The 230,686-nt window shown below is 50.0% G+C and carries 189 protein-coding genes, 1 tRNA gene and 1 pseudogene (1 of these 191 only partly in view); 92 read left to right on the forward strand and 99 right to left on the reverse strand.

Translation table 11 applies throughout. The features are described 5' to 3' along the window. From J3P34_RS12260 to mnmA, 4 genes are all read right to left on the reverse strand, one after another. Window positions 1-2,029: the 5' portion of a TonB-dependent receptor gene (locus J3P34_RS12260; RefSeq protein WP_246853691.1), read on the reverse strand. It extends 374 nt beyond the left edge of the window; 2,029 of the gene's 2,403 nt are visible here — the first part of the coding sequence; its start codon is at window positions 2,027-2,029; its stop codon lies off the left edge, out of view. A gap of 62 nt (window positions 2,030-2,091) precedes the next feature. Further along, window positions 2,092-2,748, reverse strand: coding sequence for a ribulose-phosphate 3-epimerase (gene rpe, locus J3P34_RS12265; RefSeq protein WP_210488978.1), 657 nt, complete (start codon window positions 2,746-2,748; stop codon window positions 2,092-2,094). A 198-nt stretch (window positions 2,749-2,946) separates the two neighbouring features. Continuing rightward, a complete protein-coding gene (locus tag J3P34_RS12270) occupies window positions 2,947-3,663 on the reverse strand; it encodes a hypothetical protein (protein WP_210488979.1) in 717 nt (238 codons plus the stop codon). Between the two features lie 17 nt (window positions 3,664-3,680). Further along, window positions 3,681-4,787 carry a tRNA 2-thiouridine(34) synthase MnmA gene (gene mnmA / locus J3P34_RS12275; RefSeq protein ID WP_210488980.1) on the reverse strand — a complete coding sequence of 369 codons (1,107 nt, stop codon included), beginning with the start codon at window positions 4,785-4,787 and terminating at the stop codon, window positions 3,681-3,683. A gap of 284 nt (window positions 4,788-5,071) precedes the next feature. Between mnmA and trpF the strand changes: the two genes are divergently transcribed. Then, window positions 5,072-5,692 carry a phosphoribosylanthranilate isomerase gene (gene trpF / locus J3P34_RS12280; RefSeq protein WP_210488981.1) on the forward strand — a complete coding sequence of 207 codons (621 nt, stop codon included), beginning with the start codon at window positions 5,072-5,074 and terminating at the stop codon, window positions 5,690-5,692. Window positions 5,693-6,053: 361 nt separating this feature from the next. Here the strand turns inward: trpF and trmB are convergent, their stop codons facing one another. From trmB to holA, 9 genes are all read right to left on the reverse strand, one after another. Beyond that, entirely contained in the window at window positions 6,054-6,707 is a 654-nt protein-coding gene (gene trmB / locus J3P34_RS12285; protein WP_210488982.1) for a tRNA (guanosine(46)-N7)-methyltransferase TrmB, read from the reverse strand. 3 nt (window positions 6,708-6,710) lie between these two features. Beyond that, window positions 6,711-8,003, reverse strand: a complete 1,293-nt coding sequence (locus tag J3P34_RS12290) for a bifunctional folylpolyglutamate synthase/dihydrofolate synthase (RefSeq protein ID WP_345890360.1) — start codon at window positions 8,001-8,003, stop codon at window positions 6,711-6,713. A gap of 11 nt (window positions 8,004-8,014) precedes the next feature. Next, window positions 8,015-8,911 (reverse strand): hypothetical protein, encoded by an 897-nt coding sequence (locus tag J3P34_RS12295; protein ID WP_210488983.1) that lies wholly within the window; start codon window positions 8,909-8,911, stop codon window positions 8,015-8,017. An 8-nt stretch (window positions 8,912-8,919) separates the two neighbouring features. Further along, window positions 8,920-9,333 (reverse strand): ExbD/TolR family protein, encoded by a 414-nt coding sequence (locus tag J3P34_RS12300; RefSeq protein WP_210464963.1) that lies wholly within the window; start codon window positions 9,331-9,333, stop codon window positions 8,920-8,922. 4 nt (window positions 9,334-9,337) lie between these two features. Beyond that, on the reverse strand, window positions 9,338-10,039 hold the full coding sequence (locus J3P34_RS12305; RefSeq protein WP_246850199.1) for a MotA/TolQ/ExbB proton channel family protein: 702 nt from the start codon (window positions 10,037-10,039) through the stop codon (window positions 9,338-9,340). 1 nt (window position 10,040) lies between these two features. Then, a complete protein-coding gene (locus tag J3P34_RS12310) occupies window positions 10,041-11,261 on the reverse strand; it encodes an HU domain-containing protein (RefSeq protein ID WP_210488984.1) in 1,221 nt (406 codons plus the stop codon). A gap of 6 nt (window positions 11,262-11,267) precedes the next feature. Then, window positions 11,268-12,941 carry a TonB-dependent receptor gene (locus J3P34_RS12315; protein ID WP_210488985.1) on the reverse strand — a complete coding sequence of 558 codons (1,674 nt, stop codon included), beginning with the start codon at window positions 12,939-12,941 and terminating at the stop codon, window positions 11,268-11,270. Between the two features lie 4 nt (window positions 12,942-12,945). After that, window positions 12,946-15,975: a tetratricopeptide repeat protein gene (locus J3P34_RS12320; protein ID WP_210488986.1), complete on the reverse strand. Its 3,030-nt coding sequence runs from the start codon at window positions 15,973-15,975 to the stop codon at window positions 12,946-12,948. 221 nt (window positions 15,976-16,196) lie between these two features. After that, window positions 16,197-17,249: a DNA polymerase III subunit delta gene (holA, locus tag J3P34_RS12325; protein ID WP_210488988.1), complete on the reverse strand. Its 1,053-nt coding sequence runs from the start codon at window positions 17,247-17,249 to the stop codon at window positions 16,197-16,199. Window positions 17,250-17,544: 295 nt separating this feature from the next. Between holA and tyrS the strand changes: the two genes are divergently transcribed. Next, entirely contained in the window at window positions 17,545-18,849 is a 1,305-nt protein-coding gene (tyrS, locus tag J3P34_RS12330; protein ID WP_210488989.1) for a tyrosine--tRNA ligase, read from the forward strand. Between the two features lie 167 nt (window positions 18,850-19,016). Here tyrS and J3P34_RS12335 read toward each other — a convergent pair whose 3' ends face one another. Together J3P34_RS12335 and J3P34_RS12340 are read right to left on the reverse strand one after the other, a co-directional pair. Then, window positions 19,017-19,205 carry a histone H1 gene (locus J3P34_RS12335; RefSeq protein ID WP_210464970.1) on the reverse strand — a complete coding sequence of 63 codons (189 nt, stop codon included), beginning with the start codon at window positions 19,203-19,205 and terminating at the stop codon, window positions 19,017-19,019. A gap of 110 nt (window positions 19,206-19,315) precedes the next feature. After that, complete coding sequence (locus J3P34_RS12340) at window positions 19,316-20,554, reverse strand: aminotransferase class I/II-fold pyridoxal phosphate-dependent enzyme (protein WP_210488990.1); 1,239 nt, start codon at window positions 20,552-20,554, stop codon at window positions 19,316-19,318. 204 nt (window positions 20,555-20,758) lie between these two features. On the opposite strand from J3P34_RS12340, the gene accC reads away from it, so the two are divergent. Then, window positions 20,759-22,270 (forward strand): acetyl-CoA carboxylase biotin carboxylase subunit, encoded by a 1,512-nt coding sequence (gene accC / locus J3P34_RS12345; RefSeq protein WP_210488991.1) that lies wholly within the window; start codon window positions 20,759-20,761, stop codon window positions 22,268-22,270. A 369-nt stretch (window positions 22,271-22,639) separates the two neighbouring features. Here accC and bshB1 read toward each other — a convergent pair whose 3' ends face one another. The 8 genes from bshB1 to J3P34_RS12385 all read right to left on the reverse strand — a co-directional run bounded on the left by bshB1 (window position 22,640) and on the right by J3P34_RS12385 (window position 31,481). Then, window positions 22,640-23,368, reverse strand: a complete 729-nt coding sequence (bshB1, locus tag J3P34_RS12350) for a bacillithiol biosynthesis deacetylase BshB1 (RefSeq protein ID WP_210488992.1) — start codon at window positions 23,366-23,368, stop codon at window positions 22,640-22,642. An 8-nt stretch (window positions 23,369-23,376) separates the two neighbouring features. Beyond that, window positions 23,377-24,297 carry a peptidoglycan DD-metalloendopeptidase family protein gene (locus tag J3P34_RS12355; RefSeq protein ID WP_345890361.1) on the reverse strand — a complete coding sequence of 307 codons (921 nt, stop codon included), beginning with the start codon at window positions 24,295-24,297 and terminating at the stop codon, window positions 23,377-23,379. A 236-nt stretch (window positions 24,298-24,533) separates the two neighbouring features. After that, window positions 24,534-25,478 (reverse strand): thioredoxin-disulfide reductase, encoded by a 945-nt coding sequence (trxB, locus tag J3P34_RS12360; protein ID WP_210464974.1) that lies wholly within the window; start codon window positions 25,476-25,478, stop codon window positions 24,534-24,536. A 357-nt stretch (window positions 25,479-25,835) separates the two neighbouring features. Then, window positions 25,836-26,699 carry a sigma-70 family RNA polymerase sigma factor gene (locus tag J3P34_RS12365; RefSeq protein WP_048920485.1) on the reverse strand — a complete coding sequence of 288 codons (864 nt, stop codon included), beginning with the start codon at window positions 26,697-26,699 and terminating at the stop codon, window positions 25,836-25,838. 201 nt (window positions 26,700-26,900) lie between these two features. After that, window positions 26,901-29,051: a polyribonucleotide nucleotidyltransferase gene (gene pnp / locus J3P34_RS12370; RefSeq protein WP_210488993.1), complete on the reverse strand. Its 2,151-nt coding sequence runs from the start codon at window positions 29,049-29,051 to the stop codon at window positions 26,901-26,903. A 141-nt stretch (window positions 29,052-29,192) separates the two neighbouring features. Further along, the gene (rpsO, locus tag J3P34_RS12375; RefSeq protein WP_062545232.1) at window positions 29,193-29,468 is read right to left on the reverse strand and encodes a 30S ribosomal protein S15; all 276 of its coding nucleotides are present in this window, start codon (window positions 29,466-29,468) and stop codon (window positions 29,193-29,195) included. A 111-nt stretch (window positions 29,469-29,579) separates the two neighbouring features. Beyond that, window positions 29,580-30,992 (reverse strand): LptF/LptG family permease, encoded by a 1,413-nt coding sequence (locus J3P34_RS12380; protein WP_210488994.1) that lies wholly within the window; start codon window positions 30,990-30,992, stop codon window positions 29,580-29,582. Between the two features lie 93 nt (window positions 30,993-31,085). Beyond that, window positions 31,086-31,481 (reverse strand): START-like domain-containing protein, encoded by a 396-nt coding sequence (locus J3P34_RS12385; RefSeq protein WP_210464977.1) that lies wholly within the window; start codon window positions 31,479-31,481, stop codon window positions 31,086-31,088. Window positions 31,482-31,616: 135 nt separating this feature from the next. On the opposite strand from J3P34_RS12385, the gene J3P34_RS12390 reads away from it, so the two are divergent. Then, window positions 31,617-31,690: transfer RNA gene (locus J3P34_RS12390), tRNA-Met, on the forward strand. 890 nt (window positions 31,691-32,580) lie between these two features. On the opposite strand, the gene J3P34_RS22380 is transcribed toward J3P34_RS12390, so the two are convergent. The 10 genes from J3P34_RS22380 to J3P34_RS12440 all read right to left on the reverse strand — a co-directional run bounded on the left by J3P34_RS22380 (window position 32,581) and on the right by J3P34_RS12440 (window position 48,751). Next, the gene (locus J3P34_RS22380; protein WP_210488995.1) at window positions 32,581-35,016 is read right to left on the reverse strand and encodes a carbohydrate-binding protein; all 2,436 of its coding nucleotides are present in this window, start codon (window positions 35,014-35,016) and stop codon (window positions 32,581-32,583) included. A 1,052-nt stretch (window positions 35,017-36,068) separates the two neighbouring features. After that, window positions 36,069-36,413 carry a 50S ribosomal protein L20 gene (rplT, locus tag J3P34_RS12400; RefSeq protein WP_149091147.1) on the reverse strand — a complete coding sequence of 115 codons (345 nt, stop codon included), beginning with the start codon at window positions 36,411-36,413 and terminating at the stop codon, window positions 36,069-36,071. 84 nt (window positions 36,414-36,497) lie between these two features. Further along, entirely contained in the window at window positions 36,498-36,692 is a 195-nt protein-coding gene (gene rpmI, locus J3P34_RS12405) for a 50S ribosomal protein L35 (protein ID WP_066622245.1), read from the reverse strand. Window positions 36,693-36,716: 24 nt separating this feature from the next. Then, a complete protein-coding gene (gene infC / locus J3P34_RS12410) occupies window positions 36,717-37,247 on the reverse strand; it encodes a translation initiation factor IF-3 (protein ID WP_223808873.1) in 531 nt (176 codons plus the stop codon). A gap of 111 nt (window positions 37,248-37,358) precedes the next feature. Further along, a complete protein-coding gene (thrS, locus tag J3P34_RS12415; protein WP_210488996.1) occupies window positions 37,359-39,296 on the reverse strand; it encodes a threonine--tRNA ligase in 1,938 nt (645 codons plus the stop codon). A 49-nt stretch (window positions 39,297-39,345) separates the two neighbouring features. Next, the gene (locus tag J3P34_RS12420; RefSeq protein WP_210488997.1) at window positions 39,346-40,338 is read right to left on the reverse strand and encodes a tetratricopeptide repeat protein; all 993 of its coding nucleotides are present in this window, start codon (window positions 40,336-40,338) and stop codon (window positions 39,346-39,348) included. Between the two features lie 180 nt (window positions 40,339-40,518). Next, the gene (locus tag J3P34_RS12425) at window positions 40,519-42,993 is read right to left on the reverse strand and encodes a DUF5686 family protein (protein WP_210488998.1); all 2,475 of its coding nucleotides are present in this window, start codon (window positions 42,991-42,993) and stop codon (window positions 40,519-40,521) included. 291 nt (window positions 42,994-43,284) lie between these two features. Further along, window positions 43,285-44,073, reverse strand: a complete 789-nt coding sequence (locus tag J3P34_RS12430; RefSeq protein WP_210488999.1) for a hypothetical protein — start codon at window positions 44,071-44,073, stop codon at window positions 43,285-43,287. Between the two features lie 66 nt (window positions 44,074-44,139). Beyond that, on the reverse strand, window positions 44,140-46,887 hold the full coding sequence (locus tag J3P34_RS12435; RefSeq protein WP_210489001.1) for a DNA gyrase/topoisomerase IV subunit A: 2,748 nt from the start codon (window positions 46,885-46,887) through the stop codon (window positions 44,140-44,142). Further along, window positions 46,880-48,751 (reverse strand): DNA topoisomerase IV subunit B, encoded by a 1,872-nt coding sequence (locus J3P34_RS12440; protein ID WP_210489002.1) that lies wholly within the window; start codon window positions 48,749-48,751, stop codon window positions 46,880-46,882. Before J3P34_RS12440 ends, J3P34_RS12435 begins: the two co-directional genes overlap by 8 nt. A 325-nt stretch (window positions 48,752-49,076) precedes the next feature. Here J3P34_RS12440 and J3P34_RS12445 point away from each other — a divergent pair, with 325 nt between their 5' ends. The 3 genes from J3P34_RS12445 (at window position 49,077) to J3P34_RS22385 (ending at window position 52,389) form a co-directional block, all read left to right on the forward strand. Further along, window positions 49,077-50,189: an AI-2E family transporter gene (locus tag J3P34_RS12445; RefSeq protein ID WP_210489003.1), complete on the forward strand. Its 1,113-nt coding sequence runs from the start codon at window positions 49,077-49,079 to the stop codon at window positions 50,187-50,189. A 147-nt stretch (window positions 50,190-50,336) separates the two neighbouring features. Continuing rightward, complete coding sequence (locus J3P34_RS12450; protein ID WP_210464986.1) at window positions 50,337-50,807, forward strand: ferritin-like domain-containing protein; 471 nt, start codon at window positions 50,337-50,339, stop codon at window positions 50,805-50,807. Between the two features lie 160 nt (window positions 50,808-50,967). Further along, window positions 50,968-52,389: an exonuclease domain-containing protein gene (locus tag J3P34_RS22385; protein ID WP_210489004.1), complete on the forward strand. Its 1,422-nt coding sequence runs from the start codon at window positions 50,968-50,970 to the stop codon at window positions 52,387-52,389. Between the two features lie 32 nt (window positions 52,390-52,421). On the opposite strand, the gene J3P34_RS12460 is transcribed toward J3P34_RS22385, so the two are convergent. After that, the gene (locus J3P34_RS12460) at window positions 52,422-53,906 is read right to left on the reverse strand and encodes a hypothetical protein (protein WP_210489005.1); all 1,485 of its coding nucleotides are present in this window, start codon (window positions 53,904-53,906) and stop codon (window positions 52,422-52,424) included. 261 nt (window positions 53,907-54,167) lie between these two features. On the opposite strand from J3P34_RS12460, the gene J3P34_RS12465 reads away from it, so the two are divergent. After that, on the forward strand, window positions 54,168-55,760 hold the full coding sequence (locus J3P34_RS12465) for a hypothetical protein (RefSeq protein WP_210489006.1): 1,593 nt from the start codon (window positions 54,168-54,170) through the stop codon (window positions 55,758-55,760). 177 nt (window positions 55,761-55,937) lie between these two features. Here J3P34_RS12465 and J3P34_RS12470 read toward each other — a convergent pair whose 3' ends face one another. Both J3P34_RS12470 and J3P34_RS12475 read right to left on the reverse strand, forming a co-directional pair. Continuing rightward, entirely contained in the window at window positions 55,938-56,468 is a 531-nt protein-coding gene (locus J3P34_RS12470; RefSeq protein WP_210489007.1) for a GNAT family N-acetyltransferase, read from the reverse strand. Window positions 56,469-56,508: 40 nt separating this feature from the next. Continuing rightward, complete coding sequence (locus tag J3P34_RS12475) at window positions 56,509-57,588, reverse strand: DNA topoisomerase IB (protein ID WP_210489009.1); 1,080 nt, start codon at window positions 57,586-57,588, stop codon at window positions 56,509-56,511. 208 nt (window positions 57,589-57,796) lie between these two features. On the opposite strand from J3P34_RS12475, the gene J3P34_RS12480 reads away from it, so the two are divergent. Both J3P34_RS12480 and J3P34_RS12485 read left to right on the forward strand, forming a co-directional pair. Then, complete coding sequence (locus J3P34_RS12480) at window positions 57,797-58,663, forward strand: M48 family metallopeptidase (RefSeq protein ID WP_210489010.1); 867 nt, start codon at window positions 57,797-57,799, stop codon at window positions 58,661-58,663. 64 nt (window positions 58,664-58,727) lie between these two features. Further along, entirely contained in the window at window positions 58,728-59,933 is a 1,206-nt protein-coding gene (locus tag J3P34_RS12485; protein WP_210489011.1) for an App1 family protein phosphatidate phosphatase, read from the forward strand. 139 nt (window positions 59,934-60,072) lie between these two features. Here the strand turns inward: J3P34_RS12485 and J3P34_RS12490 are convergent, their stop codons facing one another. Together J3P34_RS12490 and mtgA are read right to left on the reverse strand one after the other, a co-directional pair. Next, window positions 60,073-60,531 carry a YybH family protein gene (locus J3P34_RS12490; RefSeq protein WP_210489012.1) on the reverse strand — a complete coding sequence of 153 codons (459 nt, stop codon included), beginning with the start codon at window positions 60,529-60,531 and terminating at the stop codon, window positions 60,073-60,075. Window positions 60,532-60,534: 3 nt separating this feature from the next. Beyond that, a complete protein-coding gene (gene mtgA / locus J3P34_RS12495) occupies window positions 60,535-61,266 on the reverse strand; it encodes a monofunctional biosynthetic peptidoglycan transglycosylase (protein WP_210489013.1) in 732 nt (243 codons plus the stop codon). A 118-nt stretch (window positions 61,267-61,384) separates the two neighbouring features. Here mtgA and J3P34_RS12500 point away from each other — a divergent pair, with 118 nt between their 5' ends. Next, window positions 61,385-62,020: an LON peptidase substrate-binding domain-containing protein gene (locus J3P34_RS12500; protein WP_210464996.1), complete on the forward strand. Its 636-nt coding sequence runs from the start codon at window positions 61,385-61,387 to the stop codon at window positions 62,018-62,020. Between the two features lie 49 nt (window positions 62,021-62,069). After that, the gene (locus tag J3P34_RS12505; protein WP_210489014.1) at window positions 62,070-63,332 is read left to right on the forward strand and encodes a metallophosphoesterase family protein; all 1,263 of its coding nucleotides are present in this window, start codon (window positions 62,070-62,072) and stop codon (window positions 63,330-63,332) included. Here the strand turns inward: J3P34_RS12505 and J3P34_RS12510 are convergent. Further along, window positions 63,271-64,158 carry a diacylglycerol/lipid kinase family protein gene (locus J3P34_RS12510; protein WP_210489015.1) on the reverse strand — a complete coding sequence of 296 codons (888 nt, stop codon included), beginning with the start codon at window positions 64,156-64,158 and terminating at the stop codon, window positions 63,271-63,273. The two genes, J3P34_RS12505 and J3P34_RS12510, sit on opposite strands and share 62 nt — an antisense overlap. A 621-nt stretch (window positions 64,159-64,779) precedes the next feature. Then, window positions 64,780-65,577 carry a murein L,D-transpeptidase catalytic domain family protein gene (locus J3P34_RS12515; protein WP_210464999.1) on the reverse strand — a complete coding sequence of 266 codons (798 nt, stop codon included), beginning with the start codon at window positions 65,575-65,577 and terminating at the stop codon, window positions 64,780-64,782. A gap of 238 nt (window positions 65,578-65,815) precedes the next feature. Between J3P34_RS12515 and J3P34_RS12520 the strand changes: the two genes are divergently transcribed. After that, a complete protein-coding gene (locus J3P34_RS12520) occupies window positions 65,816-66,118 on the forward strand; it encodes a hypothetical protein (RefSeq protein WP_210489016.1) in 303 nt (100 codons plus the stop codon). A 71-nt stretch (window positions 66,119-66,189) separates the two neighbouring features. Here the strand turns inward: J3P34_RS12520 and J3P34_RS12525 are convergent, their stop codons facing one another. Next, window positions 66,190-66,936: a hypothetical protein gene (locus tag J3P34_RS12525; RefSeq protein WP_210489017.1), complete on the reverse strand. Its 747-nt coding sequence runs from the start codon at window positions 66,934-66,936 to the stop codon at window positions 66,190-66,192. A gap of 417 nt (window positions 66,937-67,353) precedes the next feature. Next, window positions 67,354-67,818, reverse strand: a complete 465-nt coding sequence (locus tag J3P34_RS12530; protein ID WP_210465002.1) for a DUF4199 domain-containing protein — start codon at window positions 67,816-67,818, stop codon at window positions 67,354-67,356. A gap of 312 nt (window positions 67,819-68,130) precedes the next feature. Here J3P34_RS12530 and J3P34_RS12535 point away from each other — a divergent pair, with 312 nt between their 5' ends. After that, window positions 68,131-69,759, forward strand: coding sequence for an ABC-F family ATP-binding cassette domain-containing protein (locus J3P34_RS12535; RefSeq protein ID WP_210489018.1), 1,629 nt, complete (start codon window positions 68,131-68,133; stop codon window positions 69,757-69,759). Between the two features lie 96 nt (window positions 69,760-69,855). Here J3P34_RS12535 and J3P34_RS12540 read toward each other — a convergent pair whose 3' ends face one another. Beyond that, window positions 69,856-70,005: a lmo0937 family membrane protein gene (locus J3P34_RS12540; protein ID WP_210465004.1), complete on the reverse strand. Its 150-nt coding sequence runs from the start codon at window positions 70,003-70,005 to the stop codon at window positions 69,856-69,858. A gap of 54 nt (window positions 70,006-70,059) precedes the next feature. Beyond that, the gene (locus J3P34_RS12545) at window positions 70,060-70,212 is read right to left on the reverse strand and encodes a lmo0937 family membrane protein (RefSeq protein ID WP_210465005.1); all 153 of its coding nucleotides are present in this window, start codon (window positions 70,210-70,212) and stop codon (window positions 70,060-70,062) included. 242 nt (window positions 70,213-70,454) lie between these two features. On the opposite strand from J3P34_RS12545, the gene J3P34_RS12550 reads away from it, so the two are divergent. After that, window positions 70,455-71,345 (forward strand): 3-hydroxyacyl-CoA dehydrogenase family protein, encoded by an 891-nt coding sequence (locus tag J3P34_RS12550; protein ID WP_210489019.1) that lies wholly within the window; start codon window positions 70,455-70,457, stop codon window positions 71,343-71,345. Window positions 71,346-71,535: 190 nt separating this feature from the next. On the opposite strand, the gene J3P34_RS12555 is transcribed toward J3P34_RS12550, so the two are convergent. Next, the gene (locus tag J3P34_RS12555) at window positions 71,536-72,354 is read right to left on the reverse strand and encodes a 2,3,4,5-tetrahydropyridine-2,6-dicarboxylate N-succinyltransferase (protein WP_210465007.1); all 819 of its coding nucleotides are present in this window, start codon (window positions 72,352-72,354) and stop codon (window positions 71,536-71,538) included. A 374-nt stretch (window positions 72,355-72,728) separates the two neighbouring features. Between J3P34_RS12555 and J3P34_RS12560 the strand changes: the two genes are divergently transcribed. The 9 genes from J3P34_RS12560 to mnmE all read left to right on the forward strand — a co-directional run bounded on the left by J3P34_RS12560 (window position 72,729) and on the right by mnmE (window position 81,650). Continuing rightward, entirely contained in the window at window positions 72,729-73,544 is an 816-nt protein-coding gene (locus J3P34_RS12560) for a glycosyltransferase family protein (protein WP_210489020.1), read from the forward strand. A 66-nt stretch (window positions 73,545-73,610) separates the two neighbouring features. Further along, window positions 73,611-74,621: a 3-oxoacyl-ACP synthase III family protein gene (locus J3P34_RS12565; protein WP_210465009.1), complete on the forward strand. Its 1,011-nt coding sequence runs from the start codon at window positions 73,611-73,613 to the stop codon at window positions 74,619-74,621. 6 nt (window positions 74,622-74,627) lie between these two features. Continuing rightward, a complete protein-coding gene (locus tag J3P34_RS12570) occupies window positions 74,628-75,287 on the forward strand; it encodes a metal-dependent transcriptional regulator (protein WP_210489021.1) in 660 nt (219 codons plus the stop codon). Window positions 75,288-75,309: 22 nt separating this feature from the next. Then, window positions 75,310-76,251, forward strand: a complete 942-nt coding sequence (locus tag J3P34_RS12575) for a metal ABC transporter solute-binding protein, Zn/Mn family (RefSeq protein ID WP_210489022.1) — start codon at window positions 75,310-75,312, stop codon at window positions 76,249-76,251. Window positions 76,252-76,502: 251 nt separating this feature from the next. After that, window positions 76,503-77,306, forward strand: a complete 804-nt coding sequence (locus tag J3P34_RS12580; protein WP_210465012.1) for a metal ABC transporter ATP-binding protein — start codon at window positions 76,503-76,505, stop codon at window positions 77,304-77,306. Then, the gene (locus tag J3P34_RS12585; protein ID WP_210489023.1) at window positions 77,303-78,595 is read left to right on the forward strand and encodes a metal ABC transporter permease; all 1,293 of its coding nucleotides are present in this window, start codon (window positions 77,303-77,305) and stop codon (window positions 78,593-78,595) included. Before J3P34_RS12580 ends, J3P34_RS12585 begins: the two co-directional genes overlap by 4 nt. Further along, window positions 78,592-79,485: a metal ABC transporter permease gene (locus tag J3P34_RS12590; protein WP_246853692.1), complete on the forward strand. Its 894-nt coding sequence runs from the start codon at window positions 78,592-78,594 to the stop codon at window positions 79,483-79,485. Before J3P34_RS12585 ends, J3P34_RS12590 begins: the two co-directional genes overlap by 4 nt. A gap of 337 nt (window positions 79,486-79,822) precedes the next feature. After that, a complete protein-coding gene (locus tag J3P34_RS12595) occupies window positions 79,823-80,236 on the forward strand; it encodes a thioredoxin family protein (RefSeq protein ID WP_210489024.1) in 414 nt (137 codons plus the stop codon). A 34-nt stretch (window positions 80,237-80,270) separates the two neighbouring features. Beyond that, window positions 80,271-81,650 (forward strand): tRNA uridine-5-carboxymethylaminomethyl(34) synthesis GTPase MnmE, encoded by a 1,380-nt coding sequence (gene mnmE, locus J3P34_RS12600; RefSeq protein WP_210489025.1) that lies wholly within the window; start codon window positions 80,271-80,273, stop codon window positions 81,648-81,650. Window positions 81,651-81,832: 182 nt separating this feature from the next. Here mnmE and J3P34_RS12605 read toward each other — a convergent pair whose 3' ends face one another. Further along, complete coding sequence (locus J3P34_RS12605) at window positions 81,833-81,994, reverse strand: hypothetical protein (RefSeq protein WP_210465016.1); 162 nt, start codon at window positions 81,992-81,994, stop codon at window positions 81,833-81,835. Window positions 81,995-82,262: 268 nt separating this feature from the next. On the opposite strand from J3P34_RS12605, the gene J3P34_RS12610 reads away from it, so the two are divergent. The 3 genes from J3P34_RS12610 to J3P34_RS12620 all read left to right on the forward strand — a co-directional run bounded on the left by J3P34_RS12610 (window position 82,263) and on the right by J3P34_RS12620 (window position 84,489). Beyond that, complete coding sequence (locus tag J3P34_RS12610) at window positions 82,263-83,333, forward strand: NAD(P)H-dependent flavin oxidoreductase (protein ID WP_210489026.1); 1,071 nt, start codon at window positions 82,263-82,265, stop codon at window positions 83,331-83,333. 86 nt (window positions 83,334-83,419) lie between these two features. Further along, window positions 83,420-83,944, forward strand: a complete 525-nt coding sequence (locus tag J3P34_RS12615) for a GNAT family N-acetyltransferase (RefSeq protein WP_210489028.1) — start codon at window positions 83,420-83,422, stop codon at window positions 83,942-83,944. Further along, entirely contained in the window at window positions 83,944-84,489 is a 546-nt protein-coding gene (locus J3P34_RS12620; RefSeq protein WP_210489029.1) for a GNAT family N-acetyltransferase, read from the forward strand. The genes J3P34_RS12615 and J3P34_RS12620 overlap by 1 nt, the downstream gene beginning before the upstream one ends. Before the next feature lie 61 nt (window positions 84,490-84,550). Here J3P34_RS12620 and J3P34_RS12625 read toward each other — a convergent pair whose 3' ends face one another. Then, a complete protein-coding gene (locus J3P34_RS12625) occupies window positions 84,551-86,929 on the reverse strand; it encodes an ABC transporter permease (protein WP_210489030.1) in 2,379 nt (792 codons plus the stop codon). 614 nt (window positions 86,930-87,543) lie between these two features. On the opposite strand from J3P34_RS12625, the gene J3P34_RS12630 reads away from it, so the two are divergent. From J3P34_RS12630 to J3P34_RS12645, 4 genes are all read left to right on the forward strand, one after another. Then, entirely contained in the window at window positions 87,544-88,752 is a 1,209-nt protein-coding gene (locus J3P34_RS12630; RefSeq protein WP_210489031.1) for a PAS domain-containing sensor histidine kinase, read from the forward strand. 310 nt (window positions 88,753-89,062) lie between these two features. After that, complete coding sequence (locus J3P34_RS12635) at window positions 89,063-89,404, forward strand: hypothetical protein (RefSeq protein WP_210489032.1); 342 nt, start codon at window positions 89,063-89,065, stop codon at window positions 89,402-89,404. Between the two features lie 321 nt (window positions 89,405-89,725). Beyond that, on the forward strand, window positions 89,726-90,985 hold the full coding sequence (locus J3P34_RS12640) for a cysteine desulfurase-like protein (protein ID WP_210489033.1): 1,260 nt from the start codon (window positions 89,726-89,728) through the stop codon (window positions 90,983-90,985). A gap of 292 nt (window positions 90,986-91,277) precedes the next feature. Next, a complete protein-coding gene (locus J3P34_RS12645) occupies window positions 91,278-92,024 on the forward strand; it encodes a pseudouridine synthase (RefSeq protein ID WP_210489034.1) in 747 nt (248 codons plus the stop codon). A gap of 44 nt (window positions 92,025-92,068) precedes the next feature. Here the strand turns inward: J3P34_RS12645 and J3P34_RS12650 are convergent, their stop codons facing one another. Beyond that, window positions 92,069-93,067 carry an alcohol dehydrogenase catalytic domain-containing protein gene (locus J3P34_RS12650; RefSeq protein ID WP_345890362.1) on the reverse strand — a complete coding sequence of 333 codons (999 nt, stop codon included), beginning with the start codon at window positions 93,065-93,067 and terminating at the stop codon, window positions 92,069-92,071. Window positions 93,068-93,472: 405 nt separating this feature from the next. Here J3P34_RS12650 and J3P34_RS12655 point away from each other — a divergent pair, with 405 nt between their 5' ends. Then, entirely contained in the window at window positions 93,473-93,709 is a 237-nt protein-coding gene (locus J3P34_RS12655; protein WP_210489035.1) for a hypothetical protein, read from the forward strand. 259 nt (window positions 93,710-93,968) lie between these two features. Next, complete coding sequence (locus J3P34_RS12660) at window positions 93,969-94,214, forward strand: hypothetical protein (RefSeq protein WP_210489036.1); 246 nt, start codon at window positions 93,969-93,971, stop codon at window positions 94,212-94,214. A gap of 183 nt (window positions 94,215-94,397) precedes the next feature. Here the strand turns inward: J3P34_RS12660 and J3P34_RS12665 are convergent, their stop codons facing one another. Further along, complete coding sequence (locus J3P34_RS12665; RefSeq protein WP_428480476.1) at window positions 94,398-95,168, reverse strand: sensor histidine kinase; 771 nt, start codon at window positions 95,166-95,168, stop codon at window positions 94,398-94,400. Window positions 95,169-95,472: 304 nt separating this feature from the next. Here J3P34_RS12665 and J3P34_RS22470 point away from each other — a divergent pair. From J3P34_RS22470 to J3P34_RS12690, 6 genes and pseudogenes are all read left to right on the forward strand, one after another. Continuing rightward, window positions 95,473-95,523 (forward strand): annotated as a pseudogene (locus tag J3P34_RS22470) (hypothetical protein); the annotation flags it as partial. A gap of 184 nt (window positions 95,524-95,707) precedes the next feature. Continuing rightward, entirely contained in the window at window positions 95,708-95,896 is a 189-nt protein-coding gene (locus J3P34_RS12670; RefSeq protein WP_210489038.1) for a hypothetical protein, read from the forward strand. 131 nt (window positions 95,897-96,027) lie between these two features. Beyond that, entirely contained in the window at window positions 96,028-98,073 is a 2,046-nt protein-coding gene (locus J3P34_RS12675) for a DnaJ domain-containing protein (protein WP_210489039.1), read from the forward strand. Window positions 98,074-99,008: 935 nt separating this feature from the next. Continuing rightward, the gene (locus J3P34_RS12680) at window positions 99,009-100,166 is read left to right on the forward strand and encodes a glycoside hydrolase family 43 protein (protein WP_210489041.1); all 1,158 of its coding nucleotides are present in this window, start codon (window positions 99,009-99,011) and stop codon (window positions 100,164-100,166) included. 189 nt (window positions 100,167-100,355) lie between these two features. Beyond that, window positions 100,356-100,547: a cold-shock protein gene (locus J3P34_RS12685; protein ID WP_210489042.1), complete on the forward strand. Its 192-nt coding sequence runs from the start codon at window positions 100,356-100,358 to the stop codon at window positions 100,545-100,547. Window positions 100,548-101,009: 462 nt separating this feature from the next. Beyond that, a complete protein-coding gene (locus tag J3P34_RS12690) occupies window positions 101,010-101,201 on the forward strand; it encodes a cold-shock protein (RefSeq protein ID WP_210489043.1) in 192 nt (63 codons plus the stop codon). Between the two features lie 77 nt (window positions 101,202-101,278). On the opposite strand, the gene J3P34_RS12695 is transcribed toward J3P34_RS12690, so the two are convergent. From J3P34_RS12695 to J3P34_RS12715, 5 genes are read right to left on the reverse strand one after another with little or no spacing between them, the layout of a single operon-like run. Then, a complete protein-coding gene (locus tag J3P34_RS12695; protein WP_210489044.1) occupies window positions 101,279-104,365 on the reverse strand; it encodes a type I restriction endonuclease subunit R in 3,087 nt (1,028 codons plus the stop codon). A gap of 7 nt (window positions 104,366-104,372) precedes the next feature. Continuing rightward, window positions 104,373-106,310, reverse strand: a complete 1,938-nt coding sequence (locus tag J3P34_RS12700; RefSeq protein ID WP_210489045.1) for a DUF262 domain-containing protein — start codon at window positions 106,308-106,310, stop codon at window positions 104,373-104,375. Beyond that, window positions 106,285-107,748, reverse strand: coding sequence for a DUF262 domain-containing protein (locus tag J3P34_RS12705; RefSeq protein ID WP_210489046.1), 1,464 nt, complete (start codon window positions 107,746-107,748; stop codon window positions 106,285-106,287). The genes J3P34_RS12700 and J3P34_RS12705 overlap by 26 nt, the downstream gene beginning before the upstream one ends. Window position 107,749: 1 nt before the next feature. Beyond that, window positions 107,750-109,054 carry a restriction endonuclease subunit S gene (locus J3P34_RS12710; RefSeq protein ID WP_210489047.1) on the reverse strand — a complete coding sequence of 435 codons (1,305 nt, stop codon included), beginning with the start codon at window positions 109,052-109,054 and terminating at the stop codon, window positions 107,750-107,752. Then, the gene (locus J3P34_RS12715) at window positions 109,054-111,402 is read right to left on the reverse strand and encodes a type I restriction-modification system subunit M (protein WP_210489048.1); all 2,349 of its coding nucleotides are present in this window, start codon (window positions 111,400-111,402) and stop codon (window positions 109,054-109,056) included. Before J3P34_RS12715 ends, J3P34_RS12710 begins: the two co-directional genes overlap by 1 nt. Window positions 111,403-111,695: 293 nt before the next feature. Here J3P34_RS12715 and J3P34_RS12720 point away from each other — a divergent pair, with 293 nt between their 5' ends. Beyond that, the gene (locus J3P34_RS12720; protein ID WP_210489049.1) at window positions 111,696-112,094 is read left to right on the forward strand and encodes a hypothetical protein; all 399 of its coding nucleotides are present in this window, start codon (window positions 111,696-111,698) and stop codon (window positions 112,092-112,094) included. Beyond that, window positions 112,078-112,452 carry a hypothetical protein gene (locus J3P34_RS12725; protein WP_210489050.1) on the forward strand — a complete coding sequence of 125 codons (375 nt, stop codon included), beginning with the start codon at window positions 112,078-112,080 and terminating at the stop codon, window positions 112,450-112,452. Before J3P34_RS12720 ends, J3P34_RS12725 begins: the two co-directional genes overlap by 17 nt. 63 nt (window positions 112,453-112,515) lie before the next feature. Here the strand turns inward: J3P34_RS12725 and J3P34_RS12730 are convergent, their stop codons facing one another. After that, the gene (locus J3P34_RS12730) at window positions 112,516-113,211 is read right to left on the reverse strand and encodes a pseudouridine synthase (protein WP_210489051.1); all 696 of its coding nucleotides are present in this window, start codon (window positions 113,209-113,211) and stop codon (window positions 112,516-112,518) included. 279 nt (window positions 113,212-113,490) lie between these two features. Here J3P34_RS12730 and J3P34_RS12735 point away from each other — a divergent pair, with 279 nt between their 5' ends. Further along, a complete protein-coding gene (locus J3P34_RS12735; protein WP_345890363.1) occupies window positions 113,491-114,246 on the forward strand; it encodes a class I SAM-dependent methyltransferase in 756 nt (251 codons plus the stop codon). A gap of 1,193 nt (window positions 114,247-115,439) precedes the next feature. On the opposite strand, the gene J3P34_RS12740 is transcribed toward J3P34_RS12735, so the two are convergent. After that, window positions 115,440-116,864, reverse strand: coding sequence for a S8 family peptidase (locus J3P34_RS12740; protein ID WP_210489052.1), 1,425 nt, complete (start codon window positions 116,862-116,864; stop codon window positions 115,440-115,442). A 581-nt stretch (window positions 116,865-117,445) separates the two neighbouring features. On the opposite strand from J3P34_RS12740, the gene J3P34_RS12745 reads away from it, so the two are divergent. Next, window positions 117,446-119,431 (forward strand): cellulase family glycosylhydrolase, encoded by a 1,986-nt coding sequence (locus J3P34_RS12745; protein WP_210489053.1) that lies wholly within the window; start codon window positions 117,446-117,448, stop codon window positions 119,429-119,431. A 217-nt stretch (window positions 119,432-119,648) separates the two neighbouring features. Here J3P34_RS12745 and J3P34_RS12750 read toward each other — a convergent pair whose 3' ends face one another. Further along, a complete protein-coding gene (locus tag J3P34_RS12750; RefSeq protein ID WP_210489054.1) occupies window positions 119,649-121,055 on the reverse strand; it encodes a S8 family peptidase in 1,407 nt (468 codons plus the stop codon). A gap of 735 nt (window positions 121,056-121,790) precedes the next feature. On the opposite strand from J3P34_RS12750, the gene J3P34_RS12755 reads away from it, so the two are divergent. After that, window positions 121,791-122,984, forward strand: a complete 1,194-nt coding sequence (locus J3P34_RS12755; protein ID WP_246853694.1) for an SDR family NAD(P)-dependent oxidoreductase — start codon at window positions 121,791-121,793, stop codon at window positions 122,982-122,984. Window positions 122,985-123,258: 274 nt separating this feature from the next. Here the strand turns inward: J3P34_RS12755 and J3P34_RS12760 are convergent, their stop codons facing one another. The 3 genes from J3P34_RS12760 to J3P34_RS12770 form a co-directional block, all read right to left on the reverse strand. After that, the gene (locus J3P34_RS12760) at window positions 123,259-126,213 is read right to left on the reverse strand and encodes a DNA polymerase III subunit alpha (RefSeq protein WP_210489055.1); all 2,955 of its coding nucleotides are present in this window, start codon (window positions 126,211-126,213) and stop codon (window positions 123,259-123,261) included. An 841-nt stretch (window positions 126,214-127,054) separates the two neighbouring features. Next, complete coding sequence (gene dinB, locus J3P34_RS12765; RefSeq protein WP_210489057.1) at window positions 127,055-128,206, reverse strand: DNA polymerase IV; 1,152 nt, start codon at window positions 128,204-128,206, stop codon at window positions 127,055-127,057. Window positions 128,207-128,767: 561 nt separating this feature from the next. Beyond that, window positions 128,768-129,223 carry a lipocalin family protein gene (locus J3P34_RS12770; RefSeq protein WP_210489058.1) on the reverse strand — a complete coding sequence of 152 codons (456 nt, stop codon included), beginning with the start codon at window positions 129,221-129,223 and terminating at the stop codon, window positions 128,768-128,770. Between the two features lie 162 nt (window positions 129,224-129,385). On the opposite strand from J3P34_RS12770, the gene J3P34_RS12775 reads away from it, so the two are divergent. Next, window positions 129,386-132,751, forward strand: coding sequence for a UvrD-helicase domain-containing protein (locus tag J3P34_RS12775; RefSeq protein ID WP_210489059.1), 3,366 nt, complete (start codon window positions 129,386-129,388; stop codon window positions 132,749-132,751). A gap of 49 nt (window positions 132,752-132,800) precedes the next feature. Then, entirely contained in the window at window positions 132,801-134,183 is a 1,383-nt protein-coding gene (locus J3P34_RS12780) for a hypothetical protein (RefSeq protein ID WP_210489060.1), read from the forward strand. A 195-nt stretch (window positions 134,184-134,378) separates the two neighbouring features. On the opposite strand, the gene J3P34_RS12785 is transcribed toward J3P34_RS12780, so the two are convergent. After that, window positions 134,379-134,726, reverse strand: a complete 348-nt coding sequence (locus J3P34_RS12785) for a hypothetical protein (RefSeq protein WP_210489061.1) — start codon at window positions 134,724-134,726, stop codon at window positions 134,379-134,381. A gap of 470 nt (window positions 134,727-135,196) precedes the next feature. Between J3P34_RS12785 and J3P34_RS12790 the strand changes: the two genes are divergently transcribed. Then, on the forward strand, window positions 135,197-136,705 hold the full coding sequence (locus tag J3P34_RS12790; protein WP_210489062.1) for a malate:quinone oxidoreductase: 1,509 nt from the start codon (window positions 135,197-135,199) through the stop codon (window positions 136,703-136,705). A gap of 668 nt (window positions 136,706-137,373) precedes the next feature. Here the strand turns inward: J3P34_RS12790 and J3P34_RS12795 are convergent. Both J3P34_RS12795 and J3P34_RS12800 read right to left on the reverse strand, forming a co-directional pair. After that, on the reverse strand, window positions 137,374-138,039 hold the full coding sequence (locus J3P34_RS12795) for a metallophosphoesterase family protein (RefSeq protein WP_210489063.1): 666 nt from the start codon (window positions 138,037-138,039) through the stop codon (window positions 137,374-137,376). 145 nt (window positions 138,040-138,184) lie between these two features. Then, the gene (locus tag J3P34_RS12800) at window positions 138,185-138,868 is read right to left on the reverse strand and encodes a metallophosphoesterase (protein ID WP_210489064.1); all 684 of its coding nucleotides are present in this window, start codon (window positions 138,866-138,868) and stop codon (window positions 138,185-138,187) included. 177 nt (window positions 138,869-139,045) lie between these two features. On the opposite strand from J3P34_RS12800, the gene J3P34_RS12805 reads away from it, so the two are divergent. After that, window positions 139,046-141,961: a PD-(D/E)XK nuclease family protein gene (locus J3P34_RS12805; protein WP_210489065.1), complete on the forward strand. Its 2,916-nt coding sequence runs from the start codon at window positions 139,046-139,048 to the stop codon at window positions 141,959-141,961. Here J3P34_RS12805 and J3P34_RS12810 read toward each other — a convergent pair whose 3' ends face one another. From J3P34_RS12810 to J3P34_RS12820, 3 genes are all read right to left on the reverse strand, one after another. Continuing rightward, window positions 141,962-142,624 (reverse strand): hypothetical protein, encoded by a 663-nt coding sequence (locus J3P34_RS12810; RefSeq protein WP_210489066.1) that lies wholly within the window; start codon window positions 142,622-142,624, stop codon window positions 141,962-141,964. A 561-nt stretch (window positions 142,625-143,185) separates the two neighbouring features. After that, entirely contained in the window at window positions 143,186-144,490 is a 1,305-nt protein-coding gene (cypC, locus tag J3P34_RS12815) for a CYP152 family fatty-acid peroxygenase CypC (RefSeq protein ID WP_210489067.1), read from the reverse strand. A 236-nt stretch (window positions 144,491-144,726) separates the two neighbouring features. Next, on the reverse strand, window positions 144,727-145,161 hold the full coding sequence (locus J3P34_RS12820; protein WP_210489068.1) for a DUF2062 domain-containing protein: 435 nt from the start codon (window positions 145,159-145,161) through the stop codon (window positions 144,727-144,729). A gap of 443 nt (window positions 145,162-145,604) precedes the next feature. Between J3P34_RS12820 and J3P34_RS12825 the strand changes: the two genes are divergently transcribed. Next, window positions 145,605-146,990 carry a DNA recombination protein RmuC gene (locus tag J3P34_RS12825; protein ID WP_210489069.1) on the forward strand — a complete coding sequence of 462 codons (1,386 nt, stop codon included), beginning with the start codon at window positions 145,605-145,607 and terminating at the stop codon, window positions 146,988-146,990. Window positions 146,991-147,110: 120 nt separating this feature from the next. Here the strand turns inward: J3P34_RS12825 and J3P34_RS12830 are convergent, their stop codons facing one another. The 5 genes from J3P34_RS12830 to J3P34_RS12850 all read right to left on the reverse strand — a co-directional run bounded on the left by J3P34_RS12830 (window position 147,111) and on the right by J3P34_RS12850 (window position 151,768). Beyond that, on the reverse strand, window positions 147,111-147,335 hold the full coding sequence (locus tag J3P34_RS12830) for a hypothetical protein (protein ID WP_210489070.1): 225 nt from the start codon (window positions 147,333-147,335) through the stop codon (window positions 147,111-147,113). Between the two features lie 219 nt (window positions 147,336-147,554). Further along, window positions 147,555-148,160: a hypothetical protein gene (locus tag J3P34_RS12835; RefSeq protein WP_210489072.1), complete on the reverse strand. Its 606-nt coding sequence runs from the start codon at window positions 148,158-148,160 to the stop codon at window positions 147,555-147,557. 439 nt (window positions 148,161-148,599) lie between these two features. After that, complete coding sequence (locus tag J3P34_RS12840; protein WP_210489073.1) at window positions 148,600-149,781, reverse strand: zinc dependent phospholipase C family protein; 1,182 nt, start codon at window positions 149,779-149,781, stop codon at window positions 148,600-148,602. A gap of 362 nt (window positions 149,782-150,143) precedes the next feature. Then, entirely contained in the window at window positions 150,144-150,860 is a 717-nt protein-coding gene (locus J3P34_RS12845) for a pirin family protein (RefSeq protein ID WP_210489074.1), read from the reverse strand. A gap of 146 nt (window positions 150,861-151,006) precedes the next feature. Then, window positions 151,007-151,768, reverse strand: coding sequence for a LexA family transcriptional regulator (locus J3P34_RS12850; protein WP_210489075.1), 762 nt, complete (start codon window positions 151,766-151,768; stop codon window positions 151,007-151,009). A 340-nt stretch (window positions 151,769-152,108) separates the two neighbouring features. Between J3P34_RS12850 and J3P34_RS12855 the strand changes: the two genes are divergently transcribed. Continuing rightward, entirely contained in the window at window positions 152,109-153,290 is a 1,182-nt protein-coding gene (locus tag J3P34_RS12855) for a S8 family peptidase (protein ID WP_210489076.1), read from the forward strand. Window positions 153,291-153,593: 303 nt separating this feature from the next. Here J3P34_RS12855 and recQ read toward each other — a convergent pair whose 3' ends face one another. From recQ to J3P34_RS12915, 12 genes are all read right to left on the reverse strand, one after another. Then, window positions 153,594-155,726: a DNA helicase RecQ gene (recQ, locus tag J3P34_RS12860; RefSeq protein ID WP_210489077.1), complete on the reverse strand. Its 2,133-nt coding sequence runs from the start codon at window positions 155,724-155,726 to the stop codon at window positions 153,594-153,596. Between the two features lie 125 nt (window positions 155,727-155,851). After that, on the reverse strand, window positions 155,852-156,184 hold the full coding sequence (locus tag J3P34_RS12865) for a phage holin family protein (RefSeq protein WP_210489078.1): 333 nt from the start codon (window positions 156,182-156,184) through the stop codon (window positions 155,852-155,854). A 17-nt stretch (window positions 156,185-156,201) separates the two neighbouring features. Continuing rightward, entirely contained in the window at window positions 156,202-157,293 is a 1,092-nt protein-coding gene (locus J3P34_RS12870; RefSeq protein ID WP_246853696.1) for an agmatinase family protein, read from the reverse strand. 4 nt (window positions 157,294-157,297) lie between these two features. After that, window positions 157,298-158,581 (reverse strand): polyamine aminopropyltransferase, encoded by a 1,284-nt coding sequence (speE, locus tag J3P34_RS12875; RefSeq protein WP_210489079.1) that lies wholly within the window; start codon window positions 158,579-158,581, stop codon window positions 157,298-157,300. Between the two features lie 195 nt (window positions 158,582-158,776). Beyond that, window positions 158,777-159,400, reverse strand: a complete 624-nt coding sequence (locus J3P34_RS12880) for a chemotaxis protein CheC (protein WP_210465058.1) — start codon at window positions 159,398-159,400, stop codon at window positions 158,777-158,779. A 35-nt stretch (window positions 159,401-159,435) separates the two neighbouring features. After that, window positions 159,436-161,067, reverse strand: coding sequence for a chemotaxis protein CheA (locus J3P34_RS12885; RefSeq protein ID WP_210489080.1), 1,632 nt, complete (start codon window positions 161,065-161,067; stop codon window positions 159,436-159,438). Further along, on the reverse strand, window positions 161,064-162,119 hold the full coding sequence (locus J3P34_RS12890) for a CheB methylesterase domain-containing protein (RefSeq protein ID WP_210489081.1): 1,056 nt from the start codon (window positions 162,117-162,119) through the stop codon (window positions 161,064-161,066). Before J3P34_RS12890 ends, J3P34_RS12885 begins: the two co-directional genes overlap by 4 nt. A 113-nt stretch (window positions 162,120-162,232) precedes the next feature. Then, window positions 162,233-162,613, reverse strand: a complete 381-nt coding sequence (locus tag J3P34_RS12895; RefSeq protein ID WP_149091069.1) for a response regulator — start codon at window positions 162,611-162,613, stop codon at window positions 162,233-162,235. 25 nt (window positions 162,614-162,638) lie between these two features. Further along, window positions 162,639-163,139, reverse strand: coding sequence for a chemotaxis protein CheW (locus J3P34_RS12900; RefSeq protein WP_210489082.1), 501 nt, complete (start codon window positions 163,137-163,139; stop codon window positions 162,639-162,641). Beyond that, window positions 163,139-168,007: a methyl-accepting chemotaxis protein gene (locus J3P34_RS12905; protein WP_246853697.1), complete on the reverse strand. Its 4,869-nt coding sequence runs from the start codon at window positions 168,005-168,007 to the stop codon at window positions 163,139-163,141. Before J3P34_RS12905 ends, J3P34_RS12900 begins: the two co-directional genes overlap by 1 nt. A 150-nt stretch (window positions 168,008-168,157) precedes the next feature. Then, window positions 168,158-168,907 (reverse strand): ParA family protein, encoded by a 750-nt coding sequence (locus tag J3P34_RS12910; protein ID WP_210489083.1) that lies wholly within the window; start codon window positions 168,905-168,907, stop codon window positions 168,158-168,160. A gap of 120 nt (window positions 168,908-169,027) precedes the next feature. Beyond that, window positions 169,028-169,504, reverse strand: a complete 477-nt coding sequence (locus J3P34_RS12915; protein ID WP_210465063.1) for a SixA phosphatase family protein — start codon at window positions 169,502-169,504, stop codon at window positions 169,028-169,030. Window positions 169,505-169,654: 150 nt separating this feature from the next. On the opposite strand from J3P34_RS12915, the gene topA reads away from it, so the two are divergent. Next, window positions 169,655-172,102, forward strand: a complete 2,448-nt coding sequence (gene topA, locus J3P34_RS12920) for a type I DNA topoisomerase (protein ID WP_210489084.1) — start codon at window positions 169,655-169,657, stop codon at window positions 172,100-172,102. 147 nt (window positions 172,103-172,249) lie between these two features. Further along, complete coding sequence (locus J3P34_RS12925; protein ID WP_210489085.1) at window positions 172,250-172,939, forward strand: SIR2 family NAD-dependent protein deacylase; 690 nt, start codon at window positions 172,250-172,252, stop codon at window positions 172,937-172,939. A gap of 84 nt (window positions 172,940-173,023) precedes the next feature. On the opposite strand, the gene J3P34_RS12930 is transcribed toward J3P34_RS12925, so the two are convergent. Then, complete coding sequence (locus tag J3P34_RS12930; RefSeq protein ID WP_210489086.1) at window positions 173,024-174,106, reverse strand: o-succinylbenzoate synthase; 1,083 nt, start codon at window positions 174,104-174,106, stop codon at window positions 173,024-173,026. A 77-nt stretch (window positions 174,107-174,183) separates the two neighbouring features. On the opposite strand from J3P34_RS12930, the gene egtB reads away from it, so the two are divergent. From egtB to J3P34_RS12955, 5 genes are all read left to right on the forward strand, one after another. Next, on the forward strand, window positions 174,184-175,476 hold the full coding sequence (gene egtB, locus J3P34_RS12935; RefSeq protein WP_210489087.1) for an ergothioneine biosynthesis protein EgtB: 1,293 nt from the start codon (window positions 174,184-174,186) through the stop codon (window positions 175,474-175,476). Between the two features lie 15 nt (window positions 175,477-175,491). Continuing rightward, window positions 175,492-176,496, forward strand: coding sequence for an L-histidine N(alpha)-methyltransferase (gene egtD, locus J3P34_RS12940; RefSeq protein WP_210489089.1), 1,005 nt, complete (start codon window positions 175,492-175,494; stop codon window positions 176,494-176,496). A 209-nt stretch (window positions 176,497-176,705) separates the two neighbouring features. Next, entirely contained in the window at window positions 176,706-177,800 is a 1,095-nt protein-coding gene (locus tag J3P34_RS12945) for a pyridoxal phosphate-dependent aminotransferase (protein ID WP_210489090.1), read from the forward strand. A 251-nt stretch (window positions 177,801-178,051) separates the two neighbouring features. After that, window positions 178,052-179,386: an MATE family efflux transporter gene (locus J3P34_RS12950; RefSeq protein ID WP_345890364.1), complete on the forward strand. Its 1,335-nt coding sequence runs from the start codon at window positions 178,052-178,054 to the stop codon at window positions 179,384-179,386. A 67-nt stretch (window positions 179,387-179,453) separates the two neighbouring features. After that, a complete protein-coding gene (locus J3P34_RS12955; protein ID WP_210489091.1) occupies window positions 179,454-180,002 on the forward strand; it encodes a DUF922 domain-containing protein in 549 nt (182 codons plus the stop codon). A 232-nt stretch (window positions 180,003-180,234) separates the two neighbouring features. Here J3P34_RS12955 and J3P34_RS12960 read toward each other — a convergent pair whose 3' ends face one another. Continuing rightward, entirely contained in the window at window positions 180,235-181,773 is a 1,539-nt protein-coding gene (locus J3P34_RS12960) for an FAD-dependent oxidoreductase (protein ID WP_210489092.1), read from the reverse strand. 142 nt (window positions 181,774-181,915) lie between these two features. Between J3P34_RS12960 and J3P34_RS12965 the strand changes: the two genes are divergently transcribed. Further along, window positions 181,916-182,254, forward strand: coding sequence for a tRNA-binding protein (locus J3P34_RS12965; RefSeq protein ID WP_210489093.1), 339 nt, complete (start codon window positions 181,916-181,918; stop codon window positions 182,252-182,254). On the opposite strand, the gene J3P34_RS12970 is transcribed toward J3P34_RS12965, so the two are convergent. After that, window positions 182,247-182,711: a DUF4296 domain-containing protein gene (locus J3P34_RS12970; RefSeq protein ID WP_210489094.1), complete on the reverse strand. Its 465-nt coding sequence runs from the start codon at window positions 182,709-182,711 to the stop codon at window positions 182,247-182,249. The two genes, J3P34_RS12965 and J3P34_RS12970, sit on opposite strands and share 8 nt — an antisense overlap. Window positions 182,712-182,788: 77 nt before the next feature. Between J3P34_RS12970 and J3P34_RS12975 the strand changes: the two genes are divergently transcribed. The 5 genes from J3P34_RS12975 to J3P34_RS12995 all read left to right on the forward strand — a co-directional run bounded on the left by J3P34_RS12975 (window position 182,789) and on the right by J3P34_RS12995 (window position 187,281). Continuing rightward, window positions 182,789-183,670, forward strand: coding sequence for a DUF58 domain-containing protein (locus tag J3P34_RS12975; protein WP_210489095.1), 882 nt, complete (start codon window positions 182,789-182,791; stop codon window positions 183,668-183,670). Window positions 183,671-183,811: 141 nt separating this feature from the next. Continuing rightward, window positions 183,812-184,738, forward strand: a complete 927-nt coding sequence (locus tag J3P34_RS12980; protein WP_210465075.1) for a hypothetical protein — start codon at window positions 183,812-183,814, stop codon at window positions 184,736-184,738. Then, entirely contained in the window at window positions 184,719-185,768 is a 1,050-nt protein-coding gene (locus J3P34_RS12985) for a VWA domain-containing protein (protein ID WP_210489096.1), read from the forward strand. Before J3P34_RS12980 ends, J3P34_RS12985 begins: the two co-directional genes overlap by 20 nt. Beyond that, window positions 185,768-186,451 (forward strand): YggS family pyridoxal phosphate-dependent enzyme, encoded by a 684-nt coding sequence (locus J3P34_RS12990; protein ID WP_210489097.1) that lies wholly within the window; start codon window positions 185,768-185,770, stop codon window positions 186,449-186,451. The genes J3P34_RS12985 and J3P34_RS12990 overlap by 1 nt, the downstream gene beginning before the upstream one ends. A 449-nt stretch (window positions 186,452-186,900) precedes the next feature. Further along, the gene (locus J3P34_RS12995; RefSeq protein WP_210489098.1) at window positions 186,901-187,281 is read left to right on the forward strand and encodes a DUF423 domain-containing protein; all 381 of its coding nucleotides are present in this window, start codon (window positions 186,901-186,903) and stop codon (window positions 187,279-187,281) included. Window positions 187,282-187,366: 85 nt separating this feature from the next. Here J3P34_RS12995 and J3P34_RS13000 read toward each other — a convergent pair whose 3' ends face one another. The 3 genes from J3P34_RS13000 to J3P34_RS13010 are packed head-to-tail and all read right to left on the reverse strand — an operon-like array spanning window position 187,367 to window position 189,686. Next, window positions 187,367-187,822, reverse strand: coding sequence for a DUF1573 domain-containing protein (locus J3P34_RS13000; RefSeq protein ID WP_210489099.1), 456 nt, complete (start codon window positions 187,820-187,822; stop codon window positions 187,367-187,369). A gap of 44 nt (window positions 187,823-187,866) precedes the next feature. Continuing rightward, the gene (locus tag J3P34_RS13005; RefSeq protein WP_210489100.1) at window positions 187,867-189,294 is read right to left on the reverse strand and encodes an ATP-dependent DNA helicase; all 1,428 of its coding nucleotides are present in this window, start codon (window positions 189,292-189,294) and stop codon (window positions 187,867-187,869) included. A 2-nt stretch (window positions 189,295-189,296) separates the two neighbouring features. Next, complete coding sequence (locus J3P34_RS13010; RefSeq protein WP_345890365.1) at window positions 189,297-189,686, reverse strand: PaaI family thioesterase; 390 nt, start codon at window positions 189,684-189,686, stop codon at window positions 189,297-189,299. A gap of 104 nt (window positions 189,687-189,790) precedes the next feature. Here J3P34_RS13010 and J3P34_RS13015 point away from each other — a divergent pair, with 104 nt between their 5' ends. After that, window positions 189,791-190,276, forward strand: a complete 486-nt coding sequence (locus J3P34_RS13015) for an NUDIX domain-containing protein (protein ID WP_210489103.1) — start codon at window positions 189,791-189,793, stop codon at window positions 190,274-190,276. A 641-nt stretch (window positions 190,277-190,917) separates the two neighbouring features. On the opposite strand, the gene J3P34_RS13020 is transcribed toward J3P34_RS13015, so the two are convergent. Beyond that, a complete protein-coding gene (locus J3P34_RS13020) occupies window positions 190,918-191,868 on the reverse strand; it encodes an aldo/keto reductase (protein ID WP_210489104.1) in 951 nt (316 codons plus the stop codon). A gap of 107 nt (window positions 191,869-191,975) precedes the next feature. After that, complete coding sequence (locus tag J3P34_RS13025) at window positions 191,976-192,608, reverse strand: NAD(P)H-dependent oxidoreductase (protein WP_210489105.1); 633 nt, start codon at window positions 192,606-192,608, stop codon at window positions 191,976-191,978. Window positions 192,609-192,733: 125 nt separating this feature from the next. On the opposite strand from J3P34_RS13025, the gene J3P34_RS13030 reads away from it, so the two are divergent. Next, a complete protein-coding gene (locus J3P34_RS13030; RefSeq protein WP_210465085.1) occupies window positions 192,734-193,114 on the forward strand; it encodes a winged helix-turn-helix transcriptional regulator in 381 nt (126 codons plus the stop codon). Between the two features lie 40 nt (window positions 193,115-193,154). On the opposite strand, the gene J3P34_RS13035 is transcribed toward J3P34_RS13030, so the two are convergent. After that, window positions 193,155-194,417, reverse strand: coding sequence for a dicarboxylate/amino acid:cation symporter (locus J3P34_RS13035; protein ID WP_210489106.1), 1,263 nt, complete (start codon window positions 194,415-194,417; stop codon window positions 193,155-193,157). A gap of 312 nt (window positions 194,418-194,729) precedes the next feature. Here J3P34_RS13035 and parS point away from each other — a divergent pair, with 312 nt between their 5' ends. From parS to J3P34_RS13070, 7 genes are all read left to right on the forward strand, one after another. Further along, window positions 194,730-195,161, forward strand: a complete 432-nt coding sequence (parS, locus tag J3P34_RS13040; RefSeq protein ID WP_210465087.1) for a type II RES/Xre toxin-antitoxin system antitoxin — start codon at window positions 194,730-194,732, stop codon at window positions 195,159-195,161. Then, window positions 195,158-195,619, forward strand: coding sequence for an RES family NAD+ phosphorylase (locus tag J3P34_RS13045; protein ID WP_210489107.1), 462 nt, complete (start codon window positions 195,158-195,160; stop codon window positions 195,617-195,619). The genes parS and J3P34_RS13045 overlap by 4 nt, the downstream gene beginning before the upstream one ends. Window positions 195,620-195,700: 81 nt before the next feature. Beyond that, the gene (locus tag J3P34_RS13050) at window positions 195,701-196,336 is read left to right on the forward strand and encodes a class I SAM-dependent methyltransferase (RefSeq protein ID WP_210489108.1); all 636 of its coding nucleotides are present in this window, start codon (window positions 195,701-195,703) and stop codon (window positions 196,334-196,336) included. A gap of 131 nt (window positions 196,337-196,467) precedes the next feature. Continuing rightward, entirely contained in the window at window positions 196,468-197,280 is an 813-nt protein-coding gene (locus J3P34_RS13055) for a PhzF family phenazine biosynthesis protein (protein ID WP_210489109.1), read from the forward strand. A gap of 149 nt (window positions 197,281-197,429) precedes the next feature. Beyond that, on the forward strand, window positions 197,430-198,407 hold the full coding sequence (locus tag J3P34_RS13060; protein WP_210489110.1) for a glycosylasparaginase: 978 nt from the start codon (window positions 197,430-197,432) through the stop codon (window positions 198,405-198,407). Between the two features lie 5 nt (window positions 198,408-198,412). Further along, the gene (locus J3P34_RS13065) at window positions 198,413-199,165 is read left to right on the forward strand and encodes a copper homeostasis protein CutC (RefSeq protein WP_210489111.1); all 753 of its coding nucleotides are present in this window, start codon (window positions 198,413-198,415) and stop codon (window positions 199,163-199,165) included. Window positions 199,166-199,337: 172 nt separating this feature from the next. Further along, window positions 199,338-200,492: a sigma-54-dependent transcriptional regulator gene (locus J3P34_RS13070; protein WP_210489112.1), complete on the forward strand. Its 1,155-nt coding sequence runs from the start codon at window positions 199,338-199,340 to the stop codon at window positions 200,490-200,492. Between the two features lie 96 nt (window positions 200,493-200,588). On the opposite strand, the gene J3P34_RS13075 is transcribed toward J3P34_RS13070, so the two are convergent. Next, on the reverse strand, window positions 200,589-201,581 hold the full coding sequence (locus tag J3P34_RS13075) for an acyl-CoA synthetase family protein (protein WP_210489113.1): 993 nt from the start codon (window positions 201,579-201,581) through the stop codon (window positions 200,589-200,591). Between the two features lie 78 nt (window positions 201,582-201,659). Here J3P34_RS13075 and J3P34_RS13080 point away from each other — a divergent pair, with 78 nt between their 5' ends. After that, window positions 201,660-202,220: a hypothetical protein gene (locus J3P34_RS13080; protein WP_210489114.1), complete on the forward strand. Its 561-nt coding sequence runs from the start codon at window positions 201,660-201,662 to the stop codon at window positions 202,218-202,220. A gap of 78 nt (window positions 202,221-202,298) precedes the next feature. Here J3P34_RS13080 and J3P34_RS13085 read toward each other — a convergent pair whose 3' ends face one another. Beyond that, entirely contained in the window at window positions 202,299-204,710 is a 2,412-nt protein-coding gene (locus J3P34_RS13085; RefSeq protein ID WP_210489115.1) for an alpha-ketoacid dehydrogenase subunit alpha/beta, read from the reverse strand. Between the two features lie 185 nt (window positions 204,711-204,895). Here J3P34_RS13085 and J3P34_RS13090 point away from each other — a divergent pair, with 185 nt between their 5' ends. From J3P34_RS13090 to ald, 3 genes are all read left to right on the forward strand, one after another. After that, complete coding sequence (locus tag J3P34_RS13090; protein WP_210465097.1) at window positions 204,896-205,687, forward strand: DUF1573 domain-containing protein; 792 nt, start codon at window positions 204,896-204,898, stop codon at window positions 205,685-205,687. A 189-nt stretch (window positions 205,688-205,876) separates the two neighbouring features. Beyond that, window positions 205,877-206,173: a hypothetical protein gene (locus J3P34_RS13095; protein ID WP_210489117.1), complete on the forward strand. Its 297-nt coding sequence runs from the start codon at window positions 205,877-205,879 to the stop codon at window positions 206,171-206,173. A gap of 682 nt (window positions 206,174-206,855) precedes the next feature. After that, on the forward strand, window positions 206,856-207,971 hold the full coding sequence (gene ald / locus J3P34_RS13100; RefSeq protein ID WP_210489118.1) for an alanine dehydrogenase: 1,116 nt from the start codon (window positions 206,856-206,858) through the stop codon (window positions 207,969-207,971). Between the two features lie 168 nt (window positions 207,972-208,139). Here ald and J3P34_RS13105 read toward each other — a convergent pair whose 3' ends face one another. Beyond that, window positions 208,140-208,595 (reverse strand): type I restriction enzyme HsdR N-terminal domain-containing protein, encoded by a 456-nt coding sequence (locus J3P34_RS13105; RefSeq protein ID WP_210489119.1) that lies wholly within the window; start codon window positions 208,593-208,595, stop codon window positions 208,140-208,142. Window positions 208,596-208,670: 75 nt separating this feature from the next. Between J3P34_RS13105 and J3P34_RS13110 the strand changes: the two genes are divergently transcribed. Both J3P34_RS13110 and J3P34_RS13115 read left to right on the forward strand, forming a co-directional pair. Beyond that, window positions 208,671-209,441 (forward strand): AMP nucleosidase, encoded by a 771-nt coding sequence (locus J3P34_RS13110; RefSeq protein ID WP_210465101.1) that lies wholly within the window; start codon window positions 208,671-208,673, stop codon window positions 209,439-209,441. Continuing rightward, window positions 209,434-211,086, forward strand: coding sequence for an amidohydrolase (locus J3P34_RS13115; RefSeq protein ID WP_210489120.1), 1,653 nt, complete (start codon window positions 209,434-209,436; stop codon window positions 211,084-211,086). The genes J3P34_RS13110 and J3P34_RS13115 overlap by 8 nt, the downstream gene beginning before the upstream one ends. Window positions 211,087-211,177: 91 nt before the next feature. Here the strand turns inward: J3P34_RS13115 and J3P34_RS13120 are convergent, their stop codons facing one another. Beyond that, a complete protein-coding gene (locus J3P34_RS13120; protein WP_246853698.1) occupies window positions 211,178-212,491 on the reverse strand; it encodes an MFS transporter in 1,314 nt (437 codons plus the stop codon). Between the two features lie 149 nt (window positions 212,492-212,640). Between J3P34_RS13120 and J3P34_RS13125 the strand changes: the two genes are divergently transcribed. The 4 genes from J3P34_RS13125 to J3P34_RS13140 all read left to right on the forward strand — a co-directional run bounded on the left by J3P34_RS13125 (window position 212,641) and on the right by J3P34_RS13140 (window position 218,187). Next, on the forward strand, window positions 212,641-213,225 hold the full coding sequence (locus tag J3P34_RS13125; protein ID WP_210489121.1) for an RNA polymerase sigma-70 factor: 585 nt from the start codon (window positions 212,641-212,643) through the stop codon (window positions 213,223-213,225). Between the two features lie 98 nt (window positions 213,226-213,323). After that, entirely contained in the window at window positions 213,324-214,397 is a 1,074-nt protein-coding gene (locus tag J3P34_RS13130; RefSeq protein WP_210489122.1) for a FecR family protein, read from the forward strand. Continuing rightward, window positions 214,378-215,163 carry a head GIN domain-containing protein gene (locus tag J3P34_RS13135; protein WP_282597083.1) on the forward strand — a complete coding sequence of 262 codons (786 nt, stop codon included), beginning with the start codon at window positions 214,378-214,380 and terminating at the stop codon, window positions 215,161-215,163. Before J3P34_RS13130 ends, J3P34_RS13135 begins: the two co-directional genes overlap by 20 nt. Before the next feature lie 432 nt (window positions 215,164-215,595). After that, window positions 215,596-218,187 carry a TonB-dependent receptor gene (locus J3P34_RS13140; RefSeq protein WP_345890372.1) on the forward strand — a complete coding sequence of 864 codons (2,592 nt, stop codon included), beginning with the start codon at window positions 215,596-215,598 and terminating at the stop codon, window positions 218,185-218,187. 15 nt (window positions 218,188-218,202) lie between these two features. Here the strand turns inward: J3P34_RS13140 and J3P34_RS13145 are convergent, their stop codons facing one another. Further along, window positions 218,203-219,684 carry a hypothetical protein gene (locus J3P34_RS13145; RefSeq protein WP_210489125.1) on the reverse strand — a complete coding sequence of 494 codons (1,482 nt, stop codon included), beginning with the start codon at window positions 219,682-219,684 and terminating at the stop codon, window positions 218,203-218,205. A 268-nt stretch (window positions 219,685-219,952) separates the two neighbouring features. Here J3P34_RS13145 and J3P34_RS13150 point away from each other — a divergent pair, with 268 nt between their 5' ends. From J3P34_RS13150 to J3P34_RS13170, 5 genes are all read left to right on the forward strand, one after another. Then, the gene (locus J3P34_RS13150) at window positions 219,953-220,180 is read left to right on the forward strand and encodes a hypothetical protein (RefSeq protein WP_210489126.1); all 228 of its coding nucleotides are present in this window, start codon (window positions 219,953-219,955) and stop codon (window positions 220,178-220,180) included. A gap of 306 nt (window positions 220,181-220,486) precedes the next feature. Then, window positions 220,487-222,028, forward strand: a complete 1,542-nt coding sequence (locus J3P34_RS13155) for an ABC transporter substrate-binding protein (protein WP_210489127.1) — start codon at window positions 220,487-220,489, stop codon at window positions 222,026-222,028. A 6-nt stretch (window positions 222,029-222,034) separates the two neighbouring features. Beyond that, window positions 222,035-223,390 (forward strand): ABC transporter permease, encoded by a 1,356-nt coding sequence (locus J3P34_RS13160; RefSeq protein WP_210489128.1) that lies wholly within the window; start codon window positions 222,035-222,037, stop codon window positions 223,388-223,390. Between the two features lie 35 nt (window positions 223,391-223,425). Next, entirely contained in the window at window positions 223,426-224,454 is a 1,029-nt protein-coding gene (locus J3P34_RS13165) for an ABC transporter permease (protein ID WP_210489129.1), read from the forward strand. A 181-nt stretch (window positions 224,455-224,635) separates the two neighbouring features. Then, window positions 224,636-224,902: a hypothetical protein gene (locus J3P34_RS13170; protein ID WP_210489131.1), complete on the forward strand. Its 267-nt coding sequence runs from the start codon at window positions 224,636-224,638 to the stop codon at window positions 224,900-224,902. Window positions 224,903-225,140: 238 nt separating this feature from the next. Here the strand turns inward: J3P34_RS13170 and J3P34_RS13175 are convergent, their stop codons facing one another. Together J3P34_RS13175 and J3P34_RS13180 are read right to left on the reverse strand one after the other, a co-directional pair. Then, entirely contained in the window at window positions 225,141-225,590 is a 450-nt protein-coding gene (locus J3P34_RS13175) for a hypothetical protein (RefSeq protein ID WP_210465112.1), read from the reverse strand. Window positions 225,591-225,763: 173 nt separating this feature from the next. Then, entirely contained in the window at window positions 225,764-226,108 is a 345-nt protein-coding gene (locus J3P34_RS13180) for a hypothetical protein (protein ID WP_210465113.1), read from the reverse strand. A 597-nt stretch (window positions 226,109-226,705) separates the two neighbouring features. Here J3P34_RS13180 and J3P34_RS13185 point away from each other — a divergent pair. From J3P34_RS13185 to J3P34_RS13205, 5 genes are all read left to right on the forward strand, one after another. Further along, window positions 226,706-228,274 carry a glycoside hydrolase family 31 protein gene (locus tag J3P34_RS13185; RefSeq protein ID WP_210489132.1) on the forward strand — a complete coding sequence of 523 codons (1,569 nt, stop codon included), beginning with the start codon at window positions 226,706-226,708 and terminating at the stop codon, window positions 228,272-228,274. Window positions 228,275-228,437: 163 nt separating this feature from the next. Next, window positions 228,438-228,779: a nuclear transport factor 2 family protein gene (locus tag J3P34_RS13190; protein ID WP_210489133.1), complete on the forward strand. Its 342-nt coding sequence runs from the start codon at window positions 228,438-228,440 to the stop codon at window positions 228,777-228,779. A gap of 337 nt (window positions 228,780-229,116) precedes the next feature. Continuing rightward, entirely contained in the window at window positions 229,117-229,320 is a 204-nt protein-coding gene (locus tag J3P34_RS13195; protein ID WP_210489134.1) for a hypothetical protein, read from the forward strand. 357 nt (window positions 229,321-229,677) lie between these two features. Further along, entirely contained in the window at window positions 229,678-230,301 is a 624-nt protein-coding gene (locus J3P34_RS13200; RefSeq protein WP_210489135.1) for a hypothetical protein, read from the forward strand. Between the two features lie 67 nt (window positions 230,302-230,368). Further along, entirely contained in the window at window positions 230,369-230,617 is a 249-nt protein-coding gene (locus J3P34_RS13205; protein WP_246853732.1) for a winged helix-turn-helix domain-containing protein, read from the forward strand. The last annotated feature ends 69 nt before the right edge of the window (window positions 230,618-230,686 follow it).

Consider the following 230,686-nt stretch of genomic DNA (forward strand, 5'->3'; position numbering starts at 1 on the left):
ACTGATCGGTGGGCCTCCGGATATAACCGCGAGGTTCTTTCTTAACTATTTGGCCTGTCTCCGGGTCGGTGGTAATGGTGGAGTCACCCGACAGATTCTCGCGCGTTCTTAGCAAACCCAAGCTAAACCAGGATTCCTCTCCTTTGATAAATTCCCCGTTCACCCGCACATCAACGCCCATGGCATAAGCAGTAGCCTTTATCTGCGGCAGATACCGGATGCGCATGTTGTCCTGGTCATAAGGAATCACCGAAGGCAGGTACTTATAGTAAGCTTCGGCGGTCAATTTGAATGGCCGCCCCCATTTCTGAAACCGATACTCGGTGCCCGAGATGAAGTGCCAGGATTGCTGATTGCTCAGGTCAGTAATCAGGTTTCCCTGGGCATTCCGCAGCTCCCGGTAAAGCGGTGCTTGTACGTACAGGCCTGTGGCTAGCTTAAAAGACCAGTCCGGCAGACTTGGGAACTGCATGGCGTACTGTAATCTGGGGCTCACGGAAAGCTGCTTATTCACCGACCAATAATGGAACCGTAGACCATACGTGAGGGTCTTCAGGCTGTCCAAGTTCCATTGGTGCTGGGCAAAACCCTGGTAGCGCCAGGAAGCCAATTCCTGTTCGTTTTGCAAGGTGGTAAGATTAAAGACGTAATCCGAGGAATCCTGGAAAGAGTACTCGTTCAGGACATCCCTGATGTTCTCCCGGCTGCCTTTGATACCGGCACTGAACTGGTTTTTGGTTGATGGTGACCAGGTGGTTCTGAATTCCAGCGTCTGTAGGGCCGCCCGCAAGCGATTACGAGAGTACTCATACCGCGTTCCCACTCCCCTTTCTCCGGCGCACCGGTTGAAAGGCGATACCCCGGGCGTAGGCATGGCGTCACAGAACCGGTATCCCGCTTCCAGATCACGGAATTCTCTTTCCTGGCTGTACAACCCAGAATAAATGAATTCCGTCCGGAGTTCTGGCGAGAAGTCATGCTTCAGCCGTAATCCGCCCTGGTAAGTGGTGTAGCGCATTTGTTCCTGCCCGTCATAACCTACCAGCAGGCGCAACATCTGGAATTGGTTCCCAAAGGTGGTTTCGCGGGTCTCAGGACGAACCTGGTAGTTGTTGTTGGCTACGTTACCTAAAAAGCTGAGCTGTGTTCTGGGTTCCAATCCTGCCTTCCGGTGTTCTTCAGAAGACAAGTCATAAGTTAGATACGTCTGCACATCCCCGAACTTAGGCCGGTAATCACCTTCCACTTCCAGGCTGTTCAACACGTAGGCTGCGGTTTTATAACGGGCGCCTACCAGGTATCCAAGCCGTCCTTTGCTGGCAATGCCTTCTGCGTGCACTGATCCGCCGGTCAGGCTCCCCGAAAGTGAAGCCGCGAATTTAGTGGGTGTTCGGTACTGGATGTCCAGGACAGAGGAGAGTTTATCGCCGTACTTGGGCTGCCAACCACCCGAGGAAAACGTGACATCCTCCACCAGATCAGGGTTCACGAAGCTGAGACCTTCCTGTTGGCCGCTGATGTTGAGGAAAGGCCGGTATACCTCAATGCCATTCACATATACCAGGTTCTCGTCAAAATTGCCGCCCCTAACTGAGTAACTGGACGACAGTTCATTGTTGCTGGTAACGCCAGGCAGTGTGAGCAATATTTTATTGAATTCCTGGAAAGGGGCTGGCAAAGTCTGGGTCAAGCGCGGATCCAGCCGGGTAATACTTACCTGGTCTCGGGTGTCTTCCAGATTTCGCCCCCTGATCCTGACCTCGGAGATCTGGCTATTTTCTTCCTGCAACTCCACGGTGACAAATCTCCTTTCCTGGGGCAGCAACTGGATTTCCTCGCGTTTGGTCTGGTAACCTATGTAGCTCACTACTAACCAGTACCTGGTATTGGGTTCAAGCTTTAAAGTAAACCTGCCTTGGGCATCTGAGATGGTGGAAATCTCATGGCCCTGCAAACCGACGGTAGCGCCAACCAAAGGCTTTTGGGCAGCATCCTGCACTATGCCCTGCAGGTATGCCTGTTGGGCCATGGCCGGTAAACTCAGTAAAAAAAAGAAAACCCAACACCAACCCGTCCGCATGCGCATGACCTTTAAATGGAGATTTGTTTCAGGTCCTGGATGGTTTGCGTGGGATCCTGCGCGTTGAACACAAAAGACCCGGCCACCAACACATCTGCCCCCGCGTTCAGCAGCAAAGGCGCATTTTCTACATTCACCCCACCATCAATTTCTATAAGACAGGATGATTGCTTTGCGGTTATAAGGGATTTCAGTTCTTTGATTTTCTGGTAGGTATTAGAGATGAACTTCTGCCCGCCAAAACCAGGGTTCACAGACATCAAGATCACCACGTCAATGTCCTGGATCACCTCAGACAGGAGAGAGACCGGCGTATGCGGGTTCAAGGCCACCCCTGCCTTGGCGCCACTGGCTTTGATTTGCTGCAAGGTGCGGTGGAGGTGCGGACAAGCCTCATAATGCACAGAGATAATATCGGCACCGCCATCCCTGAATTGCTCAATGTATTGCTCCGGGTGCTCAATCATGAGGTGAACATCCAAAGGCTTTTGGGCCACTTTCTGGATGGCTTGCAGCACCGGAAACCCGAAGGAGATATTAGGAACAAAACGTCCGTCCATTACATCCACGTGGATCCAGTCGGCAGCGCTTTGGTTGAGCATTTCAACATCACGGTCTAACTGGCCAAAATTGGCGGCCAAGACTGAAGGGGCAATTAAATGAGGCATCAGGGAAGATTTTCTATTTATGCAAAGCAACACTTTCTAGCCGCAAAAAGCAATCTGTAGGATAATACTGGTTCTAAGCGGTGTAAGGTTTAACGCGCCTTTTCCTAAACGAGCGCTATTAAGAGGTGAATGGAGATAAACAAAAAAGCCTCGTCATGGAAACCACAACGAGGCTTTGTCTATTTGTTCAAGAAGAGCTTAATCTACTTTTCCGGTACTTTCCAGGGATTCTACCCGGTCTGAACCGGTTATGATGTAGTCCTCGCCATAAGGGCAGCTTGCGCCCGAGGAATCTTCGCAATAGGTATAGTCTGTATTAGTACGGCTAACCGACCCAACTCCTAACGCCAGAACCTCATTTCTTTTCTCCAGTTCAATAGTGTTCTTACTTTCAGCCTGCACCAAGGTTAAGGTATTCTCATAGTTTTTACCGTTTTCTGAGAAAGCGTCCCCTAAATTGGCATAGGTGTAATAAACCGGGTTCTCGTGGTCTTCATTCTTGAAAGCATTGGAAACAAAAGAATACCCGTCCTTCACCGGGAATACCATATGAACCATGGTCTGGTTATTTTCCATGATGCGCAGATCAGTGGAAGACATGGAGATAAGCTTCACGCCAGAAACGGTCCAGGCACTTTCTGGAGAATTCCTGCGGCTAACCTCTACCCGGAACCACTCACGACCGGTCTGGTCGGTGGTAATGTCCTTGATCAGTTCACGGGTCTGGAAAGTAGTGGTTTTGGTGACCTGGTTTCTGGAATACTCGTTCTCTGTGACGTTGAAGATCCAGAATCGTCCCACCTCAAGGGGGAAATACTGGTAACCCAAGCTATTTGGGTCTCTGGTGATTTCATCATCTCCGCAGGAGGAAAGCAGGCTGGTCAACAGGACCACAAAGAGCAAGATTCGTTTCATATATTCTGTTTGACTTCTTAGTCTACAATAAAGCTGGTTTCAATCCAACCACCGCCAATCACGTCGTCTCCTTCGTAGAAAACGGCGGCCTGGCCAGGAGCGATAGCATTCACGCCCGCATGGAATTTTACCAGCATTTTGTCGCCTACCTGTTCAATGGTGGCAGCGGTGCCTGGGTCATTGTAACGCACTTTGGTGATGGTTTCGGTCGGCAGTCCGTGCAGGTTCTCGTACTTGACCATGCTCAGTTTGCCCACGTTCATGCCGTTCTTCGCCAATTGCTCGTAATTGCCCAGCACTACCCTATTCGTTTCTTTCTCAATTCTGGTTACAAACGCTGGGTAACCAAGGGCCACGCCAAGCCCTTTCCGCTGCCCGATAGTGTAGAACGGATAGCCTTCGTGTTTGCCTACCACGGTGCCATCCTCAAGCACAAACTCACCGCCGGCTACTTCGGCCTGCAGGTTGGGCACTCTTCTTTTCAGGAAGCCACGGTAGTCATTGTCCGGGATAAAGCAGATCTCGTAAGACTCGGCTTTCTTCACCAGCGCATCAAAACCGCGGTCCATGGCCATTTGCCGGATCTCAGTTTTATGCAGTTGGCCCAACGGGAAAATAGTGCGGCTCAAACTCTCCTGCGAGATTCCCCACAGTGCGTAAGATTGGTCTTTGTTGTGGTCTTTTCCTTTGGAGATGACAAAGCGGCCGTTCTCCTCACGGATGTTGGTGTAGTGCCCGGTGGCTATAAAATCACAGCCCAGTTTATCGGCGCGGCGCAGCAAAGCGTCCCATTTGATGTGGGTGTTGCACAGCACGCAAGGGTTTGGCGTGCGGCCAGCAATGTACTCATCGGTGAAATGGTTGATCACGTAATCACCAAATTCTTCCCGAATGTCAATGATGTAGTGCGGGAATCCCAACTGCACCGCGATGTCACGGGCATCGTTGATGGAATCAAGGCTGCAGCAGCCGGTCTCCTTTTTGCTTCCCCCGGAACTGGAGTAGTCCCAGGTTTTCATGGTCATACCCACTACTTCGTATCCCTGCTCGTGCAACAGCACCGCTGCCACGGAGGAATCAATGCCGCCACTCATAGCGACCAATACTCTTCCTTTTGAACTCATTTTTTCTGAAATAAAACGGGATTCACAGTCCCGCCGAAAAACAATGCTGCAAATATAGTGAATTTAAGGCGCTTTTGCGTCCGCTGAGGATCAGGTACTTACTTAAAGCTCCTTCTAAAACCCTGAAGACAAAAAATAAGTTTAACAGTGCACAGACCAGGGTCAGCGCCGGAAATGCGCAAAATTATGAAGCTGTTGTAGGCTGCATAACCTAAACAGCTTACTTTTGGACCCGGAAACCCCCATTTTATGGCTCTTTCCCAGAAAACAAGCAAAAAACAAGCATGGCACTTAATACAATTGTTCTTGTAAACCAGATTACCAATTTAAGTGATGCCCGCTACTGCGCCGGAATGGGCGTGGAAATGTTGGGCTTTTCTTTGCAACCTGGCCACCCGCAGCACCTTACCCCGGCAGCTTTCAAGGAGATCTCAGGTTGGGTTTCCGGCGTTAAACTGGTGGGCGAAGTGACTGACCTGCCCGCGCAGGAATTAGAGGAATTGCTGCTGGAATATAAGGTAGACATGCTGCAACTCAACAGGCTTTACTTTATAGAGGAACTGGACGAGCTGCCTTTACCCATTATCCTGCGCGTGCTCATTGACAAAGACACCGTAGAGGAAAACCTCCTCAACACCATGGAGACCTACCATCAACACGTAGAATACTTCCTGATTGACTCCGAGGACTTTTCTTTCATAGACAATACCAACCTCCGTTTCCTGCGCGATATTTCCAAAAAGTACCCTATCCTACTAGGCTTCGGGCTGACCAAGGAAAACACCCGTGAGGCCCTGGAGAAAATCCACCCTGCCGGGATCGCCCTCAAAGGCGGCACGGAAATCCGTCCCGGCTTTAAGAACTTCGATGAACTGGAGGAGATTTTCGAACAACTAGAAGATTAGGGTAATGTGCTAATTTTTCAATGTGCTGATGTGCTAATTTTCAGATTTGAAAATTTGGGAATTTGAAGATTTAAAAAATATGCCATTGTGCAGATAAATTTAAGCGCACCCATTTCATTCCTTAAGTAGTAATTTCGCTTTAAAAAGAAATCCCTTTTGGGCCTGTTTTCATGAAAACAGGCCCAAAAGGGATTTCTCATTGGAGAGCTGCAAGTCTTGCCTGCTATGCTATGGCTAAATCAAAAAGCTAATCAGAGGATCATCTTATTTAGAAATTTACACACCAGCACATTTCCAAATCTTCACATTTCACCATAAGCACTTTAGCACCTTACCTCATTAGCACAGTAATGAAAGCACATTAAAGCTGGTACTGCAGGTATTTGATTGGAACACCCAGTTCCAGGTACTTTTTCTCGAAAGTAGTGTAGATGCCCATTGTGTGCTCCTGCAGGTCAGACTCGTACAGGTCTTTGGTGTAAAGGATTTTAGGCGCTCTGCGTTCCTGCAGTACTTCCAGGGAATAGTCAAAAAGAAGCTCGCTATCTGTTTTTAGGTGGAGCTTGCCACCGGGTTTCAGGATGCGCTCGTACATCTCCAGGAACCGCGGGGACGTGAGCCGGCGTTTGATGTCGCGTTTGCGGGGTTGCGGGTCTGGGAAGGTGATCCAGATCTCGTCTACCTCCTGCTCCCCGAAATGCTGGTCCAGGTTCTCCAGGAAGATGCGCAGGAAACCTACGTTGTATAGACCGGCTTCCTCGGCCAGGGAGCTCCCCTTCCAGATACGGTTGCCTTTGATGTCAATCCCGATAAAGTTTTTGTGGGGAAACATCTGGGCCATGCCCACGGTGTACTCGCCTTTACCGCAACCTACCTCCAAGATGAGCGGTTGCTCCTTTAAAAAGAAGTCGCGGTTCCAGTGGCCTTTCAGTTTCTCAAAATTCTCTTTGCCTGGTTCTACCACGTTTGCCCGGGTAGCATTCACCGCAAATTTCTCTAGTTTTCCTCTGCCCATTAATTATAGTTCGGGTATTTCTGCAACCACAAAGGTACTACCGCCAATGAAAATTACCTCATCTTCCTGGGCAAAGGCTTTGGCGGCCAGAATAGCGTCTTCTACGGTGGGGTAAGCAGCACCTTTTAAGCCAGCAAACTGCGCCTCCTCCCAAAGCTTTTGTACTGGCAAGGCCCTCGGGATATGGGCTTCGCAGAAATAGTAACGGTAACTAATAGGCAGCAAGCGCAACACACTGGCAATGTCCTTGTCATTCACGGCCCCAAAAACAAAGTGTACTTGATTGGGCTGCATGGCCAGCAGTTGGGTCACTACCGCCCGAAGCCCGTCAACGTTGTGGCCCGTGTCACAGATGGTCAGAGGCTGCTGCCCCAGCACCTGCCAACGGCCTTTCAAGCCGGTAAGCGATTGTACATTGCGCAAGCCCTCGCGCAGGTGTGCTTCCGTAATGGTAAAGCCTTGCTCATTCAGGTTTTCAACGGTAGTCAGAACACCCGGTAAGTTAAAGCGCTGGTAACTCCCAAGCAGTGAAAGCTCCAGTTGATCCAGGTAAAGGTCATCTCCTTTATAGATAGCGTAGTAAGAAGACAAGCCTTTGGTAGCTTGCAATGCTACCCGATACGTCTGGTCGGCGAAGGTGAGCGGGCTTTGGGTTTGGCGGCTCTTTTCCTCAAAGATGCCTGAAACCGAGGTTTGGGTGGTGCTGATGACCGCCGGCACCCCGGGTTTGATGATCCCGGCTTTCTCCCCGGCAATCTCCTGCACAGTGTTCCCCAGCAGGGCCTGATGGTCTAACCCGATATTGGTGATAAGCGATACTAGCGGGGTTATGATGTTGGTGGAATCTAACCGTCCTCCTAAACCCACTTCAATGATGGCGATGTCTACCTGCTCCTCCACGAAAAAGTCAAAGGCCAGGGCCACCGTCATTTCAAAAAAGGAAGGCTTCACCTCTTCAAACAGCGCCTGGTGCTGTTGGGTGAAAGCGGCCACTTTCTCGCGGGAGATCATCTCCCCGTTCACCCTGATGCGCTCGGTGAACTCCTTCAGGTGGGGCGAAGTGTACAGGCCTGTTTTGTAGCCTGCCGCTTGCAGCACAGCAGCTAGCATGGAAGACGAGCTGCCTTTGCCGTTGGTGCCGCCTACGTGCACGGTTTTGAACTTGTGCTGGGGTTGATCTAAGGCATCAGTGAGAGCCACAATGTTGTCCAGGCTCTTCTTAAAAGCAGCGTTGCCGATGCGGTGAAACATCGGCAACTGCTGATATAGGTATTCTAAGGCTTGTTCGTACGTCACGAAGTTCGTCTTTAGTTGGATCTTATAATAAAGGTGATGGTTCCGGTAGCGCCTGCGCTGGCATTGCCTCCGGTGGTTCGGCTAAAAGAGGTTCTCTGTACTTGCTCCTTATACCAATTCACTACTTTAGGGCTTACGTTGCTTTCCAGTACTTTCACACTTACCAGTTCCCCGTTCCCGTCTATCTTAATCTGGAATTTCACCACCCCGGTTTCATCATCAAAGGGGTCTGGTTTTGGGGCTACGTCGTAACGCCAGCCGGGCATGTTCAAGCCGCTTCCACCTCCACCGCCGCCGTTTCCCTTGCCGGGAGTGCCGTAAAGCGCCCGGGAGTCAAGCGAGCCGTTAGGATCACCCTGGTCGCCCACTTTGCCGGGACGGTCCCCGTTGTTGTTGCCGGTGGGTTTATTGCTGGTACCGTTTGTTCCGTTAGCACCTGCGGTGGTAGATTTTCCGGGGTACAGGGCTCTGGGTTTCTCCACTACCGGTGTAGGCTTGGCTACTTCGGTCTTGGGGGTTTCACGGGCCGTAGTCACCGGTTTTGCTTCTTCCTTGGGCGGAATGGAAACTGGGCCTTCGTCATCAGTGGTTACTACTTTCTCCTGTTGGGTTTCAGTAGCGGGAGCCTGTGGTTGCGGAGTTGGCGCCGGAGTTGCTGGTTGGTCCAGTTGGCGGGCCGGTTTGCTGTCTTCCCGGTTATCTGAGGCATTGGCGCTGGCCGTGGTCTGCAAATCCCCGAAGCCCTCGGCGTCTAAGCCATAGTTAAGCACGATTCCTTCCCCTCCGGACAAGGGCGGATCTGGCGACTTGAAAATCACAAAGTAGAAGACCGCGAAAAGCACCATGTAAAAAAGGATGGTACCTGCCAGGGCTTTCAGCTGATCTTTCTTAACTACTGAATTCTGCATACACTAAATCAGGAAGCGGCACTTGGGCTTTGCGTAGCCATAATCATTTTCACCTTCAGCTTGGAACCCACCTCCAGAATGTCTACCAGTTTCTGTACGTTCAAAGAGGCATCCACGCGCAAGACCACAGTGGCTTTCTCAATATTTGTGCCAGTCAGTTCCTTGGCCAATTCCATCTCCAGGTTCTCAGGCGCCACCGGGCGCTTGTTGACGAAATACTCCCCCGTGGAGGTCACCGATACGTTGATTGGTTCCTGCGCCACTTCTTTAGAGGACTTGGCACTAGGCAAAAGCAATTTCACGGCGTTTGGGTTGGCCATGGTAGAGGCGATCAGGAAGAACAGCAACAGGAAGAACATGATGTCGTTCATGGCCCCTGTCTCTACGTGCGAGGTAGAGTGTCTTTTTTGGCGAAGCTTCATAAGCTTAGTTCTCCTGTAATAAGTCTGTAAATTCTAATGCGTTGTTCTCAATCTTGAACACCACTCTGTCCACCATCAGGCTGAGGTAATGGTAACCAATGTGGGCGATGATCCCCACGATAAGACCTGCTGCCGAGGTCACCAGTTTCTCATACAAACCACCAGAAATTTGGTTGATTCCGAAATCATTAGAAACAGAGATTTGATAGAAGATTTTGATTACCCCGGAGATGGTACCCACGAAACCAAGCATGGGAGCGATACCGGCGATAATTCCCAAAATGCTGATGTTCTTCTCCAGACGGGAAACTTCCAGTCTACCCACGGCCTCTATAGAGGTTTCAATATCTTTCAAAGGCGAGCCAATGCGGCGGATCCCCTTTTCAATCATGCGGCTCAGCGGAGTAGAGGTTTGTATGCAAAGCAATTTAGCGCCCTGTAAATCACCTCTGAGCACCAGGTTCTTCACGTTGTCCATGAAGCTGGCAGGCTCCCTGCTGGCTCTTTTAATGGCCAGGTAACGCTCAATCATGATAAACACCGCCGCAAAAGCCAGGATGAAAATAGGCACCATAACCCAACCTCCACGCCAAACCATGTCTAAAAGAGAAATAGATGGAGCAGCTTCTGCGGTTGCTGCGGCATTAGAGGCAACATTCACCGCCGTGTCAGTAGCGGTGGTAATCTGAAGGAGAAAGAAATTCATGTTAATAGTTATATACCCAAAGTTCATTGCTGATATTAGAGCGCAACGCCGGTAATGCAGCGAAGGCCTCGGCCTCAGTGGCGTAGTCCGCTACAGAAACCCGTTGGTGTTTGGTATCATTGATGGAGGTAATGATCTTAGCCTCCAGACCTTTCTTAGCAAAGCGCTTCTGGTGCATGGCCGCGTATCCGTTTGAAGAGGAGAACACGCCCATGATGATGTAAAAACGGCCGGTCTTGCGTTTAATTGTAGCAGGCTCCGCAACTTCTGCTTTTTCCGCCTTTTTAATTATTGGTTTAGCCACGGCTACCTTTTCTTCTTTCAAAGGAGCAGGTTCAGTCACCTTCGGAGCCGTAGCAACCGCAACTTCTTCCTTCACCGCAGCTAATGCTTCCGCCGGTTTATTTTCTTCCGTTACCGTTTCAGGGCTGGTTTTTGGAAAAGAGGCCAAAAGAGAGTCTTCAGTTGCCAGTTCCTCCTCTAGCGTTGGATCTACCGGTAAAGCCGACTTATATTGTTCCGTTAACTGAGCTTGCTCAAAAGCATCTACCTCAGGAACTTGGGTTTCTTCCTTCTGAACCGAGGCCACGTTCTCAGAACCGGTCAACAGAGAGACAGGGTTCAGGGAGCTTAAAGCCACATCGCCCTGCATAGACAGCAGGTAAATGGTAGCCACAGACACGCAACCCACCACCAGGCTGGCACCAATGCGGTATAGCTTCCGGAATTTGCTTCCTGCTTTTTTGCCTTCCTCGGGTTGAAGAGTCTGGTCCTGGTATTTACCTCTGAGGATTAGCGTCTCTTTACCGGCAATAGGTTTGGCAACCAGTTCCGGTAACCCAAAAGCCTGCTCTAGGAAGTTGTCGCTCTCCAGATTCTCAAACACCAGCTTATGCTCGGCGTTATAGCGGAACACGCCTACGTCTTCCAGCTCAAAGCGGTGCTGGGTTCTGAGTTGTTCTTTCAGTTCGGTCACAAATTCCGCTACCGCCAGCTGGGCCTGCGGCATAGGCCACTTCTGTTTCTGGGCCAGGGTGGAAATCAAAAGCCCATCATTCACCTTCAGTTGCTCATTGAAGGCAACCCTTTTGGAAGGCGGCGAAAACATGTGTTTCACCGGATGGATTTTGGCTGGCGTATAATGCGTAATCAACCCCCCAAAGTTGGGGATGATTACGCAGTCATAGGCGTACAGCAGCGATTTTATGTGGCTTTGAACCATATTTTTTTAGAATGAATAGGTAACCCCACCAATAAAGGAAATTACTTGGGTTGGATAATTCACGAAACGTTGGTACTTGCTGCCCAGCAGGTTATTACCCATTAAGAAGGCAGAGAACCTTGGCGTGAAGCGATAATCGCCCTTCAGGTTCAGGTCCACCACGTTGTCTGTCTCTTGCAGCAGCTTAGTACCATCTGTACGGGTTATTTCCCCGAACGAACTGCTAATATAGTAAAGTTCACTGTTCAAGAGAATCTTGTCAGAAAGATTATATGAGGCGAAGGCCGTCGCGATCATGTCTGGCCGATGGAAAGGTTCACGCAATGAGGTAGTTGTGTAGTTGTTGCTTTCCACCTTGGCACCCAGCCTTAAATCCTCTGACTGGTTAAAGGTCAATTGCCCGAAGAACTGGAACACCTTGGTTACCCCGTCGTCATACAGCAGGTCAAACTTAGCCGAATCTGTTACCGAGTTGTTGTAGAAGTACAGGTTTCGGTAGTTCTGGAGGGCTACCCTGCCCGTGAAATTCACAGATTTGCTGATGCTGCCGTTCACCCCGCCGTAGATTTCCAGGCCTTTGTTTACGTCCGCGATCTGCAGGTTTTGGTTCAGCCAGGGATTTTCTTTGCTTAGGGAGAACAGCGTGTTGCGCTGCAAATCTCCGCCAGCCCCCACAAACATGGTCAACTTGTCCTGGATCACCTGGTAATTTGCCTCCAGGGCCGGGTAGACGTTGAATTTACGGGCATCATTCACCGTGTCACCGGTATAGGCGATAGTGGCACCCAGCATTAAACCCAGACGGTCCATCTTCAGGGCATACGCCGGACGAACCTTGAAGAACCCGCGGCCATAGGTATCATTGCCTTTCAGGCTGGTGTAGGCCAGGTCCAGATCCACTTTGATCTTTGATTCGGTACTCAGGTCATAAGCCGTTTCTACCCTTCCGAACAGGTGCGTCTCTTTGGCGTTGTAATCATCTCCTGTGTAAATGAGCCCTACCTTTCCATCGTAATGGAAGATGTTCTTCACATCCGTTAAGTTGTTCAAGTGACCCTCTACCAGAAATCGGTTATATACCTGTTTGATAGAGTTCTTATCAACTTCTGAAACATTGCTTCCTCCGTAAAAATAGTTCTGGTCACGCTCGTACCGTACCCGGCCCCCTACAGCTACCGGACCATAGTAAAGTTCTCCGTTGCCCTGAACGTAACTACTGGCCGAGCCGGAGTTCTCAATGGGACCGTGTGCCGAGGAAAGGTGCCCTACCTGCGCCCCGAAGGAAGACTTGTCGTTTCGGGTATTATGGAAATAGCCCTGCCCGTAGAATGTACCATAGTTCCCGAGACCGCCTTTCACGTAATTGCCATATTGCTTGGAAAGTTGCTCAGACTCTATGGCCAGCACCTTCATGGGCAGGTTTATGTAATGCTCAGGTAAGCGGTACTCGTTGAAGCGGTACGTTACCTTGCGGTCTCCCAAAGTGGGTGGCTGAATGAGGAACTTCTGAAAGTTACGATTGGCCTCCGGGAGCTCCAGTGTACGGTTCTTCTCAACTACAATTTCGGTGCTTTCCAGTTTGTTTCCTTCGCCCCAACCCGTTTGCTGTGCCTGAGCGGCCGGTATCAAGCCTAATAAAAAGAGAGCAGAGACACCCGCCCATTTAGTTGTATATCTCATGGTCTTATTCTTTAGGGGTGCTGGTTGACGGGGTAACACTATTTTCCAATGCAGCCAGCTTCGCTTTCGCCTCGGTTTTGATTTCCTCCAGCGGTGAGTTCTCGATAATTGAATTCAGAGTGGCTTTGGCCTGGAAGGCCTCGTTCTGCGCCACGTACACATCGGCAATGAGCAGGAAGGATTTTCCCAGCCAAAGTTCATAATCACCGAAGGTCTTGCTGAAGTCAAAGGCGTGGTCTAAGGCTTCTTTGAGTTTCTTCTGTTTGAAGTAGATCTCGCTGAGCAGGTAGTGCGCCTCGGCCCCGTTAATGTCGGTGGCCGAAGTGGCTGCGGTAGCGAATTCTTTTTCCGCCTGCTCCAGACGACCCAAGGCATAGCTAGCCTTTCCTCTGTACAGCAAGGCTGAGTTATAGGCGTTAAGAGTGGCGTTGCCCCGGGCAATCAGGTCATCGGCAATGAGAATGGTGTTGTTGTAGTCACTGGTGAAGTAGAAACTCTTCATCAATCCTAACAAAGCACTGGCCTGCTCCTTTTTGTTGGCAGCCAGGTCACGTAATCTGGAGTAGAAATTGGCGGCCTCCGTGTAGTTGCCGTTCTCAAACTCCATATCAGCTACGCGTTGTACGGCTTTGCTCAGGTACTCTGACTTTCCTTCAAGGGCGACTTCTTTGAGGCTGCGCAGGGCACTAGCCGTGTCACCGCTCCGCAGGTAAGAATCACCCAGGAAATAACGGGCGTTGGGTACTGAGGCACTGGCCGGATAGCTCTTCAAGAAGCCTTCGAACTTAGGAATCGCCTGCTTGTACTTTTCATTAAAGTAAAGCGACTTAGCTGCTTCAAATTCAACGCTTTCCAAGGCATCACTTTCTGGGTTCGCCGACTTAAACTTGGCCAGGTAAGTATCCAGTTGCTCGGTTTCGTTCGTGGCGCCCAGTGCTTCCTGCAGACTGTACAAGGCACTGTTGGCTACCTCATGGGTTGGGTATTGGTCAATCACCCGTTTGAAATCGGCAATGGCCTCGTTCTGGCGCTTCAGGTTGAGGTAGGCTACCCCGCGCTTCTGCAAGGCGTTTGGCACCAAGGTACTGGAGGAGTAACTGTCCACCAAAGTGGTGAAAGAAGCAATGGCCGGGGCGTAGTTCGAGCTCTCAAAATCAATAATCCCCTTCTGGTACACGGCGTCATCGGCGTAGCGGGACTTTGGATAGGACTTGAGCAAAGCCTGTAAGCTCTGGATGGCCTGGTCTCTCCGACCTGTGAGGTTATAGACTACTGCCTTCTGGAAGTACACGTAGTCTGCGTCTGGGGTGCGGGCAGCCATGGCTTGGTCATAGTAACTCAAAGCCTGGTTGTAGTCCTTGGTCACATAGTAGCAATCCGCCAGCCGGATCATGGCATCGGCGTAGTTAGGGTTGCCGGCTTTGATGGTGTTGTCGTTCAAGTAAGCCTTGAAGTGCACCAGGGCTTTGTCGTACTGCTTCTCGTTGTAGTAAGCGTATCCAATACCGTAGCGGGACTTCACGTAAAACTCAGTGCGACCCGAGTTCACGGTCTGGAATACGGCGCTGTAGCTGCTGATGGCCTGGGGCCAGCGTTGCCCAATGGAATAGGCCTCTCCTTTCAGGAAGTTACTGCCGGCCTCAATCTCCTTGTTGTAAGGGAATCCCAGTGACTTGTCCAGCATGGCCACGGCCTGCTGAAACAACTGGTCGTTATAAAGTTTTACGGCCTGGTAATAGGTTACCCGTTGGTAGGTCTCGTTGATGCGGTGGCTGCGCTTGGGCAGTTTCTCAATGTGCTGGATGGCCTCCAGGTAATTGCTGGAGTTAAGGTAAGCCTCGCTGAGGATATCGTCTACCTCGCCACTAAACCTTGAGTCTGGATAGTCTTTGGTGAACGAGGCAAGAGAGTTGATGACCTCTGAGTTATTCCCCAGTTCATAGTTGAGCTGCGCGTATTTAACGGTAGCCCCCTCCTTCACATTTTTGTCAATGTTGAGTTTTCGGGCCTGGTCAAAGGCGCCCAAAGCAAATTGCTTGTTGTTGTCTTTGAGGTAACTCAGACCCAGGTGATAAGAGGCGTTCTGCCCCAGGGAATCTGATTGGAAAGCCACCGCCTTTAGGTTCTGTATTGCGCTTTTGAAGTCATTGTTCTTGTAGTCGGTGATACCCATTTTGTATTGCACCGTCTTGTCAAGGGACTTCTTGCCCTGGGCGTAGCTCTTGAAGTACTTGGAGGCGTTCTTGAAGTCATTACGCTGGAAATAAGCATCTCCAATGAGGACCTCTATCTCTTTGGGGTTCTGCACCGGCGGGGTCATTTGCAAGGACTTCTCCCCGTAGCTGATCACCTCCTGGAAGTTCTTCTCTTTGTAGAGCACCTCGGTGAGCATGTAAGGCACCACGGGGCGGTACGTCTCATCTTTCTCCGCTACCTGCAGGTCCAGTTTAGCTCCAATGTAGTCTCCCTCGCGGTACGCCAGGTAGCCGGCGTAGTAGCTGGAGGCATAGGTATACTTGTGGTTGCCTTTCTTATTGCGGTCAAACAGCTCCTTAGCCTTGGCATAGTTCTTCTTGGAGTAATAGGCATACCCCAGCTTGAAGTCAGATTCTTTCAGTTGGGCATCGTCCAGGCGATCGGCCGGGGCCTTCTCCAGGTACTCAATGGCTTTGTCGTAGTTCTTGTTGTCAAAGAAGGTGGTGCCTAATTCAAAGAAAGCCGTGGCCGCCTTAGGGTGCGCCGGGTACCGCGAGGCGAACTGCAACACCAGCTGCTCCGCATCGGGGTGGAACAGGTGCAGGCCGCTCACGGCGTAATAATACTGGGCATCGGCGGTTCTCAGCGGGTCATGGATGAGGCGGATGTACTGGGCGAAGGCCTGCTGGGCTGCCCCGAACTTCTCGCGGTCAAACAATTCTAACCCTTCCTGGAAAAATCGCTCTTCTGAGCGGAAGGTCAGGGATTGCTGTGCGTGGGCAACCTGAGTCCCTCCCAGCAAGGCGGTAGCCAGGGCTAACTTGTGAGGTAGTTTCATAGTCAATTAGGCTTAAGGCCGATGCCTGACGGTGAACAGAATCTGCTCTGTTCCGGCGGGCCTGTCCTTCAAAATTAGGAAAAATGCAACGAAAGAAACCAGCTTATTTGAACAAACCGTCTCTAGCTGCGAACGTTAAATATAGCAGTTTTAGCATGTAGGCCGCCTACAAAAATTCCTGTTTCTACACCGATTTCCGGAAAACGGCCCCTAAACGGATTCTAGCTGTAAACCGGCACCGGGTGCAGCATCTTAAACACCAACTCCCTGAGGATAGCTGCGTCTGACATTGAGCCACCCTCAATGCCTTTGCTCTGCAAATCCGCTACGTGGATGAACTGAATGATCTGCAGCACGCGGCGGTATGGGTACACCCTGAGGGCCTGCAGGTACTCTTTGGCAAGGAAGCCGCGGTTACCCAACTCTTTGGCTACGGTCTGTTCCGTGATCTGCGGCAGTAGGTGCAGGGTCATCATTTTGGAGAAAAAGGAAAAAAGCAGCACCAGGTTTGGGATGAGCGGATTATCCTTGGGGTTTGATTCAAAGTAATTGAGAATACGGTTGGCTTTGAGCACATCCTGGCGTACCAAGGCATTCTGCAGTTCAAAAATGTTATATTCTTTACTTATGCCGATGTTCTCCTGCACCAGCTTCTCATCAATGGTCTGGCCGGGCTTGAGGTTAATGGACAATTTCTCAATTTCGTTCGCTAAACGGGAAAGATCCGAGCCGATGAACTCGCCCAGCATCATGACCGCCTGCGGCGAAGCCATGAGGTTCTTGCTCTTGATGAACTGGTTTATCCAGCCGGGCACCTGGTTGTCGTAGAGTTTCTTGGTGGTGAGGAACACCGCCTGCTTGCCCAGCAGTTTGCCCAGCCGTTTGCGGCCATCCACAGTTTTATGCTTGTGGCAGAATACCAAGATGGTAGAGGGCAACGGGTTGGTGAGGTAGGCCTCCAGTTGTTTAGCAGCGGGGTCCTTCTCGGGATCAGCTTCCAGGTTAGGCAGGTTCTGCGCCTCCTTCACAATCACCACCTGCCGGTCAGACATCATGGGAAAACGCTTGGCCTGCAGCAGCACGGTGGGCACATCTGTGTCCTTGCCGTACATCACCACCTGGTTGAAGCCTTTCTCCATGTCATTCAGGGCGTGCTGCTCAATGTAGTCAGAGATAAGGTCAATGTAGTACGGTTCATCGCCCTGCAGGAAATACACAGGGGCGAACTCACGGTTCTTCAGTTGCTTCAGGATATCGTCTGCGGTAAGCGCCATGGATAGTGGGTCTCTGGGAAGTGGAAAGTAACGGAATCCCAAAGTTACCCATTTTTAGTTTTTAGTTGTTAGTTGTTCGTGATAAGTGTGCCTTGTTCAAGCGCCCGGGATTTTAGGTTTTCGGGCACTTTCTATTAAGACAGCCTCAAATCGTAGATTCAGGCAAATTGCCTGCCTGGGGAAAGGATCATCCTTTTCCTCTGGCACCTTCCTCTAAAAACTAATTAGGAACAACAGGCAACTACCCCCTCCTTTTAAAAGATTCTTATCTTTGGCGCAAGCAAACTAGAAGCACATGAATTTAATTGAAGAACTGCGTTGGCGCGGCATGTTGCAGGACACCATGCCCGGTACTGAAGAACAACTGAACGCAGGCATGACCACTGGCTACATAGGCTTTGACCCTACCGCCTCCTCGCTCCACATAGGCAACCTGGCCACCATTATGCTGTTGGTACACTTGCAGCGGGCGGGCCACAAACCAATAGCCCTGGTAGGCGGCGCCACCGGCATGATCGGGGACCCATCTGGAAAGAACGCGGAGCGTAACCTACTCTCAGAAGAGGTTCTGCGCGCAAACCAGGAAGGCATCAGAAAACAACTGGAGAAGTTCCTGCAGTTTGACGGCGTAGCCAATGCCGCCGAGATCGTGAACAACTATGACTGGTTCAAGGAGTTCTCATTCCTGGACTTCCTGCGCAACGTGGGCAAGCACCTTACGGTGAACTACATGATGAAGAAGGAATCTGTGCAGAAGCGCATTACCGCTCAGGAAGGCGAGAACGGCGCCGAGGGTCTCTCCTTCACCGAGTTCTCTTACCAGTTATTGCAGGGCTACGATTACTATCACCTCTACAAGCATAAGAACGTGCGCCTGCAGATGGGCGGCTCTGACCAATGGGGGAACATCACCTCTGGTACCGAGCTCATCCGGCGCATGGAAGGCGGCAAAGCCTTTGCCCTCACTACTCCCCTGGTGACCAAAGCCGATGGCAGCAAGTTCGGGAAGTCTGAGAGCGGCAACGTATGGCTGGACCCTAACATGACCTCGCCTTACAAGTTCTACCAGTTCTGGCTCAACGTAGCCGATGAAGAAGCCGAGAAACTGGTAAAGCGCTTTACCTTATTGACGCAGGAAGACATTTCAGCCCTGGTAGCCGAGCATCAGCAGGCGCCGCACCTGCGTGTGCTGCAGAAAGCCCTGGCCAAAGAAGTGACTACCACCGTGCACTCCGCTGAGGAATACGAGGCCGCAGTGGAGGCCTCACAGATCCTGTTCGGGAAAGGCGATCTGGAAACCCTTCGCGGTTTACCGGAGTCTACCCTGCTGGCCGTGTTTGAAGGCGTGCCCCAGATTGAGGTAGCCAAAGATTCTTTAACCGCGGAAACCCTCTCTGTGGACTTTCTTTCAGAGCTGACCCAGAACCAGATTTTTGAGTCAAAAGGTGAGGCAAAAAAAATGATCCAGAACGGCGGCGTTAGCATCAATCGCCAGAAAGTGGGCAAACCAGACGAGGCACTGAGCCAGGATCTGCTGCAAGGAAAATACCTGGTAGTGCAGAAAGGAAAGAAGAATTACTACCTGGTGAAAGCAGTGTAATGACCTAAGTTGGCCTAAAAAGCCGTGTTATTATTTATCTCCTATTTCTGGCCTGTTCTCTTGAAAACGGCCCTGAAATAGGAGATTTCCTTTTTAGGCAAGGGCGTAAAAAAAGGTGGGCTTTTGGACCCACCTTTTTTTATAATATCTTATAACAGAGCAACTTATTATTTTGCAGCGCCTTCGCTGTTTTTCATGTCCTGAACTTCCTTACGGATGTCTTGGGCCATGTTTTTCAGATCTTGCATGCCTTTTCTTACACGGGTACCGGCAGCTGAGTTCTTCTTGTCGTAGAATTTCTCGAAGTCGGCTTCCAGGGAAAGAACCAGATCCTTAAGTTTGGAAAAATTGTTCATTAGAGCTTGTTTAAATGGTTTAACATGTTGTTTAATGGCTCTAATATAGGAATTTTAAAATAAGGTGCAAAAAAATAAGCGTTTGTATTAAATTCTTAAAAAGTCCCTTTCTAGGCAGGAACTGAGGTTTTTGTGTAAAGCCCTTTGTCAAGCTTAGCCGAAATGGCTTCGAAAGCAGAAATGGTTTCTGCCACATCTTCCAGGGTGTGGGCGGCCGTTGGGATAAGGCGTAGCATAATTACATCCTTAGGCACTACCGGGTACACCACAATAGAGCAGAAAATATTGTAATTCTCCCGTAAATCAAGGGTAAGCGCAGTAGCGTCAGGAATCTGGCCGTTCAACAACACAGGCGTTACCGGAGACTCGGTAGTACCAATGTTGAAGCCTTTCTCCCGCAGGCCAGACTGCAATGCATTCACAACGGTCCAGAGGTTGTCTTTCAACTCTGGTTTAGTGCGCAGCAACTCCAGGCGCTTCAGGGCACCCACTACCAAGGTCATGGGTAGGGATTTGGCGTACGTCTGGGAACGCATGTTATAGCGGAGATATTCAATTACCTGCTCATTGCTGGCCACAAACGCGCCAATGCTGGCCATTGATTTGGCAAACGTAGAGAAGTAAACATCAATACCGTCCTGCACACCCAGGTGCTCACCGGTGCCGGCCCCAGTTTTACCCATAGTCCCGAAACCGTGGGCATCATCAATAAACAGTCTGAAGCTGTATTTCTCTTTCATGGCTACTACTTCGCGCAGTTTGCCCAGGTTGCCGCTCATGCCAAATACGCCTTCGGTGATCACCAGGATACCGCCGCCCGTCTCGTTGGTTAAACGAGTGGCACGCTGCAGTTGCTTCTCCAGGCTTTCCATGTTGTTGTGCTGGTACACAAAGCGCTTGCCCTGGTGCAGACGCACCCCGTCAATAATACAGGCATGGGACTCCGCGTCATACACAATCACATCGTGACGGTCGACCAGGGCATCAATGATAGACACCACTCCCTGGTACCCGAAGTTCAAGAGAAAAGCATCTTCTTTCTGTACAAACTCGGCCAGCTCGCTTTCTAGACGCTCGTGGTTATTGGAGTTACCAGACATGATGCGGGCACCCATTGGTAAAGCCATTCCAAACTCAGCGGCGGCGTCAGCATCGGCTTTACGTACTTCTGGGTGGTTGGCCAGGCCCAGATAGTTGTTCAAGCTCCAGGTAAGCACCTGTTTTCCCCTAAAGGTCATGCGCGGCGCGATTTCGCCCTCAAGTTTAGGGAACGTAAAATATCCGTGCGCATAGTGAGAATGGCTGCCAAGCGGTCCGCGGTTGGCTAATAACTTTTCAAATAGATCCACTTTAGATAATGTTATGGCGGTTAATGATGTGAAGGCCGTGAAACTTCCTTCTTAAATCAATAAGTATAAACCTAAAAGGTAGGCAAATTTACATTGAATGTAAACAATTACAAAGTCAGTGCCAGAATGCCGGAGTAAAAACGCCTTTTAACTTTGCCCGGAATGAACTTTCTTTGAAGAACGAACCCAACTCTACTTGCCTACATGAAGAAAATTGAAAAGCTGCTGGTAGCCAACCGCGGAGAAATAGCCTTGAGAGTAATGCGCTCAGCCCGCGAGATGGGCATTAAAACCGTGGCCATTTATTCTGAGGCCGACCGCCAGGCCCTGCACGTGCGTTTCGCGGATGAGGCTGTCTGCGTGGGTCCGCCCGCCTCCAGCGCTTCCTACCTGCGGGCCGATGTGATCATAGACGTTTGCAAGCGCCTGGGTGTAGACGCCATCCACCCTGGCTACGGCTTCCTTTCTGAGAATGCCACTTTCGCGCAGCAGGTCCAGGATGCCGGAATTACCTTCATCGGGCCCTCTCCCGAGGCTATTGAACTCATGGGCAGCAAGCTAGCCGCCAAAGCCGCCGTGGCCCATTACAACATCCCCATGGTGCCCGGCACCGAGTATGCCATCACCGATATTGAGGAAGCGAAGCAAATTGCCACCAACATAGGGTTTCCAATCTTGATCAAAGCCAGTGCCGGAGGGGGCGGAAAAGGCATGCGCGTGGTAGAAAGCGTTTCTGACTTTGAGCAGCAGATGCAACTTGCGGTTAGCGAAGCCACCTCAGCCTTCGGAAATGGAGCCGTTTTCATAGAGAAATATATCGGGTCGCCGCGTCACATTGAGATTCAGGTCTTGGGTGATACCCACGGTAATATTGTGCACATGTTTGAGCGCGAGTGCTCCATCCAGCGCCGTCACCAGAAAGTAATTGAGGAAGCACCTTCCTCGGTTCTCACCCCAGAGCTGCGGTCCGCCATGGGCCGTTGCGCTGTGGACGTGGCCAAAGCCTGTGATTATGTGGGCGCCGGTACCGTAGAGTTCCTGCTGGACGAGCACAAGAACTTCTTCTTCCTGGAAATGAACACCCGTCTACAGGTAGAGCACCCGGTAACAGAACAGATAACCGGACTGGACCTGGTAAAGGAGCAGATCAAGATTGCCCAGGGTGCGCCCCTTCCCTTTTCCCAGGAAGACCTTACCATCACTGGCCACGCCATGGAACTACGCGTATACGCCGAAGATCCGGCCAACAACTTCCTCCCAGACATAGGAACCCTCACCACCTACAAACGGCCCCAGGGCTTAGGCGTGCGCGTGGACGATGGTTTTGAGGAAGGTATGGAGATTCCCATCTACTATGACCCAATGATCGCCAAGCTGGTCACCTTTGGCAAGGACCGCCAGGAAGCCATTGAAAAAATGATCAGAGCCATTGATGAATACCAGATCACCGGAATTGAAACCACGTTGCCCTTCGGGAGATTTGTGATGGAGCATGAGGCTTTCCGGTCCGGAGACTTTGACACCAAGTTCATTGAGCGCTATTTCCAAGACCCATCTGTGTTGAAACCGGCTCCTTCCCAGGACGAAGCTGAAGTAGCCGCCGTATTGGCCGCCCTTTTCGCAGGACAAACCAAAAAAGCGAATACTTCAGGTATTTCAACCTCAACCTCAAACAACGGAACCATGTCTGACTGGCGGAAGAACCGCTTGAAGTAGCCTACGTTATTGCAAACTGAAGCCCTGCGTTTAAAGCCTATTTTCTCAAAGTAGGCTTTAAACGCAGGGCTTTGTTATTGTGGTTATAAAAGGATGTACGAGAGTTTTGCGTAGAGTTAGCGGCAGCGCTCTACGCACTAGTGGACAGCCAATCTCCTGATTGGCGAATTGGGAAAGCAATTGGCACAGACGCTCGCAAGTAATCCAAACTCTACGAGGCCTTTGGAGCAAGCGGTATTGCGAAGGGTAAAGACTTTAAATCCAGGTTAAAACAAGAAAACAAACTTGTAAAACCAATGGGCCCCTTTTAAGCCCGTTTTTAAGAAAACAGGCTTAAAAGGGACTCCTTGGTTTTACTATCTATTTGGTTTAAATCAAATCAAAGAGGTTCTTTACTCCTATGAACCGCTCCCTGGTGAAACCTTCGCCGTAGGTGGTCCCGATGGCATGGCCTAACTCCAAGGCGCGGGCTTCTATGAAGCGCAGGAACTCAGGAGAGGAAATGTAGGTGGCAGGTTCGTCGTTGTTGGGGCTGTCCTGGGTGAAGAACTGGGTTTTAAAAGCCCTGATAGCCTCTACCTTCTTCTCCCAGTACGGCGTAATGTCCACCACCAGATCAGGCGAGATGAACCGGTCCTGAATGTAGTGGTAGACGGCTTTGGGGCGCCAGGCCTGTTGCTCTTCACCGTTCTCATCCTGCGTTTTGATCCGCCGTAGACCAGAATAGAAACAAGCTTCAGAGACCAAATGACTGCCACGTCCGTGATCAGGGTGGCGGTCATGGATAGCATTCATGAGCACGATCTCGGGCTGGTATTTCCTTACTGCCTGAATCACTTTGCGCTGGTGTTCCTCATCGTTCCGGAAAAAACCATCGGCTAAACCCAGGTTCTCCCGGGCATCCAGGTCCAGGATTCTGGCCGAATCAGCAGCTTCCTGGGCGCGGATCTCGGGGGTTCCACGGGTGCCCAGTTCTCCGCGGGTAAGGTCCACCACTCCTACTTTCTTGCCTTGGGCTTTATGGGCCAGCAGGGTTCCAACGCAACCTAGTTCGGCATCGTCTGGGTGAGAGGCAAATGCCAGTATGTCAAGCTTCATGGAGTATCTTATTTGATGCGGAGATTACGGCCCGGCCGAAGGGTTGTTCTGCTGCTGATGTGGTTGAGGCGCGTAATCTGCGATACGGTTACCCCGTATTTACGGGCAATGGTTCCCAGCACCTCACCGCTTCTCACTTTGTGGTACACCACTTTTCTGGCCCGGCTTGCCCCGTAAGAAGATTTCTTTTTTGCGCGGTTGTAGTAGTTGAAGAGTGCTGAGGTCACCTTAAAGTTCTCGCCTTTCAAGAGGTACTCAGGAAAATCATACATCTCTTCGGGGTCAATGGGGTTTCCTTCGTAGCGAACCTCGTAATGCAAGTGCGGTCCCGAGCTGCGTCCGGTGCTTCCGCCCCAGCCGATCAGCTGGCCTGCTTTCACGTACTGCCCTACTTTGGCGATGGGTTTGCTCAAGTGTCCGTACACTGTTTCCAGTCCATTGACGTGTCGCACCACCAGGTAATTCCCGTAGCCACCGCCGTCCCATTTAGAGATGCGGACCACCCCGTCAAAAGCCGTCTTCACCGAGTCGCCGGTATCCAGGTCCAGGTCAGTGCCGTAATGCCAGCGGTAGCCCCTGAACCCGAAATCTGACGTCACCGGGGTTTTCACCAGCGGCATCTTGTACGGGTGCTTCTTGTCATAAAGGGTAAGCGCGATGGTGTCCTGAATCTGGCGACCGTCTTTGCGGTAAGGGTTCAGGTTATGGGTGTCCCAGATAGCGTAATAGGCCGCAATCTTGACCCAGGCACTATCATCCATCTGAATTTGCTCAGACATCTCCACAATGCTCTGCTCGCCCAGGTTCAGGGAACTGGTGTCTTCGCTGACGATGGAAAGTTTCTTAACCGGATTGAATTCTGACCGGTTGGGTTTGTCTTTGTCCTGCTGGGTCTCCTGCTTCACCTCCACCTGCGTTTCAGGCTTCACGGGTTTGATCCGGGGAGACTTCCTCCTGAACAAGTCTTTATTGGTTCTTTTCCTCTGCGCCTCGGCCACATGTCCGGTAAGGACAAAGCCCGTCAGCAGCAGAAGTAAAAGTAGCTTCCTTATAAACATTTAATCCTATTAATCACCAGAGCTGAACTTTCTCAGGTCCGGCTTTAAAACTGAACAAGCCCCTATTTTATTGCTTTGGCAACACATAGCGGCTTGTTCTCCTTTATTTAATACTCCTCCAAAGAGGCCAGGTATCGTTCGGCGTCCAGGGCGGCCATACATCCGGTTCCGGCGGCGGTCACCGCCTGGCGGTACACGTTGTCCTGCACATCGCCGCAGGCAAACACCCCGTCAATGTTGGTCTTGGACGTGCCCGGAATAGTCTTAAGGTAACCGCTCTCATCATGTTCCAGGTAAGGCTGGAAGATTTTAGAGTTGGGCTCATGCCCGATGGCCACAAAGAAGCCGCTCACCTTCAGTTCCGTGATCTCACCGGTCACCGTGTTTTTAAGGCGAGCACCCTCTACCGCATGTTCCCCAAGGATTTCCTCGGTCACGCTGTTCCAGATGATCTCAATATTAGGCGTGTGTTTCACCCGGTTCTGCATTATGATGGAAGCTTTCATCTCATCGCGACGTACAATCATGTACACCTTGGAGCAGAGGTTAGAAAGGTAATGTGCTTCCTCGCAGGCGGTATCTCCAGCACCTACAATGGCCACTTCCTGACCACGGTAAAAGAACCCGTCACAAACCGCGCAAGCAGAAACGCCGCTGCCATTCAGCCTTGACTCAGACTCCAGGCCCAGCCACTTAGCCGAGGCGCCAGTGGCGATGATCACAGTGTCTGCCTCTATTTCTTTCTGATCGTCAATGGTCACTTTGTGGGGCTTTCCGGAGAAATCAACGGAAGTAGCGATGCCATAGCGGATATCGGCTCCGAAGCGGGCTGCCTGCTGACGGAAGTCTTCCATCATCTGCGGGCCGTTGATGCCCTCTGGGTAACCAGGATAATTTTCTACGTCGTTGGTAATGGTCAACTGACCACCAGGTTGCAAGCCCTGGTACATAACCGGTTTAAGACCGGCCCGTGAGGCGTAAATAGCGGCGGTATATCCGGCCGGGCCGGAACCTATAATCAGACACTTTACGCGCTCCTTTTGGTTTTCCATATCAGGTAATAATTTGGGAGTGCAATATTACGAATTATTTTAAAGACACCGGCAGATGAGCCGGTACCCTCTGGGGCTAGTAAAGAAGTGATTCGGCGTAAATATTTCATTATCAAGCCTAAAACACATTTCATCTGCCATTTGGGCCTTTAGAATAGAACAAATTGTAGGCAAGAACAATTCTTGCCTGTCAAAACATTCTTTAGACAGGTAGCTTAGCCTAAGGTTTAACCCAGTCAGTTTAGATGTACTTTTTACAAAACAGGCATAAAACTGCAATGTTGGAATTCTGCAGCCTGTAAAAGCAAAAAGCCTTGGTCCGGTGAGAACCAAGGCTTTGGAGATGTTTTCACTAAACTATCCCAAGTAAGGTTTAAGGGCCTTGCTGCGGGATGTGTGACGTAAACGACGGATGGCTTTCTCTTTAATCTGACGCACACGCTCACGGGTCAGGTTGAATTTCTCACCAATCTCTTCCAGGGTAAGGGAGTGCTCACCGTTCAACCCGAAGTAAAGCGTGATTACGTCTGCTTCACGTTTGGTCAAGGTTGACAGGGCCCGCTGTACCTCTTTACGAAGGGAGTCGTTCATGAGGCCGGTGTCCGGAGACTCTTCGTCTTCGTTTTCCAGTACGTCCAATAAGCGGTTTTCCTCACCTTGTACGAAAGGGGCATCCACAGACACGTGGCGGCCGGAGATCTTCAAGGTATCCACTACCTCAGCGGTAGTCAGTTCCAGTACTTCGGCAATTTCTTCCGGAGACGGCTCACGCTCAAACTTCTGCTCCAGTTCTGAGAAAGACTTGGAGATTTTATTCAAAGAACCAACACGGTTCAAAGGAAGACGCACAATTCTTGACTGCTCAGCCAAAGCCTGCAGAATAGATTGACGGATCCACCAAACGGCGTAGGAGATGAATTTGAAACCACGGGTTTCATCAAAACGTTTTGCTGCTTTGATCAAGCCTAAGTTGCCTTCGTTGATCAAGTCACCCAGGGAAAGCCCCTGGTTCTGGTATTGCTTTGCCACCGACACCACGAAGCGAAGGTTAGCCTTGGTTAATTTCTCGAGGGCGAACTGGTCGCCTTCTCTGATGCGCTGCGCAAGCGTTACCTCCTCGTCTGGGGTGAGCAAGTCCACCTTACCAATCTCCTGCAGGTACTTGTCTAGGGATTGGCTTTCGCGGTTGGTAATCTGCTTGCTTATTTTCAGCTGTCTCATTGGAGTGTATTTCTATCTGTGTAAATCTCTGTATTGGTTGGCTGCTGGGATAACACCTCCCTAGGCTCCAAAAGTTCTCTTAAATCCAAAACACCTGCTAACTCTCCTATTTTAAAGCCGATTTAAATTAATCAGCCCTAAAACCCGGCCCTGCATGTTCAATTTTTGAACGTGCTGAACCGGGTTGTAAGAAGCTAGTGCTTAGGCTTTTTTAGGAGCAGACTCCTGGCGCTCAGGTTTGGGCAACAAGGCTTTGCGAGAAAGTTTGAATTTGCCGGTCTTAGGATCGATGTCAACCAGTTTCACCTGGATTTCCTCGCCTAATTCCAACACACCTTCCATGCTTTCCAAACGCTCCCACTTCACCTCAGAGATGTGCAGCAGACCGTCTTTGCCTGGCATGAACTCCACAAACGCGCCGTATGGCTGGATAGATTTCACTTTACCGGTGTAGGTGTCGCCCACTTCCGGAACGGCAACAATTGCTTTGATTTTAGAGACTGCCAACTGCATGGCATCCTGGTTCGTGGCGAACACGTTCACATAGCCTTTGTCGTTTTTCTCTTCAATCTGGATAACCGCACCAGAATCGCGCTGGATCTGCTGGATTACTTTACCACCCGGTCCAATGATAGCCCCGATGAATTCTTTGTCAATAATAATATTGGTAGAACGTGGTGTATGTGGTTTGAAGTCGGCGTTAGGCTGCGCGATGGTTTTGTTCATCTCGCCCAAGATATGCAGACGACCGTTTCTGGCTTGTGCCAAGGCCTGGCCCAGGATCTCAAAAGAAAGACCTTTCACTTTGATGTCCATCTGGCAAGCAGTGATACCTTTGGCAGTTCCGGTCACTTTGAAGTCCATGTCACCCAGGTGATCTTCGTCACCCAGGATGTCAGAAAGAACGGCAAAGTTGCCAGACTCCTCGTCCATGATCAAGCCCATGGCAATACCTGAAACCGGGGCAGAGATCTGGATACCGGCATCCATCAACGCTAAAGTACCGGCGCAAACAGTAGCCATAGAAGAAGAACCGTTTGACTCCAAGATATCAGACACGATACGGATGGTGTATGGGTTTTCGTCTTCCGGTGGCAATACCTTTTTCAAGGAACGCATGGCCAGGTTTCCGTGACCCACCTCACGACGGCCAGTACCACGCATCGGTTTGGCCTCACCGGTAGAGAACGGCGGGAAGTTATAGTGCAACATGAATTTGTTGTAGCCAGAGAACATGGCTCCATCAATCATCTGCTCATCTAATTTAGTACCTAAGGTAACGGTGGTCAAAGATTGGGTCTCACCGCGGGTGAAGATGGCAGAACCGTGCGCAGATGGCAGGTAGTTTACTTCAGACCAGATAGGACGAATTTCTTCCAGAGAACGGCCATCCAGACGACGACGCTCTTTCAATACGGCGTCACGGACTGCTTCTTTCTCAGCATCATGAAAATATTTGCTGATCAAAGCAGGGTCATAGGTATGGTCTTCTGGTAATCCAGCAACAAACTCCTCTTTGATGGCTTTGAACGCTTCTTTGCGTTGGGCTTTCACGTTGTTACCAGCGGCGGCAACAGCGTACGCTTTGTCGTAAGCAGCTTTGAAGATCAGTTCTTTTAGTTCTTCGTCATTGGTTTCATGGCTGTATTCGCGCTTGGTGGTGTTACCAACTTCCTGCGCTAATTCTACCTGAGCCTGCACCTGAATCTTGATGGCGTCATGCGCTACTCTGATGGCATCCAGCATGTCTTCTTCAGACACCTCGCTCATCTCACCTTCCACCATGGCTACGCTGTCAGCAGATCCACCTACAATCAGGTCGATATCAGCGCGCTTCAGGTCAGAAAGCAAAGGGTTAATTTGGTATTCACCGTCAATGCGGGCCACCCGCACTTCAGAGATAGGTCCATTGAATGGAATATCAGAAACGGAGATAGCGGCAGAAGCGGCCAATGCAGCCAGGGCATCTGGCAACACCTCAGAATCAGCAGAGATCAGGTTGATGATCACCTGGGTCTCGGAATGATAATCGTCTGGGAACATAGGCCGCAGGATACGGTCTACCAAACGGCTGATCAATACTTCATAATCAGAAAGACGGGCTTCTCTTTTAAGGAAACCACCAGGGATTTTACCGGAAGAAGCGAATTTCTCCTGGTAATCTACAGACAAAGGAAGGAAATCAACTCCTTCCCGGGCACCAACATTAGATACCACTGTTGCCAGCAGCATAGCATTTCCGCATCTTACCACAACAGAACCGTCTGCCTGTTTGGCAAGCTTACCAGTCTCAATAGTTATGTCACGGCCATTGGCCATGCGGATAGTTTTATTTATAGCGTTATATGACATCGGTCTTGATATAAATGCAATCAAAGTAAAATGCACCCACAGGCAGACAGCCCAGGGCGCTAAGAGCAAGAAGGGAAAGCAGAGGCAATAAAAAAGATTAGGGAATCCTTATTAATGAATTCCCTAATCTTTCTATGTGGATTATTTACGAATGCCTAATTCAGCGATAATAGCGCGGTAGCGCGTAATGTCGGTTTTAGTGAGGTAATTCAGTAATCTTCTTCTCTTACCAACCAGTTTCAAAAGACCCAAACGAGTGGAGAAGTCTTTTTTGTTCGACTTAAGGTGTTCTGTCAGGTGATTAATCCTGGCAGTAAACAAGGCGATTTGTGATTCAGCAGAACCGGTGTCGGTGGCTGACTTTGAAAAACCGCTGGTTTGGAAGATTTCTTTTTTCGCTTCGGTAGTTAATTTCATTGCGTGTAACTGTACTTTTCTTTTTATCGCAGTTCAGATTATAAGGCGCAAAGTTAGTAAACAAACCCTTATATTCAAATATTTCATTGTAATAAAGAGCGGTTATTTCTTTTACTGCGCGCTGTTGGGCCTAAATCTGGCAGTTAGCTTGCGCCAGAAATCAAATTCCAACAGGTTAGAGTCGTTACGGGCCTGGTAGAGGAAAAAGAGCCCGATGGGCAGCAAGATTAGATTTGCGGCCCACATTCCCACCATTACCGGCCAAACACCTTCTCGTCCCCACTTCTCCCCCAAAATACTAAGTACGTAATACACAATAAAAAAGGCGATGGAAATGATCACCGGCATGCCTAATCCACCCTTCCGGATAATGGCCCCCAGTGGCGCCCCTATGAGGAACATGATAAAACAGGCGAAGGCTTGGGTGAATTTGCGGTAAATCTCAATCTCGTAGTTGTTGCGCTCCCGCTGGATGGTGGTGAGCCTGGAGGCGTACGAGCTGGTGAAGCTTTTCACGTTACGGGCCGAGTTGGCCGCCGTCTGCACATCCTGCAGCGTAATCTTGGGAGAGAGTCTTTTGGGGTCTACCTTGATCTTGAGCGTATCGGTGGCTTTTACAGTGCTGAAGTGCGAGTAAAAAGGCCTGACATTGGGCTCCAACAGGGTGGTTTCTTTGGTAATCTGTTTCTGCAGTGAGTCTGTTACCTGAGTAAGCTGATTGATGTTCTTCATCATCTTGTTATCCGCGAACCACTGCGCATTGCTCCTGATCATCTGGAAGGAGGCCAGGTTCACCACAATCTTGTTCTTGGTGAAAGCCTGCCGCAGATAGCCCGTGCTCTGGCTGAACCCAGTAGAACTGCTGGGGCGCTCTTCCGCGAAGGTTTTGCCATGGAACATTTCCAGCACCAGATATTGGTCATTGAACTGGGTGTACATTTTGCCTGAATCGGCGAGCATGACCACAGCATTCCCTTGCCCATTGGAGTGGTCATAGATCATGATGTCTTTGAGAGTCTGACCATCCTCAAACTTCTTCCCTACCCTGATACTGCGGTTAGGCAGCCCATTGTAGAAAGAGCCTTCTTTGAGGTCAAGGGAGGGTTTTTTCTGCCGTATGTCCCACATGAGGCTATAAGCCTTAAGGTTAGCCTTGGGCACGATGGTGTTGTGGAAGAAAAAGGCGGCAATGGTGAGCAGCACCGCAAACAGGAAAACCGGCCGAAGGGTCCGGACCAGCGAGATGCCCGAAGTTTTAATGGCCGTTAGTTCATGGTGCTCGCCCAAATTCCCGAAGGTCATAAGGGACGAGAGCAGAATGGCCAACGGAAAAGCCATGGGCGCCAGGTTAAGGCTGAAGTAAAACAACAGCTCTGAAATCACGGCTACCCCTAAATCCTTCCCGATGAGGTCATCCAGGTATTTGAGGATTACCTGCAACAACAGAATGAACTCTACAACGGCAAAGGTGAGAACAAAAGGCCCAATAAAGGACTTAAGAATAAGCTTATCTAATTTTTTCATGTAGTGTTACCGCTTCCTTCAGCACAGGCCGTGGGTTTTGAGCCCGCTTTCAGGAAAAGTGGCCCAATTTACAAAAAGCGGCGGAAAGGCCTGCTATCCTCCTATCAACTCCCGCAAGGTCAACACCTGGTTATCCCAAAGCTCAGTGAGTTGCTCCACGTCTCCCACGTCTGTGTAATCTACAACGCGCAAAAACTGTTCCTGCGTCAGTTCACCAGATTCAATTGAGAAATCAATGTAACTGTAGTCATGGGAAGTACCTTTGTTTGTGCCCGGGAAGGTGAATCTCACAGACTTGTTCATCCGGTGGCTCGTCATTTCCGCAATATGGTCCTGGTTATCCCAAACCAGGTTGTATTTGCGGTCCCCTATCTGTTTGGCAGCATCACACAACCACTGAGACAAACCAGACGCCGTGCTCAGGTAAGGGTACAGCATCTTAGGCGATGCATTCAGAGAGTACTCTCTAATGAACTTTATCTTACTCATAGGACAATAAAGTTAAAAGTGTGTTAGGGTGTAGTTTAAGGTGGGGCGGATATGCTTCTTCAATTAAAAGAAAATTTTTTATACAAAAAAACTTGTGCGGTTATAAATCTTTCTCCTACATTTGCACCACAATTCGGCGGGGTAGCTCAGATGGTTAGAGCGCAGGATTCATAACCCTGAGGTCGGCAGTTCGATTCTGCTCCCCGCTACAAGTTTAAAACCAAATTACCAAAAAGCCTTCAAACCAGCAGTTTGAAGGCTTTTTGCTTTACTTTCCCTATCTAACCTGCTCTGCTGCCCAGGTTTGCCAAAGAACAGCCTACACGTTCTCAAAAGTAATTTGTAAGAATTCATTTCAGAATAATAAGCAGAATCATGCATAGGCAGAATCGAACATTAATTCTAGCCTGTCCAACATTGATTTAGAAATATGCAAGTCTTTAACCAAGTTATGAATTGCTTATTGTTGACTTCTTATAAGAATAAGGAGTTAACTCATTGCATAAAATGAAAATAGGTAAATAAGGTATATTTTGAAAAGTAGCTTAATTTCTTTTAGCTTAATATTTGAGGTAGATCCCCCATCTTCATTCAATTTTAATTGAATGAAAAAACATTCAATTTACAACTTGAATGCCAATCACATGGTCATTCGCAGAGTTTAAGCCCGTATTAAAAACAATTCAATTAAAGGTCATTATAATTTTCGATTTATCTATAAGGCACTAGACAATAGACCATAATATTAGTTTACTTTATAATCTTCTTAAGGTTAAAAATCTTAATAAAAGTAAAATCTAAAAAGGAAAGAACATGGTTATTTAGGCATCTTAATTGAATTAGCCCAAGCTACTCTCTATACTCTTCTCCCAGTTGAGCGATACTATCATCCACTCTTTTAAAATTTTGTAGATGTTGTTAGAAGAACAAGTAGCTAAAGCTCATTACCATATCATACATAGATAAGGACTCTAAATTGAACCATCTTTAAACAACAAAAAAGGCCGGGGCAATAGCTCCGGCCTTTTTCTATTAGTGTATTATAGTTTTAAGTGCGTTTTACTCAAAGGAGGTTTAAAGCGCTTCTTTAAACGAAAGATTACTGCTTGATCACCTTTTTAATTTCGTTTACCCCGTTTCCTCTAAGGCGGATGAAGTACAGACCGCTGGTTAAATTCTCCAGGGATACAGTTTGGGTGATTTCCTCAGTTCCTTTGGTAATAGACATTTGCTTGATGGTTCTTCCGGCCGTATCAATCAAATCTATTTGCACAGTTCCTTCTACTTGTGAACCTACCCGTACCTGAACTCTGTCAATGGTTGGGTTAGGAAACACTGACCAGGTCTGGGTAAAGGCATTCTCGTTCAAAGAAGCAAGACCTCCGTCTGAGATAGTAGATGCCTGGGTAGTAGAACCAGATCCGCCGAGTTCAATCCAGTTGAAGTTCCATCCAGCCTTTTTCACGTAGATTTGGATAGTCTGGGTTCCTGCTGCCAGAGCAACCTGGGTGGAGGTGGTTTTCCAGGTCTGCCAGCCTCCGGTAGGAGCCACGTCAACAGTCTTCAAAACGGTTCCGCTGCTGTTTCTAATCTCAAACTGACCAGCGCCCGTACCGGCGGTCCTAAAACTCATATTGTAAATTCCTGCGGTACTTACCGTCACGCTGTACTTCATCCAATCTCCGGCGTCAATTCTTCCTACGTCATACCCACCGCCCGTGTCTTTGCAACCTTCTACATAAACACCGCTCATGCTGGAGTATTTTTCGGCTTCAATTCTGATGGTTGGGATAGAAATAGAGTTGATAGGGGTTGAAGTGGAGGAAGTTACTGTGAAGCTCTGGCTTACTGGGGTAGCCGAGCTATAGGAGGTATTCCCACCCTGCAAGGCTTGTACCGTTACCGTACCAGTACCGGTTAAAGTCAGGGTGGTACCGCTTAAGGTAGCCGGACCAGAAACCACTTTGAAACTCACGGTTAGCCCAGAAGAGGCAGTTGCCTGCAGGGAAAAAGGAACCGTACCAAATACTTTAGACCCTATAGCTGGGAATGTAATGGTTTGTGTCTTCAACCCTGTGGAAGTACCGGAGATGCCCTTGAAGAAAGATGGCGTGGTATTTAAGGTTAGCCCGGTAGAGGCTTGCTGGATAAACTTACCAGTTGCGTAAAAATCCCACTCGTAACGGTCTACTTTGGAAATATTCAAACCTGCCGGGAAAGAGTAAGGCTGGGTGTAAGTCTCGGTTTTGTCATTAGGGTTTTTGGCCCAAAGAACATACACGTATTCCCCATTCTTCACAAATGCCCCGCCTTCTACCGAGGCAGGTAAATTCAGAGCAGCAGTACGGCCTGCGTCATAGGTATAATCTCTAATGAGCAAAGAGGTGGTCTTAAAACCTTTTCCTACCGGAGCCAGCTTTTCATATCCATAGGCATCTCTGGAAAGGTTTTCGTAAAGGCCCATCAGTTTATAATCGCTTGTGATGCTTGTTCCGGCGGCCGGAGCATTCATGGCTTCTCCTACCCCGTAAATCTGAATCTGCTTGATTCCGTTCTTCTGCGCCAACACCATGGCCTTGATACCGAAATTACGCTGCATGTCATCAGAGCCGTAGCGCCAGTCAATGGTCCGGCGATTAATATTGGTCTCCGTTACTATGAAATGCTTCTTGGGGTAGGTAGATCCGTTATAGCCGTATTTTACTAAAACGGCCTCTAACCAGTTTTTATGGGTGATTACCTGGGCGGCCGCGTAGTCAGAGTTGTGCAGGTACACAAAGCCTCCAACATTGCTATCCCATTTACGGAGGTTATGAGCGGGATATACGTGGTAGCTCACCATGTCAAAATAAGCTCCTCCTTTATGAGGGTACTGGCTAGACACCGCACCGCCATTAGGGTTATCGGTGTAGCGCAACATGGCATCCAGGAACTCAGGGTATCCAATACCACCTGGGGTCACGAAATCATCTGGGTTGTATTTCTTCACCACTTCCCAGGTAATGCGTAGCATCCGGAGGTAGTTAAAGAAAGGAGCCCTGAAGTTTGACATCTCATTAGGCAAAGGAGCGCGGGTAAGCCAGTTAGACCGGGTGGCAGAACCTAAGTCTGGCTCATTCACTACTTCCCAGTTCTTTACGTAGGGTCCGTAGGTCTGAACCAGCTTGTATACGTAATTGGCGTAGTAGTTATTGGAGTTTACAGTACCATCTGAATTCCAGATGGGCTCATAAAGATTCTTGAAGGACTTAGAGGAATAGGTACAGCCCGGATAGGTAGTGAGATCGCGGTGGGCTTCTGAAGGACCTTCCAGGAAAACGGTCACATCCTTCATTCCTAAGTCAATGGCGTAATACTTGAATTCATTCAGGCGGATGGCGTATCCCCATCTCTCCACAAAACTTTCTGGCAACGTAGGACGAATGGAATTCCCCCCGGCTTTACTCACAATAGTAGCGAGGCTTTTGTCATTCCAGCCATTCCCAAAGACTCCCATATTAGCACCAAATCCGAAGGGAGCATTATAGGGTTTCACGCTTTCGTTAGCGGTGGGCTGCTGTGCAAATACTGAGAGAGAACTAATCCATAGACATAGAAAGAGCAGGGAGCGGTAAAGACCTAATTTCATTTTTCTAAGTTAAAGTTAATAAAGGGTCAGGTAGTTTGGGGCGGGGATAAGCAGCTGCTATATTTCAAAACTAATTTAAAACCTTTTTAAAACAAACCTCGTATAAAACTTTCTTAATATTAAATATCTACTATGTACCTAATTTAAAAGTAGATACATACCTTTTAACTACAAATAGTACAATTATAACCTAAATTAGGTAAGTTATTTGGCCGTTTAATGTGCATAAAAGCAGTTATTGTACATTAACAACAATTTAGTTGTACAAACTTTAAGAAAGGGTAATTAGACTAAATTTTGTATGGTTTTGGGGCTTCTTTTTAAGCGTTAGAATATTTTCTGGATGTGCTCAAATTCTTATTGAAAAAAAAATTTCTTCCAACAGACAATAATTAGAACTTTACCACTATTAGTTGAATGTCTATATTTTAATTAATCTATTAAAACGCTGAGTATAAATACGTTAAGGCGCAAGAATTTAAACCAAACGTGTAAAACAAACGTGGGAATTTTGATAAGCCACTTCCCTACCTTCAACCTTGATAAAAGCTTTTGAGCTGCCAAGCTCTTTTTCCTGCGGAAGTCACAGCTTTCGTCACAGGTCCTTGTTTTAAGCCTTCTCTTCTGCAATTGGAAGTTGGATAATTAGTTGTGCTGCAACCTGGACCTTTCATTTTCCCCTCTCCCATTCTCAGCTTAAGGGATAAGAGAAAGAACATGGAATCTGCAGGAGGTTGAATCTGATCTATCTGCTTCGGGAAGGCTTTTAATTTTTCAGGCTAAAAACAGCTGCTATGGACAAAGGCCTTGTAGACGTAGGGGATGAGTTAAGCCCCTAGTGAAGGGAAAGCATGGCTTAAGTAGCGAAAACTTTAAAGGGGCGTGAAGATGCCGGAAAGATAAGGCACAAAAAAAGCCCAGCGGAGGCTGGGCTTTTCAAAGGTTATGAGCAGGAAAGCTTATCTTACTTTCTCAACAATTCCGGTGAAAGCTTCTGGATGGTTCAAAGCTAAGTCAGCCAAAACTTTGCGGTTCAGGTTGATGTTGGCTTTTTTCAAACCGCCCATTAACTGGGAATAAGACAGGCCGTTGATACGGGCTGCAGCATTGATACGCTGGATCCAAAGAGCACGGAAGTCTCTTTTCTTCGCTTTTCTATCGCGGTAAGCATAAAGCAAACCTTTCTCAACCGCGTTTTTGGCTACTGTCCAAACGTTTTTTCTACGACCAAAGTAACCTTTGGCCATTTTCATGATTCTCTTTCTCTTGTGGCGGGCCGCCACGGTGTTGACCGATCTAGGCATTTCTACTTTTTTTTGGGGCTGGTGATCTCGGTTTAATTCTTAGTTACCAGTTCCCGATGAAACAATTGGAAAAATTGAATGTGGTTAAGACGCAAGCATTCTCAACACGTTGGCCTGGTCAGCTTCGCTCACTAAACCTGTGTGGGTCAGATTTCTCTTCTGCTTGGTGGTCTTTTTGGTCAGGATGTGGCTCTTGTAAGCGTGCTTCCGCTTCACTTTGCCAGTACCTGTCAGGGTGAATCGCTTCTTAGCCCCTGATTTGCTTTTCATCTTTGGCATTTGGGTGTATATAAAAGTGTACTGTTATTTTTTCACTTTTGGTCCCAGGAACAGAAACATCCGCTTCCCTTCCAGTTTAGGCAGTTGCTCTACTTTTGCTACGTCTTCCAGCGCCTGGGCAAATTTAAGCAAAAGAAGCTCACCGCGTTCTTTAAAGACAATTGTACGGCCTACAAAGTGCACGTACGCCTTCACTTTTGCACCTTCGCCTAAGAACTGACGGGCATGCTTCAGCTTGAACTCGAAATCGTGGTCATCGGTGTTAGGACCGAATCTGATTTCTTTCATCACCACCTTAGTGGTTTTGGCCTTCATCTCCCGCTGTTTCTTCTTTTGCTCGTACTTGAACTTAGAGTAATCAATAATACGGCAAACCGGCGGATCTGCTTTTGGAGAAATCTCCACCAAGTCCAGATTCTGTTCCGTTGCAAGACGGCGGGCTTGGTCTATGCTGTATACACCTGGCTCCACGTTCTCCCCCACTACCCGAACGTCACGGACGCCGGTGATGCGCTGATTGATACGATAAGGTTCTTCGACCTTGCCACGTGGCACGTAGCGTTTGTTATTCGTAGAAATAGTTTTACCTCCTAAAGTTTAAGGTTGTACAATCAGGGTGCGAATATCGCCTTTTTCCCTGTAAATTAAAAGTATTTACCTAATATTTTAATTAAGCAATTCGGCCAATACGGCCCGGAAGTTCTCAACAAAGGCGTCTACGCGTAAAGTTCCCATGTCGCCTAAGCCGTGTTTCCGCACAGAGACAATCTCGTTTTCCTGCTCTTTTTCGCCTACAATGATCATGTAGGGCACTTTACTCACTTCCGCATCACGTATCTTCCGGCCAATTTTTTCATCGCGGGTATCAATGTATCCTCTGATGTCCTGCTCAGCGAGTTGGGCGTTCACCTTGTGGGCGTAATCATGGTATTTTTCAGAAATAGGCAGAATTGCCACCTGATCTGGGCTGAGCCACAGCGGGAAGTTACCGCCACAGTGCTCAATTAATACCGCCACAAAGCGCTCCAGCGAACCAAACGGAGCCCGGTGAATCATTACCGGACGGTGTTTCTCGTTATCAGCCCCGATGTACTCCAGGTCAAAACGCTCTGGCAGGTTGTAGTCTACCTGGATGGTTCCCAGCTGCCACTTACGGCCCAAAGCGTCTTTCACCATGAAGTCCAGCTTAGGTCCGTAGAACGCAGCTTCGCCCAACTCAGTTACAGTAGGCAGGCCTTTCTCCGTGGCTGCTTCAATAATGGCGCGCTCGGCTTTCTCCCACAGCTCATCAGAACCAATGTATTTGGCTTTGTTCTCTGGGTCGCGCAAAGAAATTTGGGCAGTGTAGTTCTCAAAGCCCAAAGCCTTGAATACGTACAGCACCAGGTCAATTACTTTGGTGAACTCTTCCTTCACCTGGTCTGGGCGGCAGAAGATGTGGGCATCATCCTGGGTAAAGCCCCGAACGCGGGTTAAGCCATGCAACTCACCGCTTTGCTCGTAACGGTACACGGTCCCAAACTCGGCCAGACGCACCGGAAGTTCTTTGTAAGACCTTGGACGGGTCTTGTAGATCTCGCAGTGGTGCGGGCAGTTCATGGGTTTCAGGAAGAACTCCTCATTCTCGTTGGGCGTCTTGATGGGCTGAAATGAATCTGCGCCGTATTTCTCGTAGTGGCCAGAAGTCACATACAGTTCTTTGGCCCCGATATGCGGGGTTACTACGGGCTGGTAGCCGGCTTTCATCTGGGCTTTGCGCATGAATTGCTCCAGGCGCTCACGCAGCATGGTGCCTTTAGGTAACCAGAGCGGTAAGCCCATGCCCACTTTCTCAGAGAAAGCGAACAGCTCCATTTCTTTGCCTAGCTTGCGGTGGTCACGGCGTTTGGCTTCCTCCAGGCGCTCCAGGTACTCAGTGAGTTCTTTCTGTTTAGGGAAAGTGATGGCGTATACCCGGGTTAACTGCTTGCTCTTCTCATCGCCGCGCCAGTAAGCGCCGGCCACGTTCATTAGTTTGGCAGCCTTTATAAAACCAGTGTTAGGGATGTGTGGCCCGCGGCAAAGATCTGTGAAATTGCCCTGGGTATAGAAGGTGATGGAGCCGTCCTCCAGTCTTTCCAACAAATCCAGTTTGTAAGGATCGTTCTTCTCAGTGAAGTAAGCAATCGCATCGGCTTTGCTGATAGGCTGGCGCACGTATTCGCTTTTCTGGCGGGCCAGCTCCAGCATTTTCTGCTCAATGGCAGGAAAGTCTTCCTGGGAAAGGCTTCTGTCGTCGCCCAGGTCAATGTCATAGTAGAAACCGTTCTCAATGGCCGGGCCAATTCCAAGTTTCACGCCAGGGTATAAAGCCTCCAGCGCCTCAGCCATTAAGTGGGCCGAGGAATGCCAGTAGGTAGCCTTGCCTTCGTCATCGTTCCAGGTCAACAGTTGGATATTAGCATCCTCAGTAATAGGGCGCGTTAAGTCCCAAACTTGGCCGTTCACTTTCACGGCCAATACGTTACGGGCTAATCCTTCACTGATGGAGGCGGCAATCTCTATACCGGTTACTCCCTCCTGGTATTCACGGACCGAACCGTCTGGTAAGGTAATGTTGATCATATATAAAGATATAAACTTCTTCGTTTTAGCCTAGTTTCCGGCAAAATAGCTAAAAAACAGATACGGCGCGCAAAGTATCCATCATTGGTCGTTGCGGCACGGGCCTGTTGATGCGCTGCAAAGCTACACTATAGCGCCGGTTCTGCGGATATTTTCTAACTAAAAATGCGTAATGCGGTCTAGCTGCTGCTTTCTGGCCCGTCCACTCCAGGCAGGATGCCAAAACCCAGCGGTTATGCTCCGTAAGTTTCAGGCCCAGTTCCTGTGCTTTTAGTAGTTGCGGCAAGGCCGTACTGTACTGTCTTTTCTTGTACCAAGCCTCACCCAGCCCAGCGTAGCCTTCCGGATTCTCAGGTTGGAAATTGATGGCCCGGCTGAAACAGGCCAACGCCGTGTCAGTAAGATTGCGGTTAAGGTAATATTGCCCCAGCTGTTGCCACCAGAAACCATCCTTAGGTTGCTTCTTCACGCCCACCTGGACCAGCGGAATGGCATTATCATACAAACCCCGGGCAGTATAGATGGCACTTAGCTCTCGGTAAGCCGGCAAGGACACAGAGTCCCTAATTAAAGCGCGATTAAGGTTATATAGCGCGCGGGTGGTATCTCCAGTTCCGGCCTGGGCCTTGGCCAGCAATACATAGTACTTCGCTTCTCCCGGACTTAATCTGATGGCTTTACTGCTATGGCCTAAAGCCCTGTCATACAGCTTCAAACCCACATACGTCTCGGCCAGAATGGCCTCCGATTCAGGGGAGTAAAAGTTGAAGGCATTGGCCTGCATCATCATCTTCATGGCTTCCTGGTACTCCTTGCGACCGGTAAGGATTTTGGCCTTCCAGAAGTACGCTTCTCCCAGCGCGGGGTCCATGGTGGTAGCGGTGGTGAGGTCCTTGAAAGCGGGTTGCACTTTGTCTATTGCCAGGTACAGTTTGGCCCGTTTTACAAACCACTCTGGTTGCGGACTCCTTTGGTCTAATGCCCTGGTAATTTCGTTTATCTGGGTAGGTACGCTGCTATCCACCCGCTGGGGATTGAACATTCTTTCTTCTGATGTTTTCTGGGAGCAGGCCGCGAGAAAACCAAAGCCCAACCATAAAAGCCAAAAAGAAATACGCATGCGGGAAATCAGGTACATAAATAGATAATGCAGCGAAGGTACCATTTCCAGTTTAGTTCTGCTGTGTTTTAGCACCTATTTTCTATAAACAGGCCCAAAACCCTAAGGGTTCACGGAGACTGACAGACGCACGCCCCACAACGGAGAATCCAGTTCTTTGTAGGTCAACCGGTGCACCAGATCCACCCGCAGCAACTGAAAGATGTTCTTGAAACCCACGTTCACCTCGGCATAAGGGTCTTTCCCCAGGCTGCGGAAATTAACTTTATCAGTCGCGGCCGCATCCTCAGTGGGCTTGTTCTTATCCGTTAGCCGGCCGTAAAGCACCGTGCCACCTGCCACCAGCAACAGTTTGGTTTTCTTCAGCAACGGCAATCGGTTGGTGAGGGAGAAAGCCCCTTCAAAATGGTGGTCATACCGCAAGGAGACATATTCATCTGTGGCAAAGGAGAAGAAAGGCATGAGGTTATAGCCTTGTAGGATGAAAAACGGGGTTTCATTCCCGATGGGTACCTGCAGCAAAGGCAACGGTACTTTGGTGAAGGTCTTGCCCGCCCTTAGGTAATACCGCCCATACCCGAAAATGCCCGCCCGCACCCGCTGCTCCACCGACAGAGAAACCTCCTGATAAGTGAGGTCAGAGTTCATCAGTCCGCTCAGCCCAGCAGATAAGTCTAGCCCCACAATAGGTGCCGTGGAATTAGCGATGGGGATCTTCTCATAGTGCCTGATCAGGACCTTTTTGGCAGAGGCGTATCGCAGGCTCAGGGTCACATCTGTGGTGCTGAAGCCATCGTACTTGGAGACATCGTTTTTCCCACTCAAGGGCTTGGTATCAAAGGCTGGCCGGTAAGTGGTATGCCGGAAAGTCACGCGCTGCCGGAATCCAGGCAGCCATTCCCGCTCGGCCCACATCTGCATCCGCTCCTGCTGGTACGGAAAATTCATCTTACCCCATCTGAACGCCGAAAAGAAAAGACTGTTCAGCTGACTATTGTTCAGGTCCATGGAGGCGGGGCCTACGTCATTGAGGTAACTTACCCCCCATTCGGTCCACCGTTGCCGGTTGTAGATGTATCTGATATTGAAGAGGCTTTTGAAGGACTCGTCTTTGGTGCCGTAACCCAGGTAGCCGTTCATGATCCAGTTTGGGTGAAACTCCTGCGTGGTGCGGCCGCCAAACTGTACCCGGTGACCTTCTACCTTATTGAACACATAGGTCCCGAACACCGGTCCCCACTCAAATTTGTCATTGAGCGGCATGTGCCCTTCCACCGCCACCCGGATGATCTTAACGGCACTCTGGATTTCGGGAAGTTTGTTTATCTGGGCTATGGACTCCAGCCTTTTCTGCTCTTCGGGGGAGAAAGCCTGGGGACGCATTTCCTGCCAGTAATCGTCTTTGTGCTTGAGGGCAGAATCGCTGATCTGGTGGGTCATGTCAAAAAAGTCCTCTGGTTTGGGTTGCCCCAGCACCAGGTCGGTATATGTAGTGATGGTCTCTACAAAAAGGCGTACATCGGTACCCGGCAGGCCGGTGATTTGGAACTTGCGCTTACTCGACAAAGGCAACAAAGAAGGCTTCTCCTCATCCCAAGCCTGTACAATCTGCAGGTTTTTGACAAAATTTAGGGCTACGTCTTTGTTCAGCCGCAGCTCTATGCGGCGAAGTGAGAATGTGCCATCGGCAATCCACATGGTACCTTCAAAGGTGAGATCCTGTGAGCGCTTAGGTAAAATCTTAATGCGGTACACTTTACCGGTAGCCGTCTCTATGCTGTCTTCCAGGTCATAGTCATAGTAAGCGGCCCACTGATTAGCGATAGGACTCACAAAGTCTTTGTCAAACATGCGCATCCAGTTCTGGTTAAGCGAGAAATGCTCAGCCTGGGCATTCAACAACTGAGCAATCTGGCTTTCCTTCTCAATGCCCACCCCTGCCACCTTGCTGGCTTTCAAAATCTCCTTAGATTTTTTAGGGTTCCGGCTAAAGAAGGTCTCTTTCACCGTCTCTGACTGGAAAATAGGCAAAGAAGCAGTGCGGGAAGGTGCGTCACTCAGGGTGAGGCTGTCCAGGAACGGCGCATATCTCTTAGAAAAGCCTTTCTTTTTATCTGTGGCCTCCCGCTCCAGAATACTGCCTTTCATAAGGGTATAAGTCCCAAACTGGATGGCATCCTGGTTTTCGGGCAGGTAAAGGTGCTTGTTCCTGGCGGCCGCGCGCACAATTTTATAAGCCGGATTTTCTTTAGGCCTGACCACTATCTCCTGGATGGCAATACTCTGCCGCTCCAAGGCAATATTCCCGTTGTTCATCAACTCTTTAGCTGATTTTACCACTGGCAAGTACCCTAGCAACGTGAAGGTTATTGTGTCAGTCAGGGTGAATTTCCGGATAATGTACTGGCCGGCTTCATCGGTAAAAACAGGCACCTTAGCGGACTGCAGATGCACCGTAACATAGTCAAGGGGTTTCTTGCTTTCCGCGTCAATGACTTTCCCCACCAATGGGGAGGTCTGGGCATGCGCTGTCCGTAAGCCAAGTAGAAGCAGAATACAGATTAGTATGTTTCTCACCCTTAGAAAATTGATTCCCTAATATAAAAAAATTGGCAAGCTTTATATTCAATTTGCCCTATTTAAATTTTGGCATTCTGAATTGAATTCGGGAAAGATTTAGAAGAAGCAAACGCTACACCTTATAAGCTTTCAAATAGAAGACAGCTAACATTCAAAAACCCCTATTTTTAAATAGCTTATAGCCTATTTTTTCGAAAATAGCCTCAAAACGCAAAAGCCCTATATGCCAGCGGCAGCCTTCATCAAGGCTGCCGCTGGCATATAGGGCTTCAAATGACAGGAGCTTAACTAAGACCTTACCTTAAGGATTTCCTGCAGCAGGATTTTACATTTTCTGCTAAGTTCCAGGTCTTCTGTAGTTACCAGCTTTTGATCTAGCGCCCGCTGTAAAGTAGCCACGCTCTCACTATTGAGTTCTGCCTCCCGCTGCACGCGGGCTAAGTCATAGTAATACAGCAGGTTGGCAGGCTCCAGTTCTATGGCTTTGGTGAAAGCCTGTATGGCAAGTTCGTTTGATGCGGTGGGCAAAGGCAATTGGGTGAGCAACCGGTTGGCAGATCGCTCAGCAAATGACAAGTTGGCTACTTTGAAAGCCCAACGGCCTTTCAAGTGCCAGGCACCCGCCAGTTTGGGGTCCTTGGCTAAGGCTTTGTCAATAAAGGTTTTGATCTGGGTTAGTTGCACCATCCGGTCTTTCATGGAAACCGTCTGGCAAAGATTACTTAGGGAAAGCGCCATCACGTAGTTGGGCTCGGCGGAGAGGCTGTCTACCTCAAAGGCTCTCTGAGCAAAGGCGAAGGCTTTCTGGAAATAAAGGCCCTTATGGGTGTCATCGGGGAATCTGCTGCCAATACGACCGCAGACAATGCTGGCCTTGGTCAAGGCCTCTGGTAAATCAGGATTGGAGGAAAGCAACAGTTCATATTTCTCAAGGGCTTCTACGTCCTTGAACTCCCTGAATAACTGATTTGCTTCCCACAGTAGTTTTTCCGAACCTAAGCCACCTGCTACGGCAGCCAGGTTCGGAAAACTTATGAGTGTGATCAGGAATATAATTAGTCTAAAAGTCCTTTGCATACAACTCCCCCAGATTTACTTATTAGTCCAACGTAAGGGTAATCTACAAATTACTTTTAAAAAGTCCTAAAACAGATTCAACTGTTTTTTGGGTGGCTTCACTGGTTTAAGTAGATCCCCGGTTTGTTCGTTATCTACGTCCAAATTCAATACAGGTTCCAAGTTATTTATTTCAAGGACCACCTGGTCTCCTGATGCAAAGGAGGCTGGTTGTTCTTGTATTATCTTGGGTTCTACCTTAATCGCTTTTATTATTTTAGTACCAGTTTTAGGCTTCACTTGCTCTGCTTCTTCCTCTTTTTGGATACTTACCCCAAAAATCTTGAAGTAATTGAGTTTGTTGCCCATAGCACGCCATCCTTTCACATCAATGAAGTCACTGAGCAGCAGGTTTTCTGTCTCTTTATCAGACTTTTTATCCCGCTGGAACTTAATCTCAGCTTTAGGTTCTGGGTGCACTGAGGCCGCCAGCAATTTAGAGCCCTTTGTTTCCGGGATGAAGGCAAACCGTTTGCCCATTGTGCTGGTCTCCACCACGAAGCGCTTCACGTAGGTCACCTTGGTTTCACCCTCGGTGTACACGGCAGAAACCACCAGCTCCGGCGAGAACTTATGGATCACTTCAATGTTAGGCACATCATAGTGATTGGACAGTTCAAAGGAAGTCAGCTCATAGGAACCATCCTTAAAGATGACCAGAATTGAGTCATCGGTATTGAATGATCCTAAGTAGCGACCACGGTTCTCGGTGTTCAAACGCCCGATTACCTCATCATAGTAGATTTCGCGGCCGCCTCGGGTAGACTCACCCAGGGCTTTCTGCACTACTTTCTTGATCGGGTGCTTCGTCACGATGTTGCCTTGCGAGCCTTTGCCTTTAATGAGCAATTCTGCAAAATCAAAGTCAAACTGCTTCACGCGGGCGGTGCTGGCCGGCTGTAAGGTGATGCTCACCAACTCAGACTCTGAATTAGGGTTAGCCGTCAGATACACCACTTTGGAGTTCTTTTCGCCTTTGGTCAGGTCATATTCCTTGTCACGGGTGATGGATGTCACCGCAAACCGCTTGGCGAACGAGATGCCAGTTTTGCCGTCCACATAGATCATGTTATAAACCATGTGCTCATCATTCTTGTTGTACACGCCCACGTGTATGATGTCTTTGCCCATGAAGATCTTATCGCTGATCTTAGACACCATAAACTTACCGTCCTTCCGGATGGCAATGATATCGTCCATGTCAGAGCAGTCGCAGACAAACTCGTCTTTCTTTAAGCCATAGCCCACGAAACCATCTTTGCGGTTCACGTACAGCTTCTGGTTGGCCACCGCCACTTTCTGGGCAGACACAACGTCAAAGGTTCTAATCTGCGTCTTGCGCTCTTTGCCTTTGCCGTATTTGGCTAAAAGACCCTCAAAATAGCTGATGGCGTAACGGGTAAGGTTGGCCAGGTTATCCAGCACCTCGGCCATTTCATCTTCCAGCTTTTTGATGAACTCGTCGGCTTTGAAGGAGTCAAACTTGGAAATCCGCTTGATCTTTATCTCGGTCAGGCGGATGATATCATCCTGCGTCACCTCGCGGCGCAGCAGAGGTTTGTGCGGCTCCAGTCCTTTGTCAATGGCTTCCAGCACGGCCTCCCAGGTTTCGCACTCTTCAATGTTGCGGTAGATGCGGTTCTCAATGAAGATTTTTTCCAGGGAAGAGTTGTGCCATCTGTCTTCCAGTTCCGCCAGTTTGATCTCCAGCTCACGCTCCAGCAACCGCACGGTTTTGGTCGTGGACAAGCGCAGAAGTTCATCCACGTTCAGGAAGCGCGGCTTGTCTTCAATGATGACGCAGGTGTTGGGCGAGATTGAGACCTCGCAATCGGTGAAGGCGTACAGCGCATCAATGGTCAGGTCAGGCGAAATCCCCGGCGGGATGTGCACCTGAATCTCCACCTCGGCGGCGGTGTTGTCCACCACCTTCTTGATCTTGATCTTATTGTTCTCGCTGGCCTTTACAATGGAGTCCATCAAGGCCGTGGTGGTGGTACCGTATGGCACGTCACGGATGATGAGCAGCGATTTGTCTACTTTCTCAATTGTAGCCCTTAAACGGATCTTGCCGCCTCTGCCCCCACCGTTGTAGTTGGTGAAGTCAGCCAAACCGCCCGTTGGGAAATCTGGCAGCAAGGTAGTCTTGCGGCCTTTAAGAACGTCAATAGAGCCCTTGATCAGCTCCCGGAAGTTGTGGGGCATGATCTTCGTAGACAAGCCCACGGCAATCCCTTCCACGCCCTGCGCAAGCAGCAGCGGGAATTTCACCGGCAAGGTCACCGGCTCATTTTTACGGCCATCGTAGCTTAGCTGCCACTCGGTGGTCTGGGCGTTGAATACTACGTCTAAGGCGAACTTGGTTAAGCGCGCCTCAATGTAACGAGGAGCCGCCGCGCTGTCGCCAGTGCGCACATCACCCCAGTTACCTTGCGTTTCAATGAGCAGGTCTTTCTGGCCCAGGTTAACAATAGCATCACCAATGGAGGCGTCACCGTGCGGGTGGTACTGCATGGTCTGCCCAATCACGTTCGCCACTTTGTTGAAACGACCATCGTCCATTTCTTTCATGGCGTGCATGATGCGGCGCTGAACCGGTTTGAAACCATCTTCCAGGGCAGGAACGGCCCGCTCCAGGATTACATAGGAGGCGTAGTCCAGAAACCAGTTCTCGTACAGTCCGGAAACAGAGCTTATCTCATGGATAGCTTCTTCGCCTTCCAGTTCCGCGTCCAGTTCCAGGTTGTTCTCGTTTTCCAATTCTTCGTTAAGCATATACCTCCTCTACTATATCTTTCTCAATCTTGAGATTCTCAATGATAAACTGCTGCCGCTCCGGCGTGTTCTTGCCCATAAAGTAGGACAGGACCTTCTGAATGTTCTGCTCAGTTTTACCCATAATCACCGGCTCAAGACGGATGTTGTCCCCGATGAACTTCCCGAACTCCTCCGGGGAGATCTCACCCAAACCTTTGAAACGGGTGATCTCTGGGTTCTTGCCCAGCTTACGCATGGCGTTCTGCTTCTCCTGCTCATTGTAGCAATAGATGGTCTCCTTTTTGTTTCGTACCCTGAAGAGCGGCGTCTCCAGAATGTACAAGTGACCGTTTTTAACCAGATCCGGGAAAAACTGTAGGAAAAACGTCATCAACAGTAAGCGAATGTGCATGCCATCCACGTCGGCATCAGTGGCGACTACCACGCGGTTGTAGCGCAAACCTTCCAGACCTTCCTCAATGTTGAGGGCGTGCTGCAGCAGATTGAACTCCTCATTCTCGTACACCACTTTCTTCTTCAACCCGAAGCAGTTCAATGGCTTTCCTCTCAAGGAGAAAACAGCCTCCAACTCTACGTTCCTAGACTTGGTGATAGAACCTGAAGCAGAGTCACCCTCGGTGATGAACAAGGTGGTGAGCGCTTCTTTCTCCAGCTCTTTGCTTTCACCGAAATGGAAGCGGCAGTCACGCAGTTTTTTGTTGTGCAGGTTCGCCTTCTTCGCGCGTTGGTTCGCTAGCTTCTTAATACCTGCCATGTCTTTGCGCTCGCGCTCACTCTGCTCAATGCGTTTGCGCAGGGCCTCAGCTACAGAAGGATTCTTGTGCAGGTAATTGTCCAGGTGCTCCTTCACGAAATCGTTCACGAAATTCCGGACGGTTGGGCCGTCCGGTCCCACGTTGATGGAGCCCAGCTTGGTTTTGGTCTGACTTTCGAAAACTGGCTCCTGAACGCGAATGGCAATGGCGCCTACAATAGAGCCCCGTATATCGGTGGCATCGTAATCTTTCTTATAGAACTCGCGCACGGTTTTTACTACGGCTTCCCGGAAAGCCGCCAGGTGCGTACCGCCCTGGGTGGTGTACTGTCCGTTCACGAAAGAATAGTACTCTTCGCCGTAATCGTTGCCGTGGGTCAAAGCTAGCTCAATATCCTCGCCTTTCAGGTGGATAATGGGGTAGCGCATGCTTTCCTCGGCGATCTTGCGGCTCAACAGGTCTTTCAGGCCATTCTCAGACAGATACTTCTGTCCATTGAAGTGGATAGTCAGTCCTGCATTGAGATACACATAGTTCCAGATCTGGTTTTCCAGGAACTCCGGAATGAAGTGGTAGTTTTTGAAAATGGTGTCATCAGGTACGAAGACCGTGGTGGTACCATTGCGCTGGTTTGAATCCTGCAGCGGCTCATCGTTCACCAATTCGCCGCGCTCAAACTCGGCCACCTTGGTTTTGCCGTCGCGTACCGACTGGATTCTGAAGCTGGAGGACAACGCGTTCACCGCCTTGGTACCCACCCCGTTCAGACCCACCGATTTCTGGAAAGCCCGGCTGTCATACTTACCACCGGTGTTGATCTTGCTCACGCAGTCAATCACCTTGCCCAGCGGAATACCACGGCCGTAGTCACGGACCACTACCTTATGGTCAGAAATCTTTACTTCAATGGTGCGACCATACCCCATCATGTGTTCATCAATGGAGTTGTCAATCACCTCTTTCACAAGAATGTAAATCCCATCATCGGGAGAGGAGCCGTCACCTAACTTGCCAATGTACATACCCGGGCGCAGCCGGATGTGTTCACGCCAGTCAAGCGACCGTATACTATCCTCGTTGTAGGTAACATCAGTCAGTTCAGCCATGGGGAACTTAAGGGTTTAGTAGAATTAGGTAAAATAAAAGAAAATTTGCGTGTACTTTGACATTAATAGCCCGAAACAGCAATTTTAATGCAGAAACAGGTTCCAAAACAAGGCTTGTTGCCGGGCTGTTAAATTTTGCCAAAAACCAAGTTTTCTATTTATCTGTAACCAAATATAGTGCTTGGCAGTTCATTTAAGACCCTTCATTTTGCTTATATTTTTAGCTAAAACCTCAAATTTCTGATAGCCAATCATTTGAAATACTAATATTTTTAGCCTTTTCAAATAAATCTTCTTCTACTGTTCATTCCACAGAAACCTAACCATGGAAATAAAACTACCTTCCTATTTTAAGTACACCGTTATTCTGCTGGGGCTCTTTCTGCTCCTTCATTTTCTGCAGACCTTCTCCCCGGTGCTCATCCCTATTTGCTTTGCGGCCCTGTTTGCGCTGCTGCTCCTGCCCATGGCCCGCGGCCTGGAAAAGCGGCTTCCCAGGGCCGTTTCAATTGTCATTTCGCTGGTGGTAGTCATTTTGGTCCTGGGCATGTTAATTTGGTTTCTCTCCTCGCAGATCGCCAATTTTTCTTCTGAACTCACGGAGATCAACAGCAAGTTGAGTATGCTCATTGCCAAGTTCCAGGCTTTCCTGTATGACCGGTTCGGGATAAAGCCCACAAATAAGACCGAGTTCCTGCAGAAGGCCTTGGGCAACGTGACGCAGACGGGCACTGCCTTTCTGGGCAGCACCATTTCCCTCACCACCGGGGCGCTGACTGTGCTGTCGCTCATTCCTATTTATGTGTTCTGTATGCTGTACTACCGTGATCACCTGCGGCAATTCATGTTTCAGTTCATCACCAAAGACCGGCGTGAGCCGCTCATGGAAACCGTGGACAACATTCAGCGTGTGGTGCAGGGGTATCTCTCTGGGTTGCTGATAGTGATTGCCGTGGTATCGGTGCTGAACTCCATCGGGCTGATGATCATGGGCGTGGAGTACGCCATTTTCTTCGGGGTGATGGCAGCCATACTTACCGTGATTCCTTATATAGGTATTTTGATTGGAGCTCTGTTTCCGGCGCTGTTTGTGTTTGTGAACACGGGCTCGGCGGGCCAGATGCTCATCGTGATCGGGATATTTGCTTTTGTGCAGTTCCTGGAAGGCAATTTCATTACGCCTTTTGTGGTAGGCTCCAAGGTGAGCATCAACCCGTTTGCCGCAATTGTGGCCTTGATATTGGGCGGCGAGATCTGGGGGGCGCCGGGCATGATCCTGTCCATCCCCATCATCGCTATTCTCAAGGTAATCTTTGATGCTTATGAGCCGTTGCAGCCTTTCGGGTTCCTGCTGAATGATATCAACCAGGGTCCTGCCGAGAACCGGCTCCTGAAGCGACTCAAGAGCCGCCGGAACCAGGTCAAAGGTCCCGTTTAGGGCCTGTTTACGGGAAAACAGGCCCTAAACGCTGAAACTTATACTTACATGGTCAAGTATAAACCACATGCCTGATGTATTGATTGTCAAACATTTAATCTGCTTTCAGGTTCGTTTATTATTTGTACCACTTATTTCAATAAAACCATGGATAATGTAAATAGCAAAGTTATCAGCACCCTTAATGATCTAGTGGAAACTGCCCGCGACGGGAGAAAAGGCTACGAAACCGCAGCCGATGCCGTAGACAACCCCCAGATGAAAACTGAGTTCCACCGCCTGGCACAGCAGCGCGCCACCTTTGTGAGCGAACTGGAAAGAACGGCCCAGAGTCTGGGCGGCAGCACCGCAAACAAAACCACGCTGGAAGGTGCCGCCCTAGAGGCCGCCGGCGCCGTGCACCGGGGCTGGATTAATCTGAAATCTGCGGTGGGCGCCAATGACAGCAAAGCCATTTTGAGCGAATGCGAAAATGGTGATGCCGCAGCCCTCAAAGCCTATGACAATGCCTTGCATGAAAAAGACCTGCCCGTAGATGTCTTAACCTTGATCCAACGGCAAAAACAGGAAATTGAGGCTGCCAAGCAAACTATCACTTCCTTGAAACAAAGCCTGTGAAATTAGCCTTACGGCACAAAAAAGGGCAGCTTTAAGAGCTGCCCTTTTTTGTGCCGTTTTCATGAAAATGCGTCCAAAACCCGGATGAAACGTTCTTTCCCTTTTCTTGGTTCTCATAATAGTTATTACCTAGCATTATCATCCACCTTAACCCTAGCGCGTGTACGCCATTATAGATATAGAAACTACCGGTGGCCAACCCTCAGAAGACCGCATTACTGAGATCGCGATTTTCATTCATGACGGGAACCAGGTAGTGGATCAGTTTCACAGCCTCATTAATCCTGGAAGGCCTATCCCCTTCTTCATCTCGCAGCTAACGGGCATCACCGATGAGATGGTGAAAGACGCGCCCAAATTCCACGAGGTGGCCAAGCAGATTGTGCAGATCACCGAGGGAAACGTGTTTGTGGCCCACAACGTGCGCTTTGACTACTCCTTTGTCAAGAAAGAGTTCGCTGACCTGGGCTTTACTTTCCAGCGCAAGACGCTGTGCACCGTGCGCCTGAGCCGCAAACTCATGCCGGGGCTTCCCTCCTACAGCCTGGGCAAACTCTGCAAGAGCATTGACATTCCGTTGCAGATGCGGCACCGCGCTATTGGTGACGCCGAGGCTACGGCCATCCTTTTTGACCGTTTGCTGAAAATTGACGAGAAAAAGGTGAATGACTCCCAGGATGATAAATTGCTGGAGACTTCTTCCATCTCAAAGGAGATCAAGACCTCCCTTTTGCCGCCCGCTATTTCCAGAGACATGGTTGATGCTTTGCCGCTGGAGGCCGGTGTCTATTATTTCCACGACGAGAACGGCGAGATCATCTACGTGGGCAAGAGCAAGAGCATCCGCAAGCGGATCATCCAGCACTTCAGCATCGACTTCAAGAGCAAGAAGTCTATTGAGTTCAAGAACCGCATCGCCAGCATTACTTATGAGCGAACCGGTAGCGAGCTAGTAGCACTTTTGTTTGAGTCTGATGAAATCAAGAAGCGGAAGCCTTTCTATAACCGCGCCCAGCGCCGGAGCGTGTACCATTCGGGCATTTACTCTTACTATGACCAGGACGGTTATCTGCGGCTCACGTTTCAGAAGGCCAAGACGGAGGTTCCGCCGCTGCTCACCATGTCCAATCAGTTCCAGGCGAAGAACTTCCTTTACAACCGCGTAGCCAAGTACAACCTCTGCCAGAAGCTGTGCGACCTGTACAAAACCAATGGCCCGTGCTTTGATTACCAGGTGCACCAATGCAAAGGCGCCTGTGTGGGCAAAGAATCGCCGGAGGAGTATAACCAGCGCGTGATTGAGTCCATTGACGCCTTCAAGTACGACTATGACACGTTTGTGATCATCGGGAAGGGGCGCCACCCAGAGGAGAAATCAGTGGTAGTGGTAGACAACGGCCGGTACCTGGGTTTCGGGTATTTCGATGAGTCGTTCAGCGCCAGTTCGCTGGAGGATTTCAAAGGCGTGATCAAGTACTACAATGACAACAAAGACACGCAGCAGATCATCAGAGGCTACATGCGCACGAAGCACCAGGACAAAGTGCTGGTGTTCTCCGAAGATGTAAACGCCGAGATTTAAGCCTGTTTTCCAAAAAACAGCCCGAAACGGGATTAATGCAGGCGGTGCCGCAAAAGCCAGCCAGCGCCGTTGAACTCTTGCGCAGCCGGGGTATATTCCTCCCGTTCCACGCCTTTGGTTTTGGGGTAATCGTTGCCGTCTTCCTCGTCAAACAAGAGGAGTTTCTGGCCGCTGAGTAGGAAGTTCGGATGGACGGAGAGCACATCGGTGCCTTCGCCCCCGTACAGCCTTACTTTTATCTTGTTTTCTCCTTTACCCTGCAGTACAAACGTATCTTCCTCGCCCAAACCATAGATTGAAAGGCGCTGGGTTTCTGATGGCAGGAAAACCTTTTCATAGAGCAGGGTTCGCTCCTGGTTTTTATGCAGGGCAAAATGCTGCACCAACAAACTGCCATCCTCCCTAAAATTCAACTGGAACACATCTGGGGCATCAGTGCCGGGCAGCAGCACTTCCTGGTTCAGGATTTGGTAGAAAGTGGCAGCGGCTTTGGGCAGGTCGTCGCGGCGTGATTTCAGCTTGGAGGCAAACTCCTGTACAGACAATTCCCTTATCTGCGGAGGCCACTCCTGCAGTGCCTTGTCAATCACGGCATCGGTGAGGCTCTCCTGAAGCTTTTGGGCGGCGGCCAGGAAATCCTCCTGCGTAAGATAGCTCAGAAAAAAAGCATCCATCTGCAAGGAGCTTCTGATCAGCCCCTTCACATTCTTCTCCTTGATGGTTTTATCAAAACTCTGGTAATTTGGCTTAAAAACGCTTACCAATTTGGTTAGAACCCCATCGTTGAACTTGAAGAACGCGTGGTCCCGGTCACGCGGAATGGGTGCCAGTTCTGTGATTTCGCCTTTCCTGAACACCGACCAACGCCATTGGTCTTCGCGCCGGCTCCAGTCGCTTAGCCACATGTCAAAAAGCCGGGACAAGAGATATCGCTTCCGGTCCACCTGGTAGGCAGGGCTTTTGATCAATTCCTGAAAAGCGTTTTTGGAGCTCACGATGTCATGCGGCTTCCCAAAGCTTTCCAGGTTCTCCCAGTTGCCATCTGGGCGCTCTTCCAATAGGGCCAACATATGGGCAAAATCTTTCCTGAAATCACCCAGGGCCGGATCATCTGCGATGTAGACCAACCTGGGGTTTGTATGGTACACGCCTGCTGCGTTGGCCAAAGCCGGAACTATAAAAGCCCCATACGGTTGGATCACGCTGGTCTGGTCGCGCATCAGTTTGGCGATAAAGGTCTTCTGCAGGTTCTTGGGCAGTGCTTTGGAGGGGTCTTTGTCTATGGACCGGAGCACGTACTCATGCCCGGTGGCATCTACGAGCCGAAGGTTCTTGGTCTGGAAACTCCCCCCTTCCTTTAAAGGTGTCACGCCACCCTGGAACCGGCTGATCCAGAAATAAGGTGCGGTCACCGGCTCAGCCCAAACCATTCTATAGTGCTTGCCCCACCAGAACCTATGGAACCCACTTCTGAGGTAATGCTTTCCAGCAGCCACCATTACCGTGGAATCTGCCAAAGACGGAGCCGCCTGTGCGGCAGGAAGAAACAAAAAAGAGAGAAGCCAAAGGCAGCAGTATCTTAAATAGCTGTGTACCTTTATTTTAATGAATTCATGTACCATAGGTGCGTATTTATACCTAAAACCCCGGTGCTATGTTTTAGAACCTCTTGCCTTGTTTATGGCACAAAAATTTAATTTCAAGCTAAATCCAGAGTAAATCGCCGGGGAAAACCTTTCTGGTACACTTTCTGTATGGCAAAGAACTAATATTTGACTATGCGGAAACTACTGACCATATCCCTATCCGTTCTTCTGATGAGTTACGGCTGCGCCCGGAAAGACTATTTCCAGGACTCGGCTTTGGTAGGCCCCGTTGAGCAGGAAAAGAACGCGAAGTGGGACTCGGCTACGGTGGTAGCGGGCAAACATTACGAGCGTGGCTTTCTGCACACTTTTTTCTGGGGCAAACATTACCGCAAAGTGTGGGCCCAGCCGGTGACATTGCCGGTGTTTGACATCTCCAAGATGCACGGCGGCCTGAGCCCCGAAAAAATGGGCGGCGGTTTTCAGACTACCAGCCTTACATTGGAGAATGAGCAGGGAAAACAGTATGCCCTCCGCTCCGTGGACAAAGATCCCCAGGAGATATTGCCTAAAGGTCTCAGAAAAACCTTTATCACCAACCTGCTCAGGGACCAGACCTCGGCAGCGCATCCGTACGGCGCATTAGTAGTGTCTGGCCTGGCGGGCGGAGCCAAGGTGCCGCACAGCCACCCCCGCTACGTGTACATTCCCAAAGACCAGAAAGGCTTAGGCAAAAGCTCCGCTGAGTTCCAGGACCGCGTGTTCCTGCTGGAAGAAAAGTACGAGGGCAAGGCAGCCATCACCGGTTACCTGGGCAATGCCAAAAACCTGGTAGACTCCAAGGACTTCCTGGAGAAAAGATTTTCTGAGCACTCTCACCAGCCTGACCAGTTATCTTTTGCCAAAGCCCGCCTTTTTGATGTTTTCATTGGTGACTGGGACCGGCATGAGGGGCAGTGGCAATGGGCGGTATATGATACCAGCAACGTGACCACGTACTCACCCGTGCCCAAAGACCGCGACCAGGCCTTCTTCAAGTTCGATGACGGATTGGTGCCCTGGCTCTTCAGTCGTCCTTGGGCGCCCCTCAAAAAGATGAAGACCTTCCACCACAAGGTGGCTTTTACCAAAGGCTACCTGCAGAACGCCCGCTTTATTGATGAGCGCTGCCTCAACGAGGTTACCCTGGAGCAATGGGAACAACTAGCCATGCAGCTGCAGACCCAACTCACGGATAGTGTCATCAATGCCTCGGTGGAAATGCTACCCACTCCTGCTTACAAACTTACCGGCGAAGAGATCAAGCGCAAACTACTCTCCAGACGCGAACAGTTGCCAGCCATTGCCCGAGACATGTACCGTCACCTTTCCAAACACGTGCTGGTGCCGGGTACCGACAAGAAAGAGAAGTTCATTGTGCAGCGCCTGGCCAATGGTGACACCAGAGTGTTGGTTTCCCAATTGGCCGGAGATGAGAAAGAAAGAAACCTGCTGGTTTTTGACCGAATTTTCAAAAAAACAGACACAAAATCCATTTCCCTCTACGGCTTAGCCGATGAAGACGAGTTTATCCTTACCGGAAAAGGCCAGAAAGGCATCAAGGTGAACATCTACGGCGGTATGGGCGAAGACGACGTGAAAGACGACTCCTCGGTTAATGGCTGGGGCCGTAAAACCCGCGTTTATGACACCAAGCAAGGCATTGAAATAGAAAAGGGAAAAGAAACCAAAATAAAGAAAACCCGCGACGTAAGAATCCACGCCTTTGACAGAGAAGGTTTGTAGATTAGGAGATTTGAAAATTTGAAGATGTGTAAAATGGAAAATGTGAAGATGTGGCGATTTATAGATTGTGGGTATTGGCTTTCGATGTGAAAGTTGCTAGTAAATCACAAATGAAAAGTTGCTACCAATTCCAATTCCTACATCATCACATCTTCTAATCTCCTCATTTTCAAATCTTCATACTTTCAAAGTAACCAACTCTTTCACCTCGCGTTTCCACCAGGTGTTGTCGCGGCTTTGGCAGTCTTTTTGGAAGCCGTTGCGTTCCAGTATCTTCTCTGAGGGGGTGTTACCGGCTTCTGTTTCTGCGATGACGGTGATAATGTCTGGCCGGCGGGCGCACCAGTTGAGCAGACCATCTATGGCTTCGCGCATGATGCCTTGCTGCTGATAATCTGGGTAGGTGCCGTAGCCAATCTCCACTTCTCCATTCTCGTCAGGCTCTCCTTTGAAGCACAGGTCACCGGCCATGGTTTGCTCCTTCTTCAGCACGATGGCCCACAGGGTGTAGAAATAGAATTTGTCATGGTGGAGTGGCAACAAACGCAGGAAATACGTTTCCAGGGCGTCAGCCAGATCAGGCTCAATCTCTTTGGGCGTGTACTTGAGGCCCAGTTGTTTCTCCAGGGACCCGTTGTTAGCGGCATACAGCTTCAGCTGCGCAAGGGTCAGCGGCTGAATGTGAAGTCTTTCGGTTTCTATGTACATGGCTTCGGCGCTTTTCCGCCGGAAATATATTCATAAAAACTTATTTCACCTCTAACTTTATAGCTTTCAACATCTTAATGACAAATTCCTCGGTTCTGGAGAGGTACGGATTCTCTTTGCGCTTCTTGGCGTCGTGCTTTCTGAGGTAGTCAATCAGCTTGTCCTGTTTGAAGAGGTTCACCACCTCTGGGTGGATATAGTACTTACTGCACACTGTAGGCGTGTTGCCCAACTCATGCGCCACCATTTTAGCCGCCTCCTTTACAGATTTCTCTTTGGTGATTTCCGGGTTCTCGTCCAGCAGATGCTCCAGGCATTCTACCATAAGCACGGTACCGCCCCAGGTCCTGAAATCCTTGGCGGTGAACTCTTCTGAGCTGAGGCTACGCAGGTATTCGTTCACGTCGCCAGACTCAACCGGTTGGCGGTTACCCTCCTCATCATAATACTGGAAAAGGTCATACCCGGGAATATCCTGGCACTGTTTCACAAGGCGGGCCAAGCGCCGGTCTTTGATGCTGATTTCATGTTTTACGCCTTTTTTGCCCACAAACTCCAGTTTCAATTGATCCCCCTCAATCTTCACGTGCCGGTCACGGAGTGTGGTAAGGCCGTAAGACTTGTTTTCCTTGGCGTAGGTGCGGTTCCCGATCCGGATGAAAGAGTTGTCCAGCAGTTCCACCACAATGGCCAGGATCTTGCGTTTTTCCAGTTTCTTCAGCTTCAAGTCTTTCTCCACCTGTTTCCTGATAAGTGGCAACGCATTCCCAAAGGCAATCATACGACCGAACTTGTTCAGGCTGCGAGCCTGCTGCCACTGCGGATGGTACACGTACTGCTTTCGTCCTTTGTCATCGCGCCCGGTGGCTTGGATATGGCCGTTGGGCTGCGGGGAAATCCAGACCTCGGTCCAGGCCGGCGGAATCACCAGTTTCTGGATCCGATTCAGGACCTTTTCATCGGTGATAGGTTCGCCTTTGGCATTGAAGTAGGTCACCTTCTTTCCTTTAATCTCACGGGTGATGCCAGGCTTGGTGTCTGGGAAATAGCGAAGGCCCGCCTGTTCGGCAGATACAACGGCATCAGCGTAGATGGCCTGAGGAGTTAACTGGTTTTCCATGTCTGGGGTAAAAGCAAGTTTTCTCTCCTTTAACCTTTTACAGGCATAAAGGTTGTAAACGCCGTTTTTGGCTTCCTTTTAACAGAACAACTTCAAAACAATGGGCTTTAAAAAAAGCGCTATTTGAGCATTTCATTTGCACATTGAAGGAGCCATTGTCATTTTTCAAAAGTTCACGTAAAACGAAGAACTACACTTAAACATCCTCATGAAACCAAGATTTCACATTGCGTCTCTTTATGCAAATACCAGATTTTTGATAGCCCTGTTGGTGTTGTCATCTGTTCTGTTCACCGGTTGCGGCAGTGATAAAAACGGCGATGCGGTGTTCTTCCCCATTGACAATGACCTGCAGCTAGGTATGCAGGTTTCGCAGCAGGTAGACTCGGCGTACGGCAGCAAAGGACAGCTGCTGGACCGTAACTCGCGTAACCCCAGAATAAGGGCGGCCTACGCGCACCTTGATGCCATTGTAGAGCGCCTGCTTGAGTCTGGTGAGGTGAGCTACCGCGAGGAATTCCCCTGGGACGTGAAGATCATCAATGACCCTGAGATCCAGAATGCTTTCGCAACGCCGGGTGGCCATATCTACGTGTTTACCGGCCTCATCAAGTACCTGGATAACGAAGACCAGTTGGCTGGCGTACTGGGTCACGAGATTGCCCACGCAGATCAGCGGCATTCCATAAAGCAACTGCAGAAACAATACGGCATCTCGGTGCTCACCAAGCTCATTCTGGGAAACGAAACCGGCAACCTGGAGCGGATTTTCACTCAGGTGGGTGGTCAGCTGGTGGGGCTTAAGTTCAGCCGCGATTATGAACGTGAGGCAGATGAGTACTCAGTCCGTTACCTGGGTGCCACTGACTTTTACGCCTGCGACGGCGCGGCCGGATTCTTCCAGAAGATGCAATCCCTGGAGAACAGAGGTACCCCGCCTGAGTTTATCAGCACCCACCCAGATCCAGCCAACAGAATCAGGGAGATCCAGGCCCGGGCCCAGCAGCAGGGCTGCAAAACAGGCACTGCGGCCAACACCGGGTACCAGGAGTTCAAGCGCAACCTGGGGTTATAATCGTATATATACTTATCCCTGGTTTATGCGTAAAACCGAAAAAACAACGCAAAAACCCTTTTAAATGGCAAAGGATTTAAAACAAACCCTAGGCAAAGTCATTGAAAACGCTGACGATCAGTTTGACTTTATCATGCAGCGGATCAGGAATCGGTTTGGCCTCTACAAGCCTTTGCAGATAGTTTGTTACCGCAGCTATGGCACTGTGAACCGCCTGTACCTCAAAGGCCGCGTGATGGCCAACCAAGGCATTACCTCGGCTGCCGACAATGACACGCTCCTGAAAAATCTGGTGAACATGTACCGTCGCTTTGAGAGCGACGAGGTGCGTGATGCCCAACTGCGTGTCTCATTCCAGGGACAGGAACACACAGTAATAACCGATAAAGAAGGCTATTTCACCATTAACCTTGAGCCCCAGACTCCGCTGCAACTGGATGATATCTGGCACGAGATGGAGGTAGAACTGATCAAAGCAGATGTTTCTTCTTTTGAGCCCGGGGTGAAAGCCGAGGCCCACGTGCTGGTACCGCCGCCCGATGCCGAGTATGGCATCATCTCTGACATTGATGATACCATCGTGCTTTCATCGGCCACGGATGTCATCAAAATGTCGCAGCACACGTTCATGAACAACGCCCGTACGCGGCTGCCTTTCGCGGGGGTATCTGCCTTTTACCGCTCGCTGCAGTTAGGCCGGAACGGTAAGCGCAACAACCCGTTCTTCTACGTGAGCAGCAGCCCCTGGAACATGTATGACCTGCTCCATGATTTCCTGGATATCAATGATATACCGGCTGGTCCGCTCCTGCTCCGTGATTTTGGCTTGATGCAGAACAAGTTCTTCGGGGCCGACCACATGAGCCACAAGTTCAAGGAAATCCAGAACATCCTGCTCACCTACCCTCACCTGAACTTTGTGCTCATCGGGGACAGCGGCCAGCAGGATGCGCCTATTTACCAGGAAGTAATCAAGCAGTTCCCCGGCCGGATCATCTGCGTGTACATCCGGGACGTTGAGTTGCCCGAGCGCGCGAAAATAGTGAATACCATCTCAGAGGAGTTGAAAGGCACCGTGGAGATGCTGCTGGTCAAAGACACTGCCACCGCTGCCAAGCACGCCGCAGATACGGGTCTCATCTTCCATGAAGAAATTCAGAAAGTGGAAGAGCAGAAAGAGATTGACAAGAGCGACAGCGTGGGTACCCCTACCCAGCAAGCTCCGGCTCCCATCAGCAAGGACACGAGAAAACTTAGTTCTGAGTCCTGAGTCCTGAGTCCTGAATCTAAAACTCACCTAATGCAACAGCTCCGTTTAAAGGCTGATTTTCAAAAATCGGCCTCCAAACGGAGCTGTTGCTTCTTAAATCTTCCAGCTAAAACTTAGCCTCTCAAGTTCAGCATCAACATTAGCTCGAATGGTCGGCTACAATTTTCCATTTACCGGCTATTTTCCGGAAAACAAGCGAAAAATGACCTTGCAAATCGCCGATGCTGCGGGCCAGGTGCCACTTGCCTACTACAAATAAAGCGTCTGGGGAAAGCCGGTCGGTTTTTAGTAAGGTGAAAGTCAGTTTACCCATGGCTTCTGGATTAGGGTAGCCTTTCCGGTAATTCTGCAGCGTCTTCTCCCAGCCGTAGGTGAGACCATTCTTCCCGATGAATACCAGCGAATCTGAATGCCAATAGGGCTCCATGAAGGCTTCAAGATCGCCTTTGTTCCAGGCCTGGCTCTGCTGGGCCATGACTGCTTCAATGGCCTCTTTATCCTGGGAGGCTAGTTTTTGGGAAACCGTACAGCCTGCGCTGAAGAATAAAAGCCAAAACCAAAGTCCCGCCAATTTTAAAAGAGTAGAGGTTTTCTTCATGCTCTATTTAAGCCAAAGTTTAATGTAATTACTTCCGCCCAGGCGGGCCATGTTCCGGACAATGTTGCGCCGCCGCCGGAGGGTGTACCCTGAGGGACGGGCCGCGGAATACCGGATGGGGTTGGGCAGCACAGCCGCCAATAGGGCCGCCTGCTGCCGGGTCACGTCTTTGGGTGCGCATTTGAAATACTTTTTGCTTGCCGCCTGCACACCAAACACATGGTCACCCATCTCGGCTATGTTCAGGTACACTTCCATGATGCGTTCCTTGCCCCACAGAAGCTCAATCATAAAGGTGAAGTACATTTCCACCGCTTTGCGGAGATAGCTGCGTCCGTGCCACAGAAACACGTTTTTGGCCACCTGCTGACTAATGGTGCTACCGCCCACCGTTTTCTTGCTGGACATATTTCGCTGAAATGCCTGTTTAATGGCCTTAAAATCAAATCCGTTGTGGGTGATGAACAGCTGGTCCTCGGCGGCAATCACCGCCAATGGCAGGTTAACAGACATGTCTTCCAGTTCAACAAACTGGTGCTGAATCTGTTCTACCTTCTCAGTTTTAGGAGAGGGCTCAGACCGTTTCAGGAGCATGTGCAGCGTAGCCGGCGGATCTATCCAGCGGTAAGTGAGTACCCAAAGCACCGATACCAGGAACAGGGTAATACACAGCTTCAGGAAAAGCCAACGGGCATCTGCCCAGGTAAAGGGAACGGATATCTGCTTTTTAGCCATAACTCATCCTAAGCTGCCTAATTTAAAGTATTCTGCTTTCACAAAAATAGAGAAATAGTGGCAGCAAGCAGAAAGGCTTCTTAAATTAGAAGCGTTTACCTTCAACCACGCGCTGTCTATGAGTAGATTTCTACCGCTCTTTCCGTTGAACATTGTAGTCTTTCCGGGCGAAAAACTGAATCTGCACATTTTTGAGCCCCGGTACCGGCAGTTGATCATTGAATGTCAGGCCAAAGACACCACCTTCGGAATACCGGTGTATTTGGAGAAAGGGCTGGGAGAATACGGCACTGAGATCAAGATCCTTAGCGTGGAGAAGAAATACCTGGGAGGCGAAATGGACATTAAGACCAAAGGGCTGGGCGTGTTCAAGATAAAGGAATTTCAGCGGCAGGTGCCGGGCAGGCTGTACTCGGGCGGCGAGGTGGAAGACCTGCCCCTCATCCAGGATGATCAGCCTTACCAGCGCATCCAGATCGTGGAACTCCTGAAGCAGCTCTACAGTGCCTTGGGCATTCAGTCGCTGATGCTTAATCTTAAAGACAATTTTCAGTCTTATGACGTGGCACACCACCTGGGGTTCACTACTGAGCAGGAGTACGAATTGTTGCAGTGCTCCCGGGAAAGCGAGCGGCTGGAAATCATTCTGGACCACCTCACCCGCATCTTGCCAGTTGTACTGGAAACCGAGCGCCTTAAAGAAAGGGTGAAACTAAACGGCCACTTCAAACACCTTATTCCTCCCAACTTTTAGCGTAAAATAAGAGTAATAGATAGTGCTATTCTGGCATATACCTTACACAATGCTCTATCTAGTTGCCATTTCCGTTTTCCTGGCCCTGTGCACCTGGTTTGTCTGGGCTTACCTGCAAGAGCGGAAGTATAGGAAAAAGCCTTTTTACGCCTTAGCTGAGATTGGCTGGCGCACTTCCACGCCGCCACCCCCGGAACAGAGAACGCATTCCATTGCCTTTGTAGGAGACGTGGGGGCCAACGGCTCACTCAAAGATGACCACCTCCTGCAGGCCGTGGATTACTGGATCAGGGAAGCCGGCCAGGACAGTACCATTGTTTTTCTGGGAGACAACATCTACCCCATCGGGCTGCCGCCCGAAGACAGCTTCAAACGCGCGCAAGCGGTACAGCGGCTAGACCATCAACTGGACTTGTTCCAGGATTACCAGGGCAAAGTCATTTACCTCAGCGGAAACCATGACTGGCACAAAGGCCGCCCTGATGGCTATTCCTATGTACTTCGGCAGGAAAAATACATCACCGAGAAGCTCCAAGACGAGACGGCCTACCTGCCGCAGGGTGGAACCTTGGGCCCCGTCACTTGGGAGATAAATGACCAGCTCCTAATCCTGATCATCAATACGCAATGGTGGGTACAAACCGGGCACCGTCCGCTGGAAAGAAGCCCCGGTCAGCCCTACAATGTTTCCAGAGACTTCTACCCGGCCCTGGATGCTTTACTCAAGGAACACCAAGGTAAATTCATTGTGCTGGCCGCTCACCATCCGCTTTACAGCAATGCCTTACATGGAGGTAAATTCACGGTGAAGCAGCATCTGTTCCCGCTCACGTTCATCAACAAACGCGCTTTGATACCCCTTCCGCTGGCGGGCTCCATCTTCAGGTTGTACCGCAAGTACATGGGCATGCACGAAGACATGTCCTACCCTCCTTTCCGGAAGTTCAGGCGGAGAATTCTGCGGGTACTGCACCAGCACAAATCCATATTCTACGTGGCTGGCCATGACCATAACCTGCAGTACTTTCAGGTGAAAGGCAACCATTACGCGGTAAGCGGATCAGGGAGTAAAACCAACTTTGTGGCCAAAGGTGGCAAGGCTTCTTTCGCGCACGAGAGCAAAGGCTTTATGGTGCTGGACCAATACGCAGACGGAACGGTCTGGCTCAGGGTGATAGAACCTGCCCTTAACCCCGGCGAAGAGCCGCTTTTGGTTTTCCAGAAATGTATCTTTCAGACAGAAATGGCCTCTAAACAGCCTGCGGCGGCAGCAGCACATGCAGGTTCTGAGGCTGCGCCCGAAAAGAAATAGTCTTGCCTAAATCTTCTGGCTCACCGTCAATCTGCGAGACCTCCTCTGCATGGTTAATGATACTCGCCGAGCTGCAACTGAACCGGTGCGTATAGACCGAGTCATCAATGGTATCGGTGTAGAGGCGGTAAAGGATGCCCAGACTGGATGCTTTAGGGAACGGTTCCAATACGCAGATCTCAAAGTTCCCGTCATTGATTACCCCTGTAGGGTTAATGGCCGCATTACTGCCGAAAGCCCGGGCGTTGGTGACGGTAATCATGAAGGCCTCGCCATCGAAAATGGTTTTTCCATCGGTCCGGATGGTGTATTTCTTGGGTTCATAGGCCATGAACTCCTGCATGGCAATCCAGGCGTAAGCGCCGGGACCGCGCGTTTCTCCGCCGCAGAACCTTTTTACCACCAAGGCATTGAAGCCCATGTCACAGATATGGATGGAAAGGTGGCCGTTCACGTCTAAGGTGTCAATGGCCATCTTTTTGTGATCAACTAAGAGTTGCAGCGCCTCGTCAAAGTTCTGCGGAATGCCAAGGTCTTTAGATAACCCGTTGCCCGACCCCATGGGAATAATGGAGAGCGCCACGTCTGAATTGATGATGGACTTGGCCGTAAGGCTCACCGTTCCATCCCCGCCAACTGCGCAGGCAATTTCAGGTTTATACGAAACGAGCTTTTTCTTTAGCTTCTCCTCGTCATCTACCCCGGTGGTTTTGAAATACTCCACGGTAAGGTTGTTCTGCCGGCAGAAGGCCTTCAGGTCTTCCATCAATTCCTCTTTGTCAATGTCCCCTGAGATAGGATTGATCACGAAAAGTATCTTACTCATACAGATTAATTCTTTGTTGTTTACCCCAGCCGTTTAGAGGCCGATTTTTTAAAAGTCACCAAAGAAAACGCCCTAATCAGTTAACAGATCACAAAACGCAGGGAGCCTCTCATATTTGTAGTTTTCTTAGCCTGTTTACTTTTCCGCCAGTAAAAGCCAAAAAAGGGCTGGAAGGCAGATATGGTTAAAAGAACGGCATTACTGCTACTTGGTTGCGAGAACTACGGACAAGGCTCCACCTGTTTTTTCTTGATATAGGTAGAATACTATATCATTTTTGATTGCACATACGTAAGAATGCCTGTAGCGCTAAGAGGCGTTTTAACACACTAAGAACAAACTGAAATGAATCTAAAAAGAACATTCGGCGCTATTCTTACAATCCTAGGGATTGTGGGCGTCATTTGGGGGGCTTATGCCTTTTTGGCCCATGGTGATTCCATGAATCAGATTTCCTCCCTGGTACCTTTTGTGGTAGGGCTAATCTTCTTCTTTACCGGAATCAGTCTCATTAAAGGCACCAAAGATACAGCCTGATAAAAACTAAAAAGCCTAAAAGCAGCAGAAGCCGACCTGAAAGGGTCGGCTTCTGCTGCTTTTAGGAAATGTGTTCCTACAAAATTATCTGCTCAACAATTTAGCTTGTTTGGCCAGGATCTCATTCTCAAAGTGCTTGATAGCAGAGTCTGTGTCCAGGTAAGCAGAAGTGTAGTTGGTAGATGGACCATCAATGTAAAGCAACGTGCCACCCTTGATGACCTGGATCACCTCAGAGGTGATTGCCTTTGGCAAAGCAGGGCATCCGTGGCTCCGCCCTAGACGGCCCTGTTGCCTTACAAACGCTTCGCTCACATAATCAGCGCCATGAACCACAATAGCTCTTTCTTTAGCTTTTGAATTGAACCCACGGTCAAGCCCGTTCAGTTTCAGCGATAGTCCATGTTTGCCAATGTAAGTGTTCTCAGTTACGTAGAAGCCCAGGCTGCTCATGTGCGAGTTCACCGTGTTGGAGAATTTAAAAGCTCTGTCATTGCCAGAGCCCATTCCATGAGCTACCAGGCTATGATAGAGCACTTTCTTTTTATTGAGGTCAACCACCCAAAATCGTTTCTCACTGCTGGGTTTGTTGAAATCCACTACAGTGAGCACCTCTTTGGTGCGGCTAAGTTTGTTATTCTTCTTAAGGTTATAGAAACCGGTAGCGGCTCTCTTGAAAACGTCAAAGTCCAAACCTGCTTTTTTAAGGTCCGCTTCATCATAGAGGTTCTCTAGAAAGTCATCAAAGGCAACTTTACTTGAAGCTTCTACAGCTGTGGAATTTGAAACTGGACCCGCCCCGTTGGAGATGGTGGAACTGTTTGCAGGAGAAACGAATGACAAAAGTGAGATAAATGTGAAAACCGAGATTGCCTTTTTCATTCTTATTTCTTTTCGTGTGTCGCCTGTATAACCCCATTCCTTTCTACTTTTGTTCCAAGTTGTCTAAAATGGGCCATAAACTGTTCTTTCAGAAGATATATTCCTGGTCCTTCTTACACTATTTCAACACCTTATGAAGATACAGACTTTTTTCTCAAAAAAAACGATTACCTACTTTCTATGTTGTTTTTTGAGCTTTTCATTTTTTTCCTGCTCCTCTGCGACCGATAACCTGAAAATGGATTCAGAAACCTGGAAGGCAGACTTGAACGGTTGTAAGGGAGACCGTCTCAAGTTAAGGGAACAGGTGGAGGATATCAGGCTTAAACTGGTTGGCTTGAAGGAGACTAGTATCAGAAAACTGTTTGGCAAACCAGATTCTGAAGAACTCTTGGAGAGAAGCCAGAAGATCTATATTTACTACATCTCCCCCGGCCCTAAATGTACCCCGGCAGCAGAAAATAGCGCAAAGAAAGAGGCTCTGGCCGTGCGCATGGATGCTCTGGGGACGGTACGGGAAGTGAATATCTTCAATGAGTAAACCAAAAGCCTATATAAAAAGAAAGCCATTCTCCTCTAGGGGAGAACGGCTTTCTAAGCAAGCGTCAACTCTTAGTTTTTCACTTTCTTTTTAGTAGTCTCGGTTTTGATTTTCACCTTGTCATTCTCCACTTTAGATTTACCCTCTGGAGTAATGATCTTGGTTTCAGACGGACTTGATTTATATTTAACAGATTCTGTTTTAAGTTTTTCAGAATTGCCTTTTACTTTCATTTCGCCGCTGGCAGACTCTGCTTTCATTTTGTTGTCTTCAAGCTTCACTTTGTCTGAGCCGCTTTCCATTTTAACTTTGTCGTCCTTCACCTTCACCTCGGTGGAAGTAGTACCACCTTGGGTTGTAGAGGTAGACGTTCCAACTGTTCCTGTGGTTGGGGTAGTCATGGTAGAACCGGCAGAAGCATTGGTGCTGGAAGCGCCGGTTTCAGTTGTTGCCGGAGCAGCCATAGCGCGGCCGTCCATTTCAAGGTAAGCGGTGAACTGCTTAGGAGTCAAAACCTGGGCGAACTCCTGGTCCAGTTGCTCGTTTACCTCTTTGATTTTGGCATCACGCATCTGAGCATCGTTGCCGTACATTTTCTCAATTTCGCTGAACTTATCAAATCTTGCCTGGTTCAACGCTTTCAATTTGATATACTGGCCTTCGTTCAGCTCCAGCTCATTATACATTTGGCGGCTCATTTCCTGAGCGCTCATAGAGAGCACTGCACGGGATGTAGCAGCAGTTCCGGTTAAGTTGGTTTGGGCTTGTACAGTTAAGACAGCACCAAATAATACTGCGGATAAGAATAACTTTTTCATGGTGTTTTTTGACGCTTTAGGTAGAATTTTTATCAAGAGCTCTTTGTGTTGTTATATATGTCCTTTAACGCGCCACAGAAACCTAAGTTATGGGAATTTTAATATTTTGTTATTGCACTTAAGTAATAATTTAAAATTGAACTTGTTTCGTAAAAAACACCATTATCCATTTTTATATATAGTCTTTTTTTGATGTTTATAGCTGTTTGTGGCTCTAAAAATCACCAAACCCTATTTTCACCAAACTTCAGGAATATTTGGAATAGGGTTTTATACACACAATCCCTTACTCAGGCCTAAACCCAAGCCTCTCCAATATCTTCAAAAAGTATTGTTTCACTTCTATACCAACTTTGTATAAACAAAAAACCCTGACCAGAGAATGGTCAGGGTTTATAAAGAGAAATTTTACTTGACTCAGGAGGTAAGTTTATGGTCTGGCCGCTTAAAGAACTGCATGGCTATGTACCCTACAAAAGCGCCTATTACCACGCCCAGGAGAATCCACATGATGGCCATAAGCCAGATGGCCTGCTCATTGCCGTAAGACTCATCTGCCGCGTAAGGATAAGAAACGGCCAGGTTAAAGACCTTGTCTGTCAATACCTGGAAAATGGTGAACAGCACCGAAGAAACCAGGCCCACGAAAAAGCCCACTCCTATTCCTTCCAGATAGCCCAGTTTTCCCGCTTTCGCTATTTTATAGCTTCTTATAGCCAGGCAAATGCCAATTACCAGGATAATTCCCGTTAAGAAGTGCAGAGACACATTTTCCAATAAGCCCAGCAGCCTAAGCAAGATCATATAGATAATTGCCGCAATTCCCGTCATTACTCCATAGTAGGTACCTGTCTTCTGTACCGATGTCCGACGTTGTTCCATTGTAGTTTTATTTTGTTTTAAGTTCAGTTTAACAGAGAACAGGTTCTCACCCAGTGCTCTAAAAAGTAGATATGGTTTATTATATACTAATTTCCTCTTGGAGGTGTTGTGCTAAACCTCCATTTTTTATATGAGTCAGCTTTAAGGTAACCCCAGAAAGGCAATCTTGTTTTGGCTGAACTGAATTAAGGCTTTGATTGTCTGTAGATAAGCGAATGGTCCAAAAAACTGGTTTAACGCTACTCATAAGGAGCTTTTCAGTTCTTTTGGTAACTTCGCCCCAGAAACGCTATATATATATTACACAGCAGCATGATCAGCACCAGCAACGTTAGTCTTGGCTACGGCAAACGCACCCTTTTTGAAGACGTCACCATTAAGTTCTCTCCCGGCAACTGTTATGGCCTCATTGGCGCCAACGGAGCCGGTAAGTCAACTTTCCTGAAGATATTATCCGGGGAGATAGACCCTAACACCGGCACGGTAGATATACCGGCCAAAATGCGCCTGGCAATCCTGAAGCAGAACCATTACGAGTACGATGAGTATCCGGTGCTCCAGACGGTGATCATGGGCCACAAACGCCTGTGGGACATCATGAACGAGAAAGACGCTATCTACGCCAAAGAGGATTTCTCTGAGGAAGACGGCATGCGTGCCTCTGAACTGGAAGCCGAGTTCGCTGACATGGAAGGCTGGAATGCCGAGTACGAAGCCGGTGAATTGCTTAGTGGCTTGGGTATTCAGCCAGACCTGCATTACACGCTTATGAAAGACCTGGGCGGTAATGAAAAAATCAGGGTATTATTGGCCCAGGCCCTGTTTGGTAACCCAGACATTCTGCTCCTGGATGAGCCTACCAACCACCTTGACGCTGAATCTATCATGTGGCTGGAGAACTTCCTTGACAATTTCCAGAACACCGTGATTGTAGTGTCCCACGACCGCCACTTCCTGGATGCCGTGTGTACGCACATTGCAGATATTGACTATGGCAAGATTCAGCTCTACGCCGGTAACTATTCGTTCTGGTATGAGTCCAGCCAATTGGCATCAAAGCAGCGGACAGACGCCAACCGTAAAACTGAGGACAAGCGCAAGGAATTGCAGGCGTTTATCGCCCGTTTTAGCGCAAACGCCTCTAAATCAAAACAGGCTACCTCCCGCGCCAAACTGTTGGAGAAACTCACCCTGGAAGACATCAAGCCGTCCAGCCGGAAGTATCCATATATTCAGTTCAAGCAGGAGCGCGAAGCCGGCAACCAGTTGCTGCAGGTAGACAACCTGACCAAGAGCAACGAGGACGGCGTGCTTTTCAAGGATGTCACCTTCACAGTAGACAAAAAGGACAAGATCGCCATCATCTCCCGGAACGACTTAGCCGCCACTACCTTCTTCAAGATTGTAATGGGCGAAGCCACACCGGACAGTGGCGAATACAAATGGGGCACCACCATCAGCGCGGCATACTTCCCTAAAGACAACTCTGAGTTCTTTGACGTGGACCTGAACCTGGTAGACTGGCTGCGCCAGTTCTCCGTGGAGAAAGACGAAAGCTTTATCCGGGGCTTCCTGGGCCGCATGCTTTTCTCCGGCGAGGAGTCCTTGAAAAAAGCGAAGGTGTTGTCTGGAGGAGAGAAAGTACGTTGCATGCTGTCCAGAATGATGCTGCAGAGTGGCAACATGCTAGTACTGGATGAACCCACCAATCACCTTGACCTGGAATCCATTACGGCTTTGAACAACGGCCTCAAAGATTTTCAGGGTTCCCTTATGTTCAGCTCCCATGACTTACAGTTCGTGGACACCATTGCTAACCGTATCATTGAACTTACCCCTAAAGGCATCATTGATAAACGGATGAGCTATGATGAGTACCTCACCAACGAAGACATTAAAGCACTGCGCGCCCAAATGTACGGCGTAAGCACGCTGGTATAGGGTTCTCGTTTTATACCCGGTTTTCTAAAAACAGCCAAAAAACAGAAAGGGCGATCCATTTGGATCGCCCTTTCTGTTTTCGGTAAAGCCTATGCCCTACCCGCGTATCAATCTTAGCAAGACAACCACAATGGCAATCACCAGCAAAACGTGGATGATCCCGCCAACCTGGTCACCAAATCCTAAGAACCCGATGAGCCATACTATTACCAGCACCAGTGCAATGACATACAGTAAGTTTCCCATGATGTTAACTTAGGCTGTTGGTAGATACAAAGAGTGCTGGATTAATATTATGATTTATGCTCGGCGTATGAGACGCAGAAGTACCGCGATAACCGCAATCACCAATAAGATGTGAATGATACCGCCTACTTGATCTCCGAATCCCAAGAATCCGATCAGCCAGATAATTACCAGCACTACTGCGATGATATACAATAGATTTCCCATAGTTTTAGTTGTGTTTGGTTTTGGTTAATTGTTTTGGAGCGCTTTTTAATTGACGTTCCGATATCGATTTTTCTGCTTGTACGCAAGAATATTTTAAAAGATTTATATAGTCTTTTAAAAAGATATAATTACTTATGCACATGACAGTTAAAATGGGTTGGGGCTTAAAACAGGCTGTTTCTTGCTCCGGTACAGAATTATCATAGCTTTGCACCCTTAATTCACTAACTAACGCTCATTCTATGAACATAGCCGTCATTGGGTCTGGTACCATGGGCAACGGCATCGCCCACGTTTTCGCACAGAATAATTTCATGGTTTCCCTCATTGATATTTCCCCTGATTCTCTGAGCAGAGCCCTGGGCACTATCTCCAAAAATCTGGACCGCATGGTTGCCAAAGGCACCGTGACCGAAGAACAGAAAGCCCAGACTTTAGAGCGCATTACCACCTTCACCAATCTGGAGGAAGGCGTGAAAAACGCAGACCTGGTTATTGAGGCGGCCACCGAGAACGTGGACATAAAACTGGACCTGTTCCGGCAATTAGAGTCTTTTACCAAGCCATCCTGCATCCTGGCCAGTAACACCTCCTCTATCTCCATCACCAAAATAGCCTCTGTGACGCAGCGCCCCGATAAGGTTATTGGCATGCACTTCATGAACCCGGTGCCGGTGATGAAACTGGTAGAGGTGATCAGAGGCTATTCCACCAGCGATGAGGTAACTAACCAGATCCTGGACCTTTCCAAACAACTGGGCAAGATTCCCGCCGAAGCGAACGACTACCCAGGCTTTGTGGCCAACCGCATCTTAATGCCCATGATCAACGAGGCCATCTATTCTCTGTTTGAGGGAGTAGCCGGCGTAGAGGAGATTGACACCATAATGAAACTGGGTATGGCGCACCCCATGGGCCCTCTGCAACTCGCCGACTTTATTGGACTGGATGTGTGCCTTTCCATCTTGCGGGTGCTGCATGACGGTTTCGGCAACCCGAAATACGCGCCCTGTCCTTTGTTGGTGAACATGGTACAGGCCGGGCACAAAGGCGTGAAAAGCGGACAGGGCTTCTACAGCTACTCCCACGGCACCAAAGACCTGGTAGTGGCAGACACGTTCAAGAAACGCTAGAATTCACCGCAATCAATGAAAGCCGTTTAGGGTCCATTTTCATCAAAAAAGCTCCTAAACGGCTTCCGCTTTCTACTAGGTTTTATTGTATTCCGAAGTAAATCAATCCCCCGGATTTCTATTTAAAACAGAAGAGGCCAGCAACTTGCTGGCCTCTTCTGTTTGTGGGCTGATTTATGAAAATAAAGCCTTAAACAGCTACCGCGTTGTCACGCAAGGCATCGTTCAAAGATGTTTTCAGGTCCGTGCTTTCTTTCCGCTGACCAATGATCAGGGCGCAAGGTACCTGGAAAGATCCGGCTGGGAACTCCTTGGTGTAGGAACCAGGAATCACCACCGAGCGAGGCGGCACGTAGCCTTTGTATTCCTTCGGCTCAGCGCCGGTTACGTCAATGATTTTGGAAGAACCGGTAATGCACACGTTGGCGCCAATCACGGCCTCTTTACCGATGTGGCAACCTTCCACCAGAATACTGCGCGACCCGATGAAGGCTCCGTCCTCAATAATAACCGGGGCAGCCTGCACGGGCTCCAACACCCCGCCTAGGCCCACGCCGCCGCTCAGGTGCACGTGCTTGCCTACCTGGGCGCAAGAACCTACCGTAGCCCATGTGTCCACCATGGTTCCCTCATCAACGTAAGCGCCAATGTTGGTGTAAGAAGGCATCAGGATAACACCTTTGGAAATATAGGCACCGTAACGGGCCAAAGCATGAGGAACCACCCGAATTCCCAGTTGGGCAAATCCGCTCTTCAACGGAATCTTGTCATGGAACTCGAAAGGACCAGCCTCAATGGTTTCCATTTGCTGGATGGGGAAGTACATGAGCACGGCTTTTTTCACCCACTCATTTACCTGCCATTTCTCAGTGCCGGTTGGCTCAGCCACTCTCAGTTCGCCGCGGTCCAGTTGGTGAATCACGCACCTGATGGCCTCTTGGGTAACTTTCTGGCCCAACAATGACCGGTCATTCCAGGCGGTTTCTATTGCTTCTCGTAAATCGTTCATTTTGTCTTTGTGAAAGAATAAGACCTCAAAATTATTAAATTGTGGCGATGATTCGAAAACGAATTCTACTGGCCTCGCTTTTAAAGCCAGTCTCTGACACCCGTTTATACGGGAAAATCGGCCGAAGCCTTGCCAAACTCCCTGAACTTGACATACATGTGGCAGGTTACCAAGGTCCCCTACCCCAAATCCCAAAGAAAGCGCAGATCTCCTTCCACCCTGTTTTTCATTTTAAGCGGCTGTCCTTCGGGCGGTTTGCCGCCCAAATAAAATTTTGGAAACTGTTAAAGACACTTCAGCCAGACCTTTTGGTGGTGGCCACCCACGAATTACTATTTCTAAGTTGGTTGTACTGTAAGCTACACCCTTGTCACTTGGTCTATGATGTCCAGGAGAATTATTTCCTAAATCTCACTACTCAAAAGGTATACCATAGCCTTATAGGCAAGATCCTGGGCCACACCGTGCGGGCGCTGGAGAAAACCCTTGCCCCTGCTATCCGGCATTTTTTCCTGGCAGAGGAATCCTATGCTCAGGAGCTTCCTTTTTTAGGCCATCGTTATACTGTTCTGCAGAACAAGTTCCTACCGCCTGCAAACCATTATTCCACTTTAAGAACAATGCCGGTGTCTTTGGCAGACGTAAAGCCGTTACGCCTGCTGTATTCCGGAACCATTTCGCGATTGTATGGCGTGCTGGAGGCGGTTGAGTTCGTGACGCAATTACGGACCTTTGTTCCGCATGCAGAACTGACCATCATTGGTTATTGCGCCGAGGCAGGATTCCTGCAGGAACTGAAAGCCAGAATTGAGCCGCTCTCATTTGTGACGTTAATAGGTGGTGATTCCTTGGTGCCGCATGAAGAGATCCTGGGGCAGGAGCAGCAACACCAGGTAGGCCTCCTGCCTTACCGGCCCCACCCCAGCACGTTCAACTGTATCCCTACCAAACTATTTGAGTACATAGGCAACGGCCTGGTGGTGATTATGGAGGAAAATCCGCTTTGGGCGGAAATTCTCCGTAAGCATAATGCTGGCCTCACTATCCCTTTTGCCCGGGTTTTAACCCAGAGCCAGGTAGAGATTCTTTTTCAGGGCACGTACTTCAAGGCAGGCATTCCCCTGGAGGTTTTCTGGGAGAAAGAAGAACAGGAAGTCCAGGCAGTAATTAGCCAGCTTCTAAGACTTTAAAATTGCTTTAAAATTTATTTAGACAAACCTAAACATTAATTTCAATACACGTATATTTGACCAACTATGACGAAAGAACTTAGAAACTCCCGCATTGCTGGCCTTGGCCACTATGTACCGGAGAAGGTAGTGAAGAACGCTGATCTGGAGAAACTGATGGATACTTCAGACGCCTGGATTGTGGAGCGGACCGGTATTCATGAACGCCGTTATTTTGAACCTGGCAAAGACACCACCGCCAACATGGCTGCCAACGCGGCCCGTAAGGCATTGGAGAAAGCCGGCCTGGAGGCCAAAGACCTGGACATGATTGTGTTCGCGACTTTGAGCCCAGATTACTTTTTCCCTGGCTCAGGCGTACTGTTGCAACGTGAACTGGGCATTTCTGATATTCCTTGCTACGATGTCCGGAACCAGTGCTCAGGCTTTATTTACGCCCTTGCCTTGGCAGATCAGTTCATTAAAACCGGCATGTATGACAATGTGCTGGTGGTGGGCTCTGAGATCCATTCTTCGGGGCTTGACTTCTCAGACAAAGGCCGATCCGTTTCCGTGATTTTCGGGGATGGAGCCGGGGCTGCCGTTTTAACTCCTTCTGATAGCTTGGACCGGGGTATTCTGTCTACCCATTTACATGCCCAGGGCGAATTCGCGGAGGAACTGATGACCAAGGGACCTTCCAGTAACGATGCGGAGCGCCTCACTTATAAGACCATTGATAGCGGTGACATCTGGCCGGTAATGAACGGAAGCACCGTTTTCAAGCATGCCGTCACCCGTTTCCCCGAGGTCATCAATGAGGCCTTAACCCACAACGGGGTTACCGCTGAGGATCTGGATTTGGTAGTGCCGCACCAGGCCAACCTGCGCATCACGCAGTTCATTCAGCAGAAAATGAAACTGCCGGATAGCAAAATCTTCAGCAACATCCAGAAATACGGCAATACCACGGCGGCCTCAGTGCCCATTGCGTTTTCTGAGGCTTTTGAAGAAGGCAGGGTAAAAGAAGGCGACTTGATCTGCCTCGCAGCGTTTGGAAGTGGTTTCACCTGGGCCTCGGCCTTGATTCGCTGGTAGACCGTCATGCAGAGTACCGCGGAAGAAAACTACATTAAGGCCATTTACAAACTGTCTGGGGGCGGCACCAACGCGGTAAGCACCACCGGTCTCTCTGAGACGCTACAGACCAAACCAGCCTCGGTGAGTGATATGCTGCGTAAGCTTAGCGCCAAAGACCTGGTGCACTACGTGAAATACCACGGCGTGCAGCTCACCGAAGAAGGCCAACGGGTAGCGTTGAAGATCATCCGCAAACACCGCCTTTGGGAAGTGTTTCTGGTGCAAAAGCTCCACTTCACCTGGGACGAAGTGCATGAAGTGGCCGAGCAGATGGAGCACGTCAAGTCTGAGCTGCTCATCCAACGACTGGATGAATTTCTGGGCCACCCGCGCATAGACCCACATGGCGACCCCATCCCTACGGAGGCGGGGGAACTGCGCCAAGATGAGCAGCGGGTGCTGGCCTCATTGTCGGTAGAGCAAAAAGGTGTGGTGTGCCGGGTGAAAGACTCGCAGCCTGCCTTCCTGCAATACCTCAACCGGGTAGGTATCCAGATTGGCACCCAGCTGCAAGTAGTTGACAAGATACCTTATGATAATTCATTAGAGATCAGCATAGATAAAAGTAAGTCAGTGATTCTTTCTTCAGATGTGCTGGAGAAGATTTTCGTCATCAATCCGTGAGGTGCGTTTACGCGCTGATTTTATGAAAACACGCCCTAAACGTTGGTTCTTCTATTCGCTTTTTGTTCTTCTGCTTTGTGCAGCCTGCGCCCCCAAGGATACCCCCGGGGCGCAGGCCCACCAGCAGGGCAAACTGTACATCGTAACCACCACCAGTATTCTCCGGGATGCGGTGGCCAACCTGGTCGGGGACCGGGCGGTGGTGGTTTCTTTGATGGGTGCAGGGGTAGATCCGCACTTGTATAAAGCCGCCCTAGGCGATCTGCAGACCTTACGCGAGGCAGACATCGTCATCTACAACGGCCTGCACCTGGAAGGGAAGATGGGCGAAGTGTTGGACAAACTGGCCCGGCAGAAGGTGGTCTGGGCGGCCGCCGAAGGGCTCCCGGAGGAGCTCCTCCGCCGGTCACCGCAGTTCCAGGACAGCCATGACCCGCACATCTGGTTTGACGTAGCCCTATGGAGCCAGTTAGTGGAACATGTCTCCATGAAGTTGCAACAGCAGGATAGTCGCAACGCAGCGCAGTACCGGGCAAACACCCAGATTTACCGGGCCAAACTAGACAGCCTGCACCAATGGACCAAAACGGAGATCGCTTCCATCCCAGAGCGGCAACGCATCCTGATCACGGCCCATGATGCCTTCGGGTATTTTGGCCGGGCCTACAACATAAAGGTACAGGGCTTGCAGGGAATCTCTACCGTATCGGAGTTCGGACTACAGGATGTCTCCTCACTGGTAAACTTCATCGTGACCCAGCGGGTGAAAGCCGTTTTTGTGGAGAGTTCTGTATCTCAGAAAGCCATTGAAGCCGTAATGGAAGGCTGCCGCCAGAAAGGCCACCAGATTCAACTAGGCGGCACCCTGTATTCCGATGCCTTGGGTGAGCCCAACGGCCCAGCCGGCACCTATGAGGGAATGGTTAGAGCGAACGTTTCCAAGATAGTGAAGGCGTTGAAGTAGGATTGATTTGAAGATGTGGAGATTGGAAGATGTGGAGATTTGAAAAACCAACCTTTGTCATCCTGAAAGGATCTTTTGGGCAAGCGTTGGTAATGCTTGTTCAGGCTACTAATTAATTCTCCAACCGATTCATCCAAGTAAGATTAAATTGATAAAGTGAAGGTTGATGGAGGTTACTCACCCTACATTATAATAGAGGCTTAGCTTCTTTTTAAGAAACAAATACTAGAAGTAAATTTCAATTAGAGTCCATGATACAACACGTCACGAATCCGGTTTTAGAGGTGCATGATCTTACGGTGAGCTATCAGCGGAAACCCGTGCTGTGGGACGTGGACCTGACCTTACCCCAGCAGGCGCTGGTGGGCATCATCGGGCCGAACGGGGCTGGCAAGTCCACCCTCATCAAAGCCATTATGGGCTTGCTGCCGCTGAACAGCGGCTTTGTGGAGCTGTTTGGCAAGCCTTTGGAGGAGGTCCGCAAACGGGTGAGTTATGTGCCGCAGCGTGAATCTGTGGACTGGGATTTCCCGGCCTCGGCGTTGGATGTGGCCATGATGGGCACCTATGGGCAGTTGGGGCTTTTCCGGAGGCCTGGTTCCCGCGAGAAGAAATTGGCTATGGAAGCCCTGGAGAAAGTAGGCATGCAGGATTTCGCCCACCGGCAGATCTCCCAGTTATCTGGGGGGCAGCAGCAGCGGGTGTTCCTTTCCCGGGCATTGGCCCAGGACGCTGATTTGTACCTCATGGATGAGCCTTTCGCAGGCGTAGACATTGCCACAGAAACAGCCATTATTGAACTGCTCCGGCAGATGCGCGACAATGGCAAAACGGTGGTGGTGGTGCACCATGACCTGCAATCGGCGCAGGATTACTTTGACTGGATCATCCTGCTCAACATGCGGCTGGTGGCCTCGGGCCCCACCGAGGAAACGCTCACGCCTCCCCTTTTGGAGAAAACGTACGGTGGCCGCTTAACCGAGCTCAGCCGCGTAAGCGAACTGCTGCAGAAAAAACAATTTCCCATCAGAGAAACCAAACCAACCCGCAAATGAATACCCTCTGGGACTTCCTGAGCATGTCAGACGCCAACGTGCGGTTTGTGACCATCGGGTCTGTGCTGCTGGCAGCCAGCTCAGCGGTAGTGGGTTGCTTTACCGTGCTCCGGAAAAGAGCGCTGGTGGGTGATGCCGTGGCGCACGCCGTTTTGCCAGGCGTTTGTCTGGCCTTCATCCTCACCGGCGAGAAAAACCCGCTGGTTCTGTTATTGGGTTCTTTTTTGACCGGATGGCTTTCCCTCATCATTATTGACCTTGTCACGGCTCATAGCCGGGTGAAAGAAGACACCGCCATTGGACTGGTTCTGTCCGTGTTCTTCGGGATTGGAATTCTGCTGCTCACGTCCATCCAGCATTCCAACAATGAGAACCAAAGCGGTCTGGATAAATTTCTTTTCGGAAGCGCGGCGGCGTTGGTGGGTCAGGACCTCATCACCTTCGGGGCGGTGGCGGTGCTGCTGCTTTTGAGCGTGCTGCTGCTGTATAAAGAATTCAAGCTGGTAAGCTTTGACCTGGCCTATGCCCGCACCATTGGGTTGCCCGTGCGGGGCCTGGAGCTCTTACTGACCACCCTTACCGTGCTGGCAGTGGTAGTGGGTATTCAGTCAGTGGGCGTAGTGCTGATGTCTGCGATGCTCATCACCCCTGCCGCCGCTGCCCGTTTCTGGACTGACCGACTTGGAGCCATGGTGTTGATTGCCGCCCTCATGAGTGCCTTCTGCGGTGCCGCCGGCGCTTACGTTTCCTTTACGGCCCCAGCCATGCCCACCGGCCCCTGGATAGTGATGCTCCTGTCTCTGCTGGCCATTGTCTCGTTCATCCTGGCGCCCAAAAAAGGCTTGCTGGCCCGGTATCTGATGCAGCGCCGCTTACGGCGGCAGATGACCCGCGAAAACATCCTGAAAACCCTGTTCCATTTGGGCGAGGCCAAAGGCGAATACGAACACAGTTACTCTAAACAGCAGATTCTGGAGCGCCGGCGGCAGCCTTTGGTCCGGATGAAGAATGGCTTGAATGCACTTCAGCGGCAAGGCCTGGTGCAGGAAAGCTCTAATGGTTGGGCCCTTACGCCTCCTGGAAAAAAGGAAGCTCAGCGCATTGTACGGCTGCACCGCTTGTGGGAATTGTACCTGACAGAATACCTGCACCTAGCCTCAGACCACGTCCACGAGGATGCGGAGTCCATTGAACACGTGCTTACCCCGGAACTGGAGAAACGACTGGAAGAGCTTCTAAACTATCCTACTGCAGATCCGCACCATACCATTATTCCGCAACAGCCATGAACATAGATGCTTTCTGGATTATTCTTACCGGCGCGCTGGTAGCCATTTGCTGCAGTCTGCTGGGATGTTTTCTTATTCTGCGGCGCATGGCCATGGTGGGTGATGCCATCTCGCACGCGGTGTTGCCAGGCATTGTGCTGGCCTTTCTCTTCAGCGGTTCCCGCGAAGTCTGGACCATGCTCATCGGGGCGGCTTTGCTGGGCGTAGCCTGTACCTTCCTGATAGAGTTCTTTCACAAAAAAGCCCGCGTCCAGGCCGATGCTTCCATTGGCGTCACTTTCACCACGCTGTTTGCGCTGGGCATTATCCTTATTTCGGTGTACGCCGGCAAAGTGGACCTAGACCAGGACTGCGTGCTCTACGGCGAAATTGCTTATGTACCCCTGGACATCTGGCTCACCGAAAGTGGTATGAACCTGGGTCCCCGCACGGTCTGGATTATAGGCGGAGTACTGGTGGTGTTGCTGTTGTTTATCACAATATTTTACAAGCAGTTATACCTCACCTCCTTTGATCCGGCTTTCGCTACCGCTATCGGGCTTTCCACCACGCTTTGGTATTACCTCCTGATGGGCGCAGTGTCGCTGACCACGGTGGCAGCCTTTGAATCTGTGGGGGCTATCCTGGTGGTGGCTTTGATGGTGGGCCCACCGGCTACCGCCTATTTGCTCACGGATGACCTGAAGAAGATGCTTATTATCTCGGCCCTGGCCGGAGCCATCGCCTCGGCGGCTGGCTTTTACCTCGCACTTTGGTTGAACGGATCGGTGGCAGGCGCCATCTCGGCGGTAATCGGGTTACAGTTCCTGCTGGCCTTTGTCTTCTCCCCTGGTCACGGCCTCCTGGCTAAACGCCGTCAACCGGTTGCGGTCATTAAGGCCAATGCCTAAAAAAGGATAAACCATTTAGGTTAAGGTCAGAAAATATGCTGAATTCTTTTCCCTCCATTTGTCTGTTTTAAGGCTAATTTATGGAAAAGGTGCCAGAAATAGCCATCGGCTTTAATATGGGTTGAAGGAATGTGAATAATCCCTACCAACGTTTTCCTCCTTCCCTCAGGACAACACAATAGTTGCCCCTTCTTTTCGTATTAATGGAAACAGAAAACAACCTGATCTATAAGCAGTAGCCGTCTTCCACTTCATGTACTTCCTCTTCTTAATTATAACTTCCTTTTTACCGCTTCTACACCCTTCTGCCCCATCCTATAAACCGGCAAACTCTGTCATGGCAGCTCCTGCCGTGAAGCTGGAGTGGCTTACGTTGGAGCAGGCCATCCAGAAAAGCAAAACCAAGCCTAAGAAGATTCTGGTGGATGTGTACACCGATTGGTGCGGCTGGTGCAAGAAAATGGACAAGCAGGTCTACCAGAACCCCGATATCGTTAAGAAGCTGAACCAGGATTTCTACGTGGTGAAACTCAACGCCGAGCAACGCCAGACCATTACCCTGCAGGGCAGAACCTATAAATACCTGGAGAAGTACCGGGCCCATGAACTGGCGCTGGCCCTCTTGAAAGGCCAGATGAGTTATCCTTCCACGGTTTTCCTGAACGAGAAGCAGCAGGTAATGGAGCGGGTACCCGGTTTTATACCGGCAAAGGATTTTCTGCGCGCTTTGGCGTATCTTGCAGGAAAATAGCCGCTAAACGGCAAACCCTAAGGAGTACATTGCTTTGATACCTTCCATCCTATCCAAAGATACCATTGTGGCCTTGTCCACGGCCGCAGGCCACGGCGCCATTGCTGTCATCCGGCTGTCCGGCCCCGAGGCAATTTCCATTGTTCAGAGCGTCTTCAAAGGAAAGAACTTGCAAAACCAGGCCTCGCACACGCTGCATTTCGGGACAATCAGAGATGACGAAAAGATTCTGGACGAAGTGGTGGTGTCTCTTTTCAAAGGCCCTAATTCCTACACCAAGGAAGATGTCATAGAAGTTTCCTGCCACGGATCACCCTACATCACCGAGCAGATCATCAAGTTGTTTCTTCGTAAGGGTGCGCGCCTGGCTGAGGCCGGTGAATTCACCAAACGCGCTTTCCTGAACGGGCAATTTGACCTGGCCCAGGCCGAGGCCGTAGCCGATCTTATAGCTTCTGACTCAGCGCTGACGCACCAGGTGGCCATGAAGCAGATGCGCGGCGGCTTCTCGCATGAGATAAAAGCCCTGCGAGCGCAGTTGATCCATTTCGCCTCCATGATAGAACTAGAACTGGATTTCAGCGAGGAAGACGTGGAGTTCGCTGACCGCAGTGCCCTGCGTCGGCTGATTTCATCCCTGCAGCGCCTGATCACTGATTTGTTGCAGTCCTTTGAGATGGGCAACGTGCTTAAAAACGGAGTGCCCACCGTCATTGCCGGGAAACCCAACGCCGGTAAGTCTACTCTATTGAATGCCCTTCTAAACGAAGAAAAAGCGATTGTCTCTGACATTCCGGGCACCACCCGAGACGTGATTGAGGATGAGGCCCTCATTAGCGGCATCCGGTTCCGGTTTATTGACACGGCAGGCCTCCGGGAAACGCAGGACAAAGTGGAAGCCATTGGCGTTGCCAGAACGAAAGAGCAGTTGCAGAAGGCCTCTTTGGTACTGTACCTGTTTGATCTTGCCTCTACTACCCCACAGGAGGTCCAGGAAGAAATGTCTGCTCTTGACCTGCCGCAGGTTCCTTCCCTATTGATCGGGAACAAAAAAGACCTTGCCTCACCCGAGCAACTCTCTACCTTTTCAGGCCTGGAGAACCTGGTCTTTATCTCAGCCGATACTAAAGAAGGTCTGGAAAAATTGAAAGATGCCTTGCTGGAGCAGGTACACGCCAATGAAGCTATTACCGGCGACCGTACCATTGTCACCAACCTGCGTCATTTCCAAAGTCTTCAGAAAACCTCTGATGCCTTACAGGAAGTGTTGAAGGGCTTGGATGGTGGCCTCACCGGAGACTGGCTCGCCGCCGATATCCGCCGTTGCCTGTTTTACCTGGGTGAGATCACCGGTGAGATCACTACCGATGACCTGCTAGATAACATCTTTACCAAGTTCTGCATCGGCAAATAAATCAAGGTTTCGTTACCTGAACCAGTAAGTGAAATTAGATTTAGGCGAATCTGTCAAGTAAATACTTCTGGTCGTTTTGATTAGGGTCATTATAAAAGCTGGTCTTACAGGTTGCTTAAAACAACTTGTAAGACCAGCTTCTTAAGTTTAGAGGTTTCTTAACCTGATTACTGCCACCTTTATTAATCTTGTGTCTTGCGCTTGCGGTCCTTCTCCTCATCATTATCAGAGGTACTGCTTTTGGCGTTTTTGGCAGCAGCTTTGAGCCGGGCCTCATTTTCTTTTCTCTCCTTGAATTCCTTTTGCCGCTGTTTCTTTTGTTGATTTTCTGCTCTGGTACTCATATTCTTCTTTTAGTCAGGTTAAGAGAGGAGTATTTAATTTACTACTTCTCAGACATAATTTATATAAATATAGATTACATATTACCCTTGATAAGTTTTTCATTAACTGTATTCAAAACGGCACCCTTCTTTTTGTGGGATTCTATGCCTTTAATTAGCACCAAGCAGGGGATTTGTTAAAGCGAGAGGAAGCACCTAGATTGAGCCACGAAGCTGTTAATAGAAACTCAAAGCCTAATCCTCCAATATTTAGCTACAACTTTCAGGTATGATCTGGTCAAATGAATTAACCCAAAGGCTAGGCATTGAATACCCTATCATCCAAGCTCCCATGTTCGGGGTGACCACACCGGAAATGGTGACTGCGGCCACCAAGGTGGGTTGCTTGGGCTCCTTGCCGCTTGGGGATCTGCCTCCTGAAAAATGTATTGAGGTGATCCGGGCGACCAAAAAACTATCCAGCCGCCCTTTCGCAGTCAATATCTTCGTTAATGAGATTCCTGAAGTGACTGACCAACTCAAAACCAGGTATGCAGAGGCAAAACAGTTCATCCAAAACCTGGCTCAACAACAAGGTTTGACCGTTGATCTTCCGGATTTTGAGAAAATATCTGTGAACAGGTACCAGGAACACGTCGATGCCATTATTTCTGAAAACTGCAAGGTGGTAAGTTTTACCTTCGGCAACCTTGACGAGGAGTCCATCCAAAAGCTGAAAAGTAACGGTACTACTCTAATCGGGACGTGCACCTCTGTGAGGGAGGCGCAAATACTGGAGAGTTCGGGGATTGATATTATCTGTGTACAGGGGTTTGAGGCCGGTGGGCACCGGGGAAGTTTTGAGCCGGGCTACCTTCCTAAAATTAGTGGGCTGTCTTTACTGTCCCAAGTATATGATGCTGTCAAGGTCCCGCTTATTTATGCAGGCGGCATCTACCATGCAAAGACCCTGCTGGCCTCCAGAACTCTTGGTGCCCAGGGATTCCAGGTTGGGAGCTTACTTTTAGGTTCTGCCGAGAGTGCCTTGGCAGATTTTGAAAAGGAAAGACTGAGAAGGGTAAAGGAAAGCGATATTGTATTAACCAGAAGCTTCTCGGGGCGTTATGCCAGAGGCATTAGAAATGTTTTCATAGACGCTGTAGAAAACACCGAGCATATCCTTCCTTATCCCTATCAACGGCTATTAACCAACGAGTTGCGCAAAGTAGCCAAAGCCCAGGGGAACGTGGACTTTTTGAGCATTTGGCTAGGGCAATCTATCACAGATTATAGCGGGCAGTCCACGAGTGAGATTTTACAAAACCTGATAACAGAAACAGAGAAAGAAAGCGGAAACTGATTTGGTATGGCACCCAGAATTAGCTGAAGTAATTTACAGCCGTTTATGCAAAACTGTAAATGGCCCAATAGCACACCAAAAAGAACATGGAAGAAATCACCATAAGAAAAGCGACCCTCACCGACATTGAGTTACTTCAAAAAATAGGCAGACAGACTTTCTCCGAGACGTTTTCCGTGAGCAACTCAGAGGAGAACATGAAGAAGTACCTGGAAGAAGGCTTTTCACTAGAAAAACTGACAACTGAACTGACGGATCAGAATGCTGAATTCTATTTTGCGGAGCTTGCCGGAGAGGTGATTGGTTATCTGAAACTGAACTCCGGACAATCACAAACGGAGTTGCAGGACGACAAAGCCCTGGAGATTGAGCGGATCTATGTACTGAAGGATTTCCATGGGAAAAAGGTGGGGCAAATACTCTATGAAAAGGGCGTCCAGATCGCCAAGGAAAGGAACGCCTCCTTCGTCTGGTTAGGTGTTTGGGAAGGAAACCAAAGAGCCATCAACTTCTACAAAAAGAATGGGTTTGTTGCCTTTGACAAGCACATCTTCAAATTAGGAGATGACGAGCAGACAGACATCATGATGAAACTTCAGTTGCAAGGTTAATGGACTTCAGTATACAGCCTGTTTTAGAAAATGAAAGGGTAATCCTTTACCCTTTGCAGGAAGAGGACTTTGAGGCTTTGTATAACACCGCCTCGGACCCTAAAATCTGGGAGCAGCACCCCAATAAAAACCGATGGCAGCAGGACATCTTCCGGACGTTCTTTGACGGAGCCATGCAAAGCCAAGGCGCCTTCAAAATCGTGGACAAAGCCTCTGGGGATGTGATAGGCAGTACCCGGTTCTATGGTTACAACGAGCAGGACAACAGCATCTTGATTGGTTACACCTTCTACGTCACCTCTTCCTGGGGCAAGGGGATTAACCTTGCGGTGAAGGGTATGATGCTGGATTACATCTTCCAGTTCGTTTCTAAGGTGTTTTTCCATATTGGGGCTAAAAACATCCGGTCGCAGATTGCCATCACCCGCCTGGGCGCTGACAAGGTGGCCGAGGAAGAAGTAGCCTATTTTGGGGAGGCCTCTCAGTTAAACTTTGTCTATGAAATCAGCAAAGGAAAGTGGGCAAGGCTAAAAGGAAATAATTAAGGACCTGCGGCTAAAAGTCTGACCAGAATAGAGAAGGCATAAGAATTTCCTACTCCATCACTTACTCGGCCCTTAAGAATTCAACCGGGTTAGCGTTTGCCGCTTTCAGGGTTTGTGAGAGAATGGTGGCAAGGCCCAGAATCATCATGATCATTACACTGATGAATATTTCCAGAAACCCTATCTCAATACTGTAATGCTGGGTAGTGGCCAACAGGTGGGTGAACATGAAGTACATCACCGGAATAGTTATGGCGCTGGCAATGACCATCAGAATAAAGAAGTCTTTTGATAGAAGCAGCACCAGGCTTTCTGATGAGGCCCCCATTACCTTTCTGATGCTTATTTCTTTGTAGCGTTTTTTAATGGTGAAAGACACCGTGCCCAGCAATCCCAGACAGGCCACGGTGATCGCCAGCAAACCCAGGAAACCCCAAAGCTTCATAACCATGATATAAAAGTCATAGGCGCTTTTGATCTCCTGGGAGAAAAGCTGAGCCGTAAATTTCCCCTCACCGCCTATCCTTTTCCAGAGCGTTTCCATAGCCGTGATGCTGCCCGCTACATCACTGGTCTCCAGTTTCAGGTTGGCAAAATGGAAGGTGTCTGGGTTATACTCAAAAAAGAAAGGAGTGATTTCTTCCTTAAGGTCCGCAAAGTGAAAGCTTTTCAAGACACCCGAAATGCGCACCGCTTTTCCCTCGGGTAAGACAAACCACCTGCCAATGGCCGCCGAGGGTTCTGTCAGCTTCAGCTTTTTCACAAACTCCTGGTTTACAATAATCTGTTTGGCATTATGGGCTTTATCCTGGGTGAAGTCGTTTCCGGCCAGAAATTTCAATTTCATGTTAGAAATGAAAGCCTCGTCTACCGAGATAGAGAAAGCCCCGATGGAGTCTTCCTGATGCAGGAACTGGAGCTGCCGTTCAGGACCGGGTTCAATTCCCAGCAAATGCGAAGACATGGAAATTCTTTTCACAGAGGGCACTTTCCCATACTCGTTTTTGAATATCTGCGGATCTACATTCTGCAGTTCCACATCCAGCACATTGGCCTGGTCAAAGCCGAAATCATAATTCACCGAAAACTGGTACTGCCGCAGCATAATAACCACCGCCATGATAAAGCCCAGAGAAAGCATGAACTGGGTGGTCAGGACCACTTTCCGGAAAAGAGAACGGCCGCTGGTTTTTACTTCCTTTCCCTTTAGCGCGTTCACCGGCGATAACCTGGAGAAGTAAAGCGCAGGCACAATGCCGGCAATGATCCCCACCAGCACGGCGAACGAAAGGAAACCCAGGAAGGTAACCCAGGTGGGAGATAAATCAATGGGAGAAGTCTCCACCATCTGGCTAATGAAGTCGGTTCTAATGATTTCGTAGATCATTCCGGAGAGCAGCAGCGCCACCAGCACAATGGTGGTAGATTCTACAATGAACTGCAAAAAGATCTGTTCTTTCTGGGCGCCAAAGACCTTCCTCACCCCTATTTCCCGCATGCGCTCCAATGACTGTGAAATAGAAAGGTTGATGTAGTTGGAACAGGCTGGCACCAGTACGACCAGGGTGATCAATCCGGTAAGAAAGAGAGAAAGGTAATCCCAAGTTTGCCCCAATGAGTCATATAGTTGGGGACCGGGTACAATGTCATCTAGAGCCTGCAGTTTAAACGAGGTTTTAATCTGCTGCTTTGCATACTGCTGTTTGGCCACCTTATTGAGCCCTTGCTGGATGTTTTCCGGATCAGTACCCTCCAAAATCCGCAGATACACAAAAGAATTCTCAAAGGATCTCCAGCCTTCCTCGCGCTGCAGGAAGCTGGTTCCCTTATCAGAAATGATGGTAGCGAATGACGCGATGGCTCCAAATTGCATGTGTGAGTTCACGGGAAGGTCTTTTATGATGCCAGTCACCACAAAATTCCCGTAGCCCTCCATCCTGATCATTTCTCCTATGGCCTCCTTCTCCCCGAAGATCTTTCTTGCCTCAGTCTCAGAGATCACAATGGAGTTAGGGTTTGTGAGCGCCGTTGTTTTATCACCTTTCAGTAAAGGGAAATTGAAAACCTCAAAAAATGCAGGATCAGCAAAATAGCCACCCAACCGTATTTTCTTTTCGCCATACACTGCATCTCCATAAAGAGACCTATGTACCCGTACCACATTTTCAATTCCCGAGAAGTTGTTTTCCAGGTGATAGGCCAAGCCAACGGGAGCGGAGGCAAACCTGGGGTTTTCTACCTTGTCATGCACCTGCGTGATGACCCTGTAGATACGCTCTTTATGCGGATGAAAATTGTCATACCTTGAAAGGAAAGAAAGCAGGGCTATAAACAAAAGGCTCAGAGACATACCCAGGGCCAACCCAAGGACATTAAGAACCGTGAAGAACTTATTCTTGGAAAGGTTTCGATAGGCCGTCTTGAATAGATTCTTAAGCATAGCTGAGTGTATATAGAGTAGTGGCGATTTGTCTCTTATAACAGATGTTGTACCAACTCAACTGCGGCCTGATTTTCAGCTATTTAAACAAGAGTACTTTACTATTTTGTGCGGTATCACACAGTGGGTGTTCGATATTGTACACCTTTATTAAAGGCCACTTGCCCAGATGGTCCTTTCTCCGTTGCTGTGCAAAAGGTTAGGTTCACGTACCTTGGAACTGGTGCGGCCTTGCCAGAGCGTACAACTATCCTAGCCGGTTTCTAGGGCCATGCACAGAGCAGATTGCCTCTTTGATTTCCGGAGTGGCAAACTCTGCGACTATTTCCATGCAGTTACCATGGCTATTCCTCCATTCTTCTACCTCGCTTTTCTTTGGATACTTTCTGCCACCTGCCACAACTTGCTATCCTTCAACCAACTGGCTTTTTACGCGCTCCGTTTATGAGAATGGTCTAATTTAAACGGGCAGAAAGGTCAATTCACCATACTGCTATCACTATTAGGTCTATTTTTTCTAAAAAATACCATATACTCTATTGCTTTGTATAAATTTTTCTTTACATTCATTAAATAAAATAGTACCAGATTCAATTTTATATCAGAATGGAACAATGATAGAATCCCAAATCTTAACTGTAAGCAATAGAATCAACTGGGAGAAGATGGCAGAATTGTCTCTGGATCTTTTCTGCACTTTAGGTCAGGAAGGGCTTTACGTCTATGCCAGCGGGGCCTGCCAGGATATACTGGGCTACCGCAGCTGGGAAGTAGAGGGAATGCACTACACAGATCTGGTACACCCAGAAGACCAGACCAGAACCCAGCAGGCATTTCAGGTAGCGGCTAACGGAACAAGGCAGCAATTTGAGAACCGCATGATCCATAAAGATGGCCAGGAAGTGTGGGTGCTTTGGTCGGTGGCCTGGTCAGAGGAAGAGGGTACTATGTTCTGCGTAGGGCGGAATATCACCGGCTTTAAGTTCAGGGAACAAAAGTCCCAGCAGGCTGGGCAGAGTTTCAGGCCTGTTTTCAGGAAAGAGCCCCTGAACCATCAAGGTCCTTCCCTCCTTACCTCTAATGTAGAGGAAAGCGGGTGCCAGGAAACCAAGCTGCAACTTTCCAAACTGACCCTAGACCTGCAAAGGAAGAACGGGGACCTCCAGCAATTCACCTACATCGTGTCCCATAACCTGCGCAGCCCGGTAGCCAATGCCATGGGTCTGGCCAACCTACTGGCCACCACAGACCGGAACTCGGCTGCCTTTGACCGGTCTTTGTCTTTCCTGCGCCTGAGCCTGTTGCGCATGGACAATGTGCTCAGGGACATGAATACAATCCTGACCATCAGGGACCGGAGGGGTAATGTAGAGCGGGAGAAGGTAGATATCAAAGAGGTGATTTTGCAGGCCATGTCTTCTCTGGAGGACCAATTAAGAAGTGCCGGCGCTACCATTAACCTAGATATTACCGATGGATTATCTGTGCAGGCCAATAAGGCTTATGTATACAGCATCATCCTCAACCTTCTGTCTAATTCAGTGAAGTACAGGGCCGCAGAACGGGAATTGGAGGTAAACATCAAATGCTACTTTAACGACAAGAAAGAAACAACTATCTTCTTTTCAGACAACGGATCGGGATTTGACATGGAGAAGAACCGCAACAATGTCTTCAAACTGTACAAGCGCTTCCATGCCCACACCGAGGGGCGCGGCATGGGTTTGTTTCTCATCAAAACACACCTTGATTCTTTAGGCGGCCGCATTGACGTGGATAGCAAGGTAGGCCAGGGCACCTGCTTTTTAATCAACTTACCGTAGCCTTGACATTCAAACTACCGCCGGAAAAATTTATAGGTTTCATCCTCTCTTTTGCCGGTGTTTTTTGAAATATAAGCTCTAAATACCTTCATAGACTTAACTAAATAAATATTTTATATACCATTCAATAATTAACTATTCCTTAACCACTTACATCATTTCTCAAACAATACTTTACTTACATTCAACTAAACTTTAATGCATCCTTTATTCAATCACCAATTACCCCTTAAGTATTATGCAGAATTCTATACCCTTAGGACAATTCCTGAGATTAACCCAAAATTTAAAGCTGTCAAATCTGCAGCACATGATGAGAAACCAGAACCTGTTGAAACTGGTAACGGGTGAGGCGTTTTCGCCCTGGGAGTATATCTGTGCCACCTCCTTTATAGATGATCATTCCCACTTTGGGCAATACCTGATCAATATCACTTACCTGGGTTACGACAAGACTTGCTTCTACTTCCGGGATAAAGATGGCTACCTCATCAAGAGCAATTACATCTTCACCAGCCTGGGCCAAAGACCTACCATCGTGTTAACCAGAGTCAGTGTCCATTCCCCCGAGGAACTGGAAACCATACTCCAGCTTAATCTGAATCAAAAAGTGCCCCAACCTACTTGCGCAGGAGACTTGGCCTGCATCTAAAGGCTGGTTCCCATGTTTACACCCTACTGTCCTCGGTAAGCCAACGTATTCTGCCTGGCCTTCTCTCTTCTTAGATCCCTCCTATCCAATTAATGTTTTGCTCTAAGAATCTCCCATTTGCCGCCAATGGTGTTGGGGAGAAACTTAAGGGCTTGACTTTAACAGGAAAACTGTTTCCTGTTATCTGGCTGCTGCAAAACAAACCATTACCTTACATCGGGTCTGTTACCGGAAAATGTCATAACTTACGCTATTTGTTTAGGGGTAATCTTAGGAAAACGGCCCCAAAATGCAAGACCTACACAAACCAACAAACAGCCCATGAGTCAGTTTTCAGTACAGCAGTTACGGGAGGCGTTTCCGGCCTTGAGACCAGTAGAAAACAAGAAGCCTTTCATATTTTTCGATGGGCCGGGCGGCACCCAGATGGCCCAACAGGCGGTAGATGCTATGGTGGGCTACATTTCGCAGGGCATAGCCAACCTGCACGGCGCCTTCCCCACTAGTATCCGTACCGATGATCTTCTGCTGGAGGGCAGAAAGGCCGTTGCCGATCTGCTGAACTGCGCCTCCACAGAGGTGGCCTTCGGGCAGAACATGACCTCACTCGCGTTTTCCATTGCGCGCAGCCTGGGTCCGTTCCTTTCCAGTTCTGACGAGGTAGTGGTCACGGAACTGGATCACCGGGCCAACGTGGATCCGTGGGTGACCCTGGCGAATGATAAAGGCGCGACCGTGAAGTTTATTCCCGCCAACCCCAATACCTACACCCTGGAGCTAGGCAACCTGAACGAGATCATCACGGAAAAGACCAAACTGGTGGCAGTGGGTTTGTCTTCCAACGTGACTGGCACAGTGACCGATGTACAAAGCATCATCGCCCGGGCCAAGGAGGTGAACGCGTTGGTAGTGATAGATGCCGTGCATGCGGTGCCGCACCTGACCATGGATTTCAAAAAACTGGGCTGCGACGTGCTGTTGTGCTCGGCTTACAAGTTCTTTGGTCCTCACCTGGGCATTGCCGTGATTGCCGCTTCTTTGTTTGAGAAACTACCAGTGTACAAACTGGCCCCGGCTCCCCGAGAAATCCCCGATAAACTGGAAACAGGCACCCAAAACCACGAGGGCATTGCGGGGCTGGTGGGCGCCATACAATTCATCCAAAGCTTAGGCGAAGGTTCCACCAGGAGGGAGCAACTCACCTCCGGCATGCAGCGCATTGCTGCCCTTGAAGACGAACTGGCCCACCGGGTGGAAAGCATCTTGATGAATACCTCGGAAGTACGTCTTTACCGCGCGCCGGAGGGCACCCCTAAAACGCCAACGTTTGCTTTTACTATAGAGAACGTGAACGCCCGTGAAGTCACCACCTGGTTTGCCCGGAACTACAACATGTGCATCGCCGATGGACACTTTTACGCCTCCACTTTGGCTGAGAAGCTGCAAGTAAATCCTTTAGGCGGCTGGGTTCGCATCGGGTTGGCGCCTTACAATACTTGGGAGGAGATTCAGCTATTTGAACAAGCCTTGCAGGAGTTTATTTCAACCCAGGTAAAGAAGCCACAGCCTTCTCAGGTATAGGCTTTTGTTTAGGGGCTGTTTTCGGAAAATCGGTTCCTAAACAGCTTTAAAGGTTATTCCATAATGAAGCTACCAAGCCTCTGGAGATGCGTTTATCAAGAGGCTTGGTAGCTTCACTTTTCTCACCTAAGAAAAAGCCACTAGATGCTGGTATGCGTTTGTTCTGTCTCTGGCCCATGGGTATAGAACGGTACTACCAGGTAGGTATTGAACCATAGGACTGAGTCTGATTTGATCTTCTGCGGTGAGTGGATTATTCTCCGTAATTTGCGGCCTCAAAAAGAAGAAAAAGGTGCTGGAGATTATTTATGAAGATGCGCACTACGTGGCCATCAACAAGCCCAACGGTTTACTGGTGCACCGCACCCGCATTGCCGAAGAGAAAAAGGAATTTGCCCTGCAACTGCTGCGCGACCAACTGGGGATACGCGTACACGCCGTGCACCGCCTGGACCGGGGAACCTCTGGCGTGCTGCTTTTTGCCAAATCACCTGAAGCGACAGCCCCTTTGGTAAAAGCCTTTGCCGAGCGGCAGCCGGATAAAACCTATTTTGCTATCGTGCGTGGGTACGCCCCCGAGGCAGGCACCATTGACAGCCCCATTCGCCCTGACAAAGACCACCAGCACAAAGAAGCCCAGGATGCCATCACCCACTTCAGCCGTTTGGCCACTGTGGAGTTACCTATTCCCGTAGGCCGTTACCAAACCGCCCGCTACAGCCTGGTCAAGATCAAGCCGGAGACCGGCCGCATGCACCAGATCAGGAAACACTTTGCGCACCTCCGGCACTACATCATAGGCGATAAAAAGCACGGCGACTGGCGCCATAACCTCATGTTCCTGGAGCAACTGCAAAGTTCAACCATGCTGCTGCATTCCGCCACTCTAAGTTTTGAGCATCCGTTTACCGGCGATACCGTGGAAATAAAAGCTTCTATGCCAGAGAATATGCGCCGCCTTTGCCAGGAGTTTTCCTGGTTAGAGATTGTGGACCAGCAGCAGGAACTTCCGTTGCCAGTGCCGCCCATTAGTGAGTGACCCAATGGTTAACCATCCAATCTAGACGGGTACGACCTTTAAACTTATACCCTCACTACCACCTTGCCCACGGTTTTACCGCTTTGGAATAGCCTAATGGCCTGGTGCATCTGGTTGAATTCAAACGCGTGGCCAATGTGCTGGGGCTTAAGGGCGAGGTCCTGCAGCTCCCTAAGCAAGCGGTGCATCTTATCTGTCTGCTCATAGAGGTAGATGAGGTTGAAGCCCATTAGGGATTTGTTCAGGGTAGGTAACTTGAGTGGATCTATTTTCGGGCGCCGCAGAAACTTCCAGATGAGTTTAGGGTAATTGGGCTTGGCGCCATGGCTGGAGAAACTGGCATTGCCGTACACCACCATGTGGCCCATGGGTGCCATGGTTTCCCACCCTTGCTGTAGAATCTTTCCGCCAATGCATTCCATGATCAATTCCAAAGGACGGCCGCGCAGGGCTTCCTCTAACTTTCTCTTGAAATTACCACCCCGCAGAATAACCGCATCATAGGCCTCTTCTTCCTGTAAAAACCTGACTTTACATTCCTGTCCCACACTACCAATGGTATATGCCCCCAGTTTTTTACAGATGCGGTTGGCCAGGATGCCCACCCCACCGGCGGCGCTATGGATGAGCACTGTCATGCCCGGCTGTAGGTTCCCCAATTGGGTAAGGGCATAGTAGGCGGTGAGTCCCTGCACCAGGAACCCCGCCCCTTCCTCAAAGCTCCACTCCTGGGGGAAGGCAATGACATACCGGTGGTTAATGTTCAGATGCGAGACATAACCGCCAAACCTGGTGGCGCCCATGACCCGGTCGCCCAATTGCCATTCCGTTACACCTGACCCCACGGCCACCACCACCCCTGAAAATTCCAGGCCCGGAATAAAGGAGCCTGCAGGGGTGGCACTGTAAAGTCCCTGCATGGCAAAAATATCGGCAAAATTGAGCCCGATGGCTTTTACCTGAACGCACACTTCATCGGGTTTCGGATAGCTTATGCGCTCTGTATTCAGGGCAAGGTCATGTAAGGAGCCTGCTTTGGGCATACAATAAACCTGGCGGGTGAGCATCATCTGATTATAAATTAATAGGCTAATACCACAACGAGACACCGACTACCAGGTTAGCTCTATTTGGTAATAGAAGAGGTAAAAAATAAAACTATTCACCCACCAATTAATTTAAATAGCCATGCTTCCTCCATAGAAAGAAGGCGATATAAAAATTGGGGCAATAATTGCTAGAAGCATTTACTGGAACGAAGGAAGGTCCAATGTGAGACTGGCTTTTTCTTTCAGATAGAGGTTGAACCATATGGAAATAGTCAACGCGAACGAACAGCGTCTAACAAGTAATTCAGGCCTCATGCTTGAACTTTGTTGTTTTTGTCTAACCAAAATACAATATTGCTTGTAAATAAATTTTAGCACGCAATTTGTAGTACAATAGGCATGGAAAGATATGCTAAGGAACAGGTTTCCAAAGAAGTACTAGAAGTTATTCTGGACCACTATGCCCCAAAACTCACGTCAAAGGGCTTCAGTCTGTTTGGGATAAACATAACCTATTACTTCCCGCAGGAGGAAACAGAGGGAGAAGAATGCAATCCGGTGGCGTTTTCCATCAAAGAAGATTCTGTAGACTCTTACTACATATTGGCTACCCAGGAAACCAATCTTTCCAGATAAAGGTCTTCACCCACAATGAAAGACCTGGGCATGTTGCAAATCAGCTTTCTTACCTGGGATAAACCTTTTGTAACAGGTTTATTTTTAAAAAAACAGCCCTAAACAAGGACAGGAAGACCGTGTAAATTCCCTTTGTTTTTCTTCGAACCAGACCCAAAAGCAATTAAAAATAGGAATAGATTTTAGAGGAGAACAGAGCCGTGGCGGTGTTTTCGTTCATTGGGTAACAACTGGCAGGGCTTTAAATTTTGAATGGTTTATGGAGAGAAAAGATTCTATACTGTTGGCTTTGCTGGCTAAGGTGGGGAAACTTCCGGAGCCTTATGATCATCCTACCCTCTCGGGGGAGATTGCTGAGGAAACCCATCTGCCGCTGCACTGTGTCCTGGTGCTTTGCAAAGAACTCTCTGAGGAAGGTTTGGTGGCCATCAGCTCCCTTAATGAACCTCCTCTGCTATACCTCACCAAAACCGGGGTGATCCGTGCCCGGCGGCATCAGGCGTAGCCTCCCAGGATCTTCAACTTAAGGAATCCCTGGCTATATGGGATAAGGAAAGCCATCATCTCCCTCTAACACTTCATAAAAGGAGCTCAGTCTGATTTTATTGACGCCTTCCTTCATCTATGTTTTGGCCCGGGAATGCAAAAACAGGCCGTATTCCTACGGCAGATATATAGGTTAAAGAAACTAAGCTCTGTGCTGCGTTGGCTTACCGGTGTGCTTTTTGGGTATCCTGATAAAAAAGGTGGTGCCTTTGCCTTCGGTGCTCTCAAACCAGATTTCTCCGCGGTGCCATTCCACAATGGTTTTCACGATGGACAAGCCCAGGCCAACGGTGGTTTCTCCCTTCAGGCCAGGTCTCCGGGCGGGTGTAAATTTATCGAACAGGTTTTCCTGTAACCTTTCCGGGATTCCAATTCCGGTATCGGCTACCTTCACCAACACTGCATCGCCTACCTCTTCCAAGCTTACGGTAATGGAGCCACCATCTGGGGTGAATTTGAGTGCGTTGGAGATAAGGTTGGTGATGACCTGCATAAACTTAAGGTCATCAATCTCCAAGAAGATCTCGTCGGCGCTGGAAACGAAATTTACCGCCAGCGGCAGCAGTTCCACGCCAAGTATTTCATACTCAATCATGGCTTCCCTCATCTTCTCCACCAGGTTTACCCTCCTGGTAACCAGATTGGTGTGGGAAGACTCCAGGAATTCCTGGTTCATGAACTCCCTGAGCATATCAGACCCTTGCTTGCTGATGCGTTCAATGAGTTGCAGTACATGCTGGGTATCCTCGTCCTGATGGTCCTTCAGTTGATCGGCCAGCAACCCAGACAGGTTCTGTATCATCCCTAGGGGTCCGGCCAGGTCATGGGCCAGAATGTTGAGCACACTGTTCTTCTTATTCGAAAACCGCTTCAGGTGATCATTATACCGCCTGGCGGCACTTATATCCTCCATGTGGCCTACCAACAGCTTTCCAGAATCATTGTCTACCAGTGAGGCGGTAAGGCAAACCCATTGCTCCTCCAAATCAGGGAACTGTACCCTGAACTCAATGGAGGTGGGTACCCGTTGGCTTTGCAATTGCGCAAACCACTCCTGCACAAATTCCTGATCTTCTAGGTGTACAAAGGAGAGTAAAGTCTGGGGTTGGGCACTTCCAGTAGAAATCTTGAAAGAGGCCAGGAACTCAGGACTTTGATACGCAAATGCTTCTGCGGCTACATCATAAGCAAAAAAAGCCTGTCCGGTTTGTTCTAACAGAACCTGGTATAAGCCTGAAGAAGGATTCTGGGTTTCCATGTTGCAGTAATGACAGGTACATCTAAAGTCATCGCTCTCCAATCTACCAAAAAAAGAGAGGAAATGTTTAGCTAAGCAAAAATACGGACCCCGCATCCTACTTTTCCGCAATCCTTGATCCCCAATTCTTGCCAGAGAAAAGGATATTAATCCTACGCCTTCTTATTAGCTGATACTCAGGATAACTTTTTCTGATGGAAATCTTAGAAACAGGAGGCCAGGTGATTTTAGGCCATTTTTATGAAACATGCAGAAAACCGCTTTTAACTTTTAAAGTCCGGTTTACAGAAAAGACAATCGGTTTAAATGAAAACAAATCAGGAGAAACTGATTGGGCAAAAAAAGTAACAAAATTATATCTGGTAAAAATATATTTTGATTAATTATAATTATAGCTATATTAGAAGACTATAAAACTAATATTTCATGTAAAGTAAGCTTCTGCGCCAAAGTCAGGCACAAGGGAAAGAAAGCAGAAGGTAAGCCATTAAGGATTCATCAGATAAAATTTTATATGCAGAAGAACTACTACCAATTGCTGGGCATTAAGGAATCGGCGTCTCCGCTGGAGATCAAGGATGCTTACCGCAAACTTTCAAAAAGAATCCACCCCGATCTGAACCAGGGAGAGACCTTTTTTGAGGAATATTTCAAGGAAGTAAAAGAAGCATATGAAATTCTGTCTGACCAGGACAAAAAGCGGAGCTATGACACCCGCCGCTTCAGGCCGGCCATCACCAACAATGCACCTCCTATTCCCAGTAACCTGGTGAACCTGGAGTATCAGGTTTCAAGGCTGGAATTGAAATTACGGGACCAAAACGAGCAGATGACCACTTTGCAGGCCGAGAAAAAATCACTGCACCAGGAGCTCGAGTACTTTGTGAAAGCCTTGTTCGAAGTAAAGAACGAGCGCAGCCTTTTGCAGAGCAAAGTAAAGGAACTGGAGCAGGAAACTGCTTACCTTAGTAAACGCCCGGCTACCGTGGTAGAGAAAGCGCCGGACCACAGCCGCGAACTGGAATTCCAGCGTAGAATCCTGGCCCTGGAGCAGGAACTGCAAGGCGCGCAGAAGCAAATTGCCGGCAAAGACCAGGAACTAACCCAACAGACCCAGTTCAAGCAAAAACTGGAGAAACGATTGCAGGAACTGGTGCTGGAAGCCGGTCAGGCGCAAGCACGCGAGAAGCAACTGCAGGCCCTGGCCCAGGAGACGGCCAAGCAGAAAGCCCGGATGGAGGAACTGGAAAGACAGGCCGAGCAGATAAAGACTGAGCTGCAAGGTAAAACCCGGGAATTGGAATTGGCACTGCAGCACCGTAAAACCCTGCAAACGCACCTGCAGGAGCTGGAAAGCAGAAAACCAGAACCTACCCAGGTGCCAGTAGCCAAAGGCGAAAAGAACGAGAAAACCCGCCACCAGCAGAACCAGCTCCTGGAAATCACCACCCAGAAACAGGCGTTGCAGAACCAGGTCCATGACCTGGAACTAGCCGCTGAGCAACTGAAACAGGTGCTCCAGGATAAAACCAAAAGCCTGCAGCAGGAAAAAGCCCTGAAACAGGAACTACAGGCTAAAATCCAGATTCTTACAGAGCAGGCTGCCCAGCAACAGGAGCAGTTATTCCGCAAATCCCAGGAACTGGAAACGGAAATCAAGGAGAAACAAGCCCAGCAAGCCAGAATCCAGGAGCTGGAACAAGAGGCAGCCCGCCAGGGAGCGCTGCTCAAGGCTAAAACTGAGGAATATACCCAAATAACGCAAAAACTGGGGGAACTGCAGGATAAGCTAAAGGCCATAACCCAGGAGGAAACCAAACTGCACGCTACCATCCAAAAACTGGAAGCGCAAGCCGCCAAAGACCAAGCCGAGTTGCAGGCCAGAGCCCAGGCATTGCAAACCGCCGGTGCCCAAAAGCAGGCCCTGCAGAAAGAACTGGAAGACCAAAAGAAAGCCACCGTCGCGGGCCAACAGGAACTTCAGCGCAAGGCCAAAGACCTGGAACAGGAAGGGGTCCTGAAACGCGCCGCCCAAAGCAAAATTCAGGAACTGGAGAAAGAGAAAGCAACCCAGCAGCAGAAGGTAACCGAGCTGCAGAAAGAACTGATGGCGGTGAAAGGCCGCTTTGCGCACCTGGCCCACCTGCAACCGTTCCTGGTGGAGCACATGGACTTCTTTAACTCGGCGGCACCCAAAGTCTACGGTGATTCCTTTGACCGCACCGAGATCAAATACATCTTCAGCCGCATGAAGATTGCCGTACTCTCCGATAAACCCGGTAAGTTGAACGTACTGGTAAAGTATGTGAAGCCTAACGGCCAGTTGTATTTCAATCCCAAGTCCTCTCCTACCGGCTACTCGTTTGCGGCCACCCTCAGCTACAGCCCCGATGATGAATACCTGTACCTTTCTGGTTGGGGCAGTGACCGAGACACGACCTTCGTGGCCGGAGACCACCGCGTTGAGATCTATGACGAGACCGGCCGTCAACTCACCAAGGCTCACTTCATGGTGAAAGACAAGATTCTACAATTGTCTAAGCTAAAGAGCATTTTTTAGGGGGTTGCCTAGAGTGTTGGAAGTTGCAGGCAATGCATTAAGGCAAAGTAGATGCCGGTAAAATGCATCATGCTTTTATCGGGATGAAGGCTGGGCTGGTTTATTCTAGCCTAAGCGGGCTTCATGGAGCGAATAGGTAGTTAAGGAGTGATCATTTTGAGGCTAAGCCCTCACTGCAGTTTCAAACTGCAGACCATAATAGGTCCAAGTTGAAACCTTAAACCAGGGTTAAAGAACCAAGCTTCAAGAACCAGGCTTAAAGTCGTTTTCTGCCGTTAATTATCATTTACAACAGCTGATTCGCCGGCTAGCAGCTGCCCCGCCGTTGTTGGCGTAATCACCAACAACCGGATGGCCGATGGAATGCGCATGGGCAATCAAAAGGGATTGTCCCTACACCCAACCCTACCATTCGCTGGCGCGAGCGTCCCGCTCGTGTCCGCACGCATTCCTGATCCCCTATTGCCATCTGCTTTTAATCGTTCAGGTATTCTGATGCATGGTAAAGCAACTTCCCGTAAAGCACTTCCCTCTCTTGTCATTTTGGAAAGATCTTGTGGGCGAACTAGAAAAGCGTAAAAGAAATGTCATTACTGTTCGCCCACAAGATCCTTTCAGGATGACAAAAGAGGGCAGGCCTTTCAATTCAATATGCGTGCGGACACGAGCGGGACGCTCGCGCCAGCGGGGGAATGCTTCTAACCTAGTAATCCTTTAAATTGCCTGTGCAGCGTTGGGACATTCGTGGGAGACAAGGCTGTGCCTGGTCTCTACACAGGAACCTGTGACACCAAGGTAAAGGCTGTTTCTCTTATGCTGCTACTTTTTTGCTGTTTTTCTAAAATCGGGCATAAAATGCAAGGAGGCTCCCGCTTTTTTCCGGGGCTGCTTTCTTTTTAGTAGCTTTAATCTTACAAGAACCAACCTCTTTGCGTATGTACTGGACAAAAAGTGTTTTAGCGATATCCTTTGGTTTGCTGTTAGCCCATTCAGATCTTTCGGCGCAAGGCCAGGCCCAGGCAACTGCCCCCGCAGCGGTGAAGCCGGGCATGTACAAGAACCCAATGCCGGTAGCCATTGGCGACCCGTATGTGCTGTATGATGCGCCTACCCAAACGTATTACATGTACGGTACGGGTGGCGGGGCCAAAGACGGTTTCGGGACGTATTCTTCCAAGGACCTGGTGAACTGGAAACCCGAGGGGCAGGTATTCAGGGGCAACATCCCGGGCTCCTGGGACGTGAAGAACTTCTGGGCGCCCGAGGTGTACCGCGTCAAAGACAAGTACTACCTGTTCTACTCTGCCGACTGGCGCCACAACCCTAGCAACGAGGAAGAGAACTTCCGGATCGGCGTAGCCGTGGCAGACAAACCCACTGGCCCCTTCAAGCACCTCAGCGACAAGCCTATCTTTGATCCGGGCTACCCCATCATTGATGCCAACCTGTACATTGACCCCAGCGGGAAAATGTACCTGTATTATTCGCGCTGCTGCTACAAACACCCCGTGGAGAGCGAGGTGGCTAGCTGGGCGAAGAAAACCGGCCTGTTCCCCGAGATTGAGGAAAGCTGGATCTACGGGGTGGAACTAAAGCCCGATTTCAGCGGTGTGATCGGCGAGCCGGTGCTGCTCCTGAGGCCGCCGGTGAAAATGAACGATCCGCAGTCTGAGTGGGAAAGCCGCTCGGTCACGGCCAAAGAAGTGAACCGTCGCTGGACCGAGGGTTCCTATACCTTTAAGCACGGCGATACCTATTACATGATGTACTCCGCTAACCACTTCGGGGGCGAGCACTACGCGGTGGGTTACGCCACGTCTAAAAGTCCGCTGGGCCCGTTCAAGAAAGCCGAGAACAATCCGGTTTTGCAGAAGAACACGCCCAAAGGCGGACTGGTGACCGGCACGGGCCACAATAGCGTGGCGTTCTCGCCAGACGGCAAGCAGATGTTCTGCGTGTACCACGGCCGCACCAAAGCCACTGGCGATGAACGCGTGGTGTTCATTGACCCCATGAAGATCCAGAAAGACGGCAGACTGGTAGTGGAAGGCCCCAGCACCTCGCCCAAGCCGATGCCTCTGGGTAAAAAGTAATGCTCTTCAAAATCCTGGCTCCGGAAATGGGTTTTTCACTTTAACCGGAGCCAGGATTTTAAATTATTTTCGGGCTTTTTAGGCCCTAGGAGCCTTTAAATGGGGTTTGTAAAAGTTTCTGGTTTTCCTTGTACACCTAAGTAGAAAATCCCCGTATAGGATTGTCGACTAGGTATTTACAACAAATTTATGAACCACGGGACGGTAAAATTCTACAACTCAGATAAGGGCTTCGGCTTTATAACAGACACCCAATCTAACAAGGAATACTTCGTGCACGTGTCTGGCCTCATTGACCAAATCAGCGAGGACGATGAAGTGGTCTATGAGCTTCAGGAAGGTCGCAAAGGCCTCAACGCCACCAACGTGAAACTGGCGTAAGTATTCCCCAAAACCACGATAGATGTACCCCAAGGGCCTCTTCTGTAGAAGGGGCTTTTGCAAGTACACCCAAGGAGATCCAGCAGGGCATGCCCCTGGTGTGAGGCGTACCCTCACAGCCTGTCCTTTGCACTTGAAAGGATGGAGAATGTTCAGGGGAAACCCGCGTCCGTTTAGGGCCTGTTTCTCAGAAACCAGGCCCTAAACAGCGCATCCATCCGAAAGCCTTTGAAAGGAGATCTGCCCAGGTAAGAACCGCCCCCGGCAGACTGGCATCTCCTACCCTTTTCCGTAGGTCGTTGAGACCTTGCGGGTACCAAAGCTGAAAGGCAGAACTGGAAAGACGCCAGAAAATGGCATTGGCAGGCGTTAAACCCAGTTCTGGAAAGCATTCCATTTATCTTTCAATGGGAATGAACGAATACCCGGTGGCCCGTGTCTTAGGGTACAATGAACAACAATATGAATCAAGGAACAGTAAAATTCTTTAATACCGAAAAGGGTTTCGGTTTCATTAAAGACGCAAAAACATCTCAGGAGTACTTCGTACACGTATCCGGTCTGATTGACGAGATTAGAGAGAACGATGAAGTAACCTATGAGCTCAAAGAAGGAAGAAAAGGACTCAACGCCACCAATGTACAACTGGCGTAGTCATTTGTCATAATCTTATTCAATGAAAAAGCCTCTCCAAACGGAGAGGCTTTTTTGTGCATCAATTTAAGTTGATTTTAAGCCACCATTCTTTTTAAGGAATCCTTTAACGCTGATTTGGCTGCTTCATCTTTGGAGATTAGACGGTATAGGTCTAGCTCAATTTTACGCTGCCTTGCCATTACATCTTCAAACATTTTGTCAAAGGCTATGTTGCGGTTTTGCAAATCGGTGTTCTCGTGGTATTTCTTCAGAAAATCTGGATGGGCCTGAATGTGCTTTGCCAGGCTGATCATTTTTACCTTTTGCTCATCCGGCGTCGCCTCCCAGCCCTGGAACCAGCGTTCATTGAATGCTTTCACAATCAAATCCAGCGAGTTTTCGTCCTTTTCACCGCCATGGGCTCCGCGGGGGTTGGGGTTTTGCGGGTCCAACTCTGTTTCCGAGGCATCCAGTCCAATGTTGGCGTTCAGCTTCACTCGCTCCAGACCGTAGGTAGAAAGGTCTACAGAGTTGAGCAGCTCGTCCAACGCGTCCCTATCCTGGTCTTTGATGATCATCTTCGGGATCAGGAATTTGAGGTACCAGAACAGTAGCTCCCATTGAACCATTTCAAAAGGCATAATAGAAGCCATTTGGCCGTAGATCTTCACAAACTGCTTTGCCTTGATCTTGTAGTCAGCCTTTTGCTCATCGGTTAGTTCCAGTTCATGGTTAAAGCGCTCCTCGCCTAGTTGCAGAATAGGGCTCAGGAACTTATCAGCGTCTTTGCCTTCAAAATACTGGGTTGTGAAATTCGCTACCTCTGACCACTCATATACGCCCTGGCCATCCAGGTAATCCTTCAGGTCGTGCAGCACATTCACATCGGTGGCTTTGCTAAGAGTGGTGGAGGTATAGAAGGGGTCGAAAGACTGTTTGATGTCTTCAGTGGAGTTGAAGAAGTCCAGCACAAAGAGATCTTCTGTTCGCTTGCCCAGTTTGTTGGCCGAACGGTTCAGGCGGGAAAGCGCCTGTACCGCCAGCACGCCCTGCAGCTTTTTGTCTACGTACATGGCCGTGAGCTTCGGCTGGTCAAAGCCGGTCAGGTACTTGTTGGCCACTACCAGTATGCGGTACTCGTCCTTGTTGAAGTAGCGGGCAATCTTGTCACTGATGTAGCCGGGATCGGTGGGCTTGGCTGTGTCCTGGTGGGGCGGGAAATTGTTGATGTTGTCCTCGGTGTACTCTATGCCGTCTACCATCTTTTTGCCCGAGAAAGCAATGGCAATTTTGAATGGATTGCCTCTGCTCTCCAGCAGCTTTTCCAGGGCACGGTAGTAGCGGATGGCCGATTCAATGCTTTGGGTAATCACCATGGCCTTAGCCTTTCCTTTCAACCGCTTGGTGTTCACCACCTGATTGATGAAGTGGTCAAGCATGATCTCGGCTTTGGTGGCAATGGTCTGCGGGTCCCGCTCCACAAAAGCGCGCAGTTTCTTCTGTGCCTTCACGGAGTCAAAGAGTGGGTTGTCCTCAATGGACTTCTCTATCTCGTAGTAGCTCTTGTAGGTGGTGTAGTTGGCCAGCACATCCAGGATAAAGCCTTCCTCAATAGCCTGCTTCATGGAGTACAGGTGAAAGGGTTTATACTTACCGTCTTCCTGCTTCACGCCAAACTTCTCCAGGGTGGCGTTCTTAGGCGTGGCTGTGAAAGCCAGGTAAGAAGCGTTGCCGCGCATCTTACGCGCCTGCATAGCGGCCAATATCTTGTCCTGCGGGTCGGGGTCTTCTTCTTCGCTGCTGCCGTTGTTGCCCATCGCCTTGTTCATGTTGTCGGCGGCTGAACCGCTCTGGCTGCTGTGCGCCTCATCTATGATCACGGCAAAGCGCTTGTCGCTCAGGTCGGCAATGCCGTTCACTATGTAGGGGAACTTCTGAATGGTGGTGATGATAATGCGCTTTCCGCTTTCCAGGTTGGCCTTCAAGTCACTGGACGAATAAGCCGGTGCCACAATGTTCTTCACCTCTGAGAATTCCCTGATGTTCTCGCGCAGCTGCTTATCCAGCAATCGCCTGTCGGTTACCACAATCACAGAGTCAAACAGCGGAGTGTTGATGCCTTTGCCACCCGGCGTGGTGTCGCTCTCTGGGTAGGTTTCAATCAACTGGTAAGCGGCCCAGGTAATGGAGTTGGACTTACCCGAACCGGCGGAGTGCTGAATCAGGTAGGTCTGCCCCACTCCTCTTTTGCTGGCATCGGCAATGAGCCTGCGCACTACGTCCAGCTGGTGATAGCGCGGGAAGTACAGTGTCTTTTTAGCCAGCAGGTCGTTGTCTTTGCCATCAAAGCGCACAAAGTGCTGGATGATGTTGGCCACACTCTGGCGGGTCAGAACCTCATCCCACAGGTAAGAGGTTTTGTGCCCGAACGGGTTGGGTGGATTGCCCTTGCCGTGGTTGTTGCCTAGGTTAAAGGGCAGGAAGAAAGTACCGGGACCGCTCAGGCGCGTGGTCATGTATACCTCATCAGTATCTACGGCGAAGTGAACAAGGCAGCGCCCGAATTGTAGTAAGGGCTGCGAGATGTCTCTTTTGCGGTACTGTTCCTGAGCATGTACCCGGGCGTTCTGGCCGGTCCAGTGGTTTTTGAGCTCAGCAGTGGCGAACGGAAGGCCATTCACGAACAGCACCATGTCAATGGACTCAGCTTTGTTGCTCTGATTGTAGCGCACCTGGCGGGTAACGCTGAACTCGTTTCGCTCGAAATTCCTCTTCACTGTTTCGCCGCTACCCGCCAAAGGCAGCACATACAGTAAGGTGAAGTGTGCATCGTCCACGTCCAGCCCCTTGCGCAGCAAGCGCAGAATACCGTACTTCTTGATCATGCGGTCCAGGCGCTGCATGATCTTCAGCTGCCAGTCGCTTTGCTTCTTCAGCTTAGCCAGCTCCTCTGCCTGCGTCTCTTCCAGGAAGTGCCAGAAACGGTTCTCGTCCAGGGCGTACTCCGCATTGAAATCATGGGGAGAGCCGATGTAATAACCATTACCGCCACGATACAAACCCGGCCCTTCCGCAACGCTGCTCAGCATAGGGTCCTGCTCCTGCAGTTCTTCCAGGCAGGTACCGGTCAGGCGCTTTTCAATAGCGGCTTCTAAAGCTTGTTCGTTGGTTAGGCTAGGCATGGGGCTATTAATTTTGAGAGTAGTGAGACATCATTAAATTGGCCATTTGGTCACGATGGGCAATTATTTCATCAATGCCAAAATCATCACCATAGCTATTGAATAAATGATAAGACTTAAGAGTATCGAAGACATTCTTCCCTTTGAACTCTTCACGCTTTACATTCACTTCTTTCCTGCTATACTCAGAGTTTTGAGTAACACTAAGTAGCACAAGGTTTCCAAAACTATCCCGATATTCTTTATCAAGCTTTGGCTTATACTGTGGGTTTTGAGGATATATGTGTTCAACTGAGTTTTTGGAAGCTATTCGAAAAGCCTTAAACTTCTCACCTCTCTCAAAGTGCCAGTTTTTCCATAGTATATATTCAAGCTTTTGAAACCAGTAGTGTTTGAAAGATGTACCTGAAGCTTCTTCTAAAGTTTCTTTCAGATTAATATCCTTATGTAGTCTGCCATTGTCGTTTAAAAGATGATAACTGGCTTCTTTATCGGTCAGTTTGCTTAACGACATTTGGTTGTCAATGTCTTCTAACTTACTAATATCATTTGCTTGGTTGCGAAGTAGAAAACTTAAAAATGGCGTGAGCCAGAACTGTCTAAGGTAGTCTCCTGTAAAGTAAAGCACGCACTGTAGCATTAACTGATCAGTTTTCTCCTCCACTACATTTCTTCCAAAGTAGCTGTAGGTATCGCGCTGGTCAGTCTTTGTTACCTTCGTCAGTTCTAAATGGCGCTCTTTGGTATCTAAATCGGTAATCCATTTTATAACAAAAGCATCAAATACATAGCGTACTTGCCACAGCAGTTCAATAAATTCCTTTATATCTTTTCCATCCTGCTTTTGCAAGCTCTTGAACACCTCGATCAAACGGTTTACATGGAAGGTTCCCTCAAAATCTGGCTTGCCCTTTCTATGTAAATAAATGCGATAAGTATGAAGTAGTAACTGGCCGAAGTTTAAGATTGAGGAACAGTTAATCTCAAAGGCTTCTTTCTGCGCCTCGGTTATACTTACACTCTGTACTTCATCTGCCTTGCCAGCTATTATTTCCTCTAAAGTAAAGCCAACTGGTAAAGTCTCAACTTCATTTATTAACTCATACTTGAATACATCTGATTTAAATTTAGCAAAATCTGTGTCTTCTAAACTTCTCCAGTTTGTGGCAGGAAATACCTTTCTGACATTGCGCTCAAAGTACTCGCTCATGTTTTCGCAGCACTCCCACATTTTGCTGTACAGCACTTTCTCCGACTCCAGATTTCGCAGCAGGTTTGCTTTAACAATATCTGTTTGCTCCAGCTGAATGCCTGAGTTATTGATGGTGGCAAAAAGTTTATTAAGGTCTACTTTTACGGGTGCTGTATTATTAACCAGAAGCAAGTTTGTATATAGGTAATATCCAAAAGCAGGTAGATCAATTAATTCTTTCGTTTTGCTATTGCGCAGAGACAATATAATATGCTCAATAGTAGTAACAGCCCTAACAATGTTTATTAGGTATGGCTTCTCGTTTAAATCAGAGGAAGTATACTTTGTAAGTGCCTCTTCAGGGTGTTTTAAGAGTAGGTCGAAGTACTCTTTTACTTCTTTCCTAATCTCAAAGTCCAGACGCAGGTTATCGCCATATTTTAAAAAATTAGTTACCTCACTTTTGATTCCGTTTTTGTAAAACACAAAAGCTATCAACCACAACGTTGTAAAGCGTTGTTGACCATCAATCAACTCTAAATAGGCTTTTTTGTCATCAGTGAGGATAGTACCAATGAAGTAAGGCTTGTCTCTGTCTGTTGAAAATGCGTTTGCACTATCTGTTAAGAGTTTATCTATTTGCTCTTCCTTCCAAACATATGGGCGCTGGTAAGTGGGTATGCTAAATTTCAGCTCATTTAAGTTGGCAAGGCTTACAATGGCTGTTCTAAACTTCTGCTTTGAGTTTGTCATTAATTGCTTGCTTTAGTCTTTCATCAAAGTTCTCTGTAACTATACTATGGGTAAACTGCGGCTGAAAGTATCGGCTTAACATCCTGATATATTTCCCTTTCACATTGTTCTCTCCACAATTTTCTTTGTTGAAATCGTAGTTATAGCTCTTCAGTATTTGTACCACTTGTTCATGGGTGAAACATGACAATACTTTGTCTAAAACACGTTGTTCTTTCACAAAGCTGGTCATTGTGTCTTCACGAACTGTTCGAAGCTTGGTTACACGCAAGGAATAGATATACCTGAAAGCCCAAAGCGCAAACTCAAAGATATTTTGCAGACCAAATTTGCTTACATAGCTTACAAGCATTACCTCTAAAAACTCTTTCAGGAATATTGTACCTTCTTTCCCAGTAATTATTTCTTGTCTAAAGGCATAGAAACGGTAGTCTATTCTATGGTCATTTTTTTTGATGAAAAGTAAATCATATAGGTCAGCAAACTCTGAAATAAAATCAATGTAGTTCTCGCCATCGTAAAGTGGCTGGCGTATTGCTTTGTACTGGCTCTTGAATTGCACTGAGTTCTGCATAGAATCTCGGTGGCTCTCTACCTGTAGGTAAGACACGTTTGCTATGCCTTTTAATGTTTTCTCGGTAAACTCCTCTACAATCAGATTCTTGATAGCTACCTTCTCTTTATAGAAAGGAAAATCCTTCCAGAATAGTACGTTCCAGAACCTGGCCTTTGTAGTAAGTGTGATGATGTAAGCCAACAAGTCACTACTTTTGCTTTCCCATTTCTTAGCATTTACTCCAACTAAACTGGCGGGCTTTATAGCTCTTAAATGGTGTGACTTTACAATGTCGGCTCCTGACAGACGCTTTCCTCCAGTATTCTGAGTCTCAAAGAAAGTATAAGCATCATCTTCGCTCTGCGTGATGACCAGCGTTACGTTTAGCAAACGGAGGTCAATTTCAGGTATAGCGGCTAAATTCTTATTTAGAAAAGCAAGGTTCTCTTTTATCCGTTGTACACTTAAAGGTGAAGAGTACACAATAGCGCAAGGCGTGGTAACTTGTTTAGCTGCCAGTAAAAGTAGCAATGATGTTATGCGCTGTTGCCCGTCTATAATGTTTAGCTTATCACCATCCTGGTGAATGATAATGCTGCCCAAATAGTAGTACGGGTTGCCAGGTTCATACTTGTTGACAAACTCAGCTAAGTCGAGGCAAAGCTTTTCTAATTGCTTTTTGCCCCATACATAAGGTCGTTGATACTCAGGTATAGCCAATTTACCATTAAAGCTAAACTCTGGTTCCTCTAACGGTATATGACCTGAGAAGAGTTCTTCTAAAGTACAACTTGAAACTAATACTGGCGGTGCTTGTTGGAGTACTACTGCAGCATCAGTAGTAACATCTTCTTGCATCAATATTTCCATAGCTTCTTCCATACTAGCACACCTTTATTTTACCCGTTACCGCACTATTGATTAAACTCGCTTTATACTCTTTCAGCTTCTCAATTTCTTTCTCTTTGGAAGAAATCGCGACAGCAATTTTAGAAGTGGAGAATTCAATGAAGGATATTATTTCCCGTTGCTCCTCAGCAGGAGGTATAGGTATGAAATCATTCTTTAGCAACTCCCCTTCTACACTCTCGACTGTAGCGCCTTGCTTTACCCATTCACTCCTTAAAAATCGATCATTGCCCTTTATGTAATAATAAAAGTATTTTGAAAGCATGGGGCCAAGAGGAATAAAAGCTTTCATATCTTGATTTATAGTTAAGTCTACTGTGGCAATAGCAACAGGAATAGTTCTTTGCAAGATGCCAGACCTAACAACCATCAGAAGTGTATCACTCTTAATTATATTGGATGTTGAATGATATAAGCCTTTCTCTGTAATGTAATCTTCAGTAGAACTTATATAGTCAGATTTCATATCCTTGGGAGATACCCAAGGTATATCACCATCCCAGAAATCACGTTTATCTTTACTCGGTGTACCTCCACCAACCTGCTTGAAGACATACTTTATCTTCTTCACCTCCCAATGAGCCGGTATTTCCCCTATCCATTCCACATCACTGTCTTTCATGGGTGCGTCTGGGTTTAGGCCACGGGTAACGGCATTGTGGATTAGTACTTGCCTGCGCTCTTTGAGTAAATCTATCTGCTTTTCTTTTATGCCAATGGCTTTGTCTATCTGAGCCGTTTTGCGGTCAAGGAATTGGGCAATGGCGGTTTGTTCTTCTTTAGGAGGAAGTAGTGTTAGCACCTGACCAAAATCATCAGTATACATTCTCCATCTTGAAGGAACTACACCTCTTGACCTTCTTGCAAATTCATCAAGATAAGTGCCCGTACGGTATAAGTAATGAAGAAACTTTGGATCAGCTTCGGAAAGCAATTGGTAAACTCCATAAGCAGGACTTACTACACCATTGAGCGGTGATATACCCAATCCGCCTAACCAAGCCAACATAATATTAATGACCAAGTCATTTTCAGCAACCTTTTTATATCCGACCAGAGATTCGCTACGAGAATCAACTTCACGGTTATTCACGCCCAAATATTGGGATACAGACAGTAGAGTTTCTTCTTCTGTTTGAGATAACTCAATCTTCTCCTTCCACAAATACTTTGCTTTGATCACCTCCCAATGAGCTGGAACCTCCCCCAGCCACTCCACATCTGAATTCTTGTAGGCAACGTATTTCGCTACTTGTACATCTTCTGCTATCGCTTCCATTAGGCTAAGGTTAAGATGTCCCGAATCAGACCATCGCTTTCAGCTTCTAGAGCCAGAATATCGTTGCTCACTTCCTCAATGCTGCGCAAGGGCTTGTGGCGGTAGAAGTATTTATTGAAGCTGATCTCGTATCCAATTTTTGTGGCGTCCAGGTTGATCCAGGCTTCAGCCACGTGTGGCTTCACCTCGCGCAGGAAGTAGTCGTAGATGTTCTCCTTCAGCGGCACGTTCTCGGTGTCGCGCAGGTCGCTTTCGGTTTCATACTCCAGGTACTCTCCTTTCTTGGAGGTGGCGTAGTAGCCGTAGTCGGCCAGTTGGCTTTCCTCGCAGCCCAGGCGGTCTAGCAGGCGCTCCAGCTTCTCACCTGAGAGCTTAGTTATCCCTTTCACCACCTTCTCGGCAGCGGCATCGTACCAGCTCACCGCATTCAGGATGGCCTTCTTCTCCGTAGCCGACAGCTTAGATTTCTGAGCCTTCAGGGTAGTGTCTACCTTTTCGCGGAACACGTTAAAGTCACTGTACTCAGCAGAGCCGATGGCCAGCATCAGCTCGGTGGCTGCGTTCAGCAAGTCTAGCTGCTTCTGCCAGGTGGCTTTGCTCACCAGGGCCTTGGCCTGCTTGGCGTTTAGGTTCATTTCCTGCTTCTCGGCCCAGTCCAGAATTGCTTTTTCATGCTTGGCCAACTGGGTGTATACCTCCTCACCAAACTCACTGTAAGCCCAATCCATCGGCTCGCGCAGGCTTTTATCAAAACGCAGTTCGGCAATGCGCTCAGCGGTGAACTGGGCCTTCAGGCGCTTCGGCCGTTCAATGGTTACTTTGTAATAGCCAAAGTCAGCGTTGTCGAACACCTTGGCAGCAATGCCTTCGTCGCCCTCGCGCTCTACGGCCTGCAGCTCTTCGTATACCTGCACAATATCCCGGATGTGCTCCGGCGAGAACTCGCAGTTCTTGTTCCCCAGGTTCTTGCGCAGCTTGCGGTACAGTTGTCCCGCATCAATCAGCTGCACTTTGCCTTTGCGGTGCTCGGCTTTGTTGTTGCTCAGTATCCAGATGTAAGTGGTAATGCCCGTGTTATAGAACAGGTTGTTGGGTAGCTGGATGATCGCCTCCAGCCAGTCGTTCTCAATGATGTAGCGCCGGATGTTACTCTCGCCCCCTCCGGCATCGCCGGTAAACAAGCTGGAGCCGTTGTGCACTGAGGCAATGCGCGAACCCAACGGGCTCTGGTGGAGCAGCTTCATCTTGCTCACCATCTCCATCAAAAACAGCAGCTGCCCGTCAGAAGAGCGTGGCGTGGCATCCGCGTCTTCCTCATTGCCCCAGTAGTCCTTCAGCTTCACCACAAAGCGCGGGTCAATCACGTCTTTGCCGTCTTTGATATACTTCTGCTCACTGGCCCACGACTTGCCGTAGGGCGGGTTAGAGAGCATGAAGTTGAAGTTCAAACCGGCAAACTCGTCGGTGCTGAGCGTAGAGCCTACCCGTATGTTTTCAGGGTTGTTGCCCTTGATCATCATATCTGACTTACATATGGCGTAGGTCTCGTCGTTAATCTCCTTGCCGTACAGGTGCACATCGCCAGAGGCGCGTATCACGCCCTCCTCGTCTTTGATGAAGTTCTGCGACTCGGTGAGCATACCACCACTCCCGCAGGCAGGGTCATAAATGGTCATCACCGGCGGCAGCTGGTCTTTCACCGGCTCAAAGATGATGTGCGTCATCAGGTCAATCACCTCACGCGGCGTGAAGTGCTCCCCGGCCTCTTCGTTGTTCTCTTCGTTAAACTTCCGGATCAGTTCCTCAAATACGTAGCCCATGCCCAGGTTGCTCAGGGCAGGAAGCTTGCGTCCGTCCGGATCTTCCTTCTCAAAAGGCGTCAGGTTGATGTAAGGCGAAGTGAATTTCTCCAGCACATTCAGCAACACGTCTTTAGCCGCCATGTGGCGCACCTGGCTCTTGAGCTTAAACTTCTCAATGATCTCCTTCACGTTGGCGCTGAAGCCGTTCAGGTAATCTTCAAAGTTGGCCTGCAGCATCTGCTGGCTGTTGGTGGCGGTATCGTGCAGCCGCTGCAGCGTCCACTCGCTGGTGTTGTAGAACACGTAGCCCGACGCATCCCGTAGTCCATTCTCGTCCCACTCGGTAAAGCCAGCCTCGTCGCGCTGGAAAGCCAACTCCTCCAGCACGGCTTCTTTGGTAGGCTCCAGCAAGGCATCCAGACGGCGCAACACCACCATGGGCAAAATCACATCGCGGTACTTGCCGCGCACATATACATCACGCAGACAATCGTCTGCAATGGACCAGATAAAAGAAACTAACTTGTTATGGGAGGCGTGGTTCATAGTAAACTGAAAATAAATCGCCAAAAGAGGCCAGTTTACAATGATATCTACTAAATAGAAAAAGTTAGATATTGATTTTGTAGTTTGTTTTTATAGGGAAAAAATAATGGCTTAATTGCCATTGCTGGTAATTGTCTAAGCAAGAAGGTCAGCTTTTCAGTTTTCACAACTTTAGCGATCAGTTATCACTTAGGCTGTTTGTTTGTCGGCTTTATTGGAATTTGTTAACCCTGACAAATACAAGAAATTAATTTCATTTTATTCACTATATCAATCCAAATCATAAACCTATTATGCCTATTATAAGACCTTACAATGGAACATACAAAGGGAAGTTAACGACCTATACTTATTCTACTATTCAGCCACTTGATGTTTTGGCTCAACTATTTGAAGAAGCGGAAATTGATATGACCTTATATGGTTTAAACCTTGAATTTGAATTCAATAAAAGGAAATTTGAAGTAGATCTAAAGAATTATATTCGTTTACAGCCTAATGTAGAGGATGAAGATATTTTTAATGATTTTAATATTTCATTAATTAAGATAAAGGAAAACGAAAATGAAAAGAACAGATGTATTGTTACTGCAATGATCAGGGAGAATAGGGGCTTAAACCATACTCATTATCAAATAGTTGGAAAGATTCCTTATATCTCTGGAATGCAAACTTTTGAATTACCTGAATAATAGCTACTCACTTAATCCTTCCTCTTTATCTAACCGTTATTTTCCTTTGTTTTTTATGCCAATCATTAAAGTTACCATCGGCACCACCAACTTACAACAGAATCACATTAACATAAGCACTCATGATAATTACCTTTTTGAAGGGAATCACACTAACATTTTCCTGCATTTAGGAGATTATCACCAGGGAATAGAAAGAACAATAAACAGGGAAGTTAATGAAGGGGGAACTTTACGGATAATGACTGGGGCTGAAGCCGGAGAATGGATTTCAAACCGATTTGCTGTGGGCGCAACCATGAACATTGATGTCATCGCCAATAACAGGGTTCGGCTTCTTGAGCCAGTAATTATTTGATTTTGCTTCTCTTTACAAAGAGAGCTTTTTCTACTAAAAGCTCCTTTTGTAAAGTACATAATCCTAATAAAGTACTCTTAACTTTTCCTCCTCCCTCAACTCCCGCCACTCCCCCGGCTGAAGCTTCCCTAACTCCACATTCACCATCCGCACCCGCACCAACCTTTCCACGGTATACCCCAGTTTATAGCACATGCGCCGGATCTGACGGTTGAGGCCCTGCGTGAGCACAATGGAAAACGACTTCTCTCCTACTTGCTGTACCTGGGCTGGACGTGTCTTCTGGCCCATGATCACCACCCCGGAGGCCAGTTGGTCCAGCGCTTCGGGGGTTAAGGGCTTGTCTACCGTCACCACGTATTCCTTTTCCTGGTGGCTTTCGGCGTGGCTGATGCTGTTGTAAAGGGCTCCGTCATCCGTGAGCAGCATGAGCCCTTCCGATTCCTTGTCCAGCCGCCCTACCGGGAACACCCGCACGTTCAGGTTAATGGCCTGCGCCAGGTTGTTCTCAATAGCGGGGTTGAGCGTAGATTCCACACCGCGGGGTTTGTAGTAGGCCAGGTACGTAAAGGTTTGGGCTTCTTTGAGCACCTGTCCCTCTAGCTGCACTTCGTCTTCTGCGGATAGCGCCTGCTGGAGTTGGCCTTTCGCCCCGTTCACCAGCACCCTGCCGGAGATGATGGCCTGGATGGCTTCTTTATTAGACAGCCTCCCTTTCTGCACCACGAAATACTGAAGAGAAGAGGTAAGGGATTTCATGCGTAAAGAACCGAAGGGTTGGCCACAAGTGCTGTTGTAAAGAGACCGCAAAGGTAAAGGAACCGACCCATACTATTGACCCGAGGTGATATGATTTGCAAGCTCCCCTGCCGGGCGAAAGAAAGGAAGCCTCGCCACCCAGGCACCTGCCACACCTACCCTGCCCAGGAAGATGGTTAAGTAGGGATAGGCAAGGATGTTAGCCCTCCTGAAATTGCTTGGCTTTTTAGAACAAACCTCCGTTTACAGGGTTTATAGAAAGACCAACCATTCCCGCCCGTGAAAAAGCCAGCTTTACGTCCGCTTCTTTCCGCTACTTCCCTGATTTGGGCGGTATGGCCCCTGCTTTTCTCCGCCTGCGATGCACAACCGGTGAAAAGCCAGGCGAAAAGGGCCGCCGTGTACACCTCCAAAACCCCTCACCCCGATGGCACCGGCAAGGTGTACCTGGGCCGCGAAATTGCGCACGTCATGTCAGCAAGTGGCGCGGAGTGGCTGGAGCGGGATACCCGGCAAGAAGAAGAAAACGTGGCGCTTGCCATCTCCAAACTACAGCTGCAACCTAACAGCGTGGTCGCTGATGTGGGCGCCGGCACAGGCTACTATACCTTCCGGATCGCGCCCAAGGTGCCGCAAGGAAAGGTGTACGCAGTAGAAGTGCAGGAGGCATTCGTGAAGGCATTGGAGGCCCGCAAAAAAGAACTGGGCCTGAGCAATGTAACGGTTGTCAAAGGCAGTGCCCAATCGCCCAACTTGCCCGAGGCTTCGGTGGACCTGGCCATTATGGTGGATGTATACCATGAACTGGAATACCCCCGCGAGATGCTGCAGGCGCTGCACCGGGCCCTGAAACCCACCGGCAAGCTCCTCCTGCTGGAATACCGCGCCGAGGACCCGTCGGTACCCATCAAAGCCCTCCACAAGATGAGCTCGGCCCAGGCCAACAAAGAACTTTCCGCCAACGGCTTCACCCTCTCCCTCCGCGAGGATTTCTTACCCATCCAGCATTTCCTGCTGTATGAGAAGGCCAAGTAAAGGCCTCCCTTCAAGAACCTTAGCAATTTTCCACGGAAGAAGCCAGAAGGTGAATTAGAATGGCTTTCACCGGTATAAATGGGGTTCCATATTCCAATGCCTTAAAGGAGTAAGGACTATCATCAATTGACTGCATCTTAAGAGGCGATTATTGGCGCTTGTCTTCATCAAGGCAGGCTCCTTTGCCAGGCTTTTGCCGAATTTTCCTGTGGTTGATTTAGGCTTGTTTTTGAGAAAACAGGCTAAAAGGAGGAACCCACCCCTACCCCTCCCAGGAGGGGAATTCTGGAATGCGTCAAGAAGGTATTTGAGCTGTTATTTTGGTTGTTGGTGATAACACCAACAACGGCGGGTACAACGGGTGAGGTTGGGAGAAGAACGGTAAGAAATGTAGGGGCACCTCTTGTGGGTGCCCTTGGCAGTAGCTGCCGGTTATTCCCGGTAGCTATTGGTTATTGCGGAGGACCCGTGGGAGACAAGGCATGCCTTGTCTCTACATTCAAAAACGGTGAGAACAACACAAACACGCCAGCATTCCACCCGTCCGGCAGGACGATGCAGGCATTGCAGCGGCTCTGATGCAAGACAGGTCCATGCAGGTCGTCGGAGGTTGGGCGCGTGCGTAACCCAACCTCCGACGAGCGCAGGCAGAGGCTTTTCCAATGGCAATGGCCTGCGCGAGCGATGGAACAGTTGACGGTGGCGGGGTGGTACCTTGATTGAAGCCTCACTGTCCGAGCGTCAGCGAGTTTGAGGCTTCTTGATTCTTTTGGTTACTTTTCTCATCAAGGAGAAAAGTAACAAACGCTTGCAGAGCGTATCTGCAGTTCTGAGGCTTGGTAAGGAAGGGAGTAGGAAGTAACTGCTCTTTAAAGAAAGATCGGCAAGATGACAGTCAGGTGTAAACATCCCCCTTCGCCCCCTTCAAAGGGGGAATCTTGGATATAGAAAAGTTAAAGGAAAAGCGTTGAATTATCAGCAAAGCAGTGAGAAATGCGGATTTGAGGCTCACGCCTCACTGCAGTTGCAAACTGCAGACCATGGTAGGTCCAAGCTGAAAACTTGAACCAGGGAGAGGGATTAGAATAGGATGGCAAAAACGCCTTAGCAAACGAACTAACAAAAAAAGGGAAAACATAAAAAAGCCGTCCCGCTTTGCAGCAGGACGGCCTTCCATTTAAACAAACAACTCTCTAAAATCCGCTCACGTTCAGGCGACCGCCGGTGGTGCATTTGCCGGCCAGTGATGAGGTGGGAACCGCGCTGTTCAGGATGGCATCTTTGATGGTTTGGGCAGTGGAACCTGGGTGCGAGGCCGCGTACAGGGCCACACCTCCGGTTACGTGCGGCGTAGCCATAGACGTACCGTTGTAAGAAGAATAGGTGTTATAGGCAGTAGAAGAGTAGATGCCTGAGCCTGGGGCCCCGATGTCTACCGTGGTAGCGCCATAGTTAGAGAAAGAAGATCTTCCACCGGTAGAGGTAATGGCCGCTACCGCGATGACGTTGTCATAACCGGCGGCAGACGCAGTGTTGTAGTTAGAAGGGTAGCTTCCTACGGCATCGTTGTCATCACCCACTCCGTCTGAGCCACCGTTACCGGCTGCGGCCACGAACAGGATCTGGGCTTTGGCTGCACGCACTACGGCATCAGACAGGGCTTGGGAGAAGCCACCGCCACCCCAGGAGTTGTTGCTGGCCACGATGTTCATGTTGTGGCGGGTTTTCAGGTCGGTTAAGTAGTCAACGGCTTTGATGGCGTTGGCGGTGGTACCGCCTCTGCGGCCCAGGAACTTCAACGAGATCATGGTCACGTTCCAGTTCACGCCTACTACGCCTTTTCCGTCGTTTTTAGCACCGATGGTACCGGCCACGTGGGTGGCGTGGTCGTCATAGGCACCACGGGTACCGCCGTCATAGACAGAGTTGTCGTTGGCGTCAAAGTCCCAGCCGTTCACATCGTCAATGTAGCCGTTGCCGTCATCGTCCACGCCGTTCACCGGATCAAACGGATTTTTCCATACCTGGCCCACTAGGTCTGGGTGATCCGTCTGTACGCCTTCGTCAATGATGCCCACCACTACCGAGGCAGAACCGGTGTGACCGGCGGCCCAGGCTTCACCGGCCTGGCTACCGTACTGGTTAGCGGGAGTGGTGGCGTCGCCGTACATGCCCCACAGGGAACCGTTGGTGTAGTACGGGTCTGAAGAAGCCGCCTGGTGGGTGTAGATGAAGTTAGGCTCCGCGAATTCAATGGCGCCCTCTCCTTTGATTTTGCTCAAGGCTTCCAGTGCGGCCATGGGGGTATGCACCAGCACTACGCCTTCTTTGTCCCCGAACCGAGCCATGGTTTTGGTGAGGATCTTTTCCTTTACTTTCCCGCTGATGCGCGCTAGCACCGCGGCCCGGGCCTCAGCGGCGGCTCCGGCTCTGAATTTAACAAGCACCTCATTGGGGACAATCTGTTGTCCTCCGGCAATTCCCGCATCGGCTTGGGCAGTAGCCGACAATTCCTGATCTTCTGTTAACTGGTCTGTGTTACAGGCCGTCAATAACGTCGCCGACAACATGGCTGCCGCTACGGCAGACTTTCCAAAGGCAAGGTACTTTTTCTTCATGTTTGTTAGTTTGGGTTAGGGTAAATATTAAATCTTGATCTAATTGACTAAAATAAAAGACCATTACAAAGGAAAAATCCTGCTTCTACTTAACATAAATAATTCTATATTATAATTGTACTTTCCTTGTGAAACAGGCGTGATATGGGCCTTTTCTAAAGAACATTTCTAATTTTAAGGCCGATTTTGGCTTGTTGGTAACTATATACTTTTTCTATATTTAAGAATTGGGCTGAAAATTTTTCCAAGGATTCTAAAGGAGGTACACATACCAGATCACCGCATCATTCAGACCGGGCTTTTCCTGCTTAGAGGCTCCTTCCCAAAAAATGGCCTCAAAACGCCTGATAGCTGAACAAGGCCAACAGATATGCCTGCTTCATACAAAGCCAGAACCAGCCTATAGCAGAGGAAGTGGTTTAACCAACTACAGAGATAACCGGCCTTACTTGGCTTGGCCTCAAACCTTTGAAGCTTGTCTGTAGGATTTCATCTAGCTTATATATTTTGCTAAGCAAATACCTTTATATTTATCTCATGACTCCCCGCACCTTATAAAGAAACCACCAATGGTTAAAAAGATGACAAAACCCCTGGAAAGACACACCCTTGGCCAGCGGCCTACCTGGCTTCTGTTGGTTAGCCTCCTGCTGTTCTGTTTGGCCTCCCCTCCCCTGTTGGCACAGGAGGCGCCCTTCAAGAAGGGCGTGAACCTGACGGGTTGGTTCCAGGCCAACAGCGCCCGCGAGGTGCAGTTTTCGCGCTATACCCGCCAAGACTTTGCGCAGATCAAGAGCCTGGGCTGCGATGTCATCCGGTTGCCCATTAACCTGCACGCCATGACCAGCGGCGCGCCCGCCTACACCATTGACCCGCTGTTCTTCTCTTTCCTGGACGAGGCTGTGAACTGGGCCGAGGAACTGAACCTGCACCTTATCCTGGACAACCATTCCTTTGACCCCATCGCTGATACCCAGCCCCAGGTGGAAACCATTCTGGAGAAAGTCTGGCCCCAGATGGCGCAGCATTACAAAGACCGGTCAGAACGCATCTACTATGAAATCCTGAATGAGCCCCACGGCATCTCAGACGCGCAGTGGAACGCCATCCAGGGCCGTATCATCCAGGCCATCCGCCGGTATGATACCCGCCATACCATTATAGTAGGCGCTACCAATTTCAACAGCTACCAGAATCTGGCCCAACTACCGGTGTACCCAGACAGCAAACTCATCTACACCTTCCATTTCTACGATCCTTTCCTTTTCACCCACCAGGGTGCCACCTGGGTGGCACCTTCGCTGTTGCCGCTGGCCAATATGCCTTTCCCGTACCGCTCCCAGGACATGCCCCCCTTGCCCAATAGCCTGCGGGGCACCTGGATGGAGAGCGCCTATAATAATTACCGGCAAGATGGTACCGTAGCCAAAGTGAAACAGCTCATAGACATAGCCGCTCAGTTCAAGCAGACCCGCCAGGTGCCGGTGTTCTGCGGCGAGTTTGGGGTGCTCATGGACTACAGCCGTCCCGCCGACCGTGTATTCTGGTACAACGAGGTGCGCCGCTACCTGGAGGAAAAAGGCATTGCCTGGACCAGTTGGGACTATCACTATGGTTTCGGGCTATTCAACCCGGGCGGGACCGATCTTTTTGAGCATGACCTGAACGTTCCGCTGCTGCAGGCCCTGGGCTTTACCGTGCCGCCGCAGACGCCTTATGTGAAACAACCCGAGGGCAGTGGCTTCGCGGTGTATTCTGATTTTATAGGTGCGCGCATTGTGAACGCCAGTTACGGCAGTGGTCCCCTGGATTTCTACGCTGCCCAGAAACCCAACAACGGCCGCTACAGCCTGGCCTGGACCGGGGCCGAGCGGTACAGCAGCATCGCATTCGACTTCAAGCCCGATAAAGACCTCTCCAAACTGAAACAGGAAGGCTACGCCGTGGATTTCCTGTTCCGGGGCACTGCCCCCGCCCTCAGTTTTGACCTCCGTTTCCTGGACTCTAAAACGGGACCAGAGGATCATCCCTGGCGGTCAGGCGTCACCATCACCTCAGATCAGGTTCCTTTTGATGGCCGCTGGCACCACGTACGCATTCCTTTGAGTTCTTTCACCGAGAAAGGCTCCTGGGACGGCGCCTGGTTTAACCCCGAAGGTAAGTTTGACTGGACCAGCGTGGACCGCTTGGAAATCACCGCCGAGCACGCCAACCTGGGCCAGACCAAACTCTGGTTCGATAACATCTACATTTCAAACCAGGATACCGCAAAAGTGTATGAGACCTCGGTTTTCACCGGAGCCGTGACGGGCATCTCCCCCGCCATTAAAAGCGCAGACCTGAAAGTGTACCCCAATCCGGCCGCCGGGTATCTGCTCCTGGAAACCACTTTGCCCGGTAAACTCACCGCGGAGCTCAGCAACAGCGTGGGTACGTTGGTACATCGGGAGGCTTTCACCCAAAAGTTAAAGCTTTCTACTTCAGCGCTCCCAGCCGGCGCTTATTTCTTGAAAGTGATCCAATCTAATGGCCAATCCACTACGCGCAAAATCATGCTGCAACGGTGAGGCCGCTCTAAGAAGTAAATACAAGTACACATTTTTATCTACTTAGATAACTCGCTTTTATGACGCTAATTAGGCATCTGTACTTTAAGTAAATATCACCTTCACCAATGCTTTAAGCTTAGCGCCTACTCTTCCGCTGTAAAACAAAAAGGCCGCCCTGAAAAGAATCAGGACGGCCTTTGCGTTCAGGACCTGTTTTTACAGGAATAGCTTACATCTAGAAATTGCTCATGTTCAGGCGGCCGCCGGTCACGCATTTACCAGTCAGCGAAGACGTTGGGGTGGCGCTGCTCAGGATGGCATTCTTGATAGCCGCAGCAGTAGAGCCCGGATGAGAGGCCGCGTACAAAGCTGCGGCGCCAGTTACATGCGGGGTAGCCATAGACGTACCGCTGTAGCCTGAGTAAGTGTTATAGGCGGTGGTAGAGTAAATGGCAGCCCCCGGTGCCCCGATGTCTACCGTAGTGGCTCCGTAGTTAGAGAAAGAAGCCCGTCCGCCAGAAGAGGTAATGGCAGCCACCGCGATGACGTTAGGCAGGTTGTAGTTAGATGGGTAGTTAGCCACCGCATCATTGTTATCGCCTACGCCGTCTGAGCCACCGTTTCCTGCTGCCGCTACAAACAGGATGTTCTTGGCGTTAGACCGGTTGATAGCATCATAAAGAGCTTGGGAGTAACCGCCGCCTCCCCAGGAGTTGTTGCTGGCCACGATGTTGATCCCGTGGCGGTTCTTCAGGTCGGTTAGGTAATCCAGGGCTTTGATGGCACCAACCGAGGTTCCCCCGTTCTGGCCCAGGAACTTGCAGGAAATCATCTTCACATTCCAGTTCACGCCTACTACGGCTTTCCCGTCGTTTTTAGCGCCAATGGTACCGGCCACGTGCGTGCCGTGGTCATCTAAGCTGCCTCCGGTTCCGCCGTCATAAACGGTTTTGTTGTTGCCGGCAAAGTCCCAGCCGTTCACATCGTCAATGTAACCGTTGCCGTCGTTGTCAATGCCGTCTGCTTTGTCATAAGGGTTAACCCAAACCTGGCCCTGCAGATCTGGATGCGTATTTTGCACCCCTTCGTCAATAATGCCCACCACTACCGAGGTAGAACCAATATGCCCTTTGGCCCAGGCTTCACCGGCCTGGCTGCCGTAGACGTTCTTAGGGTTGGTGGCATCGCCGTACAATCCCCAGAGATAGTTTTGGGTGTAGTAAGGCTCGGTGGTAGTAGCCTCATGGTTATAGATGTAGTTGGGCTCGGCGTACTCAATCATGTTTGCGCCTTTTACTTTGCTCAGGGCCTCCAGGGCAGCCAGCGGCGTGTGCACCAGTACCAACCCCTCTTTGTCGCCGAGGCGTTCCATGGTCTTGGTCAGGATCTTCTCTTTCACTTTGCCTCCTATGCGGGCGAGCACGGCAGCTCTGGCCTCTTGAGAAGCGCCGGCTTTGAACTTCACCAGTACCTCGTTGGGCACCACGCGCTGCTCTCCGTCCATTCTGGCGTCTGCCTGCGTGTCAGTAGATACTTCGTGGTTTTCAATGAGTTGTTCTGTGTCGCAGGCCGTAAACATGGCAACTGAACATAGGCTTGCCGCAAAGGCGAACCTCCCGAGGGTAATGGAATTTCTCTTCATGTTTGTTTATTGGATGAGGATTAGATAGGACAAATCAATAATCAGCCAAAGTAAAGATAGGCCGTTATACTGTTTAAATACAAATTAAATATTGCCATCAAAAAAAGAGCAAGACCACACACACAGTCTACAACAATCACAATACAAGGTATTTACTTTATTTACCATCATTAAACTGCCTGCTTTACTCCTTTCTTAAAGGTTGCTACCTTTATATATTTAGTTATATTATATCTTAATAAGCAATTATTCTCTCCAACACATCATTATTCTATTTATTTCCTCAAGGTTCCTCTTAGAGTTGTCCAACCTGTTTCTTACCCTGAAATTTGCATTAAACCAATAGAAAACTAAACCTTGCTTTGGGAGCCATTTTTAGCCCGAATTATCAAATTGAGCCTCAAAAAAGTTTCCTGCCAGAACAGATTCACCCGAAGATTGCCCCGCAGAAAGCTCAAGCTCCCATCACCCTAACCCTGCCGCAAACAGGACAGTTACCAAAAAAAATATTTTCACCATCAGGGAAGCTTCAGGTCTCACTTTTCTGTTTTGGAGCCATTTTCAGGATTTAGGATACAAAACGACAGATGCTTCCCACGTGAAAGCCTCTCTGCTGGTGCAAGTGGGCATAAATACGGAACAGAATGGGTATAACTTCATAAGCCTAATCGCGTGAACAATAGGACTGCGGGCAAACCACAGCGCCTTCCATTCTTAACCGATTCTCCATCCCCCATGAAAATACCTTTACAAACCCCCTATCTGGCCACTCCTTCACCAAACTGGCACCATCCCGATTTGCGCCTTCCGGCAAGCTTCGCTGGTTTCCCCGGGAAGTGCCAACCCGAGGTCTTCCAACAACCCTCCGCGTTGGGCAAGCCGCTCATCAATGCGTTGCGGCCACGTCCTAGACAAGCCTTCGGTTTTATGTTGATGCTGTTGTTCTGCCTGGCTCTGGGCGGATGCGCCACCTGGGAACTGGGTTCTTCGGGGCAGCGGAAGGTGGCGGGTAAAACCTTCGTGATTGTGGGTGCTTCCAGCGGATTCGGGCGTGGGGTAGCCGAGCAACTGGGAGCGTACAAAGCCAATGTGGTGCTGGCGGCCCGCCGCGGAGAGTTGCTGGAAGAGATTGCCACCAAGATACGGGCGGCGGGCGGCACGGCGCTGGTGGTACCCATGGACATCAGCAAACCCGAGGATGTGCAGCGGCTGGCGGAGGCAGCGGTGCAGCAGTACGGCAAGATTGATGTGTGGGTGAACATGGCCGGCGTGGGCGCTATAGGAAGGTTCTGGGAAATTCCCATCGCAGACCAGGCCCGCATTGTGGACATCAACCTCAAAGGCTTCATCTACGGGAGCCACGCCGCCATCCGGCAGTTCCAGACCCAGGGCTACGGCACGCTCATCAACTTGGGCTCCATTGAAAGCGAGAACCCATTGGCCTACCATGCCTCCTACGCCGCCACCAAAGGTGGGGTCCTCAATCTGGGCCAGGCCATTAACCAGGAACTGAGGCTCAGCGGGCACAAGAACATCAAAGTTGTCACCGTAGAGCCCTGGGCGGTGGACACGCCGTTCTGGCAACACGCCGCCAATTACAGCGGCCACACCGCCCGCATGGCTGCCATGGACCCGCCCAGCAAAGTAGTGAATGCCGTGATCAGGATGTCGTTGCGACCCCGGAAAGAACTACCGGTGGGTTGGAAGGCCCGCGGCTCCTGGATCTCGCACCACCTGTTCCCGCATTTCACCGAGCGGATCTCGGCGAACGTGGCCCACAAATCCCAGATAAAAAACGCCCCGCCAGCTCCGCCTACCTCCGGATCGGCGTTCACGCCCATGCCCACCGGCCGAGGGGTGGATGACAATGTCCGCCAGCGGATGAAGGAGGAAAACAGGGAGCGCCGCCAACAGAAGAAACAGAAGTAAAAATGCTTGTTTGCTTGCGAGTCCGTTTAATTTAGTATTTTCTGGTTCAAGTTTTCAACTTGGACCTACTTTAGTCTGAAGTTTGTAACTTCAGTGAGGCGACAGCCTCAAGGAGCAAGTTTCCTCGTCCTTTTGCCAGGTAGAACAGCACGGGAACAGAGTGAAACAGGCCAGCCCTGGCCCGGCATTACCATCCAGCAAACCACATTTTCCGTTTCGGGGCCGTTTTAAGAAAAATGGCCCCGAAACGGAAAATGCACCCGATTACTGCTTCTCAATACCGCGGATCTTTCTGGAACGGCAGCTTGGCCATCTTCTCCACCTCCATGCTGGGGAACCCGAACTCCTCCACCACTTTGCCATAGAGCAGGTACACGCCGTTGCCTTTGAAGGGCCAGGCCTTGAGCGAGGGCGGGAAATGCACGGTATCAAAGAAATCGCCGGCGCTGTCCAGGAACGTACCGAACTGCATGACCTCGCCGCGCACAGTGCGCACGTACTTGGTGGTCACCAGCAGACCCATCATGCGCACCTTCTGCCCCAGGAACGCCAGCAGGTCTTTGGCGGGAACATCGCCCCGCGCCGAGGTCTGCAGCAGGTCAAAGTACGAGCAGGTCACCGGAAAGCCCAGCAACTCCATCTCATCATAGGCGTCTTCCACCAGCGTGTGGGTGAGCGCGGGCAGCGTAAAGGTCTTGACCGGGGTCTGGAACAGCAACTCCTGGCCGGGCGCAGCCACCTTGTGGCCCAGGTGCAGGTGTGCCTCCCAGAGCAGCGTCTTCTTGTCCTGGCCCGTGAACCGCAGCGCCTGCACCCGCACCAGAATCAGCAACTGCTCCAGCGTGATCTGGCTGCGCCGGATAAAATCCTCCAGCGAGGCATAAGGTCCGTTCTCCTCCCGCTCACTTACCAGTTTGAAGGCCGCTTTCTGCTCCAGGTTCTGCACGTGCACCAGCCCCAGGTAAATATCCGTACCCGAGATGGAGGTGTAGTACCCGCTGTGGTTCACGCAGGGCAGATGGATGGTGCCACCGGCTTTCTGGGCCTGCTGCACGTACACCCACGTTTTATAGAAGCCCCCGAAGTTGTTGATCACCGCCACCATGAACTCCAACGGGTAATAGGTTTTCAGGAACAGGCTCTGGTAACTCTCCACGGCAAAGGAGGCCGAGTGCGCTTTGGAGAATGAATACCCCGCGAAGGACTCTATCTGCCGCCAGACCTCCTTGGTGATGGCCTCGGGGTAGCCACGCTCCCGGCAGTTGGCGAAGAACTTGTCCACCAGCTTCTGGAACTCGGCGCGGGAACGGTACTTGCCGCTCATAGCCCGGCGTAGCACATCGGCATCCGCTAAGTCCAGCCCTGCGAAATGATGGCAAACCTTGAGCACGTCTTCCTGGTAGACCATCACGCCGTAGGTCTCTCCCAGCTGCTCGCCCATGACCGGGTGGATGTGCTGGATCTGGTCCGGGTGGTGGAACCGGTGGATGTAGGCCTTCATCATGCCGCTCTTGGCCACGCCCGGCCGGATGATGGAGCTGGCTGCCACCAATGATAGGTAATTGTCGCAGCGCAGCTTGGTCAGGAGCCCCCGCATGGCCGGACTCTCAATGTAGAAACACCCGATGGTATCGCCGGACTTCAGCTGTTCCTTCACTTTCTCGTCCTGCTTGAACCGGGCCACGTCATGCGCGTCTACTTTAATGCCCCGGTTCTGCTGCACCAGCTGCACGCACTCCTTGATGTGCCCAATGCCCCGCTGACTCAGGATGTCCAACTTCTCAAACCCGATGCTCTCGGCTACATACATGTCCCACTGCACGGTAGGCAAGCCTTTGGGCGGCAGATCCAGGGCCGTGTAACAGTAGATGGGTTCCTCAGAGATGAGCACGCCCCCGGCGTGGATGGAGCGCACGTTGGGGAAATCGGTGAGCATCTTTCCGTACTGGAAGATCTTCTGGGTGATGCGGCTGGTGTTGGCATGCGCCAGCGGCTGGGCCACCAGCGCATCCAACTCGGCTTTGGGCAGCCCGTACACCTTACCCAGCTCGCGCAGGATAGAGCTCTGCTGAAACGTGACCATGGCGCCCAGCAAGGCCGTGTGCTGCTTCCCGTACCGCTTGAAGATGTAGTCCAGCACCTCATCACGCTCATCCCAGCTGTAGTCAATGTCGAAATCAGGAGGCGAGCTGCGTTTGGGGTTGAGGAAGCGCTCAAAGTAAAGATCCAGCTCAATTGGGTCAACATCGGTGATGTGCAAGCAATAAGCCACCACGCTATTAGCCCCGCTCCCCCGCCCCACGTGGTAAAAACCCCGGCTCATGGAGTACCGGATCACGTCCCAGGTGATGAGGAAATAGGAACTGAAGCCCAGCTTATGGATGATGGCCAGCTCGTGCGCCACCCGCTGTTTGGCTACCTTATGCTGCGCGCCGTAACGCTTCCGGAGACCGTCCCAGGCCAGTTTCTCCAGCAGCAGCCGGTCGTCCTCGTCAGTGCCGGTGAACGTGAGTTTATTCCTTCTTTTCTGAAAATCGAAGGTAAACGCCGCCTCCTGCGCCAGCTTCCCGGCATTCTGCACCAGTTCCGGAAACTGCGCATATTGTTTCAGGATATCGGGGCAGGACTTAAAACAAGCCTCTTCCCCGGCCACGCCGTGCGAAGTATCCAGCTGGCTCAGCAGGATGTTGTTATCGATGGCCCGCAGGTGCCGGTGCAGCGCCACGCCCTCGGCATCTTTGCAGGTGAACAGCGGGTACATGAAAAGCGGAGCCCCCTGCCGCCGCAACTCCGAGAACAGCAGCTGGTTCACCTCACCCAGCGTCACCCCCACGTACTCATTCTCGCGGAGTTGCTGCTGCCCCACCAGCGCGCTGGCCCGGGCGAACGGATAAATAATGAAAGCGTGCGAGAAGACCGGCGGCACCTCGGGCAGCGGCTGGTGCTGCAGCAGGTAGTTGCTCAGGAACGCGTTCAGCTCCTGGAAGCCCTCCTGGTTTCTGGCGATGCCCGTGTACAGCCACTGGTGCTCCCGCCGGAACTCAATGCCCACCAGCGGCTGAATGCCCTGCGCCTGACAAGCCTTGATAAAAGGAAACACCCCCGAGGTGGTATTGATGTCCGTCAACGCCAGCGCCGCATACCCCCGCGCCTTTGCCTCCGCCGCCAACTCCTCCACCGACAGCGTGCCGTACCGCAGACTATAATATGAATGGACGAAGGCTAGCATTTGGAATCACGTAGCACGTAGCATGTAGCACGACAGATGTTTAACATATTTATTGAAATAAAAACCTTGAATCCGCTTTGCGCCTCTGGAACCGGCTAAGACGCTTTTGACTTACTTTTCAAAAAAAAGCCTCTAAACGACAACCTTACTTGATGGCGGGATTCCTACTTTGGAGGGCTGATTCATGCTCATTGATTTAGCCGTTGTTGACAGCCAATTCATTCTTTGAAGAACCTGGTTCAAGTCTGTGACTTGGACCTAAAATGCCAGCAGTTTGCAACTGCCGTGGGTCCCAAGCCTCAAACTGGCTTTGCTGATTCACTCTAAGCTTTCCGTTCGCTGGCGCGAGCCTCCGGCTCGTGTCCGCACGCATTCCAAAAGCCTTACTAGATCAGCAATGTGAAGGCACGAGCCAGAGTCTCGCGCCAGCGTTATCCTTCAAGAAATGATGAACTCCGTTTCCTTGGCCCGTCCCCTGACAGGCCAACCCCATGGTTGGTATTTGGTTCGCCTTTCCGGTCTGTCAGGGGACAGACCGAGGTAATAGGACAAACCGAGGAGCGTTTCCGAACTGCCATCTTCACCAGTAATTCCTGAGGCTTTCGCCTCACGGCAGTTGCAAACTGCCGGTCATGATAGGTCCAAGTCGCAGACTTGAACCATGTGCTCTATTTTGTTTTGTTTTATTTTGTTTAGCGGCTGTTTTCCTAAAAAGAGGCTAAAAACTGTTCCCCTGCGAACCATCAGCAAGACCATCTACAAAGCGAGCTATTCTCTCAAGTACACATTCCATTAGCACATTAGCACATTATCTCATTAGCACATTAAACCCAGCACATTCTCAAAGTCCCACCGCCCGTTTCACCGCGCTATCGCCGTAGCGGTTCCTGATCTTGTCCATGGCCTGGTAGAGGCTGGCCAGTTCGGCGGTGTCTTCAAAGAGATCAATTTGCTGGAAGCCCTGAACCAGGTGGCTCAGGCGCACGCCTAGCAGCCTGATGAGCAGGCGGCGGTTGTAGAGTTTCTGGAATAGTTCTTTCGCCTTCTTGATGAGGAGGTGGTCCGAAGCGGTATAGGGGATGGAGATCTGCTGGGTGTGCGTGTCAAAGTTGGCGTACCGGATCTTGACCGTGATGCAGCCGGTGAGCTTGCCTTGTTGGCGCAGATCAAAGGCCAGCCCCTCGGTCATGGACACCAGCAGGTTGTTCAGGAAAGCGATATCAGTGGTATCAGAGGCGAAGGTCTTCTCCGTGCTGATGGACTTCTGCTCAGAGTACGGCACCACCGGCGCGCGGTCAATGCCGTTGGCTTTCTCCCAGATGTGCACCCCATCCTTGCCCAGCACCTTCTGGATCATCTCCACCGGCACCATGGTGAGCACCTCAATGGTAGGGATGCCCATGTTGCGCAACAACTGGTAATTCTTCTGCCCCACCCCCGGGATCTTCCGGATGGACAGCGGCGCCAGGAATGGCTTCACCTCCTCCTGACAGACCTGCAGCGCCCCGTTGGGCTTGGCTTGCCCCGTCGCGATCTTGGACACCGTCTTGTTAACCGACAACCCGAAGGAGATAGGCAGCCCTGTTTCCTTCATAATGGTGCCACGGAGCTCATTCGTCCATTTCCAGGTCCCCACGAATTTGTCCATGCCGCTCACATCCAGGTAATGCTCGTCAATGGAGGCCTTTTCATAGACCGGTGCCTTCTCGGCGATGATCTGGGTTACTTTGTGGGAATGCTGACTGTAAGCCTCCATATCGCCGCGCAGCACGATGGCCTCAGAGCAGAGCTGCCGCGCCATTTTCATGGGCATGCCCGCGTGCACCCCAAAGAAGCGGGTCTCATAACTGCAACTGGCCACCACCCCCCTATCTGAGAGGCCGCCAATAATGATGGGTTTATGTTGGAGCTGGCTGTTGCGCAAACGCTCCACCGACACAAAAAAGGTATCCAGGTCTAAATGGGCAACGGTACGGTTCTCTGTTAACAACATACTTTTCCGGAAAAGCTAAAACCACAAGGCTTACAAATACTAAATATTTTAGCAATTACGGTATAGACATATAGATAAGCTAAATATATGAGAAATATTTATTCACATATTTACTAACATGGTTAGCATAAAGCTTCCTTTGATAAAGGCTAAAATCAACTGCAATTGTGGCTTATGAGTGACTTAAGAGGGTTTTCAGAGAGGATATTCAGGTCATTAGGGAGAACACCAACAACAGCGGGCGGGTTGGTTATAGAGGAAAAGGATAGGGATTTACTAAAGAAGGTAGCAGCGGCAAGGCACTGTCGTTTGTTGCGGAGGAGCCGTTGGAGACAAGGCGGTGCGTGGTCTCTACATCGGATAATAATTCAATTGAATGCCATGAACGGCAGGTGTAAACACCCCTCCTGAGACCTACGCTATCTACCTCAAACTCTCGTTTGGGCAATCCTCAAGGGGAGAATCTCTAATAAGATGGGAGGAAAAAGGAATACAACGGAGCAACAGGCAAGCAGACACAGTGTGTCTTTGAGGCTTGCGTCTCAGGACAGCTGTAAGCCTTTATTTTCTCTTTAAGGATAGTTCTACAAAAGTGTAGCCTGCTGGCAGTCCGGTTTGAGCTCGGTGTGGTCTTTTCTGTGACCATACCATCTCATCAGCTGAAACAATTTGGATATCATAGACATTACTAGAAAAACTGTTCAAGTACTGAATCTGGAGTTGGCCATCTTGACCTTTTATCTTGTAAGTGAATTGTTCAGAATGATAAGTCAATGGATCACTATACCAGGTAGCATGTAAATTCTCACTGTCTAATTCATACTCTTTGTTGCCTCCGAATTCTTCAGACCTCAATAGGGCTCCTGTCTCATCAAAAACAGTCTGTCGAACTTTGGTTTCCTGCCAACTGCCTTTTACATATTCTGCTTTGGGATGGACCGGATCATCCTCTTTACTACAACTTTCAAGAAGGATGATCAAAGGGAGCAACAAGAGGTAGAAGTAAAACTTTTTCATCTATATAGTTCATTCCAGAAAAGTAAAACTAGTGAATAAAGTTGGCCTAAATCCCTTCTCCTGTTTTTTACCTATTTTCGTGAAAACTGCCCAAAAACAGAAAAGCTTTTCGGCCTTGCCGAATTCCTGATTCTTGATTCCCAATTCCTAATTAAAAAGAGAGTGCCTGCATCCTTTAAAATATACTCCTCCTCGGCCGGCTCCGGCAAGACGTACCATCTTACGAAGGAATACCTGAAACTGGCGCTGCAGAGCGAGGACGTCTCCTATTATAAGAACATCCTGGCCATCACCTTCACCAACGATGCGGCTCAGGAGATGAAGACCCGTATCCTGGGCGCCATGCGGGGCTTCAATGATCCGCAGTTGGCGGAGAAGGAGAAAGCCAAGAGTGACATTTTGCTGTTGAACATATTAAATGAGATACAGCACGAGTACGGCCAGCCCAACCTGACGGAGGAAGCCTTGCGCGGGCGGGCGGGCCGGGTGTTTGACCACCTGCTGTTCCATTACTCTGAGTTCGCGGTGAGCACCATTGACTCATTCGTGAACCGGGTGGTGAGCGCCTTTACCACGGAGCTGAAACTGCCCCACAATTTTGAGGTGGACATGGATGCGCAGACGCTGCTGAGCACGGCTGTGAGTCTGCTGCTGAACAAGGTAAACCTGCGCGAGGAGAACCGGCTCCTGGCCGAGACGCTGCAGCAGTATGCCCTGGAAAAAGCCGAGGAAGGCCGCAGTTGGAACAACCTGCCCGAGGAACTCGCCGACTTTGCCCGCCATCTATTGAACGAGCAGACCTATGAACATCTGCTTGACATCGGCAAGCTTACCCTTCAGGACTTCAAGAAGATACGCACCTCGCTCTACACCCAGAAACAGGAGATTGAGAAGCAGATCAAAGGCTGCGCCGAGGAAGCCATGCACCTCATTGACACCAGCGGCCTCTCCCCCGCCGACCTCTCCTACGGCGACCGCGGCATCTACTCCTACTTCCGGAAATGGACCCGTGACTTTGACATTACCACCGCCAACAGCAACGCCGCCAAAACGGTATCGGATGACAAATGGCCCAGCGGCAAGGCCAGCGCCGGCGCCAAAGCCAGCATTGAGCAGATCAAGCATCGGTTGTCAGAGTTGTACCGGCAGATTGAGGAGCTGAAGGAGCGCGAGTCGCAGAACTACATCATCATCTCGGCCATGCTGCCGCACCTCTATAAACTGAGTGTGCTGAGTGAGCTGGAACGCTGCATCCAGGAGATCAAGCTGGACAAGAACCTGGTGCATATCTCGGAGTTCAACAAGCGCATCACCGAGATTGTGTTGCAGGAGCCTATCCCGTTTATCTACGAGCGCATGGGCGAACGGTACCAGCACATCCTCATTGATGAGTTTCAAGATACTTCGGTGCTGCAGTGGAACAACCTCTTGCCGTTGGTGGAAAACGCCCTGGCCAGCGATAACTTCAACATGGTGGTGGGCGATGCCAAGCAGGCCATCTACGGCTGGCGCGGCGGCGAGATGGAGCAGATCCTGCACCTGCACCGCAACCAGACGCAGCACCTGTACGCCAACTCGCGCTTCGAGGAAAACGTAGCCCCGCGCTATGACACGCTGCGCTGGACCCTCTCGCCGGAGCACCTGAACACCAACTACCGCAGTGCCCCCGAGATCATCACGTTCAACAACGAGCTGTTCGGGTTCATCAGCCAGGCCAATCCGCAGTTCCCGTTGTTGCAGGCCATTTACGATGATAAATTCCAGCAGGAAGCACCGGCGGGCAAAATGGCCGGACAGGCGCATCTGCAGGTGCTGTTCACCTATGACGACGACAGCCCGCGGCAATATGACCTGGACTCCTGCACGCGCACGGAGGAAATCTACGAAGGCTACACTTCTGATGACCTGCTCTCTTACCAGGAAAGCACCCTGCAGCTGGTGTTGCAGATGGTGCAGCAGGCCCAGGCCGATGGGTACGCGCCGCGCGACATCGCCATCCTGAGCCGCACGAACCGCAACAGCAAGTTGGTGGCCAATTTCCTGAAGCAGAAGAAGTATGACATCATCTCGCAGGACTCGCTCTCGCTGCAGTTTGCCGAGGTCATCAACCTGATCATCTCTTTCTTCAAGCTCCTGAACCAGCCGCAGGACAGCCTGGCCCGTTCGCAGGCCTTGTACCTGGTCTACAAAGTGGTGCACCAGCAGATGCCCGACAACGTGACCACCGGCAAGATCGCGGAGTTGGCCACCGATCCCAGCATTGAGCCGTTCTTCCGATTTCTGCAAGGTCAGGGCTTCGACATAGATTATAAGGATTCAGGCAATCTGTCTATCTATGAACTCACCGAGAAGCTCATCAGGGTGTTTGACCTGTTGGGCAAGAACAACGAGTGCGAGTACCTGTTCCGGTTCCTGGATTTGGTGCTGGAGTACACGCTCAAGTACAGCAACAACCTCAACAACTTCCTGCAGTACTGGGATCTGCATAAGGAGCACCTGAGCATCAACACGCCCAAAGACCGAGACGCCATCACCATCACCAGCATCCACAAATCAAAAGGCCTGGATTACCCCGTGGTGATTGTGCCCTTCTGCGACTGGAGCCTGGAACCTCAGACCTCCTCCCTGCTCTGGGGTACGCTGCCCGAGAGTGTGGCCGGGGACAGCAAACTGCGCACCGCCGTGGTGACCCTGAACAAGAAGCTGGAGCAGACGGCCTTGCAAGAACAGTACGCCCAAAAGCTGGAGAAGACTTTTATTGAGAACCTGAACATGCTCTACGTGGCCCTCACCCGTCCCGTAGACCGGCTCTACCTCATTGCCAAGGCGCAGGATTTCAAAAAGGCCAATTACCAGAAAAACGTGAGCTACTGGCTCTACCGCTACCTGGAGCAGAAAGAGCTGTGGCAGGAAGGGAAATACTGCTATCAACTAGCCAAAGGCGCGCAGCAGGCCGTGAGCCACAAACCCCTCACCGAGGAAGTCTACGTGCTGGACAAATTCACCTCAGCGGACTGGGCCCGCAACCTGAAGCTGAAGCAGCACGCCAACAACGTCTTCGATTTTGAGACCCAGCAGGAACACCGCCGCTGGAACCGCAAGCTGCACTACGCCCTGGCCCGCATCACCTACGCCGAGGAAGCGCCCAAAGCCCTGCGCCAACTGGTGCACCAGGGTATCATCTCGCAGCGCGAACTGCCTACCCTTACCCAGATGGTGCAGCACGTGCTCAACCACCCGCAGATGAAGCGCTATTTCAGCCGCGCCATGACCGTGGAGAACGAGCGCGAGGTCTTGGACGTGCGCACTAACCGTTACAAACCAGACCGCATCGTGTTCGGGCAGTCCGGTGACGTGACACTCATTGACTACAAACTCCCTCCTGCCAAGCAGGAATACATTGACAACCTGAACTCCTACGCCGCCCTGTTCCGCGAGCTAGTATTCAGCAAAATCACCTGCGTGGTGTATTACTTTGAAGAGGAACGCGTGGAGGAATGGGAGTATGAGAGTACAATATTAAATTAAAATAGAATTATTCATTGGACATACTGATCTTATAAACTAAGAAACAAAAATGCAAAAACACGAAATTGACAATATCTTTATCCAAGTAGAGGCTTTCAAAAAATTAGAATTAGAGGAAATATTCTCAGCAGCATACCCTAATGAAACAGATTTAGGTGCCACCATAATCAGTAGGATGTCTGTTTTGGATTTCATAAGTTTAAGTAAACGACTAGTAAACAAACTTGAACTTGCAATAAAAAGCTCGAACAAATTAATTCTTCCATATAGCTTCACCACTGCAGAATTTGGCCAAAGTGACGTTTATTCATCCATTACAAACCTAATTTATTACATTAATTCTCATCAGTTTCCGTCAGCTGAGAATACAATATTATGGTTAGCTCATTATGAATTGCAAAACGGCCTATTAGAAAAAGCAAACCTTAAACCTATTTTAGAAAATTCAGAAATTATACAACAAAAATCAGATTCTATAAAATTAATAGAGACTGATATTAAAAAACTAAAAGAGCAATACAATAAATTAAAATTAGATATCAAGGAAAGCCTAACTTCTTTAAATAATTTTAAAAGCCAGAAAGAAGTTGAACTTCAGCAAATAACAAACAATCTTAACTCTTCAAACACAAATACAAACCAAATTCAAAATCTCTTAAATACATCAACCCAATATGATACTAGAATAAACTCTATTCTTGTTGAGGTTGAAAAATCGCAATCTAAAATCGAAAGTACAGAGGAAAATATAAATTTAAGTTTATCTAAATTTAAATTAGAATTCTCTGATTTGATAAGTAAGCTTAATAAAACAGAGAAAAACTATTTAGGCTTATACACGGACTTTGAAGAAAAACTTTCATTTGTAGAATCAAAGCATCAATATTTCACTGATAGAAACTCTTACTTAGACAATCTAATAGGCAGAGAGGTTGGAGCATCTTTATTTGAGACTTTCAAACAAAGAAAAAGCGAACTTAACGGTCCTTTAGAATTTTGGAGGTATGCTGTTGGCGTAATGGGTGTATTAACATTTATTGCGATACTAAGTATTTTTACCAACTTCTTTGGTTACTTAGGAGAAATGCACGGAATAGAAGCCTCATTAAAATGGGAAAGCATTTTAATCAACTCATTAAAATCTTTACCGTTCTTCTTTTTATTATACTACTCTATATCTCAATATAATAAAGAAAGAAACTTTCAAGAAGAATACGCATTTAAATCAGCTGCTGCATTAACAATAAAGGCATATGCAGATATCTTAAACGACGACAAAAACAAAGACGAGTTGATACTGCATGCAGTATATGGTATCTACCGCAGTCCAATTAGTGAAAACTCGAAAAGTATAAAAGATGTTAATTCAGCTTTAGATATAGCTAGAGATGTAATTGACAAAGGTTCAACATTATTACAAAGAAAAGAGTAACACCTCATTTTACATTGACTTGAGTATCAAGCGCTTCTCAACAGAAAATTAGAACATGTCTATGAAGCTTTTGGCCATGTTTTAGCCTAAGTCAGGTACAAAGCATATAACTGAAGTCAACAAAATAACCTCCTCTAGGTTTTCAGCCCAATTTTCAAAAATAGGCCTAAAACCAGAGGAGGTAATCATGCTACTTTACTCCTGCACGCTCAATTTCCGCTTCATTACATAATGGCGGAAATCTGTTTTGTCTTCCCGCACAACGTAGACGTGCACCAGTTCCCAGCCCTGTCGGTTCATATAATTCAAGGCATCTATGGGTGAGATAAATTCCAAGGGGTTGCCGGAGGCGTCCAGCAATTTTTCACCCCGTTTCTGTTGGGCACTGCCGAAGTCTACAGACATGTAAAACTGTTTGCCAAAGGTCTTTTCCCACATAAAGGCATCGCAATATTCCTCGGTTCTCTTGGCGGGTTGGTCCTGGGCAACAGAGGTACTGGTGAAGCATAAAGCGAACAGGATCGGCATCAATAGCTTTTTCATAGTGGTTTAGGTTTAGGTGAATTGAATGGACAGGTGAAAGAAGTAGTTTGCTGGACGGACAGCCTTTCCAACAGCTTTCTCCCTTTTAGGCCTCTTTTCTTTAAATCAGGTTAAAAACAGGAAAACCACTTTAAAGCGCCGCAAATATTAAGCCAATCATATATAAGAAGATGCCTTGCTTTAGGTTAAGAGAGAGCTTCATACAGCAGCCCCCCGCCAGGATTTTGAACAACTCCTTTGATAAGGGCAAACTCAGCCTATAAAGCCCGTCAGGAACCTACTTTCCCCGAGTATACCAGCCTGAAATTACCTTTTGCCCCTATCATGGTGATAAACAAGAACTAAAGCATTCCCCAACCCAGGCGTGCAAAAGCCCTCACCTCTTTGATATTCAATTCACAACTTCCTTATTTGGGCAAAACACTTTCTGTTGGTTTCTTCGTACTCTAGGAAGTAAATAACCTAATACCATGGACAAAATAGTAACCGAGCCAGATGTAGTGTTGATTGGCGCTGGCATTATGAGCGCCACCCTGGGCGTGATGCTAAAGCAACTGCAACCGGATTTGACCATAGAAATATATGAGCGGCTAGACGAAGTGGCCGCCGAAAGTTCCGATGCCTGGAACAACGCCGGTACCGGCCACTCCGCTTTCTGCGAACTTAACTATACCCCTGAGAAACCCGATGGCTCCATTGATATCTCCAAAGCCGATGTCATTGCCGAGTGGTTTGAGCAATCGCGCCAGTTCTGGGCGTACCTGGTAGAGCGTGGCATCCTCGCAGACCCCAAGATGTTCATCCGCAGCGTGCCGCACATGAGCTTTGTCTGGGGAGACAAAAACGTGAACTTCCTGCGCAAGCGCTATGACGCCATGACCAAGTCACCGCTCTTCCAGGGCATGCAGTACTCAGAGGATTTCAGCCAACTGGAAGAATGGATGCCGCTCATCATGAACGGCCGTGACAAAAACATGAAAGTGGCCGCCACCCGCATGGAAGTAGGTACCGATGTGAACTTCGGATGCCTTACCCGCCAGCTCTTCAAACACTTGAAGGAAATGGGCGGCGTAGAACTTTACCGCAACCATGAGGTGCGCTCCTTCCGGCACAAGGACGATGGCAAATGGCGCGTACGGGTCAAAGACCTGAATACCGGCCAGAAACGCCGCGCCCGCACCAAGTTCGTCTTCATTGGCGCCGGTGGCGGATCACTACCCCTGCTGCTGGCCTCTGGCATCCCTGAAGGAAAAGGCTTCGGTGGTTTCCCGGTAAGCGGACAGTGGCTCAAATGCACCAACCCAGACATCATTGCCCAGCACCAAGCCAAAGTCTACGGTAAAGCCGCCGTGGGTTCGCCACCTATGTCGGTGCCGCACCTGGATACCCGCGTGATCAACGGGGAAAAGGCTTTGCTTTTTGGACCGTACGCCGGTTTCACCACCAAATTCCTGAAGAAAGGCTCTTTCTTTGACCTGCCTTTCTCCATCAAGATGAACAACCTGCGCCCGATGCTGGCGGCGGGTTACACCAATATTCCGCTTACCAAATACCTCATCAACCAGGTAAGGCAGTCCCCGGAAGACCGTTTGGATGCCCTGCGCGAGTACGTGCCAACTGCTAAAGCCGAGGATTGGGAACTGGAAGTAGCCGGACAACGGGTGCAGGTGATCAAGAAAGACCCTGTAAAAGGCGGGGTCTTGGAGTTCGGAACCGAGGTGGTAAGCGCCGCCGATGGCTCTATTGCCGCTTTGCTGGGTGCCTCACCAGGTGCCTCCACGGCTGTTTCCATCATGGTGAACCTCATCCACAAATGCTTTCCGCAAAAAGCAAACACTCCTGAGTGGCAGAACAAAATCAAGGAAATGATCCCCTCCTTCGGCATCTCCCTGGACGACAACCCGCAACTGTGCGAGGAATTAAGGGCGCACACCGGCCGAGTGCTCCAGTTGCATGAGCCGCAGCCGGTACAACGATAAGTTTGGATTGGGAAAGCCTCAGAATATCTTCTGAGGCTTTTTTCATTTTAGGGTTTTAGATGCTTTGCTGGCGCAGTGGAGTTCTTTGCCTGTTTTCCTGTGAACTCGTAGTCCGCTTTTGTTAGCGGAGGACCGCAGTTTTCATGGGTTTAATCACTTTGTTGTTGCATCGCTAAGCTCCGTGCGCTCACGGCCGCGAGGCCCCGCCTTCCGGCCTCGCGCTGCGCCAGCTTCCTTTGCTCCCTAAAGGTCGCAATGCCTTCGGCACCGGAACCTGACAAGGCGCTCAACCGAAAGGCTGGAAACGGAATTATGCCTAACAAGCAAAGATTCTCCCCTTGAGGGGAGCGTAGAGGGGTGTTTACATTTACTGATCAAGGCGTCTGCTCTCCACTTACCATGGTTCAAGTCTGTGACTTGGACCTACTATGACCGGCAGTATGCAACTGCCGTGAGGCGCTAGCCTCAAAACCTGGTTTTAATCGGTTTAAAGCTAATCCGCTACTACCACCGGCCCTTCTATCCTTCCTAAGATTCCCTTTGATGGGGTAAATGGGATGTTCACACCTGCCGATCCTCGCATTCCACCATTAACTAAATGAAGATACCACACACCGCCTTGTCTCCTACGTTTACCACCGCAATTTTAACGACTTCCAACAAACCCTTCAATCTTCCCTATTTGCCACGGTGTGCAGTTCCAGGGTATCCAAGTTTAGAGCGGTGAGGTAGCCCATTCTGCCTTTGAAGACGCAGCCGCCGTCAATGTTGATGACATCTGGGACGGGTTTTACCAGGGAGGCTTTCATCTGGTCCAGGGTGATGGGTGTATGGCCGTGAACGATCTTCCGGTTGCCCAATTTGCGTTTGTCTACCTCAAAATCGCGGGACCACATTAAAGTGTGCCGGTCAGTGGCGGGGTCTGTGATAGAGAAGTTGTAGCCGGCATGGACCAGCAGGTAATCGTCTAGTTCAATGTAGAGCTCCAGCTGGGTCATGAACTCCCAGTACATGGGCCTAATGTCCTCAATCTTTTGGGCCCGGAAACTCTTCAGGGCCTCTTTGCCACCGTTGAACATCCAGGAGGTGTGGTAAATGGAATTGTCGCGGGCTTTCATGGCCATGTCCTCGTGGTTTCCGCAGAGCGCTTGCACCCGGAAGTTGTCCTGCAGTTTCATGATGTAGTCCAGCACGCCTTTGGAATCCGGTCCACGGTCTATGTAGTCGCCCAGCAGGTAAAGCCGGTCCCGGTACTTTAGCTTGATCACCTCTTCCACCAGATACCGGAAAGTTTTAAGGCATCCGTGGATATCTGAAATGGCGTAACGACTCATAACCTGCGAAATAGTGGTAAAAGTCATTTTACGGATTCTGGGCGGGTACAGCTTTCCCGTTTAATGATTTAATGGTTCTGGGTTTTGCCTGTAAACTGTTTCAGGAGTGTTTTTGGAATAAAGGCACTGAAACGGAGATAAGCGCTTAAGCGAAGGTGTCTGCGTCTTCCCGGTTCTTCAGGGCGTGCAGTTCCAGGGTGTCCAGGTTGAGGGCTGTGAGGTAACCTAAGCGGGAGGTGAAGACGCAGCCGCCGTCAATGTTGATGATATCAGGAGCCGGCTTTTTAACCGAGGCCGCAATCTCGGTTAAATAGGTGGGTGTATGCCCGTGCACAATGCGTCTCCCTCCCATCATCTTGAGATCAGGTTCAAAGTCCCGGATCCAGAGCATGGAATAGGTGTCATCAAACGGATAATCATGGGAGAAGTCAAATCCGGCGTGTACCAGCAGGTAATCGTCCAGCTCCACGTACATCTGCAGTTCATTCATAAAGGTCCAGTACTTCTCGGGGATTGCTTCCAGCGAGAGCGTATCGAAGCTTTTCAAGGTCTGTACGCCTCCGTTATACAACCAATCCTCGGGGTACTCCGGATCTTTGCGGGCGTCCAGCATCATGTCTTCGTGGTTTCCGCAGAGGGTAATGACCTGATGGCCTCCTTCCCGCAGATCCAGGATGAAGTCAATGACGCCTTTTGAATCAGGGCCGCGGTCAATGTAATCGCCCAGAAGGTAAAGGGTATCAGTTTTCTGCAGTTTCAGTTCCTGCTCCACCATGTACCTGAAAATCTTGCAACATCCGTGAATATCTGAAATGGCGAATCGGCTCATAGTCTTCTCTTCCTTGTTCCCTTGCCTTTTACGAGTACATTAGGTTTCAATCCACCATCGGCATTAGTATTTATCCTGATGAGGTACCCGCGGCCATGTTTCTGGCTTGTTTTGAGAAAATCGGGCTGAAAACGTCGTATCTTGCTTCTTTATCCAAACCAAATACTACCCTGCTCCATGCAATCTTTCCTGCGGCAAACCGCTGAACATATTTACCAGACCTACACCGATCAACTGAGTGAGCTGTGCATTGTGCTTCCTACCCGCCGTGCCACGTTGTACTTCAAAAACGCTTTGGCCCAGGCCGCCCCTACCGGTATCTGGTCGCCGCAGATCTATTCCATGGAGGAGTTTGTCTGCAACATGGCCAACGTGGAGGTGCTGGAGCCGCTGCACCTGCAACTGGACCTGTATGACCTCATGCTGCGCTTTGATCCGCATTTGGACTTTGACCAGTTTGTGGGCTGGAGTGCCACGTTGCTGGAGGATTTCTCGCGCATGGACATGGAGCTGGTGAACGCCCACGAAGTATTTGAGTACGTGAGCGAAGCCAAGGCGCTGGAGCGCTGGGATCCGGCCAAGCCGGGCAGCAGCGTGCCCACGGCCAACGTGAAGCAGTACTTCCAGCTCTGGAGCAACCTGGAACGTACCTACCACGCCCTGCAGGAGAAACTAAAGAAAGACAACCAGGCCTATACCGGCATGGCTTTCAGGATGGTAGCCGACCGCATCAAAGACATTGCTAGAAGTGAGAAAGGCTGTTTCCGGTACATCTTCGTGGGCTTGAACGCGCTCTCCAAAGCCGAGCAGAAGATCATTCAGACGCTGCTGGAAGCCGGCAAAGCCGAGGTTTTCTTCGACTCCGATGACTACTACATGAGCCCGGAGGCTGAGAAACGCGCCGGTCATTTCCTCAAACGCTACAAAGCCAAATGGCCGCTGCCTGAGTGGAACTGGCAGCAGAACCTGCTCTTAACCGATACGAAGGAGATCAACGCCATCGGGGTGGCCAACGCCAGCATGCAGGGCAAGATTGCCGGTCAGTTGCTCCGCGAGATCCGCCAGCAGGACCCCACGGCGGAGATCGCGATTGTGATGCCCGATGAGACCCTGCTCCTGCCCGTGCTGCACTCTATCTCAGACGAGGTCACGGACTACAATGTGACCATGGGTCTGTCCTTCAAAGGCACGCCGCTGTTCAACCTCATAGACCTGCTCTTCGAGGTACACCTCACGGGTGTGGTGCAGCCCACCGATACCGGTTACAAGGTGAACCGCTACCATCACCTGGCCGTCACCAAACTGCTGCAGCACCCGTTCCTGCGACGTTATGAACAGTACCTGAATAGCATCGCGGAGCGCGAGGTGGACCTGGACCTTTTCCAGCACGTGCTGGACGAGATGGTGGCCCGCAACAGTGTCTTGCTCACCGCCGAGGAGATCATTCGGCTAGGCCGCGAGCATCCCATGTTCATCACCCTCTTCCGAACCTGGAACGATTGCAACGATCTCATTGACTCGCTTTATCATCTGGTGGATGCGCTAGGCCGCATTTACCGCGTGGAGTCTGAAAACCCCATTGAAACCGAGTACCTGTTCATTCTCTACACCATTGTCAAGCGGCTGGACACCTTATTTGACTGCCGCGAGCACAAGATTTCGGTGCGCAGTTTCAAGAAGTTCCTGTATGAGCAGATCGGCAATACCAAGCTCCCGTTCAGCGGCGAACCCATCTCTCCCACGCAGGTCATGGGGATGCTGGAGACCCGCGCCCTGGACTTTGAGAACCTCATCATCCTGAGCGTAAACGAGAACGTGCTGCCTCAGCCCAAGAAGCAGCACTCGCTTTTCCCGTATGACGTGCTGCGCACCTTCGGGTTGCCTACCTACTCTGAACAAGAGAGCATTACCTCTTATTACTTCTACCGTTTGTTGCAGCGAGCCAAGCGCGTGAACCTGCTGTACGTGCTGCCATCAGACACCTACGGGTCGGGCGAAAGGAGCCGCTTTATCCTGCAGTTGCAACATGACCTGGCGCCGCGCAACCCCAACATCACCTTCCGGGAAATGACGGCCGTGGTGGAACAGCTGGACACGAAGGAGTACGAGCCGGACATCATCATCCAGAAAGATGGTGAGGTGCTGGACAAACTCAAAGAGCAGCTCAAACGCGGCCTGTACCCCTCGCACCTGAACCAGTACGTGAACTGCTCGCTGCAGTATTATTTCAGCCGCATTGCCAAACTGGAGGAAGTAGACGAGATAGATGAACTTGTAGGCGCCGATACCTTCGGGACGATTGTGCACCAGGTGCTGGAGGATTATTTCCGACCTTTTGCTGAGGAGGCGCGGCCCATTGAGGTAGCCGACGTGAACCAGATGCTGGCGGGCCTGCCCAAGAAGGTACAACTGGAGTTTAAGCGCGGGACACTGGGCAACCTGCCCGAACAGGGCATGAACCTGATTCTGTACCAGGTGGCCGTGCAGTTGTTGACCCGCTACCTGGAAGGCCTCCGGGACTCTGAGGAACTGCCGCTCTACATCCTGCAACTGGAGGAAACCCTCCTTACCGAGCTGGAGGTGAAACTCCCATCGGGAGAGAAAGTGCCCGTGCGCATCGCCGGGAAGGCTGACCGCATTGACCTTAGCGGCCACACCCTGCGCGTGATTGACTATAAAACCGGCAAAGTGGAAGCCCGCAATCTCAAAGTAAACCCCGAAGACCTGGAAAGCACCCTCCTGCATGACCGCCACCTGGACAAAGTGCGTCAACTTTGGCTCTACCGTTACATCCTGGCCAAAGAGATCCAGAAAGGCAGCCTGCTGGAAAGCAAAGTCTTGAACCTGCCCAAAGCCAGCTATGATTTTGAGGCGGGCATTATCTCTTTCCGGAACCTGGGCGCCGGGGTGCTCACCTCAGAACTCCCGTTTGTGGATGCCTTAGGCGAGCCCGCCGATTTCATGGAGACCTCTGAACGCCTGCTCAAGGACCTGGTGCGGCACATGCTTAACCCCGAGGAACCCATCAGGAAAACGAATGACCTGGAAACCTGCCAATACTGCGCCTATAAAAGCATTTGCGCCCGAGGCTAGTTAAGATTGCGATATTCTGGTGGCTGGTTCCTGGTAGGCTGGCGCATAGTAGTCTTTGATGGCCTGAAGCTGTTTCCGGCGCTGGAGGGCCATTGCCAAGCCCATGGCTATCCACAGTAAGCCCGATGGCAGGAAGTGCATTTCAAAGGTGGCATAGGTAGGCAGCATTGAAAGTACTTTGGGCAGTGCGAAACCCAGTGGCGCGGTGAACAAACCGAAAGCCATGAGGCCAAACCGCACCCAGGTGGGCAGCAGACGCGCCTTCAAGGTGGCAATGCCCAGCAGAATGGCGCTGATGAACATGGTAAGGCAGGCTATAGGCATCACGTACGGGATCATGTGCCAGAACGTAACGGCCACAAAACCGGTCATGGCTCCCAGCAGCGCCACAATCCCGAAGAACAGTACGCCAAACTTAAGCCCGTTCAACTGCCGGTAATAGGCCATGGCCAGCGCAATCAGGGTCAGATCAATGGTGGCAAAGGCCGCCGTGAACAGAGACCCGTCAATAACACCTAACGGGCTGCCCATGTCATCCCAGAGGATTTTGCCAGTTTGCACCCCGTACGCCAGGTGTAAAAAGTAGTGAATGGCCAGGAGAGTCCCTCCCAACACCCCGATCATTGGAACCGGCTTTGACAAAATGGTTTTCTGCAATTGCATTTGGTTTCTGTTAAGGATAAAAACTGTACACTTTTCCGCTCTCACACGCTACCCAAGAGGCAGCTTAGCACCGCTGATTTCAACTTGGCAGAAGCTTTCATTTGGAATAACAAAATTCCTTATTAACGCCTTTTATATAACCTTTTACTTCTTTTTTATTGCAATTTCAGTTGAAGCAAAGATCAACATACACCTATTTAAGGTTTGTAAGATTAAGACAGAGTACGCTTGTCTTTACCCTATTCCTAATGAAAATTTAGTTTTGACTCTTCCTTCAAGAAAATAGGCTTAAAGCAGCTTCGGGTAGGAAAACAGAGGAAATAAAAATGGAGGTGGAGAAATCTTCCTGTAAAGGATTAGAAGTCTTTCTTAAGCGATCAGCCTATAATCAGGGAGTCAAATCTACCAAAAGCAAATGGGCCATTAGGGCAAGCCGGGAAGTCCTTGGTTCAGGTTTAAGGGCGAGCCGTTTCAATGCTGATTTAGCTAAAACTAGCTTAAAACAAAGAGCTCCTGCCAGGAGGGCGGCAGGAGCTCTTCGGGTAAATATGTACGGGCAATTTAACTGTGGTGGAAGGGGCACTTGGAAAGCTGGTTCACATCTCCCTCCCCGGCGTGTTCTACGGCGCGTACGTTGCGCATGATGAACTTGCTATTGGGGTAAGTGGGCATTCGCTCCAGGCTGAAGCTCAGGTCCTGGGTTGGCACCTCGTACTCCATGTACCTGGAGAGGAAAACCATGGACACTTTCATGGCCTCAATGGTCACCCACTCGCCGGCACAGCGGTGGCCCGTGAAATGGTCGCCCCCGCCCTGCGGGATAAAGTTAAATGCGCTTCCGTCCCAATCCCGGAAACGGTACGGGTAGAACTCATCGGGGTTCTCCCAGATCTGCTCATCATGCAGGGTGCCATACATATCCAGGAACACCAGGGTGCCTTTCTTGAACTTGTGTCCGCCCCAGGTGAAATCCTTTTTGACCCGATTTCCTAAAAACGGCCCGAAAGGATAATACCGCCGCACCTCCTGCACAAACATCTCCACGTAGCCTTCCTCGCCCTCGGCAATTTTCCGGCGCGCCACCGGGTGTTCATGCAGCGCCACCGCACCAAAAGTGATGTACCAGGCAATGGCCACAATGGGCCGCAACAAGTTGATCAACTCCACGGCCGCCATGTGCACGTCCAGGGGCTTGTCTTCAATATCACGGTGGAAGGCAATGACATGGGCCGGTGAATTCTCCGGTACCTTCAGTTTCCCGTTCCTGATTCTTTCGATGACGTCTTCTATCCAGGCCTCGGCCCTTTTACGGGCTATTCTGCCGCGCATATGCCGGGGACCAACCGCCCCGAAAGCATCTACCATGGCGGCAAAATCGCTGGCCCGGCGCCGCACATCCTCCTGAATCAACGGAACGCCGGTCCAGGCGCAGGCCACGCGGCAAAGCAGGTCCTGAGTTTCCTCAAACAAAACTACCTCTTCCATGTGCTCCCACCGGTGAATGGCCGCCTGCCATTGCTGCGTCAGAAGTCGGTTGAGCTTATACAGGCTGTCAGGTGTCATCAGAGACATGAACATGGCTTTGCGGTGCAGGTGCCCTTCGCCGTCCATGGTCTGGATGGCATCTTTGCCCATCAGCGTCCGCTGGATGCGGTTTGGGATGGCCTGATACCGCATAAACTTATCCGGGTCATAGAACACCTTGGCGGCTTCCACACCGTGGAGGCAGATCACGTTCTGGAACATGATCCTGGTCTTGAAGATGTTGGAGTTGAAGCGCTTCACCCGGTTATGAATGAACGGGAAGCCTTCCAGCAGAAGATTGAGGGAGTTGTCAAGTACTTTTTCGTGCGGAATAGCGCTCATGACCTTGCTTTTTATAGAACGATGGCCCCTGCCGGAGAAAGAAGAGGAATTTTCCTCCGGACAGGGATTTTGCCTTGGTAAAGCGTACGCACAGAAAGCCCCGGTGTTCCTGATGAAACAGCCCGGAGCCGAAATAGGGTATAAACCACCAACCTTCCATTGGAAAGCCAGGTGCTTATAGGTAAGCGGAAAGCAAAAAGATTAATGTCCGATTGGCAGAAAACAGGCGCTAAATGCTACGCCACCTGCCGTACCGGCAGCAGGCGGTGCAATACCGTGCGGCTAGAGAAATACATGGCCAGCCCGAAGGGAATAAAACAAAGAAGCCAGGCCAGAATACCTACCAGGTTCGCAATCCAGAGCTGCTGCAGGGCGGTAACCCAATCTGCCTGGAACATGGTGGTGAGTTTTTCCAAAGAGAAAGGAATGGGCGTTACCGGGAAAATAGACTGACCCAGATCCACGAAAGGCACATACAAGGCCAGCTGCACGGGCTGCATGACGTAGCCAATGAAAATAGTAAAAGCCACGTTGAGCCGGAACCTGATAGCCCAGAAAGTACACAGAACGGTGGTGAGCCCAAGAAAAGGAACCATGCCAAACCCGGCGCCCAGGGTAATGGTCAACGCAAGCTGGTGCGGGGTAATGCCTTGCTTCACCAGATTGAGCATGGGTTCCCACAGCTTGCGCCGGATTAAATGCTTTATTCCTCCCCTTTTAAATAGTAACACGTTCATTCAATAATTTACGACTTTAGCGTTAAGTGTTCTGCCTTACGTTGGTAACGGCAAAAGTTGTGCTAAAATCCCAGGTTCCGGAAAATATATTACTTTCCTCCAAGAAACCAGTTCCCTCTCCCTGTGGGGAAGCAACTTTGACGTGCCATACGCACAAAACCTTCTAGTCACAGGAAGAGGAACCGGTACATTCGTTAATACCGGAAACGCCCGGAAGTAACCACTCTATCACAGCTTAAAAAGAGAAAATCTTCTGCTGTTTCTTTAAAGACAGCCAAAACGCTTGCTAACCCTATTACTAATTGCGAAAAATTTTAGGCTTGGGCACTATTGTCTTATCTTTAGATGTTGATTCTGCTGACTTACCCTTCACTCCTATGGATATAACCCTTTCTCTGCTCGCCTTTGTTGTAGGCGGCATCATTACCTATTTTCTGGTCCAGGGGAAACTTTCTGCGCTGAAAACCTCCCTGCAGAACCAGGAAGCCGACCGCGTCTTTGCCCTTAAACAGCAGGAGGCTGCCCAGGCCGAGATGCAGAAGCTGCAGGAGCAGTTGCGCCGGGAGAACAGCAAGGTGATGGAACTGCACGCCGAGGTTACCCGGGCCGAGAACGACATCTACCACCTGAAACAGAAACTCTCTGATGAGCGGGCCGAGCTGGCGCACCTGCGGGAAACCTTCATGCAGCAATTCACGCAGGTTTCAAACCAGGTACTGGTGACCAACGCCGAGCATTTCAGGAAAGCCTCTGCTGAGAACCTGGAGCAGGTTTTGTCTCCTTTGAAAGAGCGCATCAAGGAATTTGAGCACAAGGTGGAGGAGACTTATGAGAAAACGCTGAAAGACAGCACCTCGCTCAAAGAACAGATCACCTACATGGCCAGCCTGAACCAGCAGATGAGCCAGGACACCATTAACCTTACCAAAGCCCTGCGGGGCGAAAAGAAAGCCCAGGGCAACTGGGGCGAATACCTGCTGGAAAACCTATTGGAAAAATCTGGCCTGGAGCGCGATGTGCACTACCGCCGCGAGCAGGTGCTGCAGCACGATGAAGCCAAGATCTTCCGCCCGGATGTGATCATTGACCTGCCCGACAACAAACACCTCATCATTGACTCCAAGGTGAGTCTGGTTGCTTATGACGCGTACTGCAACTGCGAGGATGAAATCCAGCAGCAACTGCACCTGAAGAGCCACATTCAGGCGCTCCGTACCCACTTCACTGACCTGGGCCGCAAAAACTACCAACACCTGCACGGCATCCAGTCACCTGATTTTGTGCTGATGTACATTCCTATTGAGCCGGCCTTTAACCTGGCCATTCAGCAGGACCGCGACCTTTTCCTGGAAGCCCTGGACCGGAACATAGTGTTTGTGACCACTTCCACCCTATTGGCTACCCTGCGCACCGTGGCTAGTGTCTGGAAACAGGAAAACCAGAAGCGCAACGTACTGCGCATAGCAGAGGAAAGCGGCAAGCTCTACGACAAATTCGCCAATTTCCTGGAAGACCTGAAAGACATTGGGGTGAACCTGGACAGGAGCCAGCAGAAGTACCACGCCGCCATGAATAAACTGTCTGAAGGCAACGGAAACCTGCTGAAGAAAGTGGAATTACTTAAAAAACTGGGCGCCCGCACCAGCAAGACCATGGAAACCCAGTGGCTGCAAAATGCCCCTAACGTGGCCACCAGCTTATTTGAGACTCAGCCTCTGCTCAATGCCCAGCCTCTGGAAGAAGAAAATCTGGAGGAATTGTAACCAAGAGTCTATAGCCATCAACTTACAATAGGAATCTTTTCCAGTATTCTAAAACAGAAGAGGCAGTCATTTGGGTGGCTGCCTCTTCTGTTCTGCCTCTGAAGTTAAGAACCAAATAAATCAGGTGGTACTAGTAGTATAGGTTGTACTGGTAGTTGAACCTGTGGTCGTCGCTGTGGTAGTACCGGTGGTTGTGCCTGTAGTGGTAGTTCCAGTGGTAGTACCTGTTGTTGTTCCTGAAGAATCGTCGTCGTCATTGTCGCATGAAGGTGCCAAAGACACACCAGCTACAAAAACGGGGGCAATCAGGAATGAAATCCATTTCTTTTTCATGATCCTTCCCAATTTACATTTGAACGCTTATCCTTATAGATATACGAGTTTAAAGTACCAACCGGGAGGGTCTATGAATAGAAAAGCACAGATCTTACCCGCATTCTCCTTATCAATGAGAATGCGGGTAAGGTATTTACCAAAGAGGACTCCACCACAATTTTTCCTATGGTTTACAATTTACCTCTGCTTAGCATGAGTAAATCGTCCAGAGAAAAAACAGCAATTGAATCAGGTAGTACCAGTTGTGGTTCCGGTAGTAGTACCCGTGGTTGTTCCGGTAGTAGTACCTGTCGTTCCAGTGGTGGTACCTGTTGTGCCAGTAGTGGTACCTGAGGTGGTACCTGTGGTTGTTCCCGTAGTGCCGGATGTGGTGCTAGTAGTACCGGTAGTACCGCTAGTAGTTCCTGTTGTACCAGTGGTTGTACCAGAAGTAGTTGAACCAGTAGTACCGGTACTACCTGTAGTTGTTCCCGTAGTGCCGGACGTGGTGCCAGTAGTACCGCTGGTAGTACCGGTTGAGCCGGTGGTACCCGTAGTTGTACCGCTTGTAGTTCCGGTAGTACCAGTAGTTGTTCCTGTGGTTCCTGAAGTAGTGCTTGTTGTTCCGGTTGAACCGGTAGTGGTGCCAGTGGTGGTTCCTGTAGTGGTACCCGTTGTCGTGCCCGTCGTAGTGCCGGTAGTGGTACCCGTGGTAGAACCTGAGGTGGTTCCGGTGGTAGTACCTGTTGTTGTTCCTGAAGTGTCGCTGTCATCGTCATCATCGCAAGAGGATGCCAGGGACACCCCCGCTACAAACACGGGAGCCATCAGGAATGTAATCCATTTCTTCTTCATAATCCTACCTAATTAAATTTAAAAAAGTTAACAAGTAAGATTATAAGGGCTTGGACAATTAATTAACACCCTATGACTCACAACTTAAATACGGAATTTAACACGTATAAATTTTAAATTTTTGAAGTAATTATCACAATTCAGGTTAAATACTCATGTAGATAAACCACATATAAATATTTATTACTATACCCCAAGGGGTTAATAAGCAATATTTTACGAGGTTTTAATTTTTACACAAGCCATTGCTTAGCCAAAAAAAATCGTTTATTTCAAAAAAACCTACAAATAATTAATCACAATATTGAATTATAGATCAACATCAACAACCCCATTTAACATTAATTTAATTTTATATATTTATAAATAAAAACAGGTAAATAAACCATTTAATCACCATTTATATTTCAATACAAATAGTTTAAATTTGCCTCTTTTATCAATTCACTTGTTGACCTTTTAGTTTAGCCAACAACTCCTGGGTTTGTTCCCATTCCTGTATTGCTTTTTTATCCGAGGTCTGAGGATTCTTGGCTTTGGCATAGAAGGTTAATAGGTTTTGTTTCAATTCTGGTCTTAGGGAGGCAAAGCCTTCCTTATCCAGTTTCCTGAGCCATTCAGCGTACGTTTTGTCGGCTTTCCCGTATTTGCCAACGGCACTGCGGTCTCCGGTGTCAAGGTCTGTGTTCTGGAGTGTGGAAGTTGTTATAGGTAAGTTCTGCAACCCCTGGCTGTAGTGTTTGGAGGTGGCATTGAAACTCTCCATGAAAAACTTCTCGGCCTCTGGGGTAGGCGGCTTAAAAGCGAAAGTGCGGTTAGGCCCAATTTTGGGCAGCACCCGCAGGAGCCAACTCAGGAACTTCTGAAATAAATTGGGCTCCTGGTATTCCCGACCCCAGCGCTGGTGATAATCTGTTTTCCTGATACGGTACAAATACTGCTTACGGGTAACGCTTGGTTTGCTGGCTCTGATATCTGATTCCTTCAGGTTCCAGGCGGCCTTTGTAAGGCTGGGAATCAAAGTGCTCACCGACCTCCTAAAGGTCCCGATGGTAAGCTTCAGGCTTACAAACAAGCTGCTCAACTCCAATCCGTAAGTTTTTTTGAAAGCCCGCTCCAGGGACTCTTGACTTACCTCAAACCCGATGAAATCATGGTAGGCTTCTGGAGCGTAATTTCCCCTGGCCACCTGCAGAACATCAAAGCCAAACTCCATTTTTATGTGCGCGACAGGGTTTTCCTCATAGGTAACTGAATTGCCATACTGCGCCTTCATCTCGGGGTACACCAGCGGCACGGACCGGTTAGTGCCTATGGGGTGACCATAGTTATCGGCGTAGTAATGGGCAAGGGCGCCTAAGGCGAAGGCGTATTCCTCTAGGGTATGCGCCTCTTCCAGCAGGGCAATAATAAAATCACCGCTGCGTACATAGTGGGTTAGGTCAGTGAAAAAGGTGTTCCCGAAAGGGTAATAACCCATGTCCTGAATAATGGCCCCACCGTAGGCATGGGCGTGAGCTTTACGCAAATTCTCCTGTGTAACCCCGGGAAACCGTTTCTTTAAGATGGGCACAATGGAAGGCTCCCAGGCCACATCAATAATGGCCTGGTGCGTTAACACACCATAGGCCTTTCCCTCTTTTGGACTGGCTAGAAGCAATAGAAAAAGAAAAGATAAAAAGAAGCCGTATCGGTTATGTTGCATAGAAAGAAGGCTACAGCAGGCAACCAGATCATTGGTGCTGGCATGCCTTCTTACGTGAAATACGGATATAAGGTAATGAGCATAAATATGGTTCTACCTTCCTGTTCATTGCCATCCATTTTAGAGGCTATTTTTGCAAAAACCAGCCAAAAACAAAAATTCTAATGAACAGGATAAACTACTATCAATCTTTAGAAAGCAACCCTGGTGAGTTTCTATAAACAGCAAAGGCGCCCATTTACTGAGCGCCTTTGCTGTTCGTTTATATTGCATTCTATCTAGAAGTTTGCTTCTACGCCCGGTAAGTCAATGAGGATGAAAGTACTGTCTGCGGTGGCTTTTATCCGGAGGGCATCCACATCGGCGGATCTTACCTGGTCATTTTTCTGCACCTGGATGCCGTTCACGAACAGTTCCCCGGTGGTCACGTAGATGAATCCCTTCCGGATTGAGAAAGTCTTGAAGTCAATTTCCTTTCCTTCTTTGAGGTTGGCGTAATAGATGGTGGAATTGGAGTTGATGTACACCACGTCTTCCAAGACCTTCTGCCCGGTCACCAGCGGCACCAGCTCGTTTTTCTCATCGGTGAAATCAATGGCCTTTTGCTCATAGCTGGGGGCAAGCCCTTTCTTGTTGGGGAAGAACCAAAGTTGGTACAGGTGGAGGTCCTTATCTGAACTGTTGTGCTCTGAGTGGCGCACGCCGGTACCTGTGGTCATGCGCTGCACTTCCCCGGCCCTGATCACGGTGTCGTTGCCCAGACTGTCTTTATGGGTCACCTCCCCTTCCAGCACAATGGTCACGATCTCCATCTCAGAGTGCGGATGCTCTGGGAACCCGCTGTTTCCTTTAATGTAGTCGTCATTGAAGACCCGCAAAGGCCCCCACTGCACGTTGTTCATGTCATAGTAGTCTGAGAAGGAAAACAGAAAGTAAGAATCAAGCCATCCGTGGGAGGCGTGGTGTCTATCTGCGGCAGGAATCACTTTGATCATGGGAAAAGGTCTTGATGTTCCTTCGTAAATACGTACCTAGGCTCCGGAGGTTTATTATGGGTTTACTATATAAAAAAAGGGTCCGTTTAAAGGCTGATTTCTGAAAAACAGCTTCTAAACGGACCCTGAAAAAAAATGCCTTGAGATTACTTGGTGGTCTTCAATTTCTTCACCTCCTGCTGCAGGTCAAGTACCAGGGAGGTCAGTTTGTCCAAAGAGATCTCAGCCATCGGGAAAGTGGTGCTGATATAGGCCTTGGCTTCCCACAGCTCCACTATATCATCCAGGGCTACGTCGTAAGGTTCATAGCTCGGGTTGTCTGAGTGCAGTCTAAGGGCGGTTTGCTTCTGCTGGTGGTAAATGCGCTTGAACACAATACCTTCCTGCAGGCTCACCACTATACAAGGGGTACCGTCTTTTATTTCCTGCCACTGCTCTACGTACCGCCCCACAATCACCGTCCCTGAAGGGATAGGCAACATGGAGTCTCCTTTTATCTCAAACGCCCGGTAGGTGCCGGGGCTCTGGATCATAGGCAAGCGGAACTTGGGAAGTTCCTCCATGAACTCAGGATCTGAGTAGCCATTGAGGTAACCAGCACTGGCTTTGTAAGGCACCAGTTCAATATTCTCGCGGTCTTGGGCATCCACGGTAATGGAAAGCACCTTTACGTTGGCGTTGCGCTTAGAAGAACCGTTTTTAGAGACGTTGGGCAGGTCTGGATTGATCAACTCATCTACTGATAGGTTGAACACCTGCGCCATTTTCACTAAAGTGGCCAATTTTGGCTCGGCCCGCCCTTCTTCATAGGCACCAATCAAGGACCGTTTAATCTCCAGCTTCTCCGCAAGTTGTACTTGGGTGAGGTTAAGCTGCTTTCTAAGATATTTTAGGTTCGTGCTAAGCATAGGAAGGTCCGTTGAATGTTTAATAAAGTAAAAGTACTAATTCTTTAGCAAACAACTAAAATTTTTGGCATCTGTTTTTTTTCATTTAGCTAATCTTCAGCAAAATACAATATCGCAGAGCCCAAATCATTAGTTACCAATTATTTAAAGACTAGATTTTAGCTTTACAAACCGCTATATTAATATATATAAAGTATTTAATATCAAGGTTTTATTTATTTATGGTTTTGGATACTAATTGGATTATTTACTACATTTGAAAAAATGCATCAGTATTCACAACATTGAAGGTGTTTTACTTAGCTCATCTCTATGCGTAATTTTTACTAACCAAAAGTGTATGAATTCAACTACGTTTAAGAAAGCAGTGTCCTTTTTTGCACTGGCCTCCGTGTTTTCAATGTCTGGTTGCCAACAAGATGAATTGATGGAAGAAACGGCCAATGCGCCCGTTGAACCCACCGCAACCTCCAAAGCCGTAGCCGGTAAGTTCATTGTGATCCTGAAAAACGGCTCTTCCCTTTCTGCCTCCCAACTGCGCGAGAAAGTATTGGGCCGGAACGGACTGGAAACCACCCGGGCCCGCGAAATTTTTCAGGGTGCAGTAAACGGTTTTTCAGGCGCTTTTTCCAAAGAGGAGATCAACCTCCTGAGAGAAGACCAAAACGTAGCGTATATTGAGCCTGAGCAAGCCATCATGCTGGGCAAATCCACCGGAACCACTTCTACCACTACCACTACCACCACCTCCACAACTACTTCTACCCAAACCATTCCGTGGGGTGTTTCCCGCGTGGGTTATGGCGATGGCACCGGCAAAACCGTTTGGGTTATTGACTCAGGCGTACAATCAAGCCACCCAGATCTGAACGTAGATAAAACCCGCAGCAAGTCGTTTATCTCCGGCGATGCTTCTTTTGAGGATGGCTATGGCCATGGTACCGGCGTTGCCGGAATCATTGGTGCCAAAAACAACAACGAAGGCGTAGTAGGCGTTGCCGCTAACGCCACCATAGTAGCCCTGCGCGTATTTGACAACACCGGTTACGGTACCCTTACCAGAATCTACTCTGCTCTGAACCACGTGTACCAGTACGGCAAGCCCGGCGATGTGGTGAACATGAGCCTGCGCGTAAGCGCCTCCACCATGCTGGATGACCTGGTGAAGAAAACCGCCGCCCGCGGCATCTTTATCGCTATCGCCTCCGGGAACAGCTACATTGACTGCAAGGCAGATTCTCCGGCCCGCGTGATTGCACCTAACGTGTTTGTGGTTTCAAACATGGATTCTTACGGCAAGTTCAACCCAACCTCTAACTTCGGGGCTTCGGTTAAATATGCGGCACCCGGTACCAACATCTTAACCACCTGGAAAGGCGGCGGCTACACCACCGGAAACGGTACTTCTTACGCCGCCCCGCACGTAGCCGGCATTCTGGCACTGACCGGAGGTAAAGTGAACGCCCAAGGCCTGGTAACCAGCGACCCAGATGGCACTCCAGATCCTATCGCTTTAAAATAATTTTTTCATAGGTAATACCCATAGTATCCCCCAAAGAAAGGCCCGGCTAATAGCCGGGCCTTTCTTCTTTAGTAATAGGTATGTTCTTCTGTATTTGGGAAGGTAGCGCCCTTTTATCCTACCGGATGACATCGTGTTGCAGTGCAACCATGCTACATATTATCCTGTAGCGACGTTACACCGTAACGGCGTACGCATTCAGGAGCTAGCTAAACAGGTTCTAATTCTAGCCTGTTTTCAGGAAAACAGCCTTTGAATGGGATTCTATTTCCTCCTTTGACTAAGCCAAAACCAGTCTCTTCATCAGCTATTCTCTTTGTTAAACCTTCCTATTCCCAACCGTATTTTCAGGTAATCAATTTCACCTTCCAAGTACTCAAAAATAGGTTTTAGGGCCGCAGTCTGCTTTGTCTGCAGGATGGCTTCGCGCACGCGGCTGTACTCCCAGTCAGAGAGGTATGGCTTCAGGTCCACGTCATAGCCTTGCTGGTAAAGCGTAGCCAGGTGTGAATAAACCGTATTGATCTGTACCTGCCGCTGCTCCGAGATCTGCTCCGGTGTTTTGCCCTGCCGCAACAGTTCATAGGTCACCAGGTGCGTGGTTCCTTTCAAACGGGCCTGCTGCTGCTCGGCCTGCTGGGCCAGGAAACTCAGGATGGCATTGATGAAGATCTCGCCGTACTGCTCGTACTTGGCCTGAGCCACTCCTGAGATAGCCAGGAACGCCGGTCGGTTTGTAGGCCGTTGCTCCACAATCTCTTGCAGGGTATTATCGGTGAAGACCACGTATGGCGGGATGTTGCGCTCATTGGCCAGCTGTTTCCGGAGTTGCCGCAGGTGCTCAAACAAGGCCGTCTCCACACCGCTCCTGGATTTCTTCTGGCGTTTCTCTTTCTCCTCTTTGGGCATCGGAGCCTGGAATTTTACCAGTTCCACTTTTTTACCTTTGAAAAGCACCTCCTGGCTCGCGTTCGTCAGCTTCAAAGCGCCGTGCTCATCATAGGCTACCTCCAGAATGCCCTGGTTGATCAATTGGTGGATGTAACGTTGCCAGTCCTGCGAAGGCACATCGCGCCCCGCCCCGAAGGTCTTCAACTGGTCATAGCCTCTGGTCAGAGTGAGTTGGTTGCGGGATCCCCGCAGAATGTCCACCACCTGCGCCGAGGCCACTGTCTCTTTTGTTCTGGCTACTGCCGATAGGATCTTCTGGGCCAGCTCGGTGCCGTTAAATGAGGTGGGCGGATTGTCGCAGATATCGCAGTTCCCGCAGTCTTTGGAATACTCCTCCCCGAAGTAGTGCATCAAGGTCTTGCGGCGGCAACTGGTGCTCTCCGCGAACTGCTGCATGCGATCCAGCTTAGCCAAAGACAAAGCCTGCTCTTTACTGCTCTCGCCCTGAGTCACGATGTCGCGCAGGGTCATGACATCAGCGAGGCTGTAGAACAAAAGCGCTTCGGCGGGCGCACCATCGCGGCCACCCCGGCCTATTTCCTGGTAGTAGCTCTCCAGGTTTTTGGGCAGGTTGTAATGGATAACCCAGCGTACGTTGGACTTATCAATCCCCATCCCGAAAGCAATGGTGGCGCACATGATCTGGATGTTGTCCTGCAGGAATTTCTCCTGCACGTTCTCGCGGTCTCTTGCAGATAAACCAGCGTGGTAATAATCTGCGTTGTAGCCTTTCTCCTTCAGTTTGGCCGCCAGAGACTCAGTGGCTTTCCGGGAAAGGCAATAGATAATGCCCGGCTGAAAAGGCCGCTCCTCCAGGAAATCCAGGATGGCTTCCATGCGTTTCTGGCCGGGCTGCACCTGCAGGTAGATGTTGGGCCGGTCAAAGGAGGAGATGAAAACCTTAGGGTCCTGCAGGTAAAGCTGCGTAAGGATGTCGCGCTGGGTCAGACGGTCCGCGGTGGCGGTGAGGGCGATGATGGGCACCTCGGGGAACTGCAGTTTCAGATTCTTGAGCTGCAGGTACTCCGGCCGGAAATCGTGGCCCCAGGCCGAGATACAGTGCGCCTCGTCAATGGCGAACAGGTTTATCTGCAGCCGCTTCAGGAAAGAAAAGAATCCCGCCGAAAGCAGCTTCTCAGGTGACACGTAGAGCATCTTCAGCCGACCATCAAAGCATTGCTGTTCAATGAGCTGCTGCTCCTTCGAAGACTGGGAACTGTTAAGGAATCCGGCGTTCACGCCATTGCCCAGGAGCGCCTCCACCTGGTCTTTCATGAGGGCAATCAACGGAGACACCACTACGCTGAGGCCCGGCATGACCAAACCCGGTACCTGGTAACAGACCGATTTACCGCCACCCGTTGGCATGAGCACCACAGTGTCGCGCTTCTCCAGTACGTTGGTGATAATATCCTCCTGTCCCGGTCTGAACTGGTCATAGCCAAAATACAGCTTCAGTGCTTCCCGTGCCTCCTTTACTCCCATTTTCTAATCGTTTTGACAAAAATAAGGCAAAAACCCCTCTTTTCCTTTTACCCTCGGGTCAATAAACAGAAATAGCCCGGAAAAACTCCCGGGCTATCTAAATTCATTAGCAAAAAGAATGCAGCCTACAAGATGGCGTCTATAATGGCGGTGATGATGGACAAGACCAGACTAAACAGAATAGCGGTGATGATGCCGTTGATATCAAACCCGGTGAGCAGGTAATCAGCCATGTAAAGGATGATGGCGTTGATGACCAGCAGGAACAGCCCCAGTGTCAGGAACGTGATGGGGATGGTGAGGAAAACCAGGATGGGCCGCACTATAGCGTTAAGAATGGCGAGTACCAATGCCAGCAGAATGGCGCTTGTGATACCGTCAATGGTCACGCCCGGGAAAAACTGGGCCAGCACCAGGGCCACAATGCCCGTGATGATAATCTTGAGGATGAATCCCATAGTTTTAGGCTGTTCGTTTATAAGGAAGCTTCTAATCGTTTCTGTGATACGGCCATCCAGTTGCAGAGTTTGTAGAGCAGGCGCGCGCCCACGTTCCCATTCCACTCGCTCTCGCCGGGGGCTACCTCACACAGATCAAACCCGATGATCTCCCGCCCGGATTTCACCAAAGCCTTGATCAGGTAAACTGCCTCCTCAAACTCAAACCCGCCGGGAACCGGGGTACCAGTGCCGGGGCACAGCTTAGGGTCCAGCCCGTCAATGTCAAAGCTGATATACACCTTCTGCGGTAACTGCGCGATGATCTTCTTGCACTGCTTGCGCCAGGAATTGCCCTCGTACATCTTGTTCTTGATCTTGCTGTCATAGAACGTGGTGATGCGTCCGTTGGACTGGTCAACGAGTTCGGCCTCGGCCTGGCACAAATCCCTGATACCTACCTGCACCAGTTTTTTCACCTGCGGCAGTTTCAGGGCGTTGAACATTATGGAAGCGTGCGAGTAGGTGAAGCCTTCGTAGGCATCACGCAAGTCAGCGTGGGCGTCTACCTGCAGAATGCCGTATTCTTCGTGCTTTTCGGCTAGAGCGTGCATAAAACCCAGGGGCGTGCTGTGGTCTCCGCCCAGAACTCCCACCAGTTTGTTTTGCTCCAGCAAGGCCAGGGTTTCTTTTTTGGACCATTGCAACAAGTCCTCGCCCCGGCGGTTCACTTCCTCGATGGTGGCTTCATGGATAGCCGCATCGCCTTTGCTGCCATTCTCCAGGAACTCAATGTACGCCTCGGTTTTCTCACGCAAGCGCTGGCTTTCCTGGGCCCAATCCTCAGGCACGGCCGGCATGTGAATGCCCAAATGCCAGGCGTTGGGTAACTCGGGGTCAAACAGGTCCAACTGCGGGGAGGCATCGCGTACGGCGGCGGGACCTTCGGCGGTACCGGCGTTGTAAGACACGGTCACTTCCCACGGAATAGGAAAGATCACCACCTCAGATTCTTCTTCGGTGAACGGAAGCCCGAAAAGGCCACTGCCAACTTCCCCTACGCCATTCTGGTCAAAAGCGGAAATTTTCTTGTGTTTGGAATCACACATGGTGGGCATGTTCATGCTCATAGTACTAGGCTTTAGAGGAAAGTAAATCTTTTACGAAATTGGGCAAGGCGAAGGCCGCCACATGGATGTCTTCATTGTAATAGCGCAGCCCCTGCTCTCTGGAGAAGGCCGCCGCAACCTCCTGGTTGAATCTCTTAGGATGCACGTTGCCCTTTGAACTGAAAGAGAAACTCCAGGTGCCGGTGGGGTACGTAGGGATGGCGGCCAGGTAACAGTGCACGTTGTCCTGCCCGAAAATGCCCTTATAGGTATCATAGATCTCCACAAAAACATCCGTATTGAAACGGGGCGATTCGCTTTGGGTGATCATCACGCCCTCAGCCGTAAGGCAGCGGTACACCTGGCTATAGAACTCAGCGGTGAACAGCCCTTCTCCCGGACCCACCGGATCAGCGGAATCCACGATGATGAGGTCAAAAGCACCATCTGGGCAGTCCTGGATGTATTTGATACCGTCTTCCACCAGCAGGTTCAAGCGGGGATGACCGAAGGCGCTGGCCGTTTCAGGTAAGTGCAGTTTGCAGGCCTCAATCACCAGTTCATCAATCTCCACCAGCACCACTTCCTGAATGCTGTCATGGCGCAGCAACTCCCGCACGGTACCGCCGTCGCCGCCGCCAATCACCAGGGCACGTTTCACGTTCCCGTGGCTGAAGACAGGCACGTGGGTGATCATCTCGTGGTACACGTACTCGTCTTTCTGGGTGCACATGACCATGCCGTCCAGTGTGAGCATGTTGCCGTAAGCCAGGGTCTCAAACACCTCCACCTTCTGGTAAGGCGATTGTTTCTTGTACAACTGAGTGCCGCTGTGCTTCAAAGATAAAGCGATGTTCTCATCACGCTCGGTGAACCATACATCGCGGGTAATACGCGGGATGGAAGCCACGGGCTGACCGGAGTCGCGGGCTTCTACGGTAAAATCGGTACGTTTGAGCAGGCTTTGCTGACCTCTAAGACATTCCATGGAGGAACCGTGGCTGGCTTTGAACGCTTCTATGAGGTAATTATAGGAAACCCAGGGGTCCACGGAATCGCCGCAGGTAAATAAGTCCACGGCGGCGTACCCGAACTCGGGCCAGGTGTGGATGGCTAGGTGGCTTTCCTGAATAACGACCACCCCGGAGACGCCATAAGGAGAAAAGTGGTGGAACGTGCTGTTAATGACGGTAGCCCCGGCAGTTTCGGCGGCTGCCACCATGCTGTTTTCAATGTGCACCACATCGTTCATCAACTCCGGTGAGCAATTGTAAAACTCCACCAGGATATGTCTTCCTAAAGCATCCATAAGCGATTATCTAAGTCTGTTATTCGTTCAGACGCGCAAAACAACAAAAAAGATACTGGATTGGAAAGCTTGCAGGCTCTTCCGTTTAGCGGCTGGTTTCTTAAAAACAGCTTCCAAACAGAAATAAAAGCCTTTGTATAAGCGAATGAGCCGCACGAGGCGGCTCATTCGCTTAGGGGAAAAAGATGGTATGGTTTACTTCGTGAGGAAGTTATAGGAACGAATAATCTCCAGGATCTTGATAAAGGTGTTGGTATCAAAGAACAGGAGCAGCGGCAGCTCAACCATCTGGGTATTGTTCGTGAACTGGGTGATTACAGTGAACACCAGGGGCTGGAACAGAGGATGATCGGTAAAAATACCTTTCAATGACTCCGCAATGTCATGCTTTGGCGCTACCGGCGGTGAGCCGTAAATGTTGGATTTGAGGATGTTCGCCAGCTGGGTCACCAAAGCCCCCGTGATGATGTTACTCACCTCCAGGAGCAAAGATTCCTGCATCTCGGTGAGCGGGTCGCTTCCTTTCACCGTGAGGCCCAGGCACACTTTGGAGAGTTGCTCCACGTGCAGCTCAGAGAACAGCATAAGGGTAGAGCCATTGAGCTCCCCTTTGATATCTGACTGAATTATGGTATGCGAGTTCTCATAGGCCCGTACAATCTTCAGAAGCTCTTCTGCCTCCATCAACTGTAGGTCTGGCACTTTCAACAAAACCCGGTCCTTTGCGATCACCGCAAAAGAATCCGCTGCCCTGGCCAGGCCTATGTTCAGGATTTCTTTGATAATATCCCGCTCTAGTTCATTTACTTGAAGCTCCATGAATCAGGCTATAAAATGTTGTTACCCATTGGCTGTTACCTCCTGGCAATAAAATAGCGCGTAATGGCGGCCACATCCAGTACCAGGCAAACCTTGCCCGATCCTAAAAGGGTTACCCCCGCGTAAATCTCAATAGTATTGACCGGTTTGCTCAAAGCCTTGATCACGATGTCCTGCTGCCGCAGCAGCTTGTCTACAATCAGGCCCAGTTTCCGGTTGTTGTACGTCACAATGATGATGTTCTGCGCATCACCATCCAATTGGTTTTTCTTTACGCTGTACTGGGTGATGTCATTGTTGAACAACTCCCGCAAAGAGACAATAGTAATGGTCTCCCCGTTGATGTCGGCCACCAGCAACTCCCCCACCTCATGCAGCTCGCTGGTGGGCAGTGCCACCACTGAGTCTGTGTGCATGAGCGGAATCGCGTAAAAATTCTCCTCCACCTGGCAAAGCAACGCGCCTTTCACCGCAATGGACGTAGGCAAAAACAGCGTGAACGTGGTGCCTTCCCCTTTCTTAGAATCCACCTTGATTCTGCCGCCAATGGAATCAATGGCATTTTTCACTACGTCCAGGCCTACGCCCCGGCCAGAAACCTCGGTCACTTCCTTCGCAAGGGAGAAACCCGGCTCAAAAAGGTACGAGAGCACTTCGGTGTCGCGCAGGTCCCCGGCGGCATCAGCAGACAGGAAGCCCCGCTGCACAATGGCCCGCCTTACTTCCTGCTGGTCAATGCCTTTTCCGTCGTCAATCAGTTTCAAAATCACCGTATCACGGTCATTCTGCGCCGAAAGCGTGACGTTACCCTGTGGCGTTTTCTTGGCCTTTTTCCGAATATCGACCTTTTCTATCCCGTGCGAAATGGCATTCCGCATGAGGTGCAAAAGCGAATCGGTGATGATCTGCAGAATATTCCGGTCTATCTGGATGTCAGACCCTGAAATCTCCAGGTTGATCTCCTTTTTCTCGGCCACCGCAATGTCACGCACAATACGGGGGAACTTGTTGAACAGGGAGCCCACATTTACCAGGCGGGCATCCATGACACTGTACTGTAGTTCCTCGGTAATGCGGTACAGGTGCGCGCTTACGCTTTTAAGGTCATCGTGGTCCAGTTCCTTACTGATGGAAAAGATCCGGTCCCGGTCAATGATCAATTCGCCCACCAGGTTCAACAGATGATCCAGCTTCTTGATCTGGATGTAAATGAGGTCTGAGAGCGAAAGGTTTTTAGACGTATAGTATTTCTGAACCTTTGACAGCTCAGACGTATTCTCCCCTTGCGAATTGATGATGATGTCCAGGTTCCGGAGCAAAGCAGGGCTTGGCTCCACTTCCTTGGTACCATCAATATTGGTGATCATCTCCCCCAACAGGTCAATGCCGTCAAAAAGCACGGTCACTACCTCATCGCTGAAATTCAGCTCCTTGTTCCGAATGAGCCCAAAAGCTGTCTCCAGTTTATGGGAGATATCCGCTATGGTTTCATAACCAATGGCTTTAGCGTTGGCTTTGAGGTTATGCAATAACCTGAACACCTCTGCCAGTAATTGTTCGTCTTCCGGGCTTTTCTCCAGATCACTGATGTGCCGGTTCAGCGCATCATAATACTCGAGAGCCTCGGCTATAAAAATCTCTTTATATTCCTGATCTCTCGACTTCATCCTACCAATTTCTGTTGAAGCACGTGGCTCATACTCCGGTTTGCGGCAAACCGGCTAATAATGGAGTTTATCTGCCCTAAGGGGAAAACTCCACTTACCACCCCACTTTCAATAGCCGATTTGGCCATCCCGAAAATGGTGGAGGTTTCTTCGTTCTGGGCAATCACAATACCGCCCCTGTCCACTATCTCGCGGGCACCCCTGGTACCATCCTGCCCCATACCGGTCATGATGATGCCCAGCACCTGCGTGTGGGCACTCTGTGCCGCAGAATACATTAAAATATCCACGGAGGGTGAGTCCATGGCGGCGGAAGGCTCCAGCTCCAGAAAATACTGGTTGGGCTGCAGAGACCTGCTTTTTACCCGCATGTTTTGTCCGCCCGGGGCAATCACCACTGTACCAGCGGAGAGCGTCATGCCTTCGTAGCCTTCCTCTACCCGCCAGTGGGTAAGTCTCTGCAAGCGCCGGGCCAAGCGTCTGGTGAATCTTTCAGGCATGTGCACCGCCACCAGTACCACAGCTGGTTGTTGAACATCCAGATCCCTGATCAGGTACTCAATGGCCGCAGACCCTCCGGTAGAAGCCCCTATCACTACCATGGCAAGCGGCGATTTAACGGGCGGCGCCATCTTTACCAAAAGGTGGTTATTTCTCTGCCTCACTTCCACTGCCTCTTTCCACTTGGTCTGCACTGTGGCGGGTGAACTGGTGAAATCCTGCCCTAACAATTCACGCAGCTTGGCCATGAGCCCTTCTTTTGCCTTTTCCCGTGCGGATACCTGGGTACCCTCAGAGGCTTTTACCTGCTTGCCATTGATATCACAGCTGGTGGATATAGTATAGGTGTGCTCGGCCAGTTGCTGGGAAACCATGAGAAGCAGCGAGAATTTTTCGCCATAAACGGGTTTGAAAAAAGGTACCCGTCCGCTCATGGTCAGTCCGTAATGCGTAACAATCAAGTCAGGCTTATACGTGAAGGCCTTGTGCAGCAACTCCTCCTGAGAACGGGCAGTATCCACCACCTCCAGCCGGGGCTCGGCATCAATCATACCGGAAAGCACCAGTCTTGAACGGACGGATGAATCCCCAATTAGAACTCTGATTTTAGAAGGCTGCGTTTGCTGCACGGGAAGAGACGTGGCGGAATGATTTAAATTATTGATTAGTCTTCTTTGAAAGCATTGTTCAACGCTTCCAGGACTTTGTCTTCAGAGAATGGCTTGATGATGTAATGAAGCGCCCCGTATTCAGCGGCTTCGTTCATGATAACTTCCTGGCCAACGGCACTCACAATTACCACTTTCATGTCTGGGTTGTCCTGCTTAATGCCTTTCAACACATCAAGGCCGGTGTTGTCTGGCAAAATCACATCCAGGGTCACCAGGTCCGGAATTTTTTCTTTGGCTAGCTGAAGGGCGGTCTTGCCGTCTGGGGCTTCCCCTACCACATCATAGCCAGCATCCAGCAGCATGTTTTTCAACATAGTGCGCATGTAGAAGGAATCATCTACAATCAATATTCTTTTTTTATCCGTGATTTCCATAAGTAATGAGGTCAAAAAGTAAGCACTATGATTTCAATTGCAACACCTCATCTGAGGTCAGGATCTTGAAGATGTCCAGCACAATAATGAGCCGGTCTTCATGCTTCCCAATACCTTCAATGAAGTTTTCATTGATGTTGATGTCCTGGATAAACGAGGGGGCTTTGTCTATGCTGGAAACCGGCAAAGTCAAGGACTGCGGTACTTCATACACAATAAAGCCCATGGTATAGTCTTTGGCCTCCATCACAAGGGTGTAGGAATGCGTAGGAATTTCCCCGGAAGGGCGCTCAATTCTAAAGCGCTCTTCCAGGTTCATGATGGCTATGATATCACCCCTGATATTAGAAACTCCTTTGATAAAGGATGGGGTTTTGGGCATACGGGTAATTTCCGGGGTTATGGTTACTTCCTTTACCTGGTCAATCCGTACCCCGTATTCCTCATTGCCTAACTTGAAGACAATCAGGTGCACCCTCTCCTCTGCTACTTTATCCTTTTTATCTCTGATGTTCTGAGATTCCATTAGTCAAGATCTCTGTTTTTAAGCGACTTCTTGCCACCTATTTTTTTGTCAAAATCAACGTCGTTTGCGTCATCACCGGTAAAAGAGCGCTTACGGGCACCTGGTACCGCCGATAATTTGCGCGTATTCCGGTTAGGAAAAACGAGGTTGCCATTTACAAGTTTGAAGGCAGAGATACTGATCTGCAGGTCATCAGCGATGTCATTCAGACGCTGGCTGGAAGAAGTCAGTTCTTGCATGGACGCCGACAGTTGCTTGGCGGTTCCTGCTACCTGCTGGGTACCGGAAGCCGTCTGTTCCGCAATGGCTACCACCTCTTCCACGTATTTCACTACGTCTCCAATGGAGGTTTTCTGCACTTCTGTAGACACCAGGATGTCTTGGGCACTGCGCAGTGTCTCACCGCTGGAAGTCGCAATGTTTTTAAAGGCGCCGGATGCTTCAAACGTGGCATTCTTTCCTTTCAATACCCGGCCTTCCATGGTCGCGATCGCAGCAGCGGCAGAAGAAGTATCTTTCTTCACATCGTCTACCAAGGTGCTGATCTCACTTGCTGATTTCCGTGATCCTTCGGCCAGTTTCCGGATTTCTTCGGCTACTACCGCGAAACCACGCCCCGCCTCACCTGCCCTGGCCGCCTCAATGGCCGCGTTCAAGGCCAGCAAGTTGGTCTGAGCCGCAATATCTGTGATTACGCCAAGTGATTTGGAGATTTCCTGGCTACGGGTACTCAGTACTTCAATGGTTTTGGCAGTCAATGCAGCAGAAGAAGAAATCTCTTCCATGTTACGCACCACCTCGGCCACTGTTTTCAGACCCAACTGGGAAGTTTCCTCACCCATCACCGCTGAACGGTTCACCACATCGGCTTTGTTCGCGGTTTCTTTCGTGGCCTTCATAATTTCCTCAATCAGTTTAAAGGCTTGGTCTGTTTTCAAGGCTTGGTTCTGCGCACCTTCCGCCATTTGTTGCATGGCCAAGGCTACGTCTACCGTTACGCGGTTCATCTCCAATCCTTTGGCCGCCATTTCTTCAGAAGACGAACCCACAATGAGAGAAGAATCATTGATCTCGCCTAACAGGGCATTCAGGTTGTCAACCGCCAGGTTCAAAGCGTTAGACATGGCCAGAATATCACCGGCAGTATGGATCTCTACTTTCTGGGTTAAATCACCCTCAGAAATAGAACGTACTACCCTTGACACTTCCAGAACCGGCGTTACAATGGACTCTAACAGGTCATTTAAAGTATCTACCAGTTCTTTCCAGCTTCCGGATACACCGTGTACCGTAGCACGCTCGGTCAGTTTACCTTCCACCCCGGCTACTCTGGCCACCCGGCTTACTTCACCCGCTAAGCGGTTCAGGTCTTCCACCATGCTGTTGATGGTGTCTGCCAGATCTGCCAATTCGCCTTTAGCTTCCAGGGTAAGTTTCTGAGTAAGGTCACCTTTAGATACCGCCGTTACTACTTTCACGATCCCGCGTACCTGAGTGGTCAGGTTAGAGGCCATGGTGTTCACGTTGTCGGTAAGGTCTTTCCAAACCCCGGCCACATTCGGCACGGAAGCCTGGCCACCCAACTTACCTTCGGTACCCACTTCAAGCGCCACCCGGGTTACCTCACCGGCAAAGATGTTCAGGGAGTCCACCATCTGGTTCAGGTTGTCCTTCAGCTCGGCTAACTCACCCCGCACACCCACAGTTACTTTCTGGGTCAAGTCACCTTTTGCCACTGCAGTCGCTACATTGGCGATGTCCCGCACTTGCAGCGTCAAGTTAGAGGCCATGGTGTTCACGTTTTCAGTAAGGCCTTTCCAAACCCCACCTACGTTCGGCACCGTTGCCTGGCCACCCAATTTACCTTCGGTACCTACCTCAAGCGCCACGCGGGTTACCTCACCCGCAAAGATGTTGAGGGAGTCCACCATCTGGTTCAATATATCTTTCAGTTGAAGGATTTCACCCTTCACATTTACCGTCATTTTCTGGCTAAGGTCCCCTTTTGCTACCGCAGTCGCTACGTTGGCGATGTCACGCACCTGAGAAGTCAGGTTGGAGGCCATCGAGTTTACGTTATCGGTCAGCATCTTCCAAGTTCCAGCCACATTTGGTACAGCCGCTTGTCCGCCCAGTTTACCTTCCGTACCCACTTCCAAGGCTACGCGGGTTACCTCACCAGCGAAGATGTTCAAAGAGTCCACCATCTGGTTGAGGATATTCTTCAACTCTAACAGCTCTCCTTTTACATCCACTGTGATTTTCTGGGTCAGGTCACCTTTCGCTACAGCGGTTGCTACGTTGGCAATGTCCCGCACTTGCAGCGTCAGGTTAGACGCCATGGAGTTCACGTTGTCGGTCAACTCTTTCCAGGTACCACGTACTTTCGGCACGGAAGCCTGACCGCCCAGTTTACCTTCGGTTCCTACCTCTCTTGCCACACGGGTTACTTCGTCGGCGAAGATGTTGAGGGAGTCCACCATCTGGTTCAGGTTATTTTTAAGCTCAAGGAGCTCGCCTTTCACGTCAACTGTAATCTTCTGGCTCAAATCTCCTCTTGCTACCGCGGTGGCCACGTTGGCGATGTCACGAACCTGAGAGGTAAGGTTACCTGCCATGTAGTTCACGTTATCGGTAAGGTCTTTCCAAACCCCACCCACGTTAGGCACATTGGCCTGGCCACCCAAGATACCTTCGGTTCCTACCTCTCTTGCCACCCTGGTTACCTCGCCAGCAAAGATGTTGAGAGAGTCCACCATCTGGTTCAGGTTATCCTTCAGTTGAAGGAGCTCGCCTTTCACATCCACAGTAATTTTCTGGCTCAGGTCACCACGAGCCACGGCAGTGGCTACGTTGGCAATATCGCGTACTTGCAGCGTCAGGTTAGACGCCATGGAGTTTACGTTGTCTGTAAGTGCTTTCCAGGTACCGGCCACATTTGGCACAGCAGCCTGGCCGCCCAGTTTACCCTCGGTTCCTACCTCACGGGCTACCCGGGTTACCTCACCCGCGAAGATGTTGAGGGAGTCCACCATCTGGTTCAGGTTGTCCTTCAACTGGAGGAGCTCGCCTTTCACGTCAACGGTGATTTTCTGGCTCAGGTCACCTTTCGCTACGGCGGTCGCCACGTTGGCGATGTCCCGCACTTGCAGCGTCAGGTTAGACGCCATGGAATTTACGTTATCGGTAAGCGCTTTCCAGGTACCGGCTACGTTAGGTACTGCGGCTTGGCCGCCCAGTTTACCCTCGGTACCTACTTCAAGCGCCACGCGGGTCACCTCACCAGCGAAGATGTTGAGGGAGTCCACCATCTGGTTCAGGTTGTCCTTCAGCTCGGCTAACTCGCCTTTTACCCCAACGGTAATCTTCTGGCTCAAATCTCCCCTCGCTACCGCGGTCGCCACGTTGGCGATGTCACGTACCTGCAGGGTCAAGTTGGAGGCCATGTAGTTTACATTGTCGGTCAGTTCTTTCCAAACGCCGGCAACTTTTGGCACATTGGCCTGGCCACCCAAGATACCTTCGGTTCCTACTTCCCTTGCCACACGGGTTACCTCGCCAGCGAAGATGTTGAGGGAGTCCACCATCTGGTTCAGGTTGTCCTTCAGTTCAGCCAATTCACCTTTCACGTTTACCGTGATCTTCTGCGTCAGGTCACCTTTCGCAACCGCGGTTGCTACGTTGGCAATGTCACGGAGCTGAGAGGTAAGGTTGCTGGCCATGGTGTTCACATTATCGGTGAGGTCTTTCCAAACCCCGCCTACGTTAGGCACTTTCGCCTGTCCGCCCAGTTTACCCTCGGTACCCACTTCACGGGCCACTCGGGTAACCTCATCCCCGAAGATGTTCAAAGAGTCCACCATTTGGTTGATGTTCTCTTTCAACTGGAGCATTTCCCCTTTCAGGTCCACGGTTACTTTCTGGTCCAGGTTACCCTGGGCCACCGCAGTAGTTACCTTCGCGATGTCCCGTACCTGAAGGGTCAGGTTAGACGCCATCGCGTTCACATTATCAGTGAGTTCTTTCCAGATACCGGCTACGTTTGGCACGGAGGCCTGTCCACCCAGTTTCCCTTCGGTACCTACCTCAAGGGCAACCCGGGTTACCTCACCGGCAAACAGGTTCAGGTTGTCAATGGTACGGTTGATGGTTTCGGCCATGACCTTGAAGTCACCGGACACCGGAATCTGGAACGTCTCGTCCAGGTTACCCCGCGAGATGTTCTTCAGTACCTTGCCTACCTCCAATACCGGAACGGCAATGGAGTCTACCAGGCCGTTGATGTTGTTGATCATGTCTTTCCAGAAACCGGAGGCGCTCTCAGCAGAGGCACGGGCTTTGAGGTTACCCTCCACCCCGGCTACTTTAGAGATACGCGACACCTCGCCCCCTACACCACCAATCATCTCCACCATGGAGTTGTAGGCTTCGGCTATCTCTGAAAAGATATCGTTATTTTGTTTTGTAAGGCGCACCGAGACGTCTCCTTTCTTAAAGGCGTCAAGGGCATAGAGCACGCGGTTTAGCTGCTCATTAATATAGTCTGAATCCTGGGTCTGGGTAGACTGGCGCGGCGAATTACTTTTCCGGGCCTGGTCTGTTGCTCCCACATCCGGCAGATTTTTATCTGATCTGTCTGTTTTCTCCAATGTTTTTCCTCCTGCACGGGCTTTAGCAACTGTGGATTTCCCATTTTCCACGGCCAAAGGAAAGTCCGCCACCGGGGTGGTTTGTTCCTGTATAGGCGTTTCCTCAGGCCGCTCTGGCACCGGGGCTACTGCCGGCTCACTGGCAACGGCATCCATTGGTGTGTCAGCAGTTGTCTCGGCCTCCGTCTTCCCAATCAGTTTATCCTTGTTGAGTTTCAAGTTTTTACCTAAAGCCATCTTATAATGTATTGAAGAGCGTTTTTATCTTCTGTGGCAAAAAAAGCTTGCCGGTCTGTTTATTTCTGATGTCCACTAACTCAGACATCCTCGCAATTTACAAAAAATACAAGACTTCTGAAAATGCCCTGCCTATGGAATAGTGACAAATTCCTTAGCCAATCCCAAATAATCCTTAGCCCCGTAGGATGATGCATCGTAATCTATCACGCTCTGCCCAAAGGAGGGCGCCTCAGCCAGTTTCACATTCAGCCTGATGCGTTGCTGGAAGATGTACTCGTCCACGTTCTCTTTAAGGTAATCCTCAATCTCGGTGCTCAGTTTGCGGCGCTTGTCATACATGACCACCACAATACCCTTCACCTTCAGTTTGGAGTTCAGGGTCTTTTTGATCTGCTGCACCGTATTCAGGATCTGCCCCAATCCTTGTAGCGTTAGCACCTCCATTTGCAGGGGAATCAGCACTTCGCGGGAGGCGGCCAGGGCGTTCACCGTTAGCAGCGACAAAGAGGGAGGGCAGTCAATGAGGATGTAATCATAGCCTTTCACCTCTTTTAATAAATGCTGCAAAAAACGTTCCCGTTCCTCATGGTTCACCAGGGAGATCTCCACATCCACTAACTCATTGGAGCCCGGGGCCACAAATAGCCCGTTCTTTTCCTGGATACAGTCGGTCAGTTTATCCTTGCCGGTGAAAACATCCGCAAGGGTGCAGGACGGCTCTGTAATTCCTAATGAATAAGAGAGGTTAGCTTGGGGATCAAGATCGATTAACAACACGCGTTTACCCAGTTTTTGCAGGGCGCTTCCCAGGTTGATTGTAGTGGTGGTTTTACCCGTCCCCCCTTTTTGGTTGATGACCGATACGATAGTTGCTGCCATAGGTTACAGAAAAAAGAAAAAATATTTCTTGGAGTGGTGCGAGCCGCTAAACTACAAATAATTATAAGCCTATTCTGCTGTTTCTGGCTTCTTTTCAGGAAAAAAGGCCCTAAAGCAAGTTTACTCGCGGTACACCGCCTGCAACTTGCAGGTACCCGCCCGCAAGTTTTCCCAGGAATATCCGTTGAACTGTAAATGCGCAATGGAGGCCGGGCTAAAAGACACTTCCTCATGGGCCAGTTGCGAGGCGAAAAAAGAAACGGTAGGGTTATGCCCCAATAAAAGCAGGGTATCCACCTCATCGTCCACGCCGTGCACCAGGTCCAGCAGGTCGCGCTCAGAACCGTAATAGATCACGCGCTCCATCTGCACGGGCACTTTCTGCCCCAGGCTTTCCAAAAGATTCTCAAGCGTCAGCTGGGTCCTGAGGGAGCTGCTGCACAGGATCAATTCCGGCACCAGGCCTTGCTGTTTGAGCCAAAGGCCGGCCTCTCCGGCCTGCCGCTGACCAAATAAGGTGATTTCCCGGTCAAAATCTGATTGCTCAACCGCTTTGTCTGCCGCGGTGGCATGCCGCATTAATAGGAGATTCTTCATGCGATAAGTATACTTAAAAACTTTTTTACCCCCCTAAGGTATATTCTTTTACCTCATGGGAACAATCGGCATAAAGATAGTGGTTGGATTGTCTCAAAAAATTACTACATCTTTGAAAAAATTTTGGGCACTGCTTTGCTCTATTCCCATATGATAAAAAACTTAGTGATTGTGGAGTCGCCGGCTAAGGCCAAGACCATTGAAGGGTACCTGGGGAAGGATTTTATTGTAAAATCCAGCTTCGGGCACGTGCGCGACCTCCCCAAAGACAATAACGCCATTGACATCCAGAACGGCTTCAAGCCCACCTACGTGGTCAGCCCCGATAAAAAGGAAGTGATCGCGCAGCTTAAAAAATTAGCGAAGGAGGCCGAGACGGTGTGGTTAGCATCCGATGAGGACCGCGAGGGAGAAGCTATTTCCTGGCACTTGTCTGAGGCCCTGAACCTCAATGAGGCCAAAACGCGCCGCATTGTGTTCCGGGAAATCACCAAGAACGCCATTCTGAACGCCATTGAGAACCCACGCTCCATTGACACCAACCTGGTGAATGCCCAGCAGGCCCGCCGCGTGCTGGACCGCCTGGTGGGTTTTGAGTTAAGCCCGGTGCTCTGGAAGAAAATAAAGACCGGCCTTTCTGCCGGGCGTGTGCAGTCGGTGGCTGTGCGTGTGGTAGTGGAGCGCGAACGCGAGATTGAGCGCCATAAAGCGGTCTCTGCCTACAAGGTGGTGGCCCAGTTTGACGCAGGTGGCAAACGCATGGAGGCGGAACTGAATACTCGTTTCAAAACCCAGGCCGAGGCGGAGGATTTCCTCAAGCGTTGCATTGGCGCTTCTTACTCTATTGAGAGTCTGGAGAAAAAACCTACTAAACGCAGTCCCGCGCCACCGTTTACCACCTCTACCCTGCAGCAGGAGGCTAGCCGCAAGCTGTCATTCTCCGTGGCGCAGACCATGACGGTGGCCCAACGCCTGTATGAGGCCGGTAAGATCTCCTACATGCGTACCGACTCGGTGAACCTCTCGCAGGATGCCATCAATGCAGCCGCGGCGGAGATTTCGCGCTCTTTTGGCGAAAACTACGTGAAAACGCGCCAGTACAAGACCAAATCGAAATCTGCGCAAGAGGCCCACGAATCCATTAGGCCCACGGACTTTGCCGCCATCCAGGTGAGTTCTGACCGCAACGAGCAGCGCTTGTATGACCTGATCCGTAAGCGCGCCATTGCCTCGCAGATGGCCGATGCCGAGATCGAGAAAACCACTGCTACCATCAACATTAGCGGTCAGCCAGAGAAATTAGTAGCTACCGGCGAGGTAATCCGCTTTGAGGGTTTCCTGAAAGTGTACACCGAGTCTACCGACGATGACGACGCTGCCGACGATGACGTAAAAGGCATGCTGCCGCCGTTAACCGAAGGCCAGGCTCTGAACCTGCAGCGCCTGCAGGCCACGGAGCGTTTCAGCCGTCCGGCTCCCCGTTACACCGAGGCCAGCCTGGTGAAGAAACTGGAGGAAATGGGCATCGGGCGCCCGTCTACCTATGCGCCTACCATCTCCACTATCCAGAAGCGCGGCTACGTGGAAAAAGACAATCGAGAGGGAAAAGAAAGAGCCTACAACGTGCTCACCCTGGAGAACGGCCAAATCTCTACCCAGAAGAAAACCGAGATGGCCGGTGCCGAAAAAGCCAAGCTTTTCCCCACCGACATCGCCATGGTGGTGACCGACTTTCTGGTATCCCATTTCGAGAGCGTGATTGATTATTCCTTCACCGCCCGCGTAGAGGAAGAATTTGATGAGATTGCCGCCGGTAAAAAGCAGTGGGACAAGATGCTGGACAACTTCTACTCAAGTTTCCATCAAACCATTGAGACCAGTGCCAACGTGGAGCGCTCCACCGTGAGCGGCGCCCGTGAACTGGGCGTGGATCCTGTCTCCGGCATGAAAGTAATTGCCAAGTTAGGCCGCTTTGGACCGTACGTGCAGTTGGGCGAGGAAGTGGAAGGTACCGATGCAAAACCTGTGTACGCCAGCCTGCGCAAAGGGACCTTTATTGAGTCTATCACCCTGGAGCAAGCCTTGGAATTGTTCAAGCTGCCGCGTGTTGTGGGTGAGTTTGAAGGCAAGGACATGAAAGCCGCTATCGGGAGGTTTGGACCTTACATCCAACACAACAGCAAGTTCTACTCGCTGCCCAAAGACCTGGATCCGCTGCTGGTGACTGAGCCCGAGGCCATCACCTTGATTGAAGCCAAGCGCAAAGCCGATGCCGAGAAGATGATCAAAACGTTCCCGGAAAACCCAGAGGTAACGGTGCTGAACGGCCGTTTTGGGCCTTACATCTGCGTGGGCAAGAAGAACGTGAAAATTCCCAAAGGTCAGGAGCCTTCTGAGTTGACCCTGCAGCAATGCCTGGAACTGGCTGAAGCTACTCCGGATAAACCAGCGCGGGGCGGATTCAAGAAGAAAGCGGCCCCGGCCGCCGATGCTACCGCCGCTAAAAAGACGGCGGCTAAGAAGCCGGCCGCCAAAAAAGCCACTGGTACCAAAGGAACAACCACCAAGAAAGCCGCTCCCAAAAAGAAAGCGGAGTAAAAGTAGAACACCGGAAAAAGCCTGACAGAATAAATGGACTGAGCCCCGTTTTGGGTTTGTTTTTAAAGAAACAGGCCTAAAGCGGGGCTCTTCTTTTTCAAAGTTTTCCGTATTTTAGGCTTGTGGCACTTTCTACCAGCGGCTAAAATGAAACAGAAAATAGTGGTATTGACCGGCGCCGGCATCAGCGCCGAGAGTGGTTTGGCAACTTTCCGGGACGCAAACGGGCTCTGGGAAGGACATGACGTAATGGAAGTGGCCTCGCCGGAAGGTTGGCGGAAAAACCCCAAACTAGTGCTGGACTTCTACAACCAGCGCCGGAAGAGCGCTTTGGGCGTAGAACCCAACGCAGCCCACAAAGCCCTGGTAGACCTTGAGCAGAAATATGACGTGCAGATTATCACCCAGAACGTGGATGACCTGCACGAGCGCGCCGGCTCTTCCAATATCCTCCACCTGCACGGCAAACTCTTTGAAAGCCGCAGCACCAAAGACGAGAACCTGGTTTACCCCATGACGGGCTGGGAACTAAACTTGGGCGATCTCTGCGAAAAAGGCTCCCAGCTGCGGCCCAACATTGTCTGGTTCGGGGAGGCCGTGCCGCTCATAGAAAAGGCTGCCGAGGAAACCATGCACGCAGATTACCTGCTCATCGTAGGCACCTCGCTGCAGGTATATCCCGCCGCCGGGTTGATTTCGTACGCCCCGCATGATACTCCCATCTACCTCATTGACCCCAATACTCCGCCCATTTCGCACCGCCGCAACTTCACCATTATCCAGGAGAAAGCTACTGTGGGCGTACCTAAATTGGTCAAGAAACTGCTTGGAGAATAGTCATCGTTTTGGCTCTTTTTGAAAAAATCGGCTCAAAAAAGCACTCACTCACTCACTCACTCACTCACTCACTCACTCACTCACTCACTCACCATCCGGTAATTCCCAGGTTTTCTCCGGGTTATACCAGAGTTCCTCTCCCCTGATCTCCAGTGGCGAGGCGAAGTTGTTTTGGTAAAGCTGGCCGGTTCCCAGGCCCTGCGGCAATGGGTTATTTAGGTCAGAGGCGAACTGGGCAATGGCGTTCAGCCCGATGTTTGATTCCAGCGCCGAGGTAAGCCACCAGTCAATGCCTAAGGAGGTAGCTACCTGTATCCATTCGCGGCTACTCACTAAACCGCCCACCAGCGTGGGCTTGATGATAATGTACTGGGGCCTGATCAGGTTGAGCAGATTCCATTTGTTTTCCTCGCCGGAGATGCCAATCAGTTCCTCGTCCAGGGCAATGGGAAAAGGCGACACCTCGCACAGTAGCTTCATCTCCTCCAATTGACCTGCCTTGATGGGTTGCTCCAGCGAGTGAATGTGGAAGGCGGCCAGGTCCCGAAGCTTTTCCTCGGCATTGGCGGGTGAGAAAGCGCCGTTAGCATCCAGCCGCAGTTCCAGGTCATCGGGACCGGCGATGCTTCTTATCTCCTTCAGGATCTTTAATTCCTGGGCAAAGTCTAAGCCTCCAATTTTCAGTTTAAGGCACTTGAAGCCCTGGGCCATCTTTTTCTCAATCTGCTCCCGCATAAACGCCGGATCACCCATCCAGATGAGTCCGTTTATTCTTATGCCTTTCTCAGACCGGGAGTAGGGGGTGTTGTACAGCATCCGTTTGGCGCCGCGCAGGTAGTCAACCCAAGCCGTTTCTGCGGCAAAGCAGATAGAGGGCCAGGCGCCGAGGGTTTGCCAGAAAGCCAGAGACTCCTCCGTTTCAGGTGCCTCCAGTTGCAGGTCGTTGTACTTCTGGCAGATGCGTACCAGCAACTTGTGGAAGGTAGGAGAATAATCGGGGCTGAGGCCCGGCAGCGGCGAGCATTCACCCCAGCCCTGCACCTCAGGTGCATCGGTGTGGTGCACCCGTATGTAATGCGCCAGGTGGGTTTGCATGGCGCCGCGCGAGGTGCGGGCATCAAACTTAAAGGACAGTTCCCGTAAAAACGGAGTTAAAACAAAAGGCATATACTTTTTATCTCGCAGGTGAAGGTACAACCTTTCGGTTTATTTTTAGTTTAGTAGGGGTAAATACGATAATTCCCATGGCTTCCTCCACACTGAACGGCGTCACTGATTTGCTGATCCGTTACCGGGCTATCCGGCAGCAGACCGAAAACATTTGCGCTCCCCTCACCCCCGAGGATACCGTGATGCAACCCATGGCCGATGTGAGTCCGCCTAAGTGGCACCTGGGGCACACCACCTGGTTTTTTGAGACGTTTATCCTGCTTCCAAACCTACCAGAGTACCGGGCCTTCCATCCGCAGTACGCCTTCTTTTTCAATTCCTACTATAACAGCATGGGCAGCCGCATCGCGCGCTCAGACCGGGGCACTTTGTCGCGGCCGCCGCTGGAGGACATCTACGCTTACCGCCGGCACGTGGATGCAGAAATGGAAAAGGTGTTATGGAACGAGGAGCTTTTGCAAAACGCGCAATTAGCCGCGGTGATGGAACTGGGCATGCAGCATGAGCAACAGCACCAGGAACTGCTCCTCACCGATATCAAATACATCCTGAGCTGCAACCCGCTGCTACCCGCCTATCAACCCAAAGAAGCAATCGTTTCCGGCTCCTTTTCCCCAAGGAAGCCCCAAAACGAGTGGAGCACCGTACCGGCTGGCCTCTACACCATCGGGTACCAGGGCAATGGCTTTTGCTTTGACAATGAACAGCAGCCGCACCAGGTCTACCTCGCCGAGTTCCAGGCCCGCCGCTCCCTGGTTACCAATGCCGAGTACCTCGCCTTCATGGAAGCCGGCGGCTACACCGAATTTTCTTACTGGCTGGATGAAGGCTGGCAACTCTGTCAACAACATGGATGGCAAGCGCCTTTGTATTGGACCCAGCAAGACGGGGAATGGTATCATTTCACCTTGCACGGTCTGGAGAAAGTTGACCCTGAGGCCCCCGTAACACACATCAGCTTTTACGAAGCACTGGCCTATGCGAACTGGAGCGGGCACCGGCTCCTTACCGAGTTTGAGTGGGAGGCGCTGGCACAGCTCCATGCCAATCCAATAAAGGAAGGCAATTTTATGGAAAGCGGCTTGTACCATCCGGTGCCGGGCACCTTCCCAGATGATTCTGAACAGGCAGCGCAACTCCTGGGCAATACCTGGGAATGGACTTACAGCGGCTATTTTCCGTATCCGGGGTTTGTGACGGCGCCTGGCGCCATTGGCGAGTACAACGGCAAATTCATGGTGAACCAGATGGTCCTGCGCGGAGGCTCATGCGCCACGCCACAAAGCCATATCAGGCCCACCTACCGTAACTTTTTCCACGCCGATAAGCGCTGGCAGTTCACCGGCATCAGGCTGGCCAAAAGATAAACTACAACTAAACCTATGACCTTCACCTTTACCCATAATCGCCTGATTAACCTGTTGCCCACCCGTGTGTCTGACGATAACGGCCTGGCCCAGGACGTCATGCAAGGCTTGAACCAAAGCCCCAAAAGACTCTCTTCCAGATTCTTTTATGACGCAAAAGGCAGCCAGCTTTTTCAGCAGATCATGCAGTTGCCGGAGTACTACCTCACCAAACTGGAGCACCAGATCCTGTCAAAGCAAAGAAAGGAAATCCTCTTCTCCATGGATACCCACACGCCTTTCCAGCTGGTGGACCTGGGCGCCGGCGACGCCTACAAAACAAAACTGCTTTTGGTTGAACTGGTAGCCTCCCAAGCCGATTTCTCTTACGTGCCCCTAGATATCTCTGATGACCAACTAAACCTGCTTCTGGAGGATCTGCACCACCGCTGGCCCAAGCTGCCCGTGCAAGCCCTGGCCGCCGAGTACTTCCAGGGCCTGGAGTGGCTGAACCAAAACCAGCGCCAGCGCAAAGTGGTTTTGTTCCTGGGCTCCAACATCGGAAATTTTGACCTGGACGAGGCCCGCAAATTCCTGTGCACCCTGCGCCAGAGCCTGAACCCCGAAGACGCGTTTCTGCTGGGCCTGGACCTGCGCAAAGACCCGGAGAAAATGCGCCGCGCCTACGCCGATGCCGCCGGCGTGACCTCGGCCTTCAACTTGAACCTACTCCACCGCATCAACAAAGAACTGCAGGCCAACTTTGACCTGGACCAGTTCCAGCACTTCGCGGAGTATGACCCGCTGGAAGGCACCATGCGTAGCTTCCTCATCAGCAAGATAAACCAGGAGGTCCACATCGGGGCGCTGGGCCAGACTTTCTCCTTTGAGGCCTGGGAGGCTATTCATACAGAGAACTCCTACAAATTCTCTTTACGGCAGGTGGAGGAAATGGCGCAGGCCTGCGGCTTCACCGTACAGGACGTGTTCACAGACCCCAGCCACGGCTTCGCCGATGTTCTCTTGAGACCGGTTTCATAGCTGATTGTCCATTGTTAATTGTTGGTCTATCGTGCGTTTGTTTATCCTGATTTTGGCCTGTTTTGCTGAAAACAAGCCTATAACAGTTTAGACAAAGACTTTCCATCTGTTTTGCACCAAGATTTGGCCATTTAGTTAATCCACCTAACTTTAGCACGAAACCCAACCATCACAAATTAGCAATCAACAACTAACAATCAACAATCAAAATGGATGTTATTCCGCTGCATTTAGGTGTCAGTCATTTTCACTCGCCCGCAGTGGCCGTCATGGCCATGCAGGAAGCCGTAGGCCGCCACAACACGTACTATGGTCCCAATGAAGGGCTGCCCGAGCTGCGGTATGCCCTGGCGCAGCGGTACCTGGAAGACGAAAATCAGCCCGTACCGGCCGAGCAGATCCTGATCACGCACGGCGCCAAACACGCCATTCACCTGTACCTGCAAAGCCTGCTGCACCCCAACGACGAGGTGGTGGCCCTGGCCCCGTACTGGTTTGCTTTCCCAGAGTTGATCCGGCAGAGCGGCGGGAAACTGGTGACCGTACCGGCCAATCCCGAAGAGGGCTACGCGATCAACCTGGAGAACCTGCGCCATAAAATCACCCCAAACACCAAACTGCTCATCCTCACCAACCCCGGTAACCCCACGGGGAAAGTATACTCGCTAACCGAGTTGGAGCAGGTGGCCCATCTGCTGGAGGAGTTTCCCAACCTACACCTGCTCTCAGATGAAATCTACGACGGCCTTGCTTACCAAGGAAAGGTAACCAGCTTCTTACGCTTTGAACATCTGCGAGATAGAGTAGCCGTAGTGAATGGTTTCTCTAAGTCCTTTGCTATGTCTGGTTGGCGGATAGGCTACCTCATCGCGCCTTTTGACATTCTGCACAAAGCCACTGAACTGCAGCATAAACTAGTCTCAGGGGTGTCGCCTTTCCTGCAGGCCGGCGCTGCCGCGGCCACCCAAAATCGGCATCATATCTGGCAGCATTTCAGAACAGATCTGGACACACGGCGGCAACGCGTGATCCAGGAACTGGAGCAAATGCCTAAACTCAAATTCACCGTGCCCGATGCGGGCTACTACTTCACCCTTCAGGTAGACGGTTGTCTGCAGCCCCAGGACCCGACCTCGCCTTTCCAGTTGGTGGAGGAATGGGCTGCCGCCCTCAAAGACCAGGTAGGTCTGGAGGTGCTGTGCGCTACCAAGATGGGCATGCCCGGTGCCGTGAGGATGTCTTTCGCCCTGCCGGAGGAAGTGCTGGAAAGCGCCATGCTCCGCCTGAAAGCCTTTGTTTCCTGATTCTAATCCTAGCCACTTCTCTCCTGAGGTTGGCAAAGCCCTATGCTCAAAAGACCTAATTTTAAAAGGAACCTATTTAAAGTGCTTTTCTGAAAAATCAGGCCTAAAGCGGTTTATCCATTTGGGTGTTCACTCCTTTAATTCTGCGGATCACCGGATTTAATAATCAACACTTCTTTGCGTATTGGACATTTGTCCTAAGGGATAGGGAAAATAGCCGTAGCTTTGCGGCCTGTTTTAAAAATTTGCCCGTGATTTTCTCCGCCCAATACCGCGAACATTATAAGAGTACCTTCTGGCTGGCCTACCCGGTGGTCTTGAGCCAATTGGGGCACATCCTGGTAACGGTGACCGACAGCGTAATGGCCGGCCGGATTGGGACAGCGCAGTTAGCAGCTGCCTCTTTGGGGAACAGTATCTTCACCATCACGCTGGTGTTTGGCCTTGGTATTTCCTTCAGCATCACACCCCTGGTAGCCCGCGCCGATGGCCGGAAAAACCATACCCGCATCGCCCTGATTCTGCTGAATGGACTGGTGCTGAATACCGGAATGGGCGTGTTGCTCTTTTTGGCTTTCTGGGGCCTATCCCCTTTTATCGCCTATCTGAACCAACCTGCTGAGGTGGTGCGCCTGGCCATCCCGTACGTGAACATCCTGTTTCTCTCCATGGTGCCGCTGATGGTGTTCCAGGCGTTCAAACAGTTTGCCGAGGGGCTTTCCCTTACCAGGCAGTCTATGTACATTTCCATCTTCGCCAACGTGGTGAACGTGGTTCTGAACTATGTGCTCATCTACGGGAAGCTGGGCTTGCCAGCCCTGGGCCTGAACGGAGCGGCCTGGGCCACGTTCATCTCGCGGGTTCTCATGGCCATCATGATGGCGGCCTTTATTTACTTCTCCCCACGTTTTGGGCGGTACCGGCATTATCTGCGCCGGCAGCATATTTCCTGGACTCACATGTCCCGCATGTTCAAGATCGGGTTGCCTATTTCCCTGCAGATGATCTTTGAGATGGGCGCTTTCAGTTTCTCGGCGGTGATGATTGGCTGGGTGGGCGCCCGTGACCTGGCGGCGCACCAGATTGCCCTGAACGTAGCCTCCGTGACGTACATGATGGCCAGCGGCATCTCGGCGGCGGCTACCATCAGGGTGGGCAAACTGCGCGGATCCGGCGACCTACACGGTGCGCACGTGGCCGGCAACAGCAGCCTGATTTTGGGGGCCCTCTTCATGGCCGGAAGCGCCACGTTGATCATCCTGGGAAAGGACCTGATTCCGCATCTATATGTGAAGGATATGGCGGTGCACGCGCTGGCCTCTAAACTGCTTATCATTGCGGCGGTTTTCCAGTTGTCTGATGGCGTGCAGGTGGTGGGGCTTGGGGCTTTGCGCGGGCTGGAAGATGTGAAAGTACCCAGTATGATCTCCCTGTTTTCCTACTGGCTTATTGCCTTGCCAATTGGGTTTGCGCTGGGCTTCTGGTTGGACTTGGCCGCGGTGGGCATCTGGCTGGGGCTGTTTACCGGCCTTACCATTGCGGCGCTGTTGCTATTTTTCCGGTTCAGGAAACTGAGTCCGCAATAATTTTTTTATAACTTAGTTGTGATAGGAGGAAACTCCTTTTGATTGGGAGTGTGTTACCGCAGCAGCTATGTCGTTTTACTTTCTACCGCTCTGGATAAGCACGCTGTTTTTGGCCGCTTTTCCTGATACTAACCCTGAACCGATTGCCCCTACTACAGACATCCCCTGGACGGTGCAGAAGCGCCTCACCTGGGATGACTTTGCGGGCAGTCCCGCGCCTACAAACCAACACCATGCCCTTACCTCCACCAACATGGAGATGAAGGTAAAATGCGAGAACAACCAGCTCAAGTTTAAAGTGGAGGCTGTTTTCAACCCCAAAGAATCCTGGACTCGGAACAAAACCTCGGCGATGCTGCTGGCCCATGAGCAACTGCATTTTGACTTAACCGAGCTTCACGCCCGCCAATTACGCAAGCGCCTGAAAGAACTGCCCAACGCCTGCAACCGCGGCGCAGCGGATCTGAACAGATATGCCAGCGAGGCCTTTGAGAAATGGCACCAGGAGCAGGATCTCTACGACCGCGAAAGCCGCCATGGCCTAAACAAAGACCAGCAACTGGAATGGATCGCCTCAGTGGAGTTGAGACTAAAACAACTGGAGGCTTATAAGTAGTTGTTCGTTTTTAGTGATTAGTTTTTAGGCTAATTTTAGTAAAAAGGCCTGAAAATGGTTTTGCTATAAAAGAAGAAGAGCCTGGCAGATGATACTGCCAGGCTCTTCTTCTTTTATAGGCTTATTTGCAAGTCTGTTAACTAATGTAGGATATTCGGTTTATGATAATCGGAACTCATCACCAAAAACTAAAAACTAAAAACTAACAACTAATCACTAGAAACTAATTTGACTATAGTTTGTCCAAGTCTCTAGGCGCAGGGCCGGCCACCACTTTCCCGTAGGGGTCGAAGCGGGAGCCGTGACAAGGGCAATCCCAGGAGTTCTCTACATTGTTCCAGTGCACAATACAGCCCAGGTGCGTACACACCGCTGAGCACTCGTGGCGGTTGCCCTGAGCATCGGCGTAGATGGCTACTTTGCCTACGCCTTTCTGCACCACTATTCCAGTACCAGGCGCAATGGTGTCTTCCTCCTTGTTACCGGGCTTCACCCAATCCAGGTACTGGCCTGCCACGTTGAGGTTTTCCTTCAGGAACTCCTTGGCAGAATCGGTGGAGAAGGTGACGCGGCCGGGGTCATAGAGTTTCTCCCAGGGGTTCAAGCGTTCCATGATCAGGTCGGTGATGAGGATACCGGCAATGGTGCCGTGGGTCATGCCGTGGCCGGAGTCGCCGGTGGCGATGTACACATGCTTGCTATCGCCGGGGTTGCGCCCGATGAAGCCCATGAAGTCCACCGGTTCCATCACCTGGCCAGACCAACGGAATACCACGTCCTGCACCATGGGGTACTTCTTGCGGGTCCACTCTTCCAGGCAGTCAAAGCGTTCGGCTTCGTCGCCTTTGCTTTGGCCGGTTTTGTGGTCTTCGCCACCCACAATCAGGATCTCTGACTCCAGGTTCTCTTCGCCGGCCACGGTTCCCAGCCGCACATAGTGGTAAGGATCAGAATCGTCCCAGTACAGGGCTTTGGGAACACTGCCGGTGGGCACGCGGGCCCCGATCACGTAGGTGCGGTAGGGCGCCTGCTTGGTGTGCATGGTCACCTGGTCGTTCACCGGGGTGTTGGTGCAAACCACGAGATGGTTGGCGGTGACGGAGAACCCGGCATCGGTGATGGCGCGGTGCACCCGCCCGGTATCAAATTCCTTAACGTGGCTGTTGGTGTAGATCTCCCCGCCGTGGTCCAGAATGTAGCGGGCCAGCACCGACAGGTATTTCACCGGGTGGAACTGCGCCTGGCGCGGGAACATAAGGCAAGGGCCTTCGCTTACGCTGGGCAAGGGGCACTGCTTCAGTTTCACCACATCCATGATGCCCAGTTCATGGCAAGCGGCCAGTTCCTGGTCTAGTTGGTCCTCGGTATCGGTAGCGCCCAGGAAGAGGTAGCCGGGCAGGTATTCAAAATCACACTGGATCTTCTCGTCTTTTATGATCTCCTCAATCTTGTGGATGGCATCGCGGTGGCTTTCATAGGCCAGCAGGGCCTGCGCCTTTCCAAAGACTTTAATAAGGGTGGAATAGCGGTCATCCAAGGCCCAGGAAAGGTGAGCGGTGGTACGGCTGGTTTCGCCGCCGCAGATCTCTCCGGCATCTACCACCACTACTTTCTTTCCTTCTTTGGCAAGCAAATACGCCGTGGTAAGGCCAGATATACCCGCGCCTACCACACAGACATCGGTGGTGACGTTGGAGTTCAGGGTTTGGGTAACCGGCATCTCCACGCCAGGCTGCCAAACCGATAAAGTTGTACCCGTGTTGTTTTTCATAGTTTGGTGAGGTCTAGATAGAGGCAGCCGCCACAGAAGCACCGCCTCTTTGGATACGGGTCCTTACGGTAGAGGTTTCTACGGAGCCTAGCCCGTATTTGCCCCTTACAGCCTCACCACTTAACTTAGGCGCAAAAAGAACATGGAGAACAACATCACCTGGGAGCAATTCATGGCCGTGGACCTGCGGGTGGGCACCATTGTCCAAGCCGAGGCTTTCCCCCAGGCCCGCAAACCAGCCTATAAACTATGGGTGGATCTAGGCGAGTTGGGAATAAAGAAGTCCAGCGCACAAATTACCAAGCGCTATACGTTAGAAGAGGTGGTGGGAAAACAGGTCATCTGCGTCACCAACTTTCCAAAGAAGCAGATAGGTCCCTGGCTCTCTGAAGTGCTGGTCACCGGTTTTGAGGATGAGGAAGGCCATATTGTGCTGGCCCAACCCCAGGCCAACGTGCCCAACGGCAAAAGGCTTATTTGATCATCTTCCGGGCCCGCTGCTGGCGTGCCTTCAAGGAATCTACGAGCGGCAGACGTTTGAACTTTTGAAGGGTTTTGGCCTTGGCAGTATCTTGCGATGGTGTTGGAGGAGCAACTGGTTGCGGGGCTTCCTGCGCGCCGGCTTTGGTCAGTTTGGCCTCACGCAGACTAAGGCTGTCTAACACTGCCTCGTAGATCTTGTCCATTTTGGCAGGATCAGAAAGGTAGAAGTCATAACTGTGCTTAAAGGCACTGTCTGTTACACCCTGGCGTTTTAAGATCAGCTCGTGCGCCTCGCGGTACGCCACCCTGGAGGAGTCATAGTGATGAATAGTGCGGCCAATGGCGGCCTCGGTGAGGTGAACGTCTATCATGATGCGGGTCATCTTCTCCTCAGGAATCAAATCGGCTGGTTTTTCTGGCTCGGGGGTACAGGACAGCAGCGCAAGCGGAAGCAAAAGGAGACACAAACGTTTTTTCACGCGGTTGTTCGTAAGTTTGGGTAATTTTAAGGCGGCGCAAATCTTCAGAGGCTATGAAAGACTTGGTCAGGAAGCTACGAAAGTACGAGATACAGATTAGAAAGGCAATTGACGCCCAGATGCAGGGCGACTTCAAATCGGTCTTCAAGAGTTCCGGGCTTGAGTTTGATGATGTGCGCGCCTACCAGTACGGCGATGACGTGCGCTCCATTGACTGGAACGTATCGGCCAAAGGCCACGGCACCTTCGTGAAAACCTACCGCGAAGAAAAAGAGCAGAACGTGTTCCTGCTGCTGGACGTGAGCGGCTCCCATGCCCTGGGCGCGCCCGGGCTGCAGAAGATGGACATAGGGAAGGAAATCAGCGGAATTCTGGCTTTGTCTGCTTTGAAACAGGGCAGCCAACTGGGCATGATCTGTTTCAGTGATGGCAAAGAGCGCTACGTGAAGCCGGGCAAAGGCAACGAGCACGCCTATAGTCTCATCAAAACCCTGGCCTTGCTGCAGCCGCAATCGCTTAAAACCAACATTGGGGCAGGCATCAAACTCTGTCTTAACGTGGTGAAGCGAAAAAGCATCATCATCCTGATCTCGGATTTCATTGACCTGAACTACGAGCGCGAGCTCATTATGCTGGCCAAGAAACATGACCTCATTGTGCTGCAGCTCATGGACAAGCGGGAGATTGATTTCCCTAAGCTGGGGATTATTCCGCTGCAGGACAAGGAGACCGGCAAAACCATCTGGGTGAATACCTCTTCCAAGGATTTCAGGGAACGGTACCTGCTCCCCTACGCCCGGAACCAGGAACGGCTGGTAAAACTATGCCGCCAGTACCAGGCAGATTTCCTGCCCATCTTTGTGGACCAGGACTACGTGCCCCAACTGGTGAACCTGTTCAGAGCCCGTAACAGAACCATGAAACGGAGTGCCTGAGCACCTGAGGCTATGTTTAATGCCAGTTTTTGGAATAATGACCCAAAAACAGGCTTCGCTGTCAGGCTGAAAACAAACAACAAATATAAAACGGGCAAAAGGCTGGCCTTGTGTCAGGCGGTGAACCTATAAAAACAGACATTGTCGCAATTACTTAAAAAGACAGGTTGGCTTTTGCTCTGCCTGTTTCCATTCTTTACCTGGGCTCAGCTACCAAAAATAAAGGTAGAAGGCTTTTTCCTGCGCGACTCCGTGGAAATTGGCCAGTCGGTGAAATATGTGCTGCGCTCCAGGCACGCCCCGCAGGCCGAGGTTGTTTTCCCGGATACCTCTTTCTCCTTTGCGCCTTTTGAACTGGTCCGCAAGGAATTCCACCCCACCTATACCGCCAAGGGCATCAGCACAGACAGTACTATTTACGTTTTGCGCACCTTCAGCCTGAAGCCGGTGCAATCGCTGCAGGTTACGGCCCAGTTATTCCATAGCGGCGACACCCTGCAAATTGTCACTTCGCCAGACTCAGTATTCGTCAAACAGTACGTCACTTCCGTCCCTGATCCTTTGCCCCTGAAATCTGCCACGCAATTGCAACCCGTACCCGAGCAGTTCAACTACGTGTACTGGATCATGGGTCTTGTGGCGGGCTCTATTCTGATTGGCGGCGTATGGGTTCTGTTTGGCAAAAGCATCAACAACCGATACAAACTGTACGTGCTCCAGAAAGACCAGCACCAGTTCTTGTCCCGTTTCCAGACTTCCAAAGAGCGTTTCCAGAGAGGTAAAACTCTGGATCAACTGGAAAGAGCTATCACTTTGTGGAAGAATTACTTAACCAAGTTGGAAGACACGGAGATTAACTCCTTTACCACGAAGGAAATTGCTTCTTATTACGAAGAAGACGAACGGGTGAGCAACGCCCTCAAGGTCTGCGACCGCGCCATCTACGGCAACATCATCTCGGATGATGAAACCGAGGTGGCCGACTCTTTAAGCCAGCTAGCCGATTTTGCCGGCCACCGGTATGTTTTAATCAGAGACTCCCTGCGCAATGTGGCAAGCTCCCGCTGATTTTTCCTGGCTCAACCTGAACTGGTTCTCCTGGCGCACCTGGCAGTCTTTTGACTGGGCCAACCCGGGCTATTTGTACGCGCTCCTGCTGGTGCCGCTACTGTTTCTCCTGCGCTGGCTTTTCACGGTGCGGTTCCGCCGGAAAATGGACGTGGCTTTGTTTGAGGGCAACGTAAAATGGCACTGGACCGGTCTCCTGCGCTACTTCCCCGATGTGGTGTTCGGTTTGTTTCTGATGCTGGTCTTGGTGGCCCTGGCCCGGCCCCAGAAAACCGATGAAACCGTGGAACTCTCCTCTGAGGGAATTGACATTGTGCTGGTCATGGACGTCTCAGGCTCCATGGAACTGACCGATTTTCTACCCAACCGCCTGGAAGCAGCCAAGGAAGTTGCGCTGCAGTTTGTGAACGGCCGAGTGCAGGATAGAATCGGCCTGGTTGTCTTCGCGGGCCGCGCCTTCTCCCTCGCCCCCCTCACCACCGACTACGAACTGGTACGGGAAAGCATCCGGAGCATCAAACTGGGCATGGTCTCTGAGGACGGTACCGCCATTGGTAGCGCCCTGGCCGTGGCCATCAACCGTCTGCGGGAGTCCAAAGCCAAATCCAAAGTCTGCATCCTCATCAGCGACGGGGAAAACACCGCCGGAAGCCTGGACCCGGAACTAGCCGCGCAGTTGGCGCACGCCTTCCAGCTGAAGCTGTACACGGTGGGCATTGGCCGGGAAGGAACCGTGCAGATGGAGGCTGATTCTACCGGCAAAATGGTGACCATCCAGACCGGTCTGGAGGAGAAGACGCTTCGGCAACTTGCTTCTTTGGCTGAAGGCCAGTTCTTCCGGGCGCAGGACGCCGGGGCCCTCACCGAGATCTTCCAGCGCATCAACCGCCTGGAGAAAACCGAGATCAAAGAAACCCGTTACCGCGACACCCGGGACTATTACCAGATTTACCTGCGCTGGGCCATTGTGCTGCTGTTGCTGTGGCTTCTGCTCAAAAACACCTTTTTCACCAATGCGTTAGAAGATTGATGAGGACAATTGAAGAAAACATACAAGATTTCCAGCAGCGGTTGGGCGGGACCAACTGCCGTCTTATTGCCGTGTCTAAAACCCACCCGGTGGAGTTGATCAGGGAGGCATATGACGGCGGGCAGCGAGCCTTCGGGGAGAACAAAGCCCAGGAGATGACGGCCAAACAGCCCCTTCTTCCGCCTGATGTGGAGTGGCACATGATCGGGCACCTGCAGACAAATAAAGTGAAGTACATCGCCTCGTTTGTGCACCTCATCCAGTCGGTAGACAGTTTGCGTTTACTGCAGGAAATTGAAAAACAAGGCCAAAAACATAACCGGGTCATTGATTGCCTTTTGCAGTTCTATATCGCGGAGGAGGAAACCAAATTCGGGTTGGACCTGAAGGAAGCCCGGCAGATCCTGAGGTCTACGGAATACAGCCAATTAAAGAACGTGCGTATCTGCGGCGTCATGGGCGTAGCCACCAACACCAATGATGAGCAGCACCTGCAAAGGGAATTTGCGCGTTTACGGGGCTACTTTGAGGCTTTAAGAGACGAGTTCTTCCCTAATGCGCCGCATTTTAAAGAGATTTCAATGGGCATGAGCTCAGATTACCAACTGGCCATTGCCGAGGGCAGCACCATGATCAGAGTGGGCAGCGCCATCTTCGGCAACCGGAATTATCAGTTACAATAATCAGTACCTGATATTACAATGGCTTTCACCGTTTATTTTAAGTACTCCATCTGTGCCACTATAGGCCTGATTCTGGGACTGACAGTTATATTCCACATACAACTCTCCCTTTTGCTGGAGGAAGTATATCAGATATCCATCCACAACCATTATCCGGTATTAACCTATATCCTTCTATTTGTATTGACTACCCCAGTGGCAGTTTTTATTAATAGGTATTTTAATTATTTACAGGCAATCACATATGACCACCTTTTAAGGATAGGTATTGTAGCTACTCTATCCTATTTGCTTCCAGGCTATTTATTTTTCACTTTATTAAACAACAATAAGTCTGTTTCACTAAGTGAAAGTATGTTTTTAGCAGGGTTTGGTATATTTGTTTGCTTCGCCCTAGCTGCTTTACAAGCGGTGCTTCTGGAAAAGTATTTCAACCGAAAAACATTAGCATGACCATTAAAACGATATTGATCCTGGGCGCCCTGCTGAGCGGACTGGGCGTAATGATTGGCGCCTTCGGGGCACATGGACTGGCCAAATTGCTCACTGAGACCGGCCGCACCGAAACTTTTGAGACTGCCGTGAAATACCAGATGTACCATGCCCTAGGCCTATTGCTGGTGGGCGTGCTCATGAGCCAGTATCCGGCGGCAACCGGCATGGGAGTGTCAGGTATTTGCTTCCTCATAGGTATTCTTATTTTCTCCGGCTCTTTGTACATCCTTTGCCTCACGGGTATTAGATGGATGGGCGTCATCACTCCTATAGGAGGTTTGTTTCTCATTGCTGGCTGGCTGAACCTGGTGTGGGCTTTGGTGAAGAACCTTTAACCATGTAACTCTTAATTGAAAACGCCTCTCCTGCTTGAGCAAGAGAGGCGTTTTTTATGCCTTTTCAGAAAATTAGGCTAAAAACTTAGTTTGCAGTAGCTGCCGCAATGGTAGTCACAATCATGACCTGGGCGTTGCCTTGCACGGCATTTGACTCCACAGTAATAACCTTGTTCTGCTGACCGCGTTTACCGGCGCTGTTGAACTTGGCTGTAATGGATGCGGTCTCGCCGGGCATTACTGGAGTTTTGGGGTAATCGGTGGCGGTGCAGCCGCAGGTAGTGCGCACATTGGAAATGACCAAAGGCAAGGTGCCGTTGTTCGTGAACTTGAAGGTGTGCTCTACTACATCCCCTGCTTTGATCTCCCCGAAATCGAACTTCTGCTCCTCAAAAAGGATGGAAGGACCTACGGGTGCCGGGGCCGGCGTAGCGATAGGTGTTACCGGAGCCGTAGCGGCCTGGGTGGTTGAGTGAGTCTGGGCCAGGGCCGCGCCGCTCCCAAAAAGCAGGAACAAAGCGCCTATAAAGAGTTTTTTCATATCTTTTGCTGTTAAGTAATAGCAGGTTATTACTGCTAAAGTAATCAATCTTCTACACGTTCTGGCGCATTCTCCAGCAGTTTCTCATTGAAATTCACCAGGAACAGCTGCTCAGAGGCCCGGGTGGCGGCAGTGTACAGCCAACGCGCGAACTCCTGGGTCACCAGATCCTCTTTCAGGAACCCGTGGTCCACGAACACCGCCTGCCACTGCCCGCCCTGGGCTTTATGGCAGGTAAGCGCGTAGGCAAACTTCACCTGAAGGGCGTTCAGGTACTTGTCCTGGCGCATTTCCTGGGCGCGGGCGCGTTTACTGGTGATGTGCTGGTAATCTTCCAATACCTGCTGGTAGAGTTCTTTGTTTTTGTCGGCGGGCAAGGCCGGCGCCTCGGAGTACAGGGTGTCCAGCATGATCTTGGTGTCCAGTTCCTCCTCGTTGGGATAATCCACAAACCGGATTCTTACATCCGCGAAGCGCATGCCGTACATTTCCTCGTAGCGGATGATCTTGGTAATCTCCACGAAATCACCGTTGGCCATGAACCCGATGCTGGAGTCTTTGGGCAGCCAGGTGTAATTGTTGCGCACGATCATGAGGTAATCGCCCACGCCAATCTCGTCCTCGGCAAAGAAAATCTGCCGCCTGATGTGCTGGTTGTACAGGTTTGCAGTTTTATTGGACCTACAGATCACCGTGGTGTTTTCAATCCCGAATTTATCGTAAGCGTAACGTAGGCCGTCTTCCAGTTTATCGCCGCGCATGGAGAAAATGTCCCGAAAACCTTTGGTCTTGAAAGCAAGTTCGGGTTGCTCCTTAACCAACTCATTCCGCAACCGCGTGGCGTTCATCAAAATCCCGGATTCCTCGGCTTGGCGCATGACCTGACGCATCTCCATCTCGTGCACGTGGCACTTGAAATTGCTCTGCAGGTACGCCGCATCCAGCGACGGGCTCAACGTCTGGTTCACAGGCGGCAACTGGGCCGTATCGCCGATGAGCAGCAGTTTGTTGCTGGGTTTCTCAAACACGTAGCCCATCAGGTCCTGTAACAGCCCGTTGTCTCCGAACGCTTTGTCGTCTGAGATCATGGAGGCCTCATCCACGATGTAGATGACCTGCTCGCTCTTGTTGGGCTGGCGCGAAAAAGCCAGTCCCTCTGAGTACGGGTTGGCCGTCTGTTTGTAGATCTTCTTGTGGATGGTAGACGCCGGCTTCGCCGAATAGGTGGACATAACCTTGGCGGCGCGGCCCGTTGGCGCCAGCAGCACATACTTGTACCCGAAACTGTTGAGGATCTTGACCAAAGAACTCACCACCGTGGTTTTACCGGTACCCGCGAAACCCTTCAGCAGGAACACTTCTTTGAGGCCGGTGCGACGCATGATGAAATGGTCCAGCTTCTGGAAAAGGTTGGCCTGATCCTGAGTGGGTTCAAACGGGAAATTTTTGCGGAGCGCTTCTGCGGGAGTCATGTCTAATTCTGGAGGGTTGCGGCCTTGGGCTGTAAGATAGCCATGGTTGCCGAGGCTTTCGCGACCAGGTTTTTCTGGCCACTGCCATCTATACTAAAGATTTCTGCCTCACAAAAGTTCAACCTTCTGCCCTGTTTTAAGACCCAACCCTTGGCAAAAAGCGCCTCTCCCACGCCGGGGTTCAGGTAAGAAATGTTCAAGTTAGAGGTAACCACGTGCTGGTCTGCGGGCACCAAGGTCACGGCTGCAAAACCCATCACCACATCCGCCAGCGTGGCAATGACGCCGCCGTGAGCGAAACCTTTGTGCTGTTTGTGCTTTTCCTCCAAGGTCAGGGTGCCTTCAATTAGACCTATTTCTATGGTTTCTATTTCAAAACCCAGCAAATGCATGTAAAATTGCCGCTGAAGTTTTTCTTTTACCGTATTTGAGAAATCAGGATTGAACGTCTTTAACATCAAGCAAAAGTACTGCCTGGTGGCCTGCCCTACAACCTATGGAGAACATTCATCCGCTTGCGGAAACTTACTCGTCTAAAGCCAGAATCAGAGTATGCGGACTTCTGGTCCAGGAAGACACCTTACTTTTAGCACGTCACAAAGCCGCCTTCGGAGAAGGCAATTACTGGATGCCCCCCGGCGGCGGGCTTGATTTTGGGGAAAAGGTGAAAGATTGCCTCCGAAGGGAGTTTCTGGAAGAAACCGGGCTAGAGGTGGAGGTAGGCCGCTTTCTCTACCTGAATGAGTTTTTGCGGCCTCCGCTCCACGCTATAGAGCTTTTCTTTGAGGTAAGATTAGTCAGCGGCACTTTGGCGTTGGGCACTGACCCGGAGCATGAGGCACATGCCCAGTTGCTGGAAGAAGTGAAGTTCCTGAGCATCCGGGACATGTTCCAACTGCAGCGCGATGAACTGCACCCTATTCTGCACGCCCTGGTGAACCTGGACGATTTGTTTATCCCGAGGCAGACATTTTTGGATTGAGGCTGTAGGCTGTTTGGGGGCCGTTTTTGGAAAAATGTGCCTAGAACAGGTTTTGCCTACATTTAAAGTGAGGTGGTATGCTTTCCTGGAACCCAAATCATCTTTTTCACGGACAATTCCCTTTTTGACCATGCCGAAGGCGGAAGAATATACCTGGGGGTTTTAGCGTTTCCTTTCGGTTTAATACCTGTAGAGACCAGGCCCGCCTTGTCTCCCACATTTCCTCCGCAAAAAATGGTGGTTCCCTGTAGGGGCCCTACAAGAGATGCTCCTGCCTTACATCTGGCATTGGCATAGACATTCGCAGGACCTCCGGACGCTGCTTGGTCTTGAGGCAATCCCTACCCACCTCTAACTGGCGCGAGCCTCCGTCTCGTGCTTCTTTTGCTGATTACCGAATGGATGAATGATTAACTACTATCTACAATGCGTGGGGACACGAGCCGGAGGCTCGCGCCAGCGAGGAGATACCGGAACCCCCTCCTCTGAGGGGCGGAGGTGCTCTTGTTACAAGCATGTTTCCAGGTTTGTTAGCCCTTTCCATGAAAGAGCCGCTTCCTGTTTTAAGGCCGTTTTTAAGAAAACGGCCTTAAAACAGGAAGCGGCTCTTTAAGAATAATCATTTAGCATTAATGGCCAGATCAATAAGCGCTGGCCTTATCCAGTAAAGCGATATCTTCTTGACTTAAAGTGATCTGTGCGGCTCTGGTTAAATCATGCAATTGCTCCAGGCTGGTAGCGCTGGCGATGGGCGCGGTGATGCTGGGGCGGGCCATGAGCCAGGCGAGGGACACTTGTGCCGGGTTGGCGTTGTGTCTGGCAGCTACTTCATCCAGGGCGGAAAGGATGCTGAAGCCCCGATCGTTGAGGAACCGCTTCACGCCGCCTCCGCGGGGGCTTTTGTTCAGGTCATCCTCGGAACGGTACTTGCCGGTGAGGAACCCGCTGGCCAGGGCATAGTAGCAGATCACCCCAATTTCCTCCTGCAGTACTAAGGGCTCCAACTCGGCTTCAAACTCCTGGCGGCTGTAGAGGTTGTACTCTGGTTGAAGACTCTGGTAGATGGGCAGGTTGTGCTGCTTGCTCGTTTCCAGGGCGGCCTTCAAACGGTCGGCTTTGATGTTGGAGGCCCCGATGGCCCGAATCTTACCGGTTTTGATAAGTCGGTCATAGGCTTCCAGGGTTTCCTCAAACGGGGTGCTGGCATCGTCTACGTGCGACTGGTACAAATCTATGTAATCGGTTTGGAGGCGGCGCAGGGACTCTTCTACCCGCTCAAAGATGTACTCTTTTTTGAGGCCTTTTTTGTCCGGGGCAATCTCCCAGCCTACTTTGGTGGCGATGACCACTTTGTCGCGGTTGCCGCGGGACTTGAGCCAGTTCCCGATGATGGTCTCAGACTCGCCGCCGGTGTTGCCGGGAACCCAGACCGAGTAGCCATCGGCAGTGTCCAGGAGGTTGAAACCGGAATCGGTGAAGGCATCCAGCAGTTGGAAAGACGTTTTCTCGTCAATGGTCCAGCCGAAGACGTTACCGCCGAAGGCCAGCGGGGCCACTTCCAGCCCTGATTTTCCTAAGGTGCGTTTTTTCATCGTTTTAATAATAGAAAGGTAAATACGCGGTAAAAAGAAACCCGCTGTGTCCGGTAAACTGGCCAGGCAGCGGGTTCTATAGGTTATTCTCTTTACGAGAAGATTGGTTACGCTACTTTCACAAAAAATTCATCTGCGGGGCGGCGCACTTTCTTCGCCGAGGCCAGAAAATCTTTCTCGGCATCGCGGTAGCCTAAGGCAAGTAAGGCTACGCTACGCAGGCCTTTCTCGCGCAGGCCCAGCAGTTCATCCAGGGCAGCCGGGTTGAATCCTTCCATCGGGGTGGAGTCTACTTTCTCGTGGGAGGCGGCTACCAGTCCGGTTCCCAGGGCGATGTACGCCTGTTTGGCCGCCCACTGGAAGTTCTCCTCAGCGGTTCTGCTTGTAATTACTCCGGTAAGGCTTTGGGCAAAACCAGCCAGTGACTCAAGGCTTACGCCTCTTTCGGCGGCAATTCTTTCCATGTATTCGGTCACCTGCTCTTCCGTTAGGTTATCCCAGGCGGCAAACACCAGTAAGTGCGAGCCTTCAATTACCTGCGGCTGTTTGGCCGCCTCGGCGTGGATCTGTTTTAAAACCTCTGGGTCTTCAATCACCACCACGTTGTAAGGCTGGAAGCCCATGGAAGAAGCAGAAAGCCGGATGGCTTCCAGAATGTTATCTAATTTCTCCTGGGGAATTTTCTCGCCCGTCATCCGTTTGGTGGCATAGCGCCAGTTGAGGTCCTGAAGTAAGTTCATTTTTATGGAGTTTGTTAAAATAATTGTCTCTACGATAGTTGTATAAACAAATTTACGTACATTTGGTTTCAAATAGATACTGGTTTACGTTTGTATACTAGTATACCCGTAGAAATCATACTCATATGGAAGCAGTTATCGAAAAACCCGTCATCAAGCAAGATCGCAATCTGTGCATCACCCACATCCTGCCCATCAGAGATGCGTTGGATATTTTAAGCGGGAAATGGAAGATTCCGATTATTGTGGCCCTCTGCGTGCACAAAAGACGCTTCAAAGAACTGCACCGCGATGTGCAGGGTATCACCGCCAAGATGCTCTCCAAAGAACTGAAAGAGCTGGAGATGAACAAACTGGTGAAACGCACCGTGCATGACACCTCGCCAGTAACCGTGGAATACTCCATCACCGAATACGGCCACAGCCTTACCCCCGTCATCAACGAACTGCGCGACTGGGGCATGAAGCACCGCGACAAGATCATCTACCACCCCGAGGAGGTTTAGCGTTTCGGGGCTGTTTTTAAGGAAACAGCCCCGAAACATTTTACCCGATCAGCTTTTTGGCCTGTATCACGTCTATCTCCTTTTCCCATCTAGCCACGAAGATGGTAGCCACGGCATTGCCGATGAGGTTGGTAAGCGCGCGCGCCTCGCTCATGAACCGGTCAATGCCCAGGATGAGCGCCAGCCCGGCCACCGGCACATGCCCTACCGCCGGTAAAGTAGCCGCCAGCGTGATAAATCCGCTGCCCGTGACCCCGGCCGCTCCTTTGGATGTGAGCAGCAGCACCAACAGCAAGGTAAGTTGCTCGCTGAAGCCCATGGGCGTATCGGTGGCCTGCGCCACGAACACAGCGGCCATGGTTAGGTAGATGGAAGTCCCGTCCAGATTGAAGGAATAGCCGGTGGGCACCACCAGCCCCACCACCGGTTTGGCGCAGCCCAGGCGCTCCAGCTTCTCTATAAGGCTCGGCAAAGCCGCCTCTGAAGAGGAGGTGCCCAGCACAATCAGAAGCTCTTCTCTTATAAAACGGAGCAGTTTGAAGATATTGAAGCCTATCGCCTTCATCACCGCGCCCAGGACAATGACAATAAAGAGCACGCAGGTGAGGTAGAAAGAGCCCATCAGCTGCCCCAAAGCGCCCAGGGAAGCCAATCCATATTTGCCAATGGTGTACGCCATAGCCCCCAACGCACCCAAAGGCGCCACTTTCATAATGATGTGGATGACGACGAACAGCGCCGAGGCCAGCGACTGAATCCCGTTGTACACCGGCCGGCCCCGCTCCCCCACCTCGGACAAGCCAAACCCAAACAGCACCGAGAAAAACAGGATCTGCAGCAAATCGCCTTTGGCTAAGGCGTCTATGATGTTGTTGGGGATTAGGTGCAGCAGAAAACCTACGGCGCCGGTGGTCTCCGCCTTCTCGCCGGCACTGGTCATGGCAGAAAGCGCCTCGGTATCCAGGGTGGCGGCGTCTACGTGCATGCCGGTGCCCGGCTGCAGCACATTCACCACCAACAGCCCCAACAGCAACGCCACCGTGGTGAGCACCTCAAAGTACAGGAGCGCCTTCACGCCTACCCTTCCCACCTGTTTCATGTCCTGCATGCCGGCAATGCCCGTGACAATGGTGCAGAACACCACCGGCCCGATCATCATTTTCACCAGCTTGATAAAAGCATCGCCCAGCGGTTTCAGCTGCACCGCCAGATCCGGCATAAAATGCCCCAGGGCAATTCCAATAATTATAGCGCTGATAACCTGTAAATAGAGGCTTTTGTAGAGGGGTTTCTTTCGGATCATGTAAGGGTGGGTAAAAGCAAGGGATAAGGATAGCCACTTTAAACGGAAGCTGCAACTAAAGGACGTTTCTAACCAAGGATTGTCGCTCCAAAACCTCTAGTTTCCTGTTTTTTGGCCATTTTTTGAAAATCAGGCCTAAAACGCACCTGGCTTCTTAGCTTCTGTTCAGCTCTATGAAGCACCTGATTTTTAAGTCCTGCTCCTGCTAGCTATTCTGCTCCTTTATAAACAGAAGATGAACGTGTAAACTATTCTCCGACAAGTGTCGTTTATTAAATGACAATTGTTACCTTTGATTAAACGCGTATGACCATGGCCGCAGCAACCCTCAACCTTGAAACCAACCTTTCCAACACCTCGGTAGATGACCGCGACATCCTGATGCTGGTGCAGACGGTGCGCCAGGGCATCAAGTACCCGCTGTTCGTGAAGATTGCGAGCCAGAGTCCGTTCAACCTGAGTGAGTGGTCGGTGTTTCTGCACTTGTCTGAGCGCACCATCCAGCGGTACAAAAAGGAAAAGAAAACCTTCGATCCCATCCACTCCGAGAAAATCCTGGAGGTGACCTTGCTCTACAAACGCGGCATAGAGGTGTTCGGGAACCCCGAGAATTTCAATGCCTGGCTAGAAGCGAAGAACGTGGCTCTGGGTGGCATCACCCCCAAAAGCCTGCTGGATACCACCTTCGGGATTAGTTTGCTCAAAGACGAGCTCACGCGCATTGAACACGGCGTGCTGGCATGATTGTTTTCAGGCTGAGCAAAGGTCTTTACAGAAACGATCTCTCGGGCCGCGGGGCCGAGTTGGCGGGCGGGCGCTGGAACAGCAAAGGCACCGCCCTGCTCTATACCTGCGAGTCGCGCGCGCTCTGCACTACCGAGATTGCCGTACACACGCCCTTGGGCATTGTCCCCGCAGATTACTGGCTCATTACACTGGCAGTCCCGGATGATTTGGCGGTGGGCGAGGTACCCGTCTCCCAGCTCCCGCCCGACTGGAAATCCTTCCCGCATCCCAATGCCACCCAGCTCATCGGGGATGCCTTTGTGCGGGAAGCCCAATTCGTAGGACTCAAAGTCCCGTCAGCGGTGGTGCACGGCGACCATAACTACCTGTTCAACCCCCGCCACCCTGAGTTTCCGCAGATCAAGCTGCTAGATTCTGAGCCGTTCCCCTTTGACGAAAGATTGTTCGTAAAATAAGGATGCTAGATAGCGTGGTGCGTTTTACGCCCATTTTTTTCAAACTAGCCTTAAACTGGAATCATATAACAGGTTGGAACCATGGACAGCTACCGCGTGAACTTAGAGACCTGGAACAAACTGGCCGCTGCTTACCAGGACAAATTCATGGACCTGGACCTGTACAATGACACCTATGATCTTTTCTGCGGATTGATCACAAAGGCAAACGCCCGCATTCTGGAAATAGGGTGCGGCCCGGGAAATATCACCCGGTACATTTTATCAAAATGTCCTGATTTCCAGTTAGAAGCCATTGACACCGCGCCCAACATGATCCAATTGGCCCGGGAGAACAACCCATCGGCTACTTTCAAGGTCATGGATGCCCGGGAGATAGATACCTTGCCGTTCGCCTATGCCGGCATCATCTGCGGCTTTTGCCTCCCCTATTTATCCAGGGGAGACTGCGCCAAACTCATCAAAGACGCGGCACAACTACTGGAGGGAAACGGCATCCTGTACCTCAGCGCCATCGAGGGAGATTATGAGAAATCCGGCTACGAAACCTCCTCCAGCGGCCAGGACCGGATGTTTGTCTATTACCACCAGGCAGATTACCTCACCGAGGAGCTTCAGGCCAATGGCTTTGAACTGGTCCATCTGCTCCGGAAAGCCTACCAGAACTCTGCCGGCTCCCCTACCACCCACCTGATTTTCATCGTCCGGAAAAAGTAACCCAAGCAGATTATCCAGGAGGGATTGCCGGCCTGTCAGCCGTTACCTTAACCGCCTGAGATTAAATTTTTCCGAAGGTTCTTTCTTATACCTGCAAGTCTTTATTAGATTCAAACCTTAGAAGCAGGACCATGAAAATAAAGACCTACATCATAGACGCTTTCACAAGCCAGACCTTCAAAGGTAATCCGGCCGGCGTTTGCCTCCTGGCCGAGCCGCTGGAGGAAAGAAACATGCAGGCTATCGCCGCGGAGATGAACCTCTCTGAGACTGCTTTCCTGGTGCAGCGCCGTGATGCGCCTGAGTTCTTTGATATCCGGTACTTCACACCCACCGTGGAAATAGCCTTCTGCGGACATGCCACCCTGGCTTCGGCGAAGCTGGTGCTGGAGAAACTGGGCTTTGAACAGGTGACATTTACCACCCAGCACCAACTGGTACTTCAGGCTTTGAAGGAGCCCGATTCCATTCTCATGCAGTTTCCGCTGTACGGCTATGCACCACAGGCTGACATGCTGGGGGTTTTTGAGGCGTTAAGCCTTCCGTCCACCCTCCCGATTTATTTCTCCGAGGCTATCCAGATGCTCATCCTGGAGGTGCCCGACAAGGAAACCCTGCTCCAGCTTCGGCCTGATTTTGGGCAACTGCTCAGGGTGGTAGACATCGCCAACGGGTTGGCGGTGACCACCAGGTCAGAAGACCCCGAGTTTGATTTTTATTCCCGGTGTTTCTGGCCCTGGGTGGGCATCAACGAGGATCCGGTGACGGGCTCGGCGCACAGCGCTCTGGCGAAGTACTGGTCAGACCGATTGCACAAGACTCAACTGCGGGCATTTCAGCTCTCGGCCAGAGGCGGCTATCTGCACCTGAACATCAAAGACGGCAAAACGCTTGAGGTGCGCAGCCAGGCGCAGATTGTCCTGGAAGGTGAGCTGACCCTATAACTAAGATGTGTTTTTTCCTCCTGGGTCTCTTCCTCTCCGCCATCCGTTTTCCGCAGTCGTTTAGGGGCCGTTTTTCCAAAAACAGCCCCTAAACACCGGTAAACTTTTCCCTTGAAATTCTTCCAAGCACCTAATACTCCAACTACTCCATGAGCAGCAGACGCCGTTTCTTAAAGTTATCCGCTATGGGCACCGCCCTGGTCAGCGGGTTCTACCCTATCCACAAGGCTTTTTCCGGCACTATCAAACAAGGCAAAACAAACAAGCCGCTGGTGATCTCCACCTGGGACCACGGCATGCCCGCGAACGACGCGGCCTGGAAAATTCTCTCTCAAGGCGGCAATGCCCTGGATGCCGTGGAGGCTGGCGTGCGCGTACCCGAAGGCGACCCCAAGGTGCGCACCGTGGGCTACGGCGGTTACCCAGACCGCGAAGGCAACGTGACCCTGGATGCCTGCATCATGGACAAAGACAGTAACTGCGGCTCGGTGGCTTATTTGCAGCACATCAAACACCCTATATCGGTGGCCCGCAAGGTTATGGAAAACACGCCGCACGTGATGCTGGTAGGCGATGGCGCCCTTCAGTTTGCCTTGTCCCAGGGTTTTCAGAAAGAAAACCTGCTCACGGCAGAGTCTGAGAAAGACTGGAAAAACTGGCTCAAGGAATCCAAGTACAAGCCGGTCATCAACATAGAGAACCATGACACCATCGGGTTGCTGGCTTTAGACTCGCATGGAGACATGGCCGGAGCCTGTACCACCAGCGGCGCTGCCTTCAAAATGCGGGGCCGCGTGGGCGACTCCCCTATCATCGGGGCAGGCTTGTTCGTGGACAATGAGATAGGCGCCGCCACCGCTACCGGTCTGGGCGAGGCCGTGATCAGGATGGTGGGCAGCCATTTGGTGGTGGAACTCATGCGCCAGGGCCACGCCCCCGAGAAAGCCTGCCGCCTGGCGGTAGAACGCATTATCCAGAAGCAGAAAAACGTGAAGGACCTGCAGGTGGGCTTTATCGCCATCAACAAGCAGGGCGAGTACGGAGGGTACTGTATCCAGCGCGGGTTTAACTACGCCGTGCGCGACACCACCACAAACAAACTCCTGGATGCCAAATTCAAACTGTAACCTGCATGGGTAGATTCATATTGATGGAGGTGTGCGTAGACTCGGTGCAATCTGCTATGACTGCGCAGGCCGCCGGGGCGCAGCGGGTGGAACTGTGCGACAACTTAGTGGAGGGCGGCACCACGCCCAGCGCGGGTATGATCCAGCTCTGCCGACAGCACCTGTCCATTGGGTTGCACGTGCTTATCCGGCCGCGCCGGGGCGATTTCCTGTATTCAGACCTGGAGTTTGAAGTCATGAAGCAGGACATCCGGGTGGCAAAGCAACTGGGAGCCGATGGCGTAGTCATAGGTATACTCCTCCCCGATGGTACTATTGATGTGGCCCGCACCCGGGAGCTGATAGAACTGAGCCGCCCCATGAGCGTCACCTTCCACCGCGCCTTCGACCTCACGCCTGATCCTTTTAGGGCTTTGGACTATCTGCTGGATTTACAAGTAGACCGCCTGCTTACCTCGGGGCAGCAGGTCACAGCACCTAAGGGGGCTGAACTTATCGCTGAGCTCCGGCAAAGAGCCGGCGATGACCTGATTTTGCTGCCCGGAGGCGGAATCAATGAACAGAACCTCACCGCGCTCCTGGAAAAAACCGGCGTCTCTGAATTCCATGCCTCGGCCAGGGAATTCCTGGAAAGTGGGATGACTTTCAGAAGAGATGACGTTCCCATGGGCGGCAGTCCCCTGACCACCGAATATGGCAGCATGACCGCTTCGCAGATTAGAATTGCCAGATTGTTGGATTTAGCCAATCATACCTGAGGCTGCTTCTTGCCAACTGCCCAAAGTTTTATACTTTTAGCTTTATTTTCAGCTTCTGTTTTAGCGCCATTTTATGAAAACCGGTCTTAAAATATCCCAGAAGTCTATTCCCGCGTAAGCCTCGGAAATAAACCCCAGGCTTTTGCCGTTGGCACAGTAAATAAGATAACCCATGCCCAAAATTCTGATCATAGATGATGAACGTAGCATCCGCTACACCTTAAAGGAGATTCTGGAGTACGAAAACTACACCGTAGACGAAGCCGAAGACGGCGAGCGCGGATTGGAGATGCTGCAGAAATCCAAATATGACGTGGTGCTCTGCGACATCAAGATGCCCAAGCTGGACGGCATGGAGGTCCTGGAGCGGGCCCAAATCCTGGTACCAGACACCCCCTTTATCATGATCTCGGCCCATGGCACCATTGATACCGCCGTGGAGGCCACAAAGAAAGGCGCCTATGATTTCCTGGTGAAACCCCCGGATCTGAACCGCCTGTTGGTTTCGGTGCGCAATGCCCTGGACAAGGCCACTTTGGTGACCGAGACCAAAACCCTTAAGAAGAAAATCTCCAAAACCTATGAAATGGTAGGCACCTCGCCTGCTCTGGGCAAGGTAAAATCGGCGGTAGCCAAAGTTGCACCTACCGATGCCCGCGTGCTCATCACCGGGCCCAACGGCGCCGGGAAGGAGCTGGTGGCCCGCTCCCTGCACGAACAGAGCAACCGCGCCAACGGACCGCTAGTGGAGGTGAACTGCGCCGCCATTCCCAGTGAGTTGATTGAAAGTGAGTTGTTCGGGCACGAGAAAGGCTCGTTCACCTCGGCGGTGAAGCAGCGAATCGGGAAGTTTGAGCAGGCCAACGGCGGCACTTTGTTTTTGGATGAGATCGGGGACATGAGCCTTTCGGCGCAAGCCAAGGTACTGCGGGCTTTGCAAGAACACAAGATCACCCGCGTGGGCGGCGACAAAGATATTACCGTGGATGTGCGCGTGGTGGCGGCCACCAATAAAAACCTATTGGAGGAGATTGAAGCCAAGAATTTTAGGGAGGACTTGTACCACCGTCTGAGCGTGATCCTGATCCACGTGCCGCCCCTAAATGAGCGCCGCGAAGACATCCCTGATCTAGTAGAGAAATTCCTGCAGGACGTGGCCCGCGACTACGGCAACAAGCCCAAGAAAATCACCCCTGAGGCCCTCACCTACCTGCAAGGTTTGGATTGGCGCGGTAACGTGCGCGAGCTCCGCAACGTGGTAGAACGCCTGGTGATCATGAGCGAAGACACCATCACCGAGGATGACGCCCGCGCTTACGCGAAGTAAAAAGCCGTCTTTCCTTTAAAACAGAAACACCTCTCAATTCATTTTTGAGAGGTGTTTCTGTTTTAAAGCTATTTCGAGAAAACCAGCCATAAAGCGCTAGCTTACAAGCAAATTACAACCTCTTACGTCTGAGTTATCGAAGCGGCCAAGGATCTCAAATGACCCGTCCGGGTACAGTTTTCCCAGGTCTTTGGTCTCAATGAAGGCGCAGGAATCTACGTTGGCCAGATCTATCACATTCACGCCACCGGAGCCAGCCCTTGAGGAAACGGAGAGCGGATCATTCACGTCCCGCACCAGAATCCGGAGGGTACGTGATGGCTGGAAAATACCAGCGCCCGTAGAATAAGCCTGCGACAGGAGCTCCGTCATGCCGTATTCTGAATGAATAGCCTCCACCCCGAAAGCCTGGGTCAGTACCGCGTGCAGCTCGTCGCGCACCATCTCGCGGCGGCGGCCTTTCATGCCTCCGGTCTCAAATATGGTAATACCGCTCAGTTCTTGGGCGTTAGGTTCCTCGGCCAAATCCAACAGCGCATACGTCACCCCGAATAGGTACACTTTCTTGCCTTCAGCCTTAGCTTTTTTTATGGCTTCCCGCAGTTCCTGGTGGTTCCGGAGGTAGAAGCCTGGTTCTACCTGTCGGGTAGCTTTGATGAAGTGATCTACCATCATCACCAGCGAGGAGTCTCCCTGCTCCAGGTATGAAGGTAATAAAGCCAAAACCACACTGCCCGTTAAAGGTCCGTAGGTTTCCTCAAAGAGATACTGGGCATGCTGTTTGTAAAACCCGGTGTCAAAAACTAGGTGCTGGCTTCGCTGCTGGAGCGTGGTGCCGCTGCTCTTGAAAATGGCCTCGGGCTTGAAAAGGTGGGATTGTACGGTATGGGTTTTGAAGAACTCAATGGGCAAAAAGGGTATCTGGCTCAGGTCCTTTACCTGGTTTGGGTCTTTCCTGAGAAAATGGATATACTGCCGGTAAACGGGGTTATGCTCGGCCTGGTACTGAAACAAAGCCAGGGCCGCAGCCTCAAAATTCAGGGGACCTTTCTGGATGATCTCTTTTTTGTATTCTTCGGGAAAACCCATGGGTGAGGAAGCTAAATTATACAACAAAGTAAGCAAGTGCGCGTTAGGATTTGTACCTTAGGTGCTCATAATTTTACTATGAAAAGACATAGACTCTTCTTAGGCCTGGCCTTTGTACTTGGTTCTCTGGGGTTAACCTCCTGCTATGAAAAGCCGGATTTTGATATGACCCCTAACCTTACCTTCAGAGGAATTGAGCAGCGCACCCTGCGCAACGCCAGCAACGTCACCTATGATTCCCTTATTCTGGTAGTTCGGTTTCAGGACGGCGACGGAGACTTAGGATTATCTGAGACCCTGTACCCCGAAGATATTCAGCCTCCATATAACCCTGGTGGCGAACACTTTTACAACATGATCTGTAACATCTATAAGAAGGTAAACGGGAATTATGAGCGGGTAATGGTGAATGGCAGCCCTATCAATTACAACGGTAGGTTTCCCAGAGTTTCCACTGAGGACCGGGAAGAGCCATTGGAAGGCGATATCCGCTATAGCATTAATATTTTTCAAAGCCGGCTAAGTCCATTGCAACCTGGTGACACCATCAGGTTTGATGTAAAGGTATTTGACCGGGCCCTGCATGAAAGCCCTACCGTAACCACCTCAGATGTGGTTCTGTTTTCAAAACCCCAATAGACCCATACAAGACATTCCTATAAAAGCCAGCGGCCTGCTTCTGAGAAGCAGGCCGCTGGCTTTTATAGGAGATCCATGCTAGTAAAGGGATGGATAGCTCTCGGGATCTGCTTCGTTCATGATGGCGTATACCTGCTCAAACACATCCTCGGCGCTTGGCTTGGAGAAGTAGTCTCCGTCTGTAGAGTATGATGGCCGGTGATCCTGCGCCGACAGCGTAGCCGGTTTAGAATCCAACCAGCGCCAGGCCTCCTGCTCATCAATCACCTTTTGCATCATAAAGCCGGTAGCCCCTCCAGATACGTCCTCGTCGGTGAACAGAACGCGGCTGGTTTTCCGGATGGAGTCGGTGATCAGGTGCTCCAAGTCAAATGGCAGCAAGGTCTGCACATCAATCACCTCCGCGGAAATGCCCACCGTCTGCAGTTGCTCTGCGGCCTCCATTACTACCCGGCACATAGAACCGTAGGTCACAATGGTGATATCGGTACCTTTTCTAAGAACCTCAGGCATACCCAGCGGCACGGTAAACTCCCCTATGTTCGCAGGAATGCGCTCTTTCAGGCGGTAACCGTTCAGGCACTCAACTACCAGCGCCGGCTCATCAGACTTGAGCAACAGGTTGTAGAAACCAGCGGCCTGGGTCATGTTACGGGGTACCAGCACGTGCATGCCGCGCAGACTGTTCAGAATCATACCCATAGGAGACCCTGAGTGCCACACACCTTCCAGGCGGTGGCCGCGGGTACGCACAATCATAGGGGCTTTCTGACCGCCTTTGGTGCGGTACTGCAGACTGGCCACGTCATCGCTCAGGATCTGGATGGCATACAATAGGTAATCCAGGTATTGGATCTCGGTGATGGGGCGAAGTCCTCTTAGAGCAGCGCCAATGCCTTGTCCAGCGATGGTACACTCCCGAATACCGGTATCCGTCACCCGCAGTTCGCCGTATTTGTCCTGCAAACCGGCAAAGGCCTGGTTTACGTCCCCGATCTTTCCTACATCCTCCCCGATGGCGAACAAGCGGGGCTCACGGGCCAATGCGGCGTCAAAGCAGGCTTGCAGTACCTCCCGACCGTCAACTATCGGGCTGTTCTCGGTATATTCAGGTTTGATCTCCTCCACCAGCAAAGCAGACTCGTCTGATTGGCTGTAGAGGTAAGAATTGTAGCGCTCTGCGTTCTCTCCCTGCACAGTTTCCAGCCATTTCACCAGATCTCGCTTGGCAATACCTCTTTCCTTGCGCACAAAGCGAAGGGCTTTACGGGCAGCCTTAATAGCATCAGATCTAAGCGGGTTGATGGTTTTGGCCAGTTCCTCGCGGATGGAAGCTACATCTGAGGCGTTTTCTGAAATACTGCCTGAAAGCTGCTCCAGCAGATGCAGGCATTGGTTATGGTCTTCCTGGATGCCAGCGTTGAAAGAACTCCAGGCGGCAGCCCGGGCCACGCGCACCGCTTCCTTGGCCTCAGCCTCAATCTGGTTCAGTTCAGCATGTTCGGCGTAGCCGCTGGTGATAAGCCAGTTGCGCATCTGCTTGATACAGTCATATTCCTCTTCCCAGGCCAGGCGCTCCTTGGATTTGTAGCGCTCATGCGAGCCTGAGGTAGAGTGACCCTGTGGTTGGGTTACCTCTTCCACGTGGATGAGGACAGGCACGTGCTGCTCACGGCAAACCTGGGTGGCTTGCTGGTACACCTCGCAAAGGGCGGCGTAATCCCAGCCTTTCACCTTGAATATCTCAAATCCCTGCTCTCCTGGGGCCTCGCGCTGGAAGCCGGCCAGAATCTCAGAGATGCTGCTTTTAGTTGTTTGGTAATGGGCAGGCACCGAGATGCCGTAACCGTCATCCCACACCGATACCAGCATGGGTACCTGCAGAACGCCGGCCGCGTTGATGGCCTCAAAGAAAACCCCCTCAGAAGTAGAGGCATTCCCGATAGTCCCGAAGGCGATCTCGTCTCCGTTGTGGGAGAAATCGGTGAACTGGTGCAGTTCAGGGTTTTGTCTGTATAACTTAGAGGCGTAGGCTAATCCTAAAAGGCGAGGCATCTGCGCTCCTGTTGGCGAGATGTCTGCCGAGGAGTTCTTGGAGGTAGTCTGCGGTTTCCATTTGCCTTCGTCGTCCAAAAGGCGGGTGCCGAAGTGGCCCGTCATGCTCCTACCCGCGGTAGAAGGCTCCTGCTCTACGTCTGTATGGGCATAAAGCTGCGCGAAGAATTGCTGAACGGTCAGCTCACCGATAGCGAACATGAACGTTTGGTCCCTATAGTACCCTGAGCGGAAATCGCCGGGGCGGAAAAAACGGGCCATGGCCAATTGCGCCACTTCCTTTCCGTCGCCGAAAATCCCGAATTTGGCTTTACCCATGAACACTTCTTTCCGGCCGGTTAAACTGGCCTGCCGACTCTCGCACGCAATGCGATAGTCTTGCAACATCTCTTCTTTAGTAAGGGAAAGCTGATTAATCCGTTCAACGGTTTGCATGCGTTATCTTATAAGGTCCTATAAGGATTTTTAAAGTCAAAACTACGTAAGATTTACCCCATTTTCAAATGCCATGGCTTTGATTCTGGTCCGGGAATTGATTTTTAGTAGTTATCCGAACTAATTTTTATTATTTTTGTTAGCTCACTTAACGGGCCATAAAACTGATACAATCTTAAAGAATTATGAAAAAAATCTATCTACTGCTCGCTTTTGCCCTGGTGGTACTTACCCAAGGAATGGTTTCGGCCCAGGGAGTGCTTACCTTCGAGAAAGACACCCATGATTTTGGCAATGTTACCGAGGGCGTACAAGCTATCTACGAATTTAAATTTAAGAATACTGGAAATCAGCCGGTAGTAATTTCGCATGTACAGGCTTCCTGCGGATGTACTACCCCAGAATGGCCCAAAGAGGCAATTTTACCAGGCAAAACCGGCGTGGTGAAAGCAGGTTACAACAGCGCTGGCCGTCCTGGTGCTTTCAGCAAAACGTTGACTATTACCTCAAACGGCAATCCAGAGACCCAGTCTCTTTTCATCAAAGGAACCGTAGTTCCTAAAGATGCGGCGCCCGCCCCTGCAGCCCACACCGCTGAGGAAGTGGCCAAATCCCCAAAGATCGACGTGGCCAGCTCCACCTATGATTTCGGGAAATTGGAAAAAGGCCAGAAAGCCACCGCTAAATTCACCATCAAAAACACTGGTAAAACAGACCTGAATGTGACCGGAATTCAGACTGCCTGCAACTGTGTGGCCTTCAAAATGAGCCCTTCTGTAGTAAAAGCAGGACAATCTGCAAAGTTGGAACTTACCTATAGTCCTCAGGTGTTACAGGACAGAATTGAGACAGTAACGCTTGTTTCAAACGACATCACCGGCGCTACGCCTGCCTTTACCCTAAAGGCCAAAGTGGTAGATAGCCTGGCAAAGCAAAGTTCAGTTAAGGTTAACAAGGCGTCAGTGCCTTTTAAATAGTTTTTTCATAGTTTTATTTTGTACTAATGGCAGTAACAGTGTTGCTGCCTTTTTTTATGCCCGTATCAATACTATACAGCCTTTTAGTACTAAAATTCAGCCTTACAGCATAACAATCAGGACAACTGTAGGTCTGCTTTCTGTCCAGAATAACTAATATTATATTCTAGCAAAGAACAGAGTTAAAACATGAGGCAACTATTACCATTGGTTATTTCACTATTTCTTACCTCTCTGGTCACCCAAGCCCAGCAGAAAAAAGCTGCGGCAAAACCTATTGTTGAAGCAGAAGCGCCGGTTAAGCAAACCACCATTAGTGGTATAGGCCCCTTCAAAATAGGGGAAACAAAAGTAACATTTATGCTTACCCTCCAAGACTCTCTGAATCCTGGTGCAAAGATCCCTGTAACGGATCTACAGATTAGACCCATGGAGTTTGAAGGAACCAACATCGCGGAGGTAGTAAACAACCATTTTTTTTCTTAACAAAGCCCACCGGGAATCTACTACCTGCCCCAATTCCCGCGTATTTTACCTTGATCGCCTCTTAATTGGGGATGACGAATACACCGAGATCTTTCTCCATTTTTTCAATGGAAAACTGTTCAGCCTCAAGTGTGAGGCCCCTATTAAACTAGGGGAAAAACTGGCCGCCAAATTTGGACAGCCTATGTCATTCACCACCGTAAAAGACAGGCCATATCCAACACAAAGAGGTCAATAGTTACTGGCACAACCAAACCATTAAGGCAAGGCTATACTCATCCTCTGGTGCAGAATGGGGTGAGCACAGCTTTTTCATCATCAGAGATGAAGCCGTCTATAAAGAATGGAAGATATGCGATGGTGAAAGTTTAGTCAACAGGAAGAAAAGGATAGAAAAGGACCGGAAAGCTATAGAAGAAGGTAAGTTGCTGCAAATACCTACCTATTAATATAATAGTGTTGCCATCTCAACATCAACAAAGAAGCGCATTCCCGCAATAGTCAAATTTGAAAAGTCATAGTTATATCATTTTATCTTAGTTTTACAGCCTTGTTTATAAAATGAGGCTGAAAACTGTCTTGAACCAAACAAACGTTAATTAAAATAGGTCTGGGGTTGCAAATCTCATAGGTGGTTGGTGTATATTTGTGCACTTTTTCACCACCTTATAAAAAATCGCAAATGATTATTGGTCTTCCGAAGGAGATAAAAAACAACGAGAACCGCGTGGCCCTCACCCCCGGTGGCGTGGCGGAATTTATAAAGAACGGACATACTGTGTATGTACAAGCTACTGCCGGTGAAGGCAGTGGTTTCTCAGATGAGGAATATGCCACTGCTGGCGCAAACATCCTTCCAACCATTGAGGAAGTGTACGGCATTGCCGAGATGATTGTGAAAGTGAAAGAGCCTATTGAGCAGGAGTATAACCTTATCAAAGAAGGCCAATTATTGTTCACTTACTTCCACTTTGCTTCTTACGAGCCTCTTACCCACGCCATGATTCAGCGCAAGGCTACCTGTCTGGCGTACGAGACCGTGGAGCTGAAAGACCGTTCTCTTCCTTTGCTGGTGCCTATGAGTGAAGTGGCGGGCCGTATGGCGCCGCAAGAAGGTGCCAAATACCTGGAGAAACCCCTGAAGGGCCGCGGCATCTTGTTGGGTGGCGTACCCGGTGTGAAGCCAGCCAACGTATTGGTTCTTGGTGGTGGTATTGTAGGAACCCAGGCAGCTAAGATCTCTGCCGGTTTCGGAGCCAATGTGACCATCATGGACATCAGCCTGAAACGTCTGCGCGAGCTGGATGATATCATGCCAGCCAACGTGACCACCGTGATGTCTAACCACTACAACATCAAGGAAGCCATTAAAACCGCTGACCTCATCATCGGGGCAGTATTGATCCCCGGCGCGAAAGCCCCTCACCTGATCACCCGCGAGATGCTGAAAGACATGCGTCCGGGTACCGTGTTGGTAGACGTAGCCGTTGACCAGGGAGGTTGCATCGAGACATGTAAGCCTACTACCCACGAGAACCCAACCTTCATCATTGATGACGTGGTGCATTACTGCGTGGCCAACATGCCAGGTGCGGTTCCTTACACTTCTACCCTTGCCCTCACCAACGCTACCCTGCCTTACGCCTTGTTACTGGCTAACAAAGGTTGGAAAGCAGCTTGCCAGGAGCGCGATGAACTGAGACTCGGCTTGAACGTGGTAGACGGTAAAGTAGTGTACCCAGGCGTGGCCGAGGCTTTCGGATTGCCGTTGACAGATGTAGCTGAAGTTTTGGCTTAATCTCCCTTATTCATAAAAAAAGGCCGCCTCTTCTCTGAAGGGGCGGCCTTTTTGTTTGCCCATATTTTTTGAATGTTTTACCCAAAGTAAATCTAAAACAAGAAGGCTATTTACCCCTGTCTATCAACTAAATAAATCAATTGACAACAGGGTTTACAACTAACCTGTTTATAGCCCGATTTCCTGAAAAGAGGGCAAAACCGGAATAGGCGTAATCTGCTTCGTTTCATTGTGCACGTGCCAGCAGTAATGGTCACGGCCGTTGCTGACCATCAGGTAGGGTGCCCCGATGGTTTGGTTATAAACAGCCACTTGCCGTACGGTGGCCTCGGTGATTGGCACGTGCACGGCTTTACATTCCACCAACAATAGCGGCGAGCCTTCGGTAGAGTAGACCCTTAGGTCAGTGCGTTTTTGCAGTGTGTTGTATTTGGTGCCACGCTCCACACTCATCAATGCCAGAGGGTAATTCAGGTGTGCGTGCAACAAATGGATGATGTGCTGCCGTACCCATTCCTCTGGAGTCAGGACCACATATTTGCGCCTAACCTGGTCAAGAATAAAGGTTTTCCCTTCAGAATCCTTAAGTTTGTAAGAATACGCCGGTAAAGAAAGCTGCTCCATAGCCCAAAAGTACAAACCTGAAAGCAGAGCAGTTGTTTCTGCACCGATTTTGTCAAAATAGAACCAAAATAAACTATGAAGACCAAACAGGAGATTGTAGAGAACTGGTTGCCCCGCTACACCGGGCGGCCGCTAAATGAGTTTGGGGAATATATCCTCCTGACCAACTTCCTCAATTACGTGGTCATGTTCGCGGATCAATTCGGGGTGGAGATCAAGGGCTCAGACAAACCTATGCAGACCGCTACCGCCCAGAACATCACCATCATCAACTTCGGGATGGGGAGCGCCATGGCGGCCACGGTAATGGATTTGCTTTCAGCAGTGAAGCCTAAGGCGGCTTTGTTCCTGGGCAAATGCGGGGGCTTGAAAAAAGCCAAACTGGGTGACCTGATTCTACCCATCGCGGCTATCAGGGGGGAGGGAACCTCAGACGATTACCTTCCACCGGAAATCCCGGCCTTGCCTTCTTTCCGTCTCCAGCGGGCCGTATCGTCCATGATCAAAAAGCACGAGATGGATTACTGGACCGGGACTGTCTATACCACCAACCGCCGCGTGTGGGAACATGACGAGGAGTTCAAGGAATACCTGCGGTCCATCCGGGCCTTGGGCGTGGACATGGAAACGGCTACCATATTTGTAGTAGGTTTCATGAACGATATCCCGCACGGCGCCCTCTTGCTGGTATCAGACAACCCCATGACCCCAGACGGCGTGAAAACTGCCGAGAGCGATTTGAGAATCACCGCAGATTTTGTGACCAAACACCTTCAGATAGGGATTGACGCATTGCTGGAGCTTCGCGACTCCGGTGAATCTGTGAAACACCTGCGCTATGAATAGAAAGTGGGGTTATCTAGGACTGTCCGCTATTTTCGGGCTGTCCCTCCTATCTTCCTGTAGCCGGGGCGAAAAAGCAGATTTGCTGGTCTACAATGCCAATGTGTACACCGTGAACGCCGGCTTTGACAAAGCGCAGGCTTTTGCGGTGAAAGACGGGAAAATCCTGGAGGTGGGCACCTCCGATGGCTTGCGCGAAAAGTATAAAGCCGATCAGGAAGTTGATGCGCAGGGCAAACCGGTGTACCCCGGCCTGATTGACGGTCACGCGCATTTTATGGGCTATGCTATAAACCAACGCGATGCCGATTTGGTTGGCACCACCTCCTTCGCCGAAGTTGTGCAGCGACTTCAAAACCATCGCAAAGCTTATCCGCAAGCGGCGTGGTTGACGGGCCGTGGCTGGGACCAGAATGACTGGAAGGTGCAACAGTTCCCCACCAAAGACACCCTGGACGCGCTTTTCCCAGATGTTCCCGTCCTTATTGAACGTGTAGACGGCCATGCCCAATTGGCAAACCAGAAAGCACTTGATCTGGCTGGGATAACTCCGCAAACAACCATGACGGGCGGTAAGGTGGAAGTGGCCAACGGAAAGCTTACTGGTATTTTAATAGACAATGCCGCAAACCAGGTAGCTGCCAAAATCCCTTCGCCTTCCAAAAAGGAGCTCACCCAAATGCTAAAGCAAGCGGAAAAGAACCTTTTTAAAGTAGGTATCACCACCGTGGTGGACGCTGGATTACCCAAAGACGCAGTGGACCTTCTGGACTCCCTGCAGAAAAAAGACGAGCTACGCGTGCGGATTTACGCCATGCTCAGCCCTACGGCGGAGAATAAAGCCCATTTTTTTAAAAACGGGCCTTACACCACAGATAGGCTAACTGTACGATCTTTCAAGGTATACGGAGACGGGGCTTTAGGTTCCAGAGGAGCTTGTTTGCTGCACCCATACAATGACCGGCCAAATGAAACCGGCTTTCTGCTGGAGACGGTGCAGGCCTACAAAGACCTGGCAGCCGAGCTTTATAAGCACAATTTCCAGATGAACACCCACGCCATCGGGGATTCTGCCAACCGGGTTATCCTGCAGATCTACGGAGACAACCTGAAGGGTAAGAATGACCGCCGTTGGCGCATTGAGCACGCCCAGGTAGTGAACCCGGCCGATGTGCCGATGTTTGGCAAGTACAGCATCTTACCGTCGGTGCAGCCTACCCACGCCACTTCAGACATGTACTGGGCAAAGGATCGACTGGGGCTGGACCGGGTGAAACACGCCTATGCTTTCAAAGCGTTGCTGCAGCAGAATAACATCCTGCCGCTGGGTTCGGATTTCCCGGTGGAGCACATCAACCCATTGTTCGGTTTCCACTCGGCCATTGCCCGGCAAGACGCTGAGAACTACCCCACTGGAGGTTTCCAGATGGAGAATGCCTTGAGCCGCGAAGAAGCTTTGAGGGGCACGACCATCTGGGCCGCTTACGCCAACTTTGAGGAAAAGCAGAAAGGCAGCCTGGAGCCCGGCAAGGTAGCCGATTTCGTGATACTTGACCAGGACATCATGACCATCAAACCCGAGGCTATTAGAGGAGTTAAGGTGATCAGCACCTATCTCAACGGTGAAAAGGTCTACGGGCAGAAATAACGTTTTAAAAGTTTTTCCTTAATAACAGGCCAAAAATAAAAAGGGCATCCAAGTAGTTGGATGCCCTTTTTATTTTAAAAGACCTTTTTGTTTAGGCCACCGTGGCCGGTACTGGAGCCAATTTGCGTGTTCTGATGGAAAACAGGATAATGAGCCCCAGCACAAAGAACACCAGCAGCGTGAGGATACTGTTGCGCATAGACCCGAAAATCTGCTCGGTGATGCCAAAAGAGAGTGTTCCCAGCGCAAGGCCTACTTTATCGCAGATATCATAGAAGCTGAAGAACGAGGCGTGGTCCGTGGTCTCGGGTAGGAGCTTGCTGTAGGTGGATCGGGAGAGCGACTGCACCCCGCCCATTACCGCGCCCACCACAAAAGCCAGCACGTAGTACTGATTGCCGGTAGTCACAAAATAAGCCCCGATGGTAATACCCACCCAGACCATAACCGCCCACATCAGGGCCATGGTATTCCCCACCCTTCCAGATAGCCAGGCAAAGAAATAAGCCCCGCCAATGGCCACCGCCTGAATGATGAGCAGCACTGTGATCAAAGCAGTATCCGGCAGGTTCAGCTCTTTGGAGCCAAACAGGGAGGCCACGTACATCACGGTTTGCACGCCCATGTTATAGAAGAAGAAGGCCATCAGGAAACGCTTGAGCAGCGGCAGGTCCTTCAGCATGCTCAATACTTTGCCTAGTTCCCTGAAGCCGTTGAGCAGGTAACCGCCTTCCTTTTCCTTCGGGCTGCGGTTGTTGGGGAGGTAGGCAAAGGAATACTGGGCAAACCCAAACCACCACAAACCGGTCATCAGGAAGGAAATACGGGCGGGAAGACCCTCGTCCTCAATGCCCACCACACCCGGGAAAAGCACCAGCGCCAGGGAAATGATCAAAAGGATCATACTACCTATGTAGCCCAAAGAAAAACCACGGGCGCTCAGCTTGTCAAAGTTCTCCTCGGTGGCGATCTCCGGCAGGTAGGAATTGTAGAAAACGATACTCCCGCTGAACCCTATGGCGGCTACCATGAAAAGCAGCAGCGAGATGGAAAAGGTCTCCTGCGTAAAGAAGAATAAGCCCATACAGGCGGTAGAGCCCATGTAGCAGAAAAAGCGCATGAAATTCTTCTTATTTCCGCCGTAATCCGCAATGGCTGTGAGCAGAGGACTCAAAAAGGCGATGGTGAGAAAGGCCCCGGTCAAGGCGTAGCTGTACAGCACCGAAGCAGAGATCTCCAACCCGAAAAAGCTGACCAGGTCTCCCCTGTTTCCTTTGGTGAGGGCCACATAGTAAATAGGGAAAATGGCAGTGGTAATAACAAGCGAGTAAACGGAATTGGCCCAGTCATAAAAGCACCAGGCTCTCATTACTTTAGGGTCATTTTTCTTTGTGGTTTGCATCATAAAGGCAGAACTGCCGGGGTAAAACTCAGTTTGGGGTTCTAGTTAAGCAAAATACTCAAATATACCGGTATGGTTCTTTGATTTTAAGACGAAAATATAGGATAGCACACAGGTTCTTTTATCTTTGCAGTACACTTAACCTTATGCATATGGGTACACCTCTACTTACCCAAGACCAGGAGTTGCACACCCTGCTCAAAACCAACGAGACGCTTTTCATGGAGACGTTGTTCAAGCAGTACTATACCCTGCTTTGTAGAACGGCTGTGCGTTTCACCAAAGACACCGAGGCAGCCGAGGACTTAGTGCAAGAAGTCTTCTGCAAAATCTGGCAGAACCGCGAGGTACTGGAAATCAGCACCTCCTACAAGGCGTACCTTGTCAGATCGGTTACAAACCAGGCCTTGAACTACATTGAGAAGCAGAAACGGCTGGTCCTGTCTGAGGACACCTCTCCTTTTGAATCTACCCTATCTGCCAACACTACCATGGAACTGCTGGCAGGCACGGAGATGGAGGGGCGCATCCAACAGGCCCTGAACGAATTACCGCCCCAGTGCCGCCTCATCTTTGAAATGAGCCGTTTTGAGGAGCTTACCTACAAAGAAATTGCCGAAACGCTGGATCTTTCCCCTAAAACGGTGGAAAACCAGATGGGAAAAGCCTTACGCATTCTGCGGGAACATCTGCTATTTCTATATATAATCCCTTCATTATTTGCCACTTTAGTGTAGGCAAGCCAAACTTTTACATTAGCTTAAAAATATTATCGTGGAGATAGGGGTATCGCCCCTATTATCTGTCATATAGACACCACGACACTAACACTACCATGACACAAACAAAACCTGATACCCACGAGAACCCGGAATGGGTCTTGATGGCTAAAGCTTTGCGGGGGGAACTGTCAGATCAAGAACAGCTGGAGTTTTCTGCCTGGCTGAACGAGGATGACGCCCACCTGCAACAATGGACCGAAGCCCTGGAAGTCTGGGACGAAGTAGGTACCGAACAGAACAACACCTTCAACCCAGATGCAGAGCTAGCCTGGAACAAACTGAGCGCCAAATTAGACTTCCCCACTGAAACGAAAGTAATCCCGCTCATCCCTCAGGAGACGCACGCCTATGAGGCACCTCAGGAAACCGTAGAGAGACAGCTTTTTCCCTGGAATACCCTGTACAAGTATGCCGCGGCCTTCGTACTGGCTGCTGGATTGGCTTGGATAGGGTATTTGCAGTTTAATACAGACCCGGTGGCCTGGACTCAGGTGGCCACCGCCGAGGGTCAGAGACAACTGATCTATCTGCCAGACAGCAGCCAGGTCACACTTAATGAGAATTCCGTCCTGCGTTACCACACTGCCTTCAATGGCGCTGAGCGCAGGGTTGAACTGGTGGGTGAAGGATTCTTTGAGGTCCGCAAAAACCCTGAACAGCCTTTCATTGTGAAAAGCGGCAATGCCCAGACCAAAGTTTTGGGCACCTCTTTCAATGTTCGGGCAAATAAAAACGAGACCGATGTCTCTGTGGCGGTAGTTACCGGCAAAGTGGCTTTCTCTTCTCTGAAAGACAACAAGCAGGTGTTGCTCACCCCTGGTTACACCGGGCACCTATCTGCCAACGGCCAACTAGACCGAAAACAAACCTTACAATCTTCTTCCAGCACCTGGCGGGCGCTGGTGTTCCAGAACACCTCCATTAAGGCCGTAGCCGACCAATTGGAAGCGTACTTCAAAGTTTCCGTGGAATTTCCTAACCAGAGCCTGCAGGCGTGCACCTTCACCGGCACGTTTGAGAACCCGGAACTGGATGAGATCTTATCGGTTTTGAAAGCCTCCTCAGACCTTAAGGTAAACCAAAACGCTGCCGGTTCCTATACCCTGGATGGCGCAGGTTGCAAGTAATAGCTATCACCTGCCCAGTATTGTGAACTCAACTATTCTTTCAAAAGGAATCTACTCCCTTTGGGTTTGCTTTTACGTCTTCGTTTTTACCTCCTGTGACATTTTGGGCAATGGCCCGTGCCAGAAAGGAACCGGCGAGACGAAAACAGAAGCAAGGGATGTAGCTTCTTTTAAGGCTGTAGACATGCGGATTGGCGGAAACGTGCATGTTTCCGCCGGATCTAAAGTGTCGGTGAGCGTACAAAGTTTCGCCAACCTGCTCCCAGAGATCATGACTGAGGTGGAAGGAAACACCCTGGTCATTAGATCTGAATCCTGCCTTGATTACGCAGACGAAGAAACCAATATATTCATTACCCTGCCGGACATAACAGGGGCGGAGCTTAAAAGCTCTGGGCAGATGCGCATCCAAACGGTGCCTTCTTCTGGTTTGTTGACTATTCATTTAGCAGGGTCGGGCTCCATCAGGTACATTGGAAGTGCAGACCGGATCAATGTCCAGAACTCTGGTTCCGGTATTGTTGATCTGGAAGGCTTTGTCAATAACCTGGAAACCACCCTCACCGGTTCTGGCAGCATACAAGGGTATTTCCTGCATGCAGACACGGCTAAAACCAAAACCACCGGTTCTGGTTTTCAGCAGATCTGGGTAGATAAAACCTTGGATGCCACCATCACCGGAAGCGGAAGTATCTACTACCGGGGCTATCCGCACCTGATTTCCACCTTCACCTCCGGAAGCGGAAAAGTAATCAATGACAACTAAAAAGCGGCTGCCCAAGGCTTTTCCCTGGGCAGCCGCTTTTTTTTCTCCTCTCCTATTCAAATCCTATTCAAATCTCACTTTCAGGTCCGGCAGGTACCTACTTAGGTATTTGCTGCAAAAGACTAATGCTCGTTTTTAGGGTGATTTTTGAAAATCAGGCTCTAAACAGATTTTAGGTAGAGAATGTTTTTCCCTTCTAATCTCAAAAACAGACCATAAACCAATTAAAAGCCAGAAAGAAAGGCAGTTCTTAACTATATTTTAATTATAGTATTTTGTAAATATTCTTGAAATGCAGAAATTAGCGATAAAGTGCATTTCCATTGCAAACCTTCCTGAACTTTCAAAATACTGGCTTTGCTTAGACATCTACCCATATTTCTATGCGCCATATTCCTGATCCTTTCTTCCCCGAGGTCAGTAGCGCAGAATTTGCCGGCGGAGGTCTCCGTTTCATTTAATTACCAGGGTAAACCACTGGACCAGGTGCTTCAGGATCTGCAAAGGCGATATTCCTTGAATTTCTCGTACAGCAACAGCCAACTTGCGCTCAACACCCCTATTACTTGCGCGGCCAATTCCCTTGGTTTAGAAAAAGCGCTGCAGACCTTATGCAGATGTGCCGATCTTTCCTTCCAGATTATAGGAGAGCAGATTGTTTTAAAGCCCAGAAATGCCGTCGCTAGTTCCTCCAGCCCCTTACCAGTTTATACCCAAACCATAAGAGGTACCGTCATTGATGCCGGGTTAAGAACCCCTTTGATTGGGGCAACGGTTATGCTGCTTTCCGTAGAGCCCACAAAGGCAGTGAGTACGGGCATAGATGGCTCCTTTACGCTGGAGAAAATCCCCATAGGAAGGCACTTCCTCAAGGTCACCTATTTGGGTTACAAAGAAGGCGAGATCTCCAACGTGATGGTGGTGTCTGGTAAGGAAACAATCGTGCAGGTACAACTGGAGGAAAGCTTTATTCAGCAGGCCGAGGTGGTAGTGGTGGCAGAACGGGATAAAACGCTGCCCCAGAACCTTCTTATCTCCTCCAGCGTGCACACGCTTAGAACAGAGGAAATCAATCGGTTTGCCGGGTCCCGCCAGGATCCCAGCCGCATGGCGGCAAATTACGCAGGTGTCTCCAGCGCCTCTGACCAACGCAATGACCTTATTGTAAGGGGTAATTCTCCTCTGGGCGTTCTCTGGCGCCTGGAAGGCGTTGAAATCCCTAACCCCAACCACTTCACCTTCACTCCTAACACTGGTGGGGCCTTCAGCATGCTCAATAACAACCTGTTGGCCAACTCAGACTTCCTGACCGGCGCCTTCCCGGCCGAATACGGAAACCGTATAGGGGCTGTCATGGATGTGCGCCTGAGGGAAGGAAACAACAAGAAAGTAGAGAATACCATCCAGGTGGGCCTGAACGGAATGGAGGTTGTCACGGAAGGGCCCTTGGTGAAGAAATGGGGTGGATCTTTTCTGGGAAGTATGCGCCTTTTCACTTTCAGGCCGCTGGAGAAGATTGGCGTAAGCATGGGCTACGAAGGACTTCCCCGGTACCAGGACGGCGCCTTTAAATTCGTGCTGCCTACCCCTAAAGCGGGCAAGTTTACGGCCTGGGGAATTGCGGGCAGTAGCAGCGTCACCATCTATGACATAGACCCAGATACCACCACCTGGGGAAAAGTAAGGTACCGGCTTGAACCTACGCTGTATAACCAGATGTACGCCTTTGGGGTGCATCATACTTATTCCAACATCCCTAAAACAGTAACCGAGCTTATTATTTCAGCCTCTGGAAGCCAGGTGGAGGCCACCAGTATCGCCAATTACCGAAACCGTACCTCCAGGTTGTTTTATTACTTGCGCAACTTTGAGAAACAGCTGATTACCCGGTTTAACGTCACCCATAAACCAAATCACCGGGTTCTTTTCAAAAGCGGCTTAACCTGGCAGAAGATGTATTACAACAACCAAGAGATCATGTACCAGGACCAAAGGGATGTATATGAGATTCCGCTGGATGCCAATGGCGCTGCCTCGCTTTTACAAGCCTATCTCCTATCTAAAATTTCCCTCACCAACCGTCTGGATTTTCAGGCCGGGCTCTACAGCCAAAGGTTTTCTATTGGAGACAGAATATCAGTAGAACCCAGGCTCTCTCTGGATTACTTTATCTCCAATGCTCAAAAGGTTTACCTCTCTGCCGGCTTGCACAGTCAAACCCAACCTTTGGTGTATTATGAATACCGCTTCTTTTCACAGGAAAAGCCCGAATTCAACCAACCCTATAACCAACTGGACTTCACCAGAAGCCGCCAAGTTGTACTTGGCTATAACTACAATATCAATAACAGTTGGCGCTTGAAAGCCGAAACGTACTATCAATACCATTACAAAGTACCGGTTAGTAAGCGAGAAGGGGAAGAAGCTTTCTCCATGCTTAATCTCGGCACCGATTATAGTTTTGTGACAGTTGATAGCGTGGTTAGTACCGGTACAGGCAAAAACTATGGGCTGGAACTAACGGCAGAACGGTTCCTCAAAAAAGGAATCTATGCTTTGGGTAATGTATCCTTTCTCAGGTCTTCCTTTACCGGTGGAGATGGACAAAAAAGACCAACGGCATTCAGTATAGGTTTTATATCTAATTTTTTGATTGGCAAGGAGTTCCATTTAGACCAAGCCAACCGGCACCATTTATCATTAGATCTAAGGGTAAATTATGCCGGCGGAAGAAGATATATTCCCATTGATGAAATCAGAACCAAAAACGAGGAAACCGATAAGATTTACTACGATGTAGCCAATGCCTATCACCCCAGGTTAAGAAGATATTTCAGAACTGATCTAAGGCTATCTTATCAACTAAACACCCATAAAACTACCCATTGGATTTTTGCCGCGGCAGATAACTTAACTAACCGTAAAAACGAACTGTATTACGGTTGGGACCTGGAACAGAATGAAGCCAAAACTTACTACCAATTGGGCATTTACCCCTACCTGGGCTATAGAGTTCAGTTCTGAAATAAAACTGTGTATTTATTTTACATATAAGGCTGACCTCTTAATCCTTTCCAAAATAAATTCCCACAAATGCTCATAGGGAATGATTTCAATCTCGGCATAAGCATCACCAGGCGTGGGTGTTTTTTGCAATTTGTGGTATAAATAATGACCTTTTTTATGGGTTGTAGAATATTCAAAATTTGACCTAACTAACACTGTTAAGAGCTTAAAGAAAATACGGCTACGCTCGCTAAAACTGTCTTTAAAATGGTGTTGGGCATATTTTTTCAAAGAATCTACTCTATACTCCAAGGCTTCAAAATCAACAATTTCAAGGTAGTACATTACCTGAAGAATAAGAATGGCAACGTTGAATCCTTCTTTGTCTTTACTGTAAGATGGTGCGTTTTGCACCAAACTTTTCCATTTTAGAGGGCTTTCTTTCTGAGGGGCAATAAACTGCAAATAGGCTTCCAGCAAGGTCCATCTTTCCTGCGCCAATTTGTTTATCTTCTTTATAAAAGGGTTTTCCTGTACCTGGTGCAGCAACATATGTGCCACCTCATATTTCTTGGCGTGTATGGCTAATAAGGTATAATTCTCCATGTAAGCGAACCAGTTATTGCTGGAAGTGGAGAATAAAGGAAGATAAGTATTGGCCAGAATCAATCCTTCTTCTAATTTCTTGGCTCTTAGGTGGGCGTATACCTGAATAAATTTATTAAATCTTATATCTATTCGGTTAGCTACAAACTTGTACTCCTGAAGCACCTTTTCTGACATGTTAGTTACCAGAACAATTTTGTCAAAATCACCGGTTAATTCATGCGACCAGATAGATAGCCGGTAATAGTTATGAAATGTCTCAAAAGTAAGGGCTTGCTGCCATAACGATAACATTTTATCCAGGACTTCATCAATTTTTTTCAGGTAATTTTTTCTTGCTACTACAGAGTTGCTTAGCTCAATATTAGCTTGCAAAAAAAGCAATTCAGACTCCTGGTCAGCAGTCACTTTAGGAGCTAACTCATTCAGTTGTTTAAGGGCTTTATAAAAGAATGTTTTCTCTTTTAAGTTAACACAAGACTGGAGAATAAGTCTTAAGCAAATTGAAGAAATATAATTAAAATCGTATTCTACTGTTTTAGCCAATACCTGCTTTAAAAGCGGAAGGGCAATATCGTTACCTCCAGCATCCATCAACACCCTTGCCTGATAAAACTTAGCTAAACAATTCTGCTCTACAGAATGAGAAGCCGGCAATCCCTCTCTCCTATCATCCATGAGAAAAAGCTGATTCATTAACTTTTTTCTCAATCTTGATTTAATCATTTTCAAGCCATCTCTCTCATCATTATTTCCGTAAAGTATAGCTTTTGCTGATTCCTCATCTGTAATATTGCCTTTCACCACTTCCAGATAAAGTCGCTTCTCTTTGGAATTGTTCGTAAAAATCTGAGGAGAAATACCTCCTCTCTTTTCTATTATGCGTATAATTTTTTTCAGTTCCTCCATCTACTTAATTCAAGTGAATCTTATGATTATTAAAACCCTATTTTTTGAATAATTGCAATCTATCTATAAATTGTAAAATATATTTTGCTTTGAATCTTAAGGTTCTTTTAAGATCAAATAAGCTAAATACATTTATATTAAAAAGAATTTCTATATTTTTTTATATTTTTTATACTTTTTTTAATAGTTAAGTAGAGGTTTATTGTTTCCTTTATTTCCGGAGTGTCTTCAGCCTACATTTGTTTTATACTTTAATCCTAAAAACGTCATGGTAGAATTACTTATCGCTCTGCTCTTACAACTCTCAGTTTTAACAGGAAACAATCCTGCGGAAAAAAAAGAAGAAGATAGCAACAAAACCAATTCCACAACCTCTACAACCACCTCTACTTATACTACCCAGACAACCACCAGTACTACAACTACAGGAGGTACTGGCACAGGTTCAGGGGAAACCGGTTATGGCGGATCCGGAACTTGGGATACCAGAGACTAAGTACTTTTTTACAGATATAAAAGATAGATTAGCCTCTATCTTTATGAGTTCAGTCATTGGGCTAAGGCTATTTGAGGCAAGTTTTGTAATATTGAGCGTGGCGTATGCCTGTACTTCTTGCTCTATATGAAAAAATACTGCGCAAAGAGCCTTAGCTTACTTTTTTTATGGCTTTCAGCTTGCTCTTCTCCCTCCAAGGAACCAACCATAATAGTAAGGTTTGCCCAAGACCCTGAGTCATTGCACCCGTTAAGTTATGGCAATGCCCCTGCGCTTCAGATTCTCAATTATATCTACCAAAGTCTATTGACAGTTGATTTAGGGAACAACTCCATTCAACCGCTTTTGGCTGCAGACCTGCCCAGCATTAGGCGGGAAGACTCCCTTTCTTACTTTACGTTTACCATTAGGCCAGAAGCGAAGTGGGACAATGGCTCTCCGGTGACGGCACAGGACGTGGCGTTTTCCCTTAAGATGCTGCACAGCCCCTTATTAGACAATGAGCGTTGGCGGGGTCAATATGATTTTATCAAAGACATTCAATTCTCAAAAAACAGCCCTAAAAGGTTCACCCTTATCTGCTCAGGGTATACCCCTGAGATGAAATTGATGACGGGGGACTTTTTTGTGCTTCCAGCGCATCAGTATGACCCGAAAGGAATATTGGCTTCTGTTCCCTATCAGTTGATCAGGCAAAAATTTGACTCTCTCTCTAATACGGCCACCTTTAAAGCCTTTGCCTCTACCATAAACCAGCCCGGTATGGCTAGGGATACAGCCCTGGTAAAAGGAAGTGGTCCATATATGCTCAAAAAATGGAGCACGGGCCAGTCTCTGGTCTTAGAAAAAAAGAAAGCCTGGTGGGGAAACAAGGCAATAGCTCAGGCTCCTGTGCTGAGAGCAAATCCCTCCCGCATCCTGTTTCAGGTTTTACCAGATAACGCTGCAGCCTTGCTGGCTTTGAAGTCTCAGGCCCTGGATGTCATGGACAATATCCCATTGGTCACCTTTCAGGAAATGAAACGGGAAGAAAAATACCAGCAGGTTTACAACTTCTATTCCCCTACCTCCTTTGATTTTGTTTATATGGGGGTAAACGGGCATAATCCCAAGCTGGAAAATCGATTGACCAGGCAAGCTTTAGCCCATTTGCTGAATGTTCCTCAGATTATCTCATCTGTACAGGGTGGCCTGGCTACACCAACCGTGGGCTTGGTGCACCCCCAGGAAAAAAACTTCTATAACGCCGAGCTGCCTCTGGTCAAGTATGACCAGGAGAAAGCCAGGGCTCTGTTGCATGCGGCCGGCTGGCAGCAAACCTCCTCTGGGTGGCAGCAAAAAATCAATGGTAGGCCACAAACCCTTACATTAGAGTTACTGTATAGGGCCGGAAACTCTGACTTTGAAAACATGAGTTTGCTTTTCCAGCAGAATGCTAAGTCTCTAGGGATACCAGTTACGCTCCAAGCCTTGGAAAGCAGCCAAATAAGCGAGAGGCTGGAGAGCAATAAGTTTGATGTTTATTTCAGGACTTTGGTGGGAACCCCGTTCTCCTACAACCTTATTCCTATACTGCACACCTCCAACGCCAAGGAGGGCGGCGCCAACGTAACCGGATTCGGGAACGCTGAAACCGACCGGCTTCTAGAAAAGATTGCCGTGGAAGAACACACGGCAGAGAAAGCACTTTTACTTAAATCGCTGCAAAAAGCCATGCAGGAGGAAAGCAACCTTATCCCGCTTTACTTCCAGCAAAATAAAATTGCGGTGTCAAAAAAATTAGATTCTGTCATCATCTCTGGCTTGAAACCAGGTTATGATCTGACCAAAGCTACCTTCAAGAAATAAAAAGGGATGGCATTGCGGAATGTAGCTTTTCAGGTTCTGAAATTTGCCTTTTCGCTGTGGCTTACCGCCTCTATTGTGTTCATGATGGCTCGTTTGCTGCCGGCCGGCCATGGGCCCAAAGGAATGAATGAAATTGACCAGGCCACCTATGGTGCTGCGGATGCCGCTTCCCGAAGCAGCCTTAGAGCAGACTACCAAAGGAGAACTGGCCTGGACAAGCCACTCTTTTACTTTAAAGTAAAACTCCAGGGCCAGAGGTTAGCGGATCAGTTAAAACCCTCCGCCGCCGACCAGCCTTGGGTCAACAAAGCAGTTTTAAGGCACGGCCTCCCGGAGGCCTCCATATTCTACCACGTTTGGCAACAATGGCTACCCCAAGCACCTGAGCAAAAGAGCCCCCTGTTAAAAAAGTTACTCTACTGGACTTCTCTTGATGCCTCTCTTGACCGCAAATCCCTGGAAAAAGAAATAGCCAGGTTATTACGATCATTACCAGAGGCAAACGCACGGCCGCTACTCACCGCGTGGCAAAACCTGGTTGCCCAACGGGCCCCCTTACATTATTATCTTCCAACCCTGGAATGGCAAGGCCGAGACAACATCTACCACCATTGGCTAACCCAACTTCTGCATGGCAACCTTGGTTCTTCTACCCAGGACTATGAACTGGTCACTACCAAAATAAAGGAAGGCGTTGCCGTTACCATTGCTTTAGGAATGGTAGGGTTTACCGCTGCGCTTTTAGTTTCTTTCTTTGCCGGTCTTTACTTCACCCAAAATCCGGTTAGCACCTTCACTTTTCTATTAAGACAATTTTTGTTTGTCCTTGACAGTATCCCTGCCTTTCTCATTGCCCTCTCTTTGTTAGGGGTATTTTTGCTGATGGGCGGTTCTGTTTATCCTTCTTTGGAAACTGATGGTAACAATGGATTATGGGCTTCCATGGCTTCCCCTTCTATCTTGCTGGGGAGCCTTTGCGTGTCACTGCTGATCATACCGCACTTAACGCTGCAGTTCCACCGGAGCCTGGCCTCCCAAACATCTGCCCTGTACCAACGCACCGCCCTGGCAAAAGGGCTTACTTTTCAAAAAACGCTCTTAAAACATCTTTTACCCAATGCCCTGCTTCCTAGCATTACCTTATTGAGCGAAGTAATCATTGGTCTCATGGCTGGTATTCTAGTGGTGGAAATAACGTTTTCATTACCTGGTATTGGCAGCCTGTTAACGCAATCCATTCTTACCCCAGATTACCCGGTACTGGTAGGGCTAACCCTCACACTATTAACCTTCCGGCTGTTGGTAGTAGGACTTACTGAGTTGGTGTACGGGTGGGTGGACCCAAGAATGAGAAACAACTAAGGGGCATCATGGGGAGATCTAAAACAAATAGCCCAATGTCTCTGGCGGAAAAGGCATCCTTAACCTGGTTGTTGATTTTCACGGTAGCGGCCCTTCTTTCCCAGATTCTGGTTTTGCGGGGTGAGCAGGTGGTGGCCATACCAGAGCAAGCCTACCTCCCACCTTTCACCACGGTTGAACATCTCCTGGGCACCGACGGATTAGGAAGGGACGTTTTGTTTTACTTGTTTCTTAGTTGCCGTACGGCCTGGCTATTAGCCATTCCACCCTTAGTCGTTGCCTCTTTGATTGGAGTCGCCTTGGGAACTATAGCCGCTATAGCAGGAAATCACGGCTGGAGAATACCTTTGGTAAGGTTCTTTGCCTTGGTTTTACTTTTAACGGTTTACGGCATCTTGTATCCTGTCATACATTTTTGGCCTGTTTTTGCAGAATCAGCGCTCATCCGGTGGGTTTATTACGGCAGCAGTTTTCCTTGGCTCTACCTTCTGTTGACCAAAGAAGGCTCCCCAGTAAAACCCGGGAATAGGAGATTTATCACATTGGCTGTGGATGATTGGCTACAGAAGATCATCAATATATGGTCGGCGCTACCGAAGTTGCTTTTACTGTTGCTGCTTACGGCTTTCACCCCTTTTTCTTTGGGCACCCTGATGGGTTGGATCTGTGCAACCTATTGGATTCTACCGGCCCGCATTGCCAGGGCCAGCGTTCTACAGCTGAAAAAAGATTCTTACTATGAATCAGCCCAGGCATTGGGCATACCTTTCTACCGGGTTTTTACCCATTACCTTTTGCCTTCCTTAAAAGGACCCATTTTAACAAACTTCTGCTTTGCTGCTTCGGGATTGCTGGGGGTTGGTTCAACTTTGGCGTACCTGGGAATTGGCATTCCGGCGGATGTACCTTCCTGGGGTAAAATGCTAGCTAACGCACGCTTCTCCATTGAAGCTTGGTGGCTTTTAGCTTTCCCGGCCACTTTTCTCCTCGCCAGTATCTTTAGCCTTCAGGTTTTAGGCAACAAAATAACTGTCCACAGCAGGCACAAATCTGTTACAAAATAGAGGTTTTACGCCGAAATTTTCCTATCATTTTCGCTCCAACAGGGTATTATTAACAATAAACCTACTAATGACATTGTTTTGTCCTGTTTCATAGACTATACTTTATAGTTATAGAATCTGCAATAGTTTCCTGTTTCCGCAGCATGAGACCCTCTATCATTGTACCATATTAAAAGAGCAAATGAAGATGGACATCTTAGGGTTAGGGAGTAAAAACAGTTCTCAGAACCAGGTAAGCCTGCAAATAAGCTTACAGGCTTCTAAGAAGCCCGGTGGGCAGACCAGCCAAACTGTTTTTAGCAAAACCTCAATCTCTGCCTCTTCCTCTGCAAAAAATATAATGGAATTCTCTACCACTACCTTGTCTGAAGGCTTTGTTCTGGACGGATTCTTTTTAGGAACCTTTGAATTTGATTCCCTTACAGGACACCCTGGAATACGCTATTAGTTTTTGAGTTGTCTTCCGTAGCCCCCCATGCGGAAGTTAGTTTCTTGTTTCAGTTTTTTTGTTGTTTGTCTGTTTGCCTGCCGACTTGTCACCGGCAGGCATTTTTTTGCCTAACCCCTCCAAAAGGCACAGATCAACAACCAGAACCTTCTGCTTTTCCCTTCCCTCATTTTAGTAATTGGCAGTTTATAGCTTCTTTGCGAAAAACAAGCCCTAAACTTCGCTCAGGGATTTAATCTCAAACTGCACCATCCGGATAAATCCAGAAAAGGGCACTTGTGTAATCAGTGAACACTTCGTGCTCAATGACGCCTTTTGACTCATATTGCTCTTTACCCTGATCAGTGAACTCTGTGTTCGCTACCAAAGCTGGGTAGTAGTCTGCGCAAACCACACCCAGTTTCAGGATAGAGGATTTAGAGGCTTCGGTGGTCCATTCGGTAATCACCCATTCTTTTTCCTCGGGACTGATGATATAAAGCTGCAAATCATCAATGATCCAGTTCTTGATCTGGTACTGGTTTGTTAACTCAAGCCCCTTCCAGAAGCCTACTTTTCGCTCTTCCAATGAAATCTGGCGCTTCCATTCCAATACAAGTAAGGACCGCGATTCAAAAAGGAGAATGGACACAAAGTCATTGTCAAAGGCCGGTGGTGGAATCTCCTTAAAAGGTAATTTGTCTATCATTGCCTAATTGTTTGAGATTTGGACAAACGCTATTGCTGTTTTTGGGGGATCAGAAGGGGCTTTCAGTTATAGCCTATTAGCAGGTTATTTACCCTAGTTTACTAAAAACGCCCCTAAAACCAAAAACGCAGCAGGGTATGAAAGTGAGAATGAAACTATACAATTCATGCTAGCTAGACCTGGCATGGCAATTCTAATTGGGATAGCAGCCTGAGAAACACTTTACGGGTGTCATGAAAAGCCTTCAGGTATGAATACGTATCCTGCTTAGGGGAAGAAGTTATGGAGCAAGCCTCGTACTGCAGAAGGTCTACTTGCCAGGAAGCTTCCTGAAGAAACGCTTGGTCCAGGTTGAATCCTTCCAGATGGGTCAGCAAGAATCGAAAACTGAGCGCCAACAGAATAACCCCTTCAACGGAGTCTCCCCGGCTAAACTCCTCCCTCCTGAAGCCAGCCTGCAGTTTCAGGATTATGATGTGCTGGTATGTAAACGGACCGTCCTGCATAATTCTACCCACAATTGAATTTTTCTAACTTCCTGCATTTTAAGCAAAGCAGAAAACAAGAAGGAGATAAAACGCTGGGCGAAAGCAAATGGCCGTTGAATCTAAGGATACTCTGGCCGAACAAATAGGCTTCACCTCTCTCCTTTGTCCGTTTACAAGAAAGGTAGCGGCACCTGGCTTAACCGTTTCATTCTTGCTTGACCAGAGGCTAGGTCACATCTGTTTAATTTTCCGCCCAATTGTATCATTTCCTTAATGCAGACACTTTATTTGTGATTGTATTCTATCAACAATGTCTATATAAATGGCTCGCTTAAATTTTAACCCTGTTTTTAGCGTGAGTTGGCGGCTCCTTTATAAGGGCAAATTGTTTACGTCTATCGAATTCATTTAAACAGACAATCTAATCCATTAGAGAAGCATCTAGGAAATTGTATATTGGCTTCAAGTATTTAGGGCAATCTTTATAAAAGTGTTTGTTCTTGCTCAAACAAAGTCAAAAAGGCAATTGATGATGAAGTGCTGTTGAAGAAGCCCTTGGGTTTTACTCAAGCATCATCATCGGCTATAAACCCATTACAACAATTGATTTCATAACGGCTTCACACCATGAAAATACTTTGTCTGGTTTTAGGGCTCTTTTTAGCAATATCGGCGTATTCTCAAGACAATACCGAGATCAAATTCCAGAAAGGGGAAGCATGGTACGTAGGCATAATTGACAAAGGCCATTTGATGCCCCTGATTAAAGGCTTCGGCTTTGACATGGTGAAAGCCAACACGTATAATCAACTTCAACCACTTTTTATCTCCAGCAAGGGACGCTACCTTTTCACCGAGGAACCTGTGGCCTTTGTGGTGAATGATAATGGTATTGAGATTGAAGGAAGAGGCAATCTTATAGTGCAGACCGCGGGCAAAACACTGAAAGAAGCTTATAGAGAGGTGGCTTCCAAACACTTTTCCTTCAAAGGCCAGGTAGCTCATCCAGATTTGTTCCGAAACCCCCAGTATAACACCTGGATAGAACTGACCTACAATCAAAACCAAAAGGATGTGCTGGGTTATGCCCAATCCATGCTTAAGAACGGCATGCCACCCGGAGTTATCATGATTGATGATACCTGGCAGCATGACTATGGGGTATGGGAGTTTGACGCGAATAAGTTTCCTGACCCAAAAGCCATGATGGATACCCTCCATAGCCTGGGGTTCAAGGTGATGCTTTGGGTTTGCCCGTTTGTGAGCCCAGACTCCCGTGAATACCGGCAATTAATCCAGACAGGTGGCTTGCTATTGAATAGCGAGGGCACAAAACCTATGATGGTGGATTGGTGGAACGGCATAAGCGCCGTCATAGACCTGAGCCACCCAAACGGGGCCAAGTGGTTCAAAGGCAGATTAGATTACCTGCAAAACAAGTATGGCGTGGATGGCTTTAAGTTCGATGCTGGTGATATCCGGTTTTACAACGATGGGAAATCATACGGCAACATTTCTCCGCACCAACAGAGCATGCTGTTTAATAAGCTGGGGATAGATTACCCGCTGAACGAGTACAGGGCGGCCTGGAAAGTTGGCGGCGAACCGCTGGCGCAACGCCTGGCAGACAAAGCCCACAACTGGGAGGATTTACAGAAATTGATTCCCCAGATTACACTGCAGGGGCTAATGGGTTACCCTTTCTCCTGCCCAGATATGATTGGCGGCGGGGAGTTCGGTTCCTTTCTGGACTTAAAGCAAATTGACCAGGAGCTCATCGTCAGGTCTGCCCAGTGCCATGCCTTTATGCCCATGATGCAGTTCTCTGTAAACCCATTCCGGATACTGGACCAAAAGCACGTGAAGGCGGTGAAAGAGGCCGTTGTTCTACGCCAGAAATTTGTGCCTATCATTATGGAGTTGGTAAAATCAGCCGCTCAAAAGGGTGAGCCAGTGGTACGCATGATGGAGTACGAATTCCCAAACCAAGGCTTTGAGAAGATCAATGATCAGTTTATGTTAGGAAATACCTATTTGATTGCCCCTATCCTGACCAAAGGTGCAGCCTCACGCAAGATAGCCTTACCCCAAGGCCAATGGCAAGACCAGCACGGCAAAATATGGAAAGGAAATATAACCATAGACTACCCTGCCGATCTGGAAACCATCCCCTATTTCACCCGGGTAAAAAGCTAAGGAGATCCTTCTGGCTTTGCATACTTCTTATGGACTATCGCTATGAACAATAACTACATCGCCGTTCCAAAACCTTTACTGAGGCGAAACCAGAATTGAATTCAATTGGATTGTAAAACCAAAATAACTGGCAATGATTATAAGCGAACCTGAAATTTTAGGAATGGAGGAAAGACTCATTGAAGGAATAAAAGACAGCGACATCAAGTTCCTGGAAAAATCCCTCCACAAAGACCTGCTGTTCCTGGCCCCCAATGGCCAAATCATTACCAAAGAAATGGACCTGGCCTCTCACCGGGCCGGCGAAATGGAAGTAGAGCAGCTAATCCCGACCTTTGAGCAAGTAAGAATCATTGGTGATACCGCTCTTGCAGTGGTGGTCTATGATACAAAAGGCACCATGTTGGGGAACCCAATTCAAGGAAAATTCCGCTACTTCAGGGTTTGGAAACAATTCCCCGATGGCTTGAAAGTAATGGGTGGCAGGTGCATTAAACTTGATTAAACCTGAATTCCATTTTACCCAAAGCTTTAATCTTGGTTTGCTCCAGACTAACCAATGAAATAATGACCAAGCCTGCGAATTGCAGGCCTGCATTGGTTACCTCCAGAATGAAGGCTATTGAAGAATTACCATACTTCAGGTGGAAGGTCAAACTTAGCCTATAATAGCTGCCTTCCTTAAAAAGGGAAAACCGATTGATGAATGCAAAAGCCAAATAAACTACAGCTTTTTCACAGGTTTCTTAAAATGAGTATTTATCAAGAATAATCGAGTATTTACCCCTTCAACTTTCCTTCCGCAATCCCATATAAATAGTGATTATTAGTTGTTTTATTATATGGAAAAATCTGAAAAAATGCTGGAGGGAGACCTTTTATTTAAGCGAATTGTGGAAATGGTGGAATTGCACTACTTGTTACAACCTTTCAATGTGTACACTTACTTAGGGAAAGATGGATTGGTGAGATTTGACGACCAGCACTTCATAGGTGACCGAAACAAGTACGCCATCACAGTTATCAGCTACTTTTTGCAGCGGTAAAGGCAAATTTACAACCATTGGATACATCTGCTTCATTTCCATGATTTCTATTTAGTGTATAGCTCACCAAGATTTCAAATAGCCTCCACAAAGCAGCGTTTCTTTAAAAAACCTGCTTAGCAGAAGGGTTCTTCCTTGAGTTCTGCTGACCACCTTGCCAAACTTCCGCGTTTTAATGTCAATTCTGCAAAAGCATTACATTCTCTCAACTCTACACCTTAATCAGTCACTACTACCTACCTGATTCACCCAATTAGGTACGGTAGTGGCTATTGACCATGTTCCAGGACTAATCTTTTAAAAAATACTTGCGTTGAAAGAATATTTAAGTAACTTTGAAACGCAAAGTACTTTAACATGAACCAGCAGCAAGAGCAACTAGAAACCCTGCATGAGATCCGGAACATCATGGATCGTTCTTCCCGCTTTATCTCGCTCAGCGGATTATCCGGGGTTTTCCCGGGTCTGTTGGCACTTGCGGGAGCGGCTGTGGTGAAGTGGTACTTTAGCCAGCGCAACATCAACTATTATGATGACCTGGGCCGCTCTTTCACCCGCCAGGACATTCTCTTCCTCTTAGGTACTGCGGCTGCCGTGCTTTTCCTGGGTATTTGTACGGCCACTTATTTTACGGTCCGGAATGCGCGTAGAAAAAACCATCGGGTTTGGGACAGCCAATCCAGGAGACTGGCTGTAAACCTGACCATTCCATTGGCCGCCGGCGGGGTATTTTGCGCTGTCCTGATTTACCATAACCTGTTGTATTTGGTGGCCCCGGCCATGCTGGTATTTTATGGATTGGCCTTATTGAATGGCAGTAAGTACACCATCAGTGACATCCGTTACCTGGGTATTATTGAGATTGTGCTTGGCCTGGTGGCCAGCTTCTTTGTGAGTTATGGGCTGCTGTCCTGGACCATAGGATTTGGCATGCTGCACATAGTGTATGGTGCGCTGGTGTATTTTAAGTACGAACGCTAGCAGACCAGTGAAGAACTATTTAGAGAATATAAACAAAGCCTTTGAGAGCAAGGCAAGATTGGGCATTATGTCAGTGCTGATGGTGGAGGACAAAGTTGACTTCAGCACCCTCAAGGATACCCTGCAGTTAACTGACGGAAACCTGGCCAGTCACTTGCGGGCCCTGGAAGAAGCCGAGTACCTGCGCGTGGAAAAGCAGTTTGTGGGCCGTAAGCCCCAAACCACCTATCATGCCACAGATGCTGGCCGACAGGCCTTTAAAAGCCACTTAGATGCGCTGGAGAAGCTCATTTTGAGTAACCGGCAAGGAAGCTAATTTTTTTGCGCATAAACTTTGTAATTCAAAGTACTTTAATAATCCCTAATTAATAATATAAACCTTAAA

This window comes from Rufibacter aurantiacus, from assembly GCF_017916345.1.
GTDB classification, from domain to species: Bacteria; Bacteroidota; Bacteroidia; order Cytophagales; family Hymenobacteraceae; genus Nibribacter; species Nibribacter roseolus.

Coding starts and splice junctions, on each gene's coding strand:
- rpe (WP_210488978.1), bottom strand. CDS start 2,748: ATGCCTCATTTAATTGCCCCTTCAGTCTTGGCCGCCAATTTTGGCCAG.
- J3P34_RS12270 (WP_210488979.1), bottom strand. CDS start 3,663: ATGAAACGAATCTTGCTCTTTGTGGTCCTGTTGACCAGCCTGCTTTCC.
- mnmA (WP_210488980.1), bottom strand. CDS start 4,787: ATGAGTTCAAAAGGAAGAGTATTGGTCGCTATGAGTGGCGGCATTGAT.
- trpF (WP_210488981.1), top strand. CDS start 5,072: ATGGCACTTAATACAATTGTTCTTGTAAACCAGATTACCAATTTAAGT.
- trmB (WP_210488982.1), bottom strand. CDS start 6,707: ATGGGCAGAGGAAAACTAGAGAAATTTGCGGTGAATGCTACCCGGGCA.
- J3P34_RS12295 (WP_210488983.1), bottom strand. CDS start 8,911: ATGCAGAATTCAGTAGTTAAGAAAGATCAGCTGAAAGCCCTGGCAGGT.
- J3P34_RS12300 (WP_210464963.1), bottom strand. CDS start 9,333: ATGAAGCTTCGCCAAAAAAGACACTCTACCTCGCACGTAGAGACAGGG.
- J3P34_RS12305 (WP_246850199.1), bottom strand. CDS start 10,039: ATGAATTTCTTTCTCCTTCAGATTACCACCGCTACTGACACGGCGGTG.
- J3P34_RS12310 (WP_210488984.1), bottom strand. CDS start 11,261: ATGGTTCAAAGCCACATAAAATCGCTGCTGTACGCCTATGACTGCGTA.
- J3P34_RS12315 (WP_210488985.1), bottom strand. CDS start 12,941: ATGAGATATACAACTAAATGGGCGGGTGTCTCTGCTCTCTTTTTATTA.
- J3P34_RS12320 (WP_210488986.1), bottom strand. CDS start 15,975: ATGAAACTACCTCACAAGTTAGCCCTGGCTACCGCCTTGCTGGGAGGG.
- holA (WP_210488988.1), bottom strand. CDS start 17,249: ATGGCGCTTACCGCAGACGATATCCTGAAGCAACTGAAGAACCGTGAG.
- tyrS (WP_210488989.1), top strand. CDS start 17,545: ATGAATTTAATTGAAGAACTGCGTTGGCGCGGCATGTTGCAGGACACC.
- J3P34_RS12335 (WP_210464970.1), bottom strand. CDS start 19,205: ATGAACAATTTTTCCAAACTTAAGGATCTGGTTCTTTCCCTGGAAGCC.
- accC (WP_210488991.1), top strand. CDS start 20,759: ATGAAGAAAATTGAAAAGCTGCTGGTAGCCAACCGCGGAGAAATAGCC.
- bshB1 (WP_210488992.1), bottom strand. CDS start 23,368: ATGAAGCTTGACATACTGGCATTTGCCTCTCACCCAGACGATGCCGAA.
- trxB (WP_210464974.1), bottom strand. CDS start 25,478: ATGGAAAACCAAAAGGAGCGCGTAAAGTGTCTGATTATAGGTTCCGGC.
- J3P34_RS12365 (WP_048920485.1), bottom strand. CDS start 26,699: ATGAGACAGCTGAAAATAAGCAAGCAGATTACCAACCGCGAAAGCCAA.
- pnp (WP_210488993.1), bottom strand. CDS start 29,051: ATGTCATATAACGCTATAAATAAAACTATCCGCATGGCCAATGGCCGT.
- rpsO (WP_062545232.1), bottom strand. CDS start 29,468: ATGAAATTAACTACCGAAGCGAAAAAAGAAATCTTCCAAACCAGCGGT.
- J3P34_RS12380 (WP_210488994.1), bottom strand. CDS start 30,992: ATGAAAAAATTAGATAAGCTTATTCTTAAGTCCTTTATTGGGCCTTTT.
- J3P34_RS12385 (WP_210464977.1), bottom strand. CDS start 31,481: ATGAGTAAGATAAAGTTCATTAGAGAGTACTCTCTGAATGCATCGCCT.
- rplT (WP_149091147.1), bottom strand. CDS start 36,413: ATGCCTAGATCGGTCAACACCGTGGCGGCCCGCCACAAGAGAAAGAGA.
- rpmI (WP_066622245.1), bottom strand. CDS start 36,692: ATGCCAAAGATGAAAAGCAAATCAGGGGCTAAGAAGCGATTCACCCTG.
- thrS (WP_210488996.1), bottom strand. CDS start 39,296: ATGATCAACATTACCTTACCAGACGGTTCGGTCCGTGAATACCAGGAG.
- J3P34_RS12420 (WP_210488997.1), bottom strand. CDS start 40,338: ATGTTCAATCCCCAGCGGGTGGATAGCAGCGTACCTACCCAGATAAAC.
- J3P34_RS12430 (WP_210488999.1), bottom strand. CDS start 44,073: ATGCAAAGGACTTTTAGACTAATTATATTCCTGATCACACTCATAAGT.
- J3P34_RS12435 (WP_210489001.1), bottom strand. CDS start 46,887: ATGCTTAACGAAGAATTGGAAAACGAGAACAACCTGGAACTGGACGCG.
- J3P34_RS12440 (WP_210489002.1), bottom strand. CDS start 48,751: ATGGCTGAACTGACTGATGTTACCTACAACGAGGATAGTATACGGTCG.
- J3P34_RS12445 (WP_210489003.1), top strand. CDS start 49,077: ATGGAAATAAAACTACCTTCCTATTTTAAGTACACCGTTATTCTGCTG.
- J3P34_RS12450 (WP_210464986.1), top strand. CDS start 50,337: ATGGATAATGTAAATAGCAAAGTTATCAGCACCCTTAATGATCTAGTG.
- J3P34_RS12465 (WP_210489006.1), top strand. CDS start 54,168: ATGCGGAAACTACTGACCATATCCCTATCCGTTCTTCTGATGAGTTAC.
- J3P34_RS12470 (WP_210489007.1), bottom strand. CDS start 56,468: ATGTACATAGAAACCGAAAGACTTCACATTCAGCCGCTGACCCTTGCG.
- J3P34_RS12475 (WP_210489009.1), bottom strand. CDS start 57,588: ATGGAAAACCAGTTAACTCCTCAGGCCATCTACGCTGATGCCGTTGTA.
- J3P34_RS12480 (WP_210489010.1), top strand. CDS start 57,797: ATGAAACCAAGATTTCACATTGCGTCTCTTTATGCAAATACCAGATTT.
- J3P34_RS12485 (WP_210489011.1), top strand. CDS start 58,728: ATGGCAAAGGATTTAAAACAAACCCTAGGCAAAGTCATTGAAAACGCT.
- J3P34_RS12490 (WP_210489012.1), bottom strand. CDS start 60,531: ATGAAGAAAACCTCTACTCTTTTAAAATTGGCGGGACTTTGGTTTTGG.
- mtgA (WP_210489013.1), bottom strand. CDS start 61,266: ATGGCTAAAAAGCAGATATCCGTTCCCTTTACCTGGGCAGATGCCCGT.
- J3P34_RS12500 (WP_210464996.1), top strand. CDS start 61,385: ATGAGTAGATTTCTACCGCTCTTTCCGTTGAACATTGTAGTCTTTCCG.
- J3P34_RS12505 (WP_210489014.1), top strand. CDS start 62,070: ATGCTCTATCTAGTTGCCATTTCCGTTTTCCTGGCCCTGTGCACCTGG.
- J3P34_RS12510 (WP_210489015.1), bottom strand. CDS start 64,158: ATGAGTAAGATACTTTTCGTGATCAATCCTATCTCAGGGGACATTGAC.
- J3P34_RS12515 (WP_210464999.1), bottom strand. CDS start 65,577: ATGAAAAAGGCAATCTCGGTTTTCACATTTATCTCACTTTTGTCATTC.
- J3P34_RS12520 (WP_210489016.1), top strand. CDS start 65,816: ATGGATTCAGAAACCTGGAAGGCAGACTTGAACGGTTGTAAGGGAGAC.
- J3P34_RS12525 (WP_210489017.1), bottom strand. CDS start 66,936: ATGAAAAAGTTATTCTTATCCGCAGTATTATTTGGTGCTGTCTTAACT.
- J3P34_RS12530 (WP_210465002.1), bottom strand. CDS start 67,818: ATGGAACAACGTCGGACATCGGTACAGAAGACAGGTACCTACTATGGA.
- J3P34_RS12535 (WP_210489018.1), top strand. CDS start 68,131: ATGATCAGCACCAGCAACGTTAGTCTTGGCTACGGCAAACGCACCCTT.
- J3P34_RS12540 (WP_210465004.1), bottom strand. CDS start 70,005: ATGGGAAACTTACTGTATGTCATTGCACTGGTGCTGGTAATAGTATGG.
- J3P34_RS12545 (WP_210465005.1), bottom strand. CDS start 70,212: ATGGGAAATCTATTGTATATCATCGCAGTAGTGCTGGTAATTATCTGG.
- J3P34_RS12550 (WP_210489019.1), top strand. CDS start 70,455: ATGAACATAGCCGTCATTGGGTCTGGTACCATGGGCAACGGCATCGCC.
- J3P34_RS12555 (WP_210465007.1), bottom strand. CDS start 72,354: ATGAACGATTTACGAGAAGCAATAGAAACCGCCTGGAATGACCGGTCA.
- J3P34_RS12565 (WP_210465009.1), top strand. CDS start 73,611: ATGACGAAAGAACTTAGAAACTCCCGCATTGCTGGCCTTGGCCACTAT.
- J3P34_RS12570 (WP_210489021.1), top strand. CDS start 74,628: ATGCAGAGTACCGCGGAAGAAAACTACATTAAGGCCATTTACAAACTG.
- J3P34_RS12575 (WP_210489022.1), top strand. CDS start 75,310: ATGAAAACACGCCCTAAACGTTGGTTCTTCTATTCGCTTTTTGTTCTT.
- J3P34_RS12580 (WP_210465012.1), top strand. CDS start 76,503: ATGATACAACACGTCACGAATCCGGTTTTAGAGGTGCATGATCTTACG.
- J3P34_RS12585 (WP_210489023.1), top strand. CDS start 77,303: ATGAATACCCTCTGGGACTTCCTGAGCATGTCAGACGCCAACGTGCGG.
- J3P34_RS12590 (WP_246853692.1), top strand. CDS start 78,592: ATGAACATAGATGCTTTCTGGATTATTCTTACCGGCGCGCTGGTAGCC.
- J3P34_RS12595 (WP_210489024.1), top strand. CDS start 79,823: ATGGCAGCTCCTGCCGTGAAGCTGGAGTGGCTTACGTTGGAGCAGGCC.
- J3P34_RS12605 (WP_210465016.1), bottom strand. CDS start 81,994: ATGAGTACCAGAGCAGAAAATCAACAAAAGAAACAGCGGCAAAAGGAA.
- J3P34_RS12610 (WP_210489026.1), top strand. CDS start 82,263: ATGATCTGGTCAAATGAATTAACCCAAAGGCTAGGCATTGAATACCCT.
- J3P34_RS12615 (WP_210489028.1), top strand. CDS start 83,420: ATGGAAGAAATCACCATAAGAAAAGCGACCCTCACCGACATTGAGTTA.
- J3P34_RS12620 (WP_210489029.1), top strand. CDS start 83,944: ATGGACTTCAGTATACAGCCTGTTTTAGAAAATGAAAGGGTAATCCTT.
- J3P34_RS12625 (WP_210489030.1), bottom strand. CDS start 86,929: ATGCTTAAGAATCTATTCAAGACGGCCTATCGAAACCTTTCCAAGAAT.
- J3P34_RS12630 (WP_210489031.1), top strand. CDS start 87,544: ATGATAGAATCCCAAATCTTAACTGTAAGCAATAGAATCAACTGGGAG.
- J3P34_RS12635 (WP_210489032.1), top strand. CDS start 89,063: ATGATGAGAAACCAGAACCTGTTGAAACTGGTAACGGGTGAGGCGTTT.
- J3P34_RS12640 (WP_210489033.1), top strand. CDS start 89,726: ATGAGTCAGTTTTCAGTACAGCAGTTACGGGAGGCGTTTCCGGCCTTG.
- J3P34_RS12650 (WP_345890362.1), bottom strand. CDS start 93,067: ATGCCCAAAGCAGGCTCCTTACATGACCTTGCCCTGAATACAGAGCGC.
- J3P34_RS12655 (WP_210489035.1), top strand. CDS start 93,473: ATGGAAAGATATGCTAAGGAACAGGTTTCCAAAGAAGTACTAGAAGTT.
- J3P34_RS12660 (WP_210489036.1), top strand. CDS start 93,969: ATGGAGAGAAAAGATTCTATACTGTTGGCTTTGCTGGCTAAGGTGGGG.
- J3P34_RS12665 (WP_428480476.1), bottom strand. CDS start 95,168: ATGGAGGATATAAGTGCCGCCAGGCGGTATAATGATCACCTGAAGCGG.
- J3P34_RS12670 (WP_210489038.1), top strand. CDS start 95,708: ATGGAAATCTTAGAAACAGGAGGCCAGGTGATTTTAGGCCATTTTTAT.
- J3P34_RS12675 (WP_210489039.1), top strand. CDS start 96,028: ATGCAGAAGAACTACTACCAATTGCTGGGCATTAAGGAATCGGCGTCT.
- J3P34_RS12680 (WP_210489041.1), top strand. CDS start 99,009: ATGTACTGGACAAAAAGTGTTTTAGCGATATCCTTTGGTTTGCTGTTA.
- J3P34_RS12685 (WP_210489042.1), top strand. CDS start 100,356: ATGAACCACGGGACGGTAAAATTCTACAACTCAGATAAGGGCTTCGGC.
- J3P34_RS12690 (WP_210489043.1), top strand. CDS start 101,010: ATGAATCAAGGAACAGTAAAATTCTTTAATACCGAAAAGGGTTTCGGT.
- J3P34_RS12695 (WP_210489044.1), bottom strand. CDS start 104,365: ATGCCTAGCCTAACCAACGAACAAGCTTTAGAAGCCGCTATTGAAAAG.
- J3P34_RS12700 (WP_210489045.1), bottom strand. CDS start 106,310: ATGACAAACTCAAAGCAGAAGTTTAGAACAGCCATTGTAAGCCTTGCC.
- J3P34_RS12705 (WP_210489046.1), bottom strand. CDS start 107,748: ATGGAAGAAGCTATGGAAATATTGATGCAAGAAGATGTTACTACTGAT.
- J3P34_RS12710 (WP_210489047.1), bottom strand. CDS start 109,054: ATGGAAGCGATAGCAGAAGATGTACAAGTAGCGAAATACGTTGCCTAC.
- J3P34_RS12715 (WP_210489048.1), bottom strand. CDS start 111,402: ATGAACCACGCCTCCCATAACAAGTTAGTTTCTTTTATCTGGTCCATT.
- J3P34_RS12720 (WP_210489049.1), top strand. CDS start 111,696: ATGCCTATTATAAGACCTTACAATGGAACATACAAAGGGAAGTTAACG.
- J3P34_RS12730 (WP_210489051.1), bottom strand. CDS start 113,211: ATGAAATCCCTTACCTCTTCTCTTCAGTATTTCGTGGTGCAGAAAGGG.
- J3P34_RS12740 (WP_210489052.1), bottom strand. CDS start 116,864: ATGAAGAAAAAGTACCTTGCCTTTGGAAAGTCTGCCGTAGCGGCAGCC.
- J3P34_RS12745 (WP_210489053.1), top strand. CDS start 117,446: ATGACAAAACCCCTGGAAAGACACACCCTTGGCCAGCGGCCTACCTGG.
- J3P34_RS12750 (WP_210489054.1), bottom strand. CDS start 121,055: ATGAAGAGAAATTCCATTACCCTCGGGAGGTTCGCCTTTGCGGCAAGC.
- J3P34_RS12755 (WP_246853694.1), top strand. CDS start 121,791: ATGAAAATACCTTTACAAACCCCCTATCTGGCCACTCCTTCACCAAAC.
- J3P34_RS12760 (WP_210489055.1), bottom strand. CDS start 126,213: ATGCTAGCCTTCGTCCATTCATATTATAGTCTGCGGTACGGCACGCTG.
- dinB (WP_210489057.1), bottom strand. CDS start 128,206: ATGTTGTTAACAGAGAACCGTACCGTTGCCCATTTAGACCTGGATACC.
- J3P34_RS12770 (WP_210489058.1), bottom strand. CDS start 129,223: ATGAAAAAGTTTTACTTCTACCTCTTGTTGCTCCCTTTGATCATCCTT.
- J3P34_RS12780 (WP_210489060.1), top strand. CDS start 132,801: ATGCAAAAACACGAAATTGACAATATCTTTATCCAAGTAGAGGCTTTC.
- J3P34_RS12785 (WP_210489061.1), bottom strand. CDS start 134,726: ATGAAAAAGCTATTGATGCCGATCCTGTTCGCTTTATGCTTCACCAGT.
- J3P34_RS12790 (WP_210489062.1), top strand. CDS start 135,197: ATGGACAAAATAGTAACCGAGCCAGATGTAGTGTTGATTGGCGCTGGC.
- J3P34_RS12795 (WP_210489063.1), bottom strand. CDS start 138,039: ATGAGTCGTTACGCCATTTCAGATATCCACGGATGCCTTAAAACTTTC.
- J3P34_RS12800 (WP_210489064.1), bottom strand. CDS start 138,868: ATGAGCCGATTCGCCATTTCAGATATTCACGGATGTTGCAAGATTTTC.
- J3P34_RS12805 (WP_210489065.1), top strand. CDS start 139,046: ATGCAATCTTTCCTGCGGCAAACCGCTGAACATATTTACCAGACCTAC.
- J3P34_RS12810 (WP_210489066.1), bottom strand. CDS start 142,624: ATGCAATTGCAGAAAACCATTTTGTCAAAGCCGGTTCCAATGATCGGG.
- cypC (WP_210489067.1), bottom strand. CDS start 144,490: ATGAGCGCTATTCCGCACGAAAAAGTACTTGACAACTCCCTCAATCTT.
- J3P34_RS12820 (WP_210489068.1), bottom strand. CDS start 145,161: ATGCTCAATCTGGTGAAGCAAGGCATTACCCCGCACCAGCTTGCGTTG.
- J3P34_RS12825 (WP_210489069.1), top strand. CDS start 145,605: ATGGATATAACCCTTTCTCTGCTCGCCTTTGTTGTAGGCGGCATCATT.
- J3P34_RS12835 (WP_210489072.1), bottom strand. CDS start 148,160: ATGAAGAAGAAATGGATTACATTCCTGATGGCTCCCGTGTTTGTAGCG.
- J3P34_RS12845 (WP_210489074.1), bottom strand. CDS start 150,860: ATGATCAAAGTGATTCCTGCCGCAGATAGACACCACGCCTCCCACGGA.
- J3P34_RS12850 (WP_210489075.1), bottom strand. CDS start 151,768: ATGCTTAGCACGAACCTAAAATATCTTAGAAAGCAGCTTAACCTCACC.
- J3P34_RS12855 (WP_210489076.1), top strand. CDS start 152,109: ATGAATTCAACTACGTTTAAGAAAGCAGTGTCCTTTTTTGCACTGGCC.
- recQ (WP_210489077.1), bottom strand. CDS start 155,726: ATGGGAGTAAAGGAGGCACGGGAAGCACTGAAGCTGTATTTTGGCTAT.
- J3P34_RS12865 (WP_210489078.1), bottom strand. CDS start 156,184: ATGGGATTCATCCTCAAGATTATCATCACGGGCATTGTGGCCCTGGTG.
- J3P34_RS12870 (WP_246853696.1), bottom strand. CDS start 157,293: ATGAGCATGAACATGCCCACCATGTGTGATTCCAAACACAAGAAAATT.
- speE (WP_210489079.1), bottom strand. CDS start 158,581: ATGGATGCTTTAGGAAGACATATCCTGGTGGAGTTTTACAATTGCTCA.
- J3P34_RS12880 (WP_210465058.1), bottom strand. CDS start 159,400: ATGGAGCTTCAAGTAAATGAACTAGAGCGGGATATTATCAAAGAAATC.
- J3P34_RS12885 (WP_210489080.1), bottom strand. CDS start 161,067: ATGAAGTCGAGAGATCAGGAATATAAAGAGATTTTTATAGCCGAGGCT.
- J3P34_RS12890 (WP_210489081.1), bottom strand. CDS start 162,119: ATGATTGATGCCGAGCCCCGGCTGGAGGTGGTGGATACTGCCCGTTCT.
- J3P34_RS12895 (WP_149091069.1), bottom strand. CDS start 162,613: ATGGAAATCACGGATAAAAAAAGAATATTGATTGTAGATGATTCCTTC.
- J3P34_RS12900 (WP_210489082.1), bottom strand. CDS start 163,139: ATGGAATCTCAGAACATCAGAGATAAAAAGGATAAAGTAGCAGAGGAG.
- J3P34_RS12910 (WP_210489083.1), bottom strand. CDS start 168,907: ATGGCAGCAACTATCGTATCGGTCATCAACCAAAAAGGGGGGACGGGT.
- J3P34_RS12915 (WP_210465063.1), bottom strand. CDS start 169,504: ATGAAGAATCTCCTATTAATGCGGCATGCCACCGCGGCAGACAAAGCG.
- topA (WP_210489084.1), top strand. CDS start 169,655: ATGATAAAAAACTTAGTGATTGTGGAGTCGCCGGCTAAGGCCAAGACC.
- J3P34_RS12925 (WP_210489085.1), top strand. CDS start 172,250: ATGAAACAGAAAATAGTGGTATTGACCGGCGCCGGCATCAGCGCCGAG.
- J3P34_RS12930 (WP_210489086.1), bottom strand. CDS start 174,106: ATGCCTTTTGTTTTAACTCCGTTTTTACGGGAACTGTCCTTTAAGTTT.
- egtB (WP_210489087.1), top strand. CDS start 174,184: ATGGCTTCCTCCACACTGAACGGCGTCACTGATTTGCTGATCCGTTAC.
- egtD (WP_210489089.1), top strand. CDS start 175,492: ATGACCTTCACCTTTACCCATAATCGCCTGATTAACCTGTTGCCCACC.
- J3P34_RS12945 (WP_210489090.1), top strand. CDS start 176,706: ATGGATGTTATTCCGCTGCATTTAGGTGTCAGTCATTTTCACTCGCCC.
- J3P34_RS12955 (WP_210489091.1), top strand. CDS start 179,454: ATGTCGTTTTACTTTCTACCGCTCTGGATAAGCACGCTGTTTTTGGCC.
- J3P34_RS12960 (WP_210489092.1), bottom strand. CDS start 181,773: ATGAAAAACAACACGGGTACAACTTTATCGGTTTGGCAGCCTGGCGTG.
- J3P34_RS12965 (WP_210489093.1), top strand. CDS start 181,916: ATGGAGAACAACATCACCTGGGAGCAATTCATGGCCGTGGACCTGCGG.
- J3P34_RS12975 (WP_210489095.1), top strand. CDS start 182,789: ATGAAAGACTTGGTCAGGAAGCTACGAAAGTACGAGATACAGATTAGA.
- J3P34_RS12985 (WP_210489096.1), top strand. CDS start 184,719: ATGTGGCAAGCTCCCGCTGATTTTTCCTGGCTCAACCTGAACTGGTTC.
- J3P34_RS12990 (WP_210489097.1), top strand. CDS start 185,768: ATGAGGACAATTGAAGAAAACATACAAGATTTCCAGCAGCGGTTGGGC.
- J3P34_RS12995 (WP_210489098.1), top strand. CDS start 186,901: ATGACCATTAAAACGATATTGATCCTGGGCGCCCTGCTGAGCGGACTG.
- J3P34_RS13000 (WP_210489099.1), bottom strand. CDS start 187,822: ATGAAAAAACTCTTTATAGGCGCTTTGTTCCTGCTTTTTGGGAGCGGC.
- J3P34_RS13005 (WP_210489100.1), bottom strand. CDS start 189,294: ATGACTCCCGCAGAAGCGCTCCGCAAAAATTTCCCGTTTGAACCCACT.
- J3P34_RS13010 (WP_345890365.1), bottom strand. CDS start 189,686: ATGCATTTGCTGGGTTTTGAAATAGAAACCATAGAAATAGGTCTAATT.
- J3P34_RS13015 (WP_210489103.1), top strand. CDS start 189,791: ATGGAGAACATTCATCCGCTTGCGGAAACTTACTCGTCTAAAGCCAGA.
- J3P34_RS13020 (WP_210489104.1), bottom strand. CDS start 191,868: ATGAAAAAACGCACCTTAGGAAAATCAGGGCTGGAAGTGGCCCCGCTG.
- J3P34_RS13025 (WP_210489105.1), bottom strand. CDS start 192,608: ATGAACTTACTTCAGGACCTCAACTGGCGCTATGCCACCAAACGGATG.
- J3P34_RS13030 (WP_210465085.1), top strand. CDS start 192,734: ATGGAAGCAGTTATCGAAAAACCCGTCATCAAGCAAGATCGCAATCTG.
- J3P34_RS13035 (WP_210489106.1), bottom strand. CDS start 194,417: ATGATCCGAAAGAAACCCCTCTACAAAAGCCTCTATTTACAGGTTATC.
- parS (WP_210465087.1), top strand. CDS start 194,730: ATGGCCGCAGCAACCCTCAACCTTGAAACCAACCTTTCCAACACCTCG.
- J3P34_RS13045 (WP_210489107.1), top strand. CDS start 195,158: ATGATTGTTTTCAGGCTGAGCAAAGGTCTTTACAGAAACGATCTCTCG.
- J3P34_RS13050 (WP_210489108.1), top strand. CDS start 195,701: ATGGACAGCTACCGCGTGAACTTAGAGACCTGGAACAAACTGGCCGCT.
- J3P34_RS13055 (WP_210489109.1), top strand. CDS start 196,468: ATGAAAATAAAGACCTACATCATAGACGCTTTCACAAGCCAGACCTTC.
- J3P34_RS13060 (WP_210489110.1), top strand. CDS start 197,430: ATGAGCAGCAGACGCCGTTTCTTAAAGTTATCCGCTATGGGCACCGCC.
- J3P34_RS13065 (WP_210489111.1), top strand. CDS start 198,413: ATGGGTAGATTCATATTGATGGAGGTGTGCGTAGACTCGGTGCAATCT.
- J3P34_RS13070 (WP_210489112.1), top strand. CDS start 199,338: ATGCCCAAAATTCTGATCATAGATGATGAACGTAGCATCCGCTACACC.
- J3P34_RS13075 (WP_210489113.1), bottom strand. CDS start 201,581: ATGGGTTTTCCCGAAGAATACAAAAAAGAGATCATCCAGAAAGGTCCC.
- J3P34_RS13080 (WP_210489114.1), top strand. CDS start 201,660: ATGAAAAGACATAGACTCTTCTTAGGCCTGGCCTTTGTACTTGGTTCT.
- J3P34_RS13085 (WP_210489115.1), bottom strand. CDS start 204,710: ATGCAAACCGTTGAACGGATTAATCAGCTTTCCCTTACTAAAGAAGAG.
- J3P34_RS13090 (WP_210465097.1), top strand. CDS start 204,896: ATGAAAAAAATCTATCTACTGCTCGCTTTTGCCCTGGTGGTACTTACC.
- J3P34_RS13095 (WP_210489117.1), top strand. CDS start 205,877: ATGAGGCAACTATTACCATTGGTTATTTCACTATTTCTTACCTCTCTG.
- ald (WP_210489118.1), top strand. CDS start 206,856: ATGATTATTGGTCTTCCGAAGGAGATAAAAAACAACGAGAACCGCGTG.
- J3P34_RS13105 (WP_210489119.1), bottom strand. CDS start 208,595: ATGGAGCAGCTTTCTTTACCGGCGTATTCTTACAAACTTAAGGATTCT.
- J3P34_RS13110 (WP_210465101.1), top strand. CDS start 208,671: ATGAAGACCAAACAGGAGATTGTAGAGAACTGGTTGCCCCGCTACACC.
- J3P34_RS13115 (WP_210489120.1), top strand. CDS start 209,434: ATGAATAGAAAGTGGGGTTATCTAGGACTGTCCGCTATTTTCGGGCTG.
- J3P34_RS13120 (WP_246853698.1), bottom strand. CDS start 212,491: ATGATGCAAACCACAAAGAAAAATGACCCTAAAGTAATGAGAGCCTGG.
- J3P34_RS13125 (WP_210489121.1), top strand. CDS start 212,641: ATGGGTACACCTCTACTTACCCAAGACCAGGAGTTGCACACCCTGCTC.
- J3P34_RS13130 (WP_210489122.1), top strand. CDS start 213,324: ATGACACAAACAAAACCTGATACCCACGAGAACCCGGAATGGGTCTTG.
- J3P34_RS13135 (WP_282597083.1), top strand. CDS start 214,378: ATGGCGCAGGTTGCAAGTAATAGCTATCACCTGCCCAGTATTGTGAAC.
- J3P34_RS13145 (WP_210489125.1), bottom strand. CDS start 219,684: ATGGAGGAACTGAAAAAAATTATACGCATAATAGAAAAGAGAGGAGGT.
- J3P34_RS13150 (WP_210489126.1), top strand. CDS start 219,953: ATGGTAGAATTACTTATCGCTCTGCTCTTACAACTCTCAGTTTTAACA.
- J3P34_RS13160 (WP_210489128.1), top strand. CDS start 222,035: ATGGCATTGCGGAATGTAGCTTTTCAGGTTCTGAAATTTGCCTTTTCG.
- J3P34_RS13165 (WP_210489129.1), top strand. CDS start 223,426: ATGTCTCTGGCGGAAAAGGCATCCTTAACCTGGTTGTTGATTTTCACG.
- J3P34_RS13170 (WP_210489131.1), top strand. CDS start 224,636: ATGAAGATGGACATCTTAGGGTTAGGGAGTAAAAACAGTTCTCAGAAC.
- J3P34_RS13175 (WP_210465112.1), bottom strand. CDS start 225,590: ATGATAGACAAATTACCTTTTAAGGAGATTCCACCACCGGCCTTTGAC.
- J3P34_RS13185 (WP_210489132.1), top strand. CDS start 226,706: ATGAAAATACTTTGTCTGGTTTTAGGGCTCTTTTTAGCAATATCGGCG.
- J3P34_RS13190 (WP_210489133.1), top strand. CDS start 228,438: ATGGAGGAAAGACTCATTGAAGGAATAAAAGACAGCGACATCAAGTTC.
- J3P34_RS13195 (WP_210489134.1), top strand. CDS start 229,117: ATGGAAAAATCTGAAAAAATGCTGGAGGGAGACCTTTTATTTAAGCGA.
- J3P34_RS13200 (WP_210489135.1), top strand. CDS start 229,678: ATGAACCAGCAGCAAGAGCAACTAGAAACCCTGCATGAGATCCGGAAC.
- J3P34_RS13205 (WP_246853732.1), top strand. CDS start 230,369: ATGTCAGTGCTGATGGTGGAGGACAAAGTTGACTTCAGCACCCTCAAG.